Consider the following 230,686-nt stretch of genomic DNA (forward strand, 5'->3'; position numbering starts at 1 on the left):
AAACTCTCCAATAAATTGTGAGTTGATTAGCTCATAATGTCTTTTTGATAAAAAGACTAAAACGTTGACGTTTTGTTCGTTCAGTTTTCAAAGAACTATCTTGTCGCTCAGAAGCGACTTTATTAATTTAACACATTTCCTCGTTCTTAGTCAACAACTTTTTTTAAAAGAATTTTTTCTTTGTTTTCAGCTATTTCGTAAGGACGAATATTAATATATCATGTCTATTAAATGTTTGCAATATAATTTTAATGTTTTTTTTACAAAAATTTAATAGGATCGATTCTAATTACTCTAGTTCTTATATTAGCAATCCAAATTTTCTTCCTATACAATTTATTATAAATGTAATTATTAATTTAGAAAAGAATCGAGGTGAACATCTTGGCTAACATTTCAATTAAAAGAATTTATGATCCTTACGAAGAAAGTGACGGCTATCGCATTCTAGTTGATCGCCTTTGGCCACGGGGGGTTTCAAAAGAGAAAGCGAATCTATATTGCTGGGCAAAGGATTTAGCGCCAAGCCATGAATTACGAAAAGAGTTTCATCATAATATAGAACTTTTTGATGAATTCCGAAAGAGGTATAAAGCAGAGCTCCGATCCAATGAATCAATAAAAAGCGAATTTAAACGGCTTAGTGAACTAAGCCTCACGAATAATATTACACTCCTATATGCTGCAAAAGATCCTAACTATAATAATGCGCTTGTATTGAAAGATGAGATTGTCCAATATCTAACTACTAAAAAGTAGAAAGCTTGCTACTTTTGTCTGTTGATAACTTGGAGTTTTCCGTGAGCCCAAGTTTATCCACAGAAACATAATAGAAATATCTAAAAATTCACATTTAATCCACAACTTGTGGATTAAGTATCTAGCTTATACACATTCATTTGGTGAATTTCCACAAGTTCACTTATTCACTTACATATTTATTTAGATTAAAACAATCATTATTTTGGAATTTTTAATAGATATGTAAATATCTTCAGTTTCATTTCACTGCGCTGGTTATTACTTCGTACATCAGGGCTTGTTCAATGAAACCGATGACAAATTATTTTATAAAAAAATCCCCCAGTATGAATTGAGGGATTTTAAGCTATTATTCTTTTATCGCAGATTAACGAGCAGTAAGACTTCCACCTCAAAACTTTAGATGAATAGGAGAAGCCTAGGTGGAAGTTCAACTGCCCCTAAAGGCCCGACGACGGACACGATGTCCTAGTTAGGCGAAAGCCACAGTACAAGGAACACTACGGAAGCTCTACATCGCACGACCAAAAGCAGAGCTTTTGGGAGGACGTGGCACTTTGAGCGTGATAAATTCAACTAACATTCAGTTGGGATAAAGCCCCCCACTTAATGAGGTTTCACTTTATAATTGCAGCAATTGCACCGTCTACAAACTTCCCTTTTATAAAAAACCGCTTCCTCAAAACGCCTTCAAATTCAAAGCCGATCTTTTCTAATACTCTAGCTGAGGCAATATTTCTTGGATCGTAAAATGCTTCAATACGATTTAATTCGAGCTCATTGAAACCATATTGGACGACAGCACTAATCACCTCAGTCATTAATCCTTGTCTCCAATAATCTGGGTGCAGCTCATAGCCAATTTCCGCTTTCCAATGTTCTTCTTCTATCGAGTGATAGCCACATGTGCCAATAAATTGCCCGCTTTCTTTTAAAACAATTGCCCAACGAATTTGCTTTCTCATTTCATACCGGTAAAGGAGACTTTCTATTAAGTCTTCAGCTTCCTTTTCAGTAGTAAAAGTATCAAGGTCATAAAATATAGTCACTTCGTCTTTTGAAAAATAACGAAAGATACTTGGAGCATCATCCATTTGAAGCTTTCGTAATATAACTCTTTTCGTCTCTAATTGTGGGAAAATCTTAAAAGCTCTGTCAAACCCCATTTTAATCTCCCCTAAATTCGCAACTTAACGTTATCGCCTGCTATTCATGATGAGAGGTTGCTTTTTCTTTAATTCTTTCATATTCATTCCGCGTTCATCAAGTAAAAATAACGTGACGCCAATAATAATAACAGCGCCCCCAAGAAGTTGTGTCCAGACTACAGATTCTTGTAGGAGATAATAGGCTAAGATTGCCGCTCCGACTGGTTCAAATAGAATCGCCATCGAAATAGTTGAGGTGCTAAGCCATTTTAACGACCAATTAAATATTGTATGGCCCATTAAAGTTGGGACAAGGGCGAGCAGGATAAAATACACCCAATCACTCGTGCCATACGGAAGTAATGGCTCTTGCTTAATTAAAACGTAGGCAAACAGAGTAATCGTACTGATGCTATATACGACAAATGTGTAGGTTACGAGTGATAATCTTTTTCTAACTGTTTGGCCAAATAATAAATATGTTGTAACTAAAGCACAAGCAATTAAAGCTAACACATCTCCAAATAAAGCGGAGCCGCTTACTTTAAAATCTCCCCAGCTAATGATTACACTGCCAAAAACAGCAATTAAACAGCTGACAATTGCTTTCCAAGAAAACTTTTCCCTAAAGAAAAAATAAGTTCCGATAAAAGCAAACAAAGGCTGTAAAGTAACCAATACTGTAGAGCTTGCCACTGACGTGTAATTTAAAGATTCAAACCAAAGAATAAAATGAAAGGCTAGAAAAACGCCCGCTACAATTGAAAATAACCAATCTCGTCTTGTAATAAGACGAAGCTCCGGAACATACTTTATTAGAAATAAAGGCAACATAAATAAAACCGAAAAGAATAACCGATAAAATGCTATGACGCCTGAAGGTGCGCTTGATACTTTAACAAGAATCGCAGATGTTGAGACTGAAAAAACTCCTATGGCTAGTGCCACATAAGGATTTATTTTTGTGTCTGACATGATGTTTTGTTTCTCCTTTGTTCTGTAATAACGTTTTTTGCCACATACTATATTACATCCTAAGCAATTCTTTCGCCATAATTAAATCTTATTCCATACTAGTAAGATTTAGGATATTGTTAAAAGGGTATCACTTTAATTATCGTAATGATTGTAAGAAATGAGGTTGAAAAAAAGTGGAGCCACATCAGCTCTTCTCCCTTTTCATCACAAATCATATGAGGAGTGGGGATATTATGAGCGACTTAGAGTTAGAGATTTTCATGAAGCTCGGAATATCAGCCGTACTCGGTCTTGTCATCGGAATTGAGCGTGAATTAAAAAGAAAGCCAGTCGGACTAAAAACGAGCCTAGTTATTTCTATTGTTAGCTGCTTGTTAACGATTGTTTCCATTGAATCCGCCTACATCTTCCCGGGAAAAGTTGGCGTAAACATTCAAATGGATCCACTCCGTTTGGCCGCTCAAATCGTTTCTGGAATCGGCTTTTTAGGGGCAGGCGTCATTTTAAGAAGAGGCAATGACAGCATATCAGGCTTAACAACTGCTGCATTAATATGGGGAGCAGCAGGAATTGGAATTGCGGTCGGAGCCGGTTTTTATGTAGAAGCGTTGGCGGGAGTGGCTCTGCTTATTATTAGTGTTGAAGTCATCCCATTTTTTATGGCCCTCCTCGGACCTAGACAATTAAGGGAAAAAGAAATTACCCTCCAGCTTAAAGTGACAGAGAAAGAAAATATTGCTGAAATCTTGTCAGGCATTAAAGATTTAAAATTATCTATCAAGCGTGTGCGTATTAAAGATTTAGAAGAAAGGAAGCACCTCGTTCAGCTCATTGTCACTGTCGATAAAAAGAAGAGTATAACGGATGTTTATTATAGTGTATCCCAATTAAATGGTGTCCGAAGCGTAGAAATAGAAAGTTAACAATAATGAATTCACTTTTTTCAAAAAATACCTCTTGCCAAACCCCCCGATTACATATATAATTTTCTATGTATTCACCTATCGGGGGATTAGCTCAGCTGGGAGAGCGCTACGCTGGCAGCGTAGAGGTCAGGGGTTCGAGCCCCCTATTCTCCATACTTTTAAAAACCTTTGCGTAGCAAGGGTTTTTTCTTTTTTCAGACCCCCTCACTCTCCTCTAAATGGAGCCAGGTTCAATTGTCTTGCGAATGAATCGATCAATCCAAGTGGAAGGTGTATTCGGAGTTTTGAAGGAAGATTACGGATTTCGAAGATTTTTAACATGAGAGAAACAAAGTGTGAAGGTTGAGTTTATGCTTCTATGTTTTGGCTATAAACTGAACAAACTTCACAAAAGTATCCAAACTCAAAGCAAATGCCCGGAAACTAAAAAAAGCATCAAGATTTCAGCCAATCGGCTAAAAACTCGATGCTTTTTCATCTATGCTGTTAAAAAACGGAGGCTGTCCCAATTTTCATTTGAGACAGCCCGTTTTTATGAATAGGATATGCGATTTCGCATTCACCATCGGCATTAACAAGTAACTTTGATAGTTCCTGTATTTACAAACAAATGCCTGTTATGCTTTTCTAGGTGTTCCTTCAGCGTTTGCTACAACTACATCGATTTGGACTAAAGCATCTTTAGGTAAAGCTGATACTCCAACTACTCTTCGTGCAGGAACACCGCCTGGGAAGAATGTTTTGTAAGCTTCGTTTAAAGCATCAATATCTGCAATATTCTTAAGGTAGATATTTACTTTAACTACATCGTCCATAACGTGGTCGATACTTTCTACAATTGCCTTGATATTTGTCAAGCACTGTTCAGCTTGCTCTTTTACACCACCAGCTACCATTTCACCAGTTTTTGGATCCAAAGGCAATTGAGCTGAAAGGTGATTGTAATGAGAGAACGCTACAGTTTGTGTAGATAGGGAACACTTTGGTGCATTGTCAGTATTGTTCGCCCAAATAACGATTCCATGTCTGTCTTCAATAGCTTGTGGAGGTGTACCATCTCCGTGTGACACCACTGCTTCAATTTGTACCAAAGCATCCATAGGTAGAGCTGAAACTTCAACTGTTGTCCGTGCAGGGACATAAGCTACGGCTCTGGCGATAGCCGAGTCTGGGAAGAATGTTTTATAAACTTCATTTACGGCTTCAGTATCCGATAGGTTTTTAAGGAAGATATTAATTTTAACAATATCATCAAAAGGAACGTCGATACTTTCTAAAATTGCCTTGATATTTTTTAAGCACTGTCCAGCCTGCTCTTTTACACCGCCAACTACTAATCGGCCAGTTTTCGGATCGATCGGCAATTGAGCTGAAAGATTATTGTAATGAGAGAAAGACACAGTTTGTGTAGATAGCGGACTTGTTGGTGCATTTGCCGTGTTATTTGTAAGCTTAATGAGGTCGCCTGATTGTGGCGCGTTTGGAATTGTACCTTCACCGTGTGAAACAAGTGCTTCAACTTGCACCATAGCATCCATAGGCAAAGCCGCAACTGCAACTGTTGTCCGTGAAGGAACATATGTTGGGAAGAACGTTTTAAAAACTTCGTCTACAGCGTCAACATCTTTGATATTCTTAACGAATACAGTGATTCTAACGACATCGCTCATAACATGATCAATGCTTTCAACAATTGCTTTGATATTTTTAAAGCATTGTTCAGCCTGCTCTTTAATACCACCAGCTACCAATTTACCAGTTGTAGGTTCGATAGGTAATTGAGCTGAAAGATTATTGTAATGAGAGAAAGCTACAGTTTGTGAAGATAGAGGACATGTTGGTGCATTTTCCGTATTTCTTGCTGCTACTGCGTTATAACCGCTCATGATAGTATTCCCCTTTTAGGTAAATTTTTTAATAGATATATTTATTCACTCATGTTTCGCACCGAAAAAGCCGGTCTAAACCATGGTTCCGTGATTGCCAAGACGAAAAACGGATTCGCCGTGAGAATCGTGTTCGTACAAAACTGCAACAAGCGAAGCGAATGGCTGGCTGTGCTCAGTACCGATACAACCCTTTGCGTTGAAGTCAGTGATATGTATTTGAAGACTGCTTTGGCTCAACCGATGGCGTCCTTCACGCAGTTGAAAAAACAATTCTCACTAGACACAGACTTCATTTTTGAGCAAGTGATGTATTGATTTAACTCGCCACCTAGTTATATCAAGACTTTAATGCCTGATTTCTGCTGCGAAACTTGAGTTAGTAACCCTTAGTGGTTACTCCGGTTGCAATTATAGCAGGCTTTCTTCGTTTTGACTACATGTTTCTTGTGAAATGATGAACAAATTCAAATATACAATTTGGGATATTCTTTGTTAGACAGTTCTACAATCCTTTCCTTGACCTCTCTAGTAGTTTCGCCTATCTTTACTACGTTAGTTTTAATACATTGAAGAAAAAAATATACATATCCTTTTCCTTCTTTTTTATTCATTTAGGGTTCCACCTCCTCCTCTTAAAATTACCATTTTATAATACTTTATTCATTCTCTACAAAAATGCTGTAATACTTTCTAATTATTGGTTAGTTAATACTTATAACCTAACAAAAAAACTCAATCCCCTTTAAAAAGGAATTGAGTTTTTTCAATGTTATTATGGAGAATAGGCGGCTCGAACCCCTGACCTCTACGCTGCCATGAAGGCAATTAAAAATCACCCTATTTTAGCTTTCAAACACTTGGTCAAACTACAGCTCTATCAGAACGGAAAGAGACAGCACATCCCGAAAGGCTGTCTCTTTCTATTCTTGTTTTCTTTTTTCACATAATTCCTACTGCTTCATCTTCGGATCCAGCACATCCCTTAGCCCATCCCCCATTAAGTTAAATCCGAGTACCGTTAACATGATGGCAAGTCCCGGAAAGAATAAGGTCCATGGGGCTTGTACGAGATATTGCCTGCTGTCTGCGAGCATTTTTCCCCATTCGGGTGTGGGCGCCTGGGCTCCGAGGCCGAGAAAGCCAAGCGCAGCTGCTTCGATGATTGCCGTTGCAATGGCAAGTGTTGCCTGTACAATAATTGGCGTCATGCTGTTTGGCAAGATGTGGCGGAGTAAGATTCTTGCATCTTTCATCCCTACTGCCTTTGCTGCCATAATATATTCTTCCTGCTTTACACTCAATACCTTTGATCGAACGAGCCGGCCAAAGTTAGGAATATTAATAACTGCAATGGCAATCAGTGCGTTTTGCACGGATGGGCCAAGAATAGCAACAACTGCTATGGCTAGCAAAATACTTGGGAATGCTAGCATAATATCAAATATTCTCGAGATGATCGTATCTACCCAGCGTCCATAATAGCCAGCGATGATTCCTAACATGGTCCCGATTATCGAAGAACCTAAGACAGCAAAGAATCCAACCGTTAATGAAATTCGGGCACCATAAACGATACGTGAGAAAATGTCACGGCCAAAGTCATCAGTACCGAACCAATTTTCACTGGAAGGTGCTAATAGCCTTTTGGACAATTCTTGATCTTTAAAACTATATGGCGCAATGACAGGGGCTAAGATGGCCACTATGATAAAAAAGATAACGATTCCTAAACCGACGACCGCCAGCTTGTTTCTACAAAACGAACGCCACGCTTCTTTCCAGGCAGGTGTCTGTTCTGCTTCAGAGTTGACCTTTACTATGTCTGATGTGTTCTTCGCAAGTTCAGCCACTTTCGAATCCTCCCTTTTTCATTAATTCGTGTACTTAATTCTTGGGTCAATAAAGGCATATAAAAGGTCAACAATCAAGTTAATGAATACAAAGATAGCTGCAATAATTAAAATGCCTGACTGAATAACCGGATAATCGCGATACCCGATTGCTTCATATAAGTAGCGTCCAATTCCCGGCCAGCCGAAAATCGTTTCGGTTAAAATAGCTCCTCCTAGTAATAGACCTGTTTGCAAGCCAATTACTGTTAGCACTGGAATAACTGCATTTTTTAAAGAATGCTTGTACACAACCAAAAACATTCTTACGCCTTTTGCACGTGCTGTACGGATATAGTCGGATTTCATCACTTCTAGCATCGTTGATCTTGTCATCCGAGCAATGATGGCCATCGGGATTGTGGCTAATGCAAAGCTTGGCAATATTAAATGCTTGAGGACTTCAATAAATTGGCCAGTGTTCCCCTTGATCAACGTATCAATTAAGTAAAGGTTTGTAATGGCTGTAACAGGATCTCTAACATTTTCCCGTCCTGTTGTTGGCAGCCAGCCTAGCTGGATAGAAAATGCCCATTGCTCCATTAAACCAAGCCAGAAGATTGGCATGGAAACTCCGATAAGCGCAAGGATCATCGCTGTATAATCGAACCATGAGTTTGAAAACCACGCACTAATAATACCGGCATTTACACCGATGAAAACAGCAATTATCATTGCGAAGATCGTTAACTCCAGAGTTGCAGCAAGATATGGCCAGATTTCTTCGTTAATTGGCCCTCTTGTCCGCAATGAGTTTCCTAGATCTCCTGAAAATAAAGATTTAATATAATCGAAGTATTGTATGTATAATGGCCGATCCAAACCAAGCTCCCTTGTTAAAGTGGCAATCGCTTCTTTTGTAGCCTTTTGGCCAAGAATGACTTGAGCAGGATCACCAGGAATCGCATGAATGATGGCAAATACAACAAGAGTCATGCCAAACAGAACAGGTATTAAAGAAAGAATGCGGCGGACAGTATAATTAAACAAGCTTCTCACCTCTTTGTTGAAAATGATCTTGAAACAGGAGTAATGAACGACCTCTCCTTAAATTCTAAGTGCCAATTCATTCAACTTCCCTATTAGCTAAATAAATCGGCTCATTCGCCGATTTATCTCAATCCGACTTCATTTCTTTTACTTACCATGTGTTTCATAGCTAACAAAAGGGAGACAGAGCCTCCCTTTTGGCAATGCTTATTTAAATTCTACTTTTGTTAGTGTTTCAGAGTTTGTTGGGTGTGGCTTGTAGTTTTGTAAATCTTTTACCGCTGCTAATAATGGTGTTGAGTGAACAAGCGGTACCCACGGTGCGTCTTCCTTAATAAGTTCTTGAGCTTTTTTGTAAAGATCGTTTCGCTTATCTTGATCAGTTTCAGTTTGCGCTTCAATTAAAATGTCATGTAGTTCTTCATTGATGTAATGAGAGTTGTTGTTACTTCCAATACTATCTTTGTCAAGCAATGTGTAAATAAAGTTATCGGGGTCTCCGTTATCTCCAGTCCAGCCAAGCATATAGGCATCAAACTCACCTTTTTTCGCTTTATCTAAATAAGTAGCCCAGTCAACTGTCTGGATATTCGCTGTCACACCGATTTTGCTGAAGTTATCTTGAATGACTTCTGCAACCTTCATCGCTTCAGGCATGTATGGACGTGCAACAGGCATAGCCCATAAATCCATTTCAAATCCATCTGCAAAGCCAGCCTCTGCTAGTAATTCTTTCGCTTTATCTAAGTCAAAAGGATAGTCTTGAATAGCGTTATTATAGCCTTCAATGGATGGCGGCATTGGGTTTTTCGCAGGCTCTGCCTTACCTCCATAGAATGAATCAATGATTGATTGCTTATCTATTGCATGACTTAATGCTTGTCGAACAAGCTTATTATCAAATGGCGGGCGATTAACAGTAAAGCCAATATAACCAACGTTCATAGATGGACGCTCAATAATTTGTAAATCAGGATTGCTTAATACACTTGCTTCATCTGAATTGTTTAAGCCGTCCATAATATCGATTTCGCCATTAGCAAGCGCGTTCAAACGAGCTGTGTTTTCAGGAATGACACGATAAATTACTTTGCTTAGCTTTGGATAGCCTTCCATCCAATAATCTGTATTTTTTTCAAGCACAATTCGGTCATTTTGCTTCCATTCTACAAATTTAAATGGTCCAGTTCCAACTGGATTTTGTCTGAATTTGTCCCCGTATTTTTCAATAGCTGCCGGGCTTGCAATCCCGAAAGGAGACATAGCGATATTCTTTAAGAACGGAGCCTGTGGTCTATTTAAGATAAATTGTACAGTGTGTTCATCTAAAGCTTTAACTTCCTTAATGACATGACCTTCGTCACCCTTAAACCCGCCAAACATTGTATAGTACGGGAATTTTTCTTCATTTCCATTCATCCAACGCTCAAAGTTAAACACGACTGCATCCGCATTAAAGTCTGTGCCATCATGGAATTTAACACCTTGGCGCAATTTAAATGTGTATGTCAAATTATCATCAGATACCTCCCACTCCTCAGCTAGAGCTGGCTGGACAGATGTATCACTCTCTCCATACACAAGTAATTTTTCAAAAATATTTTCTGTAACTTTAAAGGTTTCCCCTTCTGTTGTTGTGATTGGATCAAGAGATACGGAATCACCGCCGCGACCAAAAACAAGTGTATCTTGTTTCTTTTCATCGCCACCGCTAGGTGATGATGGGCTAGTAGAAGAACCATTATCCCCGGATGTCTGGTTAGATTTGCCACTACATCCGACAAGGAACATGCTTACTGCCAACAATGAAACGAATAATAATTTCAGCGTTTTGTTCATGTGAATTGTTTCCCCCTATTTTTCATTTTTTTATCATAAATGCAGCTTATTCCTTGTTGTACAAGTGGCAAGCTACAAAATGACCATTCTCGCCTTGGCCAACTGGCCTAGTCGTTTTACAAATATCCATGCACTCTGAGCAACGCGTATGAAATGCACATCCTAATGGCGGGTTTGCCGGACTTGGCAGCTCTCCTTTGATTAAGATGGTTTCACGCTTTATATCTGGATCAGGAGTTGGAACAGCTGAAAGCAGTACCTTTGTATATGGATGCTTTGGATTTTCATACAGCTCTTCACTGTCAGCTAATTCAATTAATCTACCTAAATACATGACACCTACACGATCACTAATATGGCGAACAACACCTAAATCATGGGAGATAAATATATATGTAAGTCCAAATTCCTTTTGAATATCCTTCATTAAGTTTAAAACTTGCGCCTGAATGGATACATCAAGTGCTGAAACGGGCTCATCGGCAATGATCAGCTTCGGCTTCGTCATCAAGGCCTTCGCAATCCCAATCCGCTGGCGCTGTCCACCACTGAATTGATGCGGATATCTTCGTGCATGATAGCTGCTTAATCCAACGACCTCAAGCATTTCATGTACACGCCTTTTTCTTTCCTCTTTTGTACCAATCCCATGGACAATCAGTGGTTCTTCAAGAATTTTTTCTACTGTATGCCGCGGATTTAAAGAGGCATATGGATCTTGAAATACCATTTGTATATCCCGACGGATTTTTCTTAATTCGCTCATTGACATACTAGTAATCTCTTTATCTTCAAAAACAATTTTTCCGTCACTCGCTTCAATGAGGCGCATTAATAGACGACCAGTCGTTGATTTCCCGCAACCGCTTTCACCAACAATCCCTAGAGTTTCTCCCTTTCTTACATGGAAAGAGACGTCATCTACTGCTTTCACCTCTCCTTTCACACCGCCAAGCAAACCGCCTGTAATCGGAAAGTATTTTTTCAAGCCGGAAACTTCAAGAAGTAACTCTGACATGTTCGTCACTCCTTTCTTTTTCTGAATACAGGAAGCAACGAACTTGATTGTCTTCCTTTTCTAATTGAACTAATTCAGGTTCCGCCTCTAAGCATTTTCCGAAAACTTCTGAACATCTTGCGGCAAATCGGCAGCCTTGAATCACACTCCCAGGAACCGGAACATTACCGGGTATGCTGTAAAGCCTATCCTTCTTCGTTCTTAAATCAGGCACTGACTTAAGAAGTCCTTTTGTATATGGGTGCTGGGGATTTTTTAAGATGGTATGCACATCTCCCTGTTCGACGATCTGCCCCGAATACATGACGATGACTCTTTCGCAAATTTCCGCAACAACTCCTAAATCATGGGTAATTAAAATAATGGATGTATTCGTTTTTTCATTTAAATCCTTCATTAAAGCAAGGATTTGTGCCTGGATTGTTACATCTAATGCTGTTGTAGGCTCATCTGCAATGAGAACCTTTGGATTGCACACCATCGCCATGGCAATCATAACCCTCTGCCTCATGCCACCAGAAAGCTGGTGCGGGTATTCTTTAAGAATCCCTTCCGCCCTTGGAATCCCAACAAGACGAAGTAATTCGATACAGCGCATTTTTGCCTCTGCTTTTGAAAGGCTTGTATGCAGCTTGATTCCCTCCATTAATTGGTTCCCAATTGTAAAGAGAGGATTTAAGGATGTCATTGGCTCTTGAAAAATCATCGAAATCTTATTTCCGCGGATTTTTCTCCATTCTTTTTCTGATATTCCGGTTAAGTCCCTTCCTTCAAAAAGAATTTCACCGTTCTCTATTTTTCCTGGTGGACAAGGGATTAATCCCATCGTTGCTAGGGAGGTTACACTCTTTCCACTTCCTGACTCACCAACAATGCCAAGAATCTCTCCTTCTTTTAAAGAAAAGCTAATTCCATTTATAGCTGGAACGAATTTTGTCCCACTGAAAAAGGAAACTTTTAAATCATTTATTTCAAGAATTGGTAGTTTATTCACATTGTCACCTGCCTGCACCCTTTTTGCTGAAAATAAATTCATCTTATAATTTTCTTAAAATAGTGAATTCAGACATAATTATGACATATAAACGCGATTTATGCTATTAAAATTTGCCAAAGTTACTAATTTTTTTACTATGTTTTTTATATTTTTACGAAGAAAGAGAGCGCTTACATCATTAGCGAATAAAGGGGGCACGTTTAAAAGGCTTTACTATTAAAATAGAACTTATTCGTTTCTATTCATAAAACACAAGGCAAAAACATCAGTTATTATTAAAAAGTTTTATTTCATAACAATTTTAAAAAGCTAACCGAAACAAAGTCCGATTAGCCTTTTATCCTTATAGATTATTTAAGAATTCTTTCACTTGCTCTGGTGTTTTTGCATTGGCACTATGTAGATGAGCGAGTTTTTCTCCATTTTTGAAAACCAATAATGATGGAATTCCCATAACACTTTGTTCCTCAGAAATTTCCGGAAAATCATCACGATCAATCGTAAACCATTGCTTATCTTGATTCGCTGTAATGATTTCATCGATAAACATATCTAATCGTTTGCAATCAGGACACCAAGTTGTTGTAAACACACCAACAGATAGTTCATCCTTGCTAATTTGCTCACGATATTCTTGCTCTGATATTATTTGTTTCATTCTTTTTCACTCCTAAACTTTTTTATACTACATGAACTAGTATGCCTTATTTGAAAAATACTTCATAGTGAAACGCAAAAAACCCGGCAATCGAAATAAGATTCAATTGACGGGTTTTTATTACTAGGCCAATAAAAATCCTTGCTTCAACGGATCTCGTGGATCTACGACAAATTGGTGGAATCCAGTAATGTATGCCTGCCCTGATACTTTAGGAACAACAGCATCATAGTCTGCTACTTTAGTCAGTGATAAGATTTCGCCAATAAATTGCTCATCCGTAATACATTCATGGACAAAGCTTTCTCCCTCTTTTAAGCGGCCCTGCTCAACGAGTGTGGCAGCTCTTGCTGAAGTACCTGTTCCACAAGGGGAGCGATCCACCTGCTCATCTGCAAAAATCGTCACATTGCGAAGATCTGCTCCTTCTTTATTTGGCTCGTCTGAAAAGATCACACCGTAGATCCCATGTAATCCTTCCTCTAGCGGATGCTTGACTTCCATTTGACTTTCAATATAATGCTTGATTTTGCCACCCCATGTTTGAATTGCAGCTAAATCTTTATAATTAACTTTTACATTCATTTCTTTACTATCAACAACAGCGTAAAAAGCGCCTCCAAATGCAATGTCCACAGTAAACTTATACCCATCAATCTTTACAGGAACATCCTTTTTATAAACAAATGAAGGAACATTTTCAAAAGAAACAGATTCTACTTGATTGCCATTATATTTAGCATAGGCAATCACTTCACCCGCTGGGCTATCAATAATAAACTTTTCTTTTCCGCCTGATAAATCAAACATGCCTGTTTCGATTCCAACAGTCATTACAGCTATAATCCCATGCCCACACATCGTACTCCATCCTTCATTATGCATAAATAGTACCCCAAAATCAGCATGCGGACTGGCTGGAGGGGTGATAATGCAACCGTACATTCCATGGTGCCCTCGCGGTTCATACATTAAAGTTTCCCGCAGATGGTCTAAATGCTCCATACAATAAGCCCGTCTTTCTAGTTGTGTACTTCCTTTAATTTCTGGAAATCCACCAGTTATGACGCGTAATGGCTCTCCGGCAACATGCAAATCGACTGTTGTAAACATTTTGCTAAAGTTCATAGTATTCCCTCCTAATTAATTAAATTCTATTTCATTCATTAACTATTAAAATTCATAACCAATTGGCTTTAACCATTCTTTGAAACTCTTTTCTGCTTCTTTAGAAAATGACACATATTAAGAGTGATATTTTCTATTCCCCTTCAATATAAGTCCACTTATAAGAAGCAAACACCCCAAATGGATGCGCCACATATCCTTTTACATATGGCTTCTTCAGCTGAGCGAGACCGGATTGGTACATTGGAGAAATAGCTGCGTCCTCTTCGATGAGGATTTTTTCTGCTTCCAACATACTTTCCCATCTCTTATTTATATCTGTAGGATTTGTTTTAGCTTCTGTTATGAGACTATCGAATTTCTCATTAGCATAGCTTGACCAGTTGTATGGACCTTCTGATAGATAAAGATCCATAAAAGTAATTGGGTCTTGGAAGTCAGGTCCCCACCCAGAATATGTCAGGTCATATTGCTGGCTAGATTCTAAAGCAAGCTTTTGCTTATTAGGCTGCTGATTGATTTTTATCGTTAAACCAGGCAAATTGGTTTCTAGCTGATTTTTAAAGTATTCACTAACTCTTTTTCTTTCTTCGCTATCATAGCTTAAAAATTCTAATTCAATGCTATCAACACCAAGCTCTTCTAACCCTTTCTCCCAATACTCCTTTGCCTTCTCAATCCCTTCCTCATTAAAACCAGCGTATTTTGTACGGAAGTCTTTTCCGCTCCCATCAAAGGCAAATTCTTTAGGAACTAAATAATAGGCCGGAACGGAACCGTTATTTAATAGACTTTCCGTAGCAGCTTTTTTATCCCAGCCCATATCAATAGCCTTACGAATATTAACATTTGCCAAGTATTTATTCTGTTGATTCATCCGAATAAAGAACACTTCCGGCTTAAGCAAAGTATTGTAATCTGGTGTACTTGCATACTGATCAATAAATTCAGAAGTAATTTCTGTTAAGTCGATTTTCCCGGTATCATAGAGGTTCACCCTTGTTGCTGCCTCTTTTACAACCTTTACATTTATCGTTTCAAGCTTAACTGCGCCAGCATCCCAATAGGTTGGATTTTTCTTATATACCCAGCCAACCTCATGCTCCCATGAATCTAGCACGAATGGTCCGTTATATAGAAGATTTTCAACTTCTAGCGCATATTGATCTCCTTGGGATTCAACAAATTCTTTATTTTGCGGAAAAAATACTGGATACGTGATAAGGCTTAAAAAGTAAGGGACCGGATGATCTAATTCAACCTGTAAAGTGTTGTCATCCACGACCTTAACTCCTAATTCATCAACCTTTCCAAACAATTCACTTTCAGAATCCTGAATAGCTGCAGCATTTTTTATATCATTGAATAGATAAGAATAGGTTGATAGAGTTTCAGGGTTGATTGCCTTTTTCCAAGCAAATTCAAAATCCTTAGCGGTTACAGGTGTTCCATTACTCCACTTTGCATCTGAACGAATATGGAATGTATATACCTTCCCATCCTCACTAACTTCATGATTTTCAGCCATTCCTTCAATAGGTGCATGTGATTCATCTAATCTATAAAGCCCTTCAAAAATATTATTCATTGTTCGACTTGAAAGCGCGTCAAATAATCCAAGTGTATCGAGCGTCGGAACTTCCCCGCCTTCCACTAGATTTAAAACTTGCTCACTTGCCGTTTCAACTGCTCCTCCTTCAGACTGATTCGGAGTACCTTCTGTAGCTGTTTTCTTATTTTCTCCACCATAGCAGCCTGTTAAAAATGAACTTAATAAAAGCATAAGGACAAGCATTAACGTACTCTTTATTTTCATAAAATCTCCCCCTATTTATATTTGAGTCAGGATAAAGGAAAATTATCCTTCTATAGAACAAGCAATTCCTTCGCTGATTTCGTAATGATTTCAATCCCGTCTGCGGTTAATAAAATATCATCCTCAATTCGCACCCCGCCAAGATTCGGTATGTATATTCCTGGTTCAACAGTCAGCACCATGCCTTGTTCTAAAACTATTTCACAATTGACATTCTTAAATGGCTCCTCATGGATATCCAATCCGATTCCATGGCCTGAACCATGGCCGTATTGCTTTCCATAGCCTTTTTCGGTTATATAATCCCTTGAGAAAGCGTCTGCTGTTTTTCCTGTCATCCCTGGTTTAATTCCATCGAGAGCTTTTGACAGTGCCTCAAGTACAATGTAATAGATTCCTTTTAAGTCTTCATTTGGTTCACCAACAGCTATCGTTCTCGTAATATCTGAACGATATCCTTTATAGTTGGCGCCGAAGTCAAGGGTCACCATATCACCTTTCTCAATCACCTTTATGCTTGCCACACCATGAGGAAAAGCACCGCGGTGGCCCGACGCAACGATCGTATCAAATGCAGAGGAAGTAGCCCCTTGCTTTCTCATATATGACTCTAATTCATTTGAAACTTCGATTTCCTTTATTCCTGGTTTGATAAACTCAAGAATATGTGTGAATGCAGCATCCGCTATTTCTGCCGCTTCTCTTATAATGCTTATCTCTTCTTTATCCTTAATCATCCGAAGCTTTTCAATTGTTCCAGTAAGAGGAACCATTTCTGCTTTTAATTGGGCTTGATATTCGGAATAAGAATAAAAACTCATGTGAGTTTGCTCGAAGCCAAGCTTGGAAATTTTTAGTCGCTCTGTTTGTCGAACAACTTCAGCTAGCAATTCCGCTTTTGCGCTTACTTGAACAACGGAAAAATCTTTTGCCTGCTCGTTTGCTTGTTCAACATAGCGAAAATCTACTACTAATATAGCCTCTTCCTTCGTAATTAATACTAAACCGGCTGTTCCAGTAAACCCTGTCATATATCTACGGTTTTGATCATTCGTAATGAGTATCCCATTAATTCCCAATCCATCAAACATTTCTCTTAACTTTTCTAATCTTTTCATTTGAATTTCCTCCCATTTAATTGTTTACATATAAGCCGCAATGAATGAAATAAAAAATAAGGCAACACCAGATATAATGATTGGGTGAATCGAAAGCCCGCTCAAACTAATTTTGGGTGTATTTTGTAATTCACCTGTTTGTTCAGACACATAGTTCTCAATCTTAGAAGTACGACTGTAAATTCGTCGGAAACTATAAAAAATCCCATCAAACATACCGCCTTTAAGGACAAATAATGTTCCACCAAGCATGAGCAGCAGAATTGAGATGAAAAATAGAAAATTGACAAAGCCAACCCATTGTCCACCTTCGGAAAAAAAGGAGCCAACAAATGAAATAATAAACGCAATAAGAATTAATTTAATCGATCTTTTCATTGTTTTTCCTCCACAGCTTCCTCATTTCTCCTAAATAACATCTATGATTTGATTCTTGTATTCCTCATATTCCTGTTTTGTACATGCCACCCAATGCCCTGGCTTTACTTCTCTAAAAATAGGTTCCTCGCCCTTACCATCCCAAACGAAACTCTGATCAAATTTAATTCTTGTCCTAGTTTTCTCCGTTTCGGGATTAGGAAGCGGGATAGCTGATAACAGTGATTTTGTATATGGGTGCATCGGATTTTCATATAGCTCATCACTTTCAGCTAATTCTACTAGTCTTCCTTTATACATAACGCCAATTCTGTCGCTAATATACTTCACCATGGATAGATCATGGGCAATAAAAAGATAAGTCAGCCCTTTTTCTTTTTGTAGCTTTTTCATTAAATTAACGACTTGTGCTTGGATTGAAACATCAAGTGCAGAGATCGGCTCATCGGCAATAATAAATTCTGGGTCAACCGCTAATGCCCTGGCAATTCCAATTCTCTGGCGCTGTCCGCCACTGAATTCATGCGGATATCGGTTGGCATGTTCGCGATTTAATCCTACTGTCTCTAATAATTCGTATACCTTTTCCATTCTTTCCTTCTTGCTGGAGGCGAGCCCGTGAATATCCATGCCTTCAGCGATAATGTCAGCAACTGTCTGTCTTGGGTTTAATGAAGAATATGGATCTTGAAAAATCATTTGAATTTCTCGATTTAATTTTTGTGCATCACTAAACGATCTCTTCTTACAAATATTTTCATTGTTATATAGAATTTCTCCATCTGTTGCACCATACAGTCCGATAATCGTTCGTCCGGTTGTTGATTTTCCACATCCAGATTCTCCTACGAGGCCGAATGTTTCTCCTTTATAAATATCAAAGTTAATTCCGTCTACTGCCTTTACAATATTTGATCCTGATGAAAAATACTGCTTCAAATTATTAATTTCCAAAAGCTTTTGTCTTTTCTCTTTCTTTTTCGCAAAACGTTCTTTTTGTATTTCTTTCGAACTTGTTTGTCTATGTTTTTTCAGGATCTCGGGCGACACTGTCTTTGGCGCCTTTTCATGAAGGAGCCATGTTGCTGCATAATGTGTATCAGATACTTTAAACATAGGTGGTTCTATTTGAAAATCAATATTCATTGCATATTTATTCCTGCTGGCAAATGCATCGCCAATTGGCGGTTTTAAAAGATCCGGAGGGGAACCTGGAATAGTAATGAGTTCCTCTGCTTTTTCATTAAGATTTGGCATTGCCCCTAAAAGACCCCAAGTATAAGGATGCTGGGGGTTATAAAAAATTTCATCCACTGTGCCAATCTCAATAATTTTTCCGGCATACATAACAGCTACCCTGTCCGCAATATTGGCCACGACTCCTAAATCATGAGTTATAAAAATGATGGAGGTATCTAATTTTTTCTGCAAATCCTTCAAAAGCTCAAGAATCTGCGCCTGAATCGTTACATCAAGGGCAGTTGTTGGCTCATCAGCGATTAATATTTTTGGGTTACATGAAATGGCCATCGCAATGACAACCCTTTGTCTCATACCGCCGGAAAATTGATGTGGATATGAGGCTAACCTATTTTCCGGATTTGGAATTCCTACCATATCCAGCAGCTCAATTGCCTTTTCTTTAGCCTGCTGCTTTGGAAGCTTTTGGTGTTTCATAATACTTTCCATAATTTGTTTTCCAACTGTCATGGTCGGGTTAAGGGAAGTCATCGGATCTTGAAAAATCATGGCGATATCTGACCCACGAATTTTCTGCATTTGCTTTTCGGAAAACTCAACTAAATTCTTGCCTTCAAAGAGGATCTCCCCCCCTGTAATTCTTCCTGGAGGGTTGGGGATTAATTTCATTAAGCTTTTGGAAGTAACTGATTTCCCTGATCCTGATTCACCAACGATGGCAAGTGTTTCACCCTTATTAAGATGGAAAGAAACTCCTCGAACTGCCTTTACTTCCCCCGCATACGTATCAAAGGATACTTGCAAATTTTTGACATCTAGTATTTTTCCCACGTTTCCATCCTCCTATTTGCGCATTTTAGGGTCTAAGGCATCTCGAAGGCCATCTCCGATTAAATTAAAGCTAATCATAATTAAGCTAATAATAATGGAAGAGAAGGCAAGCATATGCGGATAGATTCGCAATAATTTGTATCCATCATTGATTAGTGTTCCTAACGAAGCGATTGGAGGCTGAAGCCCTAAACCGATAAAGCTTAAAAAAGCCTCGGTAAAAATCGCAGTTGGGATTGTGAACATCGTCGTAATAATAATTGGACCCATTGAATTTGGGATTAAGTGCTTCCAAATTAAGCGTCTATCCTTTGCCCCAAGCGTCTTTGAAGCTAATACATATTCTTGTTCCTTAAGCTTAAGAATTTGTCCGCGAACAATCCTTGCCATTCCCACCCATCCCGTAATAACCATTGCTAGAGTGATAGAAACAATTCCCGGCTGCAAGACGAGAATTAATAAAATAACGACGATTAAACTCGGAATACCTACTAAAACTTCCACAATTCTTTGCATAATATTATCTATGCGACCGCCATAATAAGCGGAAATTCCACCATAAGCAACGCCAATAATTAAATCAATGGTTGCTGCTAAAAAGGCAATGTATAAGGAAATCCGCGTTCCTTCCCATACCCTTGTCCATAAATCCCGGCCTAAATTATCTGTCCCAAACCAGAAGTATTCTTTGATATCGCTAGCTTCATAACGATCCACCCCTTTAATATCCTTCCCAGTAAAACCGAGCCATGGAATTTGTTCTAAAACAGGAACTTTTGGTGGCAAATTTGCTCTCGTTAAATTTTGTTCATCATAGCCATGCTCGTTTGCAAAGGGACCAAATATGGCCAATACGAGAATAATAGAAATTAAGATAAACCCTGTAAATGCGGCTTTATTTTTTCGAAAGCGCCTCCAAACTTCTTGCCAATATGTGATGTTGGGGCGAGAAATTTTCTCTGGATTTTTTTCTAATGCGGCTGGCTGGAACATATCATCTGTGAATATAATTTCTTTTTTGTCCAACATTATTTTGTCCCCCCAGATAAGCGGATTCTCGGATCAATCACTCCGTATAAAATATCCACTAATAACACAACACCAATAAATAAAATGCTGTAGAACAGCGTTACGCCCATAATGACAGGAAAATCATTTGTCATAATGGATTTTACAAACTGTTCCCCAAGGCCAGGAACGCTAAATATCTTTTCGATCACCAGTGTGCCTGTCATTAGGGAAACGGTCATTGGACCTAATATCGTTATGATTGGAATAGCAGCATTTCTAAGCCCGTGCTTCAATACGATGGCAAACTGATTTAACCCCTTAGCTTTTGCCGTAATAATATAGTCCTGTCCGAGTACTTCAAGCATTTCCGTTCTCATAAACCTAGCAATTGTTGCAATGACAAAAACGGATAGGGCAATGGTTGGCAGAATGGAATACTCGAAGCCTTCCCAGAATGCCACTGGCAGCCATTGCAATCGAACGCCAACCCAGTATTGCAAAAGACCAGCAAACACAAAATTGGGAACCGACAATCCAATGACAGCAATGACCATCGCCATATAGTCAATAGCTGTATTATGTTTTATGGCAGCAATAATTCCGAGTATCAGCCCTATGAAACAGCCAACGAGCAGAGACTGCGCCCCTAAAACGGCAGAGGCTCCAATCCTTTCGCCAATAATATCTGTAACAGCCCGGCCATCATATTGAAAGGAAACTCCAAAATCTCCTTTGAAAATATTAGTCATGTACTTTACATATTGAATAGGAACGGGCTCATCCAAGCCATATCTTTCATATAATCTTTCCTTTTGTGACTCAGATAATCTCTCATCATTAAATGGAGAGCCAGGTAAGGTTTGCATGAGGAAAAAAGTAAAGGTTGAAATAACAAAAAATGTAATGATCATATAACCTATTCTGCTAAATATGTACTTCCCCATATTTATACACCTCCATTTATGTAAAATAGCCTTTAAAATGATTTACTAATAGTTATGCAACTTTCATACCAATTCCGATAATTTTCACTAAATTTCTAAATACAATAGCCCTTATATAGTTTGAATTTAACTCTACTATGTTACGTCAAATTATTTTTACATGCTCTGTATAAAATTTTTAAATCATGTAAATTAAATTTGAATATAGTTTTAATGATTCAAAAAAAAGCCTGAAAGCTTCCTTGTTAATAGCTGTCAGGCTGTCATCTTAATCAAAGGCTCTTTTCGCATATATTGTTGTTTTAAGCCTTCAAAGTTTGCCCGTTGATTTCCACTGCGGGCACTTGCTTTCCGCGGGGAGGGACGGGAGCCTCCGGGGTCTCCCGCTTCCCTCTATTTCCCGCAGGACATTGAATTAACATCCTTGAAGGGGCACCGCACGACAAAATGCGTACGCATTTTGGAGGAGTCAAGTGCCCTCCGCTCCAATCAACTCAGATTGTTAAACTAAAATCCCACTTATAAAGCAACAAACTTTACGAAAACAGCCTAATCAAATTTTCATTTGAATGCGTTTTCAAAAGTTAAATCATTAGCTAACAGACCTTTTGTTCTTATTGGAAGTTGCCTCTTTGCATTTTTCTTCCCAGAAATCTGCACCGTGAATTCCAAGTTTTACTGGATCAAATACCGGATCAAGTCCTGCTTTTTTCTGGGCTTCATAATCTTTAAATACTTTTATGGCTGGCTTCGTTAATAGCAAAATAGCTACAAGGTTAAGCCAAGCCATGCTTCCGAAGCCTAAATCACCTAAGGCCCATAATAGTGAAGCTGATTGAACACTTCCAAAATACACCATGGCTAAAAATACAATTTTCAATACTGTTTTCATCCAATTGAGCTTTAGCTTTTTATCAAGATAAACTAGAGTAGTTTCAGCGATATAGTAATAAGCCATCAAGGTAGTAAAGGCAAAGAAGAAAATGGCGATGGAAACAAATAAGGAACCGTAACCCGGAAGCACACTTTCTACAGCTTCCTGGGTCCAGATTGGACCCGCTTCGATCCCGCTCATTTTATCAACAATTGGCTCTTGACCTTCTGGAGTTACACTATACATCCCAGTAACGAGAATCATGAGGGCTGTCGCTGTACATACAACAATGGTATCGATATAAACGGAAAAACCTTGGACTAACCCTTGCTTAGCGGGATGGGAAACTTCAGCAGCTGCTGAACTGTATGTTCCTTCTCCAACACCAGCAACGTTCGAAAATACTGCGCGCTTAACTCCCCAGGCAATCGCAGCACCGATAATTCCTCCAAAGGCCTCGTTCACACCAAATGCGCTTGAGATGATAAGAGAGAACATGGCTGGCACTTCCGACATATTCGCAAATAAAATAACGAACGTCACAATCACATATCCTAATGCCATAAATGGAACGACTTTTTCGGCAACAGTTGCAATGCGCTTTACCCCGCCAAAAATAATAATTCCTAATAAGGCAACTAATATTATTCCTGTGATACTCTTACTTAGCCCCGTTGTATTTTCAAATCCAACTGCTATTGTGTTTGCCTGAATCCCAGGAACTAATATCCCGTAGCAAAGTGTAACAACAACGGCAATTAATGCCGCGAACCATCGCATCTTTAAGCCTTTTTCAACAAAGTAAGGTGTACCGCCTCGATATTGATTACCTTCTTTGATTTTATATACTTGGGCTAGAGTCGATTCGATAAAGGCACTTGCTCCACCTAATAATGCCATGATCCACATCCAGAAAACGGCCCCTGGTCCTCCAAAGGCAATGGCTGTTGCCACACCTGCTATGTTTCCAATCCCAACACGTCCTGCCAAAGCCATACAAAATGCCTGAAAGGAGGATACACCGGATTCCGAGCTTTTTCCTTCAAACAGTAATTTAATCATTTCTTTAAAATACCTGATTTGTACAAAGCTTGTAGCAAACGAGAAAAATAGCCCCGCTCCAAGTGCAAAAACAACTAAACCAATACTCCATACTTGATCAACTGCCCAATTTACGATGCTTTCCATCCTATACCTCCCATTGTTGCGGATAATTTTGAATATACACTTACGGAAATTTAGGAAATCTTCAGCTAAATCCATCAATAAGAAAACGGACAGCATTTTTAATGAAGCTGCCCGTTCCTTGTTAACTCTATCTTTTAAGTAAGGAAGCCCCGACAGATGTATTTTTTCAATTTAGGCTTGTTCTATTGCTTCTTACTGCTTGATATTAACAAAAACACTTTTTACTTCTGTGTAGTTCTGTAAGCCGTACTCTCCGCCCATTTCACGACCGATTCCTGATTGTTTGTATCCGCCGAAAGGCATTGTTTCCCATTCAAGACCAAAATCATTAATCCAGACTGTACCTGATTGTAGCTTGCCTGCAATGTAGTGGGCCTTCTTGATATTTTCTGTCCAAATACTTGCAGCTAAGCCGTATTCACTATCGTTTGCACGCTTAATGACTTCTTCTATCGTGTCGAAAACGAATATTGACATAACAGGACCGAAAATTTCTTCGCGAGCAATAACCATATGATCTTCAACGTCGGCGAAAATAGTTGGCTGTACAAAATACCCTTTATCGAAGGCTTTTTCACCACCTGCAACTAGTCGTGCTCCTTCTTTTTTCCCTTGTTCGATATAATTAAGAACTGTTTGCTGCTGTTTAGCTGAAATAAGTGGTCCCATATCTGTATCAGGATCCATGCCAGGACCAACTTTCAGTGCATTAGCTCTTTCTGCTAATGCTTCTACGACTTGGTCATAAAGCTTTCGCTGTACAAATACACGTGTGCAAGCACTGCAGTTTTGCCCATGATTGTACATCGTTCCGTTAAATGCGCCTTCGATTGCTTCTTCAAGATTCGCATCATCTAAAATAATCGCCGGGGATTTACCGCCAAGCTCTAGTGTTACCCCTTTGATTTGGTCTGCAGCCTTTTTCATTACTTCTTTTCCGACAGCCGTTGAACCAGTGAATGCGACTTTATCTACATCTTTATGTGTGATGATCGCTTCTCCCGCAACTCGGCCTGATCCGGGCACAATGTTCACAACACCATCTGGAAAACCAGCTTCTTTAAAAAGCTTTCCTACATAAAGCAGGGATAAAGGCGTTTCGCTTGCTGGCTTAATGACAACCGTACATCCGACAGCAAGTGCCGATCCAAGCTTCCAAGCTGCCATCGCAAGCGGGAAGTTCCATGGAATAATTTGGCCGACAACGCCAACTGGCTCATGAACGGTATAGGTGACATAATCCTTCGAAAGTTGTGTTGTCTTTCCAAAAAGTTTCGTTGCCCAGCCAGCGTAATATCGGAAGTGCTGAATTGTTCCATCAACATCATCTGACAGTGCGACTTTATATGGTTTCCCATTATCCAATGATTCTAATTGGGCAAGCTCTTCACGGTTCTGTTCTAAGAGATCAGCAAATTTATAGATTAGATGTGAACGTTCAGCCGCATCCATTTTTGTCCATTCACCTTCATCAAATGCCTTTCTTGCAGCAGCTACCGCGACATTAATATCATCCTCTTGTGCTTCGCTTACTTTCGCAATGACTTCTTCATTTGCTGGATTGACGACATCAAACGTTTTCCCACTAATCGCTGGTACATATGTACCGTTGATATATAGTCCTTTCACGCCTTCCAAGAATTCTTGGACTTTCGGTTTCAAGTTGTAGTTTGTCGCTTGCATGTTCTCTCTCCTCTACTATTTTAGTTTTTTACTGTTTCTAGACTTGAAAGAATGTCTATTAGTTTTTGTTCTTCTTCTGGTGATAAACCTAAACGAGGGTAACGTGCAGGTCCTCCAGCTTGACCAGTTAACTCCATTGCTCTCTTCACGATTTGTACATATTTCCCTGATCCCTCTAAGAATGAGCATAGCGGAAGAATACGATCATTGATTGCCCACGCTTCTTCAATTTCTCCATTTTGGAAATGGTTGAACATATCAGTCACAAGCTTTGGTACAATGTTCCCTGCAACTGAAATCCAGCCTGTAGCACCAACGAAATAGGATTCCATAACAAGCTCTTCTGCCCCGCAGAACACTTCGAAATCGCCTTTTCCTTGTCTAGCAAGATCTCTTACTTTGCCAATTTCTCCGCTTGATTCTTTAATATGTGTCACATTTTTACAATCTCTTCCGATTTGCAGCATTAATTCTGTACTTAAATTCACACCAGAAGTGAACGGGTTGTTATAAAGCATGATTGGAATATTGACAGCATCTGAGACTTCTTTGAAATGATAGTAGATTTCGTTTTCTTTTGGCTTCATATAATAAGGATTAATGATTAATGCACAGTCAGCCCCGTGTGCTTCTGCCTGCTTTGTATACTCAATTGTTTCCTTCGTTGTTTCAGCAGCCGTTCCCACAATAACAGGGATGCGTCCGTTTACTTCTTTTAATACTGTTTCTACCATTTGGAACTTTTCTTCTTTTGATAGACTGACAAATTCTCCAGTACTTCCGTTAATAACAAGGCCTGCAACCCCTTGGCCTAGAAGATAATTCACATTGTTTTTTACACCGCCCCAATCGATTTCCTGTGTCTCTGTCATCGGTGTAATTAAAACTGGATAAGCTCCTCTAATTGTTGTCATGTTATTTTCCTCCTTGTAATGGTTACTTTTTACTTTAATAAAAATCCTGCAGATAAAGGATCTGTCGGATCTAATACATATGTTTGCATGCCTGTGATAAAGCCACGGCTCGTGAATATATACTTCTGCCCGCCTTCATAATCTTTCACTAATTGAACGGTTAAGCTGCTATTAAAAATACTTTCATTTTGAAGCGGCTGCTCCACAGAGATTCCGCCTTTTGCTAGCAAGCTTGTGCAGCAGGCGGCTGCCGTACCAAACCCTGGTGAGCGTACAATATAATTGTCTCTCCGGAAGGTTACGGTCTTGATTTTTCCACTCTCCAATAAAGAATCATCAAGTAAAACAACTCCGCTAATTGCGTCATTTGAGCTAAGAGCCTCGTTTACGGTTTGTCCCCATTTCTGTACTTCAGCGAGATCGTCTAAATGAAGCTCAAATGGAACATCGGATTTATTGAAAATCGCGTATAAGCGGTCTGATTGCACAAGTGAATACTGTGTGTTGAGACCGGAATGATTTAAAGGTAAATCTGTTTGAATGACTTGACTTGGCTTGCTTTCCAGCTTGACTGAAATAACTTCATCATTTTTCATAACCGCGTGAACAGACACAACGCCGCTGATCGTCTCCAGCTTATATTCATTCGATTCCTTCGGTGATAAATGGCCGCATTCAAGTAAAGCTGTGATCACAGCCACTACTCCCCCGTATTGGAAAGGAACAGTTCCTTCATGATTGAAAAATACTACTGCAGCATCTGCCTCGCGATTAAATGGGGGCACAACGAGGCATCCATTTAATCCAGCAAATCCACGGGGTTCCTTTAATAGAAGGTTAATCTCCTCTTCATATGCACGAGGAAATTGCTCATCCAATTCCAACAAGCTTTGATAATGAATGAATGGCGCATCTTTAATAATCCGGAAAGCTTCTCCTGCTACATGGATATCCGTTGCTGTATAAGCCTTTTGAATTTTCATTTTACGTCCTCCATTTCATGTTCCTCCATTGGGGGAATAAGGAGAAATCCTTCTTTAAGCGGATCATCTTCGTTATAAAAGAATTTATGCATTCCCATGAGCCATGCGGATCCAGCAATTCGTGTCACGACAGCCGGCACGCCATTGACGTCTGATTCCTCAAGGACATTTCCACGGAATAATGATCCAACAATGCTTTCATGGACAAATTCTTCACCCATCTTAATTTCTTTCCTTGAATACATGACAGCTAATTTTGCTGACGTCCCAGTTCCACATGGTGAGCGATCAATTCCTCCTGGGGGAACAATAACTGTGTTTTTCACATCAGCTTCTTCATGTGTTGGCTCCGTGAAAAATTCAACATGAGTTAATCCCCTTATGAAAGGATGTTCTGGATGAATGATTTCCGTTTCGTCGTTAATCGTATTTCTAATTTTGATTGCTTTTTCAATAATTTTTGATGCATTTTCCGGCAGCAGCTCTAATCCAACCGATTTTGCATCGATAATAGCGTAGAAGTTCCCTCCGTAAGCGATATCTCCATCCACCATTCCGATACCCTCTACATCAACGGAAACGCTTTTCAGTAGGAATGCTGGGATATTGCAGAAGGACACTTCCTTTGCTTTTCCATTTTCAACTGTAATTTCTACTTCCACTAGCCCAGCAGGTGTATCTAGATTGATTGAAGTAATAGGCTCTTGAACAGGTATTAAACCTGACTCCACTAATGCTGTGCAAACACCGATCGTGTCATGCCCGCACATCGGCAAATAACCACCCGTTTCAATATAAATCACGCCGATATCGGCTTCAGGATGACAAGGATCTGTTAATAAAGCTCCAGACATGACATCATGGCCTCTCGGTTCATTCATTAATAATTTGCGAATCCAGTCATACTCTCTTTTCATATGGAGCATTTTTTCGGACATCGTTTCTCCCTTTAGTTCCGGAAGACCGCTAATTAATGTCCGCGTTGGATTCCCTCCCGTATGCGTATCAATTGTTGTAAAAACTCTATCTGCCCTCATCTGCTCAACACCCTTTCTGTAAAGCGGCTATAGCGTAACGGTTCAACAGGGATACATGTTTCTTTATCATTAATAAGCTCTTCGATAACCTTCCCAGTAACAGCAGCAAGGCTAATGCCATCCCCTTCATGACCAGCCGCAATATAATAGTTTGGAATGTGGTCCACTTTAGAAACGATTGGCAAATGGTCCTCTGTCCATGGACGTAAGCCTGCATAAGATCGAATGACCATCATATCCGCCATTTTCGGATAAAAGCGGATAGCACGATTAGCAATGCATTTTATAATCTCATTACTGACTTTCGTATTAAATCCGACGAACTCCCTGCTGCTACCGATAAGGAAGTTTTGGCTTTCCGTTGGTTCAAAAACGAGCGCGACCCCGTATTTTTCAGTAATCGGGTCTACTCTGCGCTGCCCGCCGAACTTAGAAATTAAGTAGCCAAACTCCATTACTTTCCTAGAACCTACATGCTCCTGCCTTGAAGCCACGATAATATGGCCCTTCCTTGGCTCTATCGGGATGGAAAGATCAAGCATCTCACCCAATTTGGGAGCCCATATCCCCGCTGCATTTACAACATGATTTGCTGTAAACACACCATTCGTTGTTTCAACAGTGAAAACTCCATTTAATTCTTTCTTCATTGATTTCACTTCTGTTTGCTTATACGCCTTCGCCCCAAATTTCTTTGCTGCATCAAGTAAAGAAAAAGCAAGAAGATAAGGATTAACAGTAGAATCTGTTGCACATTCCAATCCGCCTAATAAATCGTCTGCAAAGAACTTGGAGTCTTGGAGGATGTCTTGGCGGTCAAGCATGCGGAATGGCAGGCCGGCTTCTTTTTGCCGATCTACCCATTTCTGCGCTGCCTCCATTTCCTCCTCAGATTCACAAACAAGGATGCTTCCCGGTGCACGGTATTCAAATTTATGCTCTAATTCTCTGCTTAACTCATCTACTAATTTCTGACTGACTAGCGACATTTGACTATCAAAACCTGGATCTTTATCAATAGCAAGGATGTTCCCGTCACATCTTGATGATGTCCCGCTAACAAATTCCCCTTTTTCAAGGATTGTTACGTCTCTTCCGGACTTGGAAGTATAATAGGCAATTGAACAGCCAATAATTCCGCCGCCGATGACTAATACATCACAATGATTCACATAACCAATCTCCCTTCGCATAGCTGCTATCTTTTCTAATGCAAAATGTGTGCCAACATATTAACTTCTTCAAAAGACAAAAAAATAATCTCTTAATCTTTCAATTTTTTCAAAAAATGATATTCTATTTGATGTGAATTTTAAAAAAATTTGATAATCTTGTGTAAAGGATTTTATACAGTGTGTAATTTTTTTTACACAAAAGGAGGGGTCATCTTATGCTTTCTTTACCATCGATAAAAAAAATAATTGAAAATAATTTAATAAAGTTGTCATCTGAGGAATGGATTACAGAAAAGGATGGAGAATACTATGTTGGCTCATCTGGATTTCCAAGTTCAACTGTTCGGTTGGGAGACTCATTCGAATCATTAGTCAAACTAAATAAAAATCTTTCAACAGTAGTAGTTTTAGGTTTAGAAGAAAAAACTATTGGTTATTTCACTTCTTCTCAAATTATTGATTTCCTTCATCATACCTATAATCAATTAAAAGCATTCTATGAAACAGTAATCCGCACAATGGATGCTTCGGTTACAGTGATTGATGCCGATGAGCGCGTTCGTACTTGGACTGAAGGGGCAGAAAAAATCTTTTCGGTCAAGGAAAGTGACATACTAGGGCGTCCCATTACCGATTTTTTCGAACATAAAGACCTAGAAATTTTGCAATCTCTCTATAAAGGGAAAAGAATTACAGGGCAGCACCATCAGCCTCGTTCAGATTTATTCGTCCTGATCAACTCTAATCCTGTTTATCTTAACGATCAAATCATTGGGGCAGTTGTTTCGGAAACAGACGTTACTAGTCAAGTTGTCCTAAATGAGAAACTATTTAATATGTCTACAGAAGTCCACCGTTTAGAACAAGAGGTGGCAAAATATAAACATTCCGTCGATCCATTTAATTTAATTAAAGGCAATAGCACCGCATTACAAAGAACGATACAGTTAGCGAAAAAAGTATGCTCCGTCAAGTCAACAGTGCTGATTCTTGGAGAAAGCGGTGTCGGCAAAGAGGTATTTGCAAAAGCGATCCATGATGCTAGCGAAGGAGTAAACGCACCATTTATTTCAATCAACTGCGGGGCAATCCCTCCCTCTTTATTTGAAAGTGAATTTTTCGGATATGAGCGTGGTGCTTTCTCTGGGGCTGATCAAAAGGGGAAAAAGGGGAAAATCGAATTAGCGAAAGGCGGCACATTGTTTTTAGATGAAATTGGAGAATTGCCGCTTGAGATGCAAGTTAAATTACTGCGCGTACTTCAAGAAAGAAGGTTTTACCGGGTTGGTGGCGAAAAAGAAATTGATACGGATTTTCGGGTGATTGCGGCTACAAATAGAAATTTATTCGATCTCATGAATGAGGGTCAATTTCGGGAAGATCTATATTACCGCCTAAATGTTGTTAGTTTACATATCCCTCCTTTAAGGGAAAGACGCGAAGATATTATTGAGCTCACACACTATTTTTTAAATGACTTTTCTATTATATATCAAAGACCTATACACCAGTTTTCACAAGAGGTCATGCAGGATATGCTCCGTTACGACTGGCCAGGAAATATTCGGGAGCTAAGGAATGCCGTTGAACGTCTCGTTGTTTTTGCCACCGACGGCTCAGTTAAAAAGGAATACTTGCCTTTTCACTCTCAATCAAATGAGCATGTAATCAATAAAACCCTTGTACAAGATGGTGCAAATGAATTAGATCAGACCATTTTGCCTCTTCAAGATGAAATGGATCTGCATGAAAGAAAAGTCCTTGAAAAAGCACTCCAAATCACGAACGGCAATAAATTAGAATGTGCAAAAAAGCTCGGAATCACGAGGGCTACCCTGTATAATCGCCTCAAACGTCTAGGAATATCATAAAGTGAAACTTCATTCAGTGGGGCGTACTTTCCCACTGAATGTTAATTGAACTTATCACGCTCAAAGCGCCACGTCCTCCCAAAAGCTCTGCTTTTGGTCGTGCGATGTCTAGCTGCCGCAGTATTCCTTGTCCTGTGGCTTTCGCCTGACTAGGACATCGTGTCCGTTGTCGGGCCTTTACGGGCAGTTGATCTCCCACCTAAACATCCCCGATTTATCTAAAATTTTGAAGTGGTAGTCTTACTGCCCGTTAATCTTCGATAACCTATTACTCTAAATTGGTACGTTTTTTGCATAGTAATTTCATAGTGAGCGGATTGGTCTGCCAATCTCAAACTAAATTTGTGGTATTTAAGAGTAAAAACTAGAGGAGGTTTCCTAATGAACAACCATGAGGCAATTATCATCTGCCGCTGTGAAGAAGTTACTTACGGACAGCTGCGTTCTACGGCAGAAGAACATCAATGCACAGCTAGGGAATTAAAACTGCGAACGAGAGCAGGAATGGGTTTTTGCGGAGGACGCACATGCAGAATTCCGTTAGATAGAATTATAGAAAATGTGATCCCAAATGTTTCTCAAGGGGATATTCCATTGAAGTACCAGCCGCCGATCCGTCCGGTCACATTTGGAATGGTAGGTGAAAAAAATGACTAGAATAATTGATCATCCGGTTTTAGGTAAATTAGACGAACGTAAGGCTGTTCCTTTTACTTTTGATGAAAAAACGTATGAAGCATTTGAAAATGAAACAATTGCTGCAGCCCTTTTGGCGAACGGGATTAGAAAACTGCGCGTTCATGAGGATTGCGGGACGCCACGCGGATTCTACTGTAATATTGGCCACTGTATGGAATGTCGTGTCACTGTCAACAACCAAGCAAACGTCAGAGCCTGTTTAACAGTTGTCGAAAAAGACATGGTCGTTGAAAGCGGGAAGCATCTACCTAATATTGTAAGAAAGATGGTGGAACAGCAATGATGGATGTAATTGTGATTGGAGGGGGGCCAGCTGGATTAGCCGGAGCCATCGCAAGTGCTTCTTCGGGCCTGAAGGTAACTGTCATTGATGAATTTGTGAAGCCTGGTGGCAGATTGCTCGGCCAGCTCCATGAAGAACCATCTGGGGAATGGTGGAATGGGATTAAAGAATCAGAGCGACTCCATCTCGAAGCAAAAAAATTAGCTGTCGATATTCGCTGTGGGGTATCTGTTTATAATTTAGAAAAAGACGATGAGCTATGGAATGTACATACAAGCATTGGAACATTAACAGCTCCAAATGTACTATTAGCTACTGGTGCAGCTGAATACCCAATTCCACTTCCAGGATGGACGCTCCCTGGCGTTATGTCCATTGGCGCAGCCCAAGTCATGACGAATGTACATCGTGTTCAAGTCGGGAAGAATGGGATCATTATCGGAGCGAATATTTTAGCCTTTGCGATTTTAAATGAATTGCAATTAGCTGGTATTCATGTCGATCGGATCGTTCTTCCTGAAAAAGGCCCATTAAGTGGGGATGCAGGCGAACCAGAAGAAGTCATGAAATCATTGCTAAATGCTGCACATCTAGCCCCATCCCCACTTTTACGGATGGGAAGTAAGTTTATGAAAAATGATTGGTTCCGTAAGATGGGAATGAAGTTTTTCCCGAAAAATGGCGTGAAAGTAAATGGGACACCTTTGCTCCTACGAAAAGCCGCTTTAGAAATAATCGGAACAGAACAGGTTGAAGGGGTACGAGTAGCTGATACAGATGAGTTCGGAAACGTTATACCTGGTACGGAAACCATTTATGAGGCTGATTTTGTTTGTATTGCAGGCGGCTTATATCCGTTAGCGGAACTTGCCGCTGTTGCAGGCTGTCCATTCCAGTATATTCCCGAGCTTGGCGGCCATATACCCCATCATTCTGAAACGATGGATACCCCGCTTAGCGGTCTTTATGTAGCTGGAAATATTACCGGAATTGAAAGTGGAAAAATCGCTATGGCACAAGGAACAATCGCTGGTTATTCCATTGCTAAACATGCTGATAAGGGCGGAGCCGCCATTGAAGAAAAGCTACAGCAGGCTATACAGAATATCCATATCGTCCGCGAACAAGCAGCTATTCAATTTAACTCGGAAATTGATAAGGGAAGAAGAAAAATGTACGAGCTTTGGGAAAGACTATATTCAAGTAAAAAATCTGAATCGAAAATAAGCTAAGTAAGATTGATGCGGGGCCGGGCCCCTCCCCGCATCAATTCTAATCTGGATATATCGGGTAATTAATAAACTATTTCCCGGATAACTAACTTCATATATTTTCCAACTTCACCAATCTATTACTATTCAAACATAGCACTTCGGAAGGACAAGCCAATATTCCTATAATAAGAAAGTCACAGACAAATAAATTTTTACTAGAAATTATTTTCAGAATATTATACACTTTCTGAAAGATGCTGTTTTTTTCTTTCACTCACAATCCTTCAAACACGTCAGCGCTTTAGTAAAGAAAGGGCTAGATCATACATAATATTCTGCACCTCACAACAATGAACTTACAACCTTCCCTTTCCTTTGAAATTTAGAAATCTAGTTTTAAGGAGGTGAAAGTTCGTTCCTATCCTATTTTTTAAAGTCATTCAATAAAACTAGTCAGAAAGTACAGTAAATGAAAAAAACATTTAAAAGGGGTGTTTCATTTGAAAAAGTATTCCATGATAACAATTGGTATGCTACTTATCTTATCTCTTTTTCTAAGCGCATGTTCTAGTGAAGGCAGCTCTGGAGGAACAGGCAGTTCTGAAGAGATTTTAGTCGGCGTTCTTTTGCCGGTAACAGGCAATAACGCTACTGATGGAAAAGACATGTTAAATGCGATGCAAATGGCGGCCGAAAAAATAAATAATGACGGCGGCGTTCTTGGTAAAAAGCTTAAGCTTGAAGTAGCAGACGATGCCTGTGATCCACAAATGGCCACAACAGCCGCCAATAAACTTGTATCCATGAAAGTGACCGCGGTTGTAGGAGGCTACTGCTCTGGATCAACATTGCCAGCCTCAGGTGTTTTTAATAATGCGAAAATCCCAATGATTGTTGCAGCCGCAAATTCATCCGAATTACCAGCACAAGGCTACGAAAATCTATTTCTAATTAATGGCCTCGTTCCTGATCAAGCGCAAACGGGTGCTGATTATTTCAATGATAAGGGCGCGAAAAACATTGTCATCATTCATGATAACTCTGCCTATGCAAAAAATTTAGCTGATTTTGCTAAAAAATCAGTTGAAGGAAATGGCGGCAAAGTTATCGGCTTCGAAGCCATTAATCCAGAGGAAAAGGATTTTGCTTCATTAATGACTAAACTTAAATCACTCAACCCTGATGGCACTTATTTTACTGGCTATTACGCTGCTGGCGGTCTAATGCTTAAGCAATTTAAGGAAAAAGGCGTTTCTGGATTTTTCATGGTTGGAGATGGCAGCTATTCACCGGATATTATTGATATCGCAGGAGCTATTAATGCTGACGGCCTATTAGTAACAGCCACTCCTACAGCGAACTTTATCCCTGGCGCTGATGAATTTGTTAAAGATTATAAGAGTAAGTACAACGACTTAACACCTGGTCCATTCTCAGCTTTATCCTATAACGGGATGAATCTATTAGCTGATGCATTAAAAAGAGCCAACTCAACAAATAGCGAAGACTTGAGAAAAGCATTAAAAGAAACGAAAGGCTTCGAAGGCATTGGTCAAGTGATTGAATTCAATGACCAAAACTCTCTAAATCAATCAAACTTCCATGTAATGAAAGTGGTAGATGGCGATTTCACTTTAGAAAAGTAAAAGCCATCCAATCGTTAGCACCGTTTAAAAATAGTACTTAAACTGCCAACGATCATGCAGCCTCTTTTATGCATCTTGGAGCTGTTCAAAACAAGAAGAACAGCTCCAATTTTACTCCACTTAATCCGCCAAATAAAGCACAGAGGAGAGTTAGAATTACTATGGAAATGTTTTTGCAAATACTAATTGACGGACTTGTTATTGGTGCTTTTTATAGCTTAGTAGCTTTGGGGTATACGATGGTATACGGGATTATTAAGCTTCTAAACTTTGCCCATGGAGATCTTTATATGATGGGTGCTTTCATTGGATTTACCCTCCTCTCCTTCATTACAGGTGATGGCGGGGTGAATACTGGCTTGTTGGGAGTTGCCATTGTCTTCATTGGAACGATGACTATCGTCGGGTTACTTGGGATGGGTGTCGAAAGGATTGCCTACCGCCCACTGCTGCTTGCACCTAGGCTTTCCATCCTCATAACAGCCATCGGTGTATCATTATCACTTGAGTATACTTCTATGATCGGCTGGGGCGCATCCTACAAAGTTTACCCGATAAAACTTCCAAATGACGGCTTGCAATTCTTAGGAACTCAAATTTCTTTTGCCCAAATCGGTATGATCGTTCTATCTGCCTTATTAATGCTTGGACTTCGGCTTTTTATTGATAAAACGATTTATGGAAAAGCGATGCGCGCGATTGCTCTTGATCAAACAGCATGCAGCCTGATGGGTGTGAATGTCCATCGAATTATTGCCCTAACCTTTTTTATCGGTGCCTTTTTGGCCGCAGGAGCAGGGATTATGTCAGGCGTTTATTACGGAACGATTAACTTTATGATGGGCTTCACTATTGGACTGAAAGCTTTTACGGCAGCTGTATTAGGGGGCATTGGAAATATTACTGGTGCGATGCTTGGCGGACTTGTTCTCGGTATTCTAGAAGCTTTCGGCACTTTTTACATTGGCGGTTCTTGGAAAGATGTGCTAGCCTTCGGAATTCTCATCTTGTTCTTAGTATTTAAGCCAACAGGGATACTCGGAGCAAAAGAAATGGAGAGGATGTAAGATGAAAAAGTATAAGAAACAATCCCTTGGCCTACTCATCATCTCCCTATTCATTCTTCCATTTTTCCTTAATAGCTATTGGCTTGATGTCTTTACGCTTGTCCTTTTCTATGTTGTTCTTACTCAAGGATTAAATATCGTAGTCGGCTATACTGGCTTGCTTGACTTAGGATATGCTGCATTTTTCGCAGTAGGCGCCTATACAACTGCGATTCTAATGACTACTTATCATTGGTCATTCTGGCTGACGTTACCTGTTGCGTTCGTTTGTGCCGCACTTTCAGGAATTATTATTGGTACCCCCACCCTTCGCTTAAGGAGTGATTATTTAGCTATTGTCACACTAGGCTTCGGTGAAATCGTTAAAATTCTAGCAACAAACTTAGAAATAACAGGCTCAGCCTCCGGTATATACGGGATTCCAAGACCAGCCATCGGCAGCTATATACTCTCATCCCAAAAGGATTTTTATTATTTAATTTTGATTGTCGCCATCATCTCTATTATTGCTGTATACAGATTGGGACGTTCAAGAATTGGACGGGCATGGATTTATATTCGAGAGGATGAAGATGCTGCTGAAGCGATGGGAATTAATCGGATTCGGCTGAAGTTGCTTTCCTATGCTACAGGTGCCGTCATCGGAAGCTTCGCTGGATCGATTTTTGCAGTCAAAATGAGTGCCATCGCACCGCTAAGCTTTAGCTTTTTACAATCAGTTATGATCCTTCTTGCCGTTGTACTAGGTGGCCTTGGAAGCATTCCTGGTGTTGTTATTGGGGCTGTATTAGTTATCGTCCTTCCAGAGATTTTGCGCGGGGCAGATGATTGGCGCTATTTAATATTTGGGGTTTCCTTAGTTGCAATGATGATCTTCCGCCCTCAAGGCATTTTGCCATCTAAAAATGGAACGGAAGATGCATCTGAATTGGACGAAAGTGAAACAAATGATCCAAAACAATCCGTGTCGGTTTAAATTTACTTCGGAAGAAGGGAGACTCCAAGCATGTCACTATTAACAGTGAAAAATTTAAAGCTTCAGTTTGGCGGATTACTTGCTGTAAACGATTTATCCTTTACTGTTGAAAAGAACTCGATCTCCAGTATTATCGGTCCCAATGGTGCCGGAAAAACATCTGTATTTAATATGATTACAGGTTTTTATCGGCCCACTAGCGGAGAAATTGAATTAGACGGAATTAGCCTAATAAATAAAAAGCCAAGCCAAATTACGACATTAGGAATGGCCCGTACTTTTCAAAACCTGCGACTATTTCCAAATTTATCTGTATTAGATAATGTGAAGTCCGGTATGCATTGCCGTACGAAACAAGCCGTTTTCGGCGCCTTGTTTCAAACAAAAAGTCAAAAAGCGGAAGAGAAATTAATTGAGAAGGTCGCTTTAGACTGCATTGAATTTGTTGGAATAACAAAATATTTGAAAAGGTCAGCAAAAAATCTTCCTTATGGTGCTCAACGTTATTTGGAGATTGCTAGAGCATTAGCTACTAAACCAAAGCTATTACTGCTAGATGAGCCGGCTGCTGGGCTCAATTTTGAAGAAAAACAATATTTAATTCAGCTTATTCGCCGCGTTCGTGATGAATTCAACATCACCGTCTTAATGATTGAGCATGATATGGCACTAATTAAACAAATCTCAGAACATATTACTGTTATTGATTATGGCTGCAAAATTGCGGAAGGCACACCAGAGGAAGTGCTGAAAAATGAAAAGGTCATCGAAGCATACCTTGGTAAGGAGGAAGTCGTGTGAAGCCTTTATTAAAACTAACCGATGTGAATTCTTACTACGGGAAAATTCATGCCCTCAATAATATTAATCTAGAAATCAATGAAGGAGAAATTGTCGCTCTGCTTGGGAGTAATGGTGCAGGAAAAAGCACTACTTTAAAAACGATTTCTGGCTTAATTAAGCCAAAATCAGGAAGTATTGAATGGAATGGCAAAAGCATAGTCGGGGCCCCTGTGCATAAGATAGTTGAATCAGGAATCATTCATGTTCCTGAAGGGAGACGAATCTTCAGTGGCCTAACAGTTACCGAAAATCTCGAGTTAGGCGGATTTACATACCGTAAAGATAAAAAGTGGGTAAAGGAAGGAATTGAGCGCTCCTTTGATTTGTTTCCGCGATTAAAGGAACGCGCTAAACAACTAGCTGGCACGTTAAGCGGAGGGGAGCAGCAAATGGTTGCCATCAGCCGTGGCCTGATGGCGAATCCAAAACTCTTGATGCTTGATGAGCCTTCGATGGGTCTTGCACCGATTATCGTTCAAGAGATTATGAGAATTATCCGGGAAATTAACAAGCAAGGAACAACCATTCTATTAATTGAGCAAAACGCCAAAGCCGCTCTTCGACTTGCCAACAGAGGATATTTAATTGAAATCGGGAATATTGTTATGCATGATACGGCAGAAGTTCTGCGGGAGGATGATAAAATTATTAAGGCGTATTTGGGAGCTTGAGTAGGTTAATAATTTGTTTTTCATTTTTACTATTTAAGCTATAATATCAGGGGAACGAGCGTAAGGACACCTTCCTGTTGACCAAGCATACGAAAAACAACAGAGACGGGCGTCAGGATGCCCTTCTGTTGACCGAGCGTACAAAAAAGCAACAGCGGTGGGCATCAACATGCAAAAAACCAGCTCTATGCTGGTTTTTTACATTCCACGCTATATTAACATGGGCATTTACCCAATTCGAATCAATTCTGTTGGGAATGATGTCAATAACTTTCCTTTTCCATCTTCATCAATATAAACATTTTCCTCAATACGCACTCCGCCATAGCCTGGAATATAAATACCCGGTTCAATGGTAAAGAGGAGCCCACTTTCAACGATTAAGTCATTGTTTTCATGAACAGAAGGCTCTTCATGCACATCGATTCCAAGACCATGACCGACACGGTTATTGAAATATTGTCCATATCCTGCTTCCTTAATGACATTACGAGCTGCAATATCAATTTGTCCAATTGGGATTCCTGCTTTACACGCATTGACTCCCGCTTCAGTGGACTTTTTGACAATCTCATAAATTTCTCTCTGTTTCGGCGTTTCCTCACCAATGACGAATGTCCGAGTAATATCTGAGCAATAACCATCTACAATGACACCCATATCAATCAATAAAAAGTCGCCTTGATTGATTGTTTTGTGGTCCGGACGCCCATGTGGCAATGAGGCTTTTTCACCTGAAAGAACAATCGTCGAAAATGATGGACCGGAAGCCCCGAATTTCCTCATGAGAAATTCTAATTCTGCTGTAAAATCTTGCTCCGTCATACCTGCTTTTACCTTTTTAATTCCTTCAGCCATGACTTTTTCAATCACATGAATAGCATTCTGAATCTTGCCACATTCCTCTTTTGACTTCTTCATTCTTTGTCCTGAGATGAAATCGCCAATATTTAAATAGCTAGAATCAGAGAAAAAATGATTAAGCTGGGCATGCTGATATAACGAAATCACCTTTGTCTCCAAACCGAATGTGCCTACATTTCCATCAATCGTATCTTTTAAAACTTCATATGGATTTAATTCGTCTGAAATCGTTACAATCTTTTTGACATAGGAATCCTTCTCCGCAATTTCCTCATCCAATGCCGGGACAAATAAATATTGATTTCCCTTTCTAAGATCCATCACTAAAGCCATGAATCGTTCATGAGGATCTGAATTGAAACCTGTATAATAGAAAACGTTTTTCGGATCTTTAATGATCGCTACTTCGACATTTTGGTTTTCTAAGTGCTTCTTTAATTCATTTAATCTGCTATGATATTGTTCTTGCATGTGATGTCATCCCTTACATTAATATTAGTATTCTCTTTATTGATTTGATTTATAAAATAACCAATTCCTTTGTTGATGGCGTCAACACTTCACGGCTATTTTTAGTAATAAGGATTACATCCTCAACCCTTGCACCGCCTAAGCCTTTCAAATAAATTCCAGGCTCAACAGTAATCACCATGTTTTCTTCTAATACTTTGTCTTTTAACACCGAGAATAGTGGTGCTTCATGAACCTCTAGTCCAATTCCATGGCCTGTACCTGTTCCTGATTGTTCATTATAGCCATGTTTAATAATATTTTCACGCATGAAATAATCAACCTCTTGGTCAGTCAGTCCTGGACGTAAATGAGCAACACAATTTTCAAAAGAGGTTAGCACGATTTCATGTAGCTTTTTTAACTCAGGTGCAGGCTCTCCAATCGATACAACTCTAGAAATATCTGCCCAATACCCTTCATAATTAGCACCGAAATCAATTGTAATCATGTCGCCCTTTTCAATAATTTTATCGCTTGCCCGTCCATGTGGCAATGAAGAGCGATATCCGGAAGCAACGATTGGAGAAAAAGATGTAGTTGAGCATCCATGTTTTTTAATAAACGCACCGAGCTCCTCTGCTACATCCAATTCAGACATGCCGGCGCGGATTACATTTAAAATATGTAAATATGCATTGTCAGTTATTTCCGCAGCTACCCGCAATTTTTTAATTTCATCCTCTGTTTTAATCATGCGGAGACTTTCGATAACTTCATGTGTTGGAATGAGTTCAGCTGCAAAAAGAGATTCATTTCTGCTAAATAGTCCATAGGATAAATGCTCCTGCTCAAAACCAAGCTTTTTAATATTCATTTCATTTGCTTGGACAACGACTTCTTCAAAGATTTTGCCTTTATGGCCAGTATGCCCGGTGTGGAGAACAACTTCATAATCCTTTGCTTGATTTTTCGCTTGCTCAAAATAGCGATAATCCGTAATAAGCTTTGCTTCCGTCTCAGAAATAAGAAGAACCCCATTGCTTCCAGTAAACCCAGACATGTACTGTCTGTTCCAAGGATGAACGATCATCATTCCGTCAATACCTAATCCACAAAACTTCTCTCGGAGTCTATTAATTGCATTCATTCATTTTCCCCCTCAGGTATTAGATTCAAAAAGAATATAATGCAATTTTTATGCCATAGACATCCTTAAATTTTTAGGCTTACTTTTCCATTAAATTTCTATTAATTTTTACACATTCAAAATATTTGTACAAATCGTGTAAAATTTTTTAAACATGCAAGAGAATTCTATTCTATTTTTAAAATCATTTCTTTCATTTGTTTCAGAAGCGTGCATGGCACAAATCTTGCACTTATATATTTTGAATATTCTAAAAGGGGGAATCTAAATTGTTTAAACGAAAGCCTGCGATTGCTGTACTACTTTCTCTTCTAATTGTTTTAGCGCTGTCAGGTTGCTATGGAAAAAGTAGTGACACGAGTAAGCCAGCATCATCTGAGACGAAGGAAACGGCTAATAATCAGCCAGCTGATTCTAGCAAAGATGAGCAAGTACTAAATTTGTATGCTGCTAATGAAATTCCAACATTAAAAACGAATGGAATTATTGATGGTCTTTCCGCTACGATTATGATGAATATGCTGGAAAGCTTATATCGAACAGATCCAGACCAGAACCTTGTGCCTGGCATGGCTAAGGATCACAAAGTAAGCGATGATGGCAAAATTTATACCTTTCATTTACGGGAAGATGCAAAATGGAGCAATGGAACCACAGTAACTGCTCACGATTTTGTATTCGCCTGGCACAGAGCCCTCAATCCAGATACCTTGTCACCCCACTCCTATGAATTTGACAACATCGTGAATTCAGTTGAAATTCAAGACAAAGACCATGAGCTTTATGGCAAAGTCGACGCACTTGGAGTGAAAGCTCTTGATGATTACACTCTTGAAGTTCAATTAAAAAATGCGATACCTTATTTTCTTGATACTTTGACAAATATTGTTTTCTACCCACAAAACGAAGAATTTGTCACTGCGCAAGGCGATAATTATGCTCTAGAGCCTGAAAACTTAATCTATAATGGTCCCTTTGTTCTTGATTCATGGAAACATGAAGAGGGATGGGTGTTAAAGAAAAATCCAAACTATTGGGATGCAGAAAATGTAAAGCTTGAAACAATTAATTTCAAAGTTGTGAAAGACGTCTCAACTGGAGTCAACTTATATGATTCAGGTACTGTTGACATGACCAATCTGTCTTCTGAATTTGTTGATCTTTATCATGATCATCCAGATCTTCAATCTTCGTTAAAAAGAGAAATGTATTTTATCCGCTTTAATTTACAAAACAAAAACTTAAGCAATGCCAATATCCGGAAAGCAATCGATATGGGATGGAATAAGAAAGAAGCAGCCGAAATGATTCTTAAAAATGGCTCTCTTCCTGCTTACTTTTTAATTCCTGAAAATATGGTCACTTCATCCGACGGAGAAGACTTTAGAAGCAAATACGGAAACTTTAACGATAAGGGGATAGAAAAAGCACAGGAATATTGGCAAAATGGTCTCGAAGAACTTAGTACCAACAAAGTTGAACTTGAATTTCTAAGCTATGATGACGGCCAGCGCAAATCCGTTGCAGAGTACATTAAAAATCAACTTGAAAAGAACCTGCCAGGATTAACGTTGAAAATCAACCAACAGCCAAATAAACAAAAGCTTGCTCTTGAGGGTAAACAAGAATATGATATGACTCATTCTGGCTGGCGCAGTGATATCGCAGATCCGACCGATTTCATGTCTATACATCTATCAGACGGACCATATAACTGGCAAAGCTATGTAAGTGCTGATTATGATCAGCTGGTAAAAAAAGCCCAAGTAGACTTTACAAATCTTGAAGAGCGCTTTAACAATCTCCAAGATGCTGAACAAATCCTAATTGAAAAAGATACCGTCATTTCACCGATGTATCAAGCAAGTGACGCGTACCTTGTTAAGCCATATGTAAAAGGGCTAGTTGCCAACCCAAATTCAACTTATAGCTACAAGTGGACATATATTGAAGGGAAATAACTTGTCCTAACAAAGCGCTTATTTAAGCGCTTTGTTTATTAATAAAAAAACGGCATACATATAAGTATGCCTCAAAAAAAAAGATAGGGGGTAATATATCAATATTAAACAGATAAGCAATTGTTAAGTTAATTTATTTTCGGATCAAAAGCATCCCTAAGCCCGTCGCCAACAAAGTTAAAGGCGAGAACTGTCAGTAATATCGCAACTCCTGGGAATAATGGATACCACCATGAATCAAGCATGATCGGCAATGTTTGAGCACTTTGCAGTATATTTCCCCAGCTTGGGGTTGGCGGCTGAATGCCCAGCCCTAAATAACTTAATGCGGACTCTACAAGAATAACTCCTCCTACACCTAAAGTGGCTGAAACGATGATCGGCCCCATTGCATTCGGAAGAATATGGGCAAAAATAATTTTATAGCTTGGTATGCCAATCGTTTTCGCAGCTAAAACATATTCCCTTGAACGGAGAGATAGAAATTCCCCGCGGACTAGCCTCGATGTACCTGTCCATCCAAAGATTGCAAATACGAAAATTAATGTCGTAATACTTGGTTCAAACATCGTAACTAAGATGATTAATAGAAAGATAGATGGAAAAGAAATCATGACATCGACAAATCTCATTAAGAAAGCATCTATCTTTCCACCATAATATCCTGCTATTGCCCTGACAAAGGTTCCAATAAAGATTGAACCGGCTACAGACACGAACCCAACGATTAAGGAAACACGTGCACCGTATAAAAGCCTAGTAAGTGTATCTCTTCCTAAATTATCGGCTCCGAGCAGGAATTCTCCTCCGGGTGGTGCAAGCTTTTTAAGCAATTGCTGAGGGTTCGGGTCGTGGGGAGCTAAAAACTAACAAAGGACACTTCTCCTCATTTTCATTATGGTCAATTATAAGGAAACTTAACTAAGATGTGTCGCTGAAACTATACTAGCATCAAATAATAGTAGAAAGATCCCTTCATAAAATTTCGTACCCTATTAATTACATCATTTGAGTAAGGAAAAGAGAAAAAATCCAATAATAACATTTTTGGTTCCATTAAGGCATAAAGATTCATAATGACTATTCAATATTCCTATATTCGTCACCTTAAAGTTCTAGTTTTGTGTTTGATTTTCCCATATAAGAACTGGTCTTCTCTTCTTGATTCAAAGAAGGACGACAAATTTCCCAGCCAAAGATGCTTTTTAGCGCTTTCTAAATCAGACAGGGAAACTTGGATGCCCCGGGGATTTAGAAGTTAGCCAGTTACATTGTTTATTAACCGAGAAAAAAAGCTTTGTGAAAAGATTATAGTGCTATCAAATCGCTTATTTTATATAAAGCCAAGCAAGATACATAATATCCTGCAAGGCTTTCTATTTATCATCTTTAATAAAAACAACTGTATATATGGTCGTTGCCCCTTTGCACATAGTCAGGATAGGATTCACGACATTTACTTGTGGCCAAGGAACATCGATCTGCAAAATAACATCCAGGGCCGGGATTTACAGGTGTTGGTGGTTCCCCTTCTATACGGATTGGTTCTGCATTCTCATTAAGATCGATGGAAGCACAATTAGAAATCAAAGCCTGTGTATAAGGGTGCTGAGGGTTATGAATTATATCTTCTGTGCCTCCCATTTCGACGATTCTTCCTAAGTACATAACTGCTATTTTATCTGAAATATACCTAGCTGCAGCGATATCATGGCTGATGAAGACCATCGCGGTATCGTTTTCCTTGGTCAGCTTAATCAACATATTGATAATGTCGGCCCTAACTGATAAATCAAGCATTGAAACTGGCTCATCTGCGACTAAAAATGTCGGATTCAATAGCATTGCCCTTAGGATGGAGATCCTTTGTAATTGCCCCCCAGACAATTCATGCGGATACCTAGCCATAAATTCCTCTCCAGGTTTCAATCCAGCATTCTCAAGGGTTGTCTTACAAAGTTCAAAACGCTCCTTTTGTGAAGATCCAATTTTGTGAATCTCCAGCGGCCTCATCATTAATCTGCCTATTGTATGACCCGGAGGAAAGGTGTCAAAAGGGTTCTGGAAAATCATTTGTAAATTACGTTTAAATGATTTCTTATCTTTTTTAATCAGTTCGGCTGACGAAGACCCATTAATTAGAATATCTCCGTGCGTCGGTGTTTCCAAATGAATAAGAACCTTCCCTAATGTCGATTTTCCGCAGCCACTTTCACCGATTACCCCTAATACTTCACCTTTAGCCAATTTAAAACTGACTTTATCGACGGACTTTACCCAATTTTTAGGTCGTAAAAAAGAAGATCTTTGCTCGAACCATTTGCTTATATTATTTACCTCTAAAACGTTTTGTTCTTCTCTTTTTGGGTTATCCGTTTGCAGTTTAGCTCGTTCTTCTATTTTCATAGTATTCACTCCCATGCATATGACAGGCGGACCGTTGGTTCGAACTGACTTCGTAGTCCTTCGGTGTAACATTTCGACAAATATCCTTTGCGAAATCACATCTTGGTGCAAAAATGCAACCTTCTTTTTTTTCCGATAAATCAGGCAAAAATCCTCTAATACCGGTTAGTTGCTTCTTTTCACCTTTTAACGAAGGAAAGGAATTCAGTAAACCTTGTGTATACGGATGGGCAGGCTTCGTTAATACGTCCTTGACATTGCCGACTTCCATTACTTTTCCCGCATACATGACGACCACTTTATCGCAAGACGTGGCGACGACGGAAATATCATGTGTAATCATCATTCTCGTCATTTTAATTTCTGTTTCAAGCTTTTTAATTTCCCTCAAAATCTGCCCTTGTGTGACAACGTCCAATGCCGTCGTTGCTTCATCCAAAACAATAAAGGACGGATTATGAATAAGGCTTAAGGCGATAGAGACCCTCTGCAGCATCCCACCGGACAATTCATGCGGATAAAGGTTGTATACTCGGTCAGATAAGTTTACCATCGTAAAGAGTTTAAGAATTTTCTCTTTGATTACTTTTTTATTTTCATTCGGCTCATGGACTCGATAAATATCCTCTAGTTGACCGCCGATTTTGTGAATCGGGCTAAGGGCATTCATTGACTTCTGGAACACGACCGATATTTCTTTCCATCTAATCTGCTTGTAATCTTTTAAACTCATGCCTAAGATGTCTTTACCTTGGAAATTAATCGTGCCTGATACATCGGCTTTTTTCTCAGACAAAAGCCTGAGAACCGCCATAGCAAGCGTCGATTTTCCAGATCCACTTTCCCCAACAATCCCTACGGACTCGCCTTCTGCGATCGACAAGGAGACGTTGTTAACCGCATAGACCTTTTCCTTCCTGCCTGTATATACAACATTCAAGTTTTCTATTTCTAAAATATTCACAACCGAGCTCCTCCTAACTATTCACCTTTCCGTTTAGGATTTAGCAAAGTATTCAGACCATCACCAATCAAGTAAAAGCTAACGACTAGAATAACTGTCGCAAGACCGGAGAAGGTAGATATCCACCAAGCTGATGTCATATAAGCCTTTCCATCAAAAATCATTTGACCCCAGCTAATTAAATTCGGATCACCTAATCCTAAGAAGCTTAAACCTGCTTCTGTCAATATGGCCCCCGCAACACTAAGTGTCGTGTTGGCAATAACGGGAAAAATGCCATTTGGAATGATATATTTAAAGAGAATGGAGACATGATGTTCTCCGATTGTTTCTACACTTTGGACAAACACTCGCTCCTTAAGACTGATTGCTTGGACCCTCATAAGGCGGGCATTGCTCGGCCATGAAGTCAAACCAATCACGATCATTACATTTAGCAAGTTACTGCCGAATAACGCAACAACGATCAAAATTAAGAAGAAAGATGGAATCATTAAAAAGACATTGATGATTTCCGAAATAATTCTGTCCGTTTTACCGCCGAAGTAGCCAGCTGCAGCACCGACCAACGTACCAATAACACCAGAGATGAGCGCTGAAACCAATCCAATTAAAAGCGATGTTCTCGCCCCATAAAGGATCATGCTGTAAATATCTCTTCCTAAGCCATCCGTTCCAAGCCAGTGATTCTTACCAGGGGACTCCAATAAGTCATCACCTAATACATATGGATCATGAGTTGCAAGCAAAGGAGCAAATGCAACAACGAGTAAGATGATGAATAAGATAAAAATTCCCGATCTGAGAAGTGAATTTTTTTGAATCGCTGAGAACGACTTTTTAAAGATGGCATCGTTTCTTTTTACAAGTTCCATAAGTCTTTTACTCCTTCCTGAACTACTTTTATATCTGTAGAATCGTATCGGCCCAATTACTTATACCGAATTCTTGGATCGATAAAGGCGTAAACGACATCAGTTACAACCATCATGACAGCAATCGAGATTGACATAATTAAATAGATTCCCATAAGCAACGGGTAGTCTCTGCGCATAATGGCGTCTAACATAAGCCTTCCTGTACCGGGCCATGAAAAGACAATTTCAATTAAGGCCGAACCGGAAACAATGTAAGCAAGGGTAAGACCAAATACAGTAACTGTTGGAAGCAATACATTTTTCAATACATATTTATTGAAGATTTTCCTTTCACTCATACCAGTTGCCATGAAAGTTGTGACAAAATCCTCTGATTTTACTTGCAGTACGGTGGTTTGTGCAATTTTAAAATAGGTAGGAATTTGAATAAGCGATAGCGTAGCGACAGGCAACACCAAATGCTTCAATATATCCGTATAATAAGGCAAGCCCGTATAATTACTTCGCAAATCCATCATTCCTGAAGTCGGAAGGACATTTAGCCATGAAGCAAAAATCATGATAAACATAATAGCCAACCAGAACGAAGGCATGGAATTAAAAACATACGCCCACCCAGTAATGGCCTTATCCCTTTTTGAGCCATAATGCTGACCCGCATAGAGTCCTAATGCTGTTCCGACAATAAGAGCTATAACAGCGCCAGTAAGAGCCAATAGTAAGGACGGTCCCATTGTGCCAACAATGAGTTTCATGACCGGTTCATTGTAAAGAATGGATTCTCCGAAATCTCCCTTGATCATGTTTTTTAAATAAGATAACAATTGAATATGAACAGGCTGATCCAAGCCATATTTTTTCTGTAGTTCGCTAATCATTTCTTCAGATGGGTTATCTCTTCCCGCCAAAATCCGTATCGGATCACCGGGGGCCGCATGCATGATGAAAAAACTGATGATCATAACAGCTATAACAGCCAAAAACCCAGTAGAAAAGCGTTTAATAATAAACTGTTTCAATCGTCATACCTTCTTTCTGTATGAGCATCAATGGCAATGTACATAGACATTGCCATTGGAAGATTAATAGAATACTTACTTGGCCCTATCTAAGATGGAATATTCTGCTCCCCCTACTTTACCGATTCCATCATCAATCGGATGACCTGAGATATAATCTTTCATGACAAAGATGTACATCCATTCAGTCAAAGGAATAACAGGAAATTCTTCAGACATGATAGTTTGAATCTTTTTATAAATAACCGCACGTTCATTTTGATCTGTCACGCGCAATCCTTCTGCTAGAAGGTTATCTATTTCTGGATTACTATAATTCATCAAGTTCATCGATCCTTCTGTACCTACACGAACAAATAAACCTTCAGGATCAATGCCATGGTTGCCGCCTAAGATGGTAATTTCATAGTCACCACTTCGGACTTTTTCATCCCATGCAGAATACTCAAGAGAGGAAATTTTTGATTCAATGCCAATTTCCTTTAAATTAGCTTGTACAACTTTAGCGATATCTGCAAAAACCGGGAATTGGAAAATTAGGATTTCCAGGTCTTTCATTCGAACGCCGTTGCTATCAGGGGTTAACCCTGCTTCATCTAGTAACTGTTTCGCTTTTTCAATATCTCTTTCTGGCATAAGATCCTTATCGTTATAAGCCCACTCTACCGCCGGAGTATAAAAACCTTCTGCCCTCCAGCCATAACCTTTATGCGCTTTCGCCACCAATTCGTCACGATCGATTGCAAGGGCTAAAGCTTCACGAACCCGAACATCATCCCATGGCTTCTTCGCTGTATTGGCAATCATATATTGTCTTGAATTGGAAAGAGTTTTAACGATTTTTACATCATCTCTTTTTTCCAATCCCGGTACAGCTGCTGGTGTAATTGCCGAACTATAGTCAATGACATCAACTTCTCCGTTTAAGAAAGACTGTACAACTGTATTTTCGTCTGGGATAACAGAGAAAATTAGCTTATCAATTTTTGGTGCCCCGCGGAAATAATCTTTATTTGCTTCCAAAACCACACTTACACCGCGATTATGTTCCTTCAATTTGAAAGCACCTGTTCCAACTGGATTTTTATTAACCGGATTCGTTACCCAGTCTGTTCCTTCATACAGATGGGAAGGCATGATTAATGCACCAGATAGAATACTTAAAATTGCTGCATTCGGCTCTTTAAGATTGATCACGACTGTGTCATCATCTGGCGTCTCGATATTGTCAATCGAACCTAGCTGGTTAACGATAAATCCTTTTTCTTTAATGATCGTATCAATGGTCCACTTTACATCTTTGGATTTAAACGGCTCTCCATCATGCCATTTGACTCCCTTAAACAAGTGAAATGTATACTTTTTCCCATCTTCCGAGATATCCCAAGTCTCAGCAAGGTCCGGTAGGATGTTATAACCGTCATCAATTTTTACTAAAGAATTCATAATATTGGCTGTGATGTACCCAGATCCGCCATCTCCAACATTGGGGTTAAAGTGAACCGGGTCAGATCCTAATGCAATAACAACGGACTTTTCACCTTTTTCAGCCTCGCTGCTTGCTGGTTTACTAGATTCTACTAACGGATTGGATTTACTGCAGCCTGCAAAGATTAGCATGATCGCAATTATCATAAAAATCAAAATTTTCTTCACGGTCAACTCTCCTTAAAAACGATTTTTAGTTCTTTAAATAAAAATGTGTACAAATCGACTTCTTCTTCAATTACTTTGGATAATGGCTTTCCCTGCCCGTGACCAGCATTTTTCTCAACCCTTAGAATGATTGGGTTATTTCCACTTTGTGCTTCCTGTAAAGTAGCAGCAAATTTCTTTGCATGCATCGGTACAACCCGATCATCGGTATCAGCAGTAGAAATAAGGGTCGGCGGATACTCTTTCCCCTTTTTGACATTATGTAAGGGTGAGTAGCTATACAAGAACTTAAAATCATGCTCACTTTTCTCCGCGTTACCAAACTCCGTTGTCCAAAAACGGCCGACTGTGAAACGTTGGAAACGCAACATATCTGTAACAGGGACTAAGCATAGTGCTGCACCGAATAGTTCAGGGCGTTGCGTTATACATGCCCCAACTAGAAGTCCTCCATTACTTACACCCATAATGGCCAGTTTGTTCGAATTTGTATATTTTTCTTGAATGAGCCATTCCGAAGCAGCAATAAAATCATCGAAGCTATTTTGACGCTTTTCAAAAAGTGCTGCCCGATGCCATTCTTGGCCGTATTCCCCGCCCCCACGGATATTTGCGACTGCGTAGATGCCTCCTTGCTCCATCCACATCTTTTGTGATGGAGAATAGGATGGGGTCATACATGCGGTATAGCCGCCGTAGCCGTAGAGTAATACCGGATTATCTCCGTTCAATTCCAGACCTTTTTTATAGGTAAGGAACATTGGAACAACCGTCCTATCTTTGGATGGGTAAAATATTTGCTTCGTTTCGAATTTTTCAGTTGATTCGCTACCTTGCTTGTCGAAAACATTCATCAATTTCCCAGTGTTAAAGTCATATTCTATTACCTTCAACGGATGGAGAAAGGATGTATAACTGACAAACATTTCAGGCGAAGAGCTTGTCCCTTTTACATCGTTGATTGTAATAAAGTCTGGAAGTGGCAACTCGGTTGGTAAACTCCCATTCTTCTCATGAATGGTCATTTTATAGTGGGCATCATGCATAGTACAAACGATGAACTTGCCATTCACCATTTTACAGAAGGCAATTGGATCATCTTTCTCAGAGACAAGCTCTTTCCAATTTTCTTGTGCAGGATTCTCCAAATCTACAGAAATCAATTTCCCTTTTGGTGCACAATCATTTGTTTCGAAATAAAGTGTTGACCCATCATTGCCTAAAAAAGTAAAGTACGCTGGAACTTTTTCGATCAAAGGCTTAAAGGAATCGGAATCAGTCAGATGCTTATAGTAGATTTCATTAACTGGTTCAGTCCCAAGAGTAACATGCAATATAAGATATTGATGGTCTTCGGTAATAGACGGATAAAATATACGCTCTTTACGATCCGGCTCTTCATAGATCAATTCATCTTCTGTCTGTGAAGTGTTCACCTGGTGAAAATAAACACGATTATAATAACTGTCCTCTCCAGGATTTACTGTTAGAGGATCGGGATACCGATTATAGAAAAAGCCTGATGAATCCCCACTCCAGGCAAAACTCGAAAACTTGCACCATTTTAATGTTTCAGGGTAGTCACTACCCGTCTTGAGATCTTTGACCTTCACCTCTTCCCAATCGCTTCCGTTATACGAGACCGCATAAGCCATCAACGTTCCATCATGATTGAATGAAATGTTCATAATGGCAGCAGTACCTTCATGACTTAGCTGGTTAGGATCCAATACTACTTCAAATACATCATCTTCAAATGATAAAGTACGATAGTAGACCGGTTGATTTTGGAGACCGTCATTCTTGAAAAAGTAATAATAATCTCCTTTTTTCTCCGGTGTTGAATATTTCTCATAATCATAGAGCTCTTTAAGCCTCTTATTGATGCTTTCTTTTTGGACTTGACCATCTAATAATGCTCGAGTTCGCTCGTTTTGCATCTCTGTCCACTTTTTGGTATCTGGAAGGATTTCATCTTCCAACCAACGATAGGGGTCTGCTACTTCGACACCGAAAAAGTTTTCAATAACATGATCTTTTCTAATTGTTTCTTTCAATTGAAACGCCCCTCTCATTTGTTAAACTCCTATTCCGGGTTGTTGGAACTTTTCAAAGAACAACATGTAGTTATTCTTTATTTGAAGTTTCTTCGATAGGATTTACCTTCTAGTAATATGCTGATTATCCAAAATTTTTATAGCTTTAACATTCCCCCTCCTTTCATGTGTAGGACGCTGATCTTTCGAGTTTGCCAACTACAAATTATACGTTGACGTGAAAATAACAATATTTGCATACCAAAATGTAGACCATACATCAAATAGTCTTTCATTTTCTGATTCCTTAATAATTTTTGAATGAAATAGCTCGTCGAGTTCAACCAAACGATATATATTTGTCGAAAATGCCTCTCTTATCGGATCCCTATTAAGATGGAAAACATGTTTTTTAATTTTTTATTGTTAGTAAGTCTCCCAGAAGAGCCCCCCTTTATTTTTCCATTTCAACTATATGCAAGAGTTGTGCCAATTCAGGAGCTTTCACAAAATTTAAAATATGAGGGCACTCAACAATAGTAGTACGAGCTTTTTTCAATCCTCTTATTGTTAAAAAAATAGAAATGAAATCAAAAAGTGTAAAAGAAATTTTACATTTTCGAAATAATTGTAAAATTGTTTTGAATAAACTAAATAAATGCTTGAATTACAAATCTTTTTGTTACAAAAAGGAACATTTTTTTCAATAAGTTTAAAAAATATGTAAAAAAAGTTAAACATTATATCCCTTAATGATAAGAAGTCAGTTGGCATAATAATTGTATTAATTCTTAGTAGAATTTATAAAGGAGGTTTCACTATATGAATCGTTTAATAACTGAAGTAGAAGAAAATTTCCACGGTACCATTGTGAAAGATCCCCTTCGCTGGCTAGAAAATTCGGAATTGGAAGAAACAAAGGAATGGGATGCTAAACAAATGTCTGCCACAGTTCGGTATATGGAGGAAATTCCGAACATAGCGAAATTAATAATAGATTAAAAGAGCTATGGGATTATCCGAAATATTATGTTCCGAAAAAACATGGGGAATTCTATTATTATTTAAAAAATTCTGGTACGAATAATCAGCCAATCCTTTACCGCGCAAAACGTTTAGAAGCAATCGAAGAAACAGAAGAAGTCATTATTGATGTGAACTCTTTAGCTGATGATGGGACAATTACCATTACAAATCTTTCATTTCATGCCGACGGGTAGCGACTGGCAGGAATTCCAAATACTTAATATAGAAACGTTGGAGCATTACCCTGAAAAGATTCTATGGTGCAAGTTTTCTAGTATTGCTTGGTCTAAAGACGGAAAAGGATTCTACTATAACCGTTATCCAGAAACAAAAGATGAATTAAATGATGAAAATCAATTCAATAAAGTGTACTGGCACACATTAAATACGGATCAGGATTCAGATGAAATTGTTTTTGAGTATCCAGAAGATCAGCAAATGGTGTTTTATCCTTCTATTACGAGTGAATATTCTTATTTATTTCTTTATGCGGGCAGAGGTACAGAGCATCGAAGCCGGTATCTTTATAAAGATTTAACCTTACCGAACAGTGAATTTAAGTGGCTTTTACATCATGGAGATGCCCTCTATTCTTTTATTGGCAAAAAAGACAGGCAATTATTCTTTTTTACTGATAAAGAAGCGCCAAACGGCAAAATTATCAGTCTTTCTATTGATGCTGCAGAAAGTGAGAATTGGACGGAGATTATTCCTGAGACGGATGAGTCCATTTCAACTATAAAAATAGTAGGAGGTCATTTAGCCGTTTCTTACATTCGTCACGCCTCTTATGTATTAAAGCTTTTCACCATGTCTGGTGAGTTCGTAAAGGAAATCCCTGTGCCAGAATTGGGAACAATCGTTGAAATTAGCGGGAAAGAGGATGGAAACGAGCTTTATTTTAGCTTTACATCTTATTTATCGCCTACGTCCGTTTACAAATATAATTTTAGTACTGAACAAGTAGAAGCAGTTTTCAAGCCTTCCCTTCAACTTGATCGATCAGAGTATAAAACAGAGCAAGTCTTCTACTATTCTAAAGATGGCACAAAGGTTCCAATGTTTTTAACTTACAGAAAAGGTCTGCAACTAGATGGAAAAAATCCGGTTCTCCTATATGGGTATGGTGGATATCATATTTCGTTAACCCCTTCTTTCTCAGCCTCGAATCTATTATGGCTTGAAAATGGCGGTATTTATGCTGTTGCGAATATTCGCGGTGGTGGAGAATATGGGCTTGGTTGGCATGAAGCAGGCATGAAGGAAAAGAAGCAGAACGTCTTTGATGATTTTATTGCGGCAGCAGAATATTTAATCGGCAATGGCTATACGACCTCCAAAAAATTGGCGATCATGGGAGGCAGCAACGGTGGATTGCTTGTCGCTGCATGTATGGTCCAGAGACCAGAGCTTTTCGGCTCTATTGTTTGTAATGTTCCCGTCTTAGATATGCTACGATTCCAAAAGTTTACGGTCGGGAGATTTTGGGTAACGGAATTTGGGAATCCAGAAGGAACGAAAGAAGAATTTGACGTTCTGTATGGCTACTCCCCATTGCACAACGTTCAGGAAGGAGTTCAATATCCACCTATTTTAATCACAACGGCAGATTCAGATGACCGTGTCGTCCCAGCGCATGCGCGGAAATTCGCCGCTGCCCTACAAGATGCCAATCCGCAATCGGCTCACACAGTTTTATTAAGAATCGAAAAAGGCGCTGGGCACGGTTTAGGCAAGCCGGTGGAAAAAATCATCGGTGAGCATACAGATATTTTTGCATTCTTATTTAAAAATTTAGAAATCAAAGAATTGCAATAGAACTCAAAAGGCGTTCATGAGCCACTGATCGGAAATAAAAATCATGGGAAGGATATGGATCCTTCCCCGAATTTCTAAGTCTATGAAATTATCTAAAAAAAATCTATCATACTTCCGTTTCAGCAAACCGCTTCACCGTCTCCCCTATGATTTATTTCCCTCCAATTATTGATGAATAAATAGCAACCATACATATAAACCAACAAGGGTAATAAATAATGTAGGGATGGTCAAGACAATACCTGTTTTAAAATACGTACCCCATGATATTTTTACACCTTTTAAAGATAAGACGTGCAGCCATAGTAGAGTGGCTAGAGAACCGATTGGCGTTATTTTGGGACCTAAGTCTGAACCAATGACGTTCGCATAAATAAGCGCCTCTTTTGTAATACCAGTTGTATTCGTATCTGCGATGGCCAAGGCATCAATCATAACAGTAGGTAAATTATTCATGACCGATGATAGCAGTGCAGCTATGAAACCCATTCCGATTGTAGCGGTGAATAACCCTTGATCTGCTGCCTGTTGAATCACTTCAACTAAAACTTTCGTCAAACCAACGTTTCGCAAGCTATAAACGACTACATACATGCCAATTGAAAAAAACACGATGGCCCAGGGAGCACCTTTCAAGACTGTCCTTGTGTTCACAGCATGGCTTCTTCTTGCCATGAATAAAAAGAATATCGCTATAATTCCCGCAATGACAGAGACTGGTACTCCCGTATATTCACTTGCAAAATAACCCATTAAGAGAATGGCTAGTACATACCATGACAATAGAAACATTTTCTCATCCCGGATGGCTTCTACTGGTTTTTTCAGATTGGATAAGTCGTAATTTCTTGGGATACTCTTACGGAAAAAGAAATATAAAACCAAAATACTTGCAGCAAGAGAAAAGAAGTTAGGAATAATCATTCTTAAAGCAAATTCATTAAAGCCAATTCCGAAATAGTCTGCAGAAACAATGTTTACAAGATTGCTAACAACTAATGGAAGGGATGTTGTATCCGCAATGAAACCGCTAGCCATGATAAATGGAAAGACCATTTTTTCGCTAAAGTTCAGGTTTCGTACCATGGCTAATACAATAGGCGTAAGGATAAGCGCTGTTCCATCATTGGTAAAAAATGCGGAAACAATCGCACCTAAAATGATGACATAAACAAACATTTTTACCCCATTTCCCATTGCTGCCCTTGCCATATGTAAAGCCGCCCACTCAAAAAATCCAATTTCATCTAAAATTAGCGATATAATAATAATTGCAATTAACGTTAATGTGGCATTCCAAACAATCGAAGTCACATCCAAGAAATCTTGAAAATCCACGACTCCGACAATAAGCGCCAACAGTGCTCCGCCGCTTGCGGACCAGCCGATTCCTAATCCTTTTGGCTGCCATATAACAAATGTTAAAGTGACCAAAAAGATGAGACAAGCTAAAAAAATGGACACCATTGAATATTTAGTCCCCCAATCCTCCCTAATTTCTTTCATAAGTATATAAATCTACTCCTTCCTATTCAATAGAAATAGTCCTTAAACGTAAAAAATGGCATGGTCTCGCATTTTTCCTTTTAGAAACAGTAAATACTAGCTATAATCAATGTATTATATTATTTTTCATATAAATGAAAAAACTTAGGAGATACAAGATGAATTCGAGAGAGCGATACGAGATCCTTCTAAATAAAATGAATCAATACAATTCAGGTGATATTGGCATTACTAGAGTTGCATACACAAATGAGGAACAAGCGGGAACCCATGCTTTCATGCGGCTTTGTAAAGATGAGAATTTGGATATTCGTCTTGATCCTTGTGGAAACTTAATAGCACGAAGAGAAGGGAAAGTAAAAGGACTTCCCCCCGTTGTGATGGGGTCACATTTGGATACGGTATACCAGGGCGGTAAGTATGATGGAATCGTTGGCGTGACAGCTGGATTAGAAGTGATTAAGCGCCTAAATGAAAAAGGGATAGAGACAGATCATCCGATTGAAGTCGTTTCATTTGCTTGTGAGGAATCCTCCCGATTCGGCGTTTCTACAGTTGGAAGTAAGGCAATGGCTGGTCTAATTGATAAAGAAAAATACCGCCATTTAAAGGACCGCGATGGCATTACAATGGAAAAAGCGTTTGCTTTATGTGCACTTGACTTTAATAGTGTCGATGAGGCAAGCAGAGTTGATGAGGGATTTAAAGCCTATTTCGAGCTTCATGTGGAGCAAGGTCCAATCCTCATTAATAATCATAAAAAGATTGGCATTGTAACTGGTATCGCAGCGCCAATTAGACTGTTGCTGAAAATTTACGGGAAGGCGTCTCATTCTGGAACAACACCAATGAGTATGCGAAAAGATGCCCTTCTCGGCGCCTCAGAGATCATTTTAGAAGTTGAAAAAGCGGCAAATCTTGAGCAAGACTTTGGAACAGTTGGGACTGTCGGCGTTTTGGATATACCTTCTGGGGCAATGAATGTTGTTCCAGGTGAGGTTGAGCTTAAGATTGATATCCGCTCGACATCAACTGAATCAAGAAATCGGGTCTTAAATCATGTTTATGAAACCATTGCAAAAGTAAAGGAAAAAAGGCATCTTGAAATTGATAGTAACGTCATTAGTTTAGAAGTGCCTGTCTTACTTTCACAGGAGTTAATCGAAGGAATTGAAGATATTTGTGAAAAGAAAGAGTTGAGCTATGAAATTATGCAAAGCGGCGCGGGTCATGATGCGATGAACATGACAAGATTAGGGCCTGTTGGGCTCATCTTTGTGCCATCTGTGGATGGACTAAGCCATCACCCTGATGAATTTACAGACTTAGATGACATCTTACTTGGCATTGATGTTTTAGAAGCAGCTGTTATTCAATATGCTAAGGCTTAATCAAACAGGGACCTTCGACTCAGGTGTTATGTAGCGATTATTGAGAAAAAGTGGAGTATATTGTCTTATTCTTAGAACCTTTGTCGAATCTATTTCAGAATGCGAAATATCTCCTATAATAGTGAATATACTTGAATTTTACTAGTAGGAGAAGATAAGGATGAACAAGTATTCCATGGAACAATTATTACTCAGAAGGATAAATAAAACGAGAGATGAAATGATCCAAACTGCCCAAAAAACTGGACTAAATAGTCTAGAAACGATAAAACAAAGCCAAAAGCTGGATCGCTTAATTTATCTTCATCTTTTACATTTTTCTATAAATAAAACGAACAACTGTGTAGGTTATCCTGCAAGCTAATCGCGATATATTATTTCACTGATCGGGCTAGAGTAATCTAGTCCTTTTTGTGTTTTCAATGAAATGCATTTATGAAAACCTTTAAACTCGTCCATAATGAATAAAGTGAAACTTCAATCATTGGTGGGCCTTAACGGGCTGCTGTTAGTCCCCCATTTAGAACGATTGGATCCTTTTACATTCTTCAAGCGCGGGTCTTACAGCCCGTTAATCTGCGGTAAAGATTCTTTTTATAGGGGTTGTCGTATTTGCCATTTCATTTTTTTACTAGCTTTGCTCGGTTACCGCTTGTGTTTCGCGTCTTAATTATTTCTGTTTCGCTAATTTTTGCGTTCGGTTCAATTGTACATTTATTGGAGCCAGAACAATTCACCACCGTTTTCGAAGGGGTTTGGTGGGCGGTTGTGACAGCTGCAACTGTTGGATACGGAGACTTTGCACCGAAAACCGTTTTGGGGAGGCTGTCAGGAATCGCCTTAATCATGGTCGGAGCTGGTTTTTTAGCCTCCTATTTTGTGACTTTAGCTACCATTGCGGTGACGAAACAAAATGATTTTCTTGAGGGGAGAATCGCTTTCAAAGGAAAAAATCATATTATCATTATAGGCTGGAATGAACGATCCCGTGAAGTTCTTCATTCCGTATGTAATAATAATAAAGCACTTACCTTTACTTTAATTGATGAGTCTCTTGATAAAAATCCATTGCCGAATAAGAATGTCCACTTTATTCAAGGCCGTTCGAATCTTGATGAGGTATTGATTAAAGCGAATGTTTACGAAGCGAGCAAGGTTATTATTACAGCTGATCCAAATAAAGGCGAGCTGCAAGCAGATATGGGCTCAATATTAACATTGCTTGCAGTGAAGGGGCTTAAACAGGATGTTCCCTGTATTGTTGAAATTTTGACTTCCGAGCAAGTAGCCAATGCAAAAAGAGCGGGTGCTGACGAGGTTGTCCAAACAAATATTCTGACGAGCTTTGTCATGATTAATAGTATCTCTTCTCATGAGCTCGTCACCTCCTTTTTAGATTTATTGAGGCAGCTTGATAACCGAAAATTAACATTCAAAGATGCACCTCCCGATATATTGAACATGTCCTATATGGAACTCAGTCAATTATTCATTCAAGATGGTATCTTACTTTTAGGCGTAAAAAGAGGGGAGAAGACTTTACTAAACCCTCCTCACCCTTTTCACATTCAAACTGAAGATCAATTGATTGTCATTATGAATTAAGGAGATAACAGCACGGCCTCTAGTTCTTTAACGAGTGATTTTCCTTGATTCAAATATTGGTCCGAAACATGAGCGTCTTTTTCAACCGGCTCGGAAAATTGATTAAAGGATCCCGAGAAAACAGCTGATTGAGCATGGTCATCTAGGCCGTCCTCGTAAAGGTGCGAGAGCAGAAACGGTCTTCCAAGTCGAACTGTGCACCCTCTCTCATCGAGCTGCCCATCGATTGCCGTAAAGGGAACCCGCAAAAATTGATATCCCTCTTCATTATCAATCTTATAGTCAAAATACCCTTTTTCATAATCCCAATTCCCGCCGATCGCATAGCCAATCGGCTTAAGCTTTTGCTCAAGCTTGTATAAATCAAAGCTTTTCCCGTCTATCTCTGAAGGAATTTCAATCATTTCGATAACCCCTTTCCACTCTTTTGCTTAGTTTTCCCAAAAGGAAAGGTTTTATTAGAAAAGGAGTGCTCGCCTTAATAGCAAACACTCCTTTTTATTTATGTAAGCCGATTTTCCAGCTCAGCTTTCTTTTCTTCAAATCCTGGTTTCCCTAGAAGGGCAAACATATTAATTTTATAAGCCTCTACACCAGGTTGGTTGAAAGGATTGACTCCTAAAAGGTAGCCACTCATGGCACATGCCTTTTCAAAGAAATAAACAAGATAGCCAAATGTGAATGCATCTAATTGCGGAATGGATAAAACTAAGTTCGGCACTCCGCCATCGGTATGGGCAAGCATCGTACCTTGGCAAGCTTTCTGATTAACAAAATCCACCGTATCGCCTGCCAAATAATTTAGGCCATCTAGGTCATTTTCTGCCTTTTCAACCATTAGCTCATGCCGTGGCTTCTCCACCTTCAATACGGTTTCAAAAAGATTGCGACGGCCTTCTTGTAAGTATTGGCCAATAGAATGAAGATCTGTAGAGAAAATGGCAGACGTTGGATAGATCCCTTTTTGATCCTTTCCTTCACTTTCACCGAAAAGCTGCTTCCACCAGTCAGCAAATGATTGCATAGAAGGCTCATAGCTAACAAGCATTTCTATCGTTTTGCCCTTGTTATATAATAGATGGCGTACCGCTGCATATTGGTAAGCAGCATTTTCCCGCAGTTCTGAACTGCCTAGCTCCTCATGAGCTCTTGCTGCTCCTTTCATCATTTCCCCAATATCAGCACCGCTAACAGCAATCGGCAATAGACCTACGGCAGTTAAAACGGAATACCGTCCCCCGATTTCATCTGGAACGACGAAGGTTGTATAACCCTCATCATTTGCTAGCGTTTTGAGCGCACCCTTTTCTTTATCGGTCGTTGCATAAATTCGCTGACGCGCTTCTTCTACACCATATTTGTCTTCTAAAAGCTGGCGGAATATACGAAAAGCAATGGCCGGCTCTGTGGTTGTACCTGATTTAGAAATGACATTAATCGAAAAATCCTTATCCGCAAGAAAATCAATCACATCGCTCATATAAGATGAGCTTAAATTATTGCCTGCAAAAATTATTTGCGGTGTACCACGTTTCGCTTTTGAAAGTGAATTGTAAAAACTATGATTAAGCATCTCAATTGCCGCCTGGGCTCCTAAATATGACCCCCCAATTCCAATCACAAGCAAAACATCGGAATCGCTTTTAATCTTTGCAGCCGCTTGTTTAATCCGTTCAAACTCTTCCTTATCATACTGTACCGGATAATCCAGCCAGCCTAAAAATTCATTACCTTGACCTGTAAACTCATGCAAAGAATGATGGGCCAACTTCACAGCATCCTGTAAATATGTCAGCTCGTGTTCCTTGAAAAAGGGTAGCGCTTTCGAGTAATCAAAACGAACATATGTCATGTCTGATCCTCCAATTATAGTAAAAGTTAATGAATACAAATCAAGAAGTATTTTCAAAATAACCCATTTTATTCTTATTGCTAATCTCTCTACCACTTTATCGAAAAGCCTATCTTTAATCAATAAACATTAGGACAATATTAATCTCGTTTTATTGACATTTTTTTTAAAGTATGAAATAAAAATGTCGAGAATTTGCCCTTTTTGGAATAAAAAAAATCCTTGCACTTAGGCACAAGGATTTTTTCACACTTGATGAATTGAACCGGAAAACGAACATAATCTTGATTTAGATATTATTCTAATTGGAGCGAACAACAGAATAGTATTTTTTATATTTATGTTCGTTTTCTATGTTCATTGATTTCACATGATTTTCTTAGCTTAAAACTTTGTTAATACGTTCAATTGCCCAATCCAGTTCTTCCTCTGTAATAACAAGCGGCGGAGCAAAGCGAATAACAGTATCATGTGTTTCTTTACATAATAAGCCTTCTTCTTTTAATGCTTCACAATATTTACGAGCTGGCTCTGTAAGCTCAACACCGATAAATAATCCGCGTCCGCGAACGTCTTTAATGATTGGGTTTTTGATTTCTTTTAATTTATTGACAAAGTATTCGCCTAGCTTCAGAGAACGTTCAGCAAGATTTTCTTCTACAAGTACATCAATTGCTGCGATCGATACAGCACATGCCATTGGATTTCCGCCGAATGTTGAGCCGTGAGAACCTGGGTTGAATACGCCCAATACATCTTTATTAGCAACGACGCAAGAGATTGGGAATACTCCTCCACCTAATGCTTTTCCTAGAATGTACATATCTGGGTCCACATCTTCCCACTCACAAGCAAACATTTTACCTGTACGTGCAAGTCCTGCTTGGATTTCATCAGCAATGAATAATACATTGTTTTCTTTACATGTTTCGTATGCAGCTTTCATGAAGCCTTCTTCAGGGATGATGATCCCAGCTTCCCCTTGGATTGGCTCGATTAGAAATGCAGCTGTATTTTCAGTAATTGCCGCTTTTAATGCCTCAAGATCGCCGTATGGAATTAATTTAATTCCTGGCAGCATTGGACCGAATCCGCGCTTGTACTCTGCTTCTGAAGATAGAGAAACTGCTGTCATTGTACGGCCGTGGAAGTTGCCAATACATGCGATAATTTCTGCTTGATTTTCAGCTACACCTTTCACATCATATGCCCAACGGCGAGCAGCTTTAAATGCCGTTTCAACCGCTTCAGCGCCCGTGTTCATTGGCAGAGCCATCTCTTTATTTGTGAGCTTGCAAATCATTTCATACCATGGTCCGAGCTGATCATTATGGAAAGCACGTGATGTTAAAGTTACACGATCTGCTTGATCTTTTAATGCTTGAATAATTTTCGGGTGTCTATGCCCTTGGTTTACTGCAGAATATGCACTAAGCATATCCATGTATTTATTTCCCTCAGGATCTTCAACCCACACACCTTCAGCCTTTGAAATAACGATTGGCAGTGGATGATAGTTCTTTGCACCATATTTCTCAGTTTGTTCAATCAATGAGTTTGTTTTTATCGCAGTCATGAATCCATTCCTCCTAATCTCGATTGTCCTCTTATTGTATCGTGAAGCTGTAATACTTTAAAGTTTAAAACATTTCAGATGTTGTTTTTGCTTGCATATGAAGTAATAAATAATCAGGGCCGCCTGCTTTGGAGTCTGTTCCCGACATATTGAATCCTCCAAATGGCTGGTAACCTACGATTGCACCCGTACAGCCACGGTTGAAGTATAGGTTTCCAACATGGAAATCTTCGCGGGCTTTTTGGATGTTTTCGCGGTTGTTTGTAATAACCGCACCTGTTAAGCCGTATTCTGTGTTGTTTGCGATTTCGATTGCATTGTCGAAGTCTTTCGCTTTTGTGAAGCCGACAACTGGTCCGAAGATCTCTTCCTTCATGAGACGTGCTTCTGGTGAAAGGTCTGCAAATACAGTTGGTTTAATGAAGTAGCCTTTTGAATCGTCTCCTTCTCCGCCTGTCATTAGCTTCCCTTCCTGCTTACCGATTTCGATATAGCTCATTACTTTATTATAAGCACTTTGGTCAATCACTGTTGCCATGTAATTGTTTTGATCTGTTGGATCGCCTTGTGTTAATTGATTTGTTAACTCAACGACACGGTTTAATACTTGATCGTACACATCCTCAACAACTACTGCACGAGAACATGCTGAACATTTTTGACCAGAGAATCCGAACGCAGAAGCAACGATAGAAGTAGCTGCTAGCTCAAGATCGGCTTCTTTATCAACAACAATCGTATCTTTTCCGCCCATTTCTGCGATGAGACGCTTCATCCAAATTTGGCCTTCGCTGATTTTTGAAGAACGTTCAAAAATACGGAGACCAACATCGCGAGAACCTGTGAAGCTGATGAAACGAGTATCTTTATGGTCAACTAAATAGTCGCCCACTTCAGCACCGCTTCCTGGTACGAAGTTAAGGACACCTGCAGGAAGACCTGCCTCATCCATTACTTCTACGAATTTCGCTGCCACAATTGGCGTTGTAGAAGCTGGCTTTAATAGCACAGTGTTTCCAGTTACGATTGCTGCAACCGTTGTCCCAGCCATGATAGCTAATGGGAAGTTCCATGGAGAAATAATGATTCCAACTCCTAATGGAATATAGTCATAACGGTTAAACTCATTAGGACGGCTGTTTACTGGCACACCATCTTTAATGCGCAGCATTTGACGAGCATAGTATTCTAAGAAATCAATTGCTTCCGCTGTATCTGCATCTGCTTCATTCCAAGGCTTTCCTGCTTCTTTTGTTAATAAAGCAGAGAATTCGTGCTTGCGGCGACGGATAATTGCAGCTGCTTTGAATAAAACATCTGCACGAGTTTCTGGTTTTACTTTTCTCCAAGTTTTGAATGCTTCAACTGCCGCCTGCATTGCTTTTTCTGCTAATTCTTGGTTTGCCTTTGAAACGCGGCCGATCACTTCTTCTTTATTAGCAGGGTTGAAAGAAACGATTTTTTCTTCAGTAGTGATGCGCTCTCCGCCGATGACTAAATCGTAGTCTTGACCTAAATAGCTTTCAACTGTTTTTAAACCTGTTAAATATGCCTCACGGTTCTCATCTAATTTAAAATTTGTGAATGGTTCATGTTTGTACGGTTGTACCATGATTCCTTCCCCCTTTAATTCTTTTATCGTTACCCAACTATATCTTTGCAAGAATGATGCCAATTATACAAAATGCGCCATTACTTGTTTTTTCATCATCAGCCCGCAAAATTTATTTGCTATATTATCCATTTTCAATCCATTTAAGAGCAAAAATTTATTGCACCTTTCCATATCCTTCATTACACTTAGAGTAGAACGAATTAAGGAGCATGATTAATGAACAAAATAGATTTCAATTTAATCGATAAATTTTTCCAAAAAATCCTGAAAGAAATAGATATCGGCGTCCATGTTGTTAATCATGAAGGTAAAACAATTATTTATAATCAAAAAATGGCCGAAATCGAGGGAATGGATTTCTCAGATGTCTTAGACAAGGATTTGTTAGATGTATTCTCTTTCCACAATAATGAAGACAGCACCCTCATGAAGGCATTGGCCCACGGCGAAAAAATTATTAATGCGAAGCAAACATATTTTAATAATAAAGGGCAAGAAATAACGACGATTAATAATACCTTCCCTATACATGAGGGTGGCGTTCGAATAGGTGCCATGGAAATCGCCCGTGACGTAACGAAATTAGAAAAGCTCATTAGAGAGAATATGAATAAAAAAGGCAATACCCGCTACACATTTGACAGCATCATCGGTAGCAGCGAGCAATTACAAGAAGTGATTGAGGCGAGCAAAAGAGCGACTCGAACAAGCTCATCTGTTCTTATTATTGGTGATACAGGTACAGGAAAGGAATTATTTGCCCAGAGCATTCATAATGGGAGCAATCGATCGGCAAAGCCCTTCATTTCGCAAAACTGTGCCGCTCTCCCTGATAGTTTAATTGAGGGCTTGCTATTCGGAACAAAAAAAGGTGCCTTTACTGGGGCTGTAGAACGCCCTGGTCTCTTCGAACAAGCGGAAGGCGGAACTTTGCTCCTTGACGAAATCAACTCTTTAAACCCTGCTCTACAGGCAAAGCTGCTGCGTGTTTTACAGGAAAGAATGGTAAGACGAATCGGTGATACTAAGGATCGGAAAGTAGACGTCCGGATTATCGCAACGATTAATGAAGACCCAATCGATGCCATTTCGAGTGGGAAGCTCCGGAAAGACTTGTATTACAGGCTAAGTGTCGTGTCTTTATTCATTCCCCCATTAAAAAACCGAAAAAAAGACATTCATGATCTTGTTCACTACTTTATCGAAAAATATAACCATTTATTTGGTATGAGAGTGAAAGGGATCAACGAGGAAGTGCTGAGCATCTTTGAACAATATGACTGGCCAGGGAATGTCCGCGAGCTTGAGCATGTCATAGAGGGGGCGATGAATTTAATAGTTCTCGAGGATCATATCGGATATTTGCATTTGCCAATTCATTTCCGGAATAAGCCGCAGTTTAAACAAGAAGACTTTAAAACAGCAACTCCGAGTAAAGTAAACAATAATAACGAAATTTTTGCTTTAGATGAGTACATGGACAAAGCGGAAAGAAACTATTTAGAAAAAGTGTTAAAGCTTCATAATTATAATATCACTCAAGCTGCAAAATCTCTTTGCATGAGCAGGCAAAATCTTCAATATCGGCTTAAAAAGCATCAAATCAAAAAAGAAGATTTTTAGACCAAATGCGTAAGCGCCTTGGTCAGCCCCGACAAGGAAACCTCGAGGTCGACAAAAACGGGACGTCCTCCCAAAAGCTACACTTTTGATCGTGCGATGTGTCGCTGTCGAAGTCTTCCTTGTCCTATCGCATTGTCGACACTAGTACATCCTGTACGTCGGGGGTAGGTGCTGGAGCTAGACGTAAAAAACTGCTTACCCCTTAAGGAATTAAGCCGTTTCACTTATTGATACAAAATATCGTCTCTAAGTGTATTCACTTTATTCAAAGCTTGGTCAATATCCTTTTCCTCTACACCGAAATGAGCAAGGGCGTCATGTGGGTGCTTGGCAATTGCATTGAAATGTTCGGGCTGTAAATTCATGCCTTGATGCGCTTTTGCCATCGATGCACCTGTATACTGCTTAGGTCCACCTAAAGCAAAGCTAATAAACTTCGTCTGATGGCGGCGCTGCTTCTCCATATCGGTTTTCTCAAAAAATTGATTAACCGTTGGATCCTTTAAAACTAATTCAGAATAAAAATAGTCGACTACTTTCTGAATGGCTTCTTCTCCACCGACTTTATCATATAATGTTTGTGTTTGTTCTCCCACTTGTCATCCTCCTTAAAAAATCTTTTAACAGAGATTATTATTTGAACAGAGATGTTTATATATTCTTAAAAACAGAAGCTAAAAAAATAGAAACCGAGCCTTTCAGCTCGGTTTCTATTTTGTACATTATTTTTTAATTAAGTCATCACGTTGGGACTGATCGATCCACTCTTGCAGTTTATCCTTTAGCGTATTAAATCCTTGTGCTGAATCGTTTTCCACTTGGATTGGAGCAGCTGGACGTTTACGAGGCTTTTTAGCCTTCACATCTGCAACAGCTGGTGCTTCCTGTGTTGCACGGATGGATAAGCCAATTTTTCCTGATGCTTCATCAACTGATAATACTTTAACTTCTACTTCATCTCCAACTTTAAGATGTTCATTAATATCTTTTACAAAACCGTGAGTCACCTCAGAAATATGGACAAGCCCTTGAGTATTTTCATTCAAGGCTACAAATGCACCATAATGCTGAACTCCAGTCACCTTCCCTTTAATCACGCTACCTACTTCGATTTTTTCAGACATGAAAACACTCCTAATTTCTATTAATTTTATCCTATTTATTCGCAATTAAAAATTATACCATAGTTTAAGCGCTTTTTCAAAAGTAAATCAAATTCATACGTCCAGATAATTAGCTTTTATTATGCTTGTTGGAGTTATCTTCTATTTTGCACTATATGAGTATTATTATTTAATTTGATCGTGAAAGATTAATTCGCTAATGATTAAAGTATAAAATGAAGGCAATGTGGACATGATGAGGGTAAAGACTTTCTAGTATTCCCCCTTTTTGAAGTGACAATCCTCTGGGTTGTCCTTTTTTTGTTTTTTCGGCATGATTGAAAATAAGAATGTTTTATGAGGAGATTATAATGGAGAATGCAAATGACGGAAAGTACGTCCATATAAACGGAAATGATATCTATTACGAAAGCTATCTGCACCAACAATCCGCAAAAGAAACCATCATTCTTATGCACGGCTTTCTTTCCTCTAGCTTTAGCTTTCGGCGGCTTATTCCTTTTTTACAAAAAGAGTATAATGTCATTTCTATTGACCTGCCCCCTTTTGGAAAAAGCGGAAAATCGCGCCGATATCGATATTCTTTTGAAAACCTTGCCAACACAGTGATACAGCTCGTTGAAAGCTTGCATTTAACTAAGATTACTTTGCTTGGTCATTCCATGGGCGGTCAAATAGCCCTGAATACAGCAAATATCCGTCCAGATTTAGTACAAGGAGTCATTCTTCTCTGCAGCTCTGGGTACATGAAAAAATCAAAACCATTATTAATTCTTGCCAGCTGCCTGCCGCAATTCCATCGCTTCGTAAAGCGGCGGCTCGAGCGTTCAGGATTAGAAAATAATTTACGCTTTGTTGTTTACAACCAATCCATTATTGATAAAGAAATGGAAGAAGGATATTTAGCTCCTTTTTTAAAAGACGATATATTTTTTGCCTTAACAAAGCTGATTCGAGACCGGGAAGGCGATTTGTCAAAAGACATCTTAAACGAGCTCCGAGTGCCCTGCCTATTAATTTGGGGAGAGCAAGACCAAGTAGTGCCGCTAGAAATAGGCAAACAATTACATAAGGATTTGAAAAAATCGAAGCTGATCGTTTTAAAGGAAACTGGACATCTCATTCCAGAGGAAAGACCAGAGGAAGTATTTCATTATATAAAGGAATTTATTACTGACAAAGGGTGACTATGAAATATAGTCACCCTTCTTTAAATGGAGCACGCTCCCCCGTCTTTAATAGCAAGAAGTCTGCCGGCCACTTCTTTGCATTCGGTAAGTGGAATGAGCTTTTCAAAAGAAAATTCAAATATCGCCTGAATCTTCCTCGCAAGCTTGTTTTGATCATATAAATCATGGACTGCCTGAACAATATCCGCAATTTCCGTATCATAATTTCCGGCACCGATTTGGAAAGGATCCCATTCGTTTATTGTATCGACGAGCTGTAAGTTTATTTGTTGAACCTGCATGTAATCACCTTTTAATTTTACTTTTTTCTCCTATCCTTTATTATAGAGTAAAGTACATATAGATGAAAAGGTGGGGAAAGAAATGAAGAAGTTTAACTTTGATCAAATCATTCAACGCGAAAACACCTCTTCTGTTAAATGGGAATTAACGAAGGAGGTATTTGGCACGAGCGATGTCTTACCAATGTGGGTAGCCGATATGGATTTCGAGCCGCCAATTGAAGTAAAAGAAGCGATTCAAGAAAGAGTAAATCATGGGATTTATGGTTATTCATTCACAACAGATTCTACAGCCGAAAGTATTAAGCAATGGCTTGAGAAAAAGCATAACTGGTCAATTGATACTGACTGGATGCTATACAATCACGGAGTCGTTCCTTCCATTGCTGCTGCGATTGAGGCGTTTACATCTCCAGGAGATAAGGTTATGCTGCAATCACCGGTTTACGCACCTTTCTTCGGCATGATTAGTCAAAATAATCGGGAGCTTGTTAATTCTCCCCTAAAACTAATAAACAATCGATTTGAAATTGATTTCAATGATTTTGAAGACAAGTTGAAAGAAGGGGTTAAATTATTCCTTTTATGCAATCCTCATAACCCCGGCGGCCGAGTATGGTCAAAAGAGGAATTACATAAAATGGGTGAGCTTTGCTATCAATATAATTGTCTCATTCTTTCGGATGAAATCCATTCGGATCTCGTTTTCGGCCCACATAAGCATATTCCAATAGCAGCATTAGATGATAAATTTAGCGACATCGTTATTACCTGTGTGGCACCTACGAAAACATTCAACTTAGCCGGACTTCAAGCCTCCGCTGTCATTACAGCGAATAAGAAACTCCGAAGAGCTTTTGAAGAGGTTCAGCATAAGCAAGGCTATTCTCGATTGCCAACTTTTGGGTCAATCGGCATGGAGGCCGCTTATCAATTCGGAGAAGATTGGCTTGATGAGCTGCTAACTTATGTTCATGAAAATGTTCAAACAGCGAAATCCTTCATTCAAGAACACGTGCCTACCATTAAGGTGATGGAGCCAGAAGGAACATATTTATTATGGTTAGATTGTCGTGAGCTTGGACTGGACGATCAAGAAATAAAAGAACGATTATTATATAAAGGTAAGCTTGCATTAGAACCGGGAACGAAATATGGAACTGGCGGGGAAGGCTTTGTCCGCATGAATATCGCCTGTCCACGAGAAATTTTGCTAGACGGTTTAGAGAGATTGAAAAAGGCATTTGCATAACGAATAAAGAAAAAATACGAAATTTTCAATCCCCTTCTCAACAGCTAAAGAAGACCTTTCCTTTTTTAGAAAGGTCTTTTCCTATTACTTTTTCTTTTTTTCCTTAGAGATAGCTCCACAGGCGATTCGATCGCCAGAATCCCCAGAAGGCTGCGTCATTCCGTCATCCTTCCCTTCATGGATGACAATAGAAGTCCCATCCTTTGATATTAATGATGTTTTTTTACCTTCTTTCAGCGTGACTTGCGGCGCCATAATATCCAACTTTACTTTACCGTCTTCCTTAACGATAAGGTTAGGTAAGTCACCTGCATGGGCTCCCTTTGGATGAAGCAGTCCATGTTCCTTTTCATCTGGGTTAAAATGATTGCCCGCCGACTTGAAATCAGGGCCCTCGCATTTTCCTTTATCATGGATATGCATGGCATGCTCACCTGGAGGCAATCCCTTTAAATCTAACTTCAGTTTAACTCCTTTAGCCTGTTCCTCTAAATGAATCTTACCTAATGAATCCCCAGCCGAATTATACATTTCAACATCAAGATTTCTAATCTGTTTTTCGGTACACCCTGTCAAGATAAGAAAAGGGAGTAACAACCAAGCCTTTTTCATGGTAAAAAATCTCCTATCAAACAGTTTCTCCCTTTAGTATCCCCAAAGTAACCTCCCATAAACAAAAACGACCAAATCAACAGTCGATTTGGTCCTTTGGTCTGCATATTCTAGATTTTCTCATCTGTTTGATTCACTTGATTCATAATGCGATCCTCGAGCTCTTTCGCCTTAATCGTTTGACGTTTAGAAACGCGTAAAATCCAACGGAAGGTCAGCACACATAAAATGAAAAAGATCGTAAAGCTAATCGCTGCTGGAAAATACTCTGATTTATCTTGAGGGAAATATAAAAACAAAGATATTACATACCATTCCAACATATGATCCTATCCTTTCTGCATATAGCAGTGGTTCAATATGTTATTATATCAGCATTAACAGGCTGTTCCAACTTTTTCGTTAGAAAAACTCGGCGTTCGCCAAGTCCTTTTTGGTGAATGCTTAGTTTTACTTATGCGATATTATTAGCAGAAATTTATTCTAAGTTTCAAGATTACTATAGTACATTAATAAATATAAACTTTCCTATTAGCCAAAAGAAGGAATCTTCTTATTTAAGGACTTTAATTTTTTTAATGATCACATCTTTAACCGGCTTATACGCTTCCCCTGTTTCGACGCTTGCAATTTTATCCACAACATCCATGCCTTCGATCACTTGTCCGAAAACAGTATGTTTAAAATCAAGCCATGGAGCGCCGCCATCAACGTAAGCTTTAATAATTTCTTCCGGAAACCCTGCTTCCTCCATCTGCTCCTTTAATCCGTCATCCATCTTGCTGTTCTGAACGATGAAAAATTGGCTACCGTTCGTATTTGGACCTGAGTTAGCCATTGACAAAGCACCGCGAAGATTATAAAGCTTGTTCGAAAACTCATCTTCAAAAGGAGCACCGTAAATACTTTCTCCACCTTGTCCATTTCCGAGAGGATCACCGCCTTGAATCATAAACTCATTCATCACCCGGTGGAAGGTCACTCCATCATAGTATCCATCTTTACTATGAGTAATAAAGTTTTCAACAGCCTTTGGTGCATATTGTGGAAAAAGCTTAATTTTAATAGTCCCCATGGACGTTTCCATTACAACTAATCTTTCATTCTCTTGAACTTCATTTGTTAATTGTGGATATTCTGAACTGTTATTATCATTTGTATTTTTGCTTTCTGTTTTTTTATTTTCTGACGTGTTTTCCGGGGCATCTGTTTTATCACCGTTCCCCGTGCTTGTCCCACATGCGGATAAAATAAGCATTAAGATAAGTAATGGGGCAAATAATTTAATTTTCATTCTCTTCTTCCTCCATTATCTCTTTCCAATTTTCTTTCTTAAGCTTACATGATTTATATCTTTTTTGCACTTTGTTTTTCCAACTAGGTAAGCGATAATATGAGATAATATAAGAATTTCTGCAGGAAGGAGATTAATTGATGTCAGATATTAAAATAGGCGATCAAGTAACAGCTATTTATAAGACAGGAAAGTATATTGGGGAAGTAACAGATATTCGGCCACAGCATTATTTAGTCCGTGTGCTGGCGGTTGGCAAACATCCGATGCAAGGTGATTTACATAATCCTAAAAATGCCGATGTGCCTATGTTTCATGAACGCCGCGCGTTAGCTTACAAAGAACAAACGAATGTCCCAAAACAAATGGTTAAACGATTTGAAGGCGAAATTCCGGAATATATAGCTTCGTTAAAAGCAGCATTAGAGAAAATGAAACAGGAGCTTAAGGACGATCACTCTGCATGGGCGATGAGAAGTCTAAAAAATGCGGAAACACTTGAAAAAGATTATTTCCAATAATCAGCTGGAGTACCTTGTAATCAACATAAAAAGCCAAATCGACTGATGAACGATTTGGCTTTTTATGCGAATTTGTTTAAAAGCTTTGAAAGATCCACGCGCTCCCCAATGGTCGTCGGTTCTGGTTTTTCCAAATACCTTTTATCCTTTTCTACAAGTCTGAAAATATTGTAAGTAGTCATCGCATCATCTAAGGCGCGATGATGTTTCCCTGTGCCTTCTTTCCCGTATTCCTGGACCGCTTTCCATAATCCTGTTTGATTCTGATCGCCGAAAAATCTTTTGTATTCCATTGATAAATCAATCTCCTTTCCTTTAAAAGGAAATGGGAGTCCGACCTGCTGACAATTATTGCGCAGCACTTTCATATCCATATTTCCCCATGTAATAATGGTACATGGATAATTTCCGCTCAATTCTTTCATTTTTTTGATCAGCTCTAGAAATGTTATCCCTTGATCCACTTGTTCTTGCGAAATATGAAGGAATGATTTGCAGCGTTCAGATAGTATCGGGAATCGAACTGGAGTAACATAGGAAGAAAATTTATCACGGATTTGGTCATTTGACACGGAAACAATGCCTGCTTCAATAATTTCCGGATAAAAGCCTTTGTATCGTCCGCTCTTTTCAGGCATAGTAAATTCAAAATCAATAAATAAGTATCGGTGCTCCTCCCCCACCATTACACCTACTTTCTTAGAAATGCGTAAGCGCCCTGATCAGCCCCGACAAGCATAAGACGAATCCTTGCGAAAGGTGTTCTTTCCTTTCGTAAGGGTTTGGCTTATGACCTCGTGGGGCTATGCGCTGGAGCTAGGCAATACTCTAACTCAAACATCACTTTTTTTACTTTTCAAAATTCACGTACATCATTTCCTTTTATTATAACATGGAATTTTTTAATTTTTCTGGGTAATTTCATTTTTAAAGGAATTTTAATAAAATAGATTTTGAGAAAAAGTGCCAGCGCCTAGAAAGGAACGTAAAACCATTGCGTATATTAACAGGTTACTTCATCATTGCCGTCTTAGTACCAAGCTTTCTACTGCTTATTTATGCGGCTGGGAAAGAGGTTACTCATGTTCAAAGCTTACATACTGTTTTAGATGAAAAGATAAACATCCAGAATATGAACTTGCCGCAAAACTCTTATATAAAAGCAAAAAATGGCGCCATCATTTCCGAAATTCAACGGCGACAAAACAGATTAAACCTTCAGCCAGATGAGATTCCCGCTTTTTTAAAAGATTTATTAATCGTTTCGGAGGATCAGCATTTTTACGATCATGCTGGGTTTGATTTACCATCGATTGGCCGTGCTTTTGCGGTTAATATGAATGCGGACAATATTAAACAAGGGGGTAGCACCATTACCCAGCAGCTTGCAAGAAACCTATATTTGAACAATGAAAAATCGTATAATCGGAAGCTTAGTGAGCTCTTATATGCATATGAAATTGAACGCAAATATACAAAAGAAGAGATTCTTACCCAATACATTAATGCCATTTATTTTCAAAATGGCGCATATGGAATCGAAGCAGCAGCCCAAGTTTATTTTCAAAAACAAACTCATGAACTTTCTAATGCGGAGCTTGCATTTCTGGCTGCCATTCCTAACAATCCAACGCTTTATAATCCTATGAAGCATTTTGACCAGACGAAAGCAAGGCAGGAACGACTAATCGACCAATTAATGAGCCATCAGCTCCTCCAGCCTAATGAAGCGCAAATCATCAAGAATGAACCAATTCATCTTCAGGTAAAAAAGCGAATCGACCGATATCCTGACTACGTTACATATGTTGAAGACGAGCTAAAAGATTTAGTTGGACAGCAAGAGGGATTTACTGAAAAAATCTCTGAGGCTAAATCGGAGAATGGAAAAAATGAACAAATTGATAAGCTTAAAGAGCGGGTTGAGGATGTATTGGAGTCAGGTATCATCATTGAAACAGCTTTAGACAACGCCATTCAAGAGAAAGCGAAACGAGCAGTCATGCAGTTTTTACCTGAACGTGAAGTGGAGGGGGCAGCGGCTGTTATTGATCATGCAAACAATCAGCTCGTCGCCCTTGTCGGAGGAAAGGCATATAAGAAATATGATTTTAATAGGGGATATCAAGCATACAGGCAGCCGGGCTCTGCTATTAAGCCGCTTCTTGTTTACGCACCCTATTTCGAGCGGACTAAAGGCTCTTTAGGGAGTAAAGTGAACGCCAATACCTTTTGTAAAAATGGCTATTGCCCGCAAAATTATAGCGGTGGAACATATGGAATGGTCACTATTGAGCAAGCCTTTATCCACTCTTATAATACACCCGCTGTAAGAATATTAGATTCTATTGGCATTTCGAATGGGTTTCAGGATCTAGCAAACTTTAAATTTAGTAAAGTATCTAAATCCGATCAAACCCTCCCAGCAGCAATCGGAGGATTTTCCTATGGCATGACGCCTCTTGAGCTAACCTCTGCCTACACAGTTTTTGCAAACGACGGTTTTTATCAGCAGGCAAGAGCCATCGTAAAAGTAACAAATTTAAAGGGAGAGGTTTTATATCAATGGAACGATGAGCCCATTCAAGTTTGGAGCAAGGAAACAACAGATAAAGTCAATCAGCTGATGAGAAAAACAGTTCAAGCAGGGACAGCACGGAAGGCCAAATTGTCATCGGGATATGCGGGCGGGAAAACAGGTACAACTAATGACTATAAAGATTACTGGTTCATCGGCTTGACTGATCAATATACAACTGGCGTTTGGGTAGGAAAGGATCGGCCTGAAAATATTGCGTATTTACAATCAAGAGCCCCACAGCAGCTTATTTGGAAGGAAATCATGTCAAACTAAGAGGTCAAAAATAGGAATCGGCACACTCGCCGATTCCTAACTTTTATATTGGCAAGCTAGCAATAATACTGTTATAAACCTTCAGCGCTAAGTACAAAATTCCTAAAATAAATGATGACCAAAAGAACACTTGAAAAAAGATCAGTCCAATCAGCCCAAGAGCAGACAGGGATGAGCTCACCTTATATACAAAATACAAAAAATAAATAATGATGGCTGCCGCAAAAATGATGCCAATTCCAATAAAGCTATTCATACTTACTAAAGACAAAGCACTTCCGATACAAATGATAATGGCTCCGCCGCGTATTTGTTTCAAGCTTTCCCCTTCAGAATCCTTCGAAAAAAATAAAAGAGATAATTCATTGATCGTATCCGCAATAAGCTTCAGAGCAGCAAAAACCATAAAAAACAACAGCATTAATAAGATTAATAATGACAGCTTGATTCCGCCTTCAGAAAAAAACTCCAGCATTCCCACGTAGATTCCCGAGTTTTTTAGAAATTCAATCAGCACTTTTTCAAATCTGATCGAAAGGGAAAGGCTAAACAGGATGATGGAAAGCAACGGAAAATAGCTAGTAAAATATGTATTTTTCATTTTTTCTCCATTCGCTTCATAACCTAAATTTTTTCACTTCTTTATTATTACGGAACCCCTTTAGTTAGACAATAGTTGAATGTTTCATAATGAAAGGTGATTTACTGGAAAAGCTGATACGAATTGTATAATCCTTTTTATTTGCGCATAGATATAATACTAAATTCATTGATTCATTTCATCAAAAGGGGGTCTGAAAAAAGTATGAAAAAGCGTTTTTTAATAACTGTCTGCTTCGCTCTTGCATGTTTCGGCTGGATCATGCCCTTTCACATTCAAGCAAATGGCATGGATGAAAATAATAAAAATGAACTTTTAAAGGCATTAGAAGAACAATTAAGAGACACGGTGCACTATTATCATCAAGATTCAGTGAAAATAATGGATGGCTCGAATTTTCAAGGAACAGTCTTGAAGGTAACGAAGAAAGATGACCCGAAAACTGAGGAAAATGAAGAAGTCATTGAAGAATATCAAGCAAATCTTGCCATTGCTTTCGTGGAATTTAAGCTTATTCGCGATCGTCTATTTTTCTTTGAAAAAACGGAATTTTACTATTATGACTTAGATAATAAAGAATTTCTAGCCTCTAGCCAAGTCTTTGGTAATGATGAAGTCCAAACCTTCTTTGATCACTATAAAAACGATGTCCATAAAAAGCTCACCCTTTCCTCCGAAATCCTGTTGCTATTTCTTATTTCATTTATCATTACAGTTCCTCTGTTTATTATGATTTTCCATAATAAAGGAAGAAGCACAATTATTCACTATAATTTATTGGAATAACTCTAAGGGTGAGAATGTCTCACCCTTTTTTCGTTCCTTTATCAAGACAACGCAAAAATATTTTAATATAAGAATATTAAAAATCCTTGCAGAAAATTTCGATATTCATGTTATAATATAAACTGTTACTTACCATAGGTGAAATTTTCTGTCTATTTTGCACATGGTTTATTTATTACATAGAGGCATTTTTTATAGAAAGGACTGACAAACAGAATGATACTTGGACTTACAATTGTTCTAATATTAGTATTATTCCTACCATTTACAGTGAAAAAGGTAGAACATAACCTCGAAGCTTTCTTATTTATAATGGGCTTAGCAGCAGCGGCAATCAGCCAGGTTCTTAATGGAGAATTATTTTTAAAAGCTCTTGAAGACCCAATACATATTACACTTGCTGTTCTATTAGCCGGCTTAATCTTTAGATGGTGCCAAAACCCGATCGAAAAAGGGATTCTGGGCTTAAGCAATATGATGCCGTTTCGCTTATTTTTGGCATTAGTTACGATCGTACTCGGATTAATTTCTAGTGTAATCACTGCGATTATCGCAGCTATTGTTCTAGTCGTAATTGTAAGCGTCATTCGTCTTGACCGTAAGTCAGAGGTTCGTCTCGTTGTACTAGCCTGTTTCTCTATCGGACTTGGTGCTGCATTAACGCCTATCGGGGAACCGCTTTCAACGATCGCCATCAGCAAATTAAATGAGGATTTCTTCTATTTATTTAGGCTTATTGGCGTCGATGTTATTATCGCTGTTGTCATTTTCGGAATTCTATCAGCAGTATTAATTAACCCTAAAAAAGGGAAAGAAGGATTAACAGCATCCCTTGAAAAGGAAAGCTATAAAGAAATTATTATTCGCACAGTGAAAATCTACCTTTTCGTCATGGGTCTTACTCTGCTCGGTGCTGGGTTCGAACCATTCATTGAAACATATTTACTGGGACTTAGCCATTTAGTGCTATATTGGATCAATATGATTTCTGCTATTTTGGATAACGCGACACTTGCCGCGGCAGAAATTAGCCCAAGAATGGACGAGCCAACGATCAGAGCTATTTTACTAGGATTAATGATTAGCGGCGGTATGCTGATCCCTGGGAATATTCCGAATATCATCTCCGCTGGAAAATTAAACATTACGAGTAAAGAATGGGCCCGCTTCGGTGTTCCACTAGGTTTAATTACAATGGTAGCTTATTTTATTGTGATTCTTATTTTCGGGTAACTTCTAACTTAATAGAGAAAAAAAAGGTGACGAATTTCCGCTACTTAATGGCGTGAATACGTCATCCTTTTTTTACCCGTTAGCATCGCTAGGTAAGGTAGCAGCCGGTTCAATATGTACGAACCAGGATATGATCGTTGTACTGTCACGTACATTTTTTTCTTTTATTTCCTCCAGCAAATTCCTTACGCTATCGTCATTTGAATAACTTTCAAACGGTTTGCATATTTCTTTTGGATTTCCAAAATCAGTATTAGGACATTCAATGAGTCCATCAGTAGTTAGAAGAAGATGGTTTTTCCCTTTTCTCAGCTCTTTTCTTCCCTCGCTGTAGCACGGAACAGGCAAATCAAAAGTATTAACTCGCCCAACCCATTCATAGAAACTTCTATGGTTTTGCTGATATTCATTCAGAGCCGATAATTCTGGGTGAAAAAGATAGAGTGCACAGTCGCCAATCGAAAACCACCAAAGAAACTTGCCTCTCCTCACTACAAACAAACAAGCGGTCTCTCCTTCAATTGTTTGACAAGCCTCTTTGAAAGCAGGACTATTCAGTGTTGTTAATATTAATTCTCTTATTCTCTCAAAGGATTCTTTAATTGTTTTAGCAAACTGGTTCCTTATAACATCTTTCAACATTTCAAAAGTAGAGATCACTAATTCTGCACTTTCAGCCGTTTGATGTGCGTCTAAGAGCTGCCAACCCAACTAAATTCGGTTACCCCATGCTTACTCATATAAATTGGTCTCTAGAAAAGTCTTGATTCTATTACATAACTCTATAACTTCACTATTATCACCCATTCGAGCATTCGGAGAATCATATACCGCAAACGGCCCCCAATATTGTTCAGGAGTGTCAGGATACCGTGCTACAAGGTGCATATGCAAATGTGGAACGGCATTACCAGAAACAACCGCATAAATATGCTCAGCGTTTTCCGTTTCTTTAACCGCCTTACTCACTTTCGCCATCATCATTCCTAAAGCTTTTGCCTCTTCTGGATTTAACTCTGCCAAAGTAGGAAAATGTCTCTTCAAATCTATCATAAGATGACCTAAATAATTGGGTTTTCCTTCACTATCAATATGTCCTACATACAGATATTCGTCTTCGTAGATGACTGTTCCAGATGTTTGCAACTCGCCCTTATGCTTTTTACAAATAAAACAATCTTCCCCCATCTAAATCTCTCCCTTATAGTGATGGTAAATATTAAATTGCAAAAAAGTAAAAATATGTAGTTTCTTTGGTAAAACCAACTTTTTCATAGAGTTTTTGCGCATCGATATTATCTGCAGCTGTTTCAAGAAGAAGCCCTTTAGCCTTTGTATCCTTTGCAAATTTTATAGCTTGCTTTATTAATTTCTCACCATAACCTTTCCCGCGTACACTTTCTTTTACGTATAGATCATTCAGAATCCATAATCGTTTCATGCTGACTGATGAAAAGGATGGATATAATTGAACAAAGCCAACAGGATTTCCCCCATCAAAAGCGATAAAAATAACTGAATCTTCACTGGTTAATCTCTCTTTAATAAAATCCTTTGCGCCGTCGATGTCAGACTTTTGCTTATAAAATATCCTGTATAAATCAAAAAGTTCTGCAACGGATCCTAGGTTATTTAAGGTTGCTTTTACTATACTCATATTTTGATATCCCCCTTCGTTTACCCCATATATTTCATGAATGACAATAATAATACGATCAGACTTTTGTCGATGCTAATCATTTTTTTCCATTCTCAGCCACTCGTATCTGTATAGGGAAATTCTGTTTCTCGGACAAAAAGGACTGAACTCACTTATTTTTCGAATTCAGTCCCCCTTTCTATTTTCTCTTGATAACTGCCATTGTACATCTTGAAACGCAAATCAGCTTGTCTTCTTCGTCGACAATTTTAATATCCCAAACCATCGTCGTTCTTCCATGGTGGAGAACGGTGGCAATGGCCGTAACCTTTCCATCCCGCTTCGCTCTAATATGGTTGGCATTAATTTCAAGTCCAGAAACGGATTCCTTTTCTTGATCGACAAGCTCATATGCCCCAATACTCGCAACTGTTTCTGCAAGCGCAACAGAGGCACCGCCATGCAGCACACCAAATGGCTGCCGTGTTCGCCCATCAACAGGCATTGTCGCAACTACCTTTCCTTTTTCAAGCGAGACAATTTCCATCCCTAACGCATCAATGAGTGTATTTTTCAAATTCAATTTAACTCTCCCCTATCACCTATAATATAACAGCACTTCCATCTATTATAATCCTGAATGAAACACAGGAAAAGCTTCCATTGCATATATAGAATTAAAAAGAAAGGGGATCAGATAAATGACACCCCATTTTACTTACGGGCATACATTTCCTTATATGCAAGCGTCCTTCACTCCCAATAATGCTAACGAACATACGGCAGTCAATCGGGTATATCCTTCTGTAAATCCTGGTTCCTTTATGAAATCAGCAAAAGAGATGGAGAGGATTGTGAAGGATGCTAGTCGATTAATAGAGAAAATGGCTGCTGACAGAAATTTTTCCTTTGAATTGATGAATGCAGCCCAAGCATCGCAAAATAGTAAAATTAATTCTATGATTAAATCAACAGGAATTACACATATTCCTAAAGTTCACTTTACGCCAGATGGATTAATTTTACACTTTGAATCAGCTGCTCAATTACAAGGCTGCTGTGGCTTAACACTTAACATAAGATGGAATAGTATGCGATATGGATATTGAAAATAGAAATGCAGAAGCGCCTTGATAGATGAACATCGACTAAAAACCGCAACGTCCTGTACGTCGGGGTAGGTGCTCCTCCTAAAAGCTAGCGCTTTTACTCGTGCGATGATTATGCTGCCGAAGCGTTCCTAGTGGAGCTAGACAAGACGAAAAAAGCTCTCATTATGTAGAGAGCTTTTTATCATGTATCTTTTAATAATAAGGATATCCGAAGCCATTGCCTGGTGGATATTGGCCGTACCCATAAGGGGGAAATACCGGATAAGGTACCGGATAAGGATAAGGATATGGTCGATTAGCCAGGAGAGCAGCTGTTCCAAAACCAGCTATTCCTCCTCCAATTAATCCACCTAGAAGACCTCCAACAAATGGGGCGCCAAATAAAAAGCCTAGGAACCGTTCGTCTCCTCTATAATAATTTGGTCTTCCTCTAAGGTAATACATTTTTGGGTAACCTCCTAATATTTATGCCTACACTACTTAATATGCAATTTTCGTGATTTTGAGTGGGCTCAATTAGGAGGATTTGACTTTTTGAAAGCTATAACGGTCCCATGATAATCGTTTTAGCGTGTTCTCCCATTATTTGCGCTCTATGAACGATTCATGACGACCGTTTCGGCGGGCATTGCCAGTATTCACGTTCCATGAACGGTTCATGATAACCGTTTCTGCGTTCTCCAACACTTTTCGCGTTCTATGAACCACTCAATAAGCTTTTGCCCAATAAACTAGCTGGTTGGCTTCACGCCCGCAGCAGACACATTCATTTGAAATGGCTTCTTGTTCAAATGGAATACATCTTGAAGTAGCACCTGTTTCTTCTTTCACTTTGTCTTCGCAGCTTTGATCTCCGCACCACATCGCTTTTACGAAGCCTGTTTTGTTTGTAAAGATTTCATTCAATTCATCAAAAGAAGTAGCTTTGTATGTTTTCTGCTCTCGGAGCTCTTTCGCTCTTTCGAATAAGTTCCGCTGTATATCATCTAAAACCTCAGTCAATTTAGATTCTAATTCAATCATGCTGACAATGATCTTTTCTCCTGTATCGCGTCTTGCTAAAACGACTTGGTTATTCTCAATATCCTTCGGTCCAACCTCAAGACGAAGAGGAACACCCTTCATTTCATGCTCATTAAATTTCCAGCCTGGCTTTTTATCGCTTGCATCAATTCCTACTCGTGCAAAAGCAGAAAGCTTCTCTTTTAAATCATAGGCAAAATCAAGAACACCTTCTTTATGCTGAGCAATTGGAATAATCATCACCTGAGTCGGGGCCGCTTTTGGCGGAATGACGAGTCCTCTATCATCGCCGTGAACCATGATCATCGCTCCAATGATACGAGTCGTGAATCCCCATGATGTTTGCTGTACATATTGTTGCTGCCCATCTTTATCTAAATACTGAATGCCAAAGGCTTTTGCAAACCCATCTCCTAAGTGATGTGATGTTCCAGATTGCAGTGCTTTTCCATCATGCATTAAGCTTTCAATTGTATAAGTAAACTTCGCACCAGCAAACTTTTCCTTATCGGTTTTTTTGCCTTTTACAACTGGAATCGCCAGAACATTTTCGCAAACATCCGCATAAACCTCGAGCATTTGTTTCGTTTCCTCATGTGCCTCTTCATCAGTCGCATGGCATGTATGACCCTCTTGCCATAGAAACTCTAATGTGCGGAGAAACGGTCTTGTCGTTTTTTCCCATCTCACGACATTTGCCCATTGATTATAAAGCTTTGGCAGATCACGATAGGAGTGAATAATATTTTTATAATGCTCACAGAAAAGTACTTCAGATGTTGGGCGTACACATAAACGCTCTGCCAACTCCTCTGAACCTCCGTGTGTCACCCATGCTACTTCTGGAGCAAACCCTTCAATATGATCCTTTTCCTTTTGTAGCAGGCTTTCCGGAATAAATAACGGCATATATACATTTTCATGACCAGTATCTTTAATACGCTGATCCAGTTCATTCTTAATATTCTCCCATAATGCATAGCCGTACGGACGGATGATCATAGAACCACGAACACTTGAATAGTCAATTAAATCTGCCTTCGTGACAACATCTGTGTACCATTGGGCAAAATCATCATCCATTGCCGTTATGTCTTTAACAAACTCTTTTGCCATTGTTAACACCTCAATTATTATTTTTATTTAGGCTGTGTTAAACCTGTTGATTTCCGCTGCAGGCACTCGCTTTTCCGCAGGAATTTCGCGCCTTCCGCGTAATCAACTAAGTGGCAGTATCATCTATAGATCTAACATAGCCTAAATTTAAAAAAGCCATGCTCCAAATTAGGGACCAAAGCATGGCGGTACCACCCTAATTTAAAGCATAGCTTTACACTCAGAAATCATGATAACGGATATGCACCCGCTCGTATCTTCAAAAAATTATCGCAGATTAACGGGCAGTAAGACCCCCACCTCTTCAAGGATTCGAGTATAAACAATGAAGAATAAGTGGGGGATCAACTGCCCATAAATGCCCGATTGGTTCAACTAACAATCAGTAGGGATGGGAACCCCCCCCCACTGATTGAAGTTTCACTTTATCCGATAGAGAACTTAGAGGCAGGTTCAAGTGTCCGTTTATGGAAGCCTTTCAGCAATCAGCTTCCTCTCTAAAATAACCGAGATCCACTTTACTAATCCCCATCAATGTTTTTCACTATTTTTGGAAATTATATAAAAACCTAAATCGAAAGTCAAATCGATTAGTTTTCGAATGCTTGGTCAACAGACACATAGTCGTAGCCAAGGTCTCTAGCCACTGCTTGATAAGTAACATGTCCATTTAGAACGTTTACGCCAAGCTTTAATGCTGCGTTGTCTTCAACTGCTTTCTTAACGCCTTTATTTGCAATTTGTAACGCATAGTTGATTGTTACGTTTGTAAGTGCAATGGTTGATGTTCTTGGAACAGCACCAGGCATGTTTGCGACAGCGTAGTGAACAACGCCATGCTTCTCATAAGTTGGGTTATCATGTGTTGTAATATGGTCAACCGTTTCGAAAATACCGCCTTGGTCAACTGCCACGTCGATAACAACTGAACCAGGAGCCATTTCTTTAACCATTTCTTCAGTTACTAGCTTCGGAGCTTTTGAACCTGGGATAAGAACAGCACCTATAACTAAATCACTTTCTTTAACAGCTTGAGCAATGTTGAATGGGTTAGACATTAAAGTTTGGATGCTGTTGCCAAAAATATCGTCTAATTGGCGAAGACGCTCAGGGCTTAAGTCAATAATTGTTACTTGTGCACCAAGTCCAATAGCCATTTTCGCCGCATTGATTCCAACTACTCCACCGCCGACAATCGTTACTTTGCCACGTGAAACGCCTGGAACGCCTGCAAGGAGAACCCCTTTCCCGCCATTCGTTTTTTGCAGGAATTGCGCACCAATTTGCGTAGCCATACGTCCAGCCACTTCACTCATTGGTGTCAATAATGGAAGAGTGCGATTCACTTCTACTGTTTCGTAAGCAATTGCTGTTACTCCTGTTTCTGTTAATGCTTTCGTTAATGCAGACTCAGCAGCTAAGTGTAAATATGTGAATAAAATTAATCCTTTACGGAAATATTTAAATTCTGGCTCAAGTGGTTCCTTCACCTTCATAACCATTTCTGCAGTCCATGCTTCTGCAGCTGTAGGAACGATTTCTGCTCCAACCTCTTTATAGTCTTCGTTCGTGAATCCGCTTCCAAGACCTGCGCCAGATTCCACTAAAACTTGATGGCCTGCTTTAACAAGTGTATATACACTAGCTGGTGTTGCAGCTACACGGTTTTCATTGTTTTTTATTTCTTTAGGTACCCCAATAATCATGAAAATATTCCCCTTTCCTAACATTCTAAAAATTATAACCACCCTAATTATAATAGATTCGTCACAATCATTCCAGCATTTGCGAAAACTTTGTCATTTTTTGTAGTTTTCAGATAACTCCCGCTTAAAAACTTCTTTTTTGCCTATATAAAATTTTATTAAACTAACATTTACAGAACTTGTTGCATATCCACTTTCTTTGCCGAATGAAAACTAGTTTTGTCACATGGGAAGGACTTTTAATTTTAAAATTGAATTCAATCCTTAACTGAGAAAAGCGGAAGTGCCTTCGGAACAAACAAAGGACAATAGGAGGGGATCAGTTTGAATACAAGTGCTGTTGCAAAGTTGTTGGGTGTGTCGCCAAGCACCATACAGCGTTGGGTAAGGCAGCTGGGGCTCCAAATGGAACGGAATGAGCTTGGTCACTATTTATTTAAGGAGGGGGATATTGAATTACTTAAACAAGTGCAAGATCAGCTTAGCAAAGGGATCATTTTGCAGGATGTAACTGTGCATGAAGGAAAAACGAGAAAAGGTACGCTTAAAACAATCGTAAGTATTGATGATAATGTGACGGAAAAGTTATTAGAGAAGATCGAAATGCTAGAGAAAAAATTAAATGGTAAAGCAGATGATGTCGTTTCTTATCAGCTCCTTCAGCATCGCCGTGAAATTGAAGAGCTTCAAGCTGAAGTGAAAAGCTTAACTGAACGGATTGAAAAATTGGAGAGCAAACAAAACGGATCAAAAAAAGAACTCCCTGCAGATAATTTATTAGTATTTGACACGGAGAAGCCGGTGCAGAAAATTAAAAAGAAAAACATTCTTACATCACTGTTCGGTTTTTAGGGCGTGTGATGTACTTCGGCCATATACGCACAAGTTATCGCTTATTTCGTACTGAATAAACCCCGTTTACATGCACACAAATGGCTAAATAAAGCTTCAAAAAAAGCAGCCTCTACTCACTCACAGAAGCTGCTTTTTGTATTATTTCTCGTCAGTTTCAAATCTTTCAACTAATAATGCAAGTGTGCGAACCATTGCCCCTGTTGCTCCTCCTGGGCCAAGATCATGATCTTTGCGGGTTGTCGCTGTTCCGGCAATGTCGAGATGCACCCAAGGTGTACCTTCAGCAAATTCACCAACAAACGCACCGCCCATGATCGCGTGTCCTTCTCGTCCAGGAGAATTGTTTAAATCGGCAATTTTGCTGCTTCTTACTCTTTGGATATCTTTTTCGAAAAGCGGCAAGCGCCAGATTGGTTCACCAGCCTCATAAGATGCTTCAAGAACCTGCTCCCATAAAGCTTCGTTGTTTGTAAGAGCACCTGTTGTGTCATTTCCAAGTGCAATGATGACGCCGCCAGTCAATGTCGCAACATCCACAATATAATTAGCGCCATGATGCTTTGCATACGTGACAGCGTCAGCTAAAGCTAAACGCCCTTCTGCGTCTGTATTCAGCACTTCGATAGTTTTTCCGCTCATAGATGTGATGACGTCATCCGGCTTTAGGGCATTTCCGCTGATCATATTGTCAGTTGAAGGGATAACGGCAACAACGTTTTGTTCCGGTCTAAGCTCGCCGATGATTTCCATAGCGCCAAGAACAGCTGCCGCTCCGCCCATATCCGCTTTCATGCCGACAATGCCGTCTTTTGGCTTAATGGAATAACCCCCAGTATCAAACGTAATCCCTTTGCCTACTAGACCAATAACGTCTGTCCATTCCTCTTTGCCCTGATATTTAAGGACAATCATTTTTGGCGGTTCAACAGAGCCTTGGTTGACCGCTAATAAAGCACCCATGCCAAGCTTTAGCATGTCTTCCTTCTCAAGAATTTCGGCTTCAAATTTATATTTTCCTGCTAATTCTAGTGCATAATTAGCCATATCTGTCGCTGTCAGCATATTCCCGGGAAGGTTTACGAGAGTACGAGCTGAGTTCGTCGCTTTTCCATATGTATAACCAACAGTTAAGGCTGCTTGAATTTCATTTTCATCAGAAAAATCTCCATAAACCGATACTTGTTCAATCGACTTTTCAGGGTCATTTGCTTTTTGCTTATAGCCAGCAAAAGTATACGTTGATAATGATAACGCTTCACTAATAGCATGTGCAGCATCTAATTCATCAACATTCTCGTTAGTAAATGAAGTTAGTAACACAGACACATTCTGGAGTTTATCTCCTTTTACAGCTTTAAACGTTTTCCCTAGTGCTTCGCGCAATCCTTCAAAGGAATAGTTTGTTTCACGACCTAACCCTACAACATATAATCGCTTTACACCAATTTTCCCAAAGGTATGTACTTTTGAAACTGCTTTTTTCTTAGCTGAAAGGTCACCGTTTTTCACTAGCTCCGTTAATTGACCGTCGAATTTCTTATCCAGCTCCGCAAGAGCCCCGTCAAATTTATTCGGTCTTTCAAAAATCCCGACAATCAAGCATTCATTGTCATTCTCGAAGTTTAATTCCTTTTTCACTGTAAACATTTTGGTCACCCCCATATTTAATGCTCTCATTATATCGAAAAAAGCCAATTATTTCGACTATCTAATCATTTAAAAATAAGAATAATTCCGGCAGTTTCGGAAGGCTTCCTACCTCTTCAAATGGGACACGGTCAATATCCTTTGGAAAAAGTGTGAGACATTCTTCGATAAATGGATACACATATTCAAGGTCAATGCCCCAATGCTTCGGCCGGTACGCTTGTAAATAATCATGGGCCGCCCGCATCATTAATCGTGCACCTTTAACATTCCCATAATCGTAATGATAAATCGCCACACTCATTTGCAATAGCCCTTTGAAAAATAAATTACCTTTATCAGTCATCCACATTTCCTCGAGTAGATCATGGCATGTGTAATAATCCCCTTCATTGAATTTAATAAAAAACTCATAATACTCGAGTGGATATTCCTCCATTTCAATCACTCCTCTCAAACGGGATATAGGGATAGGTTCTTTGTTCTATAGCTGGGACGAGGGACCTGTCCCCATGTCCCACAATTTTCCCAAAAACCGTTGCACTATTATGAATTTATTATTATCATTTTAACAAAAGGGATTAATTCTGCGGAGAAATTTCGGAATCTTTGTAAAAAAGCAGTCCATAAATACAGCAGGATGACGAACAATGCCTTTTGTTTTAATAAAGGTGGGTAAACAATGGAATTATTTATGAATTTTCCTCTTTGGTCAGCCATTGCGGCGATCTTCTTTGCACAGTTTGTAAAAGTCCCGATTCATTTTATCGCTACAAGAAAATTAAATTGGGCTCTCCTTACGAGTACGGGCGGGATGCCAAGTTCACATTCGGCGGCGGTTACGGCCCTGTCAACCGGGGTTGCCTTAGAAACGGGCTTAAATTCGGCCGTGTTTGCAGTGTCTGCGGTTTTCGCTATTATCACTATGTTTGACGCCACAGGAGTCCGTAGGCAGGCTGGTGAACAAGCGATTGTTTTGAATCAATTAGTGGCCGATTTCAATCGCTTTGTTGAAGAGGCAAAGGTGTGGCAGAAAAAAGCCGACGAAGAAAAAAGGAAAGAACTAAAGGAATTGCTTGGTCATAAACCGATTGAAGTATTCTTCGGCGGCTTAACTGGCATTCTTTTAACTCTTTTTCTGCATTTTCTTATTTCATTATAACGAGGTATTTAAAGTGTAGGTTCAAAAAGAAGGACAAAAAGAGCCGAAATGTTCAAGGAAGCGCAGCCTTCGAGCACCGGAACGCTAGCTGGTCGCTTCGGTGCATTCTCCTCACACGAAGAAAAAGCGCTTTTCTTTTTCGAGGAATTTTTCCCGCACTTTTTGAACACTTCTAAAAAAAGGTGTGAAATCATTGAGAGTTATCTCTATATGTCCAAGCAATACCGAGCTAATGGAGTATTTGAAGCTTACCCATCTTCTCGTTGGAGTGGATGATTATTCTGATTGGCCAGAACCAATTAAACATCTTCCTCGGCTTGGACCAGACTTATCAATCAATATGGACAAAGTAGAAGAATTGAAACCTGATTTAGTGCTAGCTTCATTAAGTGTTCCAGGGATGGAAAAAAATATTGAAGAATTAGTGGAAAGAAAAATACCTCACATCGTCTTGAATCCACAAAGCCTTTCAGATATTGAGAATGATTTGATAACAGCTGCGAAGGCTTTAGAGCATCCAGATGCTGGACAAAAAGCAGCAGCGGATTTTCGCCAAAAAATCGATTGCTTGAAAAGGATCGCTGCTAAAATAGAAAATAAGCCATCCCTATACTGGGAATGGTGGCCGAAACCTGTATTCACTCCTGGCCAAGTTAATTGGCTTACCGAAATTAGCGAGCTTGCCGGGTCTAGTAACCTGTTTAAAGATGTTGAGCTGGCAAGCGTGCAAACAGATTGGGAAGATGTTTATCACAGGGATCCTGATTATATTTGCCTCGCTTGGGTTGGCGTCAGAAAGGAAAAGGTGAATCCGGATATTGTCCTCAAGAGGCCAAATTGGGGGCAATTGGATGCAGTAAAAAACAAGCATATTTTTGTACTTGAGGAAGAGCTCTACTGCAGGCCTTCTCCCCGATTAATTGAAGGGGCAATTAGACTCGCAAAGCTTATTCATCCAGAAGCATACTCGTCTATTACGTAAATAAAAATGGGCAATTTCAAAGTTTGAGATTGCCCATTTTTTATTCCCTTAAACTTCCGCTTTTCTTATTTACGCTCGGATTTAATATATTGCTGGCGGAAAACCTGCATCGACTCATTTTCATTTAAAGCATGCAGTTCTTCCTCTGTAAGGGAGCCGTCTCCCATTTCCACAATATAAACATCGAGGGTTCTCTTTCCCCATTGATTATAAACATCATCTACTGTTTCATAGTATAGATCTACTTTATTCCCTTTGATCGCGCCGCCTTTATCTGCAACGACCCCATATCCATATCCGGGAACAAAGAGAATCGTTCCAATTGGGAATACATTTAAATCGGCCGCTACAGTTGAATATAAATCTCTTTTCACTTTCACACCCGAATATGTAATACCGAAGCTAGGGTGACCGGGATGTTTCCCAGTTGATTCATAAAAGGCCGTATAGCCTGTCGCTGTCACCTGCTTCACAGGATATTGCGACCAGTCAATCGACTCCTCCAATGTTGGCGGTGTTCCAGAAACGGCTTCACTTGACGATATTTTCAAATCTAAATTAGTAATCTGCTTCAAATACTTATAAGCGACTCCAACTGTTTTAAATGCGTGTTTTAATGGATGGTCATCTGAATTCTTACTTTGGCGTAAATCATCGCTATTAAAATAATTTACAATTGATTTAGCCTCCACTCCAGAAATTGAATGAAAGGTTGTAAGTATCGCAGCTAAAAATAATGTTGACATGATTATTCGTCTTGTCCAATTTTTTAGTCTATACATTTAATTTTTCACTCCTCCCAAGAATATTCATTTCCCATCATTCATGAGATTATTCATAGAAGGGTAAAAAATAAAAAATGAAAAGACAGTGCCAGGCTCCATAAAAACGAAAAAACCCTTATATATCAAGAGTTTTTTGGAAAATTCAATTAACAAAACTTTTAGTACATCAGAAGCTAAAAACTCCCCCTGTTGCTGGCGATTTGGATTTTCGAGGTCTGCTTTTGTCCTTACAACATCCGCAAGTAACCTAGTGGTAAATAGAACAAAAGTGTTGGATCTAAACAAAAAAATCCCCGCTATCAGCAGAGATTCGAAGATTTTTTATAAACAGACAATATTAAAACATTTGATATCCTTTGTTGCGAAGAATTTTGATCGTGATACCCGCGACAATAGCCCCAGCCATCCCACTGCTTAAAATCAGCACATCCGCAGCTGCGAGCTGAGATAGTTCATTTCTTAAGCTTATAAATGATTCCTTCGTATTTTGGAAATATTCAATAAAACGCACCTTATCAATAATCAATAATGCCACAATGGGATAAATAATTGCCATAATCCATGACATTCTTAGCAGCATATTTAAAATAAATCCAATTCCAAAAAATAACACAAAAAACAGTAACATGGAAATTGGCAATACGAAAATAGTCATCTGCATTGATTTCGTTCCTCCCCTTAACATCAATATTTAGTGTACTGAATGTGTATTTGGGAGTCAATTAATATATTTGGTTAAATTTGCCCAATGAGAACATTATAAGAATAACCGATATGCTGTATAGCCGAATTGGTCTCCTGGATTGATTCCATCGAGTAACGGTTTTTCAGAGGTATCTGAACGCTCCGCTAAGTATTTAAGAAGAATTGAGGCATTTTCATCCTTAGCCAACACGGTTGGATCAATAAACTGAACATCATAAAGCTCTCCCTCTTGCACTTGAATCGTCTGCCTAGGCAAAGCTTCAAGCAGGAAAATGATCATATTATCGCTAATTTCCTCTTTAATAACTCCTGTCCGTAACCCAATTAGTCCCTTAACCGTGCATTTAATCCCTGTTTCCTCTTCTACCTCCCGAATGACTGCCTCATCAGCTGTTTCTCCCGAATCGACAAAGCCTGCAGGTAAGGACCAGCTCCCTTTAAGCCCCCCGTATTTCTTCTTTACAACAAGCCATTTATTATCTGGCGAGATGACAAGACCAGAAACCGCTAACCAAACCTTTCCCCTTTTTTCGCTCATAGATATCCCCCTAACTTCGTTAAAAATGAAAAGCTTAAGGAATCATTTCCTCAAGCTTTTCATTTCACCGTTTTTATAAAAAATTAAACTTTCCTTTTTTCATCACTAGTGATGGTCCGCCAATTAAAAATAGCGATCTATTATCGATTACTTTCTTCATGAAGGACGCCTTGGATCCAACTATTTTCTTGCCGAATGCTACACCGATTGCATCATGTTCCCCTAAAGAACATACGGTTCCTTTATTATCGAAATTAAAGGATTCAAGGTCGGTTTTATTGCGAATTAGCTTAACAAGATTTCTTGCACATGCTTCCCCTTGCTGCATAGCAATTTGGGCTGTTGGAGGATAAGGTCTGTTAATTTCCTCGTTGATCACTAAAGAACTATCTCCAATAACAAAGATATTGTCATGACCTGGAGCTCTTAAGTCCGGCTGTACTTTCACGCGGCCGCGCATTGCTTCGAAGCCTGACTTTTCTATAATAGAATTCCCGCGGACACCCGCAGCCCAGATAACTGTGCCTGCTTTTATTTCTTCTACTTCATCATCGCCTTTTCCGACGAGGATTCCATCTGGAGTGCATTCTTTAATCGCTGTGCCAATACGGAATTCAACGCCTTTTTTCTCCAGATGAGCAACAGCATACTCAACAAGTTCTGGATCAAAGCCCGGAAGAACCATTGGCGCAGCTTCTACACAGATTACTTTCACTTTTTTGAAATCAACATCATATTCATGGCAAAGCTCAGGAATACGGTTTCCTAGTTCACCAAGAAATTCGATGCCTGTAAATCCAGCCCCGCCGACGACAATCGTTAGGCGCTCATCTTTTTTCTCAGCTTCTGTATTATAAGTAGCAAATTGATATTCAATATGATCACGAATTTGACGGGCAGAGTTTACGTTAGCAATTGCAAATGCATACTCTTTTAAGCCTTTAATGCCAAATGTCTCAGATTCCCCACCAAGAGCGATGACTAAATAATCATAATCAATTTCGCCGTTGGAAAGAATAACCTTTTTCTCTTCTGCTTTAACTTCTAAGGCTGTGTCTTTAATAAAATCAATCTTGTTCTGGTCAATAACTGATTTAACATCATAACGAACGCGATCATGGTGAAGAGTTCCTGCTGACGCTTCATGCAGCCAAGTCGTTTCGTAGTGATAATCATTTTTATTAACTAAAACAATATCAGCTTCATTAGCACCGATGGCCTTTTGCAGACGAGTCGCAGTCATTAAACCACCGTAGCCTGCCCCTAATATTACGATCTTTTGCTTTCTCAAGTATATCTTCCACCTTTATGAATAGTTTCTTAATAGTATGGACGGAAATGGTCATCCCCATCACACTTTAGAGATTGTGATGTAATTCACTTACCATTTCAAAAAAAATTTAAACTATTGTCACAGAATCTTAACATAATACCTACAATCATATTATTCCTTTTCAAAATGGATTTCAAGCCTAAATACGGTAGAAAAATTCGTTTGGAAGTTTCAGACTACTGCGGGTAAATCTAATATCAACTAAAATATATTGAATTTTTAATTTATTCATAATCTTATAGACAACAATACGAACTTTGAGCGTAATTATGTTATTATTAGAGAAATATAGGACTATTTTACTTTGGGGGGATATACAGTGAAAGAAGATCAAAACGTGTATGATATAACGATTATTGGCGGAGGTCCAACGGGTCTGTTCACCGCTTTTTACGGTGGATTGAGACAAGCTTCTGTGAAAATTATTGAAAGCTTGCCACAGCTTGGCGGTCAATTATCTGCCCTGTACCCAGAGAAATACATATATGATGTTGCGGGATTTCCTAAAGTCCGTGCTCAAGAATTAATTCAAAATTTAAAAGAACAAATGGCGAAATTTTCGCCTACGACCTCTCTGGAACAGTCAGTAGAGAAGCTTGAAAAGCAGGATAACGATATATTTAAACTGACAACGAATAAAGAAACCCATTATACAAAAACAGTGATTATTACAGCTGGAAACGGTGCCTTTCAACCGCGCCGACTAGAATTAGAAAGTGCCGCCCAATATGAAAGAAAGAATCTTCATTACTTTATTGATGACTTAAATCAGTTCGGTGGCAAAAACGTCGTTATATTTGGCGGCGGAGACTCCGCTGTAGACTGGGCTTTAATGCTTGAGCCAATCGCTGAAAAGGTGACAATTGTCCATCGCCGGGATAAATTCCGTGCTCACGAACATAGCGTTGAAAATCTCCATAATTCCCATGTAAATATAAAAACTCCATTTGTCCCAGTTGAATTGATCGGAGACGACAAAGGCATAAATCAAATTGTCCTAGAAGGAGTTAATAGTAATGAAAAGGAAACACTTGATGTGGACGCTGTTATTTGTAACTATGGCTTCGTTTCTTCCCTTGGTCCCATTAAAGAATGGGGATTAAAAATTGAGAAAAACTCTATCCTTGTGAACTCTAAAATGGAAACAAACATCCCAGGTATTTATGCAGCAGGAGATATTTGTACGTATGATGGGAAAGTAAAACTTATTGCCTGTGGCTTTGGTGAAGCACCAACAGCCGTCAATCATGCAAAGGCTTATATTGATCCAAAAGCAAAAATCCAACCGATGCACAGCAGCTCGATGTTTGACTAAAAGCGGAAGCGCCTTCGGAACAATCAAAGAGCGGATTGTTCGTGCGAAGAATCGCTGACGAAGTCTTCCTTGTCCAGTCGCATTGTCGGCACTAGTACGTCTTGTACGTCGGGGGTAGGCGCTCCTCCTAAAAGCTAGCGCTTTTACTTGTGCGATGATTATGCTGCCGAAGCGTTCCTTATGGAGCTAGACAGTTCTCTAGCTTGATTCATACTTAATAAACAAAAGGGTGCCCTTAAGGTACCCTTTTGTTCATTAACATTCCTCTGGTTTTCCAGCGTTTGCAGCCGTTCGGAATGATGATCCGCAGCCACATGAAGCGATAGCATTCGGATTCTCGATTGTGAACCCGCCGCCCATCATGGATTGTTTATAATCGACTTTCGTTCCTTGAAGAATTGGTGCATCCTCTTTGCTTACAAGAATTTTTATCCCATACTGTTCCAGCTGGGTATCATTTTCTTCTATTTCATGAGCAAATCCCATACCGTACGATAAACCACTGCAGCCGCCACCTTGGACAGAAACTCTTAGAAGAGCGTTCTCCTCTTCGTTCGCCTTCATCATTTCTTTTATTTGCAGAGCAGCTGCTTCAGTTAAAATCACAACATCACTCATCATATTCCCCTCCTTTAATAATCAACTGTTTTAAGAAAATCGTTGCTAGACAGAAACGACCATAAACAATGGATGAAAAAAACCTCTCTAATATAGTATATACACAGGAGCTCGTGTCCTCAACTAATGAGAATGAATCAATTTCCTCCAATAAAGTTCAAAAAAACAAAAATAGTTCCTTTATCATGCGATTGAGTATAATTTTAGTTATAATGGAATAGATGACTTTCATTGAAGTGAGTCGAAATTCCTAGGAGGCGAAAAAATGACAGAAATTGAACCCATCTTTGACAAAAAGTGTACATGCAAAATGTGCAAGAAATCGTTTACTAGTAAAAAATTGCGTTCTAGGTTTATAAAAGTAAAAAGCTATGATACAGATTTTTGTCCAAATTACACCTCCGATGAGACAAATCCCATTTTATATCATGCTGAAGTTTGCCCTTACTGCGGATTTTCTTCTTCAAGTGATTTTTCCCCTTATTTTCCGCCTGGTTCAAATGATGACATCCAAGTAAAAGTATGTGATCTATGGGTCCCACGTGATTTTGGTCAAAAGCGGACAATAAATGATGCCATTAAAACATATAAATTAGCCATATATTGTGGTCTACTGAAAAAAGAGAAGCAAATTGCAATTGCTGGTTTGTATATGAGGCTTGCCTGGCTCTACCGGAATTTACAAAACGAAGAACAAGAACAGCGATTTTTGAAGCTTGCTTCAAATACCTATTTGCAGTCGTATATGACAGATGACTTTAAAGGAACACAAGTATCTGAGGTAAAAATTCTTTATTTGATTGGGGAACTATCGAGACGAACTTACCAATCAGCTGAAGCCATAAAATACTTCTCGAAGGTGATTGAAAAGCAAAACCGCTCCATCGAATCTGGAATTGTCGATATGGCTAGAGAAAGATGGTACGAGATGCGTGAACACCAAAAAGTGGAAAAATAAGCGAAAAAGTAGAGGATGACAAGAAAATGTCATCCTCTTAAAACATTGGATTTTCTTCCAAATATTCATATATATTTTGTACTAACTCATCTGGTGTTTCTCCTGTCACAACTTCCCCATTGACGAGTGCAAATAATGTGGATGCGCATTTTCCGCAATAGCCTAGGCATCCATATTCAATTACATCTAAGTCATAATCCTTCTCCAATATTTCCAACGCTTTTTGAGATCCGCTCGCTAAATTACTTACGCAAAACTCAATGATCGGCTTGATCATATCAACCACCTCTAATTGTAAAACTTCTATATTTAATAACGATGTTTTCTTTATTAAAAAATATTGATTCCTTTTTCATGCTACCTTTTTTCACTGATTTCCGCAATATTTTTCATTTTTAGAGAAAAAAATGGGTAAACCTTTAAATTTTTCACATTATCACTTTTTGGCGATTTTTGTCAAGTTTTAGCTTGTAATGGTTGTGATTTTGTACTAGTTTCGTTATACTTTCTATGGGATTAGGGTGATTTTTATTTGCTTTTTAAGCAACTTTTTACAACAGAACGGACAAAAAGGGGAATGTTAAATGAAGAAACTTGTCATTCTTGGCGGAGGATATGGTGGGATGAGAGTCCTTGCTCGCTTTTTACCGAATCAGCTGCCTGAAGATGTATCGATTACATTGATTGACCGGATACCTTATCATTGCTTAAAAACGGAATATTATGCTTTAGCGGCTGGAACGATCTCTGATCAGCAAGTTAGGGTGTCTTATCCCGAGCATCCAAGACTTGATATACAATTTGGAGAAATTACTTCTGTTGACCTTGAAAATAAAAAAGTATATTTACTAGAAGGCAAAACTGTTGCCTATGATGACTTGATTATTGGATTAGGATGTGTAGACAAGTACCATAATGTCCCTGGGGCAGAGGAATATACGTTGAGCATCCAAAATATTGAAAAGTCTCGTGCTACTTATCAAGAATTGAATAACTTAACACCAGGATCAGTGGTTGGAATTGTAGGAGCTGGATTAAGCGGCGTAGAAATTGCCTCAGAACTTCACGAAAGCCGTCCAGACTTACACATTAAATTATTTGACAGAGGAAGCCATATTCTTTCTGCTTTTCCAGAGAGATTAGGGATTTATGTGGAAAACTGGTTTGACAGCCATGGCGTTGAAATTGTCAGTCATTCCAATATTACACGGGTAGAAGATAAAATTCTCTACAATCATGGTGAGCCTGTTGCCTGTGATGCCATTGTATGGACTGCTGGCATTCAGCCGAATAAAGTCGTTCGTGATATGAATGTCGAAAAAGATCAACAAGGCCGTGTCGTTCTGACGAAGTATCACAACCTACCTCAAGATGAACATGTTTATGTTGTTGGCGATTGTGCAAGCCTGCCACATGCACCAAGCGCTCAGTTAGCGGAAGGACAAGCCGAGCAAATTGTTCAAGTCCTATTGAAACGCTGGAAGGGTGAAGAACTCCCTGATTCTTTGCCAACGATTAAGCTAAAAGGCGTGCTTGGGTCTTTAGGGAAAAAGCATGGGTTCGGAGTCGTTGCCGATCGGGCGATTACAGGCCGAGTTGCCAGAATTCTCAAATCAGGCATTCTATGGATGTACAAGCATCATAGAGGATAAATAGAAAAGCGGAAGCGCCTTGCTAGAGGAACATCGACTAAAAGCCGCCACGTCCTGTGGCGAACATCGATGTCAGCACATCCTGTGCAAGTCCGACAAGCATAAGACAGACCGGCGAGAAGGTTGTATTTTAACCTTCTTGACGGACTGGCTTATGACCTCGAGGTCGACAAAAACGCGACGTCCTCCCAAAAGCTACACTTTTGGTCGTGCGATGTTTCGCTGTCGAAGTCTTCCTTGTCCTGTCGCATTGTCGACACTAGTACGTCCTGTACGTCGGGGCTAGGCGCTGGAGCTAGACAGAAGCAAAATCCTTTGCTAAAAACGAGCACTTCCCATCGGGAATGCTCGTTTTTCATTATGCAGGTTGATAGCCGTGTTTTTCCATCGCGGAATAAATCGTCTTTAGCTTCGGATTTCCTTCACCCACGATTTCATCTTCAACTAATACAACTGGATAAAACATATCTTCTTCGATAACTCTTTGAGCAAATTCCTGCTTTTCCGCTTCCTCAGGCGGGTTATGGATGTCCACATAGGTGATATTAAATGGCTGGTCAGGATATTTTCTGCTCAGTGCCGCTTGAAGCCATTCATACGTTTCCTTTGAGGAAGGAAGATTTACACAGCTTGGACATAACACTTCCGCTCCATAAACAGTTAATTCAACTTCTCGATGCATTCCCTTTTCCCCCTTAACACCATAAGTTTATGTTCTACCTTCCATTTTACATGATTATCACGTTCGAAACCTTATGAATTTACGAATAAAGCGGAAATCAGTTCTTTAAATAGATTTTTACTTCTATAATGATTATAATAAATATAATGAAAGGAGTAGATTAAAATGGCTGAACAAACAACAATGATCGAACAAGTTCAAGAAGTATTAGATAAATTGCGCCCATTCCTTCTACGTGACGGAGGAGACTGCGAACTAGTTGATGTTGAGGACGGTATTGTTAAATTGCGCTTACTTGGCGCTTGCGGTACTTGCCCAAGCTCAACGATTACATTAAAAGCTGGAATCGAACGTGCTTTATTAGAAGAGGTACCAGGCGTTGTTGAGGTTGAACAAGTATTTTAATTAGAAAAATGCTAGAGCTAGACAGTAAAAAGGCTGACAAAAATAGTCATTTACATGACTTTTTACGTCAGCTTTTCTTTTTGCTTTTTTATTTAGAAATCGTAATCATCAATATTGTCTTTTGTAAAAATAACACGTTCAGGCAAGAGAATGATTCCGCTATCATCTGCCGTGTAGTCATATCCTTGAATGGTATTCGGCTCGATCTTCACCTTTCCAATTCCAGGGACTTCAAACTCATCACCGACTTGTAACTCTTTTTCTTCAACGGTCATTAAGTAAGCTACATATGCCGCAAGGGCACCTTGCTTTTTAACATCCCAAAGTCCAAATTGTTTAACTGTATCTCTTTTTACATAGTCTCTCATGACATTCGGTGTTGAAAATCCAGTAATCACAACTTCTCCAGCTTTATTTAAATTTTCCGCAGCCTGTGCCATTGCAGGGAGAGCTGTTGCATCCGGACAGATTACCGCATCAATATCCGGATATGTTTTTAAGATACTCTCTCCAACTGTTAGTGATTTTTGGGCATCATTTTCTCCATATTGCGTCGTAACAATTTCCCAGCCTGGATACTTTTCGGCAATCATCTCCTTCGCCTTTGTGACCCACTGGTTTTGGTCTGTAACAGTCGGACTTGAGTAGAAGAAAGCCACCTTCCCTTTATCACCGATTTGATCGGCCGTCATCTTTATTAGCAATTCAGCTAATTGATTAGGGGTGCCTTGATTGATATAGAAGGATCGATCTTTCGGATTTACATCTGAATCCCATGTCAACACCTTTACACCACGATCTTTTGCTCTTTTTAATGCTTGACTTAAACCATCAACAGAAACGGAAGAAACCATTAATGCTTTGTAGCCTTGATTCACAAAATTATTAATAAATTGTACCTGTCCTGCTACAGAAGCCTCAGTAGGACCATCGTATTTTAATTCAACCCCTAATGAGTCCGCCATTTCTTTCGCACCTTGGCCGCCAGATGTAAAAAAACCTACCCCCACTAATTTAGGAATAAAGGCTAACTTTACATCTTCTTTCTTGTTAACCGAACCTTCATTTTGATTTCCCGCAGAATTTGAATTAGTTGGTTTTTTCTCTTGACTTCCCGTACAGCCTAACAATGTGCCAATCATGAATAAGAAAATCATGAACAAAGACAATGACTTCTTTTTACTCATAAATTTCCCCTCCTGTTTTTCTTCAAATTAGCACTAAGAAGATTGAAGAGCCTTTTCCAATTTAAATTCCTAAGTAACACTACAACAATCAGTAATGAACCGATAACTACGCTTGTTTGCTGGCTAGACATACTTGCCATTTGTAGGCCATACTGCATCATTCCAATCACAATACTTGCTATCGCTGTTCCTGCTACACTCCCCCTGCCTCCAAAAATACTCGTTCCGCCTAGAACTACTGCTGTAATAACTGGTAGAACTGCCTCCGCACCTAAATCTGAACGCGCAGAACTGAAGTAAGAGGTGAGAATAATACCACTTACACCACCTCCAAACCCCGATAATATATAGGCGCTCATGATCGTCCATTTCGTACGAACTCCAGAGTACCTTGCAGCTTTTATATTAATCCCCACTAAAAACACATTACGCCCATAACGCGTCAAGTGAAGCAAGCCACCAAACAGGAGAATACTGCTCATAAATATCCAAATGGGGTTGGGGATGCCCAGAAATTGTCCGTTTGCGATTTCTACAAATTCATCTGGGAAGCCGCTAATTCCTTCATATCCAGAAGCATTTGACCCACCAGAAAGGACAAGGGCAATCCCTGAAAATAAAAACATTCCTCCTAAAGTGACAACGAGCGGCTGGACATTTGTCAGAGCCACTAGCAACCCATTTATTAGCCCAGCTATAGCTGCAACTAGAAGTGTTAGGAGTAAAGCTAGCCAGATATTTATCCCATTCATCCAGAGGACACCAGTCATAATGGATGAAAGCCCCATAATAGAGCCAACTGAAACATCAATTCCACCTGTAATAATAACGAACGTCATTGGAATAGCAGCCAGGGCGATATAGATAAAATCGTTCATGCTATATAAAAGATTATTTACGTCTAAAAAGCTTGGAGATAATTGACCAAACAAAAGAATCTCAATAAATAGGAACACTAATAGGGCAAGCTCCCATTTAAGGACTATCTTTATTTTGTTTGTCATTGTCGTTATCTCCTTTCATTGGAGTATGAGCAGAGTGTTTCATTAAATATTTTTGGAATCTTGAATCTCCAACTACAATGACTAATAATAAAAGTCCTGATATCACATCATTCCAATAGGCAGGAATTTTCAAGTATACTAGTGAGTTGTTTATAACCGTAAAAAAGATGGCTCCCAATCCAGCTCCAGCAACACTTCCTGCCCCGCCTGTCAGACTTACGCCGCCTAACACTGCCGCTACTATAACTTGTAATTCAATGCCGCTGCCTGTTTGATTCGGAACAAAGCCAATATTCATAACAAAAATAAGTCCAGCGATTGAAGCTGAAATACCAGAAAAAGCAAATGCAAGCATCTTTACTTTGTTAACAGGCAAGCCAACTAATCTAGCCCCGGCCTCATTGTCCCCCACAGCAAAAAAATAGCGGCCGAATTTGGTCTTCGTTAAATAAATATGGGCAATGATTAAAATACTTACTGTTAGCCAAACGGGTAAAGCCACCCCTAGCAAAGATAATCCTGAAAGCTTTTTATAATAATTCGGAATATCTTCAATCCACATCCCTTCCGTATAAAGCAGCATGACCCCACGGATAATTCCGAGCATCCCAAGTGTCATAATAATAGAAGGAATCTTAAAATAAGAAACACCTACCCCATTAATGAGTCCTGTGATCGTCCCAACCATCAAGACCGCCAAAACAACAAACCAAACATTTACCCCATTCGTTAAAAGCACTCCGCAAACTGCAGCGGATAGCCCCATAATAGCTCCAACTGAAACATCAATATTTGCCGTGAATAATACGAAGGACTGACCAACAGCCATTACCAACAGTATGGCGCTTGCTTTTAACATTAAGGAGATTGTATTACCTGTTACAAATTCATGATTGATAAAACCGACAGCAATAAAGAACACAATCAATAATAGTGTGATTGAAAGCTCTCTAGCCTTTAGGAGACGGGTCAGCAACGGCATTAGGCAGTCGCCTCCTTTTTTACCCCAAATGCAGTAGCTGTGATCTCATCTACCGTCGTTTCATTTTTTTCAAGCAGCTTCATGATGCTGCCTTCATGGATGACCAATACTTTATCACTAAGCTTATGCACTTCTTCTATATCAGAAGAAATTAATAAAACTGCTAACCCCTTTAATTTTAAATTCATAATAATTCGATAAATATCCATACGGGCATTCGCGTCAATTCCACGAGTGGGTTCATCTAATATAATTACTTTAGGTTCTGCAGCTAAATATTTTGATAGGACAACCTTCTGCTGATTCCCGCCGGATAAATCTTTAAGCTCCTGATTCATATTCGCTGCTTTTATTTTTAAGTCAGCCATAAACTTCCTTGACATGTCTTTTTCTTGATTAAATGGTAAAAATAAACCTCGGAGCCGATGAAGTATAGTGGAGGAAATATTATTTTTAATAGAGGCTATAGAAAAAATTCCGTGGGTATGGCGATCTTCTGGAACGTAGACGAGTCCATTATGAATTCTTTGCCGAATAGAATATTGATTAATCACAGTATCTCCTAAATAAACAGATCCTTTTTCAATAGGCATTAGACCAAATATAGCTTCTGCTATTTCTGTTCGGCCAGCCCCTACAACTCCGGCAATTCCCAATATCTCACCTGGAAAAATATCAAACGAAATATTTTGAAAACGTCTGCCGCTAATATTAGATACTCTTAAGGCCTCTTTAGCGGAAGGATTTCTTGGAGAAGGGGGTTCGGTAAGGGTTTCATTTTCCTTTAATATGTTTTCTGCAGAGACGCTCTCAGGTACTAAGCCTTCCACCAAGCTCTCATAAGTAAATTCTGAAACAGGTCCTCGAGCTGATATGATACCGTCTCTTAATAGAGATACAGTATTCGCCAATGTGAAAATTTCGGAAAATCTATGGGTAATATAAAAAACTCCTATTCCTTCAGAAGTTAATTGCTTAATAAGCTTAAATAAAGAATCAATCTCTCCAAAGGTTAATGCTGAAGTTGGTTCATCAAGGATGAGGATTTCTGCCTCCCGAACTAGCCCTCTAATAATTTCCACTAATTGCTGCTCAGCAATAGCTAGGGTAACTGCATTTTTTTGCAGGTCTAATTTCCATCCTAATCGTTTTAAAATAATGTCAATTTTTTGTCGTAAATGGGATTTGCTCTCCGGAAGGCCAATCATTATATTCTCTTCGACACTCATATTGGGGAAAATTAGAGGCTCTTGGGGAACGAGATAAATACCGTGTAAATGAGCGTCATAGGAATTTGAAAATGAAGCTTGTATTCCTTTTACCTTCATCACGCCGCTATCTGATTGATAAAGTCCGGTAATGATTTTCATTAAAGTAGACTTTCCAGCACCATTTCCTCCTACAATCGCATGGACTTCTCCTGCTTTAAGAGTAATATCTACCCCCTTTAGTACAGCATTACTTGAAAACTGCTTATGCAAATTTCTAATTTCAAGTAAAAAATCATCCTTATTATTCATTATTTTCACCGCCACACAAATCAAAATTTAAGCGTTTTTATCCATTTAATTGTTAAATAATTAAATGTGACCCACTACCCATATGTTAAATATTTCCATAATCATAATTCATTCAAAAATATTAGTTAATATTATTTTTATAACTTTCTAATTATTCCTATGAATTGTTTGTGTAAAAAGACGGATTATTTACTAACTCTAAATTAGAACAATATTCCACATTCTGATCATTTGTTGAAAGAGGATTAGAAAAATGAATAATGATAGCTTTACAGATAATATATTTATTAAAACAGCATGGTACTACTAAATATCCAAATGAAAATTACGAATGAAATCTTTAATTTAAATGGAGGTGGATCGTAAAAATGACTTACATGCTAGCATTTGATGCAGGAACGGGCAGTGTCCGAGCTGTTATGTTTGATATGAATGGGAATCAAATCGGTGTATCGCAAGTAGAGTGGACTCATTTATCGGACGAAAAACATCCTGGTTCAATGGATTTTGACTATCTCCAAAATTGGAAGCTTGTTGTTAATTGTGTCAGACAGCTATTAATGGAAACATGCATTGACCCTAAAAAGATTAGCGCCATAAGTGCTACAAGCATGCGTGAAGGATTTGTTTTATATGATGAAGATGGGAAAGAGTTATGGGCCTGCGCCAATGTAGATGCTCGCGCTTCCGACGAAGTGAGGTTTTTAAAAGCACTCGACTCTGAATTGGAGCAGAAAATCTATGAAATCTCGGGTCAAACCTTTGCGCTTGGTGCCCTCCCTCGATTGCTATGGCTGAAAAATCATAAACCGGAACTGTATGAAAAAGCAGTTACGATGACCATGATCAATGATTGGATATTATATAAATTTTCCGGCAAATTGCAAGTCGATCCTTCAAACGGCTGTACTACTGGCATTTTCGATTTAAAAAGGCGCACTTGGGCATCCGCTCCTACTGATCTATGCGGTATAAAAAACAGCTTGTTCCCTCCTGTAAAAGAAGCTGGAACGGTACTTGGTTATGTGACAAACGAAACCGCTGCCATGACAGGTCTTTCTACTGAAACTTTAGTTGTTTCCGGCGGCGGTGACGCACAAATGGCCTCTGTCGGAGTAGGTGCTGTTCAAAATCAGCAAACAGTAGTTTCTGGTGGATCGTTCTGGCAACAGGAAGTGAATATAGATACACCTATCTTTGATCCACAAGGCAGGATTAGAGTAAACTGCCATGCAGTGCCAAGCCTCTGGCAAATTGAAACGATTGCTTTCTTCCCTGGACTCATCATGAGATGGTTTCGGGACGCTTTCTGTGACAGTGAGAAGATCGAGGCCCTTCAATCCGGCCGTGATGTTTATGAAATTTTAGAAGAAAAAGCAAAAGATGTGCCTGTTGGATCAAACGGTATTATTCCGATATTCTCTGATATTATGAATTACATTTCATGGCGACATGCATCCCCTTCCTTTATAAACCTAAGTCTAGATCCCCTAAAAACAGGAAAAAAAGAAATATTCAAATCACTTCAAGAAAACGCCGTTCTCATTACCCTAGGAAACTTAAAAATTATTGAAGAAGCAACTGGATTTTATCCTGCTGAAGTGACCTTTGCAGGAGGAGCCTCTAAAGGGAAGCTTTGGAGCCAGACATTGGCTGATGTTTTAGGTGTGCCTGTCAAAGTGCCAGTCGTTAAAGAAGCTGCAGCCCTTGGTACCGCTTTATTCGCTGGAATTGGTGCAGGGGTATATCCAAACATTCACGATGCTGTTCAGCCCATTGTAAAGTGGGAGCGCGTCTTTTCTCCTAATATGGATAATCATAAAAAATATCAAAGCATATACAAGTATTGGAGAGTCATATACAATGAACAGCTGCAATTAGCGGATCGCGGCATTACTTCTCACATGTGGAAAGCTCCTGGTCTTTAACATAGGTTGTCTTGAGGGGAGGTGAAAAAGTGAAAAAAGTGAATGAAGATGAATTTGAATATCGATTTGGAGATAATGGACCGAAATATTTAACGAAAGGGCCCAATGTTGATATTGGAGTTGTCGTATTAAAGCCTGGTCAAGACTTTCCAAATCATTATCATACAACTTGTGAAGAAGCTTTTTATATTTTAGAAGGATCAATCGACTTCTATATTAATAATGTGAGACATCTTGCAAAGCCTGGGGATATGATTCAATGCAGTCCGGGAGATTCGCACTATCTTATTAACAATTCATCCGAAAATTTCAAAGCCGTCTTTATTAAATCGCCTCATATTCCCGAAAATGATTCTATTACCATTGATAAGCCTATAATAAATAAAGGAGAGACAACATAATGAGCTGGGGATTTAAAAATCGCTTAAACAAAATTCTTCCAGATGGAAGGGCCGTTATGCTTGCCATTGATCATGGATACTTTCTAGGACCTATCACTGGACTAGAAAAACCAGGTGAAACCGTTAAGGCGCTTTTGCCTTATACGGACTCTTTATACTTAACTAGAGGAACCCTTGCGTCTTGCATACCTGAAAATACGGAGACACCAATGGTGCTTCGAGTCTCAGGAGGACCCACAGTAGTCGGAAAGAATTTAGCAAACGAAACATTAGTAACCTCTGTAAAAGAAGCCATCCGCCATAATGTAGTTGGTGTTGGCGTATCCGTATTTATCGGCTCGGAATATGAGACACAAACAGTAACTAATTTAGCCCATTTAGTAACCGAAGCGCATGACTATGGATTGCCTGTACTGGGGATTACAGCTGTTGGCAAGGAACTAGAAAAACGTGATGCACGTTTCCTCGCTCTTGCTTCTCGTGTTGTAGCTGAAATGGGAGCAGACATTGTCAAAACTTATTATTGCGATGATTTCGAGAAAGTGACAAGCACCTGTCCTGTACCGATTGTTATTGCAGGCGGTCCCAAATTCGATACGATTCGTGAGGCGTTAGAAATCACATACAATGCTATGGTACAAGGGGCGACTGGCGTTGATATGGGCCGAAATATTTGGCAGTCGCCGCAGCCGACGGCCATGATGAGAGCCATTCATTCTATCGTTAAAAAGAATTACTCCGTAAACGAGGCTGTCGAATTATATGAATCGATTGCAAAAGTAAAAGCTTAAATTCTAAGCTTCATTCAAATTATTCCTTTTTAGGTTGATATAAATAAGATGAAGTCTTCACTGACGGTAAATGCCTCCACTTCAAATGAAGCGGAGGCATTTATTTATACAGGTGACCTATGAGCAACTATTTTAAAGTGAGGCCTGATAAATCGCTTCTACATCATAACGATTAAGCTTTTTGAAGTTGCCGAACTCGCCGTTTACCATTGCTCTATCAGTCATCAGGGCTATTTTGCTATCATCTATATGATAGTGAGCAAGTCTTGATGGAGCGCCGATGCTATTCCAGAAATCGCGAAGCTTTTCGATTCCCTCTAATCCCGCTTCCTCGTCCGACTTCCCTTTTGCCTCCACTCCAAAGACGCGAACAGCCAGTTGCTTAAAACGATCAGGCTTTTCTTTGAGGACATGTTTCATCCAATTCGGAAAAAGAATGGCAAGCCCCCCTCCATGAGGGATATCATACACAGCCGATACAGCATGCTCAATATTATGTGTCGCCCAGTCCCCTCTATACCCCATCGAGAGCATGCCATTTAAAGCCATCGTTCCATTATACAAAATGGTCGCACGATGGTCGTAGTTGTCTAATTCCTTCAGCAGTTTTGGAGCTGTTTCCATAACTGTTATTAATAATGATTCACACATACGATCCTGCAAAATGGTATTTTCCTCATGATGAAAGTAATGCTCTAATACATGAGACATAATATCAACGATACCATAAACCGTTTGGTCTTTGGGCACCGTAAAAGTATTTACTGGATCTAGAATGGAAAATTTCGGAAATGCAACTGGACTCCCCCACCCATATTTCTCATTTGTTTCCCAATTTGTAATGACCGATCCAGCGTTCATTTCGGACCCAGTAGCAGCAAGTGTTAGTATAGTCCCAAACGGAAGTGCCTTTTTGGCCATAGTCTTCTTCGTTACTAAATCCCAGGCATCTCCCTCATATATTGCTCCTGCAGCAATCGCCTTTGTGCAGTCGATCACACTTCCTCCACCAACTGCTAATAGAAATTCAATTCCTTCTCTTTTACAAATTTCCACTCCCTCTCGCACACTCGAAATCTTTGGATTTGGTTCTACCCCTGAAAGTTCAAAAACGCACGCATCTATTTCATTTAAAAGTTTTTTGACTTGATCATACAATCCATTTCTTTTAATGCTTCCTCCCCCATAGACAAGCAGCACTTTTTCTCCATATTGGGGTATTTCATTCTTTAATGTTTCTAATTGGCCTTTCCCAAACAATAATTTTGTAGGATTCCAATACATAAAGTTTTGCAATGAAATCTCCTCCTTTCAATAATTATATTATCAAAAAATTAATAGATTATTTAAAAAACCCAAAATCCCCTTTTTTATTAAAACAAATAAGGCTCCTCCAATAACCTCGGAGGAGCCTTATTTGTTCAAGCATAAGTCCCAATACCATTTCTAGTTTCAAAGTATACCCTGCTGCCAGCTTGATCAATCTTTAAACAACGGCAATCCATGCCTGGAAGCAGGTTAACTAACCCGTCTGCTACATCTGATCCCTTGCCTTCCTCAGCTAAACAAAGCACTGTAGGACCTGCCCCGCTTAAGGCAACCCCGAAAGCTCCAAGGCTTATGGCATTTTCTTCAATGATAGCCATCTGGGGGACAAGCTTTTTCCGGTACGGATGATGGTATAAATCTGCTTTCATCATCTTTCCGGCTAGTGCATAATTTTTACTCAAAAGTGCAGCAATCAGGAGATTGCCGACCGCTCCCGCCTGTACTGCCTCACTAAATGAAAGACTATCTGGTAACACACTTCTTGATTCCTTCGTTAACAGCTCCTGCTTCGGGATAACAGCAATGACATCAACAGCTAATTGATGAAAGACTTCCGCACTTACATCATCCTCCATTTGACAGCCAACCACTAATCCCCCTAACAGAGAGGCGCCAGCATTATCGGGATGCCCTTCGATTCTTGATGCTAATTCTAATTTTTCCTGCTTTGATAAATAGAGATTGCAAAGTGAATCGGCTAATTCAATTCCGGCTACAATGGCAGCTGCGCTTGAGCCTAATCCTCTTGCAAGTGGAATATCACTCTTTACTCTAATTTTACAGCCAGGTAACTGTTGCCCATATTTCTTTGCTGTTTCCATTGCAATTTGAAGAATATAATTCGTTTCATCTGTCGGAAAAATCAATAAGTTATCTGATAACGGATTGATTTGCCAGCCCTCGGCTCTCTCAATCTCTAACGTTAGATAAACATTGAGCGCCAATCCAATCGAATCAAAACCTGGTCCTAAATTTGCTGAGCTGCCAGGTACTTTAATGATGAGCATTTCACCTTCGCTCATACATGGACAACTCCTTTAATATGCTCTGCAACCGCCTCTTCATCATTTGGCAGAACAATCGGCCTAATTGGACTGCATTCAATGGCAACATTTGGATCCTTCAGACCATTACCAGTTAATATAGCTACAACTCTTGTTTTATGAGGAATTTCTCCATTGCGAAGCTGTTTATAAATTCCAGCTAAGGAAGCACATGAAGCTGGCTCCGCAAAAATCCCTTCTGTTGAAGCAAGTTTTCGATACATGCAAAGAATTTCCTCATCACTTACTTCATCAATTTTTCCATTTGATTCCTCTAATGCCGCATTAGCTAAATGCCAGCTGGCAGGGTTTCCGATTCGAATGGCCGTTGCAATGGTTTCAGGATTTTCAATCACTTGATTATGAACAATTGCAGCAGACCCTTCTGCTTCGAACCCATGCATGCGCGGAAGCCCAGTTTGTTTTGCCTCATGATATTCTTTGAATCCCTTCCAATAAGCACTAATATTGCCTGCATTGCCGACAGGAAGTGCGAGAATATCTGGAGCGTGCCCCCCAAGCTGATCACAAATTTCAAAAGCCCCTGTCTTTTGCCCCTCAAGGCGGTATGGGTTCACAGAGTTTACGAGAGTAATAGGTTCTGTTTCACTGATTTTCCTTACCATCGCCAATGCGTCGTCAAAGTTTCCTTCAATAGAAATAATCTCCGCTCCATACATAACAGCTTGAGCAAGCTTACCCATCGCGATTTTCCCTTCTGGAATAACAACGATGCATCGAAGTCCTGCTCTTGCTGCATAAGCAGCAGCAGCTGCAGATGTGTTCCCTGTTGATGCACAAATAACCGTTTCGCTGCCCTCTTCCTTCGCCTTTGCTACCGCCATGACCATGCCGCGGTCTTTGAATGAGCCTGTCGGGTTCGTTCCTTCTGTTTTGACATAAAGGTCAATTCCCCACTCATCTGAGAGTTTATTCAGCCGAATTAATGGTGTGTTTCCTTCATTTAATGAAAGCATAGGTGTATGTTCATTGATCGGTAAATAATCTTTATATGCTTTTAATAGTCCTTCCCATCTCATGCTGATGCGCTCCCTTCTACGCGGTACGAACTTTCAATTGTTTGAACTGCCTGCAAATCTCGTAATTTTACTAAAATATCTTCATAATCCTGTTGTGATGCCTGATGTGTAACAAGGACAATTTCAGCCAGGTCCTTATTCTTCAGCGGCATTTGGAGAATTTTTTCGAAGCTGACATGATGCTCAGAGAAGACCGAAGTAATATTAGCAAAAACGCCGACTTCATCTTTTACATGTAATCGTAAGAAATACTTCGAGAAGATTTCATCTGCAGCCTTCAGCTGTTTCTTGAATTGCGGAGCGACTGCGCTTTTTCCTGTTACGCCTAAGCGCATATTTTTCATGACGGCAACTAAGTCGGAAACGACTGCTGTTGCTGTTGGCAAGCTTCCTGCACCCGGTCCGTAAAACATCGTTTCGCCCACCGCTTCCCCGTATACATAAACAGCATTAAATTCATCATGAACAGCAGCTAGCGGATGTGTGTCAGTTAATAATGTCGGCTGTACACTGACAGAAACCTTATCGCCTTCTCTTTCAGCTACTCCGATTAGCTTCATTGTGTACCCAAGCTGTCGGCCGTATTGAAGGTCCTCTTCTGTCACACGAGTAATTCCTTCCGCCTTCACGTCATCTAAATCAATTTTCATGGAAAAACCAAGTGTAGCAAGGATCGCCATTTTTCTCGCTGCATCCAGTCCTTCTACATCTGATGTCGGATCAGCCTCTGCATAGCCAAGAGCTTGTGCTTCCCTTAACACATCCTCATAGGCACTGCCATTTTTGTTCATTTTCGTTAAAATAAAATTCGTTGTCCCATTAACAATTCCCATCATTTTTGTAATTCTATCTGACGCCAACCCGTCTGAAAGACTTCTTAAAAGAGGAATCCCACCCCCGACACTTGCCTCATAAAAAAGATCACAATCATGCTCTGATGCAAGAGTTAACAGCTCTGAGCCATGAACTGCCATTAAATCTTTGTTAGCCGTGACAACATGTTTGCGGTTTTTTAAAGCCTTGATGATGTAATTCTTCGTTTCGTCAATTCCGCCCATCACTTCGATAACAACATCAATATCAGGATCATTAATAATTTCTTCTGGATCTGTCGTTAATTTTTTCGCATCCAATTCTACTGATCTAGCTTTATTTAAATCTTTCACAAGAATTTTTTTCACTTTAACAGGACAGCCAATTTGGTGAATAAGCTTATCCTGATGGTTCTCAATAATAGTCACAACACCTGTACCAACCGTTCCTAATCCTAATAAGCCAATTGAGATTGCTTCCATTTTTATTCCCCTCTCCTATTGTTCACCCTATGCGTACATATGTATTTGTATAGTAGACATTATAGTGCTAATTTCTGTATTTTACAATAGTTATTTTCAGACTAATTTGTTTGTAACCGCTTACCATTAAGTGTATACGGCTATTTTTTTCATTTATTTTGAACATCACACAAAAATCCTATTAGATACGATTCATATATTTGAATCGTGCCCAATAGGACATTTCGGTAATAAATATGGATGTGGCTATTTTTTCAGCCATCCGATTTGGGGAATTCTCATTTTTTGTACAGGCACCTCGGCAAATTCATAAAAGCTGCCTAAAAATCGTTCATGATCAGCAGATTGCTGTAGAAGCTTTTGCAATCTCTCTTCAAGCACTTGCTTTTCTTGTTCTGAGCTTGATCCGTAATAGGTCTCAATACAATAAAAATAATGAAGCGGAAACAAAATGCGGGCAAAATAAAGTCTCCAGGAGAAAGAAGTTAGTGGAACAATGCTCTGATAATCGCGAATAAACTGGCGAAGCTCTGGTTCATACGTTTTAATGTTGCGGTAATATTTCTCCCGCGTCCATTCTGCTAAATCCCGTGAAGAATGATCAAATATCCAATCAAATGGGTTTTTCATATAATAAGAATTTATCCAAGTATCAGCAGAAAAACGAATATGGCATATTGTTCCGCTATCTGTTATCCCTGGATGATCATCCACTTCGGTATCAACGATATATTGGATGGCATTTTCAGCAATCCCTCGATAATAAGGGAAGGATTCCAAGAACAGGCGATCAAATTCAGATTCTGGCGGGATAAATAGCATTTCGTTCCACACTTTTTCCATTTGATCCAATCTTGTTTCCCATAGTGTTTTCCATTGGCCAATTCTGCTAATCTTATTTACTGAAAAGGATACCGATCGCCCTCGATAATGAAACTTTGCCAGCTTCCTGCCAAACCGTATTAATTTACGATTTTGCATTTGCCTATTCTTAAGGACGCTATACCTGGCATTTTCCCATTCACTAAAAGTTTTCCCTTCCTTTGTTTTTATAAAAGTACTGCAATATTTTTCGCCATGCTTAACGATATGCTCTGTTAGCATCTCTAATTCTGTAAGCTCGTCTTCAGTCATTCCACCGATAGGAACAATCAAGTATATTTGTCCTTCCTTCCTGCATGCTTGGTATTTTCCAATTTTGATTTCTTCATCAGCCTGCAGCCCGTAATGTGTTCTTAACAGCTTTAACATACCGTGCCTCCCTAAATAGAAAAGTGGAAGCGCCTTCGGAACAATCAAAGGACAATTGTTCCTGCGATGATTAATCACAGAAGTTTTCCTTTGTGGTCACCCCCGACAAGCATAAGACAGGCCGGCGAGAAGTTGGTCTTTACCTTCTTGCCGGAATGGCTTATGACCTCGAGGTCGACAAAAACGCGACGTCCTTCCAAAAGCTTCACTTTTGGTCGTGCGATGAATCGCTGACGAAGTCTTCCTTGTCCTGCCGCATTGTCGACACTAGTACGTCCTTTACGTCGGGGTAGGCGCTGGAACTAGACATTTAAAAATCCATTCCATTAATCGGTCTTCTTACGAAAATATATGAATTGAAAGGGGAAAACTTGTGCTTTTCTTGCATAAGTCAGTACTTAAAGGAAAAAATGAGACAGATGTCAACAATATGGCTGCAATGGAATATTTTATTAAAATAGGTTATATATATAGGTAAACTAACGAGGAAATAGGTGGAGCCGATGAATGAAGAAAAACGTGTAGACTTGACTGAGCAAACAGCGCGAAAATGGCTGCAGGAACGTGGAGTAGAAATTAAAGATATTGCAGAATTAGTATATTTTCTCCAAGAGAAATATCATCCTAATTTAAAAATAGAAGAATGTATTGCCAATGTGGAGCGCGTTCTGTCCAAAAGGGAAGTACAAAATGCTATCTTAACAGGAATTCAGCTCGATATACTTGCCGAAAAGAAAATGCTTTCCGAGCCACTGCAGCATGTGATCGAAATTGATGAAGGCCTATATGGCGTGGACGAGGTATTAGCATTATCCATTGTGAATGTGTACGGTTCCATTGGATTTACAAACTTTGGCTATATCGATAAGTTAAAGCCGGGAATTTTGAAAGACTTAAATGATAAATCTTCAGGGAAAGTGCATACCTTTTTAGATGATATTGTTGGAGCGATTGCCGCAGCCGCTTCAAGCCGCTTGGCACATAGGGCAAATGGGGTGAAGTGATTAGAAATGCGAAAGCGCCTTTAAGGGCAGGCGCTAAAGCTAGACATTAAAAGGGTGGGGAAAAAACTTCTCCACCCTTTAACTTTTATTAGAAACCCCAATCCTTAAGGGAATCAACTACATAAGTTGGCTTTTTTTCATACTTTGTAAGCAATTCCTTCGTCGTTACTCCAGTATGAACGAGCAATGTATCCAACCCAGCATTCATTCCAGCTAGGATATCGGTGTCATAATTATCCCCTACCATTAAGGTCTCTTCCTTCTTTGTCCCAAGCACTTGAAGAGCTTGTTCCATAATGATCGATTCTGGCTTACCGATAAAGATAGGTTTTGTTTGCGTAGATACTGAAATAACCGATGTTAATGAACCGTTTCCAGGCAGCAGACCTCTTTCAGTTGGAATAGCAATATCCCCGTTTGTTGAAATAAATGTAGCCCCGTTTCTTACCGCTAAACAGGCGACCGTCAGCTTTTCGTAACTAATAGAACGATCAATCCCAACGACAACATAATCTGCCGCATCTTCCGTAAATGTAAATCCTTTTTCTCGGAGAGCGTTTCTAATACCTTCTTCTCCTATAACATATACAGAGGCATCCTTGTTTTGTTCATAAATGTAATTGGCTGTTGCTATACTGGTAGTAAAAACTTGTTCCTCATTGGCAGAGATATTAAATTGGCGTAACTTCTCTGCCACTTGGGCAGGAGTTCTTGAGGAATTATTCGTCACAAATAGATAAGGAATATCCCGCTCACGCAGCTGATCTATAAAATCTGCCGCTTCTTCAATCAATTCCGTTCCCCTATACATTGTACCGTCCAAGTCAATTAGATACCCTTGATATTTATTCATGAAATCACCTAATTCCTAAACGCTGATACCGGACCTAGTTCGTCCTGCAAATAAGCCCTTACCTTTTCTGGGAATTGCTGCATCACAGATAAATGTTTGCGAAATTCAGCTTGAACTTCATCATGGTTTACTTCAGTATAGTTTTGAACAAGCATTTTTCGGTATTGAATAAGGATTTTACAGCTATTTGTTAACTCATCATGAATAACCTTTTCATCATCTAAAATGTCAACAATATCATCATAGCTGCCTGGGTCTCGCATAATAAATCCATCAATCATCGCATTCCCAACATCTAAAATAGACTCAATGATCAAGTGACATACCCGTTCCAAAGCGGCTTTTTCTATTGATGTATATACGTCCTTTAATTCTTCAAAAAGTGAATATTGCTTCTCTAAAAACAGAAGAGTTGTTTCAATTTTTTCACGATCCACAAAATACATTTATCTTCACCTTTCTTCTATTAATGTGGTTCAAAAAGGAGGACAAAAAGAGCCGAGAAGTTCGAGGAAGCGCAGTCTACGAGCACCGGAGCGCTAGCTGGCCGCTTCGGAGCATTCTCCTCGCACGAAGAAAAAGCGCACTTCTTTTTCGAGGATATGCTTTTAATACGTGAGGAGCGTAGCAGCAAGCTAACGAAGAAATTCGACAGCTTTTTGAATAATCTTCTCGAATAGACATCGCACGAAGAAAAAGTGCTTTTCTTTTTCGAGGAATTTTTCCCGGACTTTTTGAACAACCTCTATTACGATAGCTTTAGACCTCTGCAGAGATAGTCTGGCCGTGCATAGTAATAGCCTTGAGCTAAATCCACTTTATTTCTGGAAAGGACTGAAGCTTCTTCTTTATTTTCGATTCCTTCGGCTACAACTAAAGAACCGGCTTCCCTCGCAATGATCAGCATGCCTTTTAACATCGATTCTTTAACGGAATTTTTATCAATATCCTGAATTACAGACCGATCAATCTTTATTATATCTGGCATAATTTCGCTGATAGAATGAAGGCTTGCATATCCGGCTCCAGTGTCATCGATAGCCACCCGAAAGCCCATTATTCTAAGTACCTTTATATTGTATAGAAAGTTCTCCATCCCTTCAATCGAATCCCTTTCTGTAATTTCAAGAGTGATTTGACGCGGAGAAATATTTTTATGCTTAGCAAGCATTTTTCTTAAATCACGGATAAAACGCTCATGTCCTAAAGTAATCGGTGTAAAATTGATAAAGATGTCCTGTTTACAGCCTGTTTTGTGAATCTGCTCAAGTGTTTTCTCAAAAACAATGAGCTCAAGTTCATAAAGCATTCCCGTTTGTCTTGCAACTGAGAAAAGATGCAATGGACTTTCTAAAATAGACCCCTTCGGACCGCGGGTAAGCATCTCCCATGCTTTTACCTTCCCTGTCGCGATATCAATGATCGGCTGGGAAAGAAGATAAATATCCTTTTGTGAAACAATTTTACTGACCAAAAATAGCATTTCATTATACTTTGACTGGACCTTTTTCTCCGCCATTGATAGTGCATGCTGATTCGCTTTCAAAATTGCTTCTTGAATGGTATAATGCCTTTTTTCTATAAACATATAACCTGTTTCGAACAAAGGCCGTGCAAGAGGGATGAGGTCATAAAGTTTTTTTTCTGCAAGTCTTAATATTTTTTTCATTTTTTTATCAATTTCAGTTACAGAATGATTATCATGGTTTACTTTCATCAAAAGAGTCAGCCCATCACTCGAATAATCATGGAGTGAGATGATTTCATCTTTCCCTAATTCTTCACTAATGACTTCCTTGAAGACAATCTTAAGTAATTGAATAAAATGAATATATCCTTGCTCACCAAGCTGTTCAGGCAATTCTCGCAGATTTTTTATATTAAACACAATAACCGCTACTTCAAAGCCCTCTTCAAATGCCTTTCGAACGGCAGATGTTATTGGATCGCGAATAATAAATTGTGGCGGATAAAATTGTAGCTTATCCGCGGGAGAGAAAATCTTAATCCACTCTTTCAAATTTGTGAATTTTTTTTTATAAGGGCGGTCCATTGTTTCAGTCCTCTCGATGCTTGTCTAGCTCCAGCGCATAGGAGCTCTTCCGCTTTTCATCGGCGTTCAAATATTGCATATATCACCATTTTATCACAAAATTCGAATGCTTCCCCCATTATTGGAAAGATTTCTAAACTTATTCAGAAGATCAGTGAGAATTCCCTTTTCTTCTGATATGATAGGATTAAACATGTCTCAAAAAGGGGTTTAAATGATGGCGGATCGATTTTTTTTATATGATGATATCGTAGATACGAAAACACGTTTTGTCAGCTTTATGGGCGAGAATCAGCGCTTTGATTTAGCTATTGTTCAATCGGATCGTTATTATGGGAAGCATATTGTCCTTGATATTCAAGGTAGCCGTTTTGCCATTATTGGACAAGATGATTTACGAGAAGAAGGCTATTTAGAATACGCCTTTAATCTTTCCGAGGAAGATGCAGAAGAATTACGGTCCTTTCTTTTTGAGTTAGTATAATCTGTTTATTATTATCATATTTACAAATAATAAAGGAGAGCCTAAAACACGGTTCTCCTTTATTTGTTGTTTGGATAGGAGTGATAGTTGTGGACGAAAAAGAAAAGCCGGAGTACACCGATTTTTCAAATGTGGAAAAACGAAGGAACTACTTAACCGCAGAAGACTTCCCTGACGGACCTTACGGGTCACCAATAAAAAGGCACGAACCTGTTGAAAATAAAAGTACCCCATTTCGCGAAGAACAGCGCAGGTATAGTGCATTTAACTATGAAAATAAAACATTGCATGAAGGGATGCCCCGACAAATGGAAGGAGCCCATCCTACACATGACGATCCCGATACAAGCACGGAGCCGCCGTATGATGATTATCAGAAATAAGGTGCTAAAAGGCAATCAGTCAGATGATTGCCTTTTGGTATACCTTATTTATTCACTTTTTTTGCCACGAAATAAGCACAGCCGAAATTACAAAATTCGTATAGGTATTCGGTAAGTGTGCTTATTTTTGTATCATAGGTGGATTTCTGGTTTTGGTCATCAAAGAAACCACGCAGCCTTAGCTGTCCGTAACCCCAATCGCCAACAATATAGTCATAACGCGTTAAAATATCACTATATCTGCCGCGAAACGCTTCTTCGTTAAAACCGTTTCTTATATCCTCGATTACTTCATAGCAAACATTATTTATACAAATCAAATCGATCACCTCAAGTTAAAAAACAACCTTCTTAATACTTTATTATATTGGAAATGTTTGTATTTTGAAAGTCAATATTTCATTGCATATTGTGCCTAGATTATATAGCACCATATTTAAATTATAACTGATACTCCATCAATTTCTAAGAGAAAAAAATTTTCAGATGGTTAATCTAAACACAAGGAGGTGTTTCAAATTAAAAAATCATTGATCATCCTCGGTATTTGCGGCTTAACAGCTCTAACTGCCTGTCAAAATCAAGGCCACAATGTGGCAAGAGAAGGAAATGGCATTTACGAACGAAGCGGGAATACGCTTAATGTAAATACGCAACGATCTGAAATTTATAATCGTCATAATGGGGTTACAAATAATAATGGGGATTTTGGATATGTCCGCCATCAAAGAAGCCCGATTATGGGAGAAAATGTTTCTTATAATAAATATGCAACTCTCGACAGAGAACAGCTGGCAGATTTGATATCAGGGTATTGTACAGATCTTCCGAACGTAGACGATGTCTCCACTCTCGTGACGGATGAAGAAGTTTTAGTCATATACGATACGAATTCCAATAATCGCAATCTTACTGCTGACCAAGTAAAGAGAACGGCAATGTCAGTTGTTCCAAGGTCGTACCATGTGTACGTGAGCGATAATACCGCTCTTCGCAAATATGTAGAAAACTTTGCCAATTCCAATTCAAATAATGGAAATCTGCAAACCAGTCTGAATAAAGTAATTAACGAAATGCTTAAATCTCCTCAAGGAAAAAAGATCGGAAATGGTGAAAATGAAAATGGGGAGAAAATGGGTGAGCGGAAGAATAAAATTGACAATCGAAATATGAAATAATAAAGAAGAGTTCAGCAAAATGGACGCTGAACTCCTCTTTTTATTTAGCTCTACAAGGAACGCTTCGGAAGCATAATCATCGCAGGAACAATATGTTCACTAATTGTTCCGAAGGCGCTTGCGCTTTTCTTATTTTATGCTTCTTTAAGTTCGATTTCTCCTAATTCTTGCTTCCGTTTAGCTGCAGCATTCACCTGTTCATCTGCATGATAAGAAGAACGTACGAGAGGACCTGCCTCGCAATGGCTGAAGCCTTTGCTTAAAGCAATTTCCTTAAATTCTTGGAACTCATCTGGATGATAATATTTTTCAACTTTTAAATGCTTTTTGGATGGCTGTAAGTATTGGCCAATGGTCATAATATCGACATTATGAGCTCTTAACGCATCCATTGTAGCAATAATTTCTTCTTTTGTTTCTCCAAGCCCAATCATTAAGCTTGATTTTGTTGGAATGTCTGGCTGCATTTCCTTCGCACGGCTCAGGAATTCTAGGGAACGATGATATTGAGCACGGGCTCTTACTCTTGGTGTTAGGCGCTCTACCGTCTCAATATTATGGTTCAAAATATCAGGTCTCGCATCCATAAGCGTTTTTAAATTTTCATAAACTCCACCCATATCGGATGGCAAAACTTCAATGCTTGTGAATGGATTTTTTCTTCTAATCGCTCTAACGGTTTCTGCAAAAACAGCCGCTCCGCCGTCTTTTAAATCATCTCTTGCTACTGCAGTTACAACTACATGCTTTAAGTTCATCAATGCAACAGAATCTGCTACTCGTTCTGGCTCCTGCCAATCCAGTTCGGTTGGCAGACCCGTTTTAACAGCACAGAAGCGGCAGGCACGTGTACAAGTATCCCCAAGAATCATAAAAGTAGCTGTTCTTCTTACAGCCCAGCACTCATGAATATTTGGACATTTTGCCTCTTCACAAACAGTATGAAGGCTGTTTTCCCTCATCATTTTCTTTAGACCAGTATAGTTTTCGTTTGTATTTAATTTTATTTTCAGCCATTCGGGCTTACGTATGTAATCTTCCTTTTTAGCCAATCCCAACATCCCCCTTAAGAGACTAAGCTCCTAAAAATCACTATATGATGCAACTGTAACACATGGTTTACACTAGGACAAGCCGCAAAATTCTGATTACCATTAATTGATATATATTTATTTTTTCAAACATCACAAACTAAATAAGCATAGTACGACGAAGGGAGGATTACATTGAGGATTAAATTTATTGGTATTCTAATATTGCTTCTTTCGATTGTTCCACCAGGAAACGGATATGCCCAATCAAGTAAAAATGAAGTTTATTATAAACGAATGGAGCTTTATAAAAGTATTGAGGCTGTTACTCATATTCCTTGGTATTACCTTGCTGGCATTGACCAGTATGAACGCAATGTCAGGCAGTCACGAAGAGATCTTCCGAAAGCAGAGGGATTAACGGGAATTTACTTTAAGCCCGAAGTATGGGCTGGGATTTTAAATCCTAATATAGATGATGATAATCTTTTGTCCATACAGTTTTTCAATGGGATTGGCCTTGACGGAGATGGGGACGGGAAGGCAAGTTTAGCCAATGATATCGATGTCCTTTATACGTTTGCTCATCACCTTCTTTCTTATGGTACAGATCATGACAATATAAAATTAGGTTTATGGGATTATTATAAGCGTGATAAAACTGTCAGTATCATTATTGGAAAAGCCCGGCTTTATAAGCATTTCGGCCATCTGGATCTGGATCATCATGTTTTTCCCCTTCCATTAAGAAGCGATTATACTTTTAGGAGCACATGGGGAGCCGCCCGCGGCTGGGGTGGCAGAAGAATTCATGAAGGAACAGATATCTTTGCCGGCTACGGTGTTCCCGTTCGTGCCACTGCTTACGGTGTTATCGAAATGAAGGGCTGGAATCGCTTCGGCGGCTGGCGAATTGGGATTCGCGATATTAATAATAATTATCACTATTTTGCTCACTTAAGCGGATTTGCCAAGGATTTAAAGGTCGGACAATTAGTCGAGCCAGGGATGTTAATAGGCGGTGTAGGGAGTTCAGGATATGGTCCTCCAGGCACGTCAGGAAAATTCCCGCCCCATTTGCATTATGGAATCTATAAGGACAATGGCTTTACGGAATGGTCCTATGATCCGTATCCACACTTACGATTATGGGAAAGACAGGAGCGGAATAGAAAGAAATAAGGCGGCTCACGAAACGAGCCCCTTGAACATAAAAAGCTCGCCATCTTCAACTCATGGCGAGCTTTTTTCAAAGGAGCATTTTTCTTAATGACCTCCCAGATAAGCCTTTTTGATCTCTTCACTAGCTTGAAGTTCAGCGGATGTGCCAGAAACGATTACGCGGCCTGTTTCAATAACATAGGCACGGTTCGCTATTGATAAGGCCATATGGGCATTTTGTTCAACTAACAGAATTGTTGTTCCTTCACGATTAATATCCTCAATAATTTGGAAAATGGTTTTCACCATTAAAGGTGCCAATCCCATGGAAGGCTCATCGAGCAACAGAAGCTTAGGCCGTGCCATGATCGCTCTGCCCATAGCTAACATTTGCTGCTCTCCTCCAGAAAGAGTTCCTGACAGCTGCTTTCTGCGCTCCAGTAGGCGCGGGAATGTTTCATAAACTTTTTGAATATCTTTATGAATTTCTTTAGAATCTTTTCTTAAAAAAGCTCCTAATTCTAAATTCTCTTCAACGGTCATATTTGCAAACACGCGGCGTCCTTCGGGTACATGAGAAATCCCTGCTTTCACGATCCCCTGAGCCGCCTTCCCGCTGATTGAATCACCTAAATATTGAATCGTTCCATTCTTTGGTTTAAGAAGTCCTGATAAAGTTTTCAGAAGCGTACTTTTCCCCGCCCCATTGGCACCAATTAATGTCACTATTTCCCCTTCATTTACTTCTAAAGAAACACCTTTAAGAGCTTGAATATTTCCGTAAAAAACATCAATTTGATCAACTTTAAGCATCGTTTGTAACCTCCTCACCTAAGTAAGCCTCGATGACTTTCGGATGATTACGAATTTCTTCTGGTGTTCCATGTGCAATCAGCTGTCCATGGTCTAAAACATAAATCCTCTCGCAAATCCCCATTACTAAATTCATATCATGCTCAATCAATAAAATCGTGATCTTTAATTCATTGCGGATAAAAGCAATTAATTCCATAAGATCATGTGTCTCTTGCGGGTTCATCCCAGCAGCTGGCTCATCAAGCAGCAGCAGCTTCGGGCCCGCTGCTAAGGCTCTGGCAATTTCTAATCTTCTTTGCTGTCCGTACGGAAGATTTTTTGCTTTTTCGTCCTTAAATTTATCCAGTTGGAAAATTTTCAAAAACTCAATTGATTTTTCTTCCATCTCTTTTTCACCGGAAAAGTGGGAAGACAGACGGAAAATTGAGCTTATAATCGAATGCTTCGCTAATGAATGATAGGCTACTTTAACATTATCTAAAACAGATAACTCATTAAAGAGGCGAATATTTTGGAAGGTACGGCTGATTCCCAGTCGAGTCACTTTATACGGCGGCAAGCCATTAAGCCGCTTTCCTTCTAATAAAATCTCTCCCTCTGTCGGCACATACACGCCTGTAAGAAGGTTAAAGCTTGTTGTTTTTCCTGCACCATTGGGACCAATGAGCCCAATTAGCTCTCCTTGATGGATCTCCATATTAAAGCCAGAAACAGCTTTAAGTCCGCCAAACTGGATGCCAGCGTCCTGAACTTGAAGTAACGGTGTATTGCCCATGCTAGTTACCTCCTTTTGCGCTTTTCCACTTGCCAAAGTAATCTGTAATTTCGCGTGTTCCCATTAATCCTTGTGGACGGTATAGCATCACGATAACTAATACAAGGCTGTACATAATCATTCTTGTTTCCGGATAATCCTGTAAGAAAGTCGATACTAAAGTTAATAGAATCGCTGAAATTACAGCTCCGGATAAACTCCCAAGTCCGCCAAGAACGACAAAAATGAGAATATCAAAGGATTTTAGGAAGCCAAAGTTGGTCGGCTGTATGATATAGAAGTTATGCGAATATAATCCTCCAGCCACTCCTGCAAAGAAGGAGCCTATCGCAAATGCAATAACTTTATAAAATGTCGTGTTAATTCCCATCGCATCAGCTGCAATTTCGTTTTCACGGACGGAAATACAAGCACGTCCATGTCGTGAATTTGTAAAGTTCATAATGACTAAGATCGTAATAAATAGACAAATGAACGTGTAAGTCCAAGTCGTTAAATGGGATACCTGCATTCCCGCAGCTCCACCAACATAATCAATATTTAAAAAGACGATTCGAATAATTTCTGCAAACCCTAAAGTGGCAATTGCCAAATAATCGCCTTTCAAACGAAGACTTGGAATTCCAACGATTAATCCAGCTAAAGCAGCGACAATTCCACCAACGATTAAAGCAAGCGGGAAAGGCAGATGAAGCTTCATCGTAAAAATAGCCGAAATATATGCCCCGACGGCTAGGAATCCTGCATGCCCGATAGAAAATTGTCCGGTAATCCCAATAACTAAATGGAGACTGACTGCTAATATAATGTTAATGCCAATAAAGATGAGTGTATTAGAATAAAATGGATTTAAGATTCCAGCATTAATAAGAAATTGAACAGTTCCATAAACAATAATTGATAGAATTAGAAATAGCCAAAATCCTTTTGCCTTTTTCATGTCTCTTTCACCTACACTTTCTCTCTAGCATTCTTACCAAAGATGCCCGACGGTCTAAATAATAGAATTAAAATGAGAATGATAAATGCTGCCGCGTCCCTCCAAAGTGAAAAACCGAATGCACTTACAACTGTTTCTACTACGCCAAGAACAAGTCCGCCGACCATTGCTCCTGGAATAATTCCGATTCCACCTAACACCGCAGCAACGAATGCCTTCAAACCTGGAATAATTCCCATTAATGGGTCAATTTTTGTATAATATACGCCAAAAATAACACCAGCCGCTCCGGCCATAGCCGAACCAATAGCGAAAGTTGCTGAAATTGTGTTATTTACATTAATCCCCATCAAACGAGCGGCATCCATATCATGTGATACTGCACGCATCGCCTTCCCAATTTTCGTTTTGTGTACAATAAATTGCAAAAGAATCATTAACACAATTGATACGGAAAGAATTAATAGAGATTGGCTGCTAATTTGTGCACCAAAAACATCAAACGATTTTTTTGCAAATACATCGGGATAAGCCTCTGGCTGTGCACCACGAACATAGATCACTCCATATTCGATAAGAAGGGAAACACCGATTGCCGTAATTAAAGCTGCTATCCGTGTTGCATTTCGCAGACGCTTATATGCGATTCTTTCAATTAGAACCCCAAATATAGCGCAGACAGTCATAGCCAATAGTAGAGCTGGAAAAAATCCTAACCCCCACCCAGCAATGGCATAAAAACCAATAAAAGCACCAATCATAAAGACATCGCCATGAGCAAAGTTAATTAATTTAATAATTCCATAAACCATCGTATAGCCTAATGCGATTAACGCATAAATACTTCCGAGGGAAATACCGTTGATTAATTGCTGAAGCCATTCCATACCTTTCACTCCCTTTTGTAGGCTTAAACACTGGAGCTTTGCAACTTTTCGACATAATATCCTATTTTTTTTACCATAAGGAATGGAAAATGGGGGGATAGGATAATCCCCCCATTTTCTTGTTTAATCTTAAGGATTAACTTTTGTGTTGAATGTTTGCTTTCCATCAACATACTCTAGAACTGTTGCTGATTTAATTAAATGGTGATTCTCATCAACAGTGATTGTACCGGTGATTAAAGATAAATCCTTAGTAGCAGCTAGAGCGTCTTTAATTTTTTCTGAATCAGAAGTAGTTCCAGCACGTTTCATTGCATCAGTTAAAAGGTAAACTGTGTCATAACCAAGTGCGTTAAAGGCATCTGGGGATTTGCCATTATACTTATCTCCGTAAGCTTTAACAAATTTTTGAATTGTTTCATCTTGATCCTCAGAAGAATAGTGGTTAATGATAAATGTGTTATTTAATGCATCAGCTCCAGCAAGTTCAACAAGCTTCGGAGAGTCCCAGCCGTCAGCTCCCATTAATGGAACATCAATTCCCATTTCTCTTGCTTGCTTAACAATTAGACCAACTTCTTCATAGTATCCAGGGATGAAGATATATTCTGGATTTGCCGCTTTAATTCGAGTTAAAGTCGAACGGAAATCTGTATCTTTAGCTACATAAGATTCTTGAGCAACAATTTTTCCACCAGCTGCTTCGAAAGTTTCTTTAAATGATGCTGCAAGACCTTTTGCATAGTCACTCGCATTGTCTGCATAGATTGCTACATTCTTAACTTTTAAATCGTTTAAAGCGAAGTTAGCTGCAACTGTTCCTTGGAAAGGGTCAATAAAGGCAGTACGGAATACATATTCATTTACTGATCCGTCATCACGCACTGTTACAGTTGGGCTTGTACCAGATGGTGAAACTAGAATTGTTTTATTATCATTAGCAATTTGCGCTTGAGCCACTGTATTACCACTTGTAGCTGCACCGATAATAGCTGTTACTTTATCTTGGCTCGTTAATTTAATTGCACCGTTCGTTGCTTCTGCTGCGTCTGATTTATTATCAACTTTAACGATTTCAATCTTTTTGCCATCAACACCGCCAGCGTTGTTGATTTCTTCAACCGCTAGTGCAACCCCATCAGCAATCCCAGAACCATAAGAAGCTACAGGACCTGAAAGTTCTAAGTTAGCACCGATTTTAATTACATCTCCGCCTTTTGAGCTTGACCCTTCTGAGCCAGCATCTTTACTGCTGTTACAGCCAGCTAGAATTCCAGCCATTAATGTTGTAGCCATTAAGACTGAAGTAATTTTTTTCTTGAAAACCATTTGTTTTCCCCCTCTTCTCTTTCTGATTGTTCTTACAATTCATCTCATAGTGAGGTATTCAAATAAGATGATTAAAAGAATCTCTCCACAACCCACTATGTAAGTCAGCCTAAACTCCTAATTTATATAAATATATTAGGAATTAAAATATTTCTGACTATTTAATATAATATAAAGATAGTATATTATTTTTCAACTAGTCTGTCAAAACATTATTTTCCCAATAATAATATTTTTTTAAAATATTTAATTCAGAAGGTGAAATATATTCAAATATTTATGCTTGATTGTTGTACAAGGTTAGCCATATATTTTCCCGTTTCCAAACGGCCAATTAGATCTGAAATCGCCCAAGCAAAGATTAAAATATAAACAGCTGCCAGTATGGATTTAATCCCGGACAATAAACCTTTCGCAAAAACGCTGCAGCTTACGCCTTTCAGTACAAATGCCTGACGGAAGAATAGGTCCAGTGTAACAGCTAAGCCAAATACGCCTCCTAAAATAGGTGATTTAGAAACATCCGCATTTTCAAAAATCTTAAAAATAGAGGCTTCCCCTTCAGTGACCGCATAGCCTGTCCAAAAAATCATGCCGATCGTTCAGACAATTAAAGTGAGAATTGGCCACATTAAATCACCGACAAACCCTTTCTTGCTTGTGGGGAGATCTTCCTTAAGTTCACCAGCAAGCGGTTTGTTTGGGTCAAATAATAGCCTTTCCTTCACCGGACGATATTCATGAGCCTTCATCGGGCCAATTTCAAAATTTCTAATTGAAACAATGAATCCCATCACTAAAGTCGCCCAAACGTAAAAATTCTTTGGAATCATTTGGAGGAAAACCGAAAACGCCAAGAACTTAGTAATATGTTAGTTGAACTTATCGGGCACTTATGGGCTGTTGGATCTCCCGCCTTAAATTTTATTGTTTTCTCAACTTCTTGAATTGGGAGTCTTACAAGCCCGTTAATCTGCGATAAATTTGTCCTCCTATAGTAAAGAGAAGTTTGAAATCTTTTCGGACAATAAAAAGAGCAATGATAGAGATGAATCTACCATTACTCGTAGTATGCAATCTAAATTACCTGTTTCAAGTTTTCACTTAGAAGTAGTATCACAGCCTATAATAACGACATTTAAATCCTGTTTTAAGTCGATTTCATATGGGATTCCCCTCTCCCCATTATGTTCCATTATCCGAATACGGGGGCGATCACCTAAGCCAGTATTTTGACCTGAAACAATGCCTTTTCGTCCATCATTAAGGACAACTGACACTCCAACAGGATAAATGGCGACGGCAAAGCGGAAGGCTTCAACCACTTTCTGATCAAATAAAGTCCCCGAACCCGCATAAAGGATCTCAACCCCTTCACTTGGAAGCATCGCTCTTCGATAAACTCGGTTAGAAGTTACCGCATCAAATACATCTGCAACCGCAATTATTTTACCAAAATAATGAATATCTGATCCTTGCAGCCCTCTAGGATAGCCCGTACCATTTATTCTTTCATGATGTTGGTAGGCACAATGGGCTACTAAAAGAGGAATCGTATGTACTTTTCTTAAAATCTGAAAGCCTTCTTCAGCATGTTGTTTGATGGACTCAAATTCATTATCAGTCAATCTTTCTGGCTTTAACAATATATCTAACGGCACTTTAAGCTTACCTATATCATGAAAAAGGGCTCCTAACCCCAGTATTTCAAGTTCTTTTGAAGTCAGCTTTAATTCCATTCCAATGGCTAAAGCATATAAAGTGACATTCAATGAATGGGTAAATATATAATTATCGTATGTGTATGCTTCAGACAGAAGGTTTAATAATTCTGACTTCCCCTTTATTTCGGATAAGAGATAGCGAATTAATTCAGAAAATCTTTTAGATGCACGTTCAACAACAAATGAACTCGTCAATTGGGGGTCATTTTGAATTTCTTGAAAAGTGGCGCTTATCGTTTGAATCGCTTCCCTGCGCATAGGGTCTGACAGAGTTCCTTTATATTCTATATCCTCCGTACCTTCTTCTTTAATAAAGATATAACTAATTCCTAAGTCTTGAAGGCGCTGAATCATCACGTCTTTTAGCATAATTCCTTCATTCAGCAATATTTGACCTTTTTCATTGTATATAGCTTTTGCAAGAATTGTTTCGGCTTCTACCGAAGTTGTTGCGACTAATCTCATGAATTACACCTTTTCGTTGCAAAATTTCACTTCATGTAAGAAAAGCGGAAGCGCCTCGCTCATCCCCGACAAGCACAAGACGAGCCTCCCGGAAAGGTGAGCTCTACCTTTCAGGATTGGCTTGTGACCTCGAGGTCGACAAAAACGCGACGTCCTCCCAAAAGCTTCACTTTTGGTCGTGCGATGAATCGCTGACGAAGTCTTCCTTGTCCTGTCGCATTGTCGACACTAGTACGTCCTGTACGTCGGGGGTAGGCGCTGGAGCTAGACATTTCTCTAACTTGAGAAATGCATATTTTCTTTACTCTCAAAATAGATTATATCTTCAAAGTTTCATTTAAATATTTTTCTTGTTTTTACGACATTTTTCCTATATATTCTACATTAACCTTTTATTCAGAGAAAATTCAACCTACTATAGTCCCTTTTTTATATAAAAACAGGCACAAAAAAAGGCATCCATGAGCTGGCATGCCTAAATCATTTTTAATAATGCTTCTTTACCGATCATTCCCTTTTGGATTCCTAAAGCCTCTGCTTCATATGTGACTGATTCAAGCGGAGCATTTAGAAGCTGATCAATAGTTTTCACACCAACCGCTCTTCCCGCAATGACTTTGCGGTCCTTGAGCTTCTCATTTAATAATGCGACATCAAGGGCACCGCACATAATATATCCTTTATCATTCGTCACAACAAGTAGATTTGTTTTTGGCAATTGCACGGAGACACATAGAAATGAGTGTCCCTGTATGTCTATTGGCTTTACATCAATCAATAAAAAACACTCCTTTCCCTATCCAATACAAAGTATGCATCGCCAGGAGAAAGCGTGTATTGTATATTCAAACCTGCGTCCGTGTGAAATTTCAAACACGGGTGGTCCCATACTTCAAAATAAATTCAATTGCCTAGGGGCTAAATCCTTGTATTTAATATTCAATAAGTCAATAAACTGCTTCGCATTGTCGGCTGCATCTCCGCCGGAATTATTGTTAAAAACGACAAATACAGTTTTGCAGCTTTTTTTAAGATTTTTAATATGTACAGCCCACTCTGAAAGCTCCTGCTTATTGTATCGGTATAAATATCTTACTTCCCTCCAGTTCTCAGCATTTTTCTTTTGCCATCCATGAACGTTTCTGCCGTGAAAGCGAACAAGCACTTTATCTTGACCTGCTGTTTCAAGCACAACTGGAATGGAACCTTCTCCAGCTTGAGGTTCATCACAGATGGAATGAATCCAATTCTCTTCTTTCATAAATTGGATTGTTTTGTCTTTATAATCAGGCTTAAACCATGACTGATGCCTAAACTCCAATGCACATGGAATATCGCCCATCTGTTCTTTACACCAGCGCAAGTAATCTACATTTTGCCGCTTACAATCAAACCACGGCGGAAATTGAAATAATACCATCGCCAATTTATTTCCATCCATATATGGCTGTAGTGAATCTTTAAATGCTGCAAACATTTCTTCTTTATCTTGAAAAAGAATTTTGCCTCGTTCATGCCCAGTCATCCCCTGGTAGGCCTTTACGATAAATTGAAAAGAATCCGGAGTGTCAGTCACCCATCTTTCTGAATTTCTTTTTGGCTGTATCGCGTAAAATGATGAGTCCACCTCTACCGTTGGAAAATAGCCTGCATATTCCTTTATCTTATCTCGCGAATTAATATTATGCGTATATAAGCTATCGTGATCTCCCCAACCTGTTACTCCGATTAATATCATAGGGACACCTCCTTGAAAACATACTAGCATATTTTAATAAAAAATCCGCTTACCCAAATAGGTAAGCGGATTTTCTTATATATTAACCAATAGAACCTTCCATTTCGAACTTAATCAAGCGGTTCATTTCAACAGCATATTCCATTGGAAGCTCTTTCGTAAATGGCTCGATGAAGCCCATTACGATCATTTCTGTTGCTTCTTCTTCAGAAATACCACGGCTCATGAGGTAGAATAATTGCTCTTCAGATACTTTAGAAACCTTTGCTTCGTGCTCTAAAGAGATGTTATCATTCATGATTTCGTTATATGGAATCGTATCAGAAGTTGATTGATTATCCATGATTAACGTATCACATTCGATATTAGCACGAGCTCCATCTGCTTTACGGCCGAATTGAACGATTCCACGATAAGTAACCTTACCACCTTGCTTAGAAATCGATTTCGATACGATTGTTGAAGAAGTATTTGGTGCAAGGTGAATCATTTTTGCTCCAGCATCCTGGTGCTGACCTTTACCTGCTAATGCAATGGAAAGAGTCATGCCACGAGCGCCTTCTCCTTTTAAAATAACAGCTGGGTATTTCATTGTTAATTTGGAACCGATGTTGCCGTCGATCCATTCCATTGTAGCATTCGCTTCACAAACGGCACGCTTCGTTACAAGGTTGTATACGTTGTTCGCCCAGTTTTGGATTGTCGTATAACGGCAATATGCATCCTTCTTAATGATGATTTCTACAACCGCACTATGAAGCGAGTTAGTTGTATAAACAGGAGCTGTACAGCCTTCTACATAGTGAACATGTGCGCCTTCATCAACAATGATTAATGTACGTTCAAATTGACCCATGTTTTCAGAGTTGATACGGAAGTAAGCTTGTAATGGTGTTTCAACCTTAATTCCTTTTGGAACGTAGATGAATGATCCGCCAGACCAAACAGCAGAGTTTAGTGCAGCAAACTTATTGTCTGTTGGTGGAATCACCTTCGCCCAATGCTCACGGAAAATGTCTTCGTTTTCACGAAGTGCAGAATCTGTATCTTTAAATACGATACCTTGCGCTACTAGATCTTCCTGCATGTTATGGTAAACAACCTCTGATTCGTATTGAGCAGAAACCCCTGCTAAATACTTTTGCTCCGCTTCTGGAATTCCAAGTTTGTCAAACGTTTGCTTGATTTCTTCCGGAACTTCATCCCAAGAACGCTCTGTTTTTTCAGACGGTTTAACATAATACGTAATTTCATCAAAGTTTAATGACGCTAAATCTCCGCCCCATTGCGGCATTGGCATGCTGTAGAAATGCTCTAAAGATTTCAAACGGAAGTCTAGCATCCATTGTGGCTCTTCCTTCATTTTTGAAATTTCTTCAACGATTTCTTTCGTCAAACCGCGTTTGGATCGGAAAATGGAAACGTCTTTGTCGGCAAAACCGTATTTGTAATCGCCGATTTCAGGCATCTTTTTTGCCATCGTCGTATTCCTCCTTAAAAGTGCCAAGCACCATTCAACTAGATGCCAGACACGTAATTAGTTGTTTAAAAGGCTATTCCGAATCTTCTCTTAAGCCTTTTTCCATTGCTTTCCATGCTAACGTGGCACATTTAATGCGTGCTGGGAATTTGGCAACTCCCTGTAGTGCTTCGATATCCCCGAGGTCTAAATCAACATCATATTCTTTCCCCTGCATAATATGGGAGAAAACCTCTGAAAGCTTCAAGGCATCTTCTATATTTAAACCTTTAATCGCTTGTGTCATCATGGAAGCTGAGGACATCGAAATGGAGCATCCTTCCCCTTCAAATTTCGCGTCAGCAACTATGCCATTTTCAAGCTTTAACGTCAACTGAATACGATCCCCGCATGTCGGGTTATTCATATTAATCGTTAAGCTATCGTCTTCTAAAACCCCTTTATTGCGGGGGTTTTTATAATGGTCCATAATGACCTGTCTGTATAGAGTGTCTAAATTATTAAAAGACATCGCTGAAATACTCCTTTGTTTTGACAAGCCCTTTCACAAGCTTATCAATCTCTTCTTCTGTATTGTACAGATAGAAGCTTGCTCGCGCTGTCGCCGAAGCCTTTAACCATTTCATAAGCGGCTGTGCACAATGATGGCCAGCACGGACAGCAATTCCTTCAGCATCCAATACAGTTGCAACGTCATGGGGATGGACATCGTCAAGGTTGAAAGTAACTACACCAGTACGCTTCGATGCTTCTTTTGGACCGTAAATCGTAATGCCCTCAACCTGTGACATTTGTTCCAATGCATAAGCAGCAAGCTTATGCTCATGTGCCTCAATATTATCTAAACCAATCTCTTGTAAGAAATCAATGGCGGCTCCGAGCCCAATTGCTCCGGCGATAATCGGTGTACCACCTTCGAACTTCCAAGGAAGTTCCTTCCAAGTAGATTCGTATAATCCGACAAAATCAATCATTTCCCCGCCAAACTCAATCGGTTCCATGTTCTCAAGAAGAAGTTGCTTTTTGCCATAAAGTACGCCAATCCCCGTCGGACCGCACATTTTATGACCAGAAAATGCAAAGAAATCACAGTCTAAATCTTGAACATCCACTTTTAAATGTGGTGCACTTTGTGCACCATCTACAACCATGATCGCTCCATTTTCATGAGCAATTTTTGCTATTTCCTTAACTGGGTTTACAACACCAAGCACATTGGAAACTTGCATAATTGAGACGATTTTCGTATTACTTGTAACAAGTTCTCTTACATCATCAAGTGAAATCGTTTCATCCTCCTGAAGGGGAATATACTTCAGAACGGCACCAGTTTGCTTCGCTACTTGCTGCCAAGGAATGATATTACTATGATGCTCCATGTAAGAGATGACTATTTCATCGCCCTCTTTAAGTTTTGCTCGCGCATAGCTTGAAGCAACTAAGTTAAGGGCCGTTGTTGTTCCTCTTGTAAAAATAATTTCTTCCGTTGATTTCGCATTGATAAATTTTCTAACCTTTTCTCTTGCACCTTCATAGCCGTCAGTCGCTCTCGTTCCTAGCGTATGGACGCCTCTGTGTACATTAGAGTTATATTCACGGTAATATTTATCAACCGCTTCAATAACCTTGACAGGCTTTTGCGATGTAGCTGCACTGTCAAGGTAAACAAGCGGGTTCCCATTGACTTCTTGATGCAAAATTGGAAATTGTTTGCGAATATCCTGGATATTCATTATTTTACTTTCCTTTCGATAACTTCCACAAGCTGTTTGCTAACTCCCTCGATTGGAAGTGCATTAACAACTGGTGCAAGGAATCCATGAATGACAAGTCGCTCTGCTTCTGACTTCGGAATACCACGGCTCATTAAATAATAAAGCTGAAGTGGATCCACACGTCCAACAGATGCAGCATGCCCTGCTGTAACATCATCTTCATCAATTAAAAGAATTGGATTCGCATCTCCGCGCGCCTTTTCATTAAGCATTAGAACGCGAGATTCCTGTACCGCATTGGACTTAGAAGCACCATGCTCAATCTTTCCAATTCCGTTAAAAATGGATGTAGCAGAATCCTTCATAACGCCATGCTTAAGGATAAACCCTTCCGTATTCTTGCCAAAATGAACAATGCTAGTTGTAAAGTTTTGCGTTTGATCTCCGCGACCTACAACAACCGTTTTCGTATCACCGAAAGATCCATCGCCGATTAAGTTTGTTACATTCTCATAGATTGTGTTGCTGTCATTCATTAATCCAAGAGCCCATTCAATACGTGCGTCTCTGCCTGCAACACCGCGACGGTTTACGTAGCCAGTCAGTCCTTTAGCAAGTGTATCAACTGCCCCGTATTGAACTTTCGCACCTGATTTGGCAATAACCTCAGTCACGATATTGAATATGCCACTTGTAGATTCCATTGTGGAAACATAGTTCTCAACATAAGTAACCGAACTATTATCTTCCGCGACAACAATAACATGATTGAAAAGAGTCGCTTTTTCATCATCGTGCATAAAAACAGCTTGAATTGGTTCAGCTACCTCTACATTTTTTGGCACATATAAGAAAACTCCACCATTAACTAATGCAGCATGTAAAGCAGTTAAACGATGCTCATCTGCTTTAACTCCCTCAGTCATAAAGTATTTTTGGAGTAATTCACTATGCTCTCTTGCTGCAGTAAAGATGTCCGTAAAAATTACACCCTTTTCCTGCAGTTCTTTTGAAACGGAGAGATAAGTAGGTCTGTTATTGCGTTGAATATATAAATTTTGCTCAGAAGCTTCAAGATTAATCAGAGTTTTAACATCCTCTGGAAGCTCATTTAAGGATGAGAAATCTTCACTGCCTACAATGTGGTGAGCAAACTGTGTTAAATTCCAGTTTTTAATATTCGTTTTATCTGGTTTAGGCATTGGCAGATTTTCAGAGTTTGCAAGGGCCTGTAAACGAAACTCTGTAAGCCAAGCTGGTTCACCCATATCTTTTGAGAAGGAGCCAATATACTCCTTATCAAATACTTTTGTTTCTGTTGACATAATGATCCCCCTTACAATTACGCTTCTTGGCCAACCGTCTCGTCTTCAATACCTAGCTCTTTCTTAATCCAGTCGTATCCTTCTGCTTCAAGGCGTTGTGCAAGCTCAGGACCGCCTGATTTAACGATACGTCCTTGCATCATAACATGTACGAAGTCAGGTGTAATATAGTTTAGAAGACGCTGATAGTGAGTAATGATTAAGCAACCGAAATCTTCTCCGCGCATTTCATTAATTCCTTTAGAAACAACCTTTAACGCATCGATATCTAGACCTGAATCGATTTCATCAAGGATTGCGATTTTCGGCTCAATCATCATAAGCTGAAGAATTTCGTTACGCTTCTTCTCACCGCCCGAGAATCCTTCATTTAAATAACGCTGTGCCATATCTGGATCCATTTCAAGGAATTCCATTTGGCTGTCCATTTTGCGGATGAATTTCATTAATGAAATCTCATTGCCTTCTTCTTGACGGCTATTAATGGCTGAACGTAAGAAGTCTGCATTCGTAACTCCGCTAATTTCACTTGGATATTGCATAGCTAAGAAAAGACCTGCACGTGCACGCTCGTCAACTTCCATTTCTAATACATCTTCATCATCTAAAGTAACACTTCCATTTGTTACTTCATATTTTGGGTGTCCCATAATTGCTGATGAAAGCGTAGATTTACCCGTTCCGTTAGGGCCCATGATAGCATGGATTTCTCCGCCTTTTATTTCAAGATTTACCCCTTTTAATATCTCTTTGCCTTCAATTTCAACATGAAGATCATTAATTGTTAACTTAGAACCTGCCATTACAATACCTCCATCAATAAAAGAAGATTTATCTTACGGCATAAAGCCGTAACCCTCTATTCTCATTTTATTCTCATTACAATCTTATAACAAATGAAAAGTATTAGCAACTCTTTCAAGCGGGTTACCACTACCCACATAGTATAAACCTGATTCATATGTATTCAAAGTAAAAGCCTGAAAAAGGAACCTTTTTCCTCACCCTTATCATTCCCTCATCCATTATGTTCATGTATGAAAGCGGGTGACGTGCATTTTATCACTCATTTGAAAAAAAGGGGATCAGCATTCATACTGATCCCCCTATTTCTTTCATTAATATATAGTTGATTTTAAGAGTGAAGCTTTCTTTCAAAATTGGCAAGCATGCGCTGGCTTTGCATATATTCCGCTTGGCGCTTCTTCTCAACTTTCATCCTTACATCGTGCTTTTGGCAATACATTGCATAGCCAACACCATGAGATCCACGCATTGCTTTTTCCATATCACTAGTATAATTTAATTGCAGCTGGTTAATAAAAACCAATCCCTTCGACATATTGATTTAAATTCATATAGAAATTTTACATCCACAACTTTTTAATGACAATGTCGAAATTAACCGATTTTTTTTGCAGAGAAATTAAAAAACGCCATTAAAACGCTTACATCCATATCATACTCAAAATATTAGTTTTTTTTATTATAATACACACAAAAAAGCAGGCACCTTTGTGTCTGCTTTTTTGTGTGTTTATTATTGAACTGAAATTACAGCACCTTGGTATTTCTCTTTAATAAAGTCTTGTATTTCTTTTGACTTAAGAACTTCTACTAATGTTTTAATTTCTTCACGGTCTTTATCCTCTGCCCGCACTACAACTAAGTTTGCAGGAACAACATCACTGCCCTCGAATGCTATTCCATCTTCTTTAATGTTAACTCCGCCTTCTAGTGCATAGTTTGTGTTGATTGCTACGGCATCACCTTCTCCGCTTTCAAACGAAGTAGCTAATAATTTCGCTTCAATTAATTTAGAGAAATCTAAGTGCTTTGGATTTTCAACAATATCTTCAACCCTTGCTGAAGCTCCAACTCCCTCTTTCAGTTTAATGAGTCCTTCTCTTTCAAAAATAGGCAAAATACGTCCATGGTCACTAAACGAATCACTCATAATAATTTTGGCACCATCTGGTAGATCTTTTAAGCTTTTATATTTCTTAGAATAAATCCCGATTGGTTCTTTATGAATTTCACCAACACTTACAAAGTCATAGTCCTTGTTTTGCTTCATTTCAAGCTCAAGATACCCAGGCGTTTGGAAGTAATTCGCATCAAGCTCTTTATCTCTTAATGTAACATTCGGCAAAACATAATCAGTAAAAACCTGAATTTCTAAATCAATGCCCTTTTCAGCTAATAAAGGTTTTGCTTCTTCAAGTATTTCAGCATGTGGAACAGCTGAGGCACCAACCACTAATTTTTTATTTCCACCTTCACTCGAAGGCTCTTCTTTTTTACCGCCGCAAGCCGCTAAAGCGACAGAAAGTAAGGCGATAACTAAAAAACTAAATACTTTTTTCATTTTTTTCTCTCCTTTATCATCGTTTGTCTGTTTTCTTTGTAAAATAATCACCAACGAATTGGATGATAAATACTATTATTAGAATGGCTACCGTTGCAACTAAAGTGACAACTGGATTATTTCGCTGAAAACCTTCTAGATATGCAAAGTGACCTAAACCACCTGCACCAATGACCCCTGCCATTGCCGTAAAACCTACTAATGATATAGCAGTAACAGTGATACCTGATATTAATGCCGGTAAAGATTCAGGGATTAGTATTTTAAAAATAATTTGACTGTGATTAGCTCCCATAGATTGCGAAGCTTCAATGACACCTTTATCGATTTCCCTTAATGCAATTTCAACCATTCTTGCGTAAAAAGGAGCAGCTCCAATAATAAGTGCAGGTAATGCAGCGTTTGCACCAAGTATTGTTCCAAGTAATAATTTTGTAAAAGGGATCAGTAAAACAATTAAGATAATAAAGGGAATTGATCTAAAAACATTCACTATGGCAGCAATGAACGTGTTGGAAAATTTATTTTCCCACATATTCCCTTTATCTGTCAAAAATAAGAGCATTCCAAGTGACAACCCTAAAATAAATGTCGCAAGAACTGAAATCGTTGTCATGTAGATGGTTTCTTGAGTAGCAGTTATTAATTTTTCCCATTTAATCATCTCGATGAATTCAGCCATTCGCAATCACCTCCACACCCACTTGTTGCGTGCCAATAAACTCAATTGCACTTGCAATCTCTGATTCGGCACCTTCCAAATGAACAAAAAGGGTGCCATATGAACCATTTTGTGTATGTGAAATTTTCCCCTGCAAAATATTCACAGTTATATCGTATTTTCGAATTAATTCAGTGATTAAAGGCTGTCCTGTAGTATCCCCTACAAAGGTTAGCTGAACCACTTGACCTGCAGGAAATTTCTCAAGGAGATGTTCAATCGTCTCTTTCGTTTCCTCCGGTTCAGTAACTTGCTGCACAAAACGTTTTGTAATAGGCTCCTGCGGATTTTTAAATACTTCTAAAACCGGACCAATTTCGACTACTTTTCCGCTCTCCATCACCGCAACTCGATGGCAAATCTTGCGGATAACATGCATTTCATGTGTAATCAGGACAATCGTTAATCCTAATCGTTCATTAATATCTACTAATAATTCAAGAATCGAATCGGTCGTTTGCGGATCAAGCGCTGAGGTTGCTTCATCACATAACAAAACTTTTGGGTTGTTTGCCAATGCTCTCGCAATACCGACCCGTTGTTTTTGACCGCCGCTTAGCTGAGATGGATAGGCATCCTCTCTTCCTTCTAGCCCGACAAGCTTAATGAGTTCATCTACTCGTTTCAGCCTTTCCTCTTTGGCAACACCGGCAATCTCAAGTGGAAATGCAATGTTTTCCCTGACTGTCCGTGACCACAGCAAGTTGAAATGCTGGAAAATCATACTGATATCCTGTCTTGCTTTTCTTAAGTTTTTCCCTCTAATATGCGATACTTCATTATTCGCAACAACGACAGAACCGCTTGACGGAATTTCAAGTCCATTTAACATCCGTATCAATGTACTTTTCCCAGCCCCACTATATCCAATGACACCGAAGATTTCTCCCGCGTTTATTTCTAAATTCACATCATCAACTGCCAAAACTTGGCCTTGCTTAGATGGATAAACCTTTTGTACATTTTTTATTGAAATCATTTTTGTTGTCACCCTCTTTACATCCGATCTGTCATATCAATATCTTCCAATATAGAAAATGCCTTTCTGTCCTGAGGGCAGAAAGGCATAAACTTTTATTCCTTCCCTCATCTCCCAAAGCAATTTTGCTTCGTGTGAATTGGCACCATTTCATAAAATGACGGTTGCCGGGTTTCATCGGGCACATCCCTCCACCTCTCTTGATAAGAGCATTGCATCTATATTCGATTTATTACTTAAGTTAAATACTTCAACATTACGAATGATATCATATCAAGTTATAAAGAGAGCGTCAACAGTAAATATATGACGCAGGTGATTATTTTACTTACTAATGAATGATTTTAAGCATTGGCAGTTAGGGATGTGATCCCAGTCGCAGCTTCAATGGCCTGCTCTAAATCTTCAATTAGGTCATCTGCATTTTCAATTCCAATTGATAGACGTACTAAATCTTCTGGAACACCTGCAGCCTTCAGCCCTTCAGAATCAAGCTGCTGATGGGTTGTGCTTGCCGGATGAATGACTAAGCTTTTGGCATCGCCAACGTTAGCCACATGTGCCCATAATTCGAGATTATTAATGAATTTCGCCCCGGCTTCTCTGCCTCCTGCAATGCCAAATACGACGACAGAGCCAGCTCCTTTTGGTAAATATTTATCAGCTAATGCTTTATCTGGATGACTTTCGCTTCCTGGATAGAGAACCCAATTCACAGCTGGATGAGCTTCTAAATATTCAACTACCTTCCTCGTATTGGTAATGTGCTCCTTCATTCTTACGTGTAATGTTTCAAGTCCTAATGTAAATTGGAAAGCATTCTGCGGGCTTAATGCTGGACCGAAATCTCTAAGAAGCTGAACTCTTGCTTTAATAATATAGGCGATAGCCCCTAATGCCTCGCTATATACAAGGTTATTATAGCTTGGGTCTGGCTTGGTGAATCCAGGGAATTTTGGTGAATTCCAATCGAATTTCCCACCGTCAACAATGATTCCCCCAGTTGTTGTTCCATTCCCTAGCAGCCATTTCGTAGCGGAGTGAACAACGATATCTGCTCCATACTCGAAAGGTCTGCACAAATACGGAGTAGCAAAAGTATTGTCAATGATAAGTGGAACTCCATTCTCGTGTGCAATTTCTGCTACTTTTTCGATATCAAGAACCTTTAGACTAGGATTTCCAATCGTTTCTGCAAAGACCGCCTTCGTTTTTTCTGTAATTGCCTTCCGGAAATTTTCTGGATCTTCTGGATCGACAAACTTTACTTGAATGCCGTATTTCGGTAGTGTTACGGCAAACAGGTTATACGTCCCGCCGTAAAGATTTGCGGCTGCTACAATTTCATCCCCTGCTTCAGCAATATTGAGAATTGCTAAAGAAATAGCTGCCATTCCGCTTGAAACGGCCAATGCGCCAACTCCGCCTTCTAGCAAAGCGACTCTTTCTTCAAAAACCGTTGTTGTCGGATTGTGAATCCGTGTATAGATATAGCCCGGCTCTTTTAAGCCAAATAAATTGGCTGCATGTTCTGTATCTTTAAATTGATAAGCATTGTTTTGGTAAATTGGTACTGCTCTTGCTCCTGTAACAGGATCAGGCTGTAATCCGCCATGAACTCCTAAAGTTTCGAATCGATAGTTTTTTTGCTTCTCCGACATCTTTTTTTCTCTCCTTTTTAAGCGCAGAACACCTGCATGAGTTTTCATTTTTTCTTTAATAAAAGAAGAGTTGAAAAAACCCTCTTCACAAGAAGAGGGTTGGTATCATCTCTTCTTATCTACCAGAGCCATTGCTCTGCTGGAATTAGCACCGCGTTTAATACCGGTTGCCGGGCTTCGTAGGGCCAGTCCCTCCACCTCTCTTGATAAGAATATTTAGTTAGTATACTTAAGTTTAAAGCGATAATATCATAAGGGTTTTTAGCAGTCAAGATATATTTAAGAAATTTCAGACTAAATGGATTAATTTTTAAATTCAAAAATGTGATTACATCAATTTTTACAGAGTAAGAAGAGAGATTCTAAGAATAGCAATCTACGAAAGGTTGCATCAGTTGCAACGTCTTTTCCTTTTACTGCATCTCTTAGCTTTTGTTCACCTTCTAATATGGAATGAATGATTTCTTCTGAACCTGAAATGGTAGCATCAAAACTTTGATGTTGACTGGCAATTTTAACAGAACTATTTCCATCATGAAATGTTAGTGGAATCTCCTTATTCCCAGCTTTAATACAAAGCGAAAAAGTAGAGTCTCTAAATAATTTCCTTAAATGTGTTTTCTCGTTCATTACTTCAATAAATTCAGTAACTAAACTTCCCATATAATCACCCCAAATGCATTACGTAACTTTCCCCCATTTATGTCTATTCCACTAATAAATTAATGTACCTTTAACTTTCGCTCGACATTTTTAAAGCAAAAAAAGACAATGCGTCGACTTTTTTCAGCATTGTCTTTCATTTCCCGAGAAATTAATTTAATTTTCTAGCTATATTTAAATATTTATTTGTCTATTTATAGTTTTGAAGCATAACACGTTGTAGACATACTCTAGACTAAATACTGGAAATGCCTTCCCGATTTTAGTGAACACTAGTTATTTTATCTAATAAATATGGAACTGAGTGGAATGCGTATGTTTTATCTTCCAGCTTGCCCTCATTAATAATAATAAGGCAAGGAACACTTTCTATCTCTAATTGTTCGCCAAAGGTCGGCATATAATTCAAATCAGCCTTTCCAATAAGCAGATCTGGCATAAGTGCTTCAATGACTTCTAGCATTTTACTAGCTACCTGACATGTGCCGCATAATGGTGTATAAAAATAGAGCAAGCCTGATTTACGTTCTTGGATTAGTTTCTCGATTTCCTTCTGTGGCCATTCCTGCAATGATGATCATCCTTTATCTAAAAACTCTGTATATACATCAATGTTCGCTGCTAATAATACAGTTGCAAGATGATGTTCTGGCGCAGTTGCAACCTCGCGATACATCCGGTCAATATAAAGATGCTCAGCCTCCGGAAATTCTCTTTTAAATTGCTTTCGAAGTTTTTCTCCAGCTGCATCAGCATCCACCAATATAAAAACATCTTTATCATAAAGCATATCAATTAATTCATCTAGCTTTGTAACTCCAATTGTTCCATTTGTGCAAACAATTTCAATAGGTTCACTGACAATTGCCTGTACCTTTCTTTTATCTGTCGTGCCTTCTACAATAATTACTTTTTCTGAAATCGCCTCATCCATTATCATCACCTGAATAGAGTTGTTATTTTATCCAATGGGCTTATTCTCCATTGGCGAATTTACTTCTACCATACCATATTCAATATTCTGGCATATGGTGTTGAACTCCTGCTTTTTTCAAATTTTTATTAGTTTGCCACATAATTTCATTAATCAAAAGTCGTAAATTAATTTGGAGAGAATAAAGTTTTTATTATTAAATAGGAAAAGGGAGTACCAACTTAATGGTAACTCCCTTTTCCTTTTTCTGCAAATAGATTATGTATAAAGCCCATTTGCGAATGACCTTCTAATTAGTCTTCCTTCACCATTGCTTCATATTGTTCAGCAGTCATTAATTTATCAAGTTCGCTTGAATCTGATAGCTCAACAACAACCATCCAAGCTTTTTCATATGGAGATTCGTTGACGAATTCAGGATTATCGCTTAAATCTTCGTTTACAGCAACAACCTTTCCGCTTACTGGGGAATAAAGCTCAGATACTGTTTTAACAGATTCTACGCTTCCGAAAGGCTCGCCCGCTGTTACTTCGTCGCCTTCTTCTGGAAGCTCAACGAATACAATATCTCCAAGCTCAGATTGAGCAAAGTCAGTAATTCCAATACGTACTTGCTCGCCTTCTGTTTTTACCCACTCATGCTCTTCTGAATAACGTAATTCTTTTGGTGTGTTCATTCTTAATCCCTCCATAATTCTTTCATAGTTGATCGAGTATTCGATCTCTTTCTACATCATGGCAAAAAGAATGATGTTTTTCAATCCTTTTCGTCATCAAGCCATGTTTTTTTAAAATCTTCTTCCTTAAAGCCAACTGTTACCTTCTGGCCGTCTGTTACGATGGGACGTTTAATCAGCATTCCATCAGTTGCCAGCAAATCAAGCAATTCATCCTCTGATGAGGTTTTGACCTTATCCTTTAATCCGAGTTCACGATACTTCATGCCACTCGTGTTAAAAAACTTTTTGATGTCCAAACCGCTTTTTTCGTAAAGATACTTTAGCTCGCTTCGGGAAGGCGGATTTTCAACAATATGAACAGCTTCATAAGCTATCTGGTTATCATCTAACCACTTTTTAGCTTTACGGCAAGTGCCGCATTTCGGATACCAATAAAAAGTATGTGCCATGTTTTCACCACCTTATTAGAAGGCGCTTTCGCAATACTAGGTTATTTTTCCAAACCTATTATTTATTAATTAAATTCTACCATAATATTTTTGTAATTCATAACTTTGGCTCCAATATACATAATTCGAGCTTTTTTTCATATTTCCTTCTTTTTGCGAAATTTTTTTTACAAAAAAAAAAGAGACGGACACCATCAATTGGTGCCAGCCACTTTTATCCTTATTAGATTTATAATACAAAGCGCTCTGCTTCAATTAACTGCTCAGCAGCTTCCCTTTTCTTCGCGATGACATTAATTGGCGTATGGCGAGTAAATTTACGAAGAGCCGAAATCATCATTCTTAACGCATCACCTGTTTCAACAGCTACTAATGTTTCTTTTGCATGTTGTTCAATTTCGTTAAATGCCTCTTGGCAGAAGATTTGTGTATAAAGAAGCTTTTGTTTGTTCTTTTCTAAGCCTGTTTTTTCAATCGCCTTTTCGGTACGGAGCACCACAGACTCCATTGCATAGGCGTTGGAAATAATATCGGCTATATTCACTAATACTTCCTGCTCGTTTTCAAGAGCTTTGCCATATTTTTGAGCGGCTAAGCCTGCAGCAAGCAGTCCGATTTTCTTCGCATTTTTCACTAAATATTTTTCTTGTGCTAATGGTTCTTCTCCAGGTTCTTCAGGCATTAACATCATTAGCTCTTCTTGAAGTGCCAGCGCTTTTTCAAATAATGGGAGTTCGCCTTTGAAGGCTTTACGCACATAAGTGCCTGGGACTAGGAGACGGTTAATTTCATTTGTTCCTTCAAAAATACGGTTAATACGGGAATCACGGTATGCTCTTTCAATTTCATATTCTGCCATGAAGCCGTACCCGCCGTGAATTTGCACGCCTTCATCAACGACATAATCAAGAACCTCTGTTGCGAAGAATTTATTTAGGGAACATTCAATCGCATATTCAGCAATTGATTTTGCAACCTCTTTCCCGTCATTCACTGCCTCTTCTGAGAGCTTGCTCATCCGGTCTTCAAAAAGACCAACTGTGCGGTATACTGAGCTTTCAGCTGCATAAATTTTGGACGCAATCGTGCCGAATTTTTCCTTCGTTAAATTAAATTGAGAAATAGGCGTTTTGAACTGTTTACGCTGGTTCGCATATTGAACTGTAATTTCAAAAGCACGCTTTGAACCGCCGACAGCTCCCACGCCTAATTTATAACGACCGATATTCAAAATATTAAAGGCAATAATATGGCCCCTGCCTAATTCACCTAATAAATTTTCCTTCGGTACGAGTGCATCCTCAAGAATTAGTGTTCGAGTGGAGGAGCTCTTAATCCCCATTTTCTTTTCTTCAGGACCGACAGAAACACCAGGGTAATCTCTTTCAACGATAAAAGCTGAGAAATGCTCTCCATCTACTTTTGCATAAACGACAAAAACGTCTGCAAATGCGGAGTTTGTAATCCATTGTTTTTCCCCATTTAATACGTAATGCGCTCCTTCGGCATTCAGTCTTGCACTCGTTTTGGCGCCTAGCGCATCAGAACCCGAGCCCGGCTCTGTTAATGCATATGCTGCCAGCTTTTCACCGGTTGCTAAAGCAGGTAAATATTTTTGTTTCTGCTCCTCCGTACCAAATAGAACGATTGGAAGGGAACCAATTCCGACATGTGCTCCGTGAGAAATCGAAAATCCGCCTGCTCGCGCCATTTTTTCGGCAATTAGTGCCGAGCTCACCTTATCTAATGCTAAGCCACCATATTCTTCAGGGACATCTGCGCTTAACAGCCCGAGATCCCCAGCCTGCTTTAATAATTTTACTGTACGATCAAATTCGTGGTTCTCTAAATACTCCACTTCAGGAAGAACTTCATTGATAACAAATTCTTCTGTTGTTTTGGCAATCATTTTATGCTCGTCTGTATAATCCTCTGGTGTGAACACACGATCATAAGATAGATCCTCGATTAAAAAACTTCCACCTTTAATTAGGCTGTCTGTTTGATTTGACATGTAAATTCCTCCATTCGATTATTTTGGGGACGAGGAGACAGAGTAAACTGTCCTCCTGTCCAACCGGGATAAAAGAACCAACCCCATATCCCTCAAAGAAGTTCAAATACTCCCGCTGCGCCCATTCCTCCGCCAATACACATCGTAACGACACCGAATTGTTGGTTGCGGCGCTTCATTTCGTGGATGAGGGATAGCGTTAGTTTTGTGCCTGTGCAGCCTAGCGGATGACCAAGAGCGATAGCACCGCCATTAACGTTTACTTTGTTTTCGTCAAGATCAAGCTCACGGATAATCTGAATTGCTTGTGAGGCAAAGGCTTCATTTAACTCAAATAGTCCGATATCTGATAGTTCCAAGCCTGCTAGCTTCAGAGCTTTAGGAATAGCAACAATCGGACCGATTCCCATCACTTCTGGCGGGACTCCTCCGACAGCAAAGGATCTGAATTTCACCATTGGCGTTAAGCCAGCAGACTTTGCTTTTTCACGATCCATGACCATAACTGCTGCCGCTCCATCACTTGTTTGGGAGGCGTTCCCAGCTGTGACTGTTCCATTTACTGAAAAAGCTGGCCTTAGTTTAGCTAATGTTTCAACCGTTGAATCGGCGCGAACGCCTTCATCTTGGCTGAATAATATCCTCTTCTCAATTAATTTATTGTCCTTCCCGACTGAGCGTAAAGTTACGTCAACCGGTACAATTTCATCGACAAACTTGCCTTCCTGAATGGCTTTTGCTGCTCTTTGATGACTGCGAACCGCAAAAGCATCCTGGTCTTCACGGGATACTCCGTATTTTTTTGCGACCTCTTCAGCTGTATGGCCCATTCCCATATAATATTCAGGAGCCGTTTCTGCTAATTTAATATTTGGCCGTGTAATATGCCCCATCATAGGTACTAGACTCATTGATTCGGCACCGCCCGCTATGACCGTGTCCGCATGACCGAGCATAATTCTCTCTGCAGCATAGGCAATGGATTGTAAGCCTGAAGAGCAGTAGCGGTTAATAGTAATTGCTGGGACGGTATGGGGAAGCCCAGCCAATGCTCCAATATTCCGAGCCATATTTAAACCCTGCTCCGCTTCTGGCATCGCGCAGCCGATTATTAAGTCATCGATATTTCCTTCATAGTTTCCAGCCCGTTTTAATGTTTCTTGCACAACAAGAGCACCTAAGTCATCCGGTCTTACGTGTGCTAACGTTCCTTTCTTCGCCTTGCCAACTGGGGTTCGTGCGCCGGCAACGATCACCGCTTCTCTCATTTTCATTCCCTCTCTTTCTTCGAATATAGGAAAATATTAAATTCGTTCTATTAAAATTAATTTCGTAATGGCTTTCCTTTCAGAAGCATATGCTGCATGCGCTGGAGCGTTTTTGGCTCGGATAGCAGGTTTAGGAATGCTTCTCTTTCTATGTCAAGTAGATATTGTTCATCTACTTCTGTTCCGAAAGGCACCTTTCCTCCAGCAATGACATAGGCTAATTTCTTCGCAATCTTCAAATCATATTCTGAAATGTAGCCAGAATATAGCATTGCCTGTGCTCCTAATAGTAAAGTGGCGTAGCCCGTTTCACCGACAACAGGCACTTTTCTGCGAACGGGTGGCTTGTAACCCTTCTCATAAAGACCAAGAACAGCCTGTTTGGCATCATAAAGTAAATGATCGCCATTTACACTGATACCGTCAGCGTAATTTAAGTAATTATTCTCACGCGCTTCTTCGCCGGATGTGGAAACCTTCGCCATCGCAATCGTTTCGAAAACTTTATTAGCCACCTTCTGAAGATCAAATTCAACTCCATTCGGCATACTATCGAGATGCTTTATATAAAGCTCTTTATTTCCGCCGCCTCCAGGTATCAGCCCAACTCCGACTTCAACAAGCCCCATATATGTTTCACATGCAGCTTGAATGTGTGCAGCCGGAAGACATACTTCTGTTCCGCCCCCAAGCGCCATTCCGAACGGTGCTGCTACAACAGGCTTTGTACTATATTTTATTTTCATCATTGCTTGCTGGAATTGTCTGATAACCATATCTAATTCAAAAATATTATCATCCTGGGCTTCCATTAAAATCATCGCAAGGTTTGCCCCGACACTAAAGTTTTTACCTTGGTTTCCAATGACAAGTCCTATATAATTCTTTTCCACTTCATCAATGGCGTAATTAATCATTTGAATAATATCTAATCCAAGCGCATTGCTCTTTGAATGGAATTCAAGTAATGCGACCCCATCGCCAAGATCAATTAGGCTTCCCCCGCTGTTCTTTTTAATAACACCTTTTTGCTTTTTGAGTCGATTCAAATTGATCACTTTCGGATTTTCTGCTAATTGTTTGTATTCGCTATTATGATAGAAATAGATATTCCCGCTCTCTTCCTTATAGAAGGATGAGTTTCCTTTCTCGAGCATATCCTTTACCCAAACAGGTACTTCAACGCCCGCTTTTTCCATTTTCTTTACAGATCTCTCTACTCCAATCGCATCCCAAGTTTCAAATGGACCTAACTCCCAGCCAAAACCCCATTTCATTGCATGATCAATCGCTACAATATCATCGGCAATTTCGCCAAGTAATTGGGCCGAATAAATAAGGGCCGGACTTAATATATTCCATAATAGGCGGCCAGCGCGGTCGTCCTCATAAATAAGCGCCTTCATTTTGTTTACAGTTCCTTTTTCCTGCTTGCTTAATTCCGTTGCCGCTGTTTTTAACTTTTTCCGCGGTCCGTATTCCATACCTACAGGATCAAGCTCTAAAATATCTTTTCCTTGTTTTAAGAAAAAGCCTTGGCCAGACTTGCTTCCAAGCCACCCAAGTTTAAGCATTTCTTTCATAAATGCTGGTACTGTAAAGACTTCTTTTTCTTTTCCTTCAACTTGGTCGTAAACGTTATTAGCGACATGAACAAATGTATCAAGTCCAACAACATCAAGAGTTCGGAAAGTGGCACTTTTCGGTCTTCCGATTAACGGACCAGTAATTGAATCAACCTCCCCAACACTATAGCCGCCCTTTAACATTTCTTGTAAAGTTACTAAAAGTCCGTACGTCCCGATTCGATTGGCGATAAAGTTCGGTGTGTCCTTCGCTTCAACAACGCCTTTTCCGAGAATATCTTCGCCGAATTTCTTCATAAATGCTAATACTTGTAGGTCTGTCTGTTTCGTTGGGATGACCTCCAGCAGCTTTAAATAACGAGGCGGGTTAAAAAAGTGCGTTCCGAGAAAATGCTTTTGAAAATCTTCCGAGCGGCCTTCAGACATCGCTTCTACAGAAATCCCGGAAGTGTTTGAGCTTATAATGCTACCTGGCTTACGATAACGATCAACCATTGTAAACACTTGTTTTTTAATCTCAAGGTTTTCGACAACAACTTCGATCACCCAATCGACTTCTTTTAAACGCTCCATATCATCTTCAAAGTTTCCGGCCTCTATTAGTGCAAGATTCTTTTTAGAGGTAAGAGGCGCTGGTTTTTGCTTTAATAGCTTTTGGCGGCCAGCTTCACTAATCCGATTTCGAACGGCCTTATCATTTAAGGTTAGCCCTTTCGCTTTTTCTGACGTCTCTAAATCTTTAGGAACAATATCCAGTAATAATGTCGGTATTCCAATATTCGCCAAATGAGCTGCAATACCAGAGCCCATAACACCTGAACCAAGAACGGCTGCCTTTTTTATATGTTGGATCAACGTTATTTCCCCCTTTTATGACTTTTGAATGAACACTCATTCATTTTTACATCAAAAAAATCCCCATGAATAAGTCTTATTATTTATAACTATAAAATATTTAAAATATTTACGCAATAATTTTCACTCAATATTGTAAATATTTTTTGAAAAGTGCAATTACTATAATACTATGTGCGTGATCTCCTATTCATTCTAATCACCGCCACAATTTTGGCCATGTTTAAAAGTTTTTTCTGATTAATGGGCACTCTATAATTGGAGGTGAAGATGAGATGGCAAGAAGAAAAAAGAATCCTTCAAAAGCAGCGGTAAGTGCAGCAAGTGTTAAAGGGAATGCAGGACCGACGGTTGAAGCGGATGGCGGTGGAAAAGTAAACAGCCAAAATAATCAGTTTAAAAAAAGCTAAAGGTATCACCGAACTTTTTATATTCCGTTATTGAGAGATGCAAAAAGCCGTTCTCCGAAAGGTAAACGGCTTTTGCATCCCTTAGATTCCTTGTTCAAGAGGCTACTCTAATTTTTTCTCAAAATTGGTTTTCTGGACAGTTTTTAGTGATTTACCAATAGCCTGTCCAAATAATGACGGTTTCTGGACAGCTTTCGGGCTTTTCCTAATAACCTGACTAATTACTAGCCGAGAAAGCCGCACATGTATGCGGACAAGTTACACAGCGTTTTTTATTATTGGTTAAGTAAGAGAAACAGCATGTACTCCGGGGTCTGACCTCTTTCTTCAACTCTTCAAAATATATAGGCTGCTTATAGAACCTTTTCAAAGGATTCTCATGATAGCCGCCAAATAAAGAACCTGATGCTTGAAAAACTAGATAGTTAATATCATCCTTTACGCGTGTAGCTACTTCAGCTGGGACAAGGAACCTATCCCCATTTCTCTCATACAGGTATTCCTGCAATGGACGGAGATATGCTCTTCTACTTCACTTATGAAACTGGAGATGGTGAAGCAAGCGGCCTAGAAAAAGAGTGGATTGAAGATCCGTTATTTAAGAATTTGAATGTTGCTAAAGCTGGAAATGTTCATAAAGTGGATGACGTAATCTGGAATACAGCTGGCGGAGTTATTGCTGCTAATTTAATGCTGGATGATATTGAAAAATATTTTGTGAAATAATCCCCCCCCCCCCGGAAAGAACCCGCAAATCTTGCGGGTTCTTTCATTCTACATTGAATGAATATTTTCCCTTTAGAAAGAAAAAGCAAGATAACAATAATAGATTCTCCTTGATTGTCACGTTATAACGAAAGTATTTGATGGTACCTTTTTAATATTCCATATAAGCGAATCGACTCCTTTAGAGTAATGGGAAATCGGTTTCACCTCATTTAAATCAATATTAAAGGGAGATAAAAGTGTATTCATGTGTATTTCTGACTCTGCATATTGTAGTGGCCATGGACGATGGTGGATTTCACCGCAATAGAGGTTGCCTCTTTGATCCTTACTGTACAAACAATAACGCTCTGTAAGCCAATGGTCTAACGTTCCTTTTTTAGGATAGAAAATTTTAGGTAAGGGAATGTATTTTCCATTAAAGGTTATTGGTGAATTTGAGTTTCCTTTCCGTTTACTTCCGAATTGAAAAGTTTGATCTTCTTTTTGAAAAGAAACATGGGATGAAAAATAAGGCAAGCGAAACCATCTCTTTGCTATTGTATAAGATGCCCAATCCCCAACGTCAATTGATAAAAAATAGATACCTGGTTTATCGTCACATTGTACATATGTCCTTACATTGATTTCTGGAAATGAAGGGAGTATGGATTTATAATTCAATCCACGTGGATAAATGCCTTCCATAACAAATAAAATGATTCCTACCCAAGCATATCGATTAAACGTATCAATTTGTAGGGATTGAGGAATATACGGTCGCAGGATTTCAGGTGCAATCGGCCAATGTGTAAAAAATAGGTTACTCCAAGTTTGGCGCATGATCCAATGCTTCGAAGGTAGCTGCCATGGGCGATGACCGAAATCTTTCATTAATTTCATGAAAATGATCCCCCTAAGTTTACAAAGTACACCAAAAGAGGAAATAATTTTCACCCTTTTGGAAATGATAAGAATTCGAGCTGTTGTATTTATGATGATCTTGGAGAAGTGAATATGCCGAACATATTATCCTTACTATCTTTTGCAATGGTTACAATATTATTTGTCGTTTTTTTATTCGTACTTATTGGTTGGCGTTGGGTATTAAAAAGTATGGTAAAGAAAATGGGCAAAATTATTTTTACTGATAATTATCAAGAAAATATTATTGAGATGATCCCAGGATTCAGGCATATGGGAATACAAAATGTGCTTGAAAATAGCTTGCGTGCAGAAAGTGGTGATGTCCTTCATCGACCGCTTGGCTCTTCGAAAAAATGGCCACATTTAGATCCCATCACATTTATCCCTGCACAGACGACACCTTTTCCAGTTGATAGTGAGGAAGAAGTTGATGTTGAAGTAGTTATTGGCCCAAAGGCAAAAAAACCAATGAAAATTAAAATCCCACTCATGATTAGTGGGATGGCATATGGGATCGCCCTAAGTGAGCAAGTAAAGATTGCTTTAGCAACGGCTGCTAAAAATGTCGGAACGGCAATAAATTCTGGTGAAGGACCCATTTTGCCAGAAGAAATAGACTCGGCAGGAAAATATATTTTACAATTTTCAAAAACTGAGTGGGCAAAGGAAAAACATATTTTGAAGCGTGCCGACATGATTGAAATTAAGCTTGGACAAGGTGCATTATTCGCTATGGGAGGGAAAATTTCACCAAATAACTTATCTGGTCGAGCTCGTGAGTTGATGGGGCTGAAAGAAAATGAAGAGGGAGTGATTTATGAGAATTTTTTTAAAAATCAAACACTATCAGATTTGAAACAACTCGTGAAGGAACTTCGTAAATTAACTGGCGGTGTCCCAATTGGTACGAAAATGGGAGCTGGCGGGAAAATTGAAATGGATATCGACCATTTAATTGAAATCGGTGTAGATTACATTGCGATTGATGGCGGACAAGGTGCCACTCACGGTGCACCGCCGATTTTATCCGATGACTTTGGCATTCCAACATTGCATGCAATTGTAAGGGCCGCTAATCATCTAGAAAAGAGAAACATGAAAGGGAAAATTAGTTTGATTATCTCAGGCGGGCTTTTTGTACCTGGACAATTTTTAAAAGTGCTTGCGCTCGGTGCTGATGCTGTATATTTAGGCTCTACCATGTTATTTACGGTCTCACATAATCAAATATTGAAGGCCATTCCATTTGAACCGCCTACACAAGTCGTTTGGAATGATGGAAAGTACAAGGACAAATTTAAGATTGAAGACGGTGTTCAAGCAGCAGAGAAATTCTTAACAGCAAGTATAGAAGAAATGAAAATGGGATTAAGAGCAATGGGAAAACACTCATTAAAGGAGCTGTCAAGAAAAGATCTCGTGTCCTATGATGAATTAACTGCACGAATAATTGGCATTCCATTTTCACCTAAACCGTTGGAGCCCTTTGGGACAAAGGGATAGGAACAATGTCCAAATTAAAAATGAAAGTAGGACAAGAAACCTGACCCCTTGTCCCATCTGGCACCTATTTTGGGGGGATATTTTGTTTATTTTAAACTATTTAACATTTACAATGATTGCCCTATTATTTGTCATATTATTAGCGATATTTGTTAGCTGGCGATGGTTAATGAAACTTATGGTGAAGCAAATGGGGCAAATTATTTTTACCGATAGTTATCAAGAAAATATTATCGAAATGATACCCGGATTTAGGCATATGGGTGTTCAGAATGTGCTTGAAAATACCTTGCGTGCTGAAACAGGTAACGTTCTTCAACGTCCGCTTGGCGGCTCTTCGAAAAAATGGCCTCATTTGGATCCGATTACATTTATTCCTGCACAAACGACTCCATTTCCCATTGATGGGGAAGAAGAAGTAGATGTTGCGGTTACGATTGGACCAAAAGCGAAAAAACCAATGAAAATACAAATCCCACTTATGATAAGCGGCATGGCATATGGGATTGCTCTTAGTGAACAAGTGAGAATTTCTTTGACTGAAGCAGCTAAAAATGTAGGAACTGCGATTAATTCAGGGGAAGGTGGAATTTTACCTGAAGAATTAAGCACAGCAGGAAAATACATTTTACAGTTTTCCAAAACAGAATGGTCAAAGGAAGAGCACATTTTGAAGCGAGCTGACATGATTGAAATAAAACTTGGCCAAGGTGCTGTATATGGGATGGGAAAAAAAATTTCACCTAAAGAATTAACAGGACGTGCTCGTGAAGTAATGGGGATTAAGGAAAATGAGGATGCAGTGATTGGTGAGCGTTTTTTTGAAGATCAAACAATAGAAGATCTGAAAGAACTCGTGGACGAACTTCGTGATCTGACAGGTGGAGTTCCAATTGGGGTTAAAATTGGGGCGGGGGGAAAAATTGAAGAAGATATTGATCAATTAATTGAGATGGGTGTAGATTACATTGCTATTGATGGCGGTCAAGCAGCCATGCATGGGGGCCCCCCTATTTTATTCGATGACTTTGGAATTCCAACATTACATGGAATCATTCGGGCAGTAAATCATTTAGAAAAAAGAAATATGAAGGGCGAAATCAGTTTAATTGTCTCAGGAGGACTTTTAGTACCTGGGCATTTTTTGAAAATACTTGCCCTTGGTGCTGACGCAGTTTATTTAGGCTCCGCTATGTTGTTTTCCGTCGCACATAGTCAAATATTAAATGCCGTTCCATTTGAACCGCCTACACAAACTGTATGGAATAACGGAAAGTTCAAGGATCAATTTAAAATTGAAGACGGTGTTCAAGCAGCAGAGAAATTTTTAACATCGAGTACAGAAGAAATAAAAATGGCGTTAAGAGCAATGGGGAAACGCTCTTTAAAAGAGCTTTCGAAAAAGGATCTAGTATCCTATGATGAATTGACTGCACAAATAGTTGGCATTCCGTTCTCATTTGAAACATGGGGTCATGGGGACATTTGTGAAGATAAAAAAATGGAGAATAATTAAAAATTGTAAGATGGGATTTTTCTAATAGAAAATAGCCCAATACGAAACAAGGAAGGCTGACTCGAGCCTTCTTTCTTTTTGCTTCAAAATTAGCCATTCAATCATAATTCCTCACTTTTCGGTAACAATAACCATAATGCCTAAAATGATGGTGATTTCAATGAAAAAATGGATGAGTTCAAAAAAAATTCAAAAAAAGCAAAGCGAATGGGAGAAAGAATTAGAAAAATCGAAGGATTTAATGAAACCCTGTTTTATGAATGGAAAGACAAATGTCCGCTTTTGTCTAACTTTTATGTCTACTTTAGTTGATGAACAAATTATTCAACAACATGTACTTCCCCATTTGCTTGAAGATGACTTTTATTCACTTGATGACATAAATAAAATTCTGCCTGTTCCAGATGTAGAGATTTCAGAGGATTCCTCTAAAATTACTCAAAAATTATTAAATGGCTACTTAATGTTAACTGTTGAAAATAATGAGGAGAGGTTTGCTTTTATTGCCGCTCAAAAGGAAATTGTTCGCTCCATCTCTCCTCCAGAAATTGAATTCTCCGTTATCGGTCCGAAAGAGGCATTTGTTGAATCCCTTGGACAAAACTTAAACCTAATTAGAAAACGACTGCCTGCAAAAGACTTAGTGATCGAAGAATATACGCTTGGAAAATTGTCAAAAACACGAATTGCTATTTTATACATGGATGGGATTACAGAAGTAGAAAATGTAAACACCGTTAGACAACGGATTAAAGAAGTAGAGTTTGATGCGATTACAGACAGCTCTTACATCGTTCAGCTTATTAGTGATAATTCAAACTCGCCATTTCCACAATTGCTCGATACAGAAAGACCGGACCGGGTAGTTGGTATTTTAGCGGAGGGGAAAATAGCCATTGTCGTAGATGGTTCTCCACACGTTCTTATTACCCCAACGACACTTGTTGAGTTTTTCGGCTCGTTTGAGGATTATTTCTTAAATTGGATACTAGCCTCTTTTTTCAGGCTTGTTCGGGTTTTTTCAGTACTATTTTCTATATTGATTACACCTATTTATGTTGCTGTTCTTACGTATCATTATGAACTCGTTCCAAAGGATTTGATAGGAACATTGATTACATCAAGAAGAATTGTTCCCTTCCCCCCCATTATCGAAGCCATTTTTCTAGAATTGACGATTGAGCTGTTGAGGGAGGCAGGAGCAAGGCTACCGACAAAGGTCGGACAAACAATTGGTATCGTAGGAGGAATTGTGATCGGGACAGCATCCGTTGAGGCTGGACTAACTAGTAATGTCCTGCTCATTCTTGTCGCTTTAGCAGCACTTGGATCTTTTACTACTCCAGTATACAAGATGGGCAATACGATCCGCTTACTGCGGTTTCCGTTTCTGCTTTTTGCAGAGCTTTGGGGATTGCTTGGGATTGTCTTCAGCTTCTGTATTATGCTGGCACATTTAATACGGCTCACTTCTCTTGGGCGCCCTTTTTTGGAGCCAATTTATCCGCTACGGGTGAAGGACTTGAAGGATTCGATCGTCAGGCTGCCTTTTTCAAAGGATACGACGCGGCCATTCTTATTAAGATCACAAAATCCTATTCGCTATAGTAAAGAAAAAGCAAATCAGAAAAAAGATATTGATGAATAAGAAAAGCGGAAGCGCCTCGCAAAGGAGCATCAACGTTCGCCACGTCCTGTGGCGAAGTCGATGTCAGTACATCCTGTGCAAGTCCGACAAGTACAAGACGAGCCGGCAGGAAGGTCGCTACTTTACCTTCTTGACAGATTGGCTTGTGACCTCGAGGTCGACAAAAAGGCGATGGCCGCATCGCTAAGTCGACACTAGTACATCCTATACGTCGGGGGTAGGAGCTGGAGCTAGACATTAGGGGGGAAAAGTATGCAGGAACAGCCTATACCTGAAGGAGTAAAAATATCCCCATTTTTCGTTTTTTATTTAATATCTTCTATGCAAATCGGTATAGGGATTCTCGGATTTCAGCGCATAATTGTCGGCTATTCTGGGAATGATGCTTGGATTTCTGTTTTGTTCGCGGGGCTTTCCCTTCATATCATCATGTGGATGATGTATAGAATCATGGAAACGGTTAATGGAGATTTTGTCACAGCACATAAATTTATTTTCGGAAATATTGTTGGCAAAATTCTTAGTTCCATTTTTATCATCTACTTTACATTAATTGCTTTAACAATTTTACGTACATATATCGAGGTTATTCAAGTTTGGATGTTTCCCGATCTCAGCACTTTCTGGTTTTCCTTGCTATTTCTACTTCTTTGTACGTATATCATTTTTGGCGGATTTCGAACGGTTGTGGGTATTGCCTTTTTCTCAATGCTCCTGCCTTCTTATGTGCATCTTACTTTTGGCTTTAATTTGAGGTTTTCCAATTACATCCATCTTTTGCCAGTGTTCGATCATTCAATAAAAGAAATCCTAATAGGTTCATTTCACATGTCACTAACTTATCTCGGTTCTGAAATTATTCTATTTTGCTATCCATTCATAAAGGAACCGCAAAAATCGAAAAAATGGGCCCATCTCGGCCTTTTATTTTCTACTTTTATTTATACAAGCTTTATGATTGTGACAATTGTTTATTTTTCTGAAGAACAGCTTGAAAAGTCTATATGGGCAACATTAACGATGTGGAAAATTGTAAAATTTCCTTTTGTCGAGCGAATCGAATACATCGGAATTGCCAATTGGAATTTAATCATCCTTCCTAATGTTTGCATCGCCCTTTGGATCGCCTCAAGGCTGTTAAAACGGTTGATAAATATTAGACAAAGAAAAGGAGTTTTCTTCATTGCACTCATCATATTAATCGTGGGCCCTTTTATTGATACGCGTGAAAAAATAGGTTTTCTAAATAATTTAACTGGAAAAGTGGGATTTGTTTTTAATTATATTTACATTCCTTTCCTATTCATTAGCCTGTTGATTGCAAAGAAGGTGAAAAAGACATGAAAAAACGCAGGTGGCTTTCTATCCTCTTTATGCTTATATTACTATTATCGGGCTGCGTTCAAAGGTCTGTTATTGATAATATTAATATTGAAACAGCAGCCGCATTTGATCAGCTCGCTGAAGGCAGATTCATTGGTACCATTCTCGCCCAAGAATATTTACCCGATAAATCTATTGCAAATAACACCTTTTCTTCTAAAGCAGAGTTAAGGCGGGATCTCATGCTGAATCTCCAAAAAGAATCATCCAAACCTATCAAATCCGGAGGCATTTTAGTGACAATTTTTGGAGATAAACTTGTAAAAAAAGGTATTATTGATTTTGTAGATACGTACCAACGAGACCCCAGCATCGGGGCAAGAAATTACTTAGCCACTTCACATGGGAGTGCCTTACAAATTTTGAAAGGGGATTATGGGCCTGAGGGGAATTCTGCCTATATTAGCGATCTAATTGACCAAAATATAGAGCGCGGGGATGTGCCTGATACCAATTTACACATTTTTTTACGTGACTATTATATGAAGGGGAAAGACCCCTATTTGCCAGAGTTAAGACAATTAGCCAAAAACAAAGTAGAAATAAGCGGCTTAAGTCTATTTAATGAAGACAAAGAGGTATATGTCCTGCCGAAAAGAAAAATGTTCTACTTTAAGCTTTTGGTCGACAATCATACAGAAGGCAGCTACAGAGTCCATATAGGCAAAGGAAAAGATGCAGATGTCAAAAGTATTACATCCAAGCATAAATATAAACTTTCAAAAAAAAACCCACTACATGTCATCATTGATATTAAAACAGTAGGTGTCATTAAAGAATATACTGGCGCTAGACTCACACCAAAGGTTGTCAAAAAGATCGAAAAAAAGTTAGAAAAAGAAATAGAAGAAGAATGTTTAAAATTGGTGGAGAAATTTAAAAAGGAAAATACCGACCCAATTGGATTTGGTTTTTTCCAAAGAAAGTATAATCGCGGTTATGATTTTAATAAGTGGAAGGATGATTATCAAAAATTAACTGTTACTGTAAACTGTAAAGTACGAATTGCCGAAACTGGCGTAATTGATTAAAAGCGGGGCAACTAAGGATGCCTCCGCTTTTTTTAATCATTATTTGAAAACATATACTTTTTATAATGATAACGGATGGAGAATATGAGGCTAATTCCAAGCATATTTCCCATTAGCGAGCTACCTCCATAACTAATAAACGGCAGCGGAATACCCGTAATCGGAAGAAGGCCAATAGTCATGCCAATATTTTGGAAGACGTGGAACGTGATCATACTAATGACTCCTACACAAATATACGTATAGAAATTATTTTTCGTTTCCATCCCAATTTTGGTGATTTGGTATATAAGCAGAAAGAATAAACTAACAAGGATGCTAGCACCAATAAAGCCAAACTCTTCTCCAACAATACTAAAAACAAAGTCTGTATGGCTTTCAGGTAAATAGACTTCTCGTGTTCCATACCCTTTTCCGACTGTTTCCCCAGATCCAATAGCAAGTAGCGATCTCGTTAGTTGAAACCCTGTAGAGCTTTGGAAATTATACGGGTCCAACCACGAGTAAATGCGGCCAAATTGATATTGTTTCACGCCTAAATATTTCTCCAAAAGCTCAGGTTGCCAAAGAACAAAATAGAAGATGACCGATATGAGTGTTATCCCGGTCCCAAAAATGGGCGCAAGCAGCTTCCATGTAATTCCCGAAATAAAAATCATCCCAAGTAAAATCGAAAGAAACACAAGGCCTGTTCCAAGGTCTGGCTGCTGCATAACAAGTAATAATGGCAAGCCTGTAAAAAATCCGAGCTTCATAAGGAGCCAAAAATCCGTTTGGATCGTTTTCATTGGATTTTTTTGATGATGATCATCAATGACCTTCGCAAGTGCAAGAATGATAAAAACCTTTACAAGCTCAGAAGGCTGCAAGGAACCCATCCCCGGCACTCGAAACCACGCTTTCGCTCCATTAATCACAGGGGCGATACTGCTTGGTGCCACGATAAGAAAACCAAGCAAAACCAATCCAAAGCCATAAGCGTACCAGGAAACCTTCTTCAGCTGCTCCGAATCAAGAGAAATCACAGCCGCAATAATTCCAGTTCCAACAATATACCAAATGATTTGCTTAATAAGAAAATTCTCCTTATATTGCCCAGTCGTCTGCGCACTATAGATCGAAATGCAGCTAACTAAAAACAATAAAAACAATATAAGCACTAAATTATAATCCAGTTTAGGAGGGGTTGTTGTTTTATGTGTCGACATAGCATACTCCTTAATAGAAAAGCGGAAGCGCCTTGGTCAGGGGCGACAAGCATAAGACGGTTAAGTAAGAAGGTTGTTCTTTAACCTTCTTGCTGAAACGGCTTATGACCTCGAGCCCCTAGGCGCTGCAGCTAGACAATATAGAAAAGCGGAAGCGCCTTGGTCAAGGGCGCTTGAGCTTGGGTTTCATATGTTTTTCATACAACAATTCATTATATTTTTTCTCATGGTAAATAACAACGGCTTTGCATCTTTTGGTTTTATTTTCTACCCTTTTCCAAAATAACGCTCGTGAACATCATTCTTCATCCACTCTATATTATTTGGAACTTGTGGAATAAAATACCCGATAAATAACGGGGTTGTCACAGAACGTGGCACAACCTTTGCATAAATGCTTTCATTGTATTTGTAAAAGAACAGATTATAGCTCGTGCACGGAAAAGGAAAATGATGCAAAATATAGTGGGCAGCGGTCTGAATATATTTAGCAAAGGCAGTAATATCCTGGATATCCCCTAGCTTCACATTAAACTCATAAAATCCGACCCTTGGTACTGTCGATAAGGAAAAGACCGTGCCGTTTTTTTCATGGATTGTTAAACCTTCAAAATCACTCGCCTTTACCTTCTCTCCATAATCAATATCCTCTAACCCGATGATTTGCATATGTGGATGGGCAATCGTACCGCCTGATAACGGTCCGTGATTTTTGAAGAAGATGACGGATTTATACTTATTGGAAGCCATCATTTTCTGCCAATGAGTGAGCCCAAACCGGATTAGCCTAATTAAATGATCCTCAGGATAGACCGATAGCTCACTGTGACAATCATCTGTTTCAATCAAAACGGTTGGATACGTATGTTCAAGAACGGGAAATTTATTTTTCAATAAAAGAATAGAGCCTTCCTCTGCCAAAATATCTGTCAGCTTTTCTCTTTCGCAAAACGGACAGCTCACCTCTTTATTACGAATACTATTTGGTTTTTGCCTGCCAATTCCTGTGTTAAATAAAAGATGAGTATTTTTCAATTGTCTCCACCTGCTTTTCTCCCTGTCTACTCTTATTTTATTCATAAAAATAAAAATAAGCGAGAGAGAACTCTTAAATCTGGCTCATTTAAGTGAACACATATTATCCGAATTCCAATAAAAATAAGTGCACCGCAAAGTCGATGCACTTATTTTTACTCTATTCAACTGTTACTTCAACCTCTGTATGTTCATGAAGACCTTCGTCATTTTCCACATGAACGCGAATGATATAGTCACCGCTTGCTGGGAATGCATAATCAGTTTGATACTCTCCATTCGTGCCTTCCGTCATATTCACCCATGCTGGATTTGAACCTTTTTGAAAAATCTCTAGTCTTACGTTGGCTTTTAATATTGGTTCACTGCCTTTTTGCAAATGTACTGCTAGAGCCGTTTGCTCATTGGCTTTTATTTGATCTGGCTTTTGCAGATGGATGGATACATCGCTATCATGGTGATGATGTTCCTCGCCGCCTTCTTCATGGTGCTCATGTTCTTCTGCTCCCACATCTCCAACTTGAATTTGTTTCGTCGGCATTGTATGCATATCTCTCGCCGTTACATGGGATTGGACATTGAAAAGGCCATTTTCTTCAAATGCGTAGGTAGCTTCATATTTGCCTTTTTCTGTATGCTTAGCTTCTACCAGTTTACTTGAATCCTTTTGCCCTTCCTTCCAAATTTCAAATTTCACTTCATTTGCGTCCTCAACCGCCTTTTCCCCTTGGGTAACGGTTACAGCAAGCAGCACTTCTTCCCCAACCTCCGCTTTTTCAGGGACGTCTAAATTTGCCTCAATAATCTCTGGCAACACATCCTCGGCCTGTTGATCTTTTTGACCGTTTGTCCCACAGCCTGCCAAAAATAATAAACTCATACTTATTATAGAAATCCACTTTTTCAAGCTCCATTCCCTCTTTCCTCTCATCTATAGCTAAACTATAAATGTTAATTGTGATAAAAAAATGAAATATTATCGAAATAAAAAGAACTCCTGATATTGGGAGTCCCTTCATCATAACAGATTTGTTTGATTCATAGACTGTTAAATAGCTTTGCCATATTAAGCGACCTCTATGCTTTTGAAATATAACTTCTAATTCTTTTCGAGCGCGCATACATTGGACAGGTGGAGGGGTATATATGAATAAAAGAACGGGAACACATTCTTTTCTAATCTATCTGTATGGATGGCTGTTTAGTATTCTCTTCTTCTTTATTGTAGCGGGGATCGTAGCATTCAACTCTTCTGCTTTTACATCTGAACATATGAACTCACTATTAAAAGATATAAAGGCTGATCAGCTGTTTGTCCATTTGTTTCAAGCGGAAAATCATTATTTTCCCCAAGAAGGTGGGAATCATTTTCCCAATATTTCCGAAATGGCTTTCAGGCTCGCAACAAATATTAAGCCAACAGATATTCGCACCTTTTTAGGTCGAGAACTCCCTGGGTATTCCATCTTTGAGACAGGCATTGAAATAGCGGGAGAAGGAACAGATTATACGAATCTCCCCTTTGAATCCGCACCGCCAATTGATTTTCTTTTAAAAGAAAAAGAGATTGTGAGCGAGAATCTTCCTAGCGAAGACCCAAAGAACACACCTTCTCCTTTTGACGGTAAAAAAAGCGTTTTGATTTACCATACTCATAGCTGGGAATCCTTCTCGCCGCTATTAAAAGGTGTTACTCATCCAGATGAAGCAGTTAGCTCGAATGAACGGGTCAACGTAATCGCGGTCGGCAAAAAGCTGAGTGAAGAATTAGCGCTGAAAGGGATTGGTGTGGAGCACGATACAACAAATATGGCCACCCTTCTCAATCAAAAAAATTGGACTTACAATGAAAGCTATCTTCTGTCCCGCGAGGTAGCGCAAACAGCGATGGCATCAAATAAAGATTTAAAATTCATGATTGATATTCATCGAGATTCTCAAGGACACGAGTTGACAACAAAAGATATAAACGGCAAAAAATATGCCCGCATGTTTTTCGTTGTCGGAAAAGAACATAAAAACTATCAAAAAAATTTACAGCTGGCTACCGAGCTTCACCATAGCCTTGAAGCAAAATTCCCGGGTATTAGTAGAGGTGTCTTTAAAAAAGGGAAAAGTGAAGGAAATGGAATTTATAATCAAGACTTGTCCGATCGCTCGATCCTCATTGAATTCGGCGGCGTGGAAAATGATTTAACAGAGCTCTATAATTCCATTGATGTATTTGCAGAGATTTTTAATGAACATTATTGGAAGGCAGAAATGGTAAATGGGAAAGGATCTTGATGCTTAGTAGTTGATAGGTTGTAACGGACACTTCGGGGACTTTATCCGGGCGAAATGTCCGTTATCAGCGCCCAACGTATATGCAATTTTGAATGAGTCTGCTTTAATAGATATATAAACTTATATTGGAGGGATTCGATGAGATTCGCTATTATTACAGGGGCATCAAAAGGTCTTGGCGCCTCAATTGCAGAAAGAATGATCACAGAAAAAGTTGGAGTCATTGCAGTTTCGAGAACAGAGAATGCAGAACTTAAAGAGAAGGCATCAGTTAATCAAGTGTTCTACCAGCATTTTTCTTGTAATCTTGCTGTTCCCGAAGAAGTGGAGAAATGCTTCCATGAAATTCTCTCTCTTCTAGACTCCAAAAAGCCGGAGATCACTTATGTGATCAACAATGCTGGTGCGATTGACCCAATAACGACTGTTGGAACTCTCGATCATCAAGCACTGGTCCAAAATGTGAATGTTAACTTAACAGCTCCTATGGTCATTACGAATACCCTATTAAAACTTAGAGGCTCTAAACTGAAGATTGTAAATGTATCTTCCGGCGCTGCCGAGAGACCTATTCAAGGATGGAGTGCTTACTGCAGTACAAAGGCTGGGCTAAATATGTTTACAGAAACTGCCGCTGCCGAGTTACAAACAGCAGGGTCCGATCATGAGATTATCGCCTTCAGCCCTGGAATTATGGATACGGATATGCAAAGCACGATTCGCTCCTCTTCAAAAGAAGCATTCTTTGATCTTGAAAAGTTTAAAGAGTATAAAGAGCAAGGCTTGCTGCGACCTGCAGAAACAGTTGCGAATGCACTCGTAAACTTGCTATTTGGCGATCAAGTGGAAAGCGGCAAAATCTATCGAGTGAATGACTTAATTTAATATTTTTAATATAAATATGTATAAAAGATTTACAACCGGGAACACTATAAATACAAAGTGTATTTCCCCCTTTTTTCATGCTTCCTGTTGGAGGCATTTTTTTTTGCCCTTTCAAAAGTACATAAATAAGAGCTTAATGACAAACTATAGAATGAAACAGTTGCAGGGGAAATATCTCTGTACTTCTAAAAATATTAAAAAGGAGCTCTAACATGACTAAAAAATACAACAAAGGAAGCAAAAATCAAAACTCACCAACAGCTAACCAGGCCGACATTGTAAGTGGCGATAATAGCAAGGGGAATAAGAGGAATAAAGATCAAAGTAATAAAGTTGAGTAATACGAAAAGCAGAAACGGCTTGCCCAGCCCCGACAAGCATAAGACGCTTTATGAAGGAAGGTGTACTTTGCCTTCATTCATAAAGTGGCTTATGACCTCGAGGGGCTAGCCGTTGGAGCTGGACAACAAGAAAATGCTTCCCTTTGCCATTGCGTGGAGGGAAGCATTTCATTTTCCGAAGCTATTCAACTTTAATATGGACATCTCCCTTTATCCAGGATGGGAAGAAACAGAGTTCAAGTTCAATTGGATTTGGATAATTGATTTCCTGCTTCGAAGGAAGATTAACACCTATAACTCGATTGCCGTTGTCATCACTCGTTAGAAATTGTGAAAAGTAAACGGTCTCTCCATTTACATCCTTCATTGAATTAAATGGGGTTGCATAAAAAAATTCGCTGTTTGTATCCAAAACAAATCTTAACTCCTGACCCTCTAGCTTGACATTTGTCAGATGATTTCCCGTTGGCTGCTTTAGTATTTGCTGTTTCTCCGTATCAACCACAACGTAAGCATCCTCTTTATCAACTGCTTGAAGTTTATTAATCACAAGATAAAGTTCTTTCGGCTGTTTAAAATAATTGCTTTGCAAATAAACGATTTGCTCATTTTCACTTATATGACTAGCCGTTACGCCATTTGCGATTTTCGTCCAAGACTCGCCGTTTTCATCCACGAGCCGGATATCTTCAAAAGCAAATATTTTCTTGCTGTTTTCCGGATCCATTACGATATGAACAGCGGCACGAAGCGGATAGATTTGAATATCTTTAATAATCACCTTTTGATCTTCAATCGTTACCGCCTTGTTTAATGTGTACGTTTTTGAAACCTTTAATGGCTTTTCAATTGAGAAAGGAAATTGAAAAGATTCTTTATAATCATCAGTAATGATCGTAAAGTCCACAATGAATTGTTTTGTCGTTAAAGGCTTCTGAAAATAGAACTCCATCGCTGAAGCTTGACTTTTTCTCGACTCCCCCATCTGGATGCCGCCAGAATAACTGCCTAAACTCAACTCTGTTCCATCTGCCGACTTAAAATTAATATCTCTAATATCAAATAATTCCTGATTCTCCTTCGTTTCCAATGTATAAAAAACAACCATGCCATTCTCATCAGCGATCACAGAATCAATCGTTACCTTTACCCCATTCTTTTCTTGGGTAGCATTAATTTCCTGCATATACTCATTTTCAACAGCTGACATTAATCCTTTATTATCGCTAAATAGCTCAACGATTTTTTCCATACCGGGAATGACGGAAACATAATGAGCAAATGCAGGTGAAATTCGAATGCTCGTGAGAAAGCTAATGATTAATATGGCAGCCGCCATTGATGAAAATAACCATTTCTTTCTCCGTGGTTTTACTTTTGATTCAACAACTGCTCGATTATATCCTTTCAAGATCGCTTCTTCTATTTTATCCTCAGGGAATGGCATATCATCATAAGCTTTTTTCCATTTGGCTAACTGCTGTTCTTCCTTCTCAAACATTTGAAATGCCCCCTTTTTCCACAAGCTTTTCCTTTAATGTTTTTAACGCTTTATATAGCCATGTCTTGACGGTTCCTTCTGGACAATGAAGGGCTTCGGCAATCTCCTTTATTTTCAAATCATGAAAATACTTCATTGTAATAATTTCACGGGAACGATCATCCAAACTTTGCATCGCATCCTCGATTTCAAACTGATGATAATCGTCTATTTTCCCTTCCGTAAGCAATAGATCTTCGTTCATAATAAGCTGGTCTTGCTTCTTTAGCGTGTCATTGCAATAATTAATCATGATCCGAATGATCCATGTTTTAAAAAAGGCTGGCTCCCTAAGGTCCTTCAGTCCGCGATAAGCGCGAAAGGTAACTTCCTGTATCGCTTCGATCGCTTCCCCTTCATTGTGTAAATACGCTAAAGCTGTTTTATATAAATCTATTTTTACTGCTTTTATTATTTCTAAAAAAGCCTGATCGTCCCCATTCATGGCTTTTCGTACCGTATCCTCAAAGCTCACATAAGATCCTCCTCATGTTCGTTCTATGTATTAGACATCTTTTTCCGAAAAAAGTTTTAAAAAATTTCAAATTCGCATAATCTCCTCTATTTTAGTACAACAATCAGCCTTAAGTCTTAGTTATAATTAAAGCTGTGGCTCAATGATTTCTTGCGGATGATTTCATAAGATTAATGTAAGATGAATAACTAAGCCGAAAGCAGGGATTGAATTGAAAAGGATATTAATCATTTTCTTCGTTTTAATTGGACTATATCTTTTAATGAATTTGAATGTCATGCGCATTTTTTCATTTGGAAATGAGGTGGCGGAAGCTAATGTAACTAAGAAAATTAATCATGTAGAAATTGATGCTTCCTCGGTCAAAACCGTCATTATTCCGGAGAAAAGAAGCAATATTAAAGCTGAGCTCGATGGCAAGGGGACCCTTTCTGTGAAGAAGAGCGGGGATCGTATTCTTGTAAAATATAAGCGTAGCTGGTTAAAGGGCTTTCCAAACTTCAAGAATAAAACCGTTCTGAACATCTATATTCCCGATGACTATGACCGTAACATGGATATTGAGGTCGGCTCAGGATATTTAGTTTTTGAAGGAAAATCTAATAAGCAGCCAATGAAGCTTGATAAGCTCGATATTAATCTAGGTTCAGGAAAAATCGACTTAAAAAATCTAGTCATTAAAGAATTCAGTAACGATGTTTCGTCAGGAATGGTTACTATCGATTCTTTAAAAACCGAAGAAGGCTCGATCGATGTAAATTCAGGGATTGTAAAGCTCCGCCATTATGAAGGATTGCTGAAGGCTGACGTTTCTTCGGGCCAATTAGATATTCAAATGGACAAAGTAACAGATAACATCGATGTCGAGGTAAGCTCCGGACACTTAAGGCTTGGTCTGCCGAAGAATGCCGATTTTACTTTAAATGGCAAGGTAAGCAGCGGCATCATCAAAACAGACATTCCACTTAATGATAAAATTCAAGAGAAAAATAAAATTAGCGGACAGTCTGGCTCAGGAAAATATAAGCTGAACATCACTGTATCGAGCGGATTAGTCAATATTTATTGAAATTGAATACCGTCTTTAGAAAAACTGGACGCTTAGTGTCCAGTTTTTTTGTTTGGGGCTAAGTAACTTTATGGATACTCATTTTTGGTGTAGGGACTTGACATGACGCACCACCTTGATATAAATCTTTTTAAATCAAAAAAAGAACCTGCATTCCGCAGGTCCTCAAAATTATTTATTCAATACTTCATTTATCCTATGGCAATGTCTGAAACTTCTGCCCTGCTGCACCTTGCTCCGCAATGAGCGGACACATTGTAATGCTGTTGTCGCAAATGGCTTCTACGTCTTTGCGGTCATGCGTCACAATCATACAGGTCATATTTGCTTTTTTCAAAATGGATAGCAATTCTTCTCGAATAGACTCCTTCAGATCGGCGTCTAGATTACTGAAGGGCTCATCCATTAATAAAATGTTCGGCTTTGGTGCGAGCGCCCTTGCGAGTGCCACCCTTTGCTGCTGCCCGCCGCTAAGCTCGTGTGGATACCGATCGCCAAAGTCCTCCATATGGACAAGCTCCAGCATCTCTTGCACACGTGGCTTTCGGTCCTTCCGCGGCATACGGGATAAGCCAAATGAAATATTTTCCTTTACATTCATATGTGGAAATAGTGCATAGTCTTGAAACACCATACCGACCCCGCGATCTTCCGGCTGAACAAATTTGCGTTTCCCAACAACCTCTTTGCCTGCAATCGAAATTGTCCCGTTCGTTGGCATTTCTAAACCAGAAATTAAACGCAGCAATGTGCTTTTGCCGCTCCCGCTCTGCCCTAATACACCGACAATCTCACCAGTATTCAACGTAAAAGAAAAATCGTCAATAATCGGCGTTCCCGCTCGAGAATAGCCAAAACAAAGATTTTGGATTTCAACTACTTTCATCGCTGCACCTTCTTATCAATCATTTGAAACACGACGACAGACAACACACTAATGCCAATAATCATTAAGGATGATATCGACGCTTCATAAATCATTTCATCTTTTGCATACTGAAAAGTTTTTGTTGCTAACGTATCAAAATTAAAAGGTCTCAATAGTAACGCTAGTGGAAGCTCTTTGCAAATTTCAACAAAGGTTAAAATAAATCCGCTTATTAATGCACCCTTAATTAAAGGAAGATCCACTTTAAAAAATGTTTTCGTCACGCCAAGGCCTAGCATTCTCGATGCTTCCGAATACTTCGTTCCGATTTTTTCAAATCCGACTTCGACTGCATTAAAACCTGTTGCCATAAAACGGATTGTATAGCCGACAATCAGCATCACTAAAGACATACTTAAGATCAATGGGGTATTTCCTAATCCCATAAAAGAATAAACAGGGGCAAGCCATTTATCAAGTGTTATAAACATGGCGAGTACCCCAATCGCGATAATCGCTCCCGGAATGGAATAGCCTGTAGTCGTTAATTTTGCTAAAACATAAGAACCTGTTGAATGGGTGCGGCATACATTCGCCACGATAACAGCTAAAACGAGAATAAGCAACGTAGCAATCACGGCCACATACACCGTTTGGAAAAACAATGTGAAGAAGCTCTCATTCCAAACTTTATGAAAAGTCAGCTTCGCCCATGCAATAAGCTGGATGAGCGGAATGAGAAATCCGAGCAGAAATATGATACTGCAATACAAAAATGCAGCGGCAGCTTTTGCTCCCTTCAGCTTTATTGGCACAAGCGGTCTTGATTTATTATTTACATTGTAGCGCCGCCCTTGTCTCAACAGCCTTTCTAAGAAAAATAGCCCTACAATAATTACCATTAGCCAAGCAGCAAGTCTCATTGCTGAATCAATATCATACATGCCAAACCACGTTTGAAAAATCGCAGTGGAAATCGTATGAATACCAAAATAACTTGTCACTCCGTAATCACTTAGTACTTCATAAACGACAAGGACTGCCCCCGCTACAATAGCCGGTCTTGAGAGGGGAAGCACAACCTGAACAAAAATCGCGAGTGGTTTTCTCCCAAGCAGCCTCGCATTTTCGAAAAAAGATGAGCTTTGGCTTTCAAGAAAAGCCCTCGTCATTATATAAACATATGGAAAAAGAAAAATCGTAAAGATGAAAATCGCTCCGCGTAAAGATGAAATCGATAAGAGCTCAGGATTGATTTGATAATCAAATTGGTTCCTTAGCGTCGATTGGATCACGCCCGTATAGCTGAACATCGTTCGATACGTATAGGCCGCAATATAAGGCGGGATCGCAAGTGGCAATAATAATCCCCAGCGGAAAAACCGCTTAAGAGGAAAATCATAGGCCGAAGTCAGCCATGCAAGTGTTACTCCCAAAAACGCAGTAAAAATCCCTGTTAAAAGTACAAGGATTATCGTATTTGCGACATATGTTTTTAATAAATATTGGCGAATCTGAAACCAGTTCTGGTTAGGCTCCTGAAAAAGGGATAAAAAGATAAACAGGATGGGCAGCAGTATAACCGCCGCCCCCACCATGCTGATAATCCACCAACTATTGAAATCCTTTTGGAAAAATCGTTTCACTTGGTGTATACCCATTTTTATTTCCAACCTGTTTTATTGAATATCTCAATAGCTTTATGATTATGCTCTCCTAAAGTATCGAAATTCAATTCTTGCATTTTAAAGTCGCCCCATGATTGCAGAAGTTCAGGTTTTTTCGCTTCTTGATTCACTGGGAATTCAAAGTTGTGTGCAGATAAGTATTCTTGTGCTTCTACACCTGTCATATATTCAATTAGCTTCGTAGCATTTTCAGGATTTTTACTATGTTTCGTTAATCCAATTCCGCTAATATTCACATGTGTGCCATTTGTTTCTTGGTTCGGGAAGAATACGCCGATGCTTTCTCCCACTTTCTTTTCTTCAGGATCCTCAGAGTTTACTAGCAATCCAACATAGTAAGTATTCATAATGGCTACATCACCAACTCCAGCTGCAATCGCTTTTGCTTGGTCACGGTCACCGCCATCCGGCTGACGCGCAAAGTTGTTTACAATTCCTTGTGCCCATTGCTCTGCCTTCTCTTCACCGTTTAACTCAATAAAAGAAGCAAGTAATGATTGGTTGTAAAGGCTTGTTGAAGAACGAGCAAGCACTTTGCCTTTCCATTTCTCATCTGTTAATGCTTCGTATGTAGATAGATCTTCTGGTTTTACTCGATCTTTCGAGTAAACAATGACACGTGCTCTTGTAGACATCCCTATCCAGTTATCGTCTGCATCACGAAGGTTGGCAGGAACATTTTTATCAATAATATCTGATTTAACTGGCTGAAGAATATCATTATTCTTTGCGTTAGCCAGAACGCCACCATCAACAGTAATGAATAAATCCGCCTGTGTGCTTTCGCCTTCACGCTTTAAACGCTCAATAAGCTCTTCAGCTTCGCCTTTTACGACATTAACTTTAATGCCTGTTTCTTCTGTAAATTTCTTATATACTTCTTCATCGGCCTCATAGTGTCTAGCTGTATAAACATTGACAACTTGATTCTCGGCTTTTTTTGGTTCTTCAGCTGATTTCTCTCCTTCGGAGCTGTTATCAGCTGCTCCACAGCCAGCTAAACCAACTGTTAATAAAGCACTTGCTAGGAAAGGCTTAAATAGTTTAGTAATGTTCATTGCTTTGTCCACCTTTGTCTTTTTGTTATGATAATGAGAATTATTATCACTAGCTCTGTTTTTATTCTACTTGCCTATCCACCCCTAGTCAATAAAATTTTTGGGTTTTTTAAATTTTTTAAACAAATGTGGACATTGACCCAATAACACACTCGTTTTTTGTCCAAAAGAAACAGAAAAAGGCCTGACTCCCATACGGAGTCAAGCCTCTTTCTTCTATACTGCTAGATCCTTCTCAAACTGACTATTATAAAGATCAGCGTAAAAGCCATTAGCCTCTAATAATTCGAGGTGTGTTCCTTGTTCGATAACTTTTCCTTGATCCATAACTAAAATCAAATCAGCATCTCTTATGGTAGATAAGCGGTGAGCAATGACGAAGCTTGTTCTTCCTTCCATTAGGCGATTCATCGCTTTTTGGATGAGGGCCTCAGTCCGTGTATCGACACTTGATGTCGCTTCATCTAAAATCATAATCGGCGGATTCGCGAGAACGGCTCGGGCAATCGTCAATAGCTGTTTTTGCCCTTGTGAAATATTGGAGGCTTCCTCGTTTAGAACAGTGTCATAACCTTCTGGCAAGGTGCGGATAAAATGATGAGCATAAGCGGTTTTGGCAGCCGCAATGATTTCCTCATCCGTGGCATCCTTTTTACCAAAACGAAGATTCTCCTTAATCGTTCCATTAAAAAGCCATGTGTCTTGAAGGACCATACCGAAAGTGGACCGCAGATTTCCCCGTGACATTTCACGTGTGTCTAGTCCATCGATTGTGATTTTCCCATCATTTAATTCATAGAATCGCATGAGAAGATTGATTAAGGTTGTTTTTCCGGCACCTGTAGGTCCAACAATTGCAACAGTCTGACCTGGCTGAACTTGAATATTCATATCCTCGATTAATAAATCTTCCCCGTATCCAAAGTCTACATGTTCGAAAGCAACAGCTCCCTTGGCTTGCTCAAGGCTGACTGTCTCCACTTCCTTCTTCTCTTCCTCTTCATCAAGAAGCTCAAACACGCGTTCAGCTGCAGCAATGGTTGCCTGAATAATATTCGCGATGTTCGCCGTTTGCATAATAGGCTGAGTGAATTGACGAGAATACGTAATAAAGGCTTGAATATCTCCAATAGAAATGGCACGATTCGTAACCAAAATCCCGCCGACAATACAAATTAGCACATAGCTCAAGTTGCCGATAAAAAACATCACCGGCATAATCAATCCAGAAATGAATTGCGCTTTTCGGCCGGCATCATACAGCTTTTCATTCACTTCATCAAATTGGTCGATCGCCTTTTTTTCATGGCTAAATGCTTTCACGACTTGGTGACCTGTATACATTTCTTCAATATGCCCGTTTAATTGGCCGAGTGTCTTCTGCTGGCTTGCAAAATGCTTTTGAGATCTTTTCAGAATTGGCCCCATCGCGAACATTGATAACGGTAGACTCACAATGGAGATTAACGTTAAAAGCGGGCTGATGGATAGCATCATTATGATAATTCCAACAATCGTGACTACCGACGTAATAAATTGCGTAACACTTTGTTGAAGTGTGCTTCCAATAGTATCAATATCATTCGTTACCCGGCTTAAAATTTCACCGTTTGGGCGTCCGTCATAATATTTAAGCGGAAGTTTTTCGAGCTTTTTATTTACATCTTCCCTTAAATCGAAAACTGTTTTCTGTGCGACGCTAGACATAACGTATTGTTGAATATAGCTGAACACGCTGCTTATGACATAAAGTCCGCCTAAGAGCAGCAACAACTTTCCAATCGCCGTGAAATCAATGCCAGCACCTGGTACCCCCATCAGCTTTTTATAAGCCCCTTCGAAAAGTTCAGTAAGGGCGTTCCCCATAATTTTCGGACCGACAACCATGAAAACTGTACTCATAATAGCCGCTAATAATACAATCAGCAATTGTTTGCTTCGTGGTTTTAAATACTTAAGCAAACGCCTTAAAGTTCCTTTAAAATTCTTCGCTTTTTGGCCGGCCATCATCATATTTCCGTGCCCCATCGGCCCCCCGCCCATAGGAGCGGCTTTTCTATGTTTACTCATGCAATTTCCTCCTCAGAGAGCTGGGATTCGACAATTTCACGATATACTTCATTGTTTTCAAGCAATTCCTTATGTGTTCCCATTCCGGCCACTTTTCCGTCATCTAATACGATAATGCGATCAGCGTCAATGACAGATGTAACTCTTTGAGCGACGATAATAACCGTTGCATTTTGTGTTTCATTCTTTAATGCCGCACGTAATTTTGCATCTGTTTTATAATCAAGGGCTGAGAAGCTATCATCAAAAATATAAATATCTGGTTTTCTGACAAGCGCTCGTGCAATCGATAGGCGCTGTTTCTGTCCGCCTGATACGTTTGAACCACCCTGTGAAATGATTGATTCATAGCCATTCTCCATTTTGGAGATAAATTCTTCAGCTTGTGCGATTTTAGCCGCATGTTCAATTTCTTCTTGAGAAGCACCCTCTTTTCCGAAGCGAATATTTTCGGCAATCGTTCCCGAAAAAAGTAAAGCCTTTTGCGGAACAAAACCTATACGTGAGCGAATTTCTTCATGAGGGGCATCCTGTACATTGACCCCATTAATCCGAACATTCCCGCTTGTCGCATCATAAAAGCGCGGAATTAAGTTTACGAGAGTTGTTTTTCCCGCTCCTGTTCCGCCAATGATCGCCGTTATTTCTCCTGAATTGGCGCGAAAACTAATGTCGGAAAGGGCAGGTTCTTCCGCTCCCGGGTAATGGAATGTCACATGCTCAAATTCAAGTGTACCGCGTTCCCGATTAGCTTTGGCGGATCCTTTATCAAGTAATGTTGGTTTCATTTCAAGAACTTCATTAATACGCTTAGCTGATACAGCAGCACGAGGAATCATCACGAACATCATCGAAGCCATAACAAGGGCAAACATAATTTGCATGACGTATTGAATGAAAGCCATTAGATCCCCAATATGCATGCCCCCATTATCAATGCGAATCCCGCCAAACCAAATAACAGCCACAACGGTTAGATTCATAACAAGCATCATCACGGGCATCATCAATGCCATAACTTTGTTTACTTTAATGGAAACATCGGTTAATTCTTTATTGGCAAATTGTAAGCGATCTTGCTCTTGCTTTTCCTGATTAAAAGCACGAATGACGCGAATGCCTGTTAAGTTTTCACGTAAGACAAGGTTCAATTGATCAAGCCGTTTTTGCACTAATTTAAAAAGCGGGATTCCTTTTTTCATAATAAGGAGAACTGTCCCAACTAAAATTGGGATGATTGCCACGATGACAAGCGATAATTTCGCATCCTTGGAAACAGCCATAATAACACCGCCGACAAACATAATTGGTGCACTTATAACCATACGTAGCATCATTATCACAACTTGCTGAATTTGGGTAATATCATTCGTCGTTCTTGTAATTAATGAAGCTGTTCCGATTTGATCAAATTCCTGAAGGGAAAAATTCTCTACATGTGTAAATACTTTTCTCCGAAGATCCCGGCCTAACCCCATTGCTGCCTTCGCTGAAAAATAGCTTCCCACTGCCGACGCAACCATGCCAATGGCAGCGACTAACAGCATGAAGCCGCCTATTTTCCAAATGTAAGGCTTGTCACCAATTACGACTCCTTTATCAATAATATCGGCCATAAGAGTTGGCAAGAAGAGGTCAGCCATCGACTGCACAAAAACTAAACCGAACACTGCTAACACAATCCACTTATAAAACGAAAGATTTTTCAATATTTTAATCATTCGACCCTTCTCCTTGCTCTGGGGATTTTTCTTCTAAAAATTTGGCAATTTGGTCAAGTGAAGCAAGTAATTCTGCATATTGCTTCGCCTGCAACGTATCAATCGCTGATTCGAAAACGCGGTTTATACCGCCTTCCTGCTCTTTCATCGTTTGAATTTGCGTTTTTCCTTCATTACTAAGGATTAATTGCATTTCTCGCCTGTTTTCCTTAACAGGATGCCGCTCCATGAAGCCTGCTTGAACAAGTCCATCCACAGCCTGACTTAACGTACTTTTTGGAAATTGCATCATCTGGCCAAGTTCTTTTTGGGTCATTTCCCTATAAGGCGCTAAAGTCATTAATACTGCATATTGCGGAACTGTAAGGTCATTCGTAACGGCTGTTCTTTGCACAATTTTTCTCATACTTAGATTTACACGCCAAATGGCGCGGAACAGCTCTCCAGAGCGCATATTCGGTTGATTTTCACAATGCATATTGTCCACCTTCATTCATATTTGAATAGTTCATTTACGAACTGTTTAATAGTGTAATATTACTCCTGCTTTTTTTGATAGTCAATTATTTGCAAATGACAAATTATAACAAAAAGAGATAATGGGCGCCTGCTGCCAATTTTTTGGCCCCAGAAAAAGTTTTATAAAGTTCCGCAAATCCTTATTGACTAAATAGGGAACACACTGTAACATACAGCTGAAAAATTTAAGCTATCAATTTTTTATGATCCGAAAATAAATGGATCAAAATCAAAAATGACCAATATATGATTGCGAGGAAAAATGATGATTTCTAGCAGTACGTTTTTAAGAAAAAAAGGAATCCTCCTAGTGCTAATCGCTGCTATTCTATGGGGTGTTTCCGGGACGGTCGCTCAATTCCTTTTTCAGCACCAAGGCTTTAGCCCGGAATGGTTAGTCGTTGTTAGACTATTAATCTCAGGAGCTTTATTATTAGGAATAGCTTATAAAAAGGAGAAACATAGAGTTTGGGCAATTTGGAAGGTAAAATATGACGCCTTCAGCATTATTCTCTTTGGAATCCTCGGCATGCTTGGTGTTCAATATACATTTTTCGCGGCCATTAAGCATGGAAATGCAGCTACGGCCACTGTTCTGCAATATTTAGCGCCTGTGCTCATAATGTGCTATGCGGCGTTCCGCTCGAAACGAATGCCGACAAAAACAGAAGGTCTTGCTTTTATATTAGCGATTTCAGGGACATTTTTGCTTGTCACGCAAGGAAGTTTTCACACACTTTCAATTTCTGGCTTGGCATTGTTTTGGGGGCTAATCTCTGCAGTGGCATTAGCTTTCTACACACTTCATCCTCTTAAACTTCTTGCCAATTGGGGATCGGTAATTGTCGTTGGCTGGGGAATGTTAATCGGCGGAGTTTTTTTTAGCTTTATTCATCCCCCATGGGCCTTTGAAGGGCATTGGTCGCTTTCAGCTGTCTTTTCTGTGATTTTTGTGATAGCCTTTGGCACCTTTATTGCGTTTTATTGCTATTTAGAAAGCCTAAAATATATTAGTGCTTCTGAAACTAGCTTACTTGCCTGCACAGAGCCGTTAACAGCAGCATTTTTGGCGATTATTTGGCTCCATGTTACTTTTGGTTTGGCCGAATGGATTGGGACGATTTGTATTTTAAGTACGATTGCTCTTTTATCCGTTAAGAAGGAAAAAAAGGCTGTTCAAACGAGGGAGAGTATCAAATATATGATCAATCAGTAATAGAATAAAGGGACAGTCCATATGTTTCGACTGTCCCTGATTAAGGCTGTCACCGCATTACAAAACTAAGTAAAGGAGGAACTTCTAGCCATCCTCTCGATCTGCTGTACGATCCATAGCATCTTCAGCACCTTCGCCAGCCTTATTGCCCAGCGCACCGCCAGCAATAGCGCCCGCAACTGTGCCTATCGGACCTAATACAGAACCTACTGCAGCACCAACTGCAGCACCGGCGCCTGTTCCAAGTGCCTCACCAGCATCGATATCATCACGATTTCGTTTATCGTCTGCCAATTATTTCACCTCCATGTTGGAGAAGTGCTATTGTTTTTACATACAAACACTTCTCTCAAATATATTTTGCTCCATATTATGACTATTAATTAAAAATCATCTATTCAACTGCTGGTAAGTTTTGCCATCACCCTCTCACCAAATAGAAGAAAACGATACTATAAAATAAGGCAGACACCATTAGCATGGGTCTGCCCTTTTATTATTTATTAGTTTTTTCCAAACCTTTTAGCTGACCTGGCTCGAGCACGCTCAGCTTCAATTTCGCGATTACGTGGCTCTGCACTCGTTTCAAGTGAATTAAATAAATTTCTGGATACTAGCGCTATCTCACTAACGGCAAGATTAAACGCTTCTTCATTCGCCATTGAGGGCTTGTTAAAACCTGTGATCTTTCTTACATACTGGAGAGCTGCTGCTTGAGTCTCTTCATCAGTAGCTGGCGGATCAAAATTGAATAATGTTTTAATGTTCCGGCACATACGATTCTCCTATTCCTTAGCTAACATTCTTTCGCCTTGCACTGGTGCTTTCATATTGTAGATTGGCAATATCACAATCAACCCAATTACAAAAAGGACAGCAGCCAACTCGAACATAGTTACAATGGAAGTCATTTTTTTTAATATACCTGCCATGCTCATTGTTAATACCATTGCCCCAGTGAAAAGCGGGCTTAATGTTCCATTCACTCTTCCGATAAATTCAGCTTTTGTATTTTGGAGGATCATTGTATTAATCCCGATTTGAATACAAGGGAAGAATAGTCCATTCACGAATTCTGCTCCAAGTGTAAGCGGCAAGGTAGTTGAAAAGCCAATCACACTCATACCTATCGCATTGGCCAACATCCCAATCACTAATAGCTTTTGCGGTGGAACGGATTTAGAGAACATAACAGAAACCGCTCCCCCGACAATCATACCAATTCCATTCGCCATTAAAAGCCATTGCAAGCTTTCTTTTGCCAGCTCTAATCTCTCTGTAACGAGGAAAATCGAAAGAGGATGAATTAATCCAATGGCAAGTCCTGCAGCCATAAAGCAAAGCCCAAGAAGCTTTAGTTCTTTTTTAGCAAGAACGTAGCGAATTCCTCTTTTCATTTCCTCAAGTACTGACGACTCTTTCTTTTCTGCGTCCATTTGGTGGTCTGCTGGAATAAATGCTAGCATAGCTGCAGATAGCAAGAACGCGATTCCAGTTATGGCTATAGATACATCGATGCCGAATTGCTGGAAAATAAACGTTCCAAGCACAGGGCCGAATACCATAAAAATCGCAAAAATGGTTTGATAAATAGACATAGCGGATTGAATTAACTCTTCACTTAAATGCATTTTAAATAGCTTCATTCCGGACGGCTGGGAAAATTGCGATAAAATCGCCGAAATTAATGTAGCGAAAAAGATGATTTTCCATGAACCGATCACAAGTGTAACTAATACAGCAAATACAGATAGTGCACTTAAAATATCACACCAAACCATCGTTCTCTTCGGACGCCAACGGTCTGCAAAAGTTCCGCCAATAAATGAGAAAATAAAGATCGGCGCAAATTCCGCAACCGATATCATCGAAACGGCAAAGGCATCGCCATTAGTTTTTTCCATAACGAATAAAAGAACAGCAAAATTTCGCACCCAAATTCCTACTTGGAGAAACAAAGCAGACAGAAATATTGCCTGAACAAATCGATTTTTGAATAATTGCTTCATAACATTCTCCTTTTTCTTAATACCTTTTTAAAAATAAATCCCGCAAAAAACCCCTATCCGTCATTTTGGATAGGAGTCATCAAAAACCATAGAAAAAGACATAGCAATACCAATTGCTATTGCAATGATCATCTTTTTTCCATAAATGTATAGACTAATCCTATTCCAATATGACTTCGTTTAATGACGAACATAATTTTGAAATCAGGATTAGTAGATCATCGCCCCATGGTCACCCTCTCGTGTAATGTGTTAATATCTTACACAATTCTCACCTATGTTTCAAGCAATAAATTAAAATTTTTACAAAAAAAGGGTAATAATATTAATAATGCTGCCTTGACATGAAACCAAATGGTTTTATATAATTTTTAAAGTGAAACCAAATGGTTTTATATCCTAAAAAAGAAAGAGGTTATAATCAATGGAAAATCAAGCTACTGTACAAGATATTAAGAAAACAATCATATTTAATGCACCCATTCAAAAAGTATGGGATACCGTTTCAACAGCGGAAGGAATTGCCTCATGGTTTATGCCAAACGACTTTAAGCTTGAGGTTGGGCATGAGTTCCATATCCAATCACCTTTTGGTCCCTCTCCATGTAAAGTATTAGAAATCAATGCACCGAACCATTTATCTTTTTCTTGGGATACAGATGGCTGGTTTGTTTCTTTTGATTTAAAGAACTTAGGAGATCAAACAGAATTTACAATGATTCATGGCGGCTGGAAGCAAGCTGATTCGATTGTACCGAAAGCAGGAAGAAGCGCTGCAGAAATCCGCGATACGATGAATGCAGGCTGGGAAGGGCTTGTTAAGGAAAGACTTCGTAAAGTTGTGGAAGGGTAATGGCCGCTCTTCCGAAGTATGATGTTTTTCAAGCAATTGCCGATCCTACTCGCAGAGAAGTACTGAAGTTACTGGCTGAAAAAGAACGTCCGATTTCTGAAATTACCACGCATTTTTCAATGAGTCGGACAGCTATAACCAAGCATCTTCATATTCTATCAGAGGCAGAGTTAGTCCGGGGACAAAAAGTAGGGAGAGAAAAACGCTACCGCTTGCAACCTGAATCATTCACTGAATTAAAACAATGGCTCGCCTACTTCGACCAATTCTGGGATAATAAGCTTTCGATTTTAAAACATTTGGTAGAGGGCCAAAAGAACACTTAATTAATTATTTTTCACCCTGAGAATAAAGAATAGAAACGAAATTAGAACAGTGCTCGTCACTGTTCTTTTATTTCCATGGAAAATAATTGTTTTTGAGGAAATTGTAACCCCTCCATTTTTTTAACGTCAAATTCAAGGAGACCCTAAAAATTTAAGGAGGAAACAAGATGAAGAAAATCAATGTACTAGCTACAACTGTTTTAATAGCTGGGTTAGTATTAAGCAATCATTCAGTACTTGCTAATAGTCAATCTAAAGACATTCAAAATATGTCTGAAGAGGAACGTGCTCAAGAGAAGGATACATCCAATTTCATCAAATTTTCTGGTGTAGTTAAAGAGATTGAGAAGGATACGAAAGCTACCCGTATCCTTGTAGAAAATGAAAGCGATTCATTGGAAATGATTTTTACGATAACGAATGATGTACTTTTACTAGATAATGAAAAGGGAGAAAAATTTGAAAGTGCAGAGATCAAGAAAGGAACAAAAATTAATGCTTATTATGACAAGAATAAACCAATGACCTTGATTTACCCTGCTAACGTCATTCCTGAAATAATGATAGTACACGGTCAAGAGCTAGGGCAGGTTAAGGTAGCAAAGTTTAATAAACAGCATGTAAGCCTCGACAATGATCTGAAGTTGCATATTTCTAAAGAGACCATTCTCGAAAATGAAAAGGGAGACTCTATTTCCGAAGAAGACTTAGCAGAAAAAGAGTTAATCGTATTTTACACGATTTCAACAAGAAGCATTCCTGCACAAACAACACCTACAAAAATCATTGCCCTTGAATTTACGGATGAAAATTTGTTGAAAGTCAGCCAATTGATTGATAAGGATCACTATTTTATAGGAGATACAAAAATGATTCCGATTAGAAAAGTAGCCGCACAATTGGGTTATAAGGTGGAATGGAATAAAAAACAAAATAGTATTTTATTGAGAAAACAGACAAGCACCATCCTTCTTACCATTGGTAAAAAAGATTATGGATACAATCGCAGTATTGGCTATTTTACAGATGCACCCGAAATGAAGAATGGGAAAACCTATGTATCAGAAGAATTGCTTGAAAGATTATTATTAAAATAATCTTTTGCTAGATTAGAAAACCCGCTAAAATCAGCGGGTTTTTTTCTTTTACTTCTTCATTCCGGTATAAATGTAAATCGCATCCCGTAAAAATTCTGCTGTACCTGGCTGCTCTTTATCATAATAGGCAGTAAACCTTTCATCATCTACATACATTTGAGCTAGACCTGCATGGGCTTCCTTGCTGTATTCGCTCCAATAGAAGCAGAGCCATTGCTTATGCAAGTCCGCTGCTTTTTGGGCGAGTTCGCCGGATGGATCCCTAGTGGTAAATGCCTCTGCCAAAGTATCTGTCACTTGATTTGCTAGGTTTGTAACCTTCTCATAATCTTCCTCAGACATATTCACCAGCTTGGCATTGGATTGATCGACCTTATCATTGCCATACTTTTCACGAATCTCTTTTCCATATTTCTTCTCATTATCTTCAATCATTTTTTTCTTAAACCCTGCAAATTTCTCTTTATCAGACATGTGGATTCTCCCTTCTGTTTGTTCAATTGTTTTCTCAACATTAGCAATCAATGCATCGAGCTGTTTTCTTTTTTCCAGGAGTTTTTCGCGATGTTCTTTCAGTGCATGTGCGCCATCAAAGTCTGGAGAAGTGACAATCTTTTTAATATTGTCTAAGCTGACGTCAAGTTCTCTGTAAAAAAGGATTTGCTGCAATCTGTCAATCTCTGCCTTCCCGTAAATCCGATAACCTGATGAGTTCATTCTTGCCGGCTTAAGAATGCCAATCTCATCATAATATCGCAATGTCCGGGCACTCACCCCAGCTAATTTTGCTAAACCCTGCACTGTGTATTCCATTCGCAATTCCTCCCTCTAAACTAAATCTACACCTTGACGCTGCGTAAAGGTCAATAGGTTATATTCATATTTTTTTACAGCATAAAGAACCCTGGGACTAATGGCCACAGGGTTAAAAAGTTTAATGATTTTTTCCTTCCTTTGCTACGACCACACGATCCTTCCCCATCACAAAAATGACGATAGCCGAAAGGAGAATTGGGATTAATGCAATAAAAAAGGTAAATGTAATAGAAGTTGAAAGTGAATCGATGATTTTATCCAAAACAAAGCTTGGAATTTTCGCACGTTCACTCGCCTCAAAAATTTGACGGGAGTTGTCTAGATTTCCAAACGCCTGACCGCCTTCCATTCCCTTAAACGCATCCGCCATTTTTTGTGTAAAAACTTTATTTTGAATCGTACCGAAAACAGTAATCCCAATCGTCATGCCAAATGAACGTAAAAAGGAGTTCGTTGAATTCGCCGTCCCTCGAAAATGCGGTGGTAAATTGTGAACAGAAGCGGTTGGTAATAAGGAAAAGGAAAAGCCCATTCCAAAACCGACGATAATCATATAAACAGTCATTAGTGCTCTAGATGTGTCCGGTGTTAAAGTGCTTAGGAAATACATGCCAGCAAAATACGCAATCACAGAAATAATCATTAAATTGCGGAAGCTTGTTTTCGTTTGAAAAATTCCTCCGCCGGCACTTCCAGCTACCGAACCAAGCATCATCGGCATTAAAATTAGCCCTGCATTTGTAGCTGAGCTCCCATAAACGGCTTGAACAAAAATAGGGATAAAAACCGTTAAGATAATAAATGTTCCCCCATATAAAAACGCTAAAATTTGTGAAGTGGCAAATAATCGCCCTTTAAATAACCAAAATGGCAAAATGGGCTCTTTTGCTTTCAGCTCAATAATGAAAAAAGCAATAAAGCATAGAGCAAAGCCAATAAATAAACTAATTACTTGAACAGAATCCCATGCATATTTCTTTCCGCCAAGCTCTAAAGCAAACATTAGACAAATGATGGCTGTAACAAGGGTAATAGCCCCGCCCCAATCAATTTTTTGATCTTTTAGCTGGGAGGTTTCCTTATAATAACGAACGATTAACCAAAATGAAACAATTCCGATAGGGATGTTAACATAGAAAACCCAATGCCAGCTTATATATTCTGTAATATAAGCTCCTAATAAGGGGCCAAGTACACTAGATGCCCCAAATACAGCACCAAGTAATCCGGTCATTTTCCCGCGCTTTTCAGGAGGAAAAATATCGAAAACGATCGTAAAGGCGATCGGCATTAAAGCGCCTCCCCCAATTCCTTGAATCGCGCGATAAATACTCAGCTGCACCATACTTTGAGCAATTCCGCAGAGGGCCGAACCAATTAAAAAAACAATTAATCCAAAAATAAAAAAGCGTTTACGTCCAAACATATCAGATAATTTTCCGAAAATCGGCATTCCTGCCATAACCGCTACCATATAAGCAGACGTTACCCAGACAAACTTATCAAAGTCACCAAGATCTGAAACGATCGTTCCCATTGCCGTTGCAACAATCGTGTTATCCATCGCAGCCATCAGAATCCCAAGCAATAACCCAGCAACCACTAATCTAATATTGCTTTCTTTTGATATCATACATGCTCTCCCTCCTATTATTTTTCCAACAAATGTTTATTTTCTTGCCTATTATAATGCAAACGAATCGTCATTACTATCATTACTTGTAGATATACAAAACTTAAATATAACAGAAAAACCTTTACCCCTATTCAGGTAAAGGAAAATCCTCATGTCTATTTATAAGCTTTTATTTGCAATAATGTTTCCAGATCAACTATTTCAAAGTTCCTCTTCTGTAGGGCTTCGATCATTATAGGAAGAGCTTTTTTTGTCTCTGTCTTTTCCGAATCAGAATGCATGAGAATAATATCGCCGTTTCGTACATTTTCGATCACATTTTTAACGATATTTTCCGTTTCTTTTTGTGACCAATCAAGCGTGTCAATGGACCAAAGAACAATCGAATAGCCTTCCTCTCGCGCAATGGCTGCCACTTGTTTATTCGTTTCCCCATACGGGGTCCGAAGAATAGCTGGCTCTTTACCAGTGACTGATTTGATAGCCTCACCTGTCTTGTCGATTTCTAAACGAACTGCATTTTGATCCAATTTTGTTAAATCGACATGGCTATACGTATGGCTCAAGATTAAGTTTCCTTTTTCATATGCAGCCTTTACTACATCGAGATGCTTCACAACCTCTTTTCCTAAAAAGAAAAAGTTGCCTGGAACATTGTATTCATCTAAAATGTCAACAATGGCAGGAGTGACTTCCCCGTCTGGCCCATCATCAAATGTTAAAGCAACCATCTTTTTATTAGGGCCGTTCACATAAACATTTTCCTGCCCCTTTGAAAATAGAATGATTTGCTTCCGCCAATTTTGCATTTTCTCCCATGCTCCGGTCGTCAATTGATTCGATGTCCCTTTTATTTCAAGCATATAATCCTTATCTGCCTGACTTTCTCGCATAACCCTTTGCGGATTAAAAACTGAGATATGATCAACTCCTGTTTTATTTTTCGGAATGATAAATTTCAGCTCAATATTTTCCTGTAAAACATAAACATAGATTTTTTCGTCATTTAATTCCCTTATATCAGAAGGCTCCCCTAATGCTTCTTCGATATTTTCAAAAGTAAGATCATTTAATTCTTTTGCATTGGAGCGCAAATCAAAAATCTCTTTCTTCTCATTAAAGCCTAGAACAATATTTTTATAAGTTGCATATGATCCATAGCCCGCTTTTTCTACCTTTTCTGGATTTCCCCACTTGGCTTTCACTTGCTCCAGCTTGCTATCCAAAACATTGAATGGACAATCTTTGATCATTCCTTGTTGTGCATAACCAATCACATCATCAAGATTAATGGCAGATGGTTTTCCCTCTTTCGGCTGCAAAGCATTCTCTTTCGGCTGGACATCATCGGGTGGAGTTGGCCTTTCTGAGTTACATGAAAATAGGACAAAGATCAATGTTAAAAATAATACGGGTAAAATGATTTTGAATTTATTCAAGAGTGCACCTCCTTAGGCTATGCCGTAATTCGCTGGAACTGAATAAACCGATTCAATAAGAACGTTTTTGTCTAACAAACAAAATCGATCGCTTTCCTTCTATATTATTATTCCAAAATATTTAAATTCATAGACCCTTTAGAATCATCTTTCTCCACATAAGCAGTATGTAGTATGGATTAAATCGATCTCGATTGACCATAATGGATAACGATGAAAAGCTAGGAGGGGTGAAATTTTGAAAAGCGAATTAACGATTTTTTATCGGATTTTTACTACAACGAAAGAAGCTATTGAAAAATTTATGGCGATGCTTGATCCAGTCATCGAATTTGCCAAGGATGATCATGAACGTCTTTATTACCATCATATTTACGAAGAAGAGGAACAGCGGCTATCGCGATTAGATGTACTCATTCCGCTTATTTCAAAATTTGAAGATATTAAGGACGAACGCGCATTTTCACCGACAAACAATGAATTCAACCGGCTTTTACAAGAATTAAATCTTGAAAAGTTCGGTTTACATAATTTTGTAGAGCATCTTGATTTAGCCCTTTTTCAATTTACAGATGAAGAGCGGAGTACTTTGTTAAATAAGCTAAGAGCAGATGCCTATGGGGATTATCAGCAAGTGAAAGCCATGCTTTTAGAAATAAATCAGCATTTTGACCATGATTATGTGGACCCACATGCACATCATGATGAACACCATGATCATTTAGCTCCACCTAGCACCGGACAAACAGTTAAGACAATTAGTTCTCATAAAAAAGGGTTTACTGTTGGAAGTTTGAAATATGGATGAAGTGAGGAGAAGAAAATGAGTTTTTCACCAGATTTGCCTTTTTCTGATTCAGAGTATAATCATTTGCAGCAAATCGTGATTGATGCTGCGCGGAGACAATTAGTCGGACGGCGTTTTATCGAGTTATATGGGCCGCTTGGCCGAGGTGTGCAAAGTATTTTCAATGATATATATGTTGAGAGCCACGAAGCGAGGATCGATTTTCAAGGCTCTTTTGATACGATTATCGAATCGAGCAAACGTGTCAATTATACAATCCCGATGTTATACAAAGATTTTGTCCTCTATTGGCGTGATATTGAACAAGCAAAGGTATTAGACATTCCAATCGATTTCTCCGGTGCCGCCAATGCTTCCCGAGATGTCGCTATTTTAGAGGATCAGATGATTTTTCACGGTTCGAAGGAATTTGATATTCCCGGGCTCATGAATGTAAAAGGAAGGCTCACCCATTTAATTAGAAATTGGTATGAGTCAGGAAGCGCCTTTCAGGATATTGTCGATGCCAGAAATAAATTGCTAGATATGAACCATACTGGACCATACGCGCTTGTCTTATCACCAGAGCTGTATTCCCTTTTGCACCGTGTACATAAGGATACAAATGTATTAGAAATCGAGCATGTCCGCGAGCTTGTTACAGACGGTGTTTTTCAATCTCCCGTCTTAAAAGGAAAAACAGGCGTACTCGTAAACACTGGAAGAAATAATTTGGATTTAGCTGTTTCCGAGGATTTTGAAATCGCCTATCTTGGAGATGAAGGCATGAATCATCCGTTTCGCGTATATGAAACAGTTGTATTAAGGATTAAACATCCATCGGCCATTTGTACTCTTGATAATCCGGAAAAATAAGGAGTAAGTTTCTTGAATAGAAGGATATTGACAGTTGGCTCTCTTATTCCAGGGATGCCATTAGAAACGCCCACAGTTGTTAGTCGTGAAACAGAGGTAAAGAAAAAATCCACTACTAAGTTATCGCCAACGATTATGATTTTACAAAACGGACAGCGTTTTGATGTAGTACCTTCTCGCGGAAAACTTCTATTGGATGCAGCTCTTGAGCAAGGACAAGATCTCGATTATAAGTGCCGCAAAGGAACTTGTGGTCGATGTAAAGTGAAAATTGTTTCAGGATCTTCTTATTTGCTTCCGCCAAATGAAATGGAGCAGCAGAAATTAAAGGATGCTCTTAATGAAGGATATCGGCTTTCATGTCAGTCAGTATTTGAAATATAGAAAAAACGAGGTGCTGAGCCTCGTTTTTTTAAGCAAATTTCCGATTGAAATGAATTAAATTATCATCTACTTGGAAAGGTAAAGTAACTTTTTTCTTTTCAAGCTCCTTCACACTTATATCCCTCACAAGCACTAATGCTTCCTTTTGGAAGGTTGGTGTGACAAAGCCTTCATTTAGTTCACATAATCTTTGTAAGTATTGTAATGTATCAGAAAGCATGAGCTGCTTTACAATTTCATTATTTAATTGACAGATTAATTTATATTCCAAGCCCTTCATAATGGCAATTTGGTCAACATGTATACAAATATTCATACCTTCTTCATCAATAAAACAGAGGGAAACATACTGCCCTTTCGACTTGTCGATATTCGTAAATACTGGATGATGAAAGATTTCCCCTGAAGTTAACTTCAGCATCGCAGCTTCTGCAGCCCCACCAATCTTGCGCTTATTGGTAATAACCGTTTCAATATCCTTCAAGCCGTGCAGCATACTCATGTTGTTCCTCCCAAGAGTGAATTTCGATCCCGTATAACTTACTCTCATTTTAGGGAAAATGATAATCATTGTCAATAAGACTGAAAGAATATGATTATATGTAAAAAATACCGGAAAATTAAGCCCGGTATTTTAGTCAGTCAGTATGATCTAAATGCTTCTTGTTCTTGAAATCACCACCTAAATTTATCCATACTAAAATATATCTATCCAAATTTTTGCTGCGGTTGCGATGATTAATCCCGCTAAAATTCCCTGCAATACTTTTGTTTTTACTTTTTTTCCCGCGATTGCACCTAAAGGTGATGCAATTAAACTAGCGATGACCATAATGAATGCTGTACCATAATCTACTTGTCCGGTTGTGATTTTTCCTATTGTTCCACCAATCGAAGAGATAAAGGTAATCGCCAATGAAGAAGCGATGGTCATTCGTGTAGGAATTTTTAATACAACTAGCATAATTGGCACTAATAAAAATGCACCGCCTGCACCAACAATTCCAGCTCCAAGGCCGACAATTAAAGCTAGTACAGCTGCTAGCCATTTGTTAAATTTCACTTGTGCTGGGGGGATTCCATCCATTCCTTTCTTGGGAATAAACATCATAACGGCTGCAAGTAATGCCAACACTCCATAAATCACATTAATTCCGCTTTCCGACATGAGCTTTGATCCAAATCCACCCACCAAACTTCCTATTAATATGCTTACCCCCATATAACCAATTAATATTTTATTTAAATAACCGCCTTTACGATATGCCCACACGCCACTGATTGTCGCGAAAAGAACTTGTACAGCACTAATCGCCGAAACTTCGTGAGCGGTAAATGCGGCAAGTCCGAATAAAGGAGGAATGTAAAGCAGCATCGGGTAATTAATTATTGCACCGCCTATTCCTAGCATGCCAGATATAAAGGACCCGATAAACCCAATAAGAAAGATGATGATCATAAATGCTAAACCCATGTTGACACTCCTTAGGAAAAAGGGAACCTTCTATTTGGCTCCCTTTCAACAAATTTTACTCTCCTTTTTTAATCCAGAACTTAAACACTCCGTTTTCTTCTTCTTGCTTCATTAATACATGGCCACCTGATTTAGACCAAGCCGTTATGTCATTGATAGAGCCTTTATCTGTTGTATGAACCTCAAGCACTTTCCCATATTCTAATTCATTCATTGCCTTTTTCGTTCTAACAATTGGCATTGGGCATGCTAACCCTTTCGCATCTAAAAATTTTGCTGTTCCCATATTTGTCATTCCTCCTGATTATTATTGAATTATCTAACAGCGCAGCGGTTTGGTCCGATTTCCATTTCGCGCTGTTCTTCTTCACTTGGGGCGATTTTCCCCATATTTGTTTTGCGAATTTCTTGATAAGCATTTGGCTGTGGTGGCAGGTTTTCAGTAACAAGCTTTCTAAATTCATTTTCATCTTCAATTTTAAGCCCGTGGTTTTTCGCGAATAATGTGGAGAGTTTTTCCGCGACACTGCCATCCTCATTTAATTCGTCAATGATCATAAAGTGTGCTGGCAGAACGATTAGTTCTTCAGACAATTCTTTATAGCGCTTGTACAAGCTTTCTCGTAAATCCCCAACCCAATCTTCTGCAAGTCCCGCTAAGTCAGGTCTTCCGATCGAATCAATGAATAAAATATCTCCTGAAAGTAAATATTTGTCATCGAGCACAAAGGATGTGGAGCCGATCGTGTGACCTGGTGAATAGAGAGCATGAACATTAATGGCTGAGTTTCCAATTGTCACGACACTTCCGTCTTCTAATGGCATGTATTTAAAAGTAACTTCAGTTGCATCTTTAGGAGGCAGCCAGTAAGTCGCATTTGATTTTTCAGCAATGATCCGCCCGCCGGAAATATGGTCAGCATGAAGGTGCGTATCAAATACATGGGTAATTTTTGCGTCCATACTTTTAGCAAAATCGAGAAAAATATCTGTCATCCGTGTCGCGTCAATGATCACAGCTTCACCGTTTGAAATAGCCATATAGGATAAGCATCCCTTACCGATGCGGACAAACTGATAGAGTTCTCCCCCATCCTTTAAATCCCCAATTTTTAAAGGTACTAAATATTCACTCCATGCCTTCATGCCACCTTTTAAATAAGAAACGGTCATACCTACTTCTGAAAGCATTTCGGTAACAAAAATGGATGAGCCCTCTTTGGCACAAACAACTAAAATATCTTTATCTGCCGGCAGTTTATCAAGAATAGCTTCTACTCCATCAAGTAAGTCAAAATAAGGGATGTTTAAGTATTCGAATTTCTCCCCTTCAATCTTCCAATCTTGAAAGTCATCTGTATTGCGAACATCTAGGATAAACAATTGTTCTTTATTAATAATTTTCTTTGTAACCTCTTTTGCAGTCATTATATTTACGGTCATACCAAAATTACCCCCTATGGTATAATTTGAGTTAAAAAAATTTGATAACCCTCATGGTGGGCGTTTCTTATTGCATTCGTGTAAAACGATTGCTATGAACGATTCATAACAAGCATTTACCTTGTGTTTTAGAAAATCGGTCATTATGACAGAATATGTCCTTAGTTTTATTTTTGAATACCTGTTGTTTTGCCAGACCATTCACTCATGCCTGGTACAACATTAAATACTTTTTTAAATCCCTTTTCAACTAATTTTTGTGCAGCAAAATCACTGCGGCTACCTGTGCGGCAAACGACATAAATTTCGTTATCCCGACCCAGCTCATCCATTCGATTGTCCAATTCATCTAATGGAATGGAGATTGCATCTGCAATATGATTGAATGCATATTCTGCTGATTCTCTTACATCTAGCACAACTAAATTGGCACTACTTTCAAGTTTTTGTTCAAACTCATCATTAGATACAACATTCGGATGTTTTCTTTCAATGACTTCTTCATCAGATGACTTTCTTAAATAATGCTTTAATACCTGACCATCCTCTAATGTCCCCAAATATTGATGACCTGAGCTTTTAGCCCATGCCTGAATATCTGCCTTTGATCCTTTATCAGTTGCTTGAACCTCTAATACCTGACCTGCTTCTAATGTATTCATTGCCTTTTTTGTTTTCACAATTGGCATTGGACAAGCAAGTCCCTTAGCATCTAATAATACGTCTGTTTTGATTTGATTCATGATAAAACCTCCAATTTTACCCCTACGGGTATTAATTTTCACAAAAAACTTGTTTTGTTAGATAAACAAATTCACATTCCCATCTTCAGCATCAGCAAGATATGCTGCAACGCCAGCATATTCAACATTGTCTAGCAATTCTTCTTCTTTTAAGCCAAGCAAATCCATCGTCATTGTACAGGCAACAAGCTTAACATCTAATTCTTGAGCCATTTCAATAAGCTGCGGCAGTGTCATTGCATTATGTTTCTTAATCACACCTTTAATCATTTTCGGTCCGAAACCGGCAAAATTCATTTTTGATAAGCCCATTTTGTCTGCCCCTCTAGGCATCATCTTCGCAAACAGTTTTTCGATAAAGCCTTTTTTAATCATTTTATCTTCATCTTTACGCAAAGCATTTAATCCCCAGAATGTATGGAATATTGTTACCTCATGATCATATGCCGCTGCCCCATTTGCGATAATATAGGCCGCCATCGCTTTATCATAATCTCCGCTGAATAGGATAATATTTGTCGTTTTTTTCTTAGTCAAAGTGATTCTCCCCTTTACCTTTCTCTATTACCATTACCCCTATGGGTATTTATATTATTAAAAATAAAAAAGAGTGTCAACCCTTTTCTATTTTATCTGCTTTTCACTAGTAAATTTACTGCTTCTTTCACTAATTCTTCTGTGTTCTTTTCTCCTTTTTCTTCAGCCTGTCTCACACATTCAACTAAATTTGAACTAACGATAACTCCAATTGTGCGATCAATAGCTGATCTGGCTGCAGAAAGCTGTGTAATAACGTCCCTACAATCTTTCTCCTCTTCCATCATCTTCAAAATTCCTCGTAGCTGTCCTTCGATACGTTTTATCCTATTTTTCATTTGATCATTATATTCCATAAGGATTCTCCTTTCTATTGGCATTTACAATCCGTTAATGTATATCCTATGATCTTGAAGCCTCTTTTTCTTAAAAAACGAATGCTCATATTTTTTTCTAGATAATCAGAGGCGATTATATGGATATTTTTATGAGATATATCTGAATAACGTCTTTTCATATAGGCAAAAGGAATATTGATTGCTCCTTGAATTGGATCATTATATGATTGATTATAATCTCTTACATCAACAATTACTATTGAATCTATAGGATGGCTAAGTGTCTTTGCACACTTAACATTTCCTGCCGGGAAATATCTTATATACATGGCAGCTAAAATGATGCAGAGTATCACGGTGAATAAAAAAATCATTACGAACCTTCCTTATTTAACTTTCAATACTAACAAGGTTCATTGTATACCCCACTAGGTATGATGTCAACAAAGTTAATAATCCTTATTTTCCCAACGGGAGTTCCTATCGTTTAACTAATTAATATAGAAAAAATCCCCTCTAAGTAGTAGTGTAGCATCCATAATAAAGAGCATGGACTTTTTACACTGTCTACTTAAAGGGAATAATATCAGAAACATAGAATTTTTAAGCAATAAAATAGGCAATAACAGAAAGTACAACAGAGGTAATCCCCATCGCGATCAGAGGCTTTAACGCTTTCGTCCGGAGATCACGCAGACTGACATTTAACCCTAATCCGACCATAGCGGCTGTTAAACACCATGTCGTTGCATTGGCTACTCCATTCATAAAACCTTCTGATACTGGAATTTTTGGACCGAGCACATAGCTGCCGATTACACTCATAATGATAAAACCAATTAAGAACCATGGGAATTCGATTTTCGCATTGTTTTCTCCGGAATTTTTGTTCCGCATCAAGTACATAAAGATGAAACAAAGCGGAACAAGTAAGAATACCCGGCCTAGTTTCGCCAATAAACCAATAGCTAGTGCATCCTGTCCCCCCGGTGCTGCTGCCAATGCCACATGAGCAATCTCATGTAAACTGATGCCTGACCAAATACCATATTGGATATCAGTCATCGGCAAAATTGGGCGTAAAATCGTATAGATAATGGCAAAAATAGTTCCGACTAAAGCGATAATGCCTACCCCAATTGCCGTTTCTTCATCCTTTGATTTAATAATCGGAGCAATGGCTGCAATAGCGGCGGCACCACATACTCCCGTCCCTACTCCAACTAGGAGTGAAATATTTTTATCCGCTTTAAGCAAACGGGCAAGCCACACTGTTAAAAGAATGGCAAAAACAATGACACCCGCATCTCGAATCAGTAAGCCTAGACCATCGCTTAACACAGTTCCAATATTTAACTTTAATCCATATAAAATGATGGCAAAGCGCAATAATTTTTTTGAAGAAAATGTTATACCTGCACGCAATATTTCCGGATAGCCTAAAATATTTCTGTACAAAACGGCAATTACGATGGCAGATGCCAGCTGCCCAACATGATTAAAACCAGGTGCTTTTGCTAATAGAAAGCCTAAACAAGCAATAAAAAATGTGAATGCGATTCCACCTGCCCATTTTCCGAAAGAAGATGATTTTTTCTCGGGATGGACTAGCTCATTCTTTTCTGAAAGTGCTCTTGCATGAGCTCCCATTTGATATCACCACCAAAATATTATGATTAAATTCAGCATAAACCTTTTAATACTATAAGAAAAATAATTATTTATAATAATGATGATAAGTAAATCGATATAATAGAATAAGACACTGAAGGGTGGGATATATATGGATCAGCAATTAGCTGTTTTCATCAAGGTCGCGGAAAAGCAGAATTTCTCTCGTGCGGCGGAAGAATTACATATGACGCAGCCAGCCGTCAGCCAATATATTCAAGCATTAGAACGATCAATGGGAACAACCTTATTGGAGCGTAGCAATAAATTCGTCCGCCTAAATAAGGCCGGTGAAATTGTATATCACCATGCAAAGGAAATAATTAGTCTTTATTCCAAAATGAATTATTTAATTGATGACCTAACTAACAAGCCAAGCGGGTCTCTTTCAATCGGAGCAAGTTATTCATTTGGTGAATACATTTTGCCGCATTTGATTGCGAAAATGCATGATAAATACCCTTTAATCACTCCTTCCATTACAATCGGGAATACGAAGGAAATTGCAACGCTCGTCTTTAGGCACCAATTAGATATTGGTATTGTTGAAGGAGAATATAAACATGGCCATTTAACGATTGAGCCCTTCGCCGTAGATACGATGAGTATTGTCGCTTCCCCTCATAATCGATTAGTACAAATGGAAGGCGGAATTTCTCTTTCGGATCTGGAAAATGAAACGTGGATTTGCCGGGAAAATGGTTCAGGTACAAGAGAAGCTGTAGAAAAACTGTTTAATCGTTATAATTTTTCCCCGAAAAAGATTTTAGAATTCGGAAGCACACAGCTTATTAAGGAATCGGTGGAAGCAGGACTTGGCATCAGCCTTTTATCCGATTGCGTGATTCGAAAGGAAAAGGCAAACGGCATACTTTCAGTTATTCAAATGAAAGACATTTCCGTCCAACGGGATTTCTCAACCGTTTTACGATCCCCCTTTCAAACAAAGGCTTTATCCGTGTTTTTGGAGTTATTGAAGGAAGACGGGGCAGGTACTTTATCATAATTAGTCGGCTTAATAGGAAGAGCTGATATGTTCCTATCATAATTTTAGAAATTTATCAGCTCTTGCATTTTAATTTTTTTTAAAATTAATTACTTCGTCTCCCGGTGCAGCGTATGTCTTTTTAATCGCGGGGAGTATTTCATAAGCTCGATGCGGTCTGGATTGTTTCTTTTATTTTTTGTCGTAATATAATTGCGATCTCCTGTTTCTGTACATGCTAATGTGATTTTTACTCTCATTTTTTTCATCTCCTAGTTTTGATGTGGCGGATATATTTGAAATTTGGCGGATATCCGCTCTGAAATAGCGGATATATCGAAAAACTGGCGGATATACTCCGAAACTCGCGGATATTCACTATTGTGCTGCTACAAATAGGGGAAGTGGGTCCTTCAAATCATTCCAGTCCATTTGCATCTCTTCATCTGTTAACAAACATATATCTAATGAAGCTTCAATTTCTTCTCTATTCATGTCCACCCCAATAAAGACGAGTTCAATCATTCGGTCTCCAAATTGTTCGTCCCATTTCTCCAGCAATTCTGGTTCATCCTTGAGAATCTGTTCTCTTTCCAATTCCGGATAAGCAGCAATCCATTCACCTGCACCTTGCAGAATGATTGATGGCCCTGCTTGTGACAATAATCCTGTCATATTATTTCGGGTGGCTAGCCAAAAGAAGCCTTTAGCTCGAACAATGTCTTCTGGCCAATCTTCAAGCCACTCCGTAAATCTCTCCGGATGAAAAGGCCTTTTTCTCCGATAGACAAACGAAGAAATGCCATACTCTTCTGTTTCAGGCGTATGCTCTTCATTTAATTCCTTTATCCAGCCTGCGCCTTGACTTGCCACTTCAAAGTCAAATAAATTAGTATTCAAGATTTCATTTAGTGCCACTTTGCCATGTGAGCTCTCAATGATTCTGGCATCTGGATTCAGCCTTTGAAGAACTGCTTTTAACTCCTGAACACTTTCTTGTTCAACTAAATCAATTTTGTTTAAAATGATGACATTGGCAAATTCTATTTGATCAATTAATAAATCAACAACTTCACGTGTATCGAATTCATCCATTGCCTGCTTTCGGTCTAGCAAGCTTTCACCTGATGCAAAATCATGCCAAAATCGATTGGCATCTACTACGGTTACCATTGTGTCAAGCTGGCAATAATCAGGTAAGTTTATGCCAAGACCTTCATCTACATATGTAAATGTTTGGGCAACAGGAATAGGCTCGGAAATTCCAGTAGATTCAATTAATATGTAATCGATATCCCCTGCTTGTACAAGCCTTTCAACTTCAATGATTAAATCTTCCCTTAATGTACAGCAAATACAGCCATTTTGAAGCTCGACTAATTTCTCATCTGTTCTAGTAAATCCGCCTTGCTTGATCATAGAAGCATCGATATTCACTTCACTCATATCATTTACAATGACGGCAATCTTTTTATTCTCACGATTCGACAATACGTGGTTTAGTAATGTTGTCTTTCCTGCACCTAAATATCCACTTAACACAGTAACTGGTATTTTTTCAACCATATTGTTCACTCCTTTTTCTATAAATCATAATCATTACGATTTAAATAATGTAGTTGTCCATAGACTTTATTACCTAAAGAAACTTTTGAAGAAGGGATACTTCACTTCTTCCCTACTGATTTTATTAAAAGGTATTTTCCCAAAGCGTAATCGTTACGTTTTAAATAATATTATAAAGTTTTCTTCAATGCAAGATTTAATAAAAAAATTTTTTCTGCCAATTTTTCATATATAATCTAACTATTAATTTTTTACATTCATTTTTTTGTTTATTTAATCATAGATTTATTTTAAAATATAAAGCGTAATTGTTACGATTTAATAACTTTGTATGTAAAAGGCAGTCAACCAATTTCACTGCGCTGATGATTACTTCGTACATCAAGACTTGGTCAAATAGGCTGCCGACAATTTATTATTTCTACAAAAAACAAGGAGATTTTTATGAATCGGATTATTCGCTCTCATATCATTGAAATTACAGGTATATTGATTATTGCCGTAGCCCTCTACCTTATTTCATTTAGCTCTGACTTAAAAGGCTCACTAAATGTCCCGCCTTCGATCTTAAATCTCAATACGATTTTTATTAGTATTTTAATAGAAGCATTGCCGTTTGTTTTAATTGGCGTTCTGATTGCGGGGGTTATTCAAATCTTCGTAACGGAAGAACATATTCGAAAATGTATTCCCAAAAATAAAGTCTTGGCCGTGATTATGAGCTGTGTCATTGGTGCCCTGTTTCCTGCTTGTGAGTGTGGCATTGTTCCGATTGTGCGAAGACTCGTTGGCAAAGGGGTGCCGATCTATGCAGCTATGGGCTTTATGTTGACTGGCCCTCTTATTAATCCCATTGTGATCGCTTCTACTTATATGGCCTTTGGTAATAATATGACGGTTGCAGGATTGCGCATGGGGCTAGGTTTTATCATTTCCATCATCATAGCTTTTGCTGTTAGCCTGTTCTTCAAAGGAACACAATTTAATTCATCAACCACCATTGAATACATACATAAACAGCCCAAAGAGGATTTTATTACGCGACTATGGTCCATGCTTACCCATTCAATTGATGAATTTTTTGATATGGCAAAATATTTAATAATGGGGGCGTTTTTGGCGGCAGTTGTCCAAACCTATATGCCTGCAAAAGCACTGCTAGAAGCTGGGAATGGTCCCGTTTCGTCGATAATCGTTATGATGGGACTCGCTTACGTGTTATCCCTTTGCTCAGAAGCGGATGCATTTATTGGCGCTTCTTTTAGCAGCATCTTTCCAACCCCATCTATTTTGGCCTTTTTGATTTTTGGACCCATGATTGATTTAAAAAACACACTAATGATGCTAAGTGTCTTCCGTTTTAAATTTGTCATGACCGTTCTAGCACTCATTACTGCCATTGTTTTTATTTCATTACTATTAGTATCAGGCTTTCTATAAAGTGAAACTTCATTCAGTGGGATGTCTTTCCCACTGAATGTTAGTTGAACTTATCACGCTCAAAGCGCCACGTCCTGTGGCTTTCGCCTGACTAGGACATCCTGTCCGTCATCGGGCCTTTACGGGCAGTTAATCTCCCTCCTAAACTTCTCCGATTCATCTAAAGTTTTTAGGCGGGAGTCTTACTGCCCGTTAATCTGCGATAAGGGGAGAATTCTATGAACTTTCGTTTCCAACAGGCTATTAGGGCCTTAATATTATTAAGCTTTCCCATCCTAATTTTTAAGCTTCATTTTACCGGGGAGATTTTGAAGTTTATTAATCCAAAATATGACGGCTTAAGTATTGCTGCGGCGATCCTATTTCTAGTATTATTTCTAATCCAGTTGACAAGAATTTGGATAACCAAAGAGCACCAGCATCATCACTGTCATCATGAAGATCACGAAAGATGTGATCATAATCACGATCATGGCGACACCCCTTTTAATTTAAAGAAACTATTCTCTTACATGGTCATTGTTTTTCCTTTAATAACAGGCTTCTTGCTGCCCGCAAAGGTCCTTGATGCCTCTATTGCGAATAAAAAAGGGGGCATGGCCATTATCACGAATCAGAAGCAAGCTTCTAAAGGAGGGACGAATAGTCAATCTAATCAGACAGATAATAAAAATGACGATAAACAAAGCGATGTTACGGATAATGAGTTTAGCGAAAAAGTTGAAGCTCCTACCCCGACTGAACATACGATTGATCCTAAATTAGCCGCACAAGAAGAAATGTCAGAAGAAGAATATGAGCAGCTAAAGAAAATGCTTGCCCAAAAGCCAAGCGTTATTATGGAACAGTCTGTTTTTGCGACCTATTATGAGGATATTCATATGGACATTCAGAAATATAAAGGCAAAACCATTCAATTAACTGGTTTTGCTTATAAAGAGGATGATTTCGAAAAGAACCAGCTTGTCATCGCCAGATTCTTTATTACCCATTGTGTGGCAGATGCAAGCATTGTCGGATTTCTTACAGAACTTCCTGAAGCGGCTTCCGTAGATACGGATACATGGATAGAATTACGAGGAGTCTTGGATATCACTACCTATAATGGAATGGAACTTCCCTTTATAAAAATTACAGAGTGGAAAAAGGTAGGCGAACCTGAGGAGCCATATATTTATCCGAAAAACATTAGAATCTTATAACGATCATTTCAGATTAGCTGATAGATCCTGTTTTACAATGACTTATCAGTTTTTTGTTGAAAATACCCAATTTCTGCACAATGAACATAGATTTGACAGGAATCACGATTCGGTAAGTGCAAAAAATAAAGAAAACATGAAAGAACGAGGCTTCTATGAAAAAGTGGTGGATTCTTTTTTTCTACATATTCATCTTCAGTGTCGTTTTCATGAATAAAGATTTGATTTTTGCATGGATTCATGAGAGTGATGCGAGTGACCTCCCATTTATGTTTCTTCTCTCTGTATTGCTAGCTGCAATTCCCTTTATTCCGTTCACCTTATTTGCTGGATTAATGGGAGCGAAATATGGGGTATTTTTAGGAACGGTCATTAATTGGTCTGGCGGGCTTGGTGCTGCTATGATTTATTTTCTAGTATCCAAAACATTCTTTCGAGACTATTTCAATCAGTATTTAATGAAAATTAAAGGGATGCAAAGATTTCAGATGATGCTCGAGAGAAATGCGTTTATTACCATTCTCCTTGCCAGACTGATTGCTATTTTTCCGCCGCCAGTTGTTAATATGTATTCAGGGGTCAGCCTGATTTCCTTTCGCACCTTTCTAATAGCAACAGCTATTGGACTAATTCCGCCTATGTTTATCGTTGCGTTTAGCGGAGAGCAAGTTTTCCTGTCTTTTTTCCATCTTTCAATCGGATTATGTATATATCTATTATTTCTGCTCACTATTTTTCTGTTTTATAAAATGTGGTTTAGACAAAGCTCAAGGGTAAGCTAGTCACTCCTCCCTATCGAGATACCAAAAAGCTTCCATCTATTGCTTGTAAAAATGGGGAAGCTTTTCATGTATACTCAGTGTTATGGAAGGAGTGATTTTATTTGATGATACTTTTTGCTGTAATCGCACTGATTCTATTTTATCTCCTAAAAAAAGCTAATAATAATACGAAAGATGTTGTTATTAATAAAGTTAAAATTAATGAACACGCAAATCACCCAAAGTTACACATCCTTCACCTCTCTGATTTGCATCTTGAAAATATATCTATTTCTCCAACCGATCTTTATGAAAAGCTAAAAGACGAACCGATTGATCTAATTGCTCTTACTGGTGATTTCCTTGACCGAAAACGTACGATTCCGAAGCTTATTCCATATTTAAAAGTATTAAATCAATTACAGGCAAAGCATGGCATGTATGCTGTTTTAGGAAATCATGATTATGTTCTGCGTGGTCAAAACTTGCAAGAATTGATAGATTTACTTAAACAAAACAACTGTAAGGTCCTGCAAAATGAACATGACGCTATTTGGGCTGATGGATATCCCGTGAATATTATTGGCATTGACGATTTCAGCACGAAAAAAAGCAATCTTGAGGCTTCTTACAATGGAATTAAACATGGAATAAATTTAGTTTTAACTCATGATCCGAATATCGTTCTTCATATGAAGAACTATCATTTTGATTATTTATTATCCGGTCATTTTCACGGGGGACAAATTTGCTATCCAAAAGCATATCACCTTATGAAGATGGGACAGCTTGCAAGAATGAATATTATTAAAGGGCTTCAAGAACAAGACGGAAAACCTTACTATATTAGTGAGGGGCTTGGCCAAACAGGTGTTAATATCCGGATTGGGAGCCGCCCGGAAATTACCTTGCATGAGCTGCCATTATGTGATAAGAACAAAGCTGTTGTAGCCATATAAAAAAGCTGTTAACAATTAACAGCTTTTTTTTTATTTGTAAATTAAATTGTCAGCTGATTCATTGAACAAGCCTTGATGTACGAAGTAGTGACCAGCGCAATGAAATGAAGCCGACGACATTTACATACCTGAAATTACAAAATCATGATTGTTTTATCCTTTATACATTTCCGATAGCTTATTTGTCGACATAAACAAATAATTTGGCTTGCGGCTGATGAGAATCTCCCAGGAAGTATGTTTTTCGGCTAGGAGCTCAATCGGTAAAAAGGCAAACCATTTAAACCATTTATAAATCGGATTGGATATGTCAACGACTTCAAAGCCAAGCCGTTCACAGCCTTTATTCAGCATCGTAATGCCGACAATCCCCTTTATCATATAGGCTTGACGGCATTCCCGTATATAATGCTCCACCTCGGGAAGAGATTTTTGGACATAATGATAAATAAATTTCGCTTTTTTTAAATCACTCTTAATGTCTTTTAGTTCTTTTAATAACTTGGCATTGTGGAGATGAATTTTGACTAATATGTCATTTTTATTAATTCGAGTACCGTCAGAAAGGATGACATTTCTTCCTTTATATTTTGTTACGCGAATCCGGAAAATATTGCTTTTTGCCCCTTCACACGGAAGCAGCGTTAGGCGTGAAAAAAAATAATAAATCGGATCAAGCCAATTCCAAATAGAAAGAACATACCCTCTCATACTTCCTGTCTCTCCTTTAAGCTTTTCCTATTTATAAATATTTTTCTTCGGAAGGTACAATATTATTTGTGGAAAATTTCGTTTAAAACCGAATTGAATCATCACTCATAAGAATTAAAACACATACTAGCATTTGGCTAAAATTCATCAAAGACCACTATTTTAGCCGATATAAAAAAACTTTTAATTGCTTATTTTTATCCAATGTCGCAAGCAATACTTGATTGATATCAGCATGGTAGGCTTTTTTAATGTTTGACTGCAGCCAGCTTTTTTCCACTCCGAGCTTTTTTAACTGATTCGAATCGATATTCCCTTCTCTTATGACCGTAATGGGAAAGCTAAATGCTTCCGGAACAATGTTCATATCACTGCGGGTAACGGGTTCGAGGTCCGGGCGGATGAAGAACGAAATCGTACCGTCCGGCTCCCATAAGGCAAGTGATACTTTTTTGAGATCTTCAATTTTTTCTTTGCGAGCAGCGGACAATAAATATTCTACTGAGATTCTCGATTTGGCTAAATTCTTTATCTTGATTTCTCCATTTTTCACTAAAGGCAATGGCTCGGGCAGGAACATTTTCCGAACGTTAAATGACTTCAATGTTAGAAAAACGCAGAGTAAATATAATATCGCGATAACAATCATCGTAGTCATTGAGCCTTTAAAGCCTAATCTTTCATCTGATAACGGATGAGCAATAATATTTCCAATCATTAATGCAAGAGCGAAATCAAACAAGCTTAGCTGTGCAAGGGAACGCCGCCCTAATAGCTTTAAAATAACTAGCATAAAAATATATGCAACAACAGCTCGTAATATCCATTCCACCGTTGTTAATGATTCGTGACTCTGAAAAAAATCCATTGGAACCTCCGGACTGCCATCAGTAGGTATAAAAGTTTTTATAAAGATAATATGCACTACTTCTAAAAATAAAAAACGCCAATCAACTTAGGTGATTGGCATGCTTGTATTCTTTTATTTTGCAAATCGATGTTTTCCAATCGTGACCGTTACTTCACGTGAAAAAATCCATTTGCTTGTTGACGTTTTTGGATTAAAGAAATATAAAGATCCTTTTCCTTTTCCTCTGAATGCCAAAGCTTCTTCAACGGCTCTTCTTGATTCCTGGTCAGGTGCTTGATTAATTGTTCCATTTTGAACAGGAGTAAATGCATAATGACCGCTGACTTTTTCATAGATGACGCCTGATACCGTATTTGGGAAAAGTGGACTATCAAGGCGATTTAAGACAACTGTCGCTACTGCAACTTTCCCTGCGTATGGCTCACCCACCGCTTCCGCACGTACAAGTTTTGCAATTAACTCACGATCTGCGGCTGAAATTGGGTTAGGAATAACAATTTTTTCCCCAGCATAAAGCAAATCGCTCGTTCTATTATTGGCTTTCTTCAAAGATAGCACAGTTGTTCTATATTGATTGGCAATTGTCCAAAACGTTTCTCCATTATGTACAAGATGAGTAGATGCTGCTGCATTCGATTCTGCGGCAAAACCGAAAAGTGTTATTGAAAGTGTTCCCGCAATTAATAATTTCTTCAGTTTCCTCATGCTAGTTACCCTCCTAAAAATTCTTGCTTACTAGTAGGCTAGCATATGTAACATAGTGAATCTTGGTCCAAAAATTGGAACGAGAGGAAAATGGAGATTTATGCCCATAAATACTGAAACGAGCGTATTCGCGGTAAAAAGTGGGTATAGTTTTCGGGGTATTTCTTTTACAAAAATCGGATGATATATGACAATTTTATTTCGTCTTTGTTACATGAATTCTAGTTTATGGATTTGTTCCTTTTCATAATCGACTGATAAATAATAGCTCTATTCGAATAATCACACCTCATTATTTTCCATTAAAGGCCAGCTCTCTACCATTTTAGTATGAGGAGTTGGCCATGGGAATTCTATTCAAAGTTTTTTTACCCTAATGGGACTTACCATTAAGAGAGCAAGGATTAAAGTGATCCATGCATTGCTATAAGTAAAATACCCCATACCAGCTAAAGGCAATCCAGCAGCTGGAATCGGCAAGCCTTTAAAATAGCCAATGGTTGGTTTAACACTAAATTTAGCTAATCTTAATGCCCCCATCGTTGGGAAAAGGATAAAGGCCAATGAAGTAAATAAGGACGGCGCAGCAATCGAATGAAATAGTAGTGCTGGAGCCACTCCGAAACTAACAATATCAGCTAAGGAATCCAATTCTACCCCAAATTCACTATTCACTTTTAATTTTCTCGCGATCCTGCCGTCAAACAGATCAAACACCGCCGAAATGAAAATAAAAATCGCCGCTGCTTCCAAAAAACCGCTCATATTAAACGTAATTGATAGCACTCCACATATTAAATTACCAATCGTAAATAAATTAGGAACGACTTTTACTATCTGATTAAACAAGGTAGCCCTCCTGACGTTAACCAACCCTATTTAGATAGCATTTTCTAATACCTCATTTGATATTCTTAAAAAGACATGATATAGAATGATTTTATATGGCTGTTTTCTATACAAATCAATATAGGATCTCCAAGAATCACGAGCTTGTCCGCGTATTTTTTTTGAAAGGAAAAGCTTGATCAGTTTTTTTGCCGGTACAGTGATCACTAATATTTTTACAAGGATATCGAAATAAACCCTTCAGATTATTATGGTTGTTCCATCTAATTTGGTGAGACAGAAGCCAAAAAAATCCTCATTGTAGGTCTTCCTGTAATCTTTAAGGATTCCAATAGCAATTGCTTCTCCAAGCTTCAGACCCTCAGATCCATCGGAACGCCAATGAACACCGGCATTGTCACGACCAAGTGCGATATTTGAGGCAAGTTTATTCAACTCCCCTCCTATCGTTAATGGTTGACCTGAGTATGGTAATAATGAGAGACCATCAGCACTTGCTTCGACAGGATTGGGGATGATAAATGATTCGTTAAAGAATGCCTTTAGCATTGTGATCCCTGCCCCAGCAACACAGGCGTGACCAGCAGGATAGGCTGGATGGGTAGGACAGCCTTCTGGATAGGCCATCGGCAAAAGGAAAGTCCCAAATGTACTAAAAACCTGAGATACAGCCTGTGAATTCAATAGTTCTGAGTTGATAGGATAGCTCGCTGCACCCGTTAAATGATTGTGCACACGTCCACCAAACTCTTCCGGCCGAAGTCGGCGATGGATAAGAAATTTCTGGAACCAGGCAGCCTCTAAGGCTGTCCGTGCTGCCCTTGCTACAAAATCAAGAATATGTGGAGGACCAAAAGTAATAAAACCCTCTTGTGTCAAAGAAGTGAGATACGGGTTGGTTCGATCTAACGCTTCCCGCCCAAAACTTAAAAGAATCAAACAAGCAGCGAGAAAACACTGGTAAGTAAAGTCTTTATGAACCCACTCGCCTAAATCACGACCATTGCGGATAAATCGATGGGTAGAATCGAAAACGTTTGAGGAGGAAGGAGTAAATCCATTTTGGATATTCAACCATTCTTTATACAAAGTCAGATGGTCATCATTAGCCACAGTAGTGCGATATTGCTGGACGATTGTTTTGGCTCCGAATGGAATGTCTTTCCACAAGAATTGGGAGAGGTAGGGTCCTACTAGATTATCTGGATTTTTCCCGCGGAACAAGGTATCGGCCGTGACTACTCCATTGACCTTCGGACCTCGAAAATCAGAAAAATTCGATAGATCTGAAGCAGCCGCGAAGATTAGCTGATTAGTGTTGTACTCTTTAAAAGGCACATCTCTGGTTAGAGCCTGCCAATAAACTTCGGCCATCTCACTCGCCTCCCAAGCGCTACTAAATGCTGGGGGGATAGCAATACTCAATTGATGAGAATCAGGGCCCACTAAATCGAATACATAAGCAGCTTGGGGATCGACTAGCTTGACAAAACCTCCTAGAGGTATGAGTTCAAAATCATCCGGATTACCAGTTTTTAACGCCTTCATCATTGCCTTATAGGCATCGAGATTAACTTCGCCAAGGGCATTGTGTGGTAATCCTTTGGAATAGTTCCCAATTTTACATAAAAACAAATCTTCATCGTTATTACATTGATGGTTTGAAAGAGGAAGGTTCTTTTGAAAAAGCGCTGCTCTTTGTCGGGTTAGAAATGCCTGTTGCCTACGCTTCAATGGATTTATCGGCCCAATTTCACATTTTTTTTTAAAATTGTTCTTTGCATCTCGACTCTTACTAACCTTTTTTCTAGAATGTCTATTTATTTTCATTTAACATCCCCCATATATTTTATTTATCAATTTAAAACGCTTTAGGTAATTCAATACCTATTCAACAAAAAATCGGAGTTAAGCTACCTTTTGCAATTGTCCATTTAATAATCTATTGTGAGACATAAATATTTTTTTTTGAATATATACACTTATTCTATGTTAGAAGGGATGAACTTGCTTTAGGCTAGTACAAAATAAAAATATAAAATACCTGATAAAGATAAATTGCAGACTTTATACAAACCCAGTACCTATGGTACTATTTAGCCGGTTAAAAAAATTGAAGTCAATGTAATTCGTAACGCACAGCACATCACAACGATATAGAGAAAACCTTTGTTATCTAAACAGGATAATAACAATGGGGGCTGAATTTTTTTATAACGTTCAGCAGCAGTTTGATAGGTGAAAAATTATTCAAGAAACTATCGATTAACCTTTAAGGTATCGGTGTTCTGAATAGTTGTAAAGGACTTAATCTGGTCTTCATAGTTTCTCTGAATAGCCCTAATTGCCTGCTGCTGGCGTTCTACCTCCCCTTACATACGGCCGACCCAAAAACTACTTCATAATGTTATGAACTTCTTCCACTTTGAAAGACTGTGTTCCGTCTCCAACGACAACCACACTTTCGCTTTCACCGTTGTAATAGCGCATTACATGTTCTACATAGTTCACATCACCATAACGGCCCCACCACATCAAAAACGAAGATTGTTATAAACTTGACTGTGTTAATCATTTTCATTTAAAATTAACCTCTTGAAAACGATTATCATTACTAGTGATTTCTATTTTCTTTTGAAGTGGTAACTAGAATCAATTTACATATCGAAAGAAGACAAAAAATATGTGAGGCAATAAAGGAAATGACGATAATCGAGATTTGTGACTGGCGTGGGTGTATCAACGAAAAAAAGCTCGTAGAAGATGATGATGACAATAATCATTCTACCTGCCCTTGCTGTGGCTTGGATATTGTAGAAATACATGAGGTGCTCAAAATCATACTTCTGAAGGAGAGATTTTAATTGGAAAATATTTCAGATAAAGTGATACTTAGTGAAAAACAGCTGATCATTCAAAAGTTACTAAATATGGAGTTTTATAAATCATCGGATGATCGTCAGTTATACGAGTTAACATTACAAGAATTAAAACATGAGTATGATAAATATATGAAAAACAATTTTAGCTAATAGTACGAATAAGGACATACTTTTGGGGTAGAGGGAAGCACCATTTCCTCATCCCCTTTTCTGCAAAATCTTGTTTTGAAAAACTTTTTTTGTTAGTGACATCCAACAAGATTCTTAATATAGCCTTTGAAAAAGAACTGGCACCCCAAAGATACCTGTTTATGCCGTAGTATGTCTCGGGGCAACATAGGCCCCGTTGTTTTATATTGCATCTGATTAACCCATGGCTTTCTGTAATGCTTTTACGTATTTCTTAAATACGTCTGTTGTATTTATCCGGTTAGCTCGACTAGTATCCGCGTTGATAAAAAAGGCTTGCCTTTGTAAAGTGCTAATCTCTAATTGAACACCCTTCCCTCTAGATGTACGATTAGTGATATTTTTAGGTTCAGTACCTGATAGTCCATCTCTTGCAACTCCTGCGGAAAATCCTTCTGTTTTAAGTTCTTTTATCACCCTGTCTCTTAGATTGTAATCTAATCCACCGACATTTGTGTGTTTCATTGAAGTATCATTATACCCGTGTAACGCCATAGAATATAACGATTCTCCTACCATTTTTAAAGCGATTGGTTCGTCAAAATGGGTAGATGTTATATGAAGAATACTGTTTCCACTTGGCTTCATACCATCGAACTCATACCAGTTATAAAATGAGGTCGCTACAGCCTTTACCAATTCCGATGTTCCCGGTTCAATACCGCCGCCATGCGGAGTAAAAATAATGGTTTTAGATCCATTCACCTTATGATAATGAATATCATAGTCAACTCCTTTTACCTCCACAGCTGCTAATTCTTTATAATTCGCGTAAGTATCAGCCATTTATCCCCATCCTCCTTACCACTCGTTAACTCAAATGCCCCCAAAATTGGTACAGTAGTTTTCGAACTTCCGATTTTACTCAAACCTACTGAATATTCGTCTACAATTGGGTCAAGATTGCACTACACTCTATCCCCTTTTTCCCCCTCCCTCCCTTCACTTGCTTTTGTGAAATATCCTAGTTTTTGTTTAAAAGATTTCATATATTCTCATCTTAGCTGCTTTTATTTGTTGTCTACAATAAGATTCTGCATACCTTCTAAAAAACAGGCATAGTTTACTATTGCATCTGGTCTTCGTTGTTTGAAATAATAGAAAAGTCAAACAAGGGGGAGTGAATGAGATGTCAAAATGGCAAAATACAAGTTTTTTTCTAGCAACCTTCTTTTTATCCTTTTTCTTTGTTCATACGGTCTTCGCAGCTGAAGATTTCAGTATTTCAAAGACAGCTCAACAATATCTTGGCGTTCCTTACACAATAAATGGTCAAGATCCCAATCAAGGATTTAGCACTGGCGGATTAACTCACTATGTCTTTAAAGAAGCGAAAAACGTAGATTTACCTTTATACCCAAAGGAGCAATTTAAACTTGGGAAAGCTGTAGACAGGAGAGATCTCCAGCCTGGTGACCTTATCTTTTTTTCAGGGACAAGTAAGTCAGATGTGACAAGTGTGGGAATATACAATGGAAATAATGAAGTCGTCATTAGTTCTGTTTCAAAGGGAGTCTTAATAACTAAGCTTTCAGATGGATCTTACTATGGCGATAGGTATATTAGCGCCAAACGAATTAATACCGATAATTTATATCAAGTCGAGCATCCTTTAATAGTAGAAGCCATGAAGTATGTTGGAACAAACTACTCAAGTAATGGCAAAACGCCTGATGATGGCTTTATTTCTGCAGGATTCATTCATTTTGTATTTGGAACATCTTTAAATCTCAAACTTCCTGAAGTTTCTAGTGAACAATGGAGTTTAGGAGCGAACATATCTAAAGAAAATCTTCAGCCCGGTGACGTTCTTTTCTTCAAAAATACGGATACAGGAAGAATTACAACAACCGCTTTTTATGTAGGAAATGGAAAAATGATTTACAGCTCTGTTTCAAAGGGGATCACGATCATCGATATTGAACATTCTTCTTATTGGAATGAGCGTTATTATGGAGCGAAACGAATAACTAAAGTTCCCGATATTGATCAAAAAGACCCGCTAATCGCAGAGGCTTTAAAATATATAGGCGCCCCTTACGTTGAAGGTGGTAAAACACCAAAAGGATTTGACTGTTCTGGATTCACAAAATATGTATATGAAAAAGCGATGGGAATTCACCTGCCTGAAGCCCCTGAACAACAATGGCTTCTAGGTACACCAGTTGAAAAGAAAGATATAGAAATAGGAGATCTTGTATTCTTTAAGGATACCCACCGCCCAGGCATTTCACATGTAGGAATATATGCAGGAAACAATCAAATGATACATGCTTCAAGAACAAAAACAGCAAAGGTAACAACCACTTATTTGTCCAATAGTTTTTATACAGAAAAGTTCGCTGGAATCAGACGAGTGAAACATCTTCAACTTTCTAATGAGGTCCCGGTTATCAAAAAGGCAACAGACCTTCTAGGAACTCCTTATCTACCAGGTGGTACAACTCCGATAGGATTTGATACTGGTGGTTTTGTCCAATATGTCTATCAACAATTGGGTATAGAGTTACCTCGTTATGGAAAAGACATGCTTCTTAAAGGAACAGAAGTGAAGGAAGAGAATCTGCAGCCAGGAGACTTGGTGTTCTTTAAATCCAACAGCATCATCCCCTCCATCTATATGGGAGATGGAAAAATTGCAGTAGTTTCAAGTAGCGAAGGTGTTCGAATTGTTAATTATAAAGTAAGCTCTTATTGGGGACCTATTTACCATAGTGCAAGGCGCATTTGATAAATGGTTAACTACAGAATGGCAGATTGCTATTATTCCTTCTTTTCCTCTTAATAAGCAGCTATTTTTCTATGCGGAGAATGAAGCAAGAAAAGAGTAAGAGCAGCTATATTCACTGCTCTTACTCTTTATTTTTTCTTATATCTACCTTATATTACAAAAATACAGCCCTTTCCCAGGTCACATTTTTTGCTTTTACCATTTATTTTGGCCTTATAATTTAACCCTTTGAAGACGAAGTGCATTTAAAACCACAGAAACAGAACTGAAAGCCATAGCTGCTCCTGCGAGCCAAGGTGCCAAAAATCCAATCGCTGCAATTGGAATTCCGAGCGTGTTGTAGGCAAAGGCCCAGAATAGGTTTTGTCTTATATTTCGAATTGTTTTCTTGCTCATAAAGATGGCATCGGCAATGCTGTTTAAATCTCCGCGGATTAACGTAATATCCGCTGCTTCCATCGCCACATCTGTTCCTGTTCCGATTGCCATACCGATATTAGCAATCGCTAATGCAGGCGCATCATTAATCCCATCGCCAACCATCGCCACTTTCTTGCCTTGCTGTTGAAGTTTTTTTACTTCCTCAGCTTTTCCTTCTGGAAGCACCTCGGCAATTACATGATCAACTCCTGCCTCGTTAGCAATAGCTTTTGCTGTCTGCTCATTATCACCAGTAATCATGATGACATCTAGCCCCATCTCTTTCAAGCGTTTAATAGCCTGTGCTGATGTATCTTTAATTGTATCTGCTACGGCAACGATTCCTGCATATGATCCATTTATCGCTGTTAACATCGCTGTTTTCCCTTGTTTTTCAAGTGCAATCATATCATTTAAAACATGCTCAATTTCAATATTATATTTCTTCATTAAACGACGTGTCCCAATTAAGACTTCTCTTCTATCCACAATTGCTTTAATGCCATAGCCAGGAATGGCCTCAAATTCATTAACATCCTTTAGATCAATATTTTTTTCACGGATTCCTTCGACAATTGCTTGAGCAAGCGGATGTTCAGACTGTTTCTCTGCAGACCCGACCAATGATAAAAATTCTTCTTCGGAAAGATCAGTCATGACATCCGTTAAGACTGGCTCCCCATTCGTTATCGTGCCTGTTTTGTCTAAGATGACTGTATCGATATGGTGTGTCTGCTCAAGATGCTCACCGCCTTTAAAAAGGATGCCTTTTTCCGCTGAACGACCTGAGCCTGCCATGATTGAAGTCGGAGTGGCAAGACCAAGCGCACATGGACATGCAATCACAAGGACGGCAATCGCAGGCTGTAGAGCTTCTGCAAAGTCTCCCGGTGCAACAAATAAATACCAAATAAGGAAGGTAAGAATTGCAATCCCGACAACAATTGGAACAAAAATTCCCGAGATTGAATCGGCAAGACGTTGAATCGGTGCTTTTGAACCTTGTGCTTCTTCGACCACTTTAATTATTTGTGCAAGAGCTGTGTCTTTCCCGACTTTAGTTGCCTTCATTTTAATAAAACCATTTTTGTTTATGGTGGCACCAATTACTGTATCACCTACTGTTTTATCGACCGGAACGCTCTCACCTGTAATCATCGATTCATCAAGAGCAGACTGTCCTTCTAAAATTATGCCGTCTACGGGAATCTTTTCACCGGGTTTTACTAACACGATGTCTCCTGCTATAACTTCTTCAAGCGGAATTTCTACTTCTCGCTCATCACGAATGACTTTTGCAGTTTTCGCTTGTAAGCCCATCAATTTCTTAATCGCTTCAGAAGAGCGCCCCTTCGCTTTTGCTTCAAACAGCTTTCCAAGAATGATTAGTGTGATAAGGACGGCACTTGTTTCAAAATAAAGGCCAATCGGATGGGTGTTCTTTCCGATCGTTTCCATTGTTAAATACACACTGTAAAAATATGCAGCAGATGTTCCTAGTGCAACCAACACATCCATATTGGCACTTTTATTTCTCAATGCTTTATATGCCCCTACATAAAACTGTTTTCCTATAATAAATTGGACAGGTGTCGCTAAAGCCATTTGCACCCATGGATTCATGAGTATGTCGGGAACATAGAGGAAGGAAGTGAAGCTGAAATGACCTACCATCGTCCAAAGAAGCGGGAGGGAAAGTATCATCGAAAAAATAAACTTTCTTTTTTGTTTCTCAATTTCTTTAAGACGATGGTCGACCTCTTCTTTTTCATTTTCTTCACTTTTGATAGTTGCTCCATAGCCTAGTTTTCCGACTCTTTGGGTCATATGTTTTGGTGAAACAATTGCTGGATTATACTCCACTGTTGCTTTTTCGAGAGCGAGATTGACTGTTGCACCAGTGACCCCTTCCATTTTATTAAGGCCTTTTTCAATTCTTGTTGCGCACGCCGCACAAGTCATGCCAGTGAGGACTAATTCCGTTTTATCGGTAACGACATCATACCCGAGATCTCTGATTTTTTTCTGTATGTCCGCATGGCCTGTTGCAGCTGCGTCGAATTTGACTGTCGCCTTTTCGAGGGCGAGGTTGACGTTTGCGTCTGCAACTCCTTCCATTTTCTTTAATCCTTTTTCAATTCGGGTGGAACATGCAGCACAGGTCATGCCAGTTATTTGAAACTGACTTTCTTGTAATTGTTTTTCAAGACTTTTTTCACTCATATCCAAACCTCCTATACCTATATGGGGTATATTTTTTTGAAAAAGAGATCGTGCTTATTAAGCACGGCCTTTTTTCAAAATTTTATTAATTTACATCATAACCTTGGTCATCAATTGCTTCTTTTATTTTATCCAAAGATACTTCATTGGAACGATATTCTACATCAACCGTTCCATTTTTCAAATCTACTTTCACGCTTTCAACACCGGCTAATTCTCCAACACTTCCTTCAACTGCCTTCACACAGTGCCCACAAGACATACCAGTTACATTTAATGTTACTTTTTCCATTGTTCAACAGCTCCTTATTTTTTCATTAATTTTTGAATGGTAATTAGGACCTCATCTAGTACTTCCGTATCTCCTTCTTGAAGGCGATCCACAACACAAGTTTTCAAGTGGCCTTCAAGCAGAATCTTTGCCACGCTGTTTAAAGCGGATTGAGTAGCTGAAATTTGTGTAATCACATCATCACAATAAGTATCTCTTTCGATCAATCCTTTAATCCCGCGAATTTGACCCTCTATTCGATTTAATCGTGTGACTAGATTTTTCTTAACCTTATCTGAATGATGACTTTTTCTTTCACTTAAAGTGGAGCAACAGTTTTCATCATCGGAAAACAACGACTCATCTTCTAGATTGGATTTCATCAAATCCCTCCTTAATTTAGATTATATTATACCCCCGTATGGTATGTAAAGAGTGAAGTATATGATTTATATTTTCCCACTGCAAAGTTTCTTCAAACTTATCAGGTAAAATAGATATATATATAAATTTAAAACAGGTGGTCAAGTATGAACAAACTTTCAATAAAAATTGGGACGATGTTTTTCTTAATTATTTTCGGACTCGAAATATTTATGTTTTTCTTTTTACATTCTGCCATTGTTGAGTCTAGGATTGAAGAGGAGCTTTCTGCATTACAAGCTAGAGGGAATTCGCACAGAGCGATACTCGAAAAGCACTTTGATGCTGACACCATTTCCCATGTCACCCTGATGGAATCGGAAGCGAATACTGATGTCGTTATCACAAACGAGTCCGGAAAGGTGCTTGACTCTTCTGACGAAGTTGATCGGCTTAAAAAGTATCTTAAAATACCTTATGCTAATATTCCAAGGGAAGGAAAAATTATAGAAGGAAACTGGCGAGATGAACCACTTATTGCCACTGTCAGTCCAGTTGAACAAGGTGGAAAAGCTACTGGCTTTGTTTATATGTTCCAAGACACAAAATCAGTTCATAATTTAATTGATCGTCTTAATGAACATTTTCTTTTGGCGGGTTTGATTTCGGTTAGCCTGACAATCATTATTATTATTTCTCTTTCAAAAGCTCTTACTAAGCCACTTATCATAATGAAGGATGCAACTTCACAAATAAGTAAAGGTAACTTCGAAGTTACATTGCCAAAGAGAGGAAATGATGAGTTAGGAGATCTGTCTAAATCCATCAAATTACTCGCAAATGATTTGAAGTATTTAAAGAAGGAGAGAAATGAATTCTTAGCAAGTATTTCCCATGAGCTCAGAACCCCTTTAACTTATATTAAAGGATATACAGATATTGTCCTAAAACGAAATCTATCAATTAAAGAACGACAAAAATACTTGAATATTATTCTAGAAGAAACCAATCGTCTTTCGATTCTAATTAAAGATTTATTTGATTTAGCAAAAATAGACAAAAACACTTTTGTCATTGAAAAAGAACAAATTAACTTATATGAATTCCTTTTATCTATTGAAAGAAAACTTTCCCCGGCTTTTTTGGAGAAAAAAATGAACTTAAGGATCAGTTGCCCTTCTAATGTTATTATTCTGGCAGACCCCTCAAGATTGGAGCAAATCATCTTAAACCTTTTAGATAATTCAATGAAATATTCTTATGCAGATACCGAAACAGCAATAAATGTGTCAAAAGATAAACTTTCTGTTCAAATTTCGATAAAAGATAATGGAAAAGGAATACCAAATGAAGATATTCCGTATATATTTAACCGTTTTTATCGTGTTGATAAAGCTCGTACTAGATCTTTAGGAGGTTCTGGGCTAGGACTTGCCATTGTGAAAGAACTTATTGATATGCATGACGGAGAAATTATAGTTAAAAGCGAATTAGGAAAGGGAACCGAGTTTGCAATAATTTTTAAGGGGTAGAAAACGATGAAAACTATTATTTTAGTTGATGACGAACCACTTATGCTTGATTTACTATCTCTTTATTTATCGCCTGCAGGGTACAAATGTATAAAAATGACTTCTGCTATCGAAGCTATTGCCTATTTAGAATCCCGCCAAGCTGATCTCATTTTACTTGATGTCATGATGCCTGAAATGAATGGATGGGAAGCATGTCAAGAAATAAGTAAACATTGGGATATTCCAATAATTATGCTTACCGCAAGAGCTGAGAAACCTGATATTGTAAAGGGATTAAAAATTGGGGCTGATGATTATATTTCAAAACCATTTGACGAAGAAGAATTAATGGCTAGAATTGAGGCTGTATTGAGAAGAAATAAAATTGAAAACGCCAATATTACATTTCAGGGTCTTATTTTGGACATGAATTCATTTGTACTTCAGTTTAATAAAAAGGACATCCCCTTAACTCCTAAGGAATTTGGAATGATGGATTTATTTTTAAATAATATGAACAAAGTATTTACACGGGAACACCTTATTACTTCTATCTGGGGGTATGGCGTTTCAACTGAAGATCGGACGATTGATTCGCATGTTAGAAATTTAAGAGAAAAGCTACGAAAATCGGGTTTTCCCGCCGATAAACATCTAGTAACTGTTTGGGGTTTTGGCTATAAATGGGCTGGTAAGAGAGAAATATGAGAGCTTATTTGCTAGAATGGTTTCCTGTTAATCCAATACTCGCTGTTCTCTTTAGTTTGATAATTAATATGCTTATTGCTATATCTGGAATTTTGCCTAGCGCTTTTATTACCGCGGGAAACATCGCCTTTTTTGGCTTTGAGAAGGGGCTGGTGGTCTCTATTGCTGGAGAGGCAGCTGGAGCAATTGTAAGTTTTGTTTTTTATCGAAAAGGTTTAATAAAACTTTTACCTAGTTTAGAAAAAACAAAGTCTAGGCTTTTGTTAAAGTTGAAAAATACAGCTGGAGCAGAAGCAATATTTCTTGTACTTCTCCTTAGATTTTTACCGTTTATTCCTTCAGGCGCTGTAACACTCGCAGCTGCATTCAGTAAAATGGGGCTGGTATCGTTTAGCGTTGCAAGCACATTAGGGAAAATCCCATCTCTATTTATAGAAGCTTATTCTGTTAACCAAGTATTATCCTTAAAAACGGAATGGCAGATAGCTATTATTCTACTTTTCATTTTAACAAGCATTTATTTTCTTATGCGAAAATGAAACAATAAAAGAATTTGACATTTGTATTTCAAAGATTATTTGGTTGGAATGATGGGGTTTGGTCTATTTGGATGGATACTAAATCTAATCGTTATTGGAGTCGTTGTGTACTTTGCCGTCTAGCTTGCCTTATTGAAAATAATAATATTTAAACATTTCTTAAATAAAAGGATTGGTTCTGTCCAATCCTTTATTTTTGTTTTATTGGCCAAAACCATCTAAAATGTGTCCAATAAGTAGCTCCTTACATATCTAATTTGGCTAACGCATTTTTGCGATCCAAAAAACAAGAAAAAGCACCTGCATAGGTGCCTTAAGTTAACTGCATAGTTGTAATACAAGTACCATCATTCTCAAAAGTTGAAATTTCTGATTCCGATACTTTTCCATCATACTTAATCTTTATTTGATATGTTTTATCGCGTGGGAGCCATAAGTCGAAAAATCCATTAGATTGGGATTTAACTTTTTCGTCCAAAATTACATTACCTTCCATATCTTCAATGTATACATCAAACTCTTTTTCAACCAATTCACCTTGACAACCTGTCAAGCTATGATTCGTTCAAGGATGAGTTTTGTTCACGTAAGGTGCAATAGAAACGAAGAAGTCTTCCTCTGACAAGTCATAAGCTAACTTGTTTCCATTAGATTTCTTAACAATTAGCTGTTGGGAAGTAATCGAAGCAGACTTGCTCTTTATATTTCCTAAACTGTAATCACGCACTAATTCTCTAACGTTTTCAACTTCATTGTTATTTAAAGCAGCCTCTTCATTTGAACTAGACTGTCCACAACCAACTAATACTATAGAAATAAATAAAATTGCTAGAAAGGTTTTTATTTTCATCTTTCTTTCACCTCCTTATCATTTTAATCAATTAATCCATTAAAGAATTCTGTTTACTTGTAAAGAAGTTCTTCCTACATCCGAAACAATTATATAAACAAATATTAATTTACTTCAACTTGCCCCATCATTCCATTTTCCTCATGTTCTAACACATGGCAATGGAACATATAAATCCCTTTATTATTAAACTTTACAGCTAATTTTACTGTTTGACCGGCTTCAATTGCGATTGTATCCTTCCACCCGTGTAGGCTTGCAGAAGGTTCTTTCCCATCAATTGAAACGATTTTAAATTGTGTTCCATGAATATGGAATGGATGTATCATTCCACCCATCGCATCTGGCTTATTATAAATTTCCCAAGTTTCAGTTTCTCCTTGTTTTTGTGTGAAATCAATTCGGTTCATATCAAATTGTTTATCATTAATTGTTACGTGCATCCCCATACCAAAAAGTTCAAGTCTTTTAGAAACAGGTAAATTTCTTTCTTCATCTGTTACCGCAAAATCATTTAAATTTTCTAGAGATTTTGTTGTTTCTCTTGTTTTATGTTCACCTATTTTAAACGGTAGTAAAATATTACCCGCTTCATTAACTAAAGAAATATCGTTTTCTGCATTAAATTTTGAAAAATCAACAATTACTTCCGCTCTTTCACCAGGTGTTAAGGTAATTTCACTTATCGCTATTGGTTCATTTAAAAAACCGCCATCTGTTGCAATCTGTTGGAATGAATCACCTGTATTTAATTGGAAAGTATAGTTACGAGCATTTGATCCGTTCAATAAACGTAAACGGACTTTTTCTTTTCCAACAGTTAATTTTGGGTTTAGTGTTCCGTTCACTAACAATGTATCACCAATTGTTCCATCTTCGTTTAGGACTGCTTTGTAATTAAGTTGTTTTTTATCATCAAATTGTCGATCTTGAAACACTAATGGAAAGTCATTAACTCCATAATCATTTGGTAAAGCAAGACTTTTGGAATTTTCATCTTCCACATAAATTAACCCTGCTAAACCTTTATACACTTGTTCAGCTGTAGCACCTTCTGGATGCGGGTGGAACCACAAAGTCGATGCTTCTTGATTTACTGTAAATATCACGTCTTTTGATTTACCAGGTTGGATCAAATGGTGTGGACCTCCATCACCTTCACCCGGAATTTCTAAACCATGCCAATGGAATGTTGTAGGCTCAGATAACTCATTGCTTGTTTTAAATGTGACTGTATCACCCTTATTAACACGAATGACAGGACCTAAAAATGAGCCATTATATCCATATGTTTCTGTTTGAACACTTTTAAATATTTCAGTTGTTCCTAGTTGTGCAGCAATATGATAAATCCCATTCTTTTGTTCCAGCAAAGGTGGAATTGCTAACTCATTTTCCCCTGTTGAATCATTTAATGCTATAGGATTTATATGGCTCATATGACCATCCATCCCCTCCATTTCTTCCATCATCTTTTCATGATCCATATCGGAATGGTCCATAGCATGATTTGACTCAGATTCACTTTCTGATCTTGTATTCCCTGAACTACATCCTCCAATAATAATTGCGCTTAAAAATAATGAAGAAATCCAAAATTTCGAATTCATTTTGTTTCCTCCTTCATGTCTAGCTGTGGCTCCTAGTCCCTTGAGGTCATAAGTCAATCACCCATGAAGGTAAAGTACAACCTTCATGAAAGCTTGCCTTATGCTTTTCGGGGCTGAACAGTCGCCTCGCTTTTCTAATTTCAATGGCAAAAAAACTATATCAAATAAATATGGAGAAATTATGGAGTTTTGAGGCTGAAATAAAATAGAAAAATGTAAAAAAGATGCCATGAATTTTCGACATCTTGTTGTAACTTTTTCTACCTAATAGAATTGATATTGTTCTAAAAACCTATGTCTTTTTTAAAAAACCAATGTCCCCAGCTTTTCATATGCTTGGTTTCTTGTAAGATTGTGCGACTGCCAGGAATGGCTTTTTAAATACTCTTTCTCTACTTTACGCTGTATAAGTAACTCTTTCAAACCAGGAACATCAGGCTTCTTTTCATAAAGCTCAATTAACCCTAGGATTCCAGTTGCTGATAAGCTGTCTAGATAATGGATGTCAATTTTCCCCGTTGTCTCTAAGCGAGTCATATTTTTGTCCACAACAATCTGATCGAAGTTTACAATATTGATTCCAGCATAGTAAATGAGTGCCGCAATGAAATAAAAACGGAACAAAGAAAGCTTTTCAATCCAAATTTTTACGAGCGTATAAGCAAAGATAACCATTAGGAAAATCATAAAAGAATGGACAAGGATCCGCGTTAATGTAAAGCCATAAGCATCTTCATACATGGTCAATCGCATGAAAGCGGACGTAAGAAGAATTCCGCTTGATAGGACAAGAATTGTCAGAGCAAAGCTAATAGCCTTCTTCAAAAGTCTAGGCACCTTCTTTGTCACTTGAATGACACCAGTTGTTACAGTTAAGTTTATCATGGTGACAAAAAGCAGTTCAAAAAAGCCGCGGCGCGCATATTCAGCATATGTATAGCCATCATCGAGCGTGCCACTGAAAAAATATTTAAATTGGACGGCAACAAACAAGACATAGACCAAATCAAGGAGCAACAGCACGGTCAGTGTAATAATCCCGTCCATACTAATTGGCTTTATGGCATCCTGCTTTTGGACAATTTGAATATTTTTTTGCATTAGAGCTTGAAGAAAGCCAAAGAAACTGAAAGTATATATTAAAGTTATGATTATACGGAAAACATGCTCTCCGTTAAAGCTCAGCAAATCAGGAATTCCTCTTAAAAGCCTCTCGAATTGAGCATCGGCTGAAATGAGTAAAGTAAGGATAACAAATAAAAACGGAACAGAGATGGCTATTCCTATTAGGATTTTTTTCCACGCATCATAATGCTTTTCATTGCTACTTTGTTTTACTAGTCTAGCTGCCTGCTTAGTGAAAAGGGTATTATAAAGAATTCCATCCACAAGGCGCTTTAAAATGTAATAGATGAAAAAACAGTTACTCCATTCTAGTTTCTTCGGTGACGTTATCAAGGCAAGGTGAATAATCACAAGGCCAGGGATGACAAGACTATTAAATAAATTTAATAATGCTGTATCATATAGATAATAGCTTGCTGACAAAAGCCAAATTGAAATTAATAGCAAATATCCAAGCCGTTGATGTGTAAAGGAGAATTTCCTAAACCTCCAGAAAAATATTAAATAAAACACAACGATGGAAGCAAAATAGGATATGCCGATTGGGTACCTGAAAAATGCTTCTTCTGCAACAATACCTGCCAACAAGCACAAAAATAAAAAGAACCAGTCAACCCTTTTAATTTTCAACTCCATTTGTAAATCCTCCATTTTTAATAGATTATTTATATACATAGAATTTCTATGTATATGAGTAAAAAAAAGCTTATACCGAAGCTTTTTTCCCCCACCTATAACTAATCAGGCAAACTGGGTATAAAAGGAGGGTAAATAAAATACAGATCCCAATAAAGGATTCCGTCAATAATGGGCTAAACCATTCATGGGGAATAATTCGGAAAACCGTTAGAACCATTAACGTTGCATTTGGAATTAAGGCTAAAAAGAATGTCCGCTTCATCAGTTTCCTGCCTTTATGCCCAAAGCCTCTGCCGATTTCATAGCCAAGCAAAGCCCAAAAACACAAATAAATAAGAGCAATCAAGATTGGAAAAGAAGTTAACTGAACCCACAAACTCGTGAGCCATCCCCATTCAAGAAGATTATGTGCCAAAGTAAGAAAAGAACCAGCAGCAAAAAAAAGAATATTAACGGCGATGAACAGCCATTTCATATTGCTGGGAGTTACGGAAAGCTCCTCTCGCCACATGGCAGCAATTTCCTCAGGTGTTCCGAACCGTGAGTAAACTTGATTACGGAGCTCATCTTCATCCTCTAATTTATAGAGCTCGACAAGGAGCTCATCAAGATGTGCATCATATTCCTCTAAGATTGATTCTTTTTCTTTATGATTGCCGAGATGCTTGGTAAGCTCTCCTAAAAACTCATCCTTCAGCCGATCCATGTTTTTTTCTCCCCATCACCTTGTTCATGACAGAAACAAAATCATGCCATTCGCGGGTTTTTTCAAGAAGCATGGCTTTCCCCGCTTCAGTAATCCGATAATACTTCCTTGCAGGATCTTTCTCCTGCTCCTGCCAATAGTATTCGATGTATTCCTGCTTTTCGAGCTTATGAAGCGCTGGATACAGCGTGCCTTCCTTAAAAGAAAACTCATTTTCGCTGCGTTTCTCGAGCTCTTTAACAATCTCATATCCGTACATATCCCGCTCACCTAACATTTGAAGCAGCAATAAGGACGAGCTTCCTTTGACTAATTCACGATTAAACATATTTTCACCTACCTAGAATTATTAGGTATGTAGAAATTCTACACTCAAGGGAAGAAAATGTAAAGTACTTCTTCTTTACGTTTTTAATCTTTCATTTTCAGGTTCTAAATGAATTAATACTTGAGCTTTACTAAATATAACTTGAATTCTGTTTTCAATACGGTCGCAAAGATCATGTGCGGTCTCAATATCTTCATGTGCAGACACAACTAAGTGAAAATCAATATATTCATCGGGACCTGAGCGTCTTGTTCGAAAGTCATGATATTCAATATACTCATCACTAAACGATTCAATAATTTGCAGAATAGATTGTTCCTCTTCAGTAGACAAGCTTGCATCTAATAATGGTGGAAATGATTCCTTCATTAATTTAAATGCTTCCACCATGATATAGATAGCCAATCCGATCCCTATGATTGGGTCCAGAAAATACCACCCCGTCAAATTTACCAGTAATAAACTAAAGGCTACACCAACCGAAGTGTAGACATCTGTAAGTAAGTGGAGAGCGTTTGATTTCATGGCAACCGAATGGGTTGCTTCGGCAGTTTTCCCTACAATTTTTGACACAACAAAGTTAATGGCTGCACCAATTAGCATAACTAAGATACCTAGAAAAGGCAGTTTGATTGGTGATGGATTCATTAGTTTTTGAATACATTCATGAATAATCCATATGCCAGCAACAAAAATTAATATCGTTTCAATCGTTCCAGAAATATTCTCAATTTTCCCGTGTCCATAAGGATGTGTTTTATCTGCGGGCCTGCTCGAAATTCGGACAGAAAAAAAGGCTATTAAAGAAGCCATTAAATCTAAAAACGAGTGTATGGCTTCAGAAAGAACAGCGACTGATCCCGTAAAGATTCCAACAATTATTTTTAAAATAACCACTGTCGTGTTACTCATTACGGAAAGGAAAGCTACTTTAGAAGAATTCACAGGTTATTACACCTCCAAAAGATTATTATTAGATTAACAAATCAATCTTATGTGGGTCTATAGCAACGTTTTTTCCTACTTCCCATTAATTAAGTAATAAGAAAGAAAGTTGCACTAAGCAAAAACACTGATTTTTCATATACCTTTATCGCGTCAAAGTTCAATAGATAAGATATAATAATCGTTAAATGAATTGTTTTAGGAAGTGAATTTTATTTTTTATAGTATAGTTTTGTTTTTTCTTGCGGGATTAGCTGAAATTGGTGGAGGTTATCTTATATGGCTTTGGCTAAGAGAAGGTAAGCCACTTTATTGGGGGATCTCCGGGGGAATTATCTTAGCACTTTATGGTGTTATTGCTACATTTCAAAGCTTTCCTTCATTCGGCAGAGTTTATGCGGCTTATGGCGGAGTATTTATCGTTCTTTCTGTATTATGGGGTTGGGGGATCGATAAAAAAGCACCTGATTTATATGATTGGGTAGGTGCAGGTATATGTATAGTTGGTGTTTCGGTGATGCTGTTTGCACCACGCCAGTAAAAAAGGAGGTGGTAATATGGTTATCCAATCCAATATGTCACCAAAAGCTGTAGTTGAAATTTGGGAAGCTACAGCTGCCATTTTTGAAAAATACAATATACTGCTTACAGAAAAATCTATGGAAGCCACTGTGGATTCAGATACACTTGCTAACCTTTTAACTGAATTAAATAACATCGTTGACAGCTCAGCTGCTACTTGTATAGAAGGTGGCTGACAATTGCCATTCAATAGGGAGTAGGTTACTCCTTTATATTGCTAAAATAAAACGATTAAAAATCCGAATCATTCATGATATACTCGGATTTTTAATCGATTAAGATTTCTACAAATTCATTTTGCAAATTGAAGCTCATTTCATATTCTTTTTTCATAGGCTAAAGTCAATATCACCTCCCTGGCATACCCATCCCAGGTGAGCCACCCATGCCTGGGAAACCTCCCATGCCTGGGAAGCCACCCATACCCATGCCTGGTGGACCGCCCATGCCTGGGAAGCCACCCATACCCATGCCTGGTGGACCGCCCATGCCTGGGAAGCCACCCATACCCATGCCCGGTGGACCGCCCATGCCTGGGAAGCCACCCATACCCATGCCCGGTGGACCGCCCATGCCTGGGAAGCCACCCATACCCATGCCTGGTGCACCGCCCATGCCTGGGAAGCCACCCATACCCATGCCTGGTGCACCGCCCATGCCTGGGAAGCCACCCATACCCATACCTGGTGCACCGCCCATGCCTGGGAAGCCACCCATACCCATGCCTGGAAATCCACCCATACCCATGCCCGGGAATCCTCCCATGCCCATACCTGAAATACGTTGAGAATCATATGTCATATTTTCACCCACTTTTTTTAGTCTTTTACATGGTATGCCAAATAAAACTAGGAGAGCTTATTCACCTCTAAAATTAGGCGGATAAGTACTATCCTGTTTCTTTTCTTCAACAATAATTTCCGCAAAATAGGAGATTGAAATAAAAGTTAGTTCCCTTGGAATGTAAATGCGGGGCGTGATTAGAGGAGATAGGAAAAGCTGAAGAGAATTTATTCGTGCTAATCCTATCTTTTTATAAAATAAACCAATGATTCCAGCTTTTTTCTTCTTTCTGCACGGACTTGCATGGCTTGATCAATGGTGACTGTGATAAAGCGGCATTGGGATAATGGTCTTGATTGGGCAATTAAATCAAGATCCTGGCTTATAACGGTGCCAATGGTGATAAACCCACCGCCTGTTGTTGCGTCATTTTGCAAAACAATCAATTCTTCCTCGTTTGTAAATAAGACTGAGCCAATTGGATAGGCGATATCAACAACATTAGAAAAACTATTCCCTGCACCGAAAGGCGGGTGTTGCTCGGTAAATGACACTTTTGGCCCTTTATAACGGTAAGCAACTCGATTGGATTCGTGGGATACGGTCCATTCTGAATTTAGAAATGTTTTTAATGCAAGATCATTCATTAAATAACCTGTTATCCCCATCATGACTCGTAATTCTTGAAAGTCGCTAAAGGACGGGATAAATTCTAAGGGAATGGATTTACCAATTTGTTTTACTGCTCCGGGCAACGATTCGTTTATTTCAATTCGATCCCCTGCCGCTAACTTTCTGCCTTGGAAGCCGCCAATCTGGCTTAATTCATAGGTAGATTTACTGCCCATGACATCTGGAACACTTATGCCTCCAGAGATACATAAATAACTTTTTACCCCTTTAAGACAAGCTTCTATCTTTAAGATGTCACCTGCTTTTACTTGGCAGGTTTCCCAGAATGATACTGGCTCGTTGTTAATATAAGCCTCCATTGGTGCACCTGTTAAAGCAATGATATGATTTTTTTGAAACTCAAATTTTCCGCCAATTAACGTTAATTCAAGTGCTGCAAAATCTTCAGGATTCCCGACAAGAAGGTTTCCAATCATAAATGAGTATTTATCAGCCGCACCTGAGGGTGGAACGCCCAAATGATATTTTCCAACGCGTCCCATATCCTGTACAGTTGTCCACAGCCCAGGGTCTTTAATTTCTATCATTTAATAATCCTCCATTAGCTCCTGGATGTATTGCTTGCCTTTTTCGGCATATTCAAGCGGAGATAATTCGATGTCTTTCATTTTAAATCGATACTTGCCTGTAATTACTTCATTCCTTATCTTTTCATATTCGGTTTCATTGATGGGGCGGTATTTCCAAATATCACCTGGCCTAGCTAGAAACGAGGCCTCTTTTAAATCTTCTAACTTGTTAGTTGGATCAACGACAGAAACGGCAGATCGGCCTATTAGCTGGTAGCTACCCGGACCGCTTACAGGATAAATGACATTGAAAGCGCCGCCCAATCCCATGCCCCTTTCCGGTGTTTCAGTTCGAGGGCTATTGTATTTAGGTGATTGAATAATTTCGTTTGGCTGTAATCCAAGAGGGAATTGCCAGGCCGTTCCCGGAAGGAAACCAACCATCGTAATTAAGTAGGGCGTTTCTGAATGTGATTGAATAAATGCTTCTTTGTCTGTAAATCCATTTACCTTCATGACAAATTCAAAGTCCGATAAATCGGGGGCTGGGTGCCTATGCCGAAAGCGGTAGGAATATTCCTCCGACACAGGATCATCATACCATGCTGGGATTTCAACGATCCGGACTGAGAAATGCAGCTTTGTTAGATCACTTTTCGTTAAATCTATGTCTTTTAAATAATCTTGTAAATCTCTGGCTGAGATAATATCAGGATTGTAGCGGACTAAATAGGATGAATTGGAGGGAACTATTTCAATAATTCCTGGGATTTCTCTATTTCTCAGCTCATCCGTTACGGCCAGTGCTTTAAAATTGCTCTCAATTCTCATATCACGGGATATTTCAGCATATATATATTCATCACCGCCGAAACTAAAGTGTGTTTCAGGTAAATTAAACAACGGGAGTCACTCCTCTTATTATTTCAGCTTCTTTATCCGCCTGCTGATTGTAGCTGGACTAACTCCTAATACTTTGGATAGTTTATCAGCTGTTCGATATTTCTGCATTCCTCGTTCTATTAACTGTGTTTCTAATTCTTCTACAGCTTCTTTGAGCGGCATTAGCTCTAAAACAAATAGCTGCTTTTTCTTTTTTTTCACTTCACCGTAAAGATATTTCAATACATGCTCCCGCTGAATCCATTCTCCTTCAGTCAACAGGATTAACCGCTCCACAATATTCTGAAGCTCCCTTACATTTCCTGGCCATGTATACGTCTCTAATACTTCAATTGCTTCTGGAGTGAAGCTTTTTTTAATATCATACATTTGTTTAAATTGCTCTAAAAAGTGAATAGACAAAGGAAAAATATCTTCTTTTCGTTCGTTTAGGGCAGGGATACGAAATGGAATGACATATAATCTGTAGTATAAATCCTCTCGGAAATCTCCTTGATTGACCATTTCACGGAGATCCTTATTTGTCGCCGTAATAATTCGAACATTTATAGAAAGCGGACGAACGCCGCCGATTCGAGTTACTTCTCGCTCCTGTAGCACGCGTAATAGCTTTACCTGCATATTTAAGGGCAGCTCACCAATTTCATCAAGAAAAAGGGTGCCATTATTAGCTATTTCGAATAATCCCGCCTTCCCATTTTTGTCCGCCCCCGTAAATGAACCTTTCTCATATCCGAATAATTCGCTTTCAATCAAGTTTTCCGGAATCGCACCACAGTTAATCCGAACAAACGCCTGGTTATTTCTCGGACTTGCTGTATGAATTTTCTGGGCAAATACTTCTTTTCCGACACCTGACTCGCCCTCTAGTAAAATAGTAGAATTAAATTGGGCTACACGTTTGATCTCTATTACTAATTGCTCGATTTTTTTCGAGCGATAAACTAGCCTTTTTTCTTTATTGTTCTTTTCTTGTCGATTATGTAAAGCTTGATCTGCATCTTTCTCTGATTGATCCTTTAGGGAAGAACTCTGCTGAGTAATATCCCTTGAAAGCACAACTACCTTCTCTAATTTGCCCTCGTGATAAACTGGAGTTGCCACAGACCAAACCCGGCTGCTCCCAGCGGAATCCTGAATGGCAGTCACTTTTTTCTTTTGCTTCTTACATAAATCAAATACATTCGGCTGAAAAATATTGTTTTTCGAAAACTCATCTATATTTTTCCCTATGATTTTCTCAGGGGTTTCCACCTTCCAAAAGTCTTTAAGAAACATGCCGGCAACACGAATAATCCGCCCGCTTCCATCAATCACCAGTATTTGCTCTTGAGAAGATGCATAAACAGCTTGTAAATCGGAATTCAAGTTTCGAACAAAATCCAGCTCTTGAACGGCTTCTTCGAAAACCTCTCTGGAGAAAAATACATGGACAAGTCCGGTTATATTCCCATCTACTTGCAAAGGGTAGAAATTCCCACTTATTTGTTTAAAATTAATTGAAGAATTGACGCTAATAAGCGTTTCTCCCTCCAAAACCTTATCAAGATTTTTATCATTCGTTAAAAGAGTTTTATAGTTACGTAATAGCAAAAATGAACTTGAAATGCCTAAAATATTTTCTGCTGTTTCATTTATAAATTCAATTTGATAATCAACATTTGTCCGGACTATCCCTACGCCCGCACCATGTAAAAGCAAATTGATATCCTTTAATCTGAGCTCATTTATATGATGCCTTGCCTGTTCAATTGTCGTGTAGCCAACAATTTCTTCCTTCGCATTAATCCCGATCATTAATGAAACATTATGATAAAATTCAACTGGTGAATACTGGGGAACTTTTAAAATATCATTTTTATATTGAATCAATTGAGTTAAGTCTGAAGCTTTGGAGATTTGATTCAACAGAAGTTCTTTCGTACAATAACCTATTAAAGTCCCTTTTTCCGTTACGAAAACAATATCTATATTTTGATCTGCAAAATGGTGAATAACAGCTTCAATCGTACTGCGAACATCAACAAAGATTGAAATCGGTTTCAAAATATCTTTCCAAATAATCAACCTTTTCGTTCCCCCCTGATTAAATTCGAACCTCACTACGCCCATTATACTTTTTTTCGCAAAAGATAGGAATTTATTAGTGTGAAAATATAAAAACTTCTATTTATTCAGACTTACAGCTTTATTATAAGCCTCAGGAGTATCGATATCGAATAAAATCCCACTATCCTCCACAGGGATAGATTGGCGGCAGGAAATTTGATTCATAATCACCTTTGCCCCGCGATCACCTTGCAGCTTCATAAAGATATTTTTATCTTGGTGTCCAAAAAATACTGGATGACCTGATATCCCTTTATACTTAGGCTGTATCACAAAGCTTTTTTCATATTCCTTGAGCATGTCTTTTCCTAATTGAAAAATGGATTGAACAGTACTTTGCACAATAAAAGGAAGGTCGCCAAGGAATACCATAACTCCTGAATGATGATCCGCTACATTTATAAAACCAGCTTTTAATGAAGAGCCTTGCCCAGATAAATAATCTTCATTGACTACCCAGCGAAAACGTGGATCATCTATTAAAATCGCTTTTTGTATATTGTCAGCTTCACAGCCTATCACCGTAATTATCTCAGAAAAATTCGCCGAGGCTGCCGTGCGAATTACATGCTCTAATAACGGCCGTCCCTTTAATGGCAACAATTGCTTGGGCTGCCCCATTCTTGTAGACGATCCCGCAGCAAGGATAATTGCACAAATAGATGGGTTCATTGCATTTTCGTTCATACAGGTTCCTTTGTAGCTGCTGCTTTATGAATATATTCAGATCCTTTCAGGAATCCGCCCGCATGCCCATTCTTTTTGGCCACAACCTCTGCCAAAATACTGAGAGCTATTTCTTCCGGTGAATCAGCACCTATATCTAATCCTATTGGACTGTACATTCTATCAAGCTCATTTTCAACAAAAATGACACCCTCTTCCTCCAACGCTTTTAGCATTCGCATACGACGAGAGCGTGGACCAAGGACACCTATGTATGGCGAAGAGGAGCGTAGGACGAATTTCAATGTTTCTTGATCCCTCTCTATATGGTGATTCATCACAACGATATACGTCCTGTGTCCAATTTTAATTTTTCCCTCAAATTCACTCGTTTTCACAATGAGTCTATTTGTTCCCGGAAAACGTTCCTCACTATTATAAAATTCCCGCTGGTCGACAACAGTTGTTTTAAATCCTAAAGAAACCGCAGATTTGGCAACTGGAATTGCATCATGTCCTGCACCAAAAATCATTAGTTCTGCAGGGGGAATGTGCACATCAATGAAAATATGAATCTCTTCACCATTTGGAAGTGTGAATATTCGTGTCTCCGATTTTGGATTGGATTCATTTAATTTCCTTCGTGCAATTTCTGTCACTCGCTGATTGATGTCCTCATCTCCAAGATCACCAATTGTTTTGCTCTCTTTAGAAATAAACAAACGGCACGGCTCTTTATTTAACTTTGACGGATCAATTGGCATGATAGTCGCCAACACACTTTCCCGCTCTTCTTCTAGACTTATTAGCCATGCTTCAAATGGTGATAAATTTAACATTCTATCCCTCCGTCAATGATTTAATTAGGCTCGACAAGTTCAATATAAATTTTCACTGAGCCAGGGCATCCGAGTCCGAGTCCCCAAACTAGGTCCTCGTCGAGATCATATGTTTTTAATATCGGCGTGCCAGATTCCATTACAGATTTTGCTACTTCAGCTACATCAGACTCCAGACAGCCGCCAGAAATCATTCCGGTCATATTCGCTTCTTCATCGATGAGCATTTTCGCCCCTTCTCTTTTATAGGCTGAACCGGCAACACCGACTACTGTGGCTAACGCAAACTTTCTGCCTGATTTTCGCGTCTTATTAATTGCTTCAATAATTAATTCATGATCGTTCATCCTATTACCTCCTAATCAATACGAATTTATCCAATTAAAAAAGGGCGTTTCTCCTATAAGATACGCCCCTATTCTATTAAGCTATGTTTTAATGAAAGACCGACCTTAACGCTCTCTCTGTATAGACCTTACACAAGTTTCTTCTATATTCTTCAGAAGAATATAGATCACTGGCCATCTCACCATCATCAGCTGCCAATTGTGCTGCTTCTTTTATCATCGTTGCAGATAAAGTTTGGCCTAAAAGCTTATTCTCTACTGAAGTTGCCCGATAAGGAACATCCCCGACACCCGTTATCGCGATTTTAATGTAATCAATCACATCATTGTCTCCAACTCCAGCAACAACAGCAACACCAATAACAGGATAGCCCGATGCTGGATGGAAAAACTTAAGATAAGCTGATTTTGTATGTGCAGGTGGTATAGCAAATGAGACACTTGTTAATACACTATTTTCAGGCAGCATCGTAATCAGAGGTCCTACGATAAAGCTATCAATATTCATCGTTTCTGGACCGTCTTCTCCATAAAACGCTATTTCGGCATCAAGGGCATAAGCAGCTGCCGGCAAGTCTGCGGCTGGGTCTGCATGTGCGATATTCCCGCCAATGGTTCCGCGATTCCGCACCTGCAAATCACCAATTTGACGAACCGTTTCTGATAAGACAGGAGTATACTGCTGAACGATTGGTTCATTTGCGACTTGGAAATGTGTCGTAAGTGCACCGATTACAATGCGATCTCCCTCTTTTCGAACTCCCTTTAATTCGGCAATGCGGCTAATATCAATTAATGCTCCCGGTTCCGATAATCTAAACTTTAAAAGTGGAACTAAGCTATGACCTCCTGCAATCAGCTTTCCTTCACCATTAAATTGCTGCAATTGCTGAATGGCCTCATCAATAGAATTTACGCGAACATAATCAAATTTAGAAGGTATCAAATTACTTGCCCTCACTTTCTGAAATAGCTCTCCACACTTTTTCAGGTGTGAGCGGCATTTCAATATCTTTTATCCCATATGGTTCTAATGCATCCATAACCGCATTCATAATCGCAGGAGTTGAGGCAGTCGTTCCTGTTTCCCCGATTCCTTTTGCACCAAGTGGATTAACAGGGGATAAAGTTTCGGTAAAGGCTGTTTCAATCTTAGGGAAGAAACGAGCCTTTGGCAGTACATAATCCATGAATGTTCCGGTTAAAAGCTGGCCATCTTCGTTATAAACAGCCCCTTCCCAAAGTGCCTGGCCAATTCCTTGAGCGATCCCTCCATGAACTTGACCTTCAGCAGTCAGCGGGTTAATCACACGCCCAACATCGTCGACAGCTATATATCGTTTGATTTCAATTTGTCCTGTTTCTTTATCTACTTCAACAACGGCAATATGTGTGCCAAACGGATATACAAAGTTTTCCGGGTCGAAAAAGGACTGTGCTTCAAGAGACGGTTCTAAGCCTTCCGGTAAATTCCATGCCATATTAGCCGATTTCGCTATTTCTTGGAATGTCCGTTCAAAGCCTGGAGCCCCATTAACTGAGAAGATTCCATTTTCAAATGTCAATTCTTCTACAGACACCTCAAGCTCATGAGCGGCTATTTTCTTTCCCTTCTCGATGACGCGATCAGTCGCAATCGAAACCGCTGTACCCCCTACGGCTACTGAGCGGGAACCATATGTCCCCCAGCCCATCGAAATCGCCTTTGTATCACCAAAAACGAGTTCAATATCATCCATCGGGATGCCTAATTTTTCTGCAACGACCTGCCCAAAAGTAGTCGCATGCCCCTGTCCATGAGGAGAAGTTCCAGAATAGACCGTTACTTTTCCAGACGGATGGACACGAACGGTTGCATTTTCCCAAACGCCCCCTTGGAATCCGATTGCTCCCGCCACCTTTGAAGGTCCAAATCCGCATAATTCCACATACGTGGAAAAACCAATGCCAATTAATTTTCCTTGTTTGCGCAGTTCCTTCTGTTCTTCACGGAACTGATTGTAATCAAGCATTTCTAGCGCCTTTGCTAACGGCTTTTCATAATCTCCGCTGTCATATAATAGTCCTTGTGCATTCGTAAAAGGAAACTCTTCTTTCTGGACAAAGTTTTTTCTTCTGATCTCTAATGGGTCCATCCCAATTTTTTTTGCGAATAAATCGATAGCCCGCTCAATCTGATAAGTAGCTTCAGGCTTACCTGCTCCGCGATAGGCATCCGTTGGCGTTGTATTTGTGTAAACACCGAACGTTTCACATGAAGCATAAGGAATTTTATAAGAACCTGTTACCATTAAGCCAAAGTCAATCGTTGAAACACCTGGTCCCATTGTAGATAGATACGCACCAACATTATGGGTATTTTTTACACGAACAGCCGTTAATGTTCCATCCTTTTTCCCAAATAGCTCCACGTCAATGACTTCATCCCGGCCATAGTTGGAAGCCGTAAAGTGCTCGTTTCTCTCCTCTATCCATTTCACCGGACGGCCTAAATCACGGGCTGCATAGCCAACAAGTGCTTCATCAGGATAAACACCGATTTTCCCGCCAAAGCCGCCGCCCATATCTGGCGCAATTACTCTTAATTTTGCTTCTGAGATGCTAAGTACTTCGGATAAAACCATCCGATGAATATGTGGATTTTGTGAGGTGCACCAGAGGGTTAATTCTCCGCTTCCTGGATTATAGTGGCCGATGGCTGCCCGTGTTTCAATTGGGCTCGGAGCAACCCGCTGAACATAGAAGCTTTGCTGAATAGACACTTCTGCGTTTTCACAAACCTCTTCTGGAACCGCTCCTGCTTTCCAATGGAACGCAATATTCTTTTCAATATCATCATGAACAAGGGGTGCATGATCTTGCATAGACTGCTTCTGCCCTACTGCTGGGGATAGAGTTTCGTATTCCACCTCGATCAAGTACATTGCATCTCGAACCGCATAACGGCCCTCTGCAATGACAAGGGCGACACCATCTCCAACATAACGAACTCGATCAATCGCCAACGGATATTGTGGAGCTTCTTTCAAATCGCATCCTGGGACAAGCCATGAGGAAGGAACACGGCCAATTTTTCCTTCTAAATCTTTTCCTGTATAAATAGCCACAACTCCAGGTGCCTTTAACGCTTCCTCCACATTAATACTCTTGATCATGGCATGAGCATGCGGGCTTCGCAAAATAGCGGCATGTAGCATTCCAGGGAGTTTAATATCATCCGAAAAATAACCGTTACCTGTTATCAGCTTAGGATCTTCTTTTCTCTTCAGTCGAGCACCAACAACCTTTGTCATGATGAGCGCTCCTCTCCTACTAATTGAACTTCCGATTCTAACATTAGCTGTGCTGCATGTTTAACAGCTTCAACAATGAATTGGTAACCTGTACAACGGCAAATTACCCCTTCAAGACCTTCACGAATCTCCTCATCGCTAGGATTAGGATTTTGTTCCAACAGACCAACTGCCGCAATCATGACGCCAGGCGTACAGTAGCCGCATTGCAGCCCATGCTTTTCCCAAAAGCTTTGCTGGATTGGATGCAGATTATCAACTTGCCCCAGGCCTTCAACGGTCGTAATTTCTGAACCGTCCGCTTGTACGGCAAGTACCGTACATGATTTCACCACTTCTCCATCCACCATAACTGAGCATGCACCACATTGACTCGTATCACAGCCAATATGTGTCCCTGTCAAACCAAGATCATCACGAATATAGTGCACAAGTAGCGTCCGCGGCTCTACATCTGCACATCTTTCTTTCCCGTTGATTTTCACCTTTACATTCACATTTTCAATTGCCATTCATTGCACCTCCCAATAGATACCTTTTTTAGATTAGACTAGCTGTCTCGCCTCTTTTTCAATGTCTTTAAAAAATTGACCAATGACCACTTTTGCCACTCCGCTCATGACTCTTTGTCCTACAGAAGCGAGAATCCCTGTCAATTTCACATCTGCCTTGCAATGAAGAATAGTTCCTTCCTCTGTTTCTACTAAAGCCATTTCAGCATCGGCATCAATCTCACCCGGCTTGCCCTTACCAGTAACAAGTAGACGGTAAAATTCAGGCTCCTTCTGATCAGCCTGTCGGACATCCCCTGTAAATACTCCCTTAACTGGACCAATACTAATCCCTAGCTCCGATTCAAAAACATTGTCCTCCACTTCAGTAAATGACTTACAGCCTGGCAGCGCCCTTTTCAACACCTCCTTATCTTGAATCGTTCTCCAAAGCACTTCTCTTGGGATACTCTTGAAGGTATATGATTGCTCAATTTTCAAAGCGACATCTCCTTTATAACAATTTCGATCTCCGTT

Annotated in this window: 226 protein-coding genes, 1 tRNA gene, 4 pseudogenes, 2 riboswitches and 1 other annotated feature; of the genes and pseudogenes, 72 read left to right on the forward strand and 159 right to left on the reverse strand. The window is 39.0% G+C overall.

Going from position 1 to position 230,686, the window contains the following annotated elements:
* The first annotated feature begins 375 nt into the window (after positions 1-375).
* A complete protein-coding gene (locus F7731_RS12760; RefSeq protein WP_343032861.1) occupies positions 376-759 on the forward strand; it encodes a DUF488 domain-containing protein in 384 nt (127 codons plus the stop codon).
* Between the two features lie 620 nt (positions 760-1,379).
* Here the strand turns inward: F7731_RS12760 and F7731_RS12765 are convergent.
* The gene (locus tag F7731_RS12765) at positions 1,380-1,928 is read right to left on the reverse strand and encodes a GNAT family N-acetyltransferase (RefSeq protein WP_151535183.1); all 549 of its coding nucleotides are present in this window, start codon (positions 1,926-1,928) and stop codon (positions 1,380-1,382) included.
* 30 nt (positions 1,929-1,958) lie between these two features.
* Positions 1,959-2,885, reverse strand: coding sequence for a DMT family transporter (locus tag F7731_RS12770; protein ID WP_151535184.1), 927 nt, complete (start codon positions 2,883-2,885; stop codon positions 1,959-1,961).
* 236 nt (positions 2,886-3,121) lie between these two features.
* On the opposite strand from F7731_RS12770, the gene F7731_RS12775 reads away from it, so the two are divergent.
* From F7731_RS12775 to F7731_RS26865, 3 genes and pseudogenes are all read left to right on the forward strand, one after another.
* Positions 3,122-3,811, forward strand: coding sequence for an MgtC/SapB family protein (locus F7731_RS12775; protein ID WP_151535185.1), 690 nt, complete (start codon positions 3,122-3,124; stop codon positions 3,809-3,811).
* Positions 3,812-3,894: 83 nt separating this feature from the next.
* Positions 3,895-3,967: transfer RNA gene (locus F7731_RS12780), tRNA-Ala, on the forward strand.
* Positions 3,968-4,047: 80 nt separating this feature from the next.
* Positions 4,048-4,206: pseudogene (locus tag F7731_RS26865) on the forward strand (transposase); the annotation flags it as partial.
* 225 nt (positions 4,207-4,431) lie between these two features.
* Here the strand turns inward: F7731_RS26865 and F7731_RS12790 are convergent.
* The 21 genes from F7731_RS12790 to F7731_RS12890 form a co-directional block, all read right to left on the reverse strand.
* Positions 4,432-5,700, reverse strand: a complete 1,269-nt coding sequence (locus tag F7731_RS12790; RefSeq protein WP_151535186.1) for a RidA family protein — start codon at positions 5,698-5,700, stop codon at positions 4,432-4,434.
* 467 nt (positions 5,701-6,167) lie between these two features.
* Positions 6,168-6,314: a hypothetical protein gene (locus tag F7731_RS26490; RefSeq protein ID WP_170289706.1), complete on the reverse strand. Its 147-nt coding sequence runs from the start codon at positions 6,312-6,314 to the stop codon at positions 6,168-6,170.
* 339 nt (positions 6,315-6,653) lie between these two features.
* Complete coding sequence (gene nikC, locus F7731_RS12800; protein ID WP_151535188.1) at positions 6,654-7,553, reverse strand: nickel transporter permease; 900 nt, start codon at positions 7,551-7,553, stop codon at positions 6,654-6,656.
* A 21-nt stretch (positions 7,554-7,574) separates the two neighbouring features.
* Positions 7,575-8,582 carry an ABC transporter permease gene (locus F7731_RS12805; RefSeq protein WP_151535189.1) on the reverse strand — a complete coding sequence of 336 codons (1,008 nt, stop codon included), beginning with the start codon at positions 8,580-8,582 and terminating at the stop codon, positions 7,575-7,577.
* A 207-nt stretch (positions 8,583-8,789) separates the two neighbouring features.
* Positions 8,790-10,421 carry an ABC transporter substrate-binding protein gene (locus F7731_RS12810; protein WP_151535190.1) on the reverse strand — a complete coding sequence of 544 codons (1,632 nt, stop codon included), beginning with the start codon at positions 10,419-10,421 and terminating at the stop codon, positions 8,790-8,792.
* Positions 10,422-10,467: 46 nt separating this feature from the next.
* On the reverse strand, positions 10,468-11,439 hold the full coding sequence (locus F7731_RS12815; RefSeq protein ID WP_151535191.1) for an ABC transporter ATP-binding protein: 972 nt from the start codon (positions 11,437-11,439) through the stop codon (positions 10,468-10,470).
* Positions 11,420-12,433 (reverse strand): ABC transporter ATP-binding protein, encoded by a 1,014-nt coding sequence (locus F7731_RS12820; RefSeq protein WP_151535192.1) that lies wholly within the window; start codon positions 12,431-12,433, stop codon positions 11,420-11,422. Before F7731_RS12820 ends, F7731_RS12815 begins: the two co-directional genes overlap by 20 nt.
* A gap of 346 nt (positions 12,434-12,779) precedes the next feature.
* Positions 12,780-13,094: a thioredoxin family protein gene (locus F7731_RS12825; protein WP_151535193.1), complete on the reverse strand. Its 315-nt coding sequence runs from the start codon at positions 13,092-13,094 to the stop codon at positions 12,780-12,782.
* 123 nt (positions 13,095-13,217) lie between these two features.
* Positions 13,218-14,222, reverse strand: coding sequence for a proline racemase family protein (locus tag F7731_RS12830; RefSeq protein WP_151535194.1), 1,005 nt, complete (start codon positions 14,220-14,222; stop codon positions 13,218-13,220).
* A gap of 133 nt (positions 14,223-14,355) precedes the next feature.
* Positions 14,356-16,038, reverse strand: a complete 1,683-nt coding sequence (locus tag F7731_RS12835; RefSeq protein WP_151535195.1) for a peptide ABC transporter substrate-binding protein — start codon at positions 16,036-16,038, stop codon at positions 14,356-14,358.
* Between the two features lie 50 nt (positions 16,039-16,088).
* Complete coding sequence (locus F7731_RS12840; protein ID WP_151535196.1) at positions 16,089-17,156, reverse strand: M24 family metallopeptidase; 1,068 nt, start codon at positions 17,154-17,156, stop codon at positions 16,089-16,091.
* A 24-nt stretch (positions 17,157-17,180) separates the two neighbouring features.
* A complete protein-coding gene (locus F7731_RS12845) occupies positions 17,181-17,534 on the reverse strand; it encodes a DUF3899 domain-containing protein (RefSeq protein ID WP_151535197.1) in 354 nt (117 codons plus the stop codon).
* Between the two features lie 30 nt (positions 17,535-17,564).
* Complete coding sequence (locus F7731_RS27080; protein ID WP_151535198.1) at positions 17,565-19,565, reverse strand: ABC transporter ATP-binding protein; 2,001 nt, start codon at positions 19,563-19,565, stop codon at positions 17,565-17,567.
* A gap of 12 nt (positions 19,566-19,577) precedes the next feature.
* Positions 19,578-20,594, reverse strand: a complete 1,017-nt coding sequence (opp3C, locus tag F7731_RS12855) for an oligopeptide ABC transporter permease (protein ID WP_151535199.1) — start codon at positions 20,592-20,594, stop codon at positions 19,578-19,580.
* Positions 20,594-21,520 (reverse strand): oligopeptide ABC transporter permease, encoded by a 927-nt coding sequence (gene opp3b / locus F7731_RS12860; RefSeq protein ID WP_151535200.1) that lies wholly within the window; start codon positions 21,518-21,520, stop codon positions 20,594-20,596. The genes opp3C and opp3b overlap by 1 nt, the downstream gene beginning before the upstream one ends.
* 592 nt (positions 21,521-22,112) lie before the next feature.
* A complete protein-coding gene (locus F7731_RS12865; protein ID WP_151535201.1) occupies positions 22,113-23,582 on the reverse strand; it encodes an alanine/glycine:cation symporter family protein in 1,470 nt (489 codons plus the stop codon).
* A 192-nt stretch (positions 23,583-23,774) separates the two neighbouring features.
* A complete protein-coding gene (locus F7731_RS12870; protein WP_151535202.1) occupies positions 23,775-25,265 on the reverse strand; it encodes an aldehyde dehydrogenase family protein in 1,491 nt (496 codons plus the stop codon).
* 20 nt (positions 25,266-25,285) lie between these two features.
* Positions 25,286-26,179: a 4-hydroxy-tetrahydrodipicolinate synthase gene (gene dapA, locus F7731_RS12875; RefSeq protein ID WP_151535203.1), complete on the reverse strand. Its 894-nt coding sequence runs from the start codon at positions 26,177-26,179 to the stop codon at positions 25,286-25,288.
* 29 nt (positions 26,180-26,208) lie between these two features.
* Complete coding sequence (locus F7731_RS12880; protein WP_151535204.1) at positions 26,209-27,162, reverse strand: proline racemase family protein; 954 nt, start codon at positions 27,160-27,162, stop codon at positions 26,209-26,211.
* On the reverse strand, positions 27,159-28,199 hold the full coding sequence (locus F7731_RS12885; protein ID WP_151535205.1) for a proline racemase family protein: 1,041 nt from the start codon (positions 28,197-28,199) through the stop codon (positions 27,159-27,161). Before F7731_RS12885 ends, F7731_RS12880 begins: the two co-directional genes overlap by 4 nt.
* Positions 28,196-29,371, reverse strand: a complete 1,176-nt coding sequence (locus F7731_RS12890; RefSeq protein WP_151535206.1) for an NAD(P)/FAD-dependent oxidoreductase — start codon at positions 29,369-29,371, stop codon at positions 28,196-28,198. The genes F7731_RS12885 and F7731_RS12890 overlap by 4 nt, the downstream gene beginning before the upstream one ends.
* Positions 29,372-29,589: 218 nt before the next feature.
* On the opposite strand from F7731_RS12890, the gene F7731_RS12895 reads away from it, so the two are divergent.
* From F7731_RS12895 to F7731_RS12935, 9 genes are all read left to right on the forward strand, one after another.
* Positions 29,590-31,245, forward strand: coding sequence for a sigma-54 interaction domain-containing protein (locus F7731_RS12895; protein ID WP_151535207.1), 1,656 nt, complete (start codon positions 29,590-29,592; stop codon positions 31,243-31,245).
* Positions 31,246-31,626: 381 nt separating this feature from the next.
* Entirely contained in the window at positions 31,627-31,902 is a 276-nt protein-coding gene (locus F7731_RS12900) for a (2Fe-2S)-binding protein (RefSeq protein WP_151535208.1), read from the forward strand.
* Positions 31,895-32,227 (forward strand): (2Fe-2S)-binding protein, encoded by a 333-nt coding sequence (locus tag F7731_RS12905; RefSeq protein ID WP_151535209.1) that lies wholly within the window; start codon positions 31,895-31,897, stop codon positions 32,225-32,227. The genes F7731_RS12900 and F7731_RS12905 overlap by 8 nt, the downstream gene beginning before the upstream one ends.
* Positions 32,224-33,459, forward strand: a complete 1,236-nt coding sequence (locus F7731_RS12910) for an NAD(P)/FAD-dependent oxidoreductase (RefSeq protein ID WP_151535210.1) — start codon at positions 32,224-32,226, stop codon at positions 33,457-33,459. The genes F7731_RS12905 and F7731_RS12910 overlap by 4 nt, the downstream gene beginning before the upstream one ends.
* A gap of 473 nt (positions 33,460-33,932) precedes the next feature.
* Positions 33,933-35,087, forward strand: coding sequence for a branched-chain amino acid ABC transporter substrate-binding protein (locus F7731_RS12915; protein WP_246197207.1), 1,155 nt, complete (start codon positions 33,933-33,935; stop codon positions 35,085-35,087).
* 161 nt (positions 35,088-35,248) lie between these two features.
* A complete protein-coding gene (locus F7731_RS12920) occupies positions 35,249-36,154 on the forward strand; it encodes a branched-chain amino acid ABC transporter permease (protein WP_151535211.1) in 906 nt (301 codons plus the stop codon).
* 1 nt (position 36,155) lies between these two features.
* The gene (locus F7731_RS12925; protein WP_151535212.1) at positions 36,156-37,130 is read left to right on the forward strand and encodes a branched-chain amino acid ABC transporter permease; all 975 of its coding nucleotides are present in this window, start codon (positions 36,156-36,158) and stop codon (positions 37,128-37,130) included.
* Between the two features lie 30 nt (positions 37,131-37,160).
* On the forward strand, positions 37,161-37,931 hold the full coding sequence (locus tag F7731_RS12930; protein ID WP_151535213.1) for an ABC transporter ATP-binding protein: 771 nt from the start codon (positions 37,161-37,163) through the stop codon (positions 37,929-37,931).
* Positions 37,928-38,644: an ABC transporter ATP-binding protein gene (locus tag F7731_RS12935; protein ID WP_151535214.1), complete on the forward strand. Its 717-nt coding sequence runs from the start codon at positions 37,928-37,930 to the stop codon at positions 38,642-38,644. Before F7731_RS12930 ends, F7731_RS12935 begins: the two co-directional genes overlap by 4 nt.
* A gap of 228 nt (positions 38,645-38,872) precedes the next feature.
* Here the strand turns inward: F7731_RS12935 and F7731_RS12940 are convergent, their stop codons facing one another.
* Both F7731_RS12940 and F7731_RS12945 read right to left on the reverse strand, forming a co-directional pair.
* Entirely contained in the window at positions 38,873-39,979 is a 1,107-nt protein-coding gene (locus F7731_RS12940; RefSeq protein WP_151535215.1) for a M24 family metallopeptidase, read from the reverse strand.
* Between the two features lie 49 nt (positions 39,980-40,028).
* Positions 40,029-41,108 (reverse strand): M24 family metallopeptidase, encoded by a 1,080-nt coding sequence (locus tag F7731_RS12945; protein WP_151535216.1) that lies wholly within the window; start codon positions 41,106-41,108, stop codon positions 40,029-40,031.
* Between the two features lie 269 nt (positions 41,109-41,377).
* Between F7731_RS12945 and F7731_RS12950 the strand changes: the two genes are divergently transcribed.
* A complete protein-coding gene (locus F7731_RS12950; RefSeq protein WP_151535217.1) occupies positions 41,378-43,069 on the forward strand; it encodes a peptide ABC transporter substrate-binding protein in 1,692 nt (563 codons plus the stop codon).
* A 128-nt stretch (positions 43,070-43,197) separates the two neighbouring features.
* On the opposite strand, the pseudogene F7731_RS12955 reads toward F7731_RS12950, so the two are convergent.
* The 7 genes and pseudogenes from F7731_RS12955 to F7731_RS12985 all read right to left on the reverse strand — a co-directional run.
* Positions 43,198-43,932 (reverse strand): annotated as a pseudogene (locus tag F7731_RS12955) (ABC transporter permease); the annotation flags it as partial.
* Between the two features lie 526 nt (positions 43,933-44,458).
* The gene (locus F7731_RS12960) at positions 44,459-45,475 is read right to left on the reverse strand and encodes an oligopeptide/dipeptide ABC transporter ATP-binding protein (protein WP_151535219.1); all 1,017 of its coding nucleotides are present in this window, start codon (positions 45,473-45,475) and stop codon (positions 44,459-44,461) included.
* Positions 45,453-46,439 (reverse strand): ABC transporter ATP-binding protein, encoded by a 987-nt coding sequence (locus tag F7731_RS12965; RefSeq protein ID WP_212031187.1) that lies wholly within the window; start codon positions 46,437-46,439, stop codon positions 45,453-45,455. The genes F7731_RS12960 and F7731_RS12965 overlap by 23 nt, the downstream gene beginning before the upstream one ends.
* A 17-nt stretch (positions 46,440-46,456) precedes the next feature.
* Positions 46,457-47,314: an ABC transporter permease gene (locus F7731_RS12970; protein WP_151535221.1), complete on the reverse strand. Its 858-nt coding sequence runs from the start codon at positions 47,312-47,314 to the stop codon at positions 46,457-46,459.
* Between the two features lie 56 nt (positions 47,315-47,370).
* Positions 47,371-48,336 carry an ABC transporter permease gene (locus F7731_RS12975; protein WP_151535222.1) on the reverse strand — a complete coding sequence of 322 codons (966 nt, stop codon included), beginning with the start codon at positions 48,334-48,336 and terminating at the stop codon, positions 47,371-47,373.
* 75 nt (positions 48,337-48,411) lie between these two features.
* On the reverse strand, positions 48,412-49,992 hold the full coding sequence (locus tag F7731_RS12980) for an ABC transporter substrate-binding protein (RefSeq protein ID WP_151535223.1): 1,581 nt from the start codon (positions 49,990-49,992) through the stop codon (positions 48,412-48,414).
* A 2-nt stretch (positions 49,993-49,994) separates the two neighbouring features.
* Entirely contained in the window at positions 49,995-52,067 is a 2,073-nt protein-coding gene (locus F7731_RS12985) for a prolyl oligopeptidase family serine peptidase (RefSeq protein WP_212031188.1), read from the reverse strand.
* A 783-nt stretch (positions 52,068-52,850) separates the two neighbouring features.
* Here F7731_RS12985 and F7731_RS27300 point away from each other — a divergent pair.
* Positions 52,851-54,017: pseudogene (locus tag F7731_RS27300) on the forward strand (prolyl oligopeptidase family protein); the annotation flags it as partial.
* Between the two features lie 96 nt (positions 54,018-54,113).
* Positions 54,114-54,872, forward strand: a complete 759-nt coding sequence (locus F7731_RS27305; protein ID WP_425482008.1) for a prolyl oligopeptidase family serine peptidase — start codon at positions 54,114-54,116, stop codon at positions 54,870-54,872.
* Between the two features lie 165 nt (positions 54,873-55,037).
* On the opposite strand, the gene F7731_RS13005 is transcribed toward F7731_RS27305, so the two are convergent.
* Positions 55,038-56,339, reverse strand: coding sequence for an arsenic transporter (locus tag F7731_RS13005; protein ID WP_151535461.1), 1,302 nt, complete (start codon positions 56,337-56,339; stop codon positions 55,038-55,040).
* Between the two features lie 197 nt (positions 56,340-56,536).
* Here F7731_RS13005 and F7731_RS13010 point away from each other — a divergent pair, with 197 nt between their 5' ends.
* The 3 genes from F7731_RS13010 to F7731_RS13020 all read left to right on the forward strand — a co-directional run bounded on the left by F7731_RS13010 (position 56,537) and on the right by F7731_RS13020 (position 59,374).
* Positions 56,537-57,769: a M20 family metallo-hydrolase gene (locus F7731_RS13010; protein WP_151535226.1), complete on the forward strand. Its 1,233-nt coding sequence runs from the start codon at positions 56,537-56,539 to the stop codon at positions 57,767-57,769.
* 160 nt (positions 57,770-57,929) lie between these two features.
* Positions 57,930-58,133, forward strand: coding sequence for an aspartyl-phosphate phosphatase Spo0E family protein (locus F7731_RS13015; RefSeq protein ID WP_151535227.1), 204 nt, complete (start codon positions 57,930-57,932; stop codon positions 58,131-58,133).
* Positions 58,134-58,381: 248 nt separating this feature from the next.
* Positions 58,382-59,374: a potassium channel family protein gene (locus F7731_RS13020; protein WP_151535228.1), complete on the forward strand. Its 993-nt coding sequence runs from the start codon at positions 58,382-58,384 to the stop codon at positions 59,372-59,374.
* Here F7731_RS13020 and F7731_RS13025 read toward each other — a convergent pair.
* From F7731_RS13025 to pruA, 4 genes are all read right to left on the reverse strand, one after another.
* The gene (locus F7731_RS13025; protein WP_151535229.1) at positions 59,371-59,778 is read right to left on the reverse strand and encodes a YugN-like family protein; all 408 of its coding nucleotides are present in this window, start codon (positions 59,776-59,778) and stop codon (positions 59,371-59,373) included. The two genes, F7731_RS13020 and F7731_RS13025, sit on opposite strands and share 4 nt — an antisense overlap.
* Before the next feature lie 98 nt (positions 59,779-59,876).
* The gene (locus tag F7731_RS13030) at positions 59,877-61,226 is read right to left on the reverse strand and encodes a glucose-6-phosphate isomerase (RefSeq protein ID WP_151535230.1); all 1,350 of its coding nucleotides are present in this window, start codon (positions 61,224-61,226) and stop codon (positions 59,877-59,879) included.
* A 379-nt stretch (positions 61,227-61,605) separates the two neighbouring features.
* Positions 61,606-62,802: an ornithine--oxo-acid transaminase gene (locus F7731_RS13035; protein WP_151535231.1), complete on the reverse strand. Its 1,197-nt coding sequence runs from the start codon at positions 62,800-62,802 to the stop codon at positions 61,606-61,608.
* Between the two features lie 64 nt (positions 62,803-62,866).
* The gene (gene pruA, locus F7731_RS13040; protein WP_151535232.1) at positions 62,867-64,414 is read right to left on the reverse strand and encodes an L-glutamate gamma-semialdehyde dehydrogenase; all 1,548 of its coding nucleotides are present in this window, start codon (positions 64,412-64,414) and stop codon (positions 62,867-62,869) included.
* A 219-nt stretch (positions 64,415-64,633) separates the two neighbouring features.
* Between pruA and F7731_RS13045 the strand changes: the two genes are divergently transcribed.
* A complete protein-coding gene (locus F7731_RS13045; RefSeq protein WP_151535233.1) occupies positions 64,634-66,040 on the forward strand; it encodes a sigma-54 interaction domain-containing protein in 1,407 nt (468 codons plus the stop codon).
* Between the two features lie 224 nt (positions 66,041-66,264).
* Here F7731_RS13045 and F7731_RS13050 read toward each other — a convergent pair whose 3' ends face one another.
* A complete protein-coding gene (locus F7731_RS13050) occupies positions 66,265-66,636 on the reverse strand; it encodes a group I truncated hemoglobin (protein WP_151535234.1) in 372 nt (123 codons plus the stop codon).
* A 126-nt stretch (positions 66,637-66,762) separates the two neighbouring features.
* Entirely contained in the window at positions 66,763-67,164 is a 402-nt protein-coding gene (gene yugI, locus F7731_RS13055) for a S1 domain-containing post-transcriptional regulator GSP13 (RefSeq protein WP_151535235.1), read from the reverse strand.
* A 350-nt stretch (positions 67,165-67,514) separates the two neighbouring features.
* On the opposite strand from yugI, the gene F7731_RS13060 reads away from it, so the two are divergent.
* On the forward strand, positions 67,515-68,351 hold the full coding sequence (locus F7731_RS13060; protein WP_151535236.1) for an alpha/beta fold hydrolase: 837 nt from the start codon (positions 67,515-67,517) through the stop codon (positions 68,349-68,351).
* A gap of 23 nt (positions 68,352-68,374) precedes the next feature.
* Here F7731_RS13060 and F7731_RS13065 read toward each other — a convergent pair whose 3' ends face one another.
* A complete protein-coding gene (locus tag F7731_RS13065; protein ID WP_151535237.1) occupies positions 68,375-68,635 on the reverse strand; it encodes a DUF1871 family protein in 261 nt (86 codons plus the stop codon).
* A gap of 82 nt (positions 68,636-68,717) precedes the next feature.
* Here F7731_RS13065 and F7731_RS13070 point away from each other — a divergent pair, with 82 nt between their 5' ends.
* Complete coding sequence (locus F7731_RS13070) at positions 68,718-69,887, forward strand: MalY/PatB family protein (protein WP_151535238.1); 1,170 nt, start codon at positions 68,718-68,720, stop codon at positions 69,885-69,887.
* Between the two features lie 84 nt (positions 69,888-69,971).
* Here F7731_RS13070 and F7731_RS13075 read toward each other — a convergent pair whose 3' ends face one another.
* From F7731_RS13075 to F7731_RS13085, 3 genes are all read right to left on the reverse strand, one after another.
* Complete coding sequence (locus F7731_RS13075; protein ID WP_151535239.1) at positions 69,972-70,499, reverse strand: superoxide dismutase family protein; 528 nt, start codon at positions 70,497-70,499, stop codon at positions 69,972-69,974.
* Between the two features lie 110 nt (positions 70,500-70,609).
* Positions 70,610-70,822 carry a hypothetical protein gene (locus F7731_RS13080; RefSeq protein ID WP_151535240.1) on the reverse strand — a complete coding sequence of 71 codons (213 nt, stop codon included), beginning with the start codon at positions 70,820-70,822 and terminating at the stop codon, positions 70,610-70,612.
* 230 nt (positions 70,823-71,052) lie between these two features.
* Complete coding sequence (locus tag F7731_RS13085) at positions 71,053-71,793, reverse strand: peptidylprolyl isomerase (protein ID WP_151535241.1); 741 nt, start codon at positions 71,791-71,793, stop codon at positions 71,053-71,055.
* 140 nt (positions 71,794-71,933) lie between these two features.
* Here F7731_RS13085 and kapB point away from each other — a divergent pair, with 140 nt between their 5' ends.
* Positions 71,934-72,314, forward strand: a complete 381-nt coding sequence (kapB, locus tag F7731_RS13090; RefSeq protein WP_151535242.1) for a kinase-associated lipoprotein KapB — start codon at positions 71,934-71,936, stop codon at positions 72,312-72,314.
* 62 nt (positions 72,315-72,376) lie between these two features.
* On the opposite strand, the gene kapD is transcribed toward kapB, so the two are convergent.
* Positions 72,377-72,997 carry a 3'-5' exonuclease KapD gene (gene kapD / locus F7731_RS13095; protein WP_151535243.1) on the reverse strand — a complete coding sequence of 207 codons (621 nt, stop codon included), beginning with the start codon at positions 72,995-72,997 and terminating at the stop codon, positions 72,377-72,379.
* A gap of 311 nt (positions 72,998-73,308) precedes the next feature.
* On the opposite strand from kapD, the gene F7731_RS13100 reads away from it, so the two are divergent.
* Positions 73,309-75,168 carry a transglycosylase domain-containing protein gene (locus F7731_RS13100; protein ID WP_151535244.1) on the forward strand — a complete coding sequence of 620 codons (1,860 nt, stop codon included), beginning with the start codon at positions 73,309-73,311 and terminating at the stop codon, positions 75,166-75,168.
* A 43-nt stretch (positions 75,169-75,211) separates the two neighbouring features.
* On the opposite strand, the gene F7731_RS13105 is transcribed toward F7731_RS13100, so the two are convergent.
* Positions 75,212-75,769 (reverse strand): DUF5366 family protein, encoded by a 558-nt coding sequence (locus F7731_RS13105; RefSeq protein ID WP_151535245.1) that lies wholly within the window; start codon positions 75,767-75,769, stop codon positions 75,212-75,214.
* Positions 75,770-75,973: 204 nt separating this feature from the next.
* Between F7731_RS13105 and F7731_RS13110 the strand changes: the two genes are divergently transcribed.
* Both F7731_RS13110 and F7731_RS13115 read left to right on the forward strand, forming a co-directional pair.
* On the forward strand, positions 75,974-76,555 hold the full coding sequence (locus tag F7731_RS13110) for a hypothetical protein (protein ID WP_151535246.1): 582 nt from the start codon (positions 75,974-75,976) through the stop codon (positions 76,553-76,555).
* 216 nt (positions 76,556-76,771) lie between these two features.
* Positions 76,772-77,788 carry a DUF1646 family protein gene (locus F7731_RS13115; protein ID WP_151535247.1) on the forward strand — a complete coding sequence of 339 codons (1,017 nt, stop codon included), beginning with the start codon at positions 76,772-76,774 and terminating at the stop codon, positions 77,786-77,788.
* Positions 77,789-77,860: 72 nt separating this feature from the next.
* On the opposite strand, the gene F7731_RS13120 is transcribed toward F7731_RS13115, so the two are convergent.
* The 4 genes from F7731_RS13120 to F7731_RS13135 form a co-directional block, all read right to left on the reverse strand.
* Entirely contained in the window at positions 77,861-78,499 is a 639-nt protein-coding gene (locus F7731_RS13120; protein WP_246197208.1) for a PP2C family serine/threonine-protein phosphatase, read from the reverse strand.
* Positions 78,500-78,520: 21 nt separating this feature from the next.
* Positions 78,521-78,976, reverse strand: a complete 456-nt coding sequence (locus F7731_RS13125) for an HIT family protein (RefSeq protein WP_151535248.1) — start codon at positions 78,974-78,976, stop codon at positions 78,521-78,523.
* Between the two features lie 31 nt (positions 78,977-79,007).
* Positions 79,008-79,445: a GNAT family N-acetyltransferase gene (locus tag F7731_RS13130; protein ID WP_151535249.1), complete on the reverse strand. Its 438-nt coding sequence runs from the start codon at positions 79,443-79,445 to the stop codon at positions 79,008-79,010.
* 181 nt (positions 79,446-79,626) lie between these two features.
* On the reverse strand, positions 79,627-80,010 hold the full coding sequence (locus F7731_RS13135; RefSeq protein WP_151535250.1) for a hotdog fold thioesterase: 384 nt from the start codon (positions 80,008-80,010) through the stop codon (positions 79,627-79,629).
* Between the two features lie 118 nt (positions 80,011-80,128).
* Here F7731_RS13135 and F7731_RS13140 point away from each other — a divergent pair, with 118 nt between their 5' ends.
* Positions 80,129-80,536, forward strand: coding sequence for a YuzC family spore coat inner layer protein (locus F7731_RS13140; RefSeq protein WP_151535251.1), 408 nt, complete (start codon positions 80,129-80,131; stop codon positions 80,534-80,536).
* Positions 80,537-80,731: 195 nt separating this feature from the next.
* Here F7731_RS13140 and F7731_RS13145 read toward each other — a convergent pair whose 3' ends face one another.
* The 3 genes from F7731_RS13145 to ald form a co-directional block, all read right to left on the reverse strand.
* Positions 80,732-80,983, reverse strand: coding sequence for a hypothetical protein (locus tag F7731_RS13145; RefSeq protein ID WP_151535252.1), 252 nt, complete (start codon positions 80,981-80,983; stop codon positions 80,732-80,734).
* Positions 80,984-81,247: 264 nt separating this feature from the next.
* Positions 81,248-82,678, reverse strand: a complete 1,431-nt coding sequence (gene proS, locus F7731_RS13150; protein ID WP_151535253.1) for a proline--tRNA ligase — start codon at positions 82,676-82,678, stop codon at positions 81,248-81,250.
* A gap of 167 nt (positions 82,679-82,845) precedes the next feature.
* Positions 82,846-83,222 (reverse strand) — a binding site (T-box leader).
* Between the two features lie 46 nt (positions 83,223-83,268).
* Entirely contained in the window at positions 83,269-84,384 is a 1,116-nt protein-coding gene (gene ald / locus F7731_RS13155; RefSeq protein ID WP_151535254.1) for an alanine dehydrogenase, read from the reverse strand.
* Positions 84,385-84,708: 324 nt separating this feature from the next.
* Here ald and F7731_RS13160 point away from each other — a divergent pair, with 324 nt between their 5' ends.
* Positions 84,709-85,236, forward strand: coding sequence for a MerR family transcriptional regulator (locus F7731_RS13160; RefSeq protein ID WP_151535255.1), 528 nt, complete (start codon positions 84,709-84,711; stop codon positions 85,234-85,236).
* Between the two features lie 141 nt (positions 85,237-85,377).
* Here the strand turns inward: F7731_RS13160 and F7731_RS13165 are convergent, their stop codons facing one another.
* Positions 85,378-86,886 (reverse strand): leucyl aminopeptidase, encoded by a 1,509-nt coding sequence (locus F7731_RS13165; protein ID WP_151535256.1) that lies wholly within the window; start codon positions 86,884-86,886, stop codon positions 85,378-85,380.
* Between the two features lie 61 nt (positions 86,887-86,947).
* A complete protein-coding gene (locus F7731_RS13170) occupies positions 86,948-87,325 on the reverse strand; it encodes a DUF309 domain-containing protein (protein WP_151535257.1) in 378 nt (125 codons plus the stop codon).
* 243 nt (positions 87,326-87,568) lie between these two features.
* On the opposite strand from F7731_RS13170, the gene F7731_RS13175 reads away from it, so the two are divergent.
* Positions 87,569-88,048 carry a divergent PAP2 family protein gene (locus F7731_RS13175; protein WP_151535258.1) on the forward strand — a complete coding sequence of 160 codons (480 nt, stop codon included), beginning with the start codon at positions 87,569-87,571 and terminating at the stop codon, positions 88,046-88,048.
* A 193-nt stretch (positions 88,049-88,241) separates the two neighbouring features.
* The gene (locus tag F7731_RS13180) at positions 88,242-89,030 is read left to right on the forward strand and encodes a cobalamin-binding protein (RefSeq protein WP_151535259.1); all 789 of its coding nucleotides are present in this window, start codon (positions 88,242-88,244) and stop codon (positions 89,028-89,030) included.
* Positions 89,031-89,095: 65 nt separating this feature from the next.
* Here the strand turns inward: F7731_RS13180 and F7731_RS13185 are convergent, their stop codons facing one another.
* The 4 genes from F7731_RS13185 to F7731_RS13200 all read right to left on the reverse strand — a co-directional run bounded on the left by F7731_RS13185 (position 89,096) and on the right by F7731_RS13200 (position 92,349).
* Positions 89,096-89,812, reverse strand: a complete 717-nt coding sequence (locus tag F7731_RS13185) for a 3D domain-containing protein (RefSeq protein WP_151535260.1) — start codon at positions 89,810-89,812, stop codon at positions 89,096-89,098.
* 340 nt (positions 89,813-90,152) lie between these two features.
* Positions 90,153-90,476, reverse strand: coding sequence for a YuiB family protein (locus F7731_RS13190; RefSeq protein WP_151535261.1), 324 nt, complete (start codon positions 90,474-90,476; stop codon positions 90,153-90,155).
* 96 nt (positions 90,477-90,572) lie between these two features.
* Positions 90,573-91,058 carry an NUDIX domain-containing protein gene (locus F7731_RS13195; protein WP_151535262.1) on the reverse strand — a complete coding sequence of 162 codons (486 nt, stop codon included), beginning with the start codon at positions 91,056-91,058 and terminating at the stop codon, positions 90,573-90,575.
* A 73-nt stretch (positions 91,059-91,131) separates the two neighbouring features.
* Entirely contained in the window at positions 91,132-92,349 is a 1,218-nt protein-coding gene (locus tag F7731_RS13200) for an NAD(P)/FAD-dependent oxidoreductase (protein WP_151535263.1), read from the reverse strand.
* A 361-nt stretch (positions 92,350-92,710) separates the two neighbouring features.
* Between F7731_RS13200 and F7731_RS13205 the strand changes: the two genes are divergently transcribed.
* Entirely contained in the window at positions 92,711-93,706 is a 996-nt protein-coding gene (locus F7731_RS13205; protein WP_151535264.1) for an NAD(P)/FAD-dependent oxidoreductase, read from the forward strand.
* A gap of 255 nt (positions 93,707-93,961) precedes the next feature.
* Here the strand turns inward: F7731_RS13205 and F7731_RS13210 are convergent, their stop codons facing one another.
* A complete protein-coding gene (locus F7731_RS13210; protein ID WP_151535265.1) occupies positions 93,962-94,324 on the reverse strand; it encodes a HesB/IscA family protein in 363 nt (120 codons plus the stop codon).
* Positions 94,325-94,589: 265 nt separating this feature from the next.
* Between F7731_RS13210 and F7731_RS13215 the strand changes: the two genes are divergently transcribed.
* A complete protein-coding gene (locus F7731_RS13215) occupies positions 94,590-95,282 on the forward strand; it encodes a DUF2225 domain-containing protein (protein WP_151535266.1) in 693 nt (230 codons plus the stop codon).
* Positions 95,283-95,319: 37 nt separating this feature from the next.
* On the opposite strand, the gene F7731_RS13220 is transcribed toward F7731_RS13215, so the two are convergent.
* Positions 95,320-95,559, reverse strand: coding sequence for a YuzB family protein (locus tag F7731_RS13220; protein ID WP_151535267.1), 240 nt, complete (start codon positions 95,557-95,559; stop codon positions 95,320-95,322).
* A gap of 307 nt (positions 95,560-95,866) precedes the next feature.
* Between F7731_RS13220 and F7731_RS13225 the strand changes: the two genes are divergently transcribed.
* Entirely contained in the window at positions 95,867-96,934 is a 1,068-nt protein-coding gene (locus tag F7731_RS13225; RefSeq protein WP_151535268.1) for an NAD(P)/FAD-dependent oxidoreductase, read from the forward strand.
* A gap of 358 nt (positions 96,935-97,292) precedes the next feature.
* Here the strand turns inward: F7731_RS13225 and F7731_RS13230 are convergent, their stop codons facing one another.
* A complete protein-coding gene (locus F7731_RS13230) occupies positions 97,293-97,616 on the reverse strand; it encodes a YuzD family protein (protein ID WP_151535269.1) in 324 nt (107 codons plus the stop codon).
* A 165-nt stretch (positions 97,617-97,781) separates the two neighbouring features.
* Here F7731_RS13230 and F7731_RS13235 point away from each other — a divergent pair, with 165 nt between their 5' ends.
* Positions 97,782-98,021, forward strand: a complete 240-nt coding sequence (locus F7731_RS13235) for a NifU family protein (RefSeq protein WP_151535270.1) — start codon at positions 97,782-97,784, stop codon at positions 98,019-98,021.
* A gap of 92 nt (positions 98,022-98,113) precedes the next feature.
* On the opposite strand, the gene lsrB is transcribed toward F7731_RS13235, so the two are convergent.
* Genes lsrB through F7731_RS13255 form a run of 4 tightly spaced genes read right to left on the reverse strand, consistent with a single transcriptional unit; the run spans position 98,114 to position 102,714 of the window.
* Positions 98,114-99,208 carry an autoinducer 2 ABC transporter substrate-binding protein LsrB gene (lsrB, locus tag F7731_RS13240; protein ID WP_343032862.1) on the reverse strand — a complete coding sequence of 365 codons (1,095 nt, stop codon included), beginning with the start codon at positions 99,206-99,208 and terminating at the stop codon, positions 98,114-98,116.
* Complete coding sequence (locus tag F7731_RS13245) at positions 99,205-100,200, reverse strand: ABC transporter permease (RefSeq protein ID WP_425482009.1); 996 nt, start codon at positions 100,198-100,200, stop codon at positions 99,205-99,207. The genes lsrB and F7731_RS13245 overlap by 4 nt, the downstream gene beginning before the upstream one ends.
* Complete coding sequence (locus F7731_RS13250) at positions 100,184-101,185, reverse strand: ABC transporter permease subunit (protein WP_151535464.1); 1,002 nt, start codon at positions 101,183-101,185, stop codon at positions 100,184-100,186. The genes F7731_RS13245 and F7731_RS13250 overlap by 17 nt, the downstream gene beginning before the upstream one ends.
* Positions 101,186-101,193: 8 nt before the next feature.
* Complete coding sequence (locus F7731_RS13255; RefSeq protein WP_151535272.1) at positions 101,194-102,714, reverse strand: sugar ABC transporter ATP-binding protein; 1,521 nt, start codon at positions 102,712-102,714, stop codon at positions 101,194-101,196.
* A gap of 368 nt (positions 102,715-103,082) precedes the next feature.
* On the opposite strand from F7731_RS13255, the gene lsrK reads away from it, so the two are divergent.
* Genes lsrK through lsrF form a run of 3 tightly spaced genes read left to right on the forward strand, consistent with a single transcriptional unit; the run spans position 103,083 to position 105,834 of the window.
* Complete coding sequence (lsrK, locus tag F7731_RS13260) at positions 103,083-104,642, forward strand: autoinducer-2 kinase (protein ID WP_151535273.1); 1,560 nt, start codon at positions 103,083-103,085, stop codon at positions 104,640-104,642.
* 29 nt (positions 104,643-104,671) lie between these two features.
* A complete protein-coding gene (locus F7731_RS13265; protein ID WP_151535274.1) occupies positions 104,672-105,043 on the forward strand; it encodes a cupin domain-containing protein in 372 nt (123 codons plus the stop codon).
* On the forward strand, positions 105,043-105,834 hold the full coding sequence (gene lsrF, locus F7731_RS13270; RefSeq protein ID WP_151535275.1) for a 3-hydroxy-5-phosphonooxypentane-2,4-dione thiolase: 792 nt from the start codon (positions 105,043-105,045) through the stop codon (positions 105,832-105,834). Before F7731_RS13265 ends, lsrF begins: the two co-directional genes overlap by 1 nt.
* A gap of 132 nt (positions 105,835-105,966) precedes the next feature.
* Here the strand turns inward: lsrF and F7731_RS13275 are convergent, their stop codons facing one another.
* From F7731_RS13275 to yutH, 5 genes are all read right to left on the reverse strand, one after another.
* Positions 105,967-107,130 (reverse strand): iron-containing alcohol dehydrogenase, encoded by a 1,164-nt coding sequence (locus tag F7731_RS13275; RefSeq protein ID WP_151535276.1) that lies wholly within the window; start codon positions 107,128-107,130, stop codon positions 105,967-105,969.
* A gap of 125 nt (positions 107,131-107,255) precedes the next feature.
* Positions 107,256-108,185 carry a homoserine kinase gene (thrB, locus tag F7731_RS13280; RefSeq protein WP_151535277.1) on the reverse strand — a complete coding sequence of 310 codons (930 nt, stop codon included), beginning with the start codon at positions 108,183-108,185 and terminating at the stop codon, positions 107,256-107,258.
* Positions 108,182-109,246 (reverse strand): threonine synthase, encoded by a 1,065-nt coding sequence (thrC, locus tag F7731_RS13285; protein WP_151535278.1) that lies wholly within the window; start codon positions 109,244-109,246, stop codon positions 108,182-108,184. The genes thrB and thrC overlap by 4 nt, the downstream gene beginning before the upstream one ends.
* On the reverse strand, positions 109,243-110,541 hold the full coding sequence (locus tag F7731_RS13290) for a homoserine dehydrogenase (RefSeq protein ID WP_151535279.1): 1,299 nt from the start codon (positions 110,539-110,541) through the stop codon (positions 109,243-109,245). The genes thrC and F7731_RS13290 overlap by 4 nt, the downstream gene beginning before the upstream one ends.
* Positions 110,542-110,787: 246 nt before the next feature.
* Complete coding sequence (gene yutH / locus F7731_RS13295) at positions 110,788-111,792, reverse strand: spore coat putative kinase YutH (protein ID WP_151535280.1); 1,005 nt, start codon at positions 111,790-111,792, stop codon at positions 110,788-110,790.
* A gap of 503 nt (positions 111,793-112,295) precedes the next feature.
* Between yutH and F7731_RS13300 the strand changes: the two genes are divergently transcribed.
* A complete protein-coding gene (locus F7731_RS13300) occupies positions 112,296-112,796 on the forward strand; it encodes a phosphatidylglycerophosphatase A family protein (protein WP_151535281.1) in 501 nt (166 codons plus the stop codon).
* Between the two features lie 88 nt (positions 112,797-112,884).
* On the opposite strand, the gene F7731_RS13305 is transcribed toward F7731_RS13300, so the two are convergent.
* The 3 genes from F7731_RS13305 to F7731_RS13315 all read right to left on the reverse strand — a co-directional run bounded on the left by F7731_RS13305 (position 112,885) and on the right by F7731_RS13315 (position 115,702).
* Positions 112,885-113,649, reverse strand: coding sequence for a TIGR01457 family HAD-type hydrolase (locus F7731_RS13305; RefSeq protein WP_151535282.1), 765 nt, complete (start codon positions 113,647-113,649; stop codon positions 112,885-112,887).
* A gap of 8 nt (positions 113,650-113,657) precedes the next feature.
* The gene (locus tag F7731_RS13310) at positions 113,658-114,095 is read right to left on the reverse strand and encodes a DUF86 domain-containing protein (RefSeq protein WP_151535283.1); all 438 of its coding nucleotides are present in this window, start codon (positions 114,093-114,095) and stop codon (positions 113,658-113,660) included.
* A 302-nt stretch (positions 114,096-114,397) separates the two neighbouring features.
* Positions 114,398-115,702, reverse strand: a complete 1,305-nt coding sequence (locus F7731_RS13315; protein WP_151535284.1) for an EAL domain-containing protein — start codon at positions 115,700-115,702, stop codon at positions 114,398-114,400.
* Between the two features lie 217 nt (positions 115,703-115,919).
* Here F7731_RS13315 and F7731_RS13320 point away from each other — a divergent pair, with 217 nt between their 5' ends.
* Positions 115,920-116,186, forward strand: coding sequence for a DUF3055 domain-containing protein (locus F7731_RS13320; RefSeq protein WP_151535285.1), 267 nt, complete (start codon positions 115,920-115,922; stop codon positions 116,184-116,186).
* Between the two features lie 89 nt (positions 116,187-116,275).
* Positions 116,276-116,569: a cytosolic protein gene (locus F7731_RS13325; protein ID WP_151535286.1), complete on the forward strand. Its 294-nt coding sequence runs from the start codon at positions 116,276-116,278 to the stop codon at positions 116,567-116,569.
* Between the two features lie 44 nt (positions 116,570-116,613).
* On the opposite strand, the gene F7731_RS13330 is transcribed toward F7731_RS13325, so the two are convergent.
* Positions 116,614-116,889, reverse strand: coding sequence for a YutD family protein (locus F7731_RS13330; protein WP_151535287.1), 276 nt, complete (start codon positions 116,887-116,889; stop codon positions 116,614-116,616).
* A gap of 198 nt (positions 116,890-117,087) precedes the next feature.
* Between F7731_RS13330 and F7731_RS13335 the strand changes: the two genes are divergently transcribed.
* A complete protein-coding gene (locus F7731_RS13335) occupies positions 117,088-117,747 on the forward strand; it encodes a YhcN/YlaJ family sporulation lipoprotein (protein ID WP_151535465.1) in 660 nt (219 codons plus the stop codon).
* 134 nt (positions 117,748-117,881) lie between these two features.
* On the opposite strand, the gene lipA is transcribed toward F7731_RS13335, so the two are convergent.
* On the reverse strand, positions 117,882-118,799 hold the full coding sequence (lipA, locus tag F7731_RS13340; RefSeq protein ID WP_151535288.1) for a lipoyl synthase: 918 nt from the start codon (positions 118,797-118,799) through the stop codon (positions 117,882-117,884).
* A 204-nt stretch (positions 118,800-119,003) separates the two neighbouring features.
* Here lipA and F7731_RS13345 point away from each other — a divergent pair, with 204 nt between their 5' ends.
* The gene (locus F7731_RS13345; RefSeq protein ID WP_425482010.1) at positions 119,004-119,960 is read left to right on the forward strand and encodes a M23 family metallopeptidase; all 957 of its coding nucleotides are present in this window, start codon (positions 119,004-119,006) and stop codon (positions 119,958-119,960) included.
* Between the two features lie 84 nt (positions 119,961-120,044).
* On the opposite strand, the gene F7731_RS13350 is transcribed toward F7731_RS13345, so the two are convergent.
* The 28 genes from F7731_RS13350 to F7731_RS13480 form a co-directional block, all read right to left on the reverse strand.
* The gene (locus F7731_RS13350; protein ID WP_151535289.1) at positions 120,045-120,752 is read right to left on the reverse strand and encodes an ABC transporter ATP-binding protein; all 708 of its coding nucleotides are present in this window, start codon (positions 120,750-120,752) and stop codon (positions 120,045-120,047) included.
* Positions 120,745-121,530 (reverse strand): ABC transporter ATP-binding protein, encoded by a 786-nt coding sequence (locus F7731_RS13355; RefSeq protein ID WP_151535290.1) that lies wholly within the window; start codon positions 121,528-121,530, stop codon positions 120,745-120,747. Before F7731_RS13355 ends, F7731_RS13350 begins: the two co-directional genes overlap by 8 nt.
* Position 121,531: 1 nt before the next feature.
* The gene (locus F7731_RS13360) at positions 121,532-122,470 is read right to left on the reverse strand and encodes a branched-chain amino acid ABC transporter permease (RefSeq protein WP_151535291.1); all 939 of its coding nucleotides are present in this window, start codon (positions 122,468-122,470) and stop codon (positions 121,532-121,534) included.
* Between the two features lie 11 nt (positions 122,471-122,481).
* Complete coding sequence (locus F7731_RS13365) at positions 122,482-123,357, reverse strand: branched-chain amino acid ABC transporter permease (protein ID WP_151535292.1); 876 nt, start codon at positions 123,355-123,357, stop codon at positions 122,482-122,484.
* Between the two features lie 129 nt (positions 123,358-123,486).
* Positions 123,487-124,686: an ABC transporter substrate-binding protein gene (locus tag F7731_RS13370; RefSeq protein ID WP_151535293.1), complete on the reverse strand. Its 1,200-nt coding sequence runs from the start codon at positions 124,684-124,686 to the stop codon at positions 123,487-123,489.
* 269 nt (positions 124,687-124,955) lie between these two features.
* A complete protein-coding gene (locus F7731_RS27190) occupies positions 124,956-125,279 on the reverse strand; it encodes a Na+/H+ antiporter NhaC family protein (RefSeq protein WP_343032863.1) in 324 nt (107 codons plus the stop codon).
* A 9-nt stretch (positions 125,280-125,288) separates the two neighbouring features.
* Entirely contained in the window at positions 125,289-125,480 is a 192-nt protein-coding gene (locus tag F7731_RS27195; protein ID WP_343032864.1) for a hypothetical protein, read from the reverse strand.
* Between the two features lie 306 nt (positions 125,481-125,786).
* On the reverse strand, positions 125,787-126,875 hold the full coding sequence (locus F7731_RS13380; RefSeq protein ID WP_151535294.1) for an HD-GYP domain-containing protein: 1,089 nt from the start codon (positions 126,873-126,875) through the stop codon (positions 125,787-125,789).
* A gap of 475 nt (positions 126,876-127,350) precedes the next feature.
* Positions 127,351-127,653 carry a YunC family protein gene (locus F7731_RS13385; protein WP_151535295.1) on the reverse strand — a complete coding sequence of 101 codons (303 nt, stop codon included), beginning with the start codon at positions 127,651-127,653 and terminating at the stop codon, positions 127,351-127,353.
* 114 nt (positions 127,654-127,767) lie between these two features.
* Positions 127,768-128,613 (reverse strand): DUF72 domain-containing protein, encoded by an 846-nt coding sequence (locus tag F7731_RS13390; RefSeq protein ID WP_151535296.1) that lies wholly within the window; start codon positions 128,611-128,613, stop codon positions 127,768-127,770.
* 82 nt (positions 128,614-128,695) lie between these two features.
* Complete coding sequence (sufB, locus tag F7731_RS13395) at positions 128,696-130,093, reverse strand: Fe-S cluster assembly protein SufB (RefSeq protein WP_066291271.1); 1,398 nt, start codon at positions 130,091-130,093, stop codon at positions 128,696-128,698.
* Between the two features lie 73 nt (positions 130,094-130,166).
* The gene (gene sufU, locus F7731_RS13400) at positions 130,167-130,604 is read right to left on the reverse strand and encodes a Fe-S cluster assembly sulfur transfer protein SufU (RefSeq protein WP_151535297.1); all 438 of its coding nucleotides are present in this window, start codon (positions 130,602-130,604) and stop codon (positions 130,167-130,169) included.
* Positions 130,594-131,826 carry a cysteine desulfurase gene (locus F7731_RS13405; protein WP_151535298.1) on the reverse strand — a complete coding sequence of 411 codons (1,233 nt, stop codon included), beginning with the start codon at positions 131,824-131,826 and terminating at the stop codon, positions 130,594-130,596. Before F7731_RS13405 ends, sufU begins: the two co-directional genes overlap by 11 nt.
* A complete protein-coding gene (gene sufD / locus F7731_RS13410; RefSeq protein WP_151535299.1) occupies positions 131,826-133,133 on the reverse strand; it encodes a Fe-S cluster assembly protein SufD in 1,308 nt (435 codons plus the stop codon). The genes F7731_RS13405 and sufD overlap by 1 nt, the downstream gene beginning before the upstream one ends.
* Before the next feature lie 17 nt (positions 133,134-133,150).
* Complete coding sequence (gene sufC, locus F7731_RS13415) at positions 133,151-133,936, reverse strand: Fe-S cluster assembly ATPase SufC (RefSeq protein WP_151535300.1); 786 nt, start codon at positions 133,934-133,936, stop codon at positions 133,151-133,153.
* Between the two features lie 332 nt (positions 133,937-134,268).
* The gene (locus F7731_RS13420) at positions 134,269-134,475 is read right to left on the reverse strand and encodes a YuzK family famiily protein (protein ID WP_151535301.1); all 207 of its coding nucleotides are present in this window, start codon (positions 134,473-134,475) and stop codon (positions 134,269-134,271) included.
* Positions 134,476-134,673: 198 nt separating this feature from the next.
* Positions 134,674-135,501: a MetQ/NlpA family ABC transporter substrate-binding protein gene (locus F7731_RS13425; RefSeq protein ID WP_151535302.1), complete on the reverse strand. Its 828-nt coding sequence runs from the start codon at positions 135,499-135,501 to the stop codon at positions 134,674-134,676.
* Positions 135,502-135,517: 16 nt separating this feature from the next.
* Positions 135,518-136,183, reverse strand: coding sequence for a methionine ABC transporter permease (locus F7731_RS13430; protein WP_151535303.1), 666 nt, complete (start codon positions 136,181-136,183; stop codon positions 135,518-135,520).
* A complete protein-coding gene (locus F7731_RS13435; RefSeq protein WP_151535304.1) occupies positions 136,176-137,201 on the reverse strand; it encodes a methionine ABC transporter ATP-binding protein in 1,026 nt (341 codons plus the stop codon). The genes F7731_RS13430 and F7731_RS13435 overlap by 8 nt, the downstream gene beginning before the upstream one ends.
* Positions 137,202-137,305: 104 nt before the next feature.
* Positions 137,306-137,411: riboswitch (SAM riboswitch) on the reverse strand.
* 134 nt (positions 137,412-137,545) lie between these two features.
* Positions 137,546-138,862: an O-acetylhomoserine aminocarboxypropyltransferase/cysteine synthase family protein gene (locus tag F7731_RS13440; RefSeq protein WP_151535305.1), complete on the reverse strand. Its 1,317-nt coding sequence runs from the start codon at positions 138,860-138,862 to the stop codon at positions 137,546-137,548.
* Between the two features lie 112 nt (positions 138,863-138,974).
* A riboswitch (SAM riboswitch) is annotated at positions 138,975-139,075 on the reverse strand.
* A gap of 120 nt (positions 139,076-139,195) precedes the next feature.
* Positions 139,196-139,525, reverse strand: coding sequence for a hypothetical protein (locus F7731_RS13445; protein WP_151535306.1), 330 nt, complete (start codon positions 139,523-139,525; stop codon positions 139,196-139,198).
* A gap of 262 nt (positions 139,526-139,787) precedes the next feature.
* Positions 139,788-140,096 carry a thioredoxin family protein gene (locus F7731_RS13450; protein WP_151535307.1) on the reverse strand — a complete coding sequence of 103 codons (309 nt, stop codon included), beginning with the start codon at positions 140,094-140,096 and terminating at the stop codon, positions 139,788-139,790.
* 6 nt (positions 140,097-140,102) lie between these two features.
* Positions 140,103-140,459, reverse strand: coding sequence for a toprim domain-containing protein (locus F7731_RS13455; protein ID WP_151535308.1), 357 nt, complete (start codon positions 140,457-140,459; stop codon positions 140,103-140,105).
* Between the two features lie 293 nt (positions 140,460-140,752).
* Positions 140,753-141,136 (reverse strand): glycine cleavage system protein GcvH, encoded by a 384-nt coding sequence (gcvH, locus tag F7731_RS13460; RefSeq protein WP_151535309.1) that lies wholly within the window; start codon positions 141,134-141,136, stop codon positions 140,753-140,755.
* A gap of 80 nt (positions 141,137-141,216) precedes the next feature.
* Positions 141,217-141,588 carry an arsenate reductase family protein gene (locus F7731_RS13465; RefSeq protein WP_151535310.1) on the reverse strand — a complete coding sequence of 124 codons (372 nt, stop codon included), beginning with the start codon at positions 141,586-141,588 and terminating at the stop codon, positions 141,217-141,219.
* Positions 141,589-141,817: 229 nt separating this feature from the next.
* Positions 141,818-143,602, reverse strand: a complete 1,785-nt coding sequence (locus F7731_RS13470; RefSeq protein ID WP_151535311.1) for an acyl-CoA dehydrogenase family protein — start codon at positions 143,600-143,602, stop codon at positions 141,818-141,820.
* A 92-nt stretch (positions 143,603-143,694) separates the two neighbouring features.
* On the reverse strand, positions 143,695-144,870 hold the full coding sequence (locus F7731_RS13475) for an acetyl-CoA C-acetyltransferase (protein WP_151535312.1): 1,176 nt from the start codon (positions 144,868-144,870) through the stop codon (positions 143,695-143,697).
* 56 nt (positions 144,871-144,926) lie between these two features.
* Positions 144,927-147,308, reverse strand: coding sequence for a 3-hydroxyacyl-CoA dehydrogenase/enoyl-CoA hydratase family protein (locus tag F7731_RS13480; protein ID WP_151535467.1), 2,382 nt, complete (start codon positions 147,306-147,308; stop codon positions 144,927-144,929).
* 278 nt (positions 147,309-147,586) lie between these two features.
* On the opposite strand from F7731_RS13480, the gene F7731_RS13485 reads away from it, so the two are divergent.
* Positions 147,587-147,721: a YuzL family protein gene (locus tag F7731_RS13485; RefSeq protein ID WP_151535313.1), complete on the forward strand. Its 135-nt coding sequence runs from the start codon at positions 147,587-147,589 to the stop codon at positions 147,719-147,721.
* Between the two features lie 217 nt (positions 147,722-147,938).
* Here the strand turns inward: F7731_RS13485 and F7731_RS27310 are convergent, their stop codons facing one another.
* The gene (locus tag F7731_RS27310; RefSeq protein ID WP_425482002.1) at positions 147,939-148,229 is read right to left on the reverse strand and encodes a (2Fe-2S)-binding protein; all 291 of its coding nucleotides are present in this window, start codon (positions 148,227-148,229) and stop codon (positions 147,939-147,941) included.
* On the opposite strand from F7731_RS27310, the pseudogene F7731_RS13490 reads away from it, so the two are divergent.
* Positions 148,220-148,447, forward strand: a pseudogene (locus tag F7731_RS13490) (iron siderophore-binding protein); the annotation flags it as partial. The gene F7731_RS27310 and the pseudogene F7731_RS13490 sit on opposite strands and share 10 nt — an antisense overlap.
* Before the next feature lie 117 nt (positions 148,448-148,564).
* Here the strand turns inward: F7731_RS13490 and F7731_RS13495 are convergent.
* The gene (locus F7731_RS13495) at positions 148,565-149,329 is read right to left on the reverse strand and encodes a YqjF family protein (RefSeq protein ID WP_151535314.1); all 765 of its coding nucleotides are present in this window, start codon (positions 149,327-149,329) and stop codon (positions 148,565-148,567) included.
* A gap of 114 nt (positions 149,330-149,443) precedes the next feature.
* Here F7731_RS13495 and F7731_RS13500 point away from each other — a divergent pair, with 114 nt between their 5' ends.
* From F7731_RS13500 to F7731_RS13520, 5 genes are all read left to right on the forward strand, one after another.
* Positions 149,444-150,856 (forward strand): FMN-binding glutamate synthase family protein, encoded by a 1,413-nt coding sequence (locus F7731_RS13500; protein WP_151535315.1) that lies wholly within the window; start codon positions 149,444-149,446, stop codon positions 150,854-150,856.
* A 112-nt stretch (positions 150,857-150,968) separates the two neighbouring features.
* Positions 150,969-152,372: an FMN-binding glutamate synthase family protein gene (locus F7731_RS13505; protein ID WP_151535468.1), complete on the forward strand. Its 1,404-nt coding sequence runs from the start codon at positions 150,969-150,971 to the stop codon at positions 152,370-152,372.
* A gap of 160 nt (positions 152,373-152,532) precedes the next feature.
* Positions 152,533-154,020 carry a spore germination protein gene (locus F7731_RS13510; protein ID WP_151535316.1) on the forward strand — a complete coding sequence of 496 codons (1,488 nt, stop codon included), beginning with the start codon at positions 152,533-152,535 and terminating at the stop codon, positions 154,018-154,020.
* Between the two features lie 252 nt (positions 154,021-154,272).
* Positions 154,273-155,364: a GerAB/ArcD/ProY family transporter gene (locus F7731_RS13515; protein WP_151535317.1), complete on the forward strand. Its 1,092-nt coding sequence runs from the start codon at positions 154,273-154,275 to the stop codon at positions 155,362-155,364.
* Positions 155,361-156,434, forward strand: a complete 1,074-nt coding sequence (locus F7731_RS13520; RefSeq protein WP_151535318.1) for a Ger(x)C family spore germination protein — start codon at positions 155,361-155,363, stop codon at positions 156,432-156,434. The genes F7731_RS13515 and F7731_RS13520 overlap by 4 nt, the downstream gene beginning before the upstream one ends.
* Before the next feature lie 32 nt (positions 156,435-156,466).
* On the opposite strand, the gene F7731_RS13525 is transcribed toward F7731_RS13520, so the two are convergent.
* The 3 genes from F7731_RS13525 to F7731_RS13535 form a co-directional block, all read right to left on the reverse strand.
* Positions 156,467-157,642, reverse strand: a complete 1,176-nt coding sequence (locus tag F7731_RS13525) for an FtsW/RodA/SpoVE family cell cycle protein (RefSeq protein WP_151535319.1) — start codon at positions 157,640-157,642, stop codon at positions 156,467-156,469.
* Positions 157,643-157,909: 267 nt separating this feature from the next.
* Positions 157,910-158,677, reverse strand: coding sequence for a DUF4931 domain-containing protein (locus F7731_RS13530; protein WP_151535320.1), 768 nt, complete (start codon positions 158,675-158,677; stop codon positions 157,910-157,912).
* A gap of 160 nt (positions 158,678-158,837) precedes the next feature.
* Positions 158,838-159,584 carry a FixH family protein gene (locus tag F7731_RS13535; RefSeq protein ID WP_246197210.1) on the reverse strand — a complete coding sequence of 249 codons (747 nt, stop codon included), beginning with the start codon at positions 159,582-159,584 and terminating at the stop codon, positions 158,838-158,840.
* A gap of 239 nt (positions 159,585-159,823) precedes the next feature.
* On the opposite strand from F7731_RS13535, the gene spoIIP reads away from it, so the two are divergent.
* The 3 genes from spoIIP (at position 159,824) to F7731_RS27085 (ending at position 162,189) form a co-directional block, all read left to right on the forward strand.
* Positions 159,824-160,963, forward strand: a complete 1,140-nt coding sequence (gene spoIIP / locus F7731_RS13540; protein ID WP_151535322.1) for a stage II sporulation protein P — start codon at positions 159,824-159,826, stop codon at positions 160,961-160,963.
* A 138-nt stretch (positions 160,964-161,101) separates the two neighbouring features.
* The gene (locus F7731_RS13545) at positions 161,102-161,848 is read left to right on the forward strand and encodes a (S)-benzoin forming benzil reductase (RefSeq protein ID WP_151535323.1); all 747 of its coding nucleotides are present in this window, start codon (positions 161,102-161,104) and stop codon (positions 161,846-161,848) included.
* Positions 161,849-162,060: 212 nt separating this feature from the next.
* Complete coding sequence (locus tag F7731_RS27085; protein ID WP_281352347.1) at positions 162,061-162,189, forward strand: hypothetical protein; 129 nt, start codon at positions 162,061-162,063, stop codon at positions 162,187-162,189.
* Positions 162,190-162,370: 181 nt separating this feature from the next.
* Here F7731_RS27085 and F7731_RS13550 read toward each other — a convergent pair whose 3' ends face one another.
* Together F7731_RS13550 and F7731_RS13555 are read right to left on the reverse strand one after the other, a co-directional pair.
* Entirely contained in the window at positions 162,371-163,690 is a 1,320-nt protein-coding gene (locus F7731_RS13550; RefSeq protein ID WP_151535324.1) for a DUF4179 domain-containing protein, read from the reverse strand.
* A complete protein-coding gene (locus F7731_RS13555) occupies positions 163,683-164,204 on the reverse strand; it encodes a sigma-70 family RNA polymerase sigma factor (RefSeq protein ID WP_246197211.1) in 522 nt (173 codons plus the stop codon). The genes F7731_RS13550 and F7731_RS13555 overlap by 8 nt, the downstream gene beginning before the upstream one ends.
* 211 nt (positions 164,205-164,415) lie before the next feature.
* Here F7731_RS13555 and liaG point away from each other — a divergent pair, with 211 nt between their 5' ends.
* The gene (gene liaG / locus F7731_RS13560; RefSeq protein ID WP_151535325.1) at positions 164,416-165,273 is read left to right on the forward strand and encodes a LiaG family protein; all 858 of its coding nucleotides are present in this window, start codon (positions 164,416-164,418) and stop codon (positions 165,271-165,273) included.
* A 196-nt stretch (positions 165,274-165,469) separates the two neighbouring features.
* On the opposite strand, the gene F7731_RS13565 is transcribed toward liaG, so the two are convergent.
* The 6 genes from F7731_RS13565 to F7731_RS13590 all read right to left on the reverse strand — a co-directional run bounded on the left by F7731_RS13565 (position 165,470) and on the right by F7731_RS13590 (position 173,156).
* A complete protein-coding gene (locus tag F7731_RS13565) occupies positions 165,470-166,159 on the reverse strand; it encodes an ABC transporter ATP-binding protein (protein WP_151535326.1) in 690 nt (229 codons plus the stop codon).
* A complete protein-coding gene (locus tag F7731_RS13570; RefSeq protein ID WP_151535327.1) occupies positions 166,156-167,802 on the reverse strand; it encodes an ABC transporter permease in 1,647 nt (548 codons plus the stop codon). The genes F7731_RS13565 and F7731_RS13570 overlap by 4 nt, the downstream gene beginning before the upstream one ends.
* A 2-nt stretch (positions 167,803-167,804) precedes the next feature.
* Positions 167,805-168,887 carry a Fe(3+) ABC transporter substrate-binding protein gene (locus F7731_RS13575; RefSeq protein ID WP_151535328.1) on the reverse strand — a complete coding sequence of 361 codons (1,083 nt, stop codon included), beginning with the start codon at positions 168,885-168,887 and terminating at the stop codon, positions 167,805-167,807.
* A 216-nt stretch (positions 168,888-169,103) separates the two neighbouring features.
* Positions 169,104-170,957 (reverse strand): ABC transporter ATP-binding protein, encoded by a 1,854-nt coding sequence (locus F7731_RS13580; protein WP_151535329.1) that lies wholly within the window; start codon positions 170,955-170,957, stop codon positions 169,104-169,106.
* Positions 170,954-172,678: an ABC transporter ATP-binding protein gene (locus tag F7731_RS13585; protein WP_151535330.1), complete on the reverse strand. Its 1,725-nt coding sequence runs from the start codon at positions 172,676-172,678 to the stop codon at positions 170,954-170,956. The genes F7731_RS13580 and F7731_RS13585 overlap by 4 nt, the downstream gene beginning before the upstream one ends.
* A complete protein-coding gene (locus F7731_RS13590; RefSeq protein WP_151535331.1) occupies positions 172,671-173,156 on the reverse strand; it encodes a MarR family winged helix-turn-helix transcriptional regulator in 486 nt (161 codons plus the stop codon). The genes F7731_RS13585 and F7731_RS13590 overlap by 8 nt, the downstream gene beginning before the upstream one ends.
* 306 nt (positions 173,157-173,462) lie before the next feature.
* Here F7731_RS13590 and F7731_RS13595 point away from each other — a divergent pair, with 306 nt between their 5' ends.
* Positions 173,463-174,413: a DMT family transporter gene (locus tag F7731_RS13595; RefSeq protein WP_151535332.1), complete on the forward strand. Its 951-nt coding sequence runs from the start codon at positions 173,463-173,465 to the stop codon at positions 174,411-174,413.
* Positions 174,414-174,497: 84 nt separating this feature from the next.
* Here the strand turns inward: F7731_RS13595 and F7731_RS13600 are convergent, their stop codons facing one another.
* The 3 genes from F7731_RS13600 to F7731_RS13610 all read right to left on the reverse strand — a co-directional run bounded on the left by F7731_RS13600 (position 174,498) and on the right by F7731_RS13610 (position 176,422).
* On the reverse strand, positions 174,498-174,707 hold the full coding sequence (locus F7731_RS13600) for a hypothetical protein (RefSeq protein ID WP_151535333.1): 210 nt from the start codon (positions 174,705-174,707) through the stop codon (positions 174,498-174,500).
* A 209-nt stretch (positions 174,708-174,916) separates the two neighbouring features.
* Entirely contained in the window at positions 174,917-175,189 is a 273-nt protein-coding gene (locus F7731_RS13605; RefSeq protein WP_151535334.1) for a DUF2277 domain-containing protein, read from the reverse strand.
* Between the two features lie 9 nt (positions 175,190-175,198).
* Positions 175,199-176,422 (reverse strand): MFS transporter, encoded by a 1,224-nt coding sequence (locus F7731_RS13610; protein WP_151535335.1) that lies wholly within the window; start codon positions 176,420-176,422, stop codon positions 175,199-175,201.
* Between the two features lie 424 nt (positions 176,423-176,846).
* Between F7731_RS13610 and F7731_RS13615 the strand changes: the two genes are divergently transcribed.
* The 3 genes from F7731_RS13615 (at position 176,847) to F7731_RS13625 (ending at position 178,698) form a co-directional block, all read left to right on the forward strand.
* Positions 176,847-177,275, forward strand: a complete 429-nt coding sequence (locus tag F7731_RS13615) for an SRPBCC family protein (RefSeq protein ID WP_151535336.1) — start codon at positions 176,847-176,849, stop codon at positions 177,273-177,275.
* On the forward strand, positions 177,275-177,601 hold the full coding sequence (locus F7731_RS13620) for an ArsR/SmtB family transcription factor (RefSeq protein WP_151535337.1): 327 nt from the start codon (positions 177,275-177,277) through the stop codon (positions 177,599-177,601). The genes F7731_RS13615 and F7731_RS13620 overlap by 1 nt, the downstream gene beginning before the upstream one ends.
* Before the next feature lie 167 nt (positions 177,602-177,768).
* The gene (locus tag F7731_RS13625) at positions 177,769-178,698 is read left to right on the forward strand and encodes a copper amine oxidase N-terminal domain-containing protein (protein WP_151535338.1); all 930 of its coding nucleotides are present in this window, start codon (positions 177,769-177,771) and stop codon (positions 178,696-178,698) included.
* A 48-nt stretch (positions 178,699-178,746) separates the two neighbouring features.
* On the opposite strand, the gene F7731_RS13630 is transcribed toward F7731_RS13625, so the two are convergent.
* From F7731_RS13630 to F7731_RS13640, 3 genes are all read right to left on the reverse strand, one after another.
* Positions 178,747-179,511: a MerR family transcriptional regulator gene (locus F7731_RS13630; RefSeq protein WP_151535339.1), complete on the reverse strand. Its 765-nt coding sequence runs from the start codon at positions 179,509-179,511 to the stop codon at positions 178,747-178,749.
* Between the two features lie 121 nt (positions 179,512-179,632).
* A complete protein-coding gene (locus F7731_RS13635) occupies positions 179,633-181,147 on the reverse strand; it encodes an MDR family MFS transporter (protein ID WP_151535340.1) in 1,515 nt (504 codons plus the stop codon).
* 158 nt (positions 181,148-181,305) lie between these two features.
* The gene (locus tag F7731_RS13640; protein ID WP_151535341.1) at positions 181,306-182,589 is read right to left on the reverse strand and encodes a polysaccharide deacetylase family protein; all 1,284 of its coding nucleotides are present in this window, start codon (positions 182,587-182,589) and stop codon (positions 181,306-181,308) included.
* 238 nt (positions 182,590-182,827) lie between these two features.
* Here F7731_RS13640 and F7731_RS13645 point away from each other — a divergent pair, with 238 nt between their 5' ends.
* The 3 genes from F7731_RS13645 to F7731_RS13655 are packed head-to-tail and all read left to right on the forward strand — an operon-like array spanning position 182,828 to position 184,636.
* On the forward strand, positions 182,828-183,397 hold the full coding sequence (locus F7731_RS13645) for an IMEF encapsulin system ferritin-like cargo protein (protein ID WP_151535342.1): 570 nt from the start codon (positions 182,828-182,830) through the stop codon (positions 183,395-183,397).
* Between the two features lie 15 nt (positions 183,398-183,412).
* Positions 183,413-184,252: a family 1 encapsulin nanocompartment shell protein gene (locus F7731_RS13650; RefSeq protein ID WP_151535343.1), complete on the forward strand. Its 840-nt coding sequence runs from the start codon at positions 183,413-183,415 to the stop codon at positions 184,250-184,252.
* A gap of 12 nt (positions 184,253-184,264) precedes the next feature.
* Entirely contained in the window at positions 184,265-184,636 is a 372-nt protein-coding gene (locus F7731_RS13655; protein WP_151535344.1) for a 2Fe-2S iron-sulfur cluster-binding protein, read from the forward strand.
* A gap of 28 nt (positions 184,637-184,664) precedes the next feature.
* Here the strand turns inward: F7731_RS13655 and F7731_RS13660 are convergent, their stop codons facing one another.
* The 9 genes from F7731_RS13660 to F7731_RS13700 all read right to left on the reverse strand — a co-directional run bounded on the left by F7731_RS13660 (position 184,665) and on the right by F7731_RS13700 (position 190,821).
* Positions 184,665-185,138, reverse strand: coding sequence for a hypothetical protein (locus F7731_RS13660; RefSeq protein ID WP_151535345.1), 474 nt, complete (start codon positions 185,136-185,138; stop codon positions 184,665-184,667).
* 195 nt (positions 185,139-185,333) lie between these two features.
* On the reverse strand, positions 185,334-186,110 hold the full coding sequence (locus F7731_RS13665) for a sulfite exporter TauE/SafE family protein (RefSeq protein WP_151535346.1): 777 nt from the start codon (positions 186,108-186,110) through the stop codon (positions 185,334-185,336).
* A 55-nt stretch (positions 186,111-186,165) separates the two neighbouring features.
* Positions 186,166-186,396 (reverse strand): sulfurtransferase TusA family protein, encoded by a 231-nt coding sequence (locus tag F7731_RS13670; RefSeq protein WP_151535347.1) that lies wholly within the window; start codon positions 186,394-186,396, stop codon positions 186,166-186,168.
* A 29-nt stretch (positions 186,397-186,425) separates the two neighbouring features.
* Complete coding sequence (locus tag F7731_RS13675) at positions 186,426-187,553, reverse strand: MBL fold metallo-hydrolase (RefSeq protein ID WP_151535348.1); 1,128 nt, start codon at positions 187,551-187,553, stop codon at positions 186,426-186,428.
* A 167-nt stretch (positions 187,554-187,720) separates the two neighbouring features.
* The gene (locus F7731_RS13680; RefSeq protein ID WP_151535349.1) at positions 187,721-188,296 is read right to left on the reverse strand and encodes a sulfurtransferase TusA family protein; all 576 of its coding nucleotides are present in this window, start codon (positions 188,294-188,296) and stop codon (positions 187,721-187,723) included.
* A 57-nt stretch (positions 188,297-188,353) separates the two neighbouring features.
* Positions 188,354-188,833 (reverse strand): DsrE/DsrF/DrsH-like family protein, encoded by a 480-nt coding sequence (locus F7731_RS13685; RefSeq protein ID WP_151535350.1) that lies wholly within the window; start codon positions 188,831-188,833, stop codon positions 188,354-188,356.
* Positions 188,834-188,925: 92 nt separating this feature from the next.
* On the reverse strand, positions 188,926-189,189 hold the full coding sequence (locus tag F7731_RS13690; protein ID WP_151535351.1) for a metal-sensitive transcriptional regulator: 264 nt from the start codon (positions 189,187-189,189) through the stop codon (positions 188,926-188,928).
* A 14-nt stretch (positions 189,190-189,203) separates the two neighbouring features.
* On the reverse strand, positions 189,204-189,545 hold the full coding sequence (locus tag F7731_RS13695; protein WP_151535352.1) for a rhodanese-like domain-containing protein: 342 nt from the start codon (positions 189,543-189,545) through the stop codon (positions 189,204-189,206).
* Positions 189,546-189,774: 229 nt separating this feature from the next.
* Positions 189,775-190,821 (reverse strand): YeiH family protein, encoded by a 1,047-nt coding sequence (locus F7731_RS13700; protein ID WP_151535353.1) that lies wholly within the window; start codon positions 190,819-190,821, stop codon positions 189,775-189,777.
* 133 nt (positions 190,822-190,954) lie between these two features.
* On the opposite strand from F7731_RS13700, the gene F7731_RS13705 reads away from it, so the two are divergent.
* Entirely contained in the window at positions 190,955-191,848 is an 894-nt protein-coding gene (locus F7731_RS13705; RefSeq protein ID WP_151535354.1) for a LysR family transcriptional regulator, read from the forward strand.
* A gap of 89 nt (positions 191,849-191,937) precedes the next feature.
* Here F7731_RS13705 and rpmG read toward each other — a convergent pair whose 3' ends face one another.
* Both rpmG and F7731_RS13715 read right to left on the reverse strand, forming a co-directional pair.
* Positions 191,938-192,087 carry a 50S ribosomal protein L33 gene (gene rpmG / locus F7731_RS13710; RefSeq protein WP_150930639.1) on the reverse strand — a complete coding sequence of 50 codons (150 nt, stop codon included), beginning with the start codon at positions 192,085-192,087 and terminating at the stop codon, positions 191,938-191,940.
* A 118-nt stretch (positions 192,088-192,205) separates the two neighbouring features.
* Positions 192,206-193,393 (reverse strand): GTP-binding protein, encoded by a 1,188-nt coding sequence (locus tag F7731_RS13715; protein ID WP_151535355.1) that lies wholly within the window; start codon positions 193,391-193,393, stop codon positions 192,206-192,208.
* 444 nt (positions 193,394-193,837) lie between these two features.
* Between F7731_RS13715 and F7731_RS13720 the strand changes: the two genes are divergently transcribed.
* The 4 genes from F7731_RS13720 (at position 193,838) to F7731_RS13735 (ending at position 197,755) form a co-directional block, all read left to right on the forward strand.
* The gene (locus F7731_RS13720; protein WP_151535356.1) at positions 193,838-194,833 is read left to right on the forward strand and encodes a permease; all 996 of its coding nucleotides are present in this window, start codon (positions 193,838-193,840) and stop codon (positions 194,831-194,833) included.
* 218 nt (positions 194,834-195,051) lie between these two features.
* Entirely contained in the window at positions 195,052-196,035 is a 984-nt protein-coding gene (locus tag F7731_RS13725) for a TIGR03943 family putative permease subunit (RefSeq protein WP_151535357.1), read from the forward strand.
* Positions 196,036-196,190: 155 nt separating this feature from the next.
* The gene (locus tag F7731_RS13730) at positions 196,191-196,817 is read left to right on the forward strand and encodes a TVP38/TMEM64 family protein (protein WP_151535358.1); all 627 of its coding nucleotides are present in this window, start codon (positions 196,191-196,193) and stop codon (positions 196,815-196,817) included.
* A gap of 104 nt (positions 196,818-196,921) precedes the next feature.
* Complete coding sequence (locus tag F7731_RS13735; RefSeq protein ID WP_151535470.1) at positions 196,922-197,755, forward strand: metallophosphoesterase; 834 nt, start codon at positions 196,922-196,924, stop codon at positions 197,753-197,755.
* Between the two features lie 153 nt (positions 197,756-197,908).
* Here F7731_RS13735 and F7731_RS13740 read toward each other — a convergent pair whose 3' ends face one another.
* From F7731_RS13740 to F7731_RS13760, 5 genes are all read right to left on the reverse strand, one after another.
* Positions 197,909-198,466 carry a YkoP family protein gene (locus F7731_RS13740; RefSeq protein WP_151535359.1) on the reverse strand — a complete coding sequence of 186 codons (558 nt, stop codon included), beginning with the start codon at positions 198,464-198,466 and terminating at the stop codon, positions 197,909-197,911.
* Between the two features lie 157 nt (positions 198,467-198,623).
* Entirely contained in the window at positions 198,624-199,334 is a 711-nt protein-coding gene (locus F7731_RS13745) for a DUF421 domain-containing protein (protein ID WP_151535360.1), read from the reverse strand.
* A gap of 114 nt (positions 199,335-199,448) precedes the next feature.
* A complete protein-coding gene (locus tag F7731_RS13750; protein WP_151535361.1) occupies positions 199,449-200,042 on the reverse strand; it encodes a cell wall hydrolase in 594 nt (197 codons plus the stop codon).
* 357 nt (positions 200,043-200,399) lie between these two features.
* Positions 200,400-200,891: a CDP-diacylglycerol--serine O-phosphatidyltransferase gene (gene pssA / locus F7731_RS13755; protein ID WP_151535362.1), complete on the reverse strand. Its 492-nt coding sequence runs from the start codon at positions 200,889-200,891 to the stop codon at positions 200,400-200,402.
* A gap of 240 nt (positions 200,892-201,131) precedes the next feature.
* A complete protein-coding gene (locus tag F7731_RS13760) occupies positions 201,132-202,721 on the reverse strand; it encodes a vanadium-dependent haloperoxidase (RefSeq protein ID WP_246197212.1) in 1,590 nt (529 codons plus the stop codon).
* 1,034 nt (positions 202,722-203,755) lie between these two features.
* Between F7731_RS13760 and F7731_RS13765 the strand changes: the two genes are divergently transcribed.
* On the forward strand, positions 203,756-203,923 hold the full coding sequence (locus F7731_RS13765; RefSeq protein WP_151535363.1) for a Fur-regulated basic protein FbpA: 168 nt from the start codon (positions 203,756-203,758) through the stop codon (positions 203,921-203,923).
* Between the two features lie 216 nt (positions 203,924-204,139).
* Here the strand turns inward: F7731_RS13765 and F7731_RS13770 are convergent, their stop codons facing one another.
* Positions 204,140-204,748 (reverse strand): poly-gamma-glutamate hydrolase family protein, encoded by a 609-nt coding sequence (locus F7731_RS13770; protein WP_151535364.1) that lies wholly within the window; start codon positions 204,746-204,748, stop codon positions 204,140-204,142.
* Positions 204,749-205,091: 343 nt separating this feature from the next.
* Between F7731_RS13770 and F7731_RS13775 the strand changes: the two genes are divergently transcribed.
* Positions 205,092-206,693 carry a C40 family peptidase gene (locus F7731_RS13775; RefSeq protein ID WP_151535365.1) on the forward strand — a complete coding sequence of 534 codons (1,602 nt, stop codon included), beginning with the start codon at positions 205,092-205,094 and terminating at the stop codon, positions 206,691-206,693.
* 213 nt (positions 206,694-206,906) lie between these two features.
* Here F7731_RS13775 and F7731_RS13780 read toward each other — a convergent pair whose 3' ends face one another.
* From F7731_RS13780 to F7731_RS13790, 3 genes are all read right to left on the reverse strand, one after another.
* A complete protein-coding gene (locus F7731_RS13780) occupies positions 206,907-209,336 on the reverse strand; it encodes a heavy metal translocating P-type ATPase (RefSeq protein ID WP_151535366.1) in 2,430 nt (809 codons plus the stop codon).
* Positions 209,337-209,421: 85 nt separating this feature from the next.
* Complete coding sequence (copZ, locus tag F7731_RS13785) at positions 209,422-209,628, reverse strand: copper chaperone CopZ (RefSeq protein WP_151535367.1); 207 nt, start codon at positions 209,626-209,628, stop codon at positions 209,422-209,424.
* Between the two features lie 14 nt (positions 209,629-209,642).
* Entirely contained in the window at positions 209,643-209,990 is a 348-nt protein-coding gene (locus F7731_RS13790; protein WP_151535368.1) for a metal-sensitive transcriptional regulator, read from the reverse strand.
* A 147-nt stretch (positions 209,991-210,137) separates the two neighbouring features.
* Between F7731_RS13790 and F7731_RS13795 the strand changes: the two genes are divergently transcribed.
* Genes F7731_RS13795 through F7731_RS13805 form a run of 3 tightly spaced genes read left to right on the forward strand, consistent with a single transcriptional unit; the run spans position 210,138 to position 212,731 of the window.
* On the forward strand, positions 210,138-211,502 hold the full coding sequence (locus F7731_RS13795; protein ID WP_151535369.1) for a HAMP domain-containing sensor histidine kinase: 1,365 nt from the start codon (positions 210,138-210,140) through the stop codon (positions 211,500-211,502).
* 6 nt (positions 211,503-211,508) lie between these two features.
* A complete protein-coding gene (locus tag F7731_RS13800) occupies positions 211,509-212,192 on the forward strand; it encodes a response regulator transcription factor (RefSeq protein ID WP_151535370.1) in 684 nt (227 codons plus the stop codon).
* A gap of 8 nt (positions 212,193-212,200) precedes the next feature.
* A complete protein-coding gene (locus tag F7731_RS13805; RefSeq protein ID WP_246197213.1) occupies positions 212,201-212,731 on the forward strand; it encodes a TVP38/TMEM64 family protein in 531 nt (176 codons plus the stop codon).
* A gap of 313 nt (positions 212,732-213,044) precedes the next feature.
* Here F7731_RS13805 and F7731_RS26730 read toward each other — a convergent pair whose 3' ends face one another.
* The 6 genes from F7731_RS26730 to F7731_RS13840 all read right to left on the reverse strand — a co-directional run bounded on the left by F7731_RS26730 (position 213,045) and on the right by F7731_RS13840 (position 218,934).
* On the reverse strand, positions 213,045-213,581 hold the full coding sequence (locus tag F7731_RS26730) for a CueP family metal-binding protein (protein ID WP_212031189.1): 537 nt from the start codon (positions 213,579-213,581) through the stop codon (positions 213,045-213,047).
* A 104-nt stretch (positions 213,582-213,685) separates the two neighbouring features.
* Complete coding sequence (locus tag F7731_RS13820) at positions 213,686-215,191, reverse strand: multicopper oxidase family protein (RefSeq protein WP_151535374.1); 1,506 nt, start codon at positions 215,189-215,191, stop codon at positions 213,686-213,688.
* Positions 215,192-215,494: 303 nt separating this feature from the next.
* Complete coding sequence (locus F7731_RS13825) at positions 215,495-216,952, reverse strand: DUF4153 domain-containing protein (protein WP_151535375.1); 1,458 nt, start codon at positions 216,950-216,952, stop codon at positions 215,495-215,497.
* A 70-nt stretch (positions 216,953-217,022) separates the two neighbouring features.
* Positions 217,023-217,661 (reverse strand): HAAS signaling domain-containing protein, encoded by a 639-nt coding sequence (locus F7731_RS13830; protein WP_151535376.1) that lies wholly within the window; start codon positions 217,659-217,661, stop codon positions 217,023-217,025.
* Complete coding sequence (locus F7731_RS13835) at positions 217,642-217,989, reverse strand: PadR family transcriptional regulator (protein WP_151535377.1); 348 nt, start codon at positions 217,987-217,989, stop codon at positions 217,642-217,644. Before F7731_RS13835 ends, F7731_RS13830 begins: the two co-directional genes overlap by 20 nt.
* A gap of 75 nt (positions 217,990-218,064) precedes the next feature.
* Positions 218,065-218,934 (reverse strand): cation diffusion facilitator family transporter, encoded by an 870-nt coding sequence (locus F7731_RS13840; protein ID WP_151535378.1) that lies wholly within the window; start codon positions 218,932-218,934, stop codon positions 218,065-218,067.
* A gap of 214 nt (positions 218,935-219,148) precedes the next feature.
* On the opposite strand from F7731_RS13840, the gene F7731_RS13845 reads away from it, so the two are divergent.
* Complete coding sequence (locus F7731_RS13845) at positions 219,149-219,475, forward strand: YnfA family protein (RefSeq protein WP_151535472.1); 327 nt, start codon at positions 219,149-219,151, stop codon at positions 219,473-219,475.
* 16 nt (positions 219,476-219,491) lie between these two features.
* Positions 219,492-219,692, forward strand: a complete 201-nt coding sequence (locus tag F7731_RS13850; RefSeq protein ID WP_151535379.1) for a hypothetical protein — start codon at positions 219,492-219,494, stop codon at positions 219,690-219,692.
* Positions 219,693-219,864: 172 nt separating this feature from the next.
* Here F7731_RS13850 and F7731_RS13855 read toward each other — a convergent pair whose 3' ends face one another.
* From F7731_RS13855 to F7731_RS13905, 11 genes are all read right to left on the reverse strand, one after another.
* Positions 219,865-220,317 (reverse strand): hypothetical protein, encoded by a 453-nt coding sequence (locus F7731_RS13855; RefSeq protein WP_151535380.1) that lies wholly within the window; start codon positions 220,315-220,317, stop codon positions 219,865-219,867.
* Positions 220,318-220,541: 224 nt separating this feature from the next.
* On the reverse strand, positions 220,542-221,519 hold the full coding sequence (locus F7731_RS13860) for a 5-oxoprolinase subunit C family protein (protein WP_151535381.1): 978 nt from the start codon (positions 221,517-221,519) through the stop codon (positions 220,542-220,544).
* Positions 221,520-222,404 carry a 5-oxoprolinase subunit B family protein gene (locus F7731_RS13865; RefSeq protein WP_151535382.1) on the reverse strand — a complete coding sequence of 295 codons (885 nt, stop codon included), beginning with the start codon at positions 222,402-222,404 and terminating at the stop codon, positions 221,520-221,522. It lies immediately after the preceding gene.
* Between the two features lie 18 nt (positions 222,405-222,422).
* Positions 222,423-224,471, reverse strand: a complete 2,049-nt coding sequence (locus F7731_RS13870; RefSeq protein WP_151535383.1) for a sigma 54-interacting transcriptional regulator — start codon at positions 224,469-224,471, stop codon at positions 222,423-222,425.
* Between the two features lie 99 nt (positions 224,472-224,570).
* The gene (locus F7731_RS13875; protein WP_151535384.1) at positions 224,571-225,200 is read right to left on the reverse strand and encodes a nucleotidyltransferase family protein; all 630 of its coding nucleotides are present in this window, start codon (positions 225,198-225,200) and stop codon (positions 224,571-224,573) included.
* A complete protein-coding gene (locus tag F7731_RS13880) occupies positions 225,197-226,018 on the reverse strand; it encodes an XdhC family protein (RefSeq protein ID WP_151535385.1) in 822 nt (273 codons plus the stop codon). The genes F7731_RS13875 and F7731_RS13880 overlap by 4 nt, the downstream gene beginning before the upstream one ends.
* 20 nt (positions 226,019-226,038) lie before the next feature.
* Positions 226,039-226,365: an XdhC family protein gene (locus F7731_RS13885; RefSeq protein WP_151535386.1), complete on the reverse strand. Its 327-nt coding sequence runs from the start codon at positions 226,363-226,365 to the stop codon at positions 226,039-226,041.
* Positions 226,366-226,453: 88 nt separating this feature from the next.
* Positions 226,454-227,311: an FAD binding domain-containing protein gene (locus F7731_RS13890; protein WP_151535387.1), complete on the reverse strand. Its 858-nt coding sequence runs from the start codon at positions 227,309-227,311 to the stop codon at positions 226,454-226,456.
* A 1-nt stretch (position 227,312) separates the two neighbouring features.
* Complete coding sequence (locus F7731_RS13895; protein ID WP_151535388.1) at positions 227,313-229,658, reverse strand: xanthine dehydrogenase family protein molybdopterin-binding subunit; 2,346 nt, start codon at positions 229,656-229,658, stop codon at positions 227,313-227,315.
* Positions 229,655-230,170 (reverse strand): (2Fe-2S)-binding protein, encoded by a 516-nt coding sequence (locus F7731_RS13900; protein WP_151535389.1) that lies wholly within the window; start codon positions 230,168-230,170, stop codon positions 229,655-229,657. Before F7731_RS13900 ends, F7731_RS13895 begins: the two co-directional genes overlap by 4 nt.
* A 33-nt stretch (positions 230,171-230,203) precedes the next feature.
* Positions 230,204-230,650 (reverse strand): SRPBCC family protein, encoded by a 447-nt coding sequence (locus F7731_RS13905; RefSeq protein ID WP_151535390.1) that lies wholly within the window; start codon positions 230,648-230,650, stop codon positions 230,204-230,206.
* Between the last annotated feature and the right edge of the window lie 36 nt (positions 230,651-230,686).

It is taken from the genome of Cytobacillus depressus, assembly GCF_008923245.1.
GTDB classification, from domain to species: Bacteria; Bacillota; Bacilli; order Bacillales; family Cytobacillaceae; genus Cytobacillus; species Cytobacillus depressus.

Bases quoted from the DNA above. Each gene is read 5' to 3' on its own strand.
- F7731_RS13595 (WP_151535332.1), top strand. From the start codon at position 173,463: ATGATTTCTAGCAGTACGTTTTTAAGAAAAAAAGGAATCCTCCTAGTG.
- F7731_RS12830 (WP_151535194.1), bottom strand. From the start codon at position 14,222: ATGAACTTTAGCAAAATGTTTACAACAGTCGATTTGCATGTTGCCGGA.
- F7731_RS13860 (WP_151535381.1), bottom strand. From the start codon at position 221,519: ATGATAGAAATTAAAGACCCTGGGCTGTGGACAACTGTACAGGATATG.
- dapA (WP_151535203.1), bottom strand. From the start codon at position 26,179: ATGACAACAATTAGAGGAGCTTATCCAGTTTTAATTACACCGATGACA.
- F7731_RS13800 (WP_151535370.1), top strand. From the start codon at position 211,509: ATGAAAACTATTATTTTAGTTGATGACGAACCACTTATGCTTGATTTA.
- copZ (WP_151535367.1), bottom strand. From the start codon at position 209,628: ATGGAAAAAGTAACATTAAATGTAACTGGTATGTCTTGTGGGCACTGT.
- F7731_RS12895 (WP_151535207.1), top strand. From the start codon at position 29,590: ATGCTTTCTTTACCATCGATAAAAAAAATAATTGAAAATAATTTAATA.
- F7731_RS13650 (WP_151535343.1), top strand. From the start codon at position 183,413: ATGAGTTTTTCACCAGATTTGCCTTTTTCTGATTCAGAGTATAATCAT.
- F7731_RS13485 (WP_151535313.1), top strand. From the start codon at position 147,587: ATGGCAAGAAGAAAAAAGAATCCTTCAAAAGCAGCGGTAAGTGCAGCA.
- F7731_RS13680 (WP_151535349.1), bottom strand. From the start codon at position 188,296: ATGAATCAAATCAAAACAGACGTATTATTAGATGCTAAGGGACTTGCT.
- F7731_RS12845 (WP_151535197.1), bottom strand. From the start codon at position 17,534: ATGAAAAGATCGATTAAATTAATTCTTATTGCGTTTATTATTTCATTT.
- F7731_RS12775 (WP_151535185.1), top strand. From the start codon at position 3,122: ATGAGCGACTTAGAGTTAGAGATTTTCATGAAGCTCGGAATATCAGCC.
- F7731_RS12930 (WP_151535213.1), top strand. From the start codon at position 37,161: ATGTCACTATTAACAGTGAAAAATTTAAAGCTTCAGTTTGGCGGATTA.
- F7731_RS12770 (WP_151535184.1), bottom strand. From the start codon at position 2,885: ATGTCAGACACAAAAATAAATCCTTATGTGGCACTAGCCATAGGAGTT.
- F7731_RS13625 (WP_151535338.1), top strand. From the start codon at position 177,769: ATGAAGAAAATCAATGTACTAGCTACAACTGTTTTAATAGCTGGGTTA.
- F7731_RS13700 (WP_151535353.1), bottom strand. From the start codon at position 190,821: ATGGGAGCTCATGCAAGAGCACTTTCAGAAAAGAATGAGCTAGTCCAT.
- F7731_RS13575 (WP_151535328.1), bottom strand. From the start codon at position 168,887: ATGAACATTACTAAACTATTTAAGCCTTTCCTAGCAAGTGCTTTATTA.
- F7731_RS13590 (WP_151535331.1), bottom strand. From the start codon at position 173,156: ATGCATTGTGAAAATCAACCGAATATGCGCTCTGGAGAGCTGTTCCGC.
- F7731_RS12835 (WP_151535195.1), bottom strand. From the start codon at position 16,038: ATGAAAATAAAGAGTACGTTAATGCTTGTCCTTATGCTTTTATTAAGT.
- F7731_RS13850 (WP_151535379.1), top strand. From the start codon at position 219,492: ATGGTTATCCAATCCAATATGTCACCAAAAGCTGTAGTTGAAATTTGG.
- F7731_RS13430 (WP_151535303.1), bottom strand. From the start codon at position 136,183: ATGGCTGAATTCATCGAGATGATTAAATGGGAAAAATTAATAACTGCT.
- F7731_RS13060 (WP_151535236.1), top strand. From the start codon at position 67,515: ATGGAGAATGCAAATGACGGAAAGTACGTCCATATAAACGGAAATGAT.
- F7731_RS13320 (WP_151535285.1), top strand. From the start codon at position 115,920: ATGGCGGATCGATTTTTTTTATATGATGATATCGTAGATACGAAAACA.
- F7731_RS13760 (WP_246197212.1), bottom strand. From the start codon at position 202,721: ATGAAAATAAATAGACATTCTAGAAAAAAGGTTAGTAAGAGTCGAGAT.
- F7731_RS27305 (WP_425482008.1), top strand. From the start codon at position 54,114: ATGTTTTTAACTTACAGAAAAGGTCTGCAACTAGATGGAAAAAATCCG.
- F7731_RS27085 (WP_281352347.1), top strand. From the start codon at position 162,061: ATGACTAAAAAATACAACAAAGGAAGCAAAAATCAAAACTCACCAACA.
- F7731_RS13085 (WP_151535241.1), bottom strand. From the start codon at position 71,793: ATGAAAATTAAATTATTTGCCCCATTACTTATCTTAATGCTTATTTTA.
- F7731_RS13070 (WP_151535238.1), top strand. From the start codon at position 68,718: ATGAAGAAGTTTAACTTTGATCAAATCATTCAACGCGAAAACACCTCT.
- F7731_RS12840 (WP_151535196.1), bottom strand. From the start codon at position 17,156: ATGAAAAGATTAGAAAAGTTAAGAGAAATGTTTGATGGATTGGGAATT.
- F7731_RS13360 (WP_151535291.1), bottom strand. From the start codon at position 122,470: ATGAAAAAGGCAAAAGGATTTTGGCTATTTCTAATTCTATCAATTATT.
- F7731_RS13820 (WP_151535374.1), bottom strand. From the start codon at position 215,191: ATGAATTCGAAATTTTGGATTTCTTCATTATTTTTAAGCGCAATTATT.
- F7731_RS13380 (WP_151535294.1), bottom strand. From the start codon at position 126,875: ATGAGATTAGTCGCAACAACTTCGGTAGAAGCCGAAACAATTCTTGCA.
- kapB (WP_151535242.1), top strand. From the start codon at position 71,934: ATGTCAGATATTAAAATAGGCGATCAAGTAACAGCTATTTATAAGACA.
- F7731_RS13140 (WP_151535251.1), top strand. From the start codon at position 80,129: ATGACACCCCATTTTACTTACGGGCATACATTTCCTTATATGCAAGCG.
- F7731_RS13745 (WP_151535360.1), bottom strand. From the start codon at position 199,334: ATGGATTTTTTTCAGAGTCACGAATCATTAACAACGGTGGAATGGATA.
- F7731_RS13620 (WP_151535337.1), top strand. From the start codon at position 177,275: ATGGCCGCTCTTCCGAAGTATGATGTTTTTCAAGCAATTGCCGATCCT.
- F7731_RS27195 (WP_343032864.1), bottom strand. From the start codon at position 125,480: ATGGGATTCATTGTTTCAATTAGAAATTTTGAAATTGGCCCGATGAAG.
- sufC (WP_151535300.1), bottom strand. From the start codon at position 133,936: ATGGCAGGTTCTAAGTTAACAATTAATGATCTTCATGTTGAAATTGAA.
- F7731_RS13510 (WP_151535316.1), top strand. From the start codon at position 152,533: ATGAAAAAATGGATGAGTTCAAAAAAAATTCAAAAAAAGCAAAGCGAA.
- F7731_RS13660 (WP_151535345.1), bottom strand. From the start codon at position 185,138: ATGAGTATGCTGCACGGCTTGAAGGATATTGAAACGGTTATTACCAAT.
- F7731_RS13720 (WP_151535356.1), top strand. From the start codon at position 193,838: ATGAATCGGATTATTCGCTCTCATATCATTGAAATTACAGGTATATTG.
- thrB (WP_151535277.1), bottom strand. From the start codon at position 108,185: ATGAGCGAAGGTGAAATGCTCATCATTAAAGTACCTGGCAGCTCAGCA.
- F7731_RS13610 (WP_151535335.1), bottom strand. From the start codon at position 176,422: ATGAAGCAATTATTCAAAAATCGATTTGTTCAGGCAATATTTCTGTCT.
- F7731_RS13775 (WP_151535365.1), top strand. From the start codon at position 205,092: ATGTCAAAATGGCAAAATACAAGTTTTTTTCTAGCAACCTTCTTTTTA.
- F7731_RS13195 (WP_151535262.1), bottom strand. From the start codon at position 91,058: ATGAGCGAAAAAAGGGGAAAGGTTTGGTTAGCGGTTTCTGGTCTTGTC.
- F7731_RS13435 (WP_151535304.1), bottom strand. From the start codon at position 137,201: ATGATTTCAATAAAAAATGTACAAAAGGTTTATCCATCTAAGCAAGGC.
- F7731_RS13880 (WP_151535385.1), bottom strand. From the start codon at position 226,018: ATGTTAAATTTATCACCATTTGAAGCATGGCTAATAAGTCTAGAAGAA.
- F7731_RS12985 (WP_212031188.1), bottom strand. From the start codon at position 52,067: ATGAGAGGGGCGTTTCAATTGAAAGAAACAATTAGAAAAGATCATGTT.
- F7731_RS13570 (WP_151535327.1), bottom strand. From the start codon at position 167,802: ATGGGTATACACCAAGTGAAACGATTTTTCCAAAAGGATTTCAATAGT.
- F7731_RS13115 (WP_151535247.1), top strand. From the start codon at position 76,772: ATGATACTTGGACTTACAATTGTTCTAATATTAGTATTATTCCTACCA.
- F7731_RS12970 (WP_151535221.1), bottom strand. From the start codon at position 47,314: ATGGAACTTGTAAAAAGAAACGATGCCATCTTTAAAAAGTCGTTCTCA.
- F7731_RS13225 (WP_151535268.1), top strand. From the start codon at position 95,867: ATGAAGAAACTTGTCATTCTTGGCGGAGGATATGGTGGGATGAGAGTC.
- F7731_RS13730 (WP_151535358.1), top strand. From the start codon at position 196,191: ATGAAAAAGTGGTGGATTCTTTTTTTCTACATATTCATCTTCAGTGTC.
- F7731_RS13290 (WP_151535279.1), bottom strand. From the start codon at position 110,541: ATGGAAGCAATCTCAATTGGCTTATTAGGATTAGGAACGGTTGGTACA.
- F7731_RS13015 (WP_151535227.1), top strand. From the start codon at position 57,930: ATGAACAAGTATTCCATGGAACAATTATTACTCAGAAGGATAAATAAA.
- F7731_RS13770 (WP_151535364.1), bottom strand. From the start codon at position 204,748: ATGGCTGATACTTACGCGAATTATAAAGAATTAGCAGCTGTGGAGGTA.
- opp3C (WP_151535199.1), bottom strand. From the start codon at position 20,594: ATGTTGGACAAAAAAGAAATTATATTCACAGATGATATGTTCCAGCCA.
- F7731_RS13790 (WP_151535368.1), bottom strand. From the start codon at position 209,990: ATGAAATCCAATCTAGAAGATGAGTCGTTGTTTTCCGATGATGAAAAC.
- F7731_RS13545 (WP_151535323.1), top strand. From the start codon at position 161,102: ATGAGATTCGCTATTATTACAGGGGCATCAAAAGGTCTTGGCGCCTCA.
- F7731_RS13690 (WP_151535351.1), bottom strand. From the start codon at position 189,189: ATGGAATATAATGATCAAATGAAAAATAGGATAAAACGTATCGAAGGA.
- thrC (WP_151535278.1), bottom strand. From the start codon at position 109,246: ATGAGATGGGAAGGACTATTAAAAGCATATAAAGATTATTTACCGATC.
- F7731_RS12925 (WP_151535212.1), top strand. From the start codon at position 36,156: ATGAAAAAGTATAAGAAACAATCCCTTGGCCTACTCATCATCTCCCTA.
- F7731_RS12880 (WP_151535204.1), bottom strand. From the start codon at position 27,162: ATGAAAATTCAAAAGGCTTATACAGCAACGGATATCCATGTAGCAGGA.
- F7731_RS13635 (WP_151535340.1), bottom strand. From the start codon at position 181,147: ATGATATCAAAAGAAAGCAATATTAGATTAGTGGTTGCTGGGTTATTG.
- pruA (WP_151535232.1), bottom strand. From the start codon at position 64,414: ATGGTACAACCGTACAAACATGAACCATTCACAAATTTTAAATTAGAT.
- F7731_RS13725 (WP_151535357.1), top strand. From the start codon at position 195,052: ATGAACTTTCGTTTCCAACAGGCTATTAGGGCCTTAATATTATTAAGC.
- F7731_RS13675 (WP_151535348.1), bottom strand. From the start codon at position 187,553: ATGACCGTAAATATAATGACTGCAAAAGAGGTTACAAAGAAAATTATT.
- sufU (WP_151535297.1), bottom strand. From the start codon at position 130,604: ATGTCTTTTAATAATTTAGACACTCTATACAGACAGGTCATTATGGAC.
- F7731_RS13525 (WP_151535319.1), bottom strand. From the start codon at position 157,642: ATGTCGACACATAAAACAACAACCCCTCCTAAACTGGATTATAATTTA.
- F7731_RS12810 (WP_151535190.1), bottom strand. From the start codon at position 10,421: ATGAACAAAACGCTGAAATTATTATTCGTTTCATTGTTGGCAGTAAGC.
- F7731_RS13895 (WP_151535388.1), bottom strand. From the start codon at position 229,658: ATGACAAAGGTTGTTGGTGCTCGACTGAAGAGAAAAGAAGATCCTAAG.
- F7731_RS13825 (WP_151535375.1), bottom strand. From the start codon at position 216,952: ATGGAGTTGAAAATTAAAAGGGTTGACTGGTTCTTTTTATTTTTGTGC.
- F7731_RS13315 (WP_151535284.1), bottom strand. From the start codon at position 115,702: ATGGACCGCCCTTATAAAAAAAAATTCACAAATTTGAAAGAGTGGATT.
- F7731_RS13505 (WP_151535468.1), top strand. From the start codon at position 150,969: ATGATTGCCCTATTATTTGTCATATTATTAGCGATATTTGTTAGCTGG.
- F7731_RS13420 (WP_151535301.1), bottom strand. From the start codon at position 134,475: ATGTCGAAGGGATTGGTTTTTATTAACCAGCTGCAATTAAATTATACT.
- F7731_RS13370 (WP_151535293.1), bottom strand. From the start codon at position 124,686: ATGGTTTTCAAGAAAAAAATTACTTCAGTCTTAATGGCTACAACATTA.
- lsrK (WP_151535273.1), top strand. From the start codon at position 103,083: ATGACTTACATGCTAGCATTTGATGCAGGAACGGGCAGTGTCCGAGCT.
- F7731_RS12790 (WP_151535186.1), bottom strand. From the start codon at position 5,700: ATGAGCGGTTATAACGCAGTAGCAGCAAGAAATACGGAAAATGCACCA.
- F7731_RS13665 (WP_151535346.1), bottom strand. From the start codon at position 186,110: ATGGGTTTAGCATTTATGATCATCATCTTTCTTATTGGGTTTATCGGG.
- F7731_RS13580 (WP_151535329.1), bottom strand. From the start codon at position 170,957: ATGAGTAAACATAGAAAAGCCGCTCCTATGGGCGGGGGGCCGATGGGG.
- F7731_RS13705 (WP_151535354.1), top strand. From the start codon at position 190,955: ATGGATCAGCAATTAGCTGTTTTCATCAAGGTCGCGGAAAAGCAGAAT.
- gcvH (WP_151535309.1), bottom strand. From the start codon at position 141,136: ATGAACACACCAAAAGAATTACGTTATTCAGAAGAGCATGAGTGGGTA.
- F7731_RS13220 (WP_151535267.1), bottom strand. From the start codon at position 95,559: ATGATCAAGCCGATCATTGAGTTTTGCGTAAGTAATTTAGCGAGCGGA.
- yutH (WP_151535280.1), bottom strand. From the start codon at position 111,792: ATGTTAAAGCTGTTAAGAACACATTACGGGCTGCAGGCTGATGAAGAA.
- F7731_RS12825 (WP_151535193.1), bottom strand. From the start codon at position 13,094: ATGAAACAAATAATATCAGAGCAAGAATATCGTGAGCAAATTAGCAAG.
- F7731_RS27190 (WP_343032863.1), bottom strand. From the start codon at position 125,279: ATGATTTTTTGGACAGGCTATGCGGTCACTGAAGGGGAAGCCTCTATT.
- F7731_RS13170 (WP_151535257.1), bottom strand. From the start codon at position 87,325: ATGGAGGAATATCCACTCGAGTATTATGAGTTTTTTATTAAATTCAAT.
- F7731_RS12940 (WP_151535215.1), bottom strand. From the start codon at position 39,979: ATGCAAGAACAATATCATAGCAGATTAAATGAATTAAAGAAGCACTTA.
- F7731_RS13440 (WP_151535305.1), bottom strand. From the start codon at position 138,862: ATGTCGGAGAAGCAAAAAAACTATCGATTCGAAACTTTAGGAGTTCAT.
- F7731_RS13835 (WP_151535377.1), bottom strand. From the start codon at position 217,989: ATGTTTAATCGTGAATTAGTCAAAGGAAGCTCGTCCTTATTGCTGCTT.
- F7731_RS13185 (WP_151535260.1), bottom strand. From the start codon at position 89,812: ATGTATAGACTAAAAAATTGGACAAGACGAATAATCATGTCAACATTA.
- F7731_RS13605 (WP_151535334.1), bottom strand. From the start codon at position 175,189: ATGTGCCGGAACATTAAAACATTATTCAATTTTGATCCGCCAGCTACT.
- yugI (WP_151535235.1), bottom strand. From the start codon at position 67,164: ATGTCTGAAAAAATCGAAGTAGGTAGCGTGATTAAAGGGAAGGTGACT.
- F7731_RS13035 (WP_151535231.1), bottom strand. From the start codon at position 62,802: ATGACTGCGATAAAAACAAACTCATTGATTGAACAAACTGAGAAATAT.
- F7731_RS13455 (WP_151535308.1), bottom strand. From the start codon at position 140,459: ATGGATGAGGCGATTTCAGAAAAAGTAATTATTGTAGAAGGCACGACA.
- F7731_RS13670 (WP_151535347.1), bottom strand. From the start codon at position 186,396: ATGGGAACAGCAAAATTTTTAGATGCGAAAGGGTTAGCATGCCCAATG.
- F7731_RS12960 (WP_151535219.1), bottom strand. From the start codon at position 45,475: ATGAAAATAGAAGAACGAGCTAAACTGCAAACGGATAACCCAAAAAGA.
- F7731_RS13075 (WP_151535239.1), bottom strand. From the start codon at position 70,499: ATGAAAAAGGCTTGGTTGTTACTCCCTTTTCTTATCTTGACAGGGTGT.
- lsrB (WP_343032862.1), bottom strand. From the start codon at position 99,208: ATGAGTAAAAAGAAGTCATTGTCTTTGTTCATGATTTTCTTATTCATG.
- F7731_RS13130 (WP_151535249.1), bottom strand. From the start codon at position 79,445: ATGAGTATAGTAAAAGCAACCTTAAATAACCTAGGATCCGTTGCAGAA.
- F7731_RS13025 (WP_151535229.1), bottom strand. From the start codon at position 59,778: ATGATTGAAATTCCTTCAGAGATAGACGGGAAAAGCTTTGATTTATAC.
- F7731_RS13145 (WP_151535252.1), bottom strand. From the start codon at position 80,983: ATGTATTACCTTAGAGGAAGACCAAATTATTATAGAGGAGACGAACGG.
- sufD (WP_151535299.1), bottom strand. From the start codon at position 133,133: ATGTCAACAGAAACAAAAGTATTTGATAAGGAGTATATTGGCTCCTTC.
- F7731_RS13715 (WP_151535355.1), bottom strand. From the start codon at position 193,393: ATGGTTGAAAAAATACCAGTTACTGTGTTAAGTGGATATTTAGGTGCA.
- F7731_RS13795 (WP_151535369.1), top strand. From the start codon at position 210,138: ATGAACAAACTTTCAATAAAAATTGGGACGATGTTTTTCTTAATTATT.
- F7731_RS13365 (WP_151535292.1), bottom strand. From the start codon at position 123,357: ATGGAATGGCTTCAGCAATTAATCAACGGTATTTCCCTCGGAAGTATT.
- F7731_RS13080 (WP_151535240.1), bottom strand. From the start codon at position 70,822: ATGTTGGAATGGTATGTAATATCTTTGTTTTTATATTTCCCTCAAGAT.
- F7731_RS12900 (WP_151535208.1), top strand. From the start codon at position 31,627: ATGAACAACCATGAGGCAATTATCATCTGCCGCTGTGAAGAAGTTACT.
- F7731_RS12885 (WP_151535205.1), bottom strand. From the start codon at position 28,199: ATGAGGGCAGATAGAGTTTTTACAACAATTGATACGCATACGGGAGGG.
- F7731_RS13585 (WP_151535330.1), bottom strand. From the start codon at position 172,678: ATGATTAAAATATTGAAAAATCTTTCGTTTTATAAGTGGATTGTGTTA.
- F7731_RS12815 (WP_151535191.1), bottom strand. From the start codon at position 11,439: ATGTCAGAGTTACTTCTTGAAGTTTCCGGCTTGAAAAAATACTTTCCG.
- rpmG (WP_150930639.1), bottom strand. From the start codon at position 192,087: ATGAGAGTAAAAATCACATTAGCATGTACAGAAACAGGAGATCGCAAT.
- F7731_RS13550 (WP_151535324.1), bottom strand. From the start codon at position 163,690: ATGTTTGAGAAGGAAGAACAGCAGTTAGCCAAATGGAAAAAAGCTTAT.
- opp3b (WP_151535200.1), bottom strand. From the start codon at position 21,520: ATGGGGAAGTACATATTTAGCAGAATAGGTTATATGATCATTACATTT.
- F7731_RS13310 (WP_151535283.1), bottom strand. From the start codon at position 114,095: ATGTATTTTGTGGATCGTGAAAAAATTGAAACAACTCTTCTGTTTTTA.
- F7731_RS13855 (WP_151535380.1), bottom strand. From the start codon at position 220,317: ATGACATATGATTCTCAACGTATTTCAGGTATGGGCATGGGAGGATTC.
- F7731_RS12870 (WP_151535202.1), bottom strand. From the start codon at position 25,265: ATGCAAGCGACAAACTACAACTTGAAACCGAAAGTCCAAGAATTCTTG.
- F7731_RS13405 (WP_151535298.1), bottom strand. From the start codon at position 131,826: ATGAATATCCAGGATATTCGCAAACAATTTCCAATTTTGCATCAAGAA.
- F7731_RS13630 (WP_151535339.1), bottom strand. From the start codon at position 179,511: ATGGAATACACAGTGCAGGGTTTAGCAAAATTAGCTGGGGTGAGTGCC.
- F7731_RS13515 (WP_151535317.1), top strand. From the start codon at position 154,273: ATGCAGGAACAGCCTATACCTGAAGGAGTAAAAATATCCCCATTTTTC.
- F7731_RS13125 (WP_151535248.1), bottom strand. From the start codon at position 78,976: ATGGGGGAAGATTGTTTTATTTGTAAAAAGCATAAGGGCGAGTTGCAA.
- F7731_RS12920 (WP_151535211.1), top strand. From the start codon at position 35,249: ATGGAAATGTTTTTGCAAATACTAATTGACGGACTTGTTATTGGTGCT.
- F7731_RS13355 (WP_151535290.1), bottom strand. From the start codon at position 121,530: ATGGGCAATACACCGTTACTTCAAGTTCAGGACGCTGGCATCCAGTTT.
- F7731_RS13465 (WP_151535310.1), bottom strand. From the start codon at position 141,588: ATGGCACATACTTTTTATTGGTATCCGAAATGCGGCACTTGCCGTAAA.
- F7731_RS13230 (WP_151535269.1), bottom strand. From the start codon at position 97,616: ATGCATCGAGAAGTTGAATTAACTGTTTATGGAGCGGAAGTGTTATGT.
- ald (WP_151535254.1), bottom strand. From the start codon at position 84,384: ATGATTATTGGGGTACCTAAAGAAATAAAAAACAATGAAAACCGTGTA.
- F7731_RS13305 (WP_151535282.1), bottom strand. From the start codon at position 113,649: ATGAATAAATATCAAGGGTATCTAATTGACTTGGACGGTACAATGTAT.
- F7731_RS13110 (WP_151535246.1), top strand. From the start codon at position 75,974: ATGAAAAAGCGTTTTTTAATAACTGTCTGCTTCGCTCTTGCATGTTTC.
- F7731_RS13740 (WP_151535359.1), bottom strand. From the start codon at position 198,466: ATGAGAGGGTATGTTCTTTCTATTTGGAATTGGCTTGATCCGATTTAT.
- F7731_RS13695 (WP_151535352.1), bottom strand. From the start codon at position 189,545: ATGATTTTTTTATTCACCGTGATACTCTGCATCATTTTAGCTGCCATG.
- proS (WP_151535253.1), bottom strand. From the start codon at position 82,678: ATGGCAAAAGAGTTTGTTAAAGACATAACGGCAATGGATGATGATTTT.
- F7731_RS13470 (WP_151535311.1), bottom strand. From the start codon at position 143,602: ATGTCAAATCAAACAGACAGCCTAATTAAAGGTGGAAGTTTTTTAATC.
- F7731_RS12865 (WP_151535201.1), bottom strand. From the start codon at position 23,582: ATGGAAAGCATCGTAAATTGGGCAGTTGATCAAGTATGGAGTATTGGT.
- spoIIP (WP_151535322.1), top strand. From the start codon at position 159,824: ATGAATAAAAGAACGGGAACACATTCTTTTCTAATCTATCTGTATGGA.
- F7731_RS13005 (WP_151535461.1), bottom strand. From the start codon at position 56,339: ATGGTGTCCATTTTTTTAGCTTGTCTCATCTTTTTGGTCACTTTAACA.
- F7731_RS12910 (WP_151535210.1), top strand. From the start codon at position 32,224: ATGATGGATGTAATTGTGATTGGAGGGGGGCCAGCTGGATTAGCCGGA.
- F7731_RS13520 (WP_151535318.1), top strand. From the start codon at position 155,361: ATGAAAAAACGCAGGTGGCTTTCTATCCTCTTTATGCTTATATTACTA.
- F7731_RS13735 (WP_151535470.1), top strand. From the start codon at position 196,922: ATGATACTTTTTGCTGTAATCGCACTGATTCTATTTTATCTCCTAAAA.
- F7731_RS13750 (WP_151535361.1), bottom strand. From the start codon at position 200,042: ATGAGGAAACTGAAGAAATTATTAATTGCGGGAACACTTTCAATAACA.
- F7731_RS13215 (WP_151535266.1), top strand. From the start codon at position 94,590: ATGACAGAAATTGAACCCATCTTTGACAAAAAGTGTACATGCAAAATG.
- F7731_RS13390 (WP_151535296.1), bottom strand. From the start codon at position 128,613: ATGATATTAATCGGAGTAACAGGTTGGGGAGATCACGATAGCTTATAT.
- F7731_RS12765 (WP_151535183.1), bottom strand. From the start codon at position 1,928: ATGGGGTTTGACAGAGCTTTTAAGATTTTCCCACAATTAGAGACGAAA.
- F7731_RS13475 (WP_151535312.1), bottom strand. From the start codon at position 144,870: ATGAGAGAAGCGGTGATCGTTGCCGGCGCACGAACCCCAGTTGGCAAG.
- F7731_RS13885 (WP_151535386.1), bottom strand. From the start codon at position 226,365: ATGAACGATCATGAATTAATTATTGAAGCAATTAATAAGACGCGAAAA.
- F7731_RS13165 (WP_151535256.1), bottom strand. From the start codon at position 86,886: ATGTTTACAGTGAAAAAGGAATTAAACTTCGAGAATGACAATGAATGC.
- F7731_RS13445 (WP_151535306.1), bottom strand. From the start codon at position 139,525: ATGGGAAGTTTAGTTACTGAATTTATTGAAGTAATGAACGAGAAAACA.
- F7731_RS13300 (WP_151535281.1), top strand. From the start codon at position 112,296: ATGAATGAAGAAAAACGTGTAGACTTGACTGAGCAAACAGCGCGAAAA.
- F7731_RS13175 (WP_151535258.1), top strand. From the start codon at position 87,569: ATGGAATTATTTATGAATTTTCCTCTTTGGTCAGCCATTGCGGCGATC.
- F7731_RS13350 (WP_151535289.1), bottom strand. From the start codon at position 120,752: ATGCTTAAAGTTGATCAAATTGATGTTTTTTACGGAAATATTCAAGCT.
- F7731_RS13900 (WP_151535389.1), bottom strand. From the start codon at position 230,170: ATGGCAATTGAAAATGTGAATGTAAAGGTGAAAATCAACGGGAAAGAA.
- F7731_RS13030 (WP_151535230.1), bottom strand. From the start codon at position 61,226: ATGACATATGTTCGTTTTGATTACTCGAAAGCGCTACCCTTTTTCAAG.
- F7731_RS13105 (WP_151535245.1), bottom strand. From the start codon at position 75,769: ATGAAAAATACATATTTTACTAGCTATTTTCCGTTGCTTTCCATCATC.
- F7731_RS13615 (WP_151535336.1), top strand. From the start codon at position 176,847: ATGGAAAATCAAGCTACTGTACAAGATATTAAGAAAACAATCATATTT.
- F7731_RS13190 (WP_151535261.1), bottom strand. From the start codon at position 90,476: ATGCAGATGACTATTTTCGTATTGCCAATTTCCATGTTACTGTTTTTT.
- F7731_RS12905 (WP_151535209.1), top strand. From the start codon at position 31,895: ATGACTAGAATAATTGATCATCCGGTTTTAGGTAAATTAGACGAACGT.
- F7731_RS13780 (WP_151535366.1), bottom strand. From the start codon at position 209,336: ATGAGTGAAAAAAGTCTTGAAAAACAATTACAAGAAAGTCAGTTTCAA.
- F7731_RS13425 (WP_151535302.1), bottom strand. From the start codon at position 135,501: ATGAAAAAAGTATTTAGTTTTTTAGTTATCGCCTTACTTTCTGTCGCT.
- F7731_RS13565 (WP_151535326.1), bottom strand. From the start codon at position 166,159: ATGAAAGTAGTTGAAATCCAAAATCTTTGTTTTGGCTATTCTCGAGCG.
- lsrF (WP_151535275.1), top strand. From the start codon at position 105,043: ATGAGCTGGGGATTTAAAAATCGCTTAAACAAAATTCTTCCAGATGGA.
- F7731_RS12945 (WP_151535216.1), bottom strand. From the start codon at position 41,108: ATGAATGCAATTAATAGACTCCGAGAGAAGTTTTGTGGATTAGGTATT.
- F7731_RS13235 (WP_151535270.1), top strand. From the start codon at position 97,782: ATGGCTGAACAAACAACAATGATCGAACAAGTTCAAGAAGTATTAGAT.
- F7731_RS13045 (WP_151535233.1), top strand. From the start codon at position 64,634: ATGAACAAAATAGATTTCAATTTAATCGATAAATTTTTCCAAAAAATC.
- F7731_RS13210 (WP_151535265.1), bottom strand. From the start codon at position 94,324: ATGAGTGATGTTGTGATTTTAACTGAAGCAGCTGCTCTGCAAATAAAA.
- F7731_RS13255 (WP_151535272.1), bottom strand. From the start codon at position 102,714: ATGAATAATAAGGATGATTTTTTACTTGAAATTAGAAATTTGCATAAG.
- F7731_RS13065 (WP_151535237.1), bottom strand. From the start codon at position 68,635: ATGCAGGTTCAACAAATAAACTTACAGCTCGTCGATACAATAAACGAA.
- F7731_RS13875 (WP_151535384.1), bottom strand. From the start codon at position 225,200: ATGAACGAAAATGCAATGAACCCATCTATTTGTGCAATTATCCTTGCT.
- sufB (WP_066291271.1), bottom strand. From the start codon at position 130,093: ATGGCAAAAAAGATGCCTGAAATCGGCGATTACAAATACGGTTTTGCC.
- F7731_RS13830 (WP_151535376.1), bottom strand. From the start codon at position 217,661: ATGGATCGGCTGAAGGATGAGTTTTTAGGAGAGCTTACCAAGCATCTC.
- F7731_RS13010 (WP_151535226.1), top strand. From the start codon at position 56,537: ATGAATTCGAGAGAGCGATACGAGATCCTTCTAAATAAAATGAATCAA.
- F7731_RS13500 (WP_151535315.1), top strand. From the start codon at position 149,444: ATGCCGAACATATTATCCTTACTATCTTTTGCAATGGTTACAATATTA.
- F7731_RS13495 (WP_151535314.1), bottom strand. From the start codon at position 149,329: ATGAAATTAATGAAAGATTTCGGTCATCGCCCATGGCAGCTACCTTCG.
- F7731_RS26490 (WP_170289706.1), bottom strand. From the start codon at position 6,314: ATGAATAAAAAAGAAGGAAAAGGATATGTATATTTTTTTCTTCAATGT.